The 202,013-nt window shown below is 44.6% G+C and carries 156 protein-coding genes and 1 tRNA gene; 80 read left to right on the top strand and 77 right to left on the bottom strand.

What is annotated here, in order from left to right; all coding sequences use genetic code 11:
• Both rraA and AC1DP6_RS12110 read left to right on the top strand, forming a co-directional pair.
• A partial coding sequence (gene rraA, locus AC1DP6_RS12115) for a ribonuclease E activity regulator RraA (RefSeq protein WP_477055042.1) occupies window positions 1-504 on the top strand: 504 nt, incomplete at its 5' end.
• Between the two features lie 259 nt (window positions 505-763).
• A complete protein-coding gene (locus AC1DP6_RS12110; RefSeq protein ID WP_477055041.1) occupies window positions 764-2,347 on the top strand; it encodes a discoidin domain-containing protein in 1,584 nt (527 codons plus the stop codon).
• Between the two features lie 52 nt (window positions 2,348-2,399).
• Here the strand turns inward: AC1DP6_RS12110 and AC1DP6_RS12105 are convergent, their stop codons facing one another.
• Both AC1DP6_RS12105 and AC1DP6_RS12100 read right to left on the bottom strand, forming a co-directional pair.
• Window positions 2,400-3,194 carry a DUF6348 family protein gene (locus AC1DP6_RS12105; RefSeq protein ID WP_477055040.1) on the bottom strand — a complete coding sequence of 265 codons (795 nt, stop codon included), beginning with the start codon at window positions 3,192-3,194 and terminating at the stop codon, window positions 2,400-2,402.
• A gap of 72 nt (window positions 3,195-3,266) precedes the next feature.
• Window positions 3,267-3,836: a hypothetical protein gene (locus tag AC1DP6_RS12100; protein ID WP_477055039.1), complete on the bottom strand. Its 570-nt coding sequence runs from the start codon at window positions 3,834-3,836 to the stop codon at window positions 3,267-3,269.
• A gap of 193 nt (window positions 3,837-4,029) precedes the next feature.
• Here AC1DP6_RS12100 and AC1DP6_RS12095 point away from each other — a divergent pair, with 193 nt between their 5' ends.
• Complete coding sequence (locus AC1DP6_RS12095) at window positions 4,030-4,536, top strand: hypothetical protein (protein ID WP_477055038.1); 507 nt, start codon at window positions 4,030-4,032, stop codon at window positions 4,534-4,536.
• Here AC1DP6_RS12095 and AC1DP6_RS12090 read toward each other — a convergent pair.
• Entirely contained in the window at window positions 4,533-5,000 is a 468-nt protein-coding gene (locus tag AC1DP6_RS12090; protein WP_477055037.1) for a hypothetical protein, read from the bottom strand. The genes AC1DP6_RS12095 and AC1DP6_RS12090 overlap by 4 nt on opposite strands.
• A 199-nt stretch (window positions 5,001-5,199) precedes the next feature.
• On the opposite strand from AC1DP6_RS12090, the gene AC1DP6_RS12085 reads away from it, so the two are divergent.
• Window positions 5,200-5,487, top strand: coding sequence for a hypothetical protein (locus AC1DP6_RS12085; RefSeq protein ID WP_477027265.1), 288 nt, complete (start codon window positions 5,200-5,202; stop codon window positions 5,485-5,487).
• A 36-nt stretch (window positions 5,488-5,523) separates the two neighbouring features.
• Here the strand turns inward: AC1DP6_RS12085 and AC1DP6_RS12080 are convergent, their stop codons facing one another.
• Window positions 5,524-5,913: a DUF1801 domain-containing protein gene (locus AC1DP6_RS12080; protein ID WP_477055036.1), complete on the bottom strand. Its 390-nt coding sequence runs from the start codon at window positions 5,911-5,913 to the stop codon at window positions 5,524-5,526.
• 75 nt (window positions 5,914-5,988) lie between these two features.
• Window positions 5,989-7,845 carry a cytochrome-c peroxidase gene (locus tag AC1DP6_RS12075; protein WP_477055035.1) on the bottom strand — a complete coding sequence of 619 codons (1,857 nt, stop codon included), beginning with the start codon at window positions 7,843-7,845 and terminating at the stop codon, window positions 5,989-5,991.
• Window positions 7,846-7,930: 85 nt separating this feature from the next.
• Between AC1DP6_RS12075 and AC1DP6_RS12070 the strand changes: the two genes are divergently transcribed.
• Entirely contained in the window at window positions 7,931-10,294 is a 2,364-nt protein-coding gene (locus AC1DP6_RS12070; RefSeq protein WP_477055034.1) for a metallophosphoesterase, read from the top strand.
• A gap of 156 nt (window positions 10,295-10,450) precedes the next feature.
• Here the strand turns inward: AC1DP6_RS12070 and AC1DP6_RS12065 are convergent, their stop codons facing one another.
• Genes AC1DP6_RS12065 through AC1DP6_RS12030 form a run of 8 tightly spaced genes read right to left on the bottom strand, consistent with a single transcriptional unit; the run spans window position 10,451 to window position 24,058 of the window.
• Window positions 10,451-12,052, bottom strand: a complete 1,602-nt coding sequence (locus AC1DP6_RS12065; protein WP_477055033.1) for a DUF5008 domain-containing protein — start codon at window positions 12,050-12,052, stop codon at window positions 10,451-10,453.
• Window positions 12,053-12,075: 23 nt separating this feature from the next.
• Window positions 12,076-12,783 (bottom strand): fasciclin domain-containing protein, encoded by a 708-nt coding sequence (locus AC1DP6_RS12060; RefSeq protein ID WP_477055032.1) that lies wholly within the window; start codon window positions 12,781-12,783, stop codon window positions 12,076-12,078.
• A 17-nt stretch (window positions 12,784-12,800) separates the two neighbouring features.
• Window positions 12,801-14,270: a RagB/SusD family nutrient uptake outer membrane protein gene (locus tag AC1DP6_RS12055; protein ID WP_477055031.1), complete on the bottom strand. Its 1,470-nt coding sequence runs from the start codon at window positions 14,268-14,270 to the stop codon at window positions 12,801-12,803.
• 12 nt (window positions 14,271-14,282) lie between these two features.
• Window positions 14,283-17,432, bottom strand: a complete 3,150-nt coding sequence (locus AC1DP6_RS12050) for a SusC/RagA family TonB-linked outer membrane protein (protein ID WP_477055030.1) — start codon at window positions 17,430-17,432, stop codon at window positions 14,283-14,285.
• 52 nt (window positions 17,433-17,484) lie between these two features.
• Window positions 17,485-18,537 carry a DUF5007 domain-containing protein gene (locus AC1DP6_RS12045; protein WP_477055029.1) on the bottom strand — a complete coding sequence of 351 codons (1,053 nt, stop codon included), beginning with the start codon at window positions 18,535-18,537 and terminating at the stop codon, window positions 17,485-17,487.
• A 28-nt stretch (window positions 18,538-18,565) separates the two neighbouring features.
• Entirely contained in the window at window positions 18,566-19,567 is a 1,002-nt protein-coding gene (locus tag AC1DP6_RS12040) for a BT_3044 domain-containing protein (RefSeq protein WP_477055028.1), read from the bottom strand.
• A gap of 10 nt (window positions 19,568-19,577) precedes the next feature.
• Window positions 19,578-21,086 carry a RagB/SusD family nutrient uptake outer membrane protein gene (locus tag AC1DP6_RS12035; RefSeq protein ID WP_477055027.1) on the bottom strand — a complete coding sequence of 503 codons (1,509 nt, stop codon included), beginning with the start codon at window positions 21,084-21,086 and terminating at the stop codon, window positions 19,578-19,580.
• 11 nt (window positions 21,087-21,097) lie between these two features.
• Entirely contained in the window at window positions 21,098-24,058 is a 2,961-nt protein-coding gene (locus AC1DP6_RS12030; RefSeq protein WP_477055026.1) for a SusC/RagA family TonB-linked outer membrane protein, read from the bottom strand.
• Window positions 24,059-24,467: 409 nt separating this feature from the next.
• Between AC1DP6_RS12030 and AC1DP6_RS12025 the strand changes: the two genes are divergently transcribed.
• Together AC1DP6_RS12025 and AC1DP6_RS12020 are read left to right on the top strand one after the other, a co-directional pair.
• A complete protein-coding gene (locus tag AC1DP6_RS12025; RefSeq protein ID WP_477055025.1) occupies window positions 24,468-26,120 on the top strand; it encodes an alkaline phosphatase family protein in 1,653 nt (550 codons plus the stop codon).
• A gap of 203 nt (window positions 26,121-26,323) precedes the next feature.
• Entirely contained in the window at window positions 26,324-27,025 is a 702-nt protein-coding gene (locus tag AC1DP6_RS12020) for a hypothetical protein (RefSeq protein WP_477055024.1), read from the top strand.
• 84 nt (window positions 27,026-27,109) lie between these two features.
• Here AC1DP6_RS12020 and AC1DP6_RS12015 read toward each other — a convergent pair whose 3' ends face one another.
• From AC1DP6_RS12015 to AC1DP6_RS12000, 4 genes are read right to left on the bottom strand one after another with little or no spacing between them, the layout of a single operon-like run.
• Window positions 27,110-28,180 carry a hypothetical protein gene (locus tag AC1DP6_RS12015; protein WP_477055023.1) on the bottom strand — a complete coding sequence of 357 codons (1,071 nt, stop codon included), beginning with the start codon at window positions 28,178-28,180 and terminating at the stop codon, window positions 27,110-27,112.
• 40 nt (window positions 28,181-28,220) lie between these two features.
• On the bottom strand, window positions 28,221-29,168 hold the full coding sequence (locus tag AC1DP6_RS12010) for a putative zinc-binding metallopeptidase (RefSeq protein ID WP_477055022.1): 948 nt from the start codon (window positions 29,166-29,168) through the stop codon (window positions 28,221-28,223).
• A gap of 32 nt (window positions 29,169-29,200) precedes the next feature.
• Window positions 29,201-30,673: a RagB/SusD family nutrient uptake outer membrane protein gene (locus tag AC1DP6_RS12005; RefSeq protein ID WP_477055021.1), complete on the bottom strand. Its 1,473-nt coding sequence runs from the start codon at window positions 30,671-30,673 to the stop codon at window positions 29,201-29,203.
• Window positions 30,674-30,712: 39 nt separating this feature from the next.
• Window positions 30,713-34,114, bottom strand: coding sequence for a SusC/RagA family TonB-linked outer membrane protein (locus AC1DP6_RS12000; RefSeq protein ID WP_477055020.1), 3,402 nt, complete (start codon window positions 34,112-34,114; stop codon window positions 30,713-30,715).
• 1,558 nt (window positions 34,115-35,672) lie between these two features.
• Here AC1DP6_RS12000 and AC1DP6_RS11995 point away from each other — a divergent pair.
• From AC1DP6_RS11995 to AC1DP6_RS11970, 6 genes are all read left to right on the top strand, one after another.
• Window positions 35,673-38,693, top strand: coding sequence for a sensor histidine kinase (locus AC1DP6_RS11995; RefSeq protein ID WP_477055019.1), 3,021 nt, complete (start codon window positions 35,673-35,675; stop codon window positions 38,691-38,693).
• A gap of 2 nt (window positions 38,694-38,695) precedes the next feature.
• Window positions 38,696-39,439: a LytR/AlgR family response regulator transcription factor gene (locus AC1DP6_RS11990; RefSeq protein ID WP_477055018.1), complete on the top strand. Its 744-nt coding sequence runs from the start codon at window positions 38,696-38,698 to the stop codon at window positions 39,437-39,439.
• A 739-nt stretch (window positions 39,440-40,178) separates the two neighbouring features.
• Window positions 40,179-43,367, top strand: coding sequence for a SusC/RagA family TonB-linked outer membrane protein (locus AC1DP6_RS11985; protein ID WP_477055017.1), 3,189 nt, complete (start codon window positions 40,179-40,181; stop codon window positions 43,365-43,367).
• A 65-nt stretch (window positions 43,368-43,432) separates the two neighbouring features.
• Window positions 43,433-45,319, top strand: coding sequence for a RagB/SusD family nutrient uptake outer membrane protein (locus AC1DP6_RS11980; RefSeq protein ID WP_477055016.1), 1,887 nt, complete (start codon window positions 43,433-43,435; stop codon window positions 45,317-45,319).
• 24 nt (window positions 45,320-45,343) lie between these two features.
• Window positions 45,344-46,525, top strand: coding sequence for a DUF5000 domain-containing lipoprotein (locus AC1DP6_RS11975; protein WP_477055015.1), 1,182 nt, complete (start codon window positions 45,344-45,346; stop codon window positions 46,523-46,525).
• A gap of 27 nt (window positions 46,526-46,552) precedes the next feature.
• Window positions 46,553-47,650 carry a DUF4998 domain-containing protein gene (locus AC1DP6_RS11970; RefSeq protein ID WP_477055014.1) on the top strand — a complete coding sequence of 366 codons (1,098 nt, stop codon included), beginning with the start codon at window positions 46,553-46,555 and terminating at the stop codon, window positions 47,648-47,650.
• A 91-nt stretch (window positions 47,651-47,741) separates the two neighbouring features.
• On the opposite strand, the gene AC1DP6_RS11965 is transcribed toward AC1DP6_RS11970, so the two are convergent.
• Window positions 47,742-50,756, bottom strand: coding sequence for a glycosyl hydrolase (locus AC1DP6_RS11965; protein ID WP_477055013.1), 3,015 nt, complete (start codon window positions 50,754-50,756; stop codon window positions 47,742-47,744).
• 206 nt (window positions 50,757-50,962) lie between these two features.
• On the opposite strand from AC1DP6_RS11965, the gene AC1DP6_RS11960 reads away from it, so the two are divergent.
• Together AC1DP6_RS11960 and AC1DP6_RS11955 are read left to right on the top strand one after the other, a co-directional pair.
• Window positions 50,963-51,526 (top strand): Crp/Fnr family transcriptional regulator, encoded by a 564-nt coding sequence (locus AC1DP6_RS11960; protein WP_477055012.1) that lies wholly within the window; start codon window positions 50,963-50,965, stop codon window positions 51,524-51,526.
• A gap of 76 nt (window positions 51,527-51,602) precedes the next feature.
• A complete protein-coding gene (locus AC1DP6_RS11955) occupies window positions 51,603-51,929 on the top strand; it encodes a DMT family transporter (RefSeq protein WP_477055011.1) in 327 nt (108 codons plus the stop codon).
• Between the two features lie 73 nt (window positions 51,930-52,002).
• Here the strand turns inward: AC1DP6_RS11955 and AC1DP6_RS11950 are convergent, their stop codons facing one another.
• The 5 genes from AC1DP6_RS11950 to AC1DP6_RS11930 all read right to left on the bottom strand — a co-directional run bounded on the left by AC1DP6_RS11950 (window position 52,003) and on the right by AC1DP6_RS11930 (window position 56,845).
• Window positions 52,003-53,502 carry a TlpA family protein disulfide reductase gene (locus tag AC1DP6_RS11950; protein ID WP_477055010.1) on the bottom strand — a complete coding sequence of 500 codons (1,500 nt, stop codon included), beginning with the start codon at window positions 53,500-53,502 and terminating at the stop codon, window positions 52,003-52,005.
• A 113-nt stretch (window positions 53,503-53,615) separates the two neighbouring features.
• Complete coding sequence (locus tag AC1DP6_RS11945) at window positions 53,616-54,581, bottom strand: alpha/beta fold hydrolase (RefSeq protein WP_477055009.1); 966 nt, start codon at window positions 54,579-54,581, stop codon at window positions 53,616-53,618.
• A gap of 73 nt (window positions 54,582-54,654) precedes the next feature.
• A complete protein-coding gene (locus AC1DP6_RS11940; RefSeq protein ID WP_477055008.1) occupies window positions 54,655-55,218 on the bottom strand; it encodes a TetR/AcrR family transcriptional regulator in 564 nt (187 codons plus the stop codon).
• Between the two features lie 126 nt (window positions 55,219-55,344).
• Window positions 55,345-55,821, bottom strand: coding sequence for a hypothetical protein (locus tag AC1DP6_RS11935; protein WP_477055007.1), 477 nt, complete (start codon window positions 55,819-55,821; stop codon window positions 55,345-55,347).
• A 277-nt stretch (window positions 55,822-56,098) separates the two neighbouring features.
• Window positions 56,099-56,845 (bottom strand): hypothetical protein, encoded by a 747-nt coding sequence (locus tag AC1DP6_RS11930; RefSeq protein ID WP_477055006.1) that lies wholly within the window; start codon window positions 56,843-56,845, stop codon window positions 56,099-56,101.
• 371 nt (window positions 56,846-57,216) lie between these two features.
• On the opposite strand from AC1DP6_RS11930, the gene AC1DP6_RS11925 reads away from it, so the two are divergent.
• The 10 genes from AC1DP6_RS11925 to AC1DP6_RS11880 all read left to right on the top strand — a co-directional run bounded on the left by AC1DP6_RS11925 (window position 57,217) and on the right by AC1DP6_RS11880 (window position 69,842).
• Window positions 57,217-57,741 carry a dihydrofolate reductase family protein gene (locus tag AC1DP6_RS11925; protein WP_477055005.1) on the top strand — a complete coding sequence of 175 codons (525 nt, stop codon included), beginning with the start codon at window positions 57,217-57,219 and terminating at the stop codon, window positions 57,739-57,741.
• 140 nt (window positions 57,742-57,881) lie between these two features.
• A complete protein-coding gene (locus AC1DP6_RS11920) occupies window positions 57,882-58,439 on the top strand; it encodes a sugar O-acetyltransferase (RefSeq protein WP_477055004.1) in 558 nt (185 codons plus the stop codon).
• A 409-nt stretch (window positions 58,440-58,848) separates the two neighbouring features.
• On the top strand, window positions 58,849-60,447 hold the full coding sequence (locus tag AC1DP6_RS11915) for a vitamin K epoxide reductase family protein (protein WP_477055003.1): 1,599 nt from the start codon (window positions 58,849-58,851) through the stop codon (window positions 60,445-60,447).
• 117 nt (window positions 60,448-60,564) lie between these two features.
• On the top strand, window positions 60,565-60,786 hold the full coding sequence (locus tag AC1DP6_RS11910) for a hypothetical protein (protein ID WP_441575183.1): 222 nt from the start codon (window positions 60,565-60,567) through the stop codon (window positions 60,784-60,786).
• A gap of 91 nt (window positions 60,787-60,877) precedes the next feature.
• Complete coding sequence (locus AC1DP6_RS11905) at window positions 60,878-62,728, top strand: ABC transporter ATP-binding protein (RefSeq protein WP_477055002.1); 1,851 nt, start codon at window positions 60,878-60,880, stop codon at window positions 62,726-62,728.
• Window positions 62,729-62,872: 144 nt separating this feature from the next.
• Window positions 62,873-63,262, top strand: coding sequence for a VOC family protein (locus AC1DP6_RS11900; protein ID WP_477055001.1), 390 nt, complete (start codon window positions 62,873-62,875; stop codon window positions 63,260-63,262).
• 180 nt (window positions 63,263-63,442) lie between these two features.
• Window positions 63,443-64,003, top strand: coding sequence for an RNA polymerase sigma factor (locus AC1DP6_RS11895; protein WP_477055000.1), 561 nt, complete (start codon window positions 63,443-63,445; stop codon window positions 64,001-64,003).
• An 80-nt stretch (window positions 64,004-64,083) separates the two neighbouring features.
• Window positions 64,084-65,124, top strand: a complete 1,041-nt coding sequence (locus tag AC1DP6_RS11890) for a FecR family protein (protein WP_477054999.1) — start codon at window positions 64,084-64,086, stop codon at window positions 65,122-65,124.
• A 96-nt stretch (window positions 65,125-65,220) separates the two neighbouring features.
• On the top strand, window positions 65,221-68,442 hold the full coding sequence (locus AC1DP6_RS11885) for a SusC/RagA family TonB-linked outer membrane protein (protein WP_477054998.1): 3,222 nt from the start codon (window positions 65,221-65,223) through the stop codon (window positions 68,440-68,442).
• Between the two features lie 11 nt (window positions 68,443-68,453).
• Window positions 68,454-69,842: a RagB/SusD family nutrient uptake outer membrane protein gene (locus AC1DP6_RS11880; protein ID WP_477054997.1), complete on the top strand. Its 1,389-nt coding sequence runs from the start codon at window positions 68,454-68,456 to the stop codon at window positions 69,840-69,842.
• A 605-nt stretch (window positions 69,843-70,447) separates the two neighbouring features.
• Here AC1DP6_RS11880 and AC1DP6_RS11875 read toward each other — a convergent pair.
• From AC1DP6_RS11875 to AC1DP6_RS11835, 9 genes are all read right to left on the bottom strand, one after another.
• Complete coding sequence (locus AC1DP6_RS11875) at window positions 70,448-71,287, bottom strand: DUF5018-related domain-containing protein (RefSeq protein ID WP_477054996.1); 840 nt, start codon at window positions 71,285-71,287, stop codon at window positions 70,448-70,450.
• A 30-nt stretch (window positions 71,288-71,317) separates the two neighbouring features.
• Window positions 71,318-73,045 (bottom strand): RagB/SusD family nutrient uptake outer membrane protein, encoded by a 1,728-nt coding sequence (locus AC1DP6_RS11870; RefSeq protein ID WP_477054995.1) that lies wholly within the window; start codon window positions 73,043-73,045, stop codon window positions 71,318-71,320.
• 30 nt (window positions 73,046-73,075) lie between these two features.
• Window positions 73,076-76,390 (bottom strand): TonB-dependent receptor, encoded by a 3,315-nt coding sequence (locus tag AC1DP6_RS11865; RefSeq protein WP_477054994.1) that lies wholly within the window; start codon window positions 76,388-76,390, stop codon window positions 73,076-73,078.
• Between the two features lie 201 nt (window positions 76,391-76,591).
• On the bottom strand, window positions 76,592-77,743 hold the full coding sequence (locus AC1DP6_RS11860) for a FecR family protein (protein WP_477054993.1): 1,152 nt from the start codon (window positions 77,741-77,743) through the stop codon (window positions 76,592-76,594).
• Between the two features lie 133 nt (window positions 77,744-77,876).
• Window positions 77,877-78,473, bottom strand: a complete 597-nt coding sequence (locus tag AC1DP6_RS11855) for an RNA polymerase sigma factor (RefSeq protein WP_477054992.1) — start codon at window positions 78,471-78,473, stop codon at window positions 77,877-77,879.
• Between the two features lie 228 nt (window positions 78,474-78,701).
• Entirely contained in the window at window positions 78,702-79,373 is a 672-nt protein-coding gene (locus tag AC1DP6_RS11850) for a response regulator transcription factor (protein WP_477054991.1), read from the bottom strand.
• Between the two features lie 11 nt (window positions 79,374-79,384).
• Window positions 79,385-80,179, bottom strand: a complete 795-nt coding sequence (locus tag AC1DP6_RS11845) for a sensor histidine kinase (RefSeq protein WP_477054990.1) — start codon at window positions 80,177-80,179, stop codon at window positions 79,385-79,387.
• Window positions 80,158-80,808, bottom strand: a complete 651-nt coding sequence (locus AC1DP6_RS11840) for a hypothetical protein (protein ID WP_477054989.1) — start codon at window positions 80,806-80,808, stop codon at window positions 80,158-80,160. The genes AC1DP6_RS11845 and AC1DP6_RS11840 overlap by 22 nt, the downstream gene beginning before the upstream one ends.
• A gap of 3 nt (window positions 80,809-80,811) precedes the next feature.
• A complete protein-coding gene (locus AC1DP6_RS11835) occupies window positions 80,812-81,387 on the bottom strand; it encodes a hypothetical protein (RefSeq protein WP_477054988.1) in 576 nt (191 codons plus the stop codon).
• Window positions 81,388-81,862: 475 nt separating this feature from the next.
• Between AC1DP6_RS11835 and AC1DP6_RS11830 the strand changes: the two genes are divergently transcribed.
• Window positions 81,863-82,606 (top strand): hypothetical protein, encoded by a 744-nt coding sequence (locus AC1DP6_RS11830; protein ID WP_477054987.1) that lies wholly within the window; start codon window positions 81,863-81,865, stop codon window positions 82,604-82,606.
• 355 nt (window positions 82,607-82,961) lie between these two features.
• Here the strand turns inward: AC1DP6_RS11830 and AC1DP6_RS11825 are convergent, their stop codons facing one another.
• The 5 genes from AC1DP6_RS11825 to AC1DP6_RS11805 form a co-directional block, all read right to left on the bottom strand.
• Window positions 82,962-83,195 (bottom strand): hypothetical protein, encoded by a 234-nt coding sequence (locus tag AC1DP6_RS11825; RefSeq protein WP_477054986.1) that lies wholly within the window; start codon window positions 83,193-83,195, stop codon window positions 82,962-82,964.
• 668 nt (window positions 83,196-83,863) lie between these two features.
• Window positions 83,864-85,129 (bottom strand): MFS transporter, encoded by a 1,266-nt coding sequence (locus AC1DP6_RS11820; protein WP_477054985.1) that lies wholly within the window; start codon window positions 85,127-85,129, stop codon window positions 83,864-83,866.
• Window positions 85,130-85,192: 63 nt separating this feature from the next.
• A complete protein-coding gene (locus AC1DP6_RS11815; protein ID WP_477054984.1) occupies window positions 85,193-86,173 on the bottom strand; it encodes a phytanoyl-CoA dioxygenase family protein in 981 nt (326 codons plus the stop codon).
• 53 nt (window positions 86,174-86,226) lie between these two features.
• On the bottom strand, window positions 86,227-88,251 hold the full coding sequence (locus AC1DP6_RS11810; protein ID WP_477054983.1) for a GNAT family N-acetyltransferase: 2,025 nt from the start codon (window positions 88,249-88,251) through the stop codon (window positions 86,227-86,229).
• Window positions 88,252-89,530: 1,279 nt separating this feature from the next.
• Window positions 89,531-90,511 carry a hypothetical protein gene (locus tag AC1DP6_RS11805; protein ID WP_477054982.1) on the bottom strand — a complete coding sequence of 327 codons (981 nt, stop codon included), beginning with the start codon at window positions 90,509-90,511 and terminating at the stop codon, window positions 89,531-89,533.
• A gap of 313 nt (window positions 90,512-90,824) precedes the next feature.
• Between AC1DP6_RS11805 and AC1DP6_RS11800 the strand changes: the two genes are divergently transcribed.
• On the top strand, window positions 90,825-91,475 hold the full coding sequence (locus tag AC1DP6_RS11800) for a hypothetical protein (protein WP_477054981.1): 651 nt from the start codon (window positions 90,825-90,827) through the stop codon (window positions 91,473-91,475).
• A 234-nt stretch (window positions 91,476-91,709) separates the two neighbouring features.
• Here AC1DP6_RS11800 and AC1DP6_RS11795 read toward each other — a convergent pair whose 3' ends face one another.
• Entirely contained in the window at window positions 91,710-92,234 is a 525-nt protein-coding gene (locus tag AC1DP6_RS11795) for a dihydrofolate reductase family protein (protein ID WP_477054980.1), read from the bottom strand.
• A 695-nt stretch (window positions 92,235-92,929) separates the two neighbouring features.
• Window positions 92,930-94,420: a DUF1254 domain-containing protein gene (locus AC1DP6_RS11790; RefSeq protein ID WP_477054979.1), complete on the bottom strand. Its 1,491-nt coding sequence runs from the start codon at window positions 94,418-94,420 to the stop codon at window positions 92,930-92,932.
• A 544-nt stretch (window positions 94,421-94,964) separates the two neighbouring features.
• Between AC1DP6_RS11790 and AC1DP6_RS11785 the strand changes: the two genes are divergently transcribed.
• Window positions 94,965-95,384, top strand: coding sequence for a hypothetical protein (locus AC1DP6_RS11785; protein ID WP_477054978.1), 420 nt, complete (start codon window positions 94,965-94,967; stop codon window positions 95,382-95,384).
• 160 nt (window positions 95,385-95,544) lie between these two features.
• On the opposite strand, the gene AC1DP6_RS11780 is transcribed toward AC1DP6_RS11785, so the two are convergent.
• A tRNA-Lys gene (locus tag AC1DP6_RS11780) sits at window positions 95,545-95,617 on the bottom strand.
• Window positions 95,618-95,731: 114 nt separating this feature from the next.
• On the opposite strand from AC1DP6_RS11780, the gene AC1DP6_RS11775 reads away from it, so the two are divergent.
• The gene (locus tag AC1DP6_RS11775; protein ID WP_477054977.1) at window positions 95,732-96,310 is read left to right on the top strand and encodes a YdeI/OmpD-associated family protein; all 579 of its coding nucleotides are present in this window, start codon (window positions 95,732-95,734) and stop codon (window positions 96,308-96,310) included.
• Window positions 96,311-96,347: 37 nt separating this feature from the next.
• Here AC1DP6_RS11775 and AC1DP6_RS11770 read toward each other — a convergent pair whose 3' ends face one another.
• The 3 genes from AC1DP6_RS11770 to AC1DP6_RS11760 all read right to left on the bottom strand — a co-directional run bounded on the left by AC1DP6_RS11770 (window position 96,348) and on the right by AC1DP6_RS11760 (window position 97,968).
• The gene (locus AC1DP6_RS11770; RefSeq protein WP_477054976.1) at window positions 96,348-97,070 is read right to left on the bottom strand and encodes a nuclear transport factor 2 family protein; all 723 of its coding nucleotides are present in this window, start codon (window positions 97,068-97,070) and stop codon (window positions 96,348-96,350) included.
• Between the two features lie 264 nt (window positions 97,071-97,334).
• Entirely contained in the window at window positions 97,335-97,535 is a 201-nt protein-coding gene (locus AC1DP6_RS11765; protein WP_477054975.1) for a hypothetical protein, read from the bottom strand.
• A 64-nt stretch (window positions 97,536-97,599) separates the two neighbouring features.
• Window positions 97,600-97,968, bottom strand: coding sequence for a YccF domain-containing protein (locus AC1DP6_RS11760; RefSeq protein ID WP_441575227.1), 369 nt, complete (start codon window positions 97,966-97,968; stop codon window positions 97,600-97,602).
• 455 nt (window positions 97,969-98,423) lie between these two features.
• Here AC1DP6_RS11760 and AC1DP6_RS11755 point away from each other — a divergent pair, with 455 nt between their 5' ends.
• The 3 genes from AC1DP6_RS11755 to AC1DP6_RS11745 all read left to right on the top strand — a co-directional run bounded on the left by AC1DP6_RS11755 (window position 98,424) and on the right by AC1DP6_RS11745 (window position 105,954).
• A complete protein-coding gene (locus AC1DP6_RS11755; protein ID WP_477054974.1) occupies window positions 98,424-101,855 on the top strand; it encodes a SusC/RagA family TonB-linked outer membrane protein in 3,432 nt (1,143 codons plus the stop codon).
• A gap of 32 nt (window positions 101,856-101,887) precedes the next feature.
• Window positions 101,888-103,579: a SusD/RagB family nutrient-binding outer membrane lipoprotein gene (locus AC1DP6_RS11750; RefSeq protein WP_477054973.1), complete on the top strand. Its 1,692-nt coding sequence runs from the start codon at window positions 101,888-101,890 to the stop codon at window positions 103,577-103,579.
• A 296-nt stretch (window positions 103,580-103,875) separates the two neighbouring features.
• On the top strand, window positions 103,876-105,954 hold the full coding sequence (locus AC1DP6_RS11745; protein ID WP_477054972.1) for a LamG domain-containing protein: 2,079 nt from the start codon (window positions 103,876-103,878) through the stop codon (window positions 105,952-105,954).
• Between the two features lie 118 nt (window positions 105,955-106,072).
• On the opposite strand, the gene AC1DP6_RS11740 is transcribed toward AC1DP6_RS11745, so the two are convergent.
• From AC1DP6_RS11740 to AC1DP6_RS11720, 5 genes are all read right to left on the bottom strand, one after another.
• On the bottom strand, window positions 106,073-108,064 hold the full coding sequence (locus tag AC1DP6_RS11740; protein ID WP_477054971.1) for a glucosidase family protein: 1,992 nt from the start codon (window positions 108,062-108,064) through the stop codon (window positions 106,073-106,075).
• Window positions 108,065-108,110: 46 nt separating this feature from the next.
• Window positions 108,111-109,751: a RagB/SusD family nutrient uptake outer membrane protein gene (locus AC1DP6_RS11735; protein WP_477054970.1), complete on the bottom strand. Its 1,641-nt coding sequence runs from the start codon at window positions 109,749-109,751 to the stop codon at window positions 108,111-108,113.
• Between the two features lie 20 nt (window positions 109,752-109,771).
• On the bottom strand, window positions 109,772-113,134 hold the full coding sequence (locus AC1DP6_RS11730) for a TonB-dependent receptor (RefSeq protein WP_477054969.1): 3,363 nt from the start codon (window positions 113,132-113,134) through the stop codon (window positions 109,772-109,774).
• Window positions 113,135-113,289: 155 nt separating this feature from the next.
• On the bottom strand, window positions 113,290-114,558 hold the full coding sequence (locus AC1DP6_RS11725) for a FecR family protein (protein ID WP_477054968.1): 1,269 nt from the start codon (window positions 114,556-114,558) through the stop codon (window positions 113,290-113,292).
• A gap of 59 nt (window positions 114,559-114,617) precedes the next feature.
• On the bottom strand, window positions 114,618-115,181 hold the full coding sequence (locus AC1DP6_RS11720) for an RNA polymerase sigma-70 factor (protein ID WP_477054967.1): 564 nt from the start codon (window positions 115,179-115,181) through the stop codon (window positions 114,618-114,620).
• A gap of 177 nt (window positions 115,182-115,358) precedes the next feature.
• On the opposite strand from AC1DP6_RS11720, the gene AC1DP6_RS11715 reads away from it, so the two are divergent.
• The 9 genes from AC1DP6_RS11715 (at window position 115,359) to AC1DP6_RS11675 (ending at window position 126,135) form a co-directional block, all read left to right on the top strand.
• Window positions 115,359-115,952: a 2OG-Fe(II) oxygenase gene (locus AC1DP6_RS11715; protein ID WP_477054966.1), complete on the top strand. Its 594-nt coding sequence runs from the start codon at window positions 115,359-115,361 to the stop codon at window positions 115,950-115,952.
• Window positions 115,953-116,912: 960 nt separating this feature from the next.
• On the top strand, window positions 116,913-118,196 hold the full coding sequence (locus AC1DP6_RS11710) for a hypothetical protein (protein WP_477054965.1): 1,284 nt from the start codon (window positions 116,913-116,915) through the stop codon (window positions 118,194-118,196).
• 44 nt (window positions 118,197-118,240) lie between these two features.
• On the top strand, window positions 118,241-119,545 hold the full coding sequence (gene urtA, locus AC1DP6_RS11705) for an urea ABC transporter substrate-binding protein (RefSeq protein ID WP_477054964.1): 1,305 nt from the start codon (window positions 118,241-118,243) through the stop codon (window positions 119,543-119,545).
• A 53-nt stretch (window positions 119,546-119,598) separates the two neighbouring features.
• Window positions 119,599-121,251, top strand: coding sequence for an urea ABC transporter permease subunit UrtB (gene urtB / locus AC1DP6_RS11700; RefSeq protein ID WP_477054963.1), 1,653 nt, complete (start codon window positions 119,599-119,601; stop codon window positions 121,249-121,251).
• Between the two features lie 11 nt (window positions 121,252-121,262).
• Window positions 121,263-122,336 (top strand): urea ABC transporter permease subunit UrtC, encoded by a 1,074-nt coding sequence (urtC, locus tag AC1DP6_RS11695; protein WP_477054962.1) that lies wholly within the window; start codon window positions 121,263-121,265, stop codon window positions 122,334-122,336.
• Between the two features lies 1 nt (window position 122,337).
• The gene (gene urtD / locus AC1DP6_RS11690) at window positions 122,338-123,093 is read left to right on the top strand and encodes an urea ABC transporter ATP-binding protein UrtD (RefSeq protein WP_477054961.1); all 756 of its coding nucleotides are present in this window, start codon (window positions 122,338-122,340) and stop codon (window positions 123,091-123,093) included.
• Window positions 123,090-123,812 (top strand): urea ABC transporter ATP-binding subunit UrtE, encoded by a 723-nt coding sequence (gene urtE, locus AC1DP6_RS11685; RefSeq protein WP_477054960.1) that lies wholly within the window; start codon window positions 123,090-123,092, stop codon window positions 123,810-123,812. The genes urtD and urtE overlap by 4 nt, the downstream gene beginning before the upstream one ends.
• 257 nt (window positions 123,813-124,069) lie before the next feature.
• The gene (locus AC1DP6_RS11680; protein ID WP_477054959.1) at window positions 124,070-125,470 is read left to right on the top strand and encodes an ATP-binding protein; all 1,401 of its coding nucleotides are present in this window, start codon (window positions 124,070-124,072) and stop codon (window positions 125,468-125,470) included.
• Between the two features lie 2 nt (window positions 125,471-125,472).
• Window positions 125,473-126,135, top strand: coding sequence for a response regulator (locus tag AC1DP6_RS11675; protein ID WP_477054958.1), 663 nt, complete (start codon window positions 125,473-125,475; stop codon window positions 126,133-126,135).
• Between the two features lie 176 nt (window positions 126,136-126,311).
• On the opposite strand, the gene AC1DP6_RS11670 is transcribed toward AC1DP6_RS11675, so the two are convergent.
• The 3 genes from AC1DP6_RS11670 to AC1DP6_RS11660 form a co-directional block, all read right to left on the bottom strand.
• On the bottom strand, window positions 126,312-127,661 hold the full coding sequence (locus AC1DP6_RS11670; RefSeq protein ID WP_477054957.1) for an ATP-binding protein: 1,350 nt from the start codon (window positions 127,659-127,661) through the stop codon (window positions 126,312-126,314).
• A gap of 271 nt (window positions 127,662-127,932) precedes the next feature.
• The gene (locus AC1DP6_RS11665; RefSeq protein ID WP_477054956.1) at window positions 127,933-129,813 is read right to left on the bottom strand and encodes a M1 family metallopeptidase; all 1,881 of its coding nucleotides are present in this window, start codon (window positions 129,811-129,813) and stop codon (window positions 127,933-127,935) included.
• A gap of 64 nt (window positions 129,814-129,877) precedes the next feature.
• On the bottom strand, window positions 129,878-130,084 hold the full coding sequence (locus tag AC1DP6_RS11660; RefSeq protein ID WP_477054955.1) for a hypothetical protein: 207 nt from the start codon (window positions 130,082-130,084) through the stop codon (window positions 129,878-129,880).
• Between the two features lie 204 nt (window positions 130,085-130,288).
• On the opposite strand from AC1DP6_RS11660, the gene AC1DP6_RS11655 reads away from it, so the two are divergent.
• Window positions 130,289-132,658 carry an ABC transporter permease gene (locus AC1DP6_RS11655; protein ID WP_477054954.1) on the top strand — a complete coding sequence of 790 codons (2,370 nt, stop codon included), beginning with the start codon at window positions 130,289-130,291 and terminating at the stop codon, window positions 132,656-132,658.
• 19 nt (window positions 132,659-132,677) lie between these two features.
• Here AC1DP6_RS11655 and AC1DP6_RS11650 read toward each other — a convergent pair whose 3' ends face one another.
• On the bottom strand, window positions 132,678-133,664 hold the full coding sequence (locus tag AC1DP6_RS11650; protein WP_477054953.1) for a GlxA family transcriptional regulator: 987 nt from the start codon (window positions 133,662-133,664) through the stop codon (window positions 132,678-132,680).
• A gap of 133 nt (window positions 133,665-133,797) precedes the next feature.
• Between AC1DP6_RS11650 and AC1DP6_RS11645 the strand changes: the two genes are divergently transcribed.
• The gene (locus AC1DP6_RS11645; RefSeq protein WP_477054952.1) at window positions 133,798-134,646 is read left to right on the top strand and encodes a DUF899 domain-containing protein; all 849 of its coding nucleotides are present in this window, start codon (window positions 133,798-133,800) and stop codon (window positions 134,644-134,646) included.
• Entirely contained in the window at window positions 134,643-134,975 is a 333-nt protein-coding gene (locus AC1DP6_RS11640) for a hypothetical protein (RefSeq protein ID WP_477054951.1), read from the top strand. Before AC1DP6_RS11645 ends, AC1DP6_RS11640 begins: the two co-directional genes overlap by 4 nt.
• On the opposite strand, the gene AC1DP6_RS11635 is transcribed toward AC1DP6_RS11640, so the two are convergent.
• Window positions 134,964-135,482 (bottom strand): GNAT family N-acetyltransferase, encoded by a 519-nt coding sequence (locus tag AC1DP6_RS11635; RefSeq protein WP_477026738.1) that lies wholly within the window; start codon window positions 135,480-135,482, stop codon window positions 134,964-134,966. The genes AC1DP6_RS11640 and AC1DP6_RS11635 overlap by 12 nt on opposite strands.
• Before the next feature lie 213 nt (window positions 135,483-135,695).
• Between AC1DP6_RS11635 and AC1DP6_RS11630 the strand changes: the two genes are divergently transcribed.
• Together AC1DP6_RS11630 and AC1DP6_RS11625 are read left to right on the top strand one after the other, a co-directional pair.
• Window positions 135,696-138,122 (top strand): ABC transporter permease, encoded by a 2,427-nt coding sequence (locus tag AC1DP6_RS11630; protein ID WP_477054950.1) that lies wholly within the window; start codon window positions 135,696-135,698, stop codon window positions 138,120-138,122.
• Window positions 138,123-138,220: 98 nt separating this feature from the next.
• Window positions 138,221-139,387: a BamA/TamA family outer membrane protein gene (locus AC1DP6_RS11625; RefSeq protein ID WP_477054949.1), complete on the top strand. Its 1,167-nt coding sequence runs from the start codon at window positions 138,221-138,223 to the stop codon at window positions 139,385-139,387.
• Here the strand turns inward: AC1DP6_RS11625 and AC1DP6_RS11620 are convergent.
• Window positions 139,384-140,400, bottom strand: a complete 1,017-nt coding sequence (locus AC1DP6_RS11620) for a zinc-dependent alcohol dehydrogenase family protein (protein WP_477054948.1) — start codon at window positions 140,398-140,400, stop codon at window positions 139,384-139,386. The two genes, AC1DP6_RS11625 and AC1DP6_RS11620, sit on opposite strands and share 4 nt — an antisense overlap.
• 118 nt (window positions 140,401-140,518) lie before the next feature.
• On the opposite strand from AC1DP6_RS11620, the gene AC1DP6_RS11615 reads away from it, so the two are divergent.
• Window positions 140,519-140,887 carry a winged helix-turn-helix transcriptional regulator gene (locus tag AC1DP6_RS11615; RefSeq protein ID WP_477054947.1) on the top strand — a complete coding sequence of 123 codons (369 nt, stop codon included), beginning with the start codon at window positions 140,519-140,521 and terminating at the stop codon, window positions 140,885-140,887.
• A gap of 20 nt (window positions 140,888-140,907) precedes the next feature.
• Here AC1DP6_RS11615 and AC1DP6_RS11610 read toward each other — a convergent pair whose 3' ends face one another.
• From AC1DP6_RS11610 to AC1DP6_RS11595, 4 genes are all read right to left on the bottom strand, one after another.
• Window positions 140,908-141,393, bottom strand: coding sequence for a hypothetical protein (locus AC1DP6_RS11610; RefSeq protein WP_477054946.1), 486 nt, complete (start codon window positions 141,391-141,393; stop codon window positions 140,908-140,910).
• A gap of 36 nt (window positions 141,394-141,429) precedes the next feature.
• Complete coding sequence (locus tag AC1DP6_RS11605) at window positions 141,430-142,527, bottom strand: AI-2E family transporter (RefSeq protein WP_477054945.1); 1,098 nt, start codon at window positions 142,525-142,527, stop codon at window positions 141,430-141,432.
• Window positions 142,528-142,597: 70 nt separating this feature from the next.
• Entirely contained in the window at window positions 142,598-142,987 is a 390-nt protein-coding gene (locus AC1DP6_RS11600; protein ID WP_477054944.1) for a hypothetical protein, read from the bottom strand.
• A 1-nt stretch (window position 142,988) separates the two neighbouring features.
• Entirely contained in the window at window positions 142,989-144,410 is a 1,422-nt protein-coding gene (locus tag AC1DP6_RS11595) for an MFS transporter (protein ID WP_477054943.1), read from the bottom strand.
• An 88-nt stretch (window positions 144,411-144,498) separates the two neighbouring features.
• Between AC1DP6_RS11595 and AC1DP6_RS11590 the strand changes: the two genes are divergently transcribed.
• Entirely contained in the window at window positions 144,499-145,365 is an 867-nt protein-coding gene (locus tag AC1DP6_RS11590; RefSeq protein WP_477054942.1) for an AraC family transcriptional regulator, read from the top strand.
• A gap of 138 nt (window positions 145,366-145,503) precedes the next feature.
• Entirely contained in the window at window positions 145,504-147,903 is a 2,400-nt protein-coding gene (locus tag AC1DP6_RS11585) for an ABC transporter permease (protein WP_477054941.1), read from the top strand.
• Here the strand turns inward: AC1DP6_RS11585 and AC1DP6_RS11580 are convergent.
• Window positions 147,895-148,356, bottom strand: a complete 462-nt coding sequence (locus tag AC1DP6_RS11580; protein WP_477054940.1) for a hypothetical protein — start codon at window positions 148,354-148,356, stop codon at window positions 147,895-147,897. The two genes, AC1DP6_RS11585 and AC1DP6_RS11580, sit on opposite strands and share 9 nt — an antisense overlap.
• A 335-nt stretch (window positions 148,357-148,691) precedes the next feature.
• Between AC1DP6_RS11580 and AC1DP6_RS11575 the strand changes: the two genes are divergently transcribed.
• Window positions 148,692-149,261, top strand: coding sequence for a Crp/Fnr family transcriptional regulator (locus tag AC1DP6_RS11575; protein WP_477054939.1), 570 nt, complete (start codon window positions 148,692-148,694; stop codon window positions 149,259-149,261).
• A gap of 5 nt (window positions 149,262-149,266) precedes the next feature.
• Here AC1DP6_RS11575 and AC1DP6_RS11570 read toward each other — a convergent pair whose 3' ends face one another.
• Complete coding sequence (locus AC1DP6_RS11570; protein WP_477054938.1) at window positions 149,267-149,740, bottom strand: hypothetical protein; 474 nt, start codon at window positions 149,738-149,740, stop codon at window positions 149,267-149,269.
• Window positions 149,741-149,848: 108 nt separating this feature from the next.
• On the opposite strand from AC1DP6_RS11570, the gene AC1DP6_RS11565 reads away from it, so the two are divergent.
• On the top strand, window positions 149,849-150,292 hold the full coding sequence (locus AC1DP6_RS11565; RefSeq protein WP_477054937.1) for a hypothetical protein: 444 nt from the start codon (window positions 149,849-149,851) through the stop codon (window positions 150,290-150,292).
• Between the two features lie 59 nt (window positions 150,293-150,351).
• Here AC1DP6_RS11565 and AC1DP6_RS11560 read toward each other — a convergent pair whose 3' ends face one another.
• Window positions 150,352-150,564: a hypothetical protein gene (locus tag AC1DP6_RS11560; protein WP_477054936.1), complete on the bottom strand. Its 213-nt coding sequence runs from the start codon at window positions 150,562-150,564 to the stop codon at window positions 150,352-150,354.
• 101 nt (window positions 150,565-150,665) lie between these two features.
• Window positions 150,666-153,029: an ABC transporter permease gene (locus AC1DP6_RS11555; protein ID WP_477054935.1), complete on the bottom strand. Its 2,364-nt coding sequence runs from the start codon at window positions 153,027-153,029 to the stop codon at window positions 150,666-150,668.
• Between the two features lie 234 nt (window positions 153,030-153,263).
• Between AC1DP6_RS11555 and AC1DP6_RS11550 the strand changes: the two genes are divergently transcribed.
• Window positions 153,264-153,908 carry a DUF2306 domain-containing protein gene (locus AC1DP6_RS11550; RefSeq protein ID WP_477054934.1) on the top strand — a complete coding sequence of 215 codons (645 nt, stop codon included), beginning with the start codon at window positions 153,264-153,266 and terminating at the stop codon, window positions 153,906-153,908.
• Window positions 153,909-153,921: 13 nt separating this feature from the next.
• Here AC1DP6_RS11550 and AC1DP6_RS11545 read toward each other — a convergent pair whose 3' ends face one another.
• Both AC1DP6_RS11545 and AC1DP6_RS11540 read right to left on the bottom strand, forming a co-directional pair.
• Window positions 153,922-154,407: a phosphatase domain-containing putative toxin gene (locus AC1DP6_RS11545; RefSeq protein WP_477054933.1), complete on the bottom strand. Its 486-nt coding sequence runs from the start codon at window positions 154,405-154,407 to the stop codon at window positions 153,922-153,924.
• 12 nt (window positions 154,408-154,419) lie between these two features.
• On the bottom strand, window positions 154,420-155,220 hold the full coding sequence (locus tag AC1DP6_RS11540; protein WP_477054932.1) for a class I SAM-dependent methyltransferase: 801 nt from the start codon (window positions 155,218-155,220) through the stop codon (window positions 154,420-154,422).
• A 238-nt stretch (window positions 155,221-155,458) separates the two neighbouring features.
• Between AC1DP6_RS11540 and AC1DP6_RS11535 the strand changes: the two genes are divergently transcribed.
• The 7 genes from AC1DP6_RS11535 to AC1DP6_RS11505 all read left to right on the top strand — a co-directional run bounded on the left by AC1DP6_RS11535 (window position 155,459) and on the right by AC1DP6_RS11505 (window position 162,219).
• Window positions 155,459-155,923, top strand: coding sequence for a GbsR/MarR family transcriptional regulator (locus AC1DP6_RS11535; RefSeq protein WP_477054931.1), 465 nt, complete (start codon window positions 155,459-155,461; stop codon window positions 155,921-155,923).
• A 63-nt stretch (window positions 155,924-155,986) separates the two neighbouring features.
• Window positions 155,987-157,309: a TolC family protein gene (locus tag AC1DP6_RS11530; protein WP_477054930.1), complete on the top strand. Its 1,323-nt coding sequence runs from the start codon at window positions 155,987-155,989 to the stop codon at window positions 157,307-157,309.
• A 6-nt stretch (window positions 157,310-157,315) separates the two neighbouring features.
• Window positions 157,316-158,407 carry an efflux RND transporter periplasmic adaptor subunit gene (locus AC1DP6_RS11525; RefSeq protein ID WP_477054929.1) on the top strand — a complete coding sequence of 364 codons (1,092 nt, stop codon included), beginning with the start codon at window positions 157,316-157,318 and terminating at the stop codon, window positions 158,405-158,407.
• Window positions 158,408-158,410: 3 nt separating this feature from the next.
• Complete coding sequence (locus tag AC1DP6_RS11520; RefSeq protein ID WP_477054928.1) at window positions 158,411-159,673, top strand: ABC transporter permease; 1,263 nt, start codon at window positions 158,411-158,413, stop codon at window positions 159,671-159,673.
• Between the two features lie 2 nt (window positions 159,674-159,675).
• On the top strand, window positions 159,676-160,359 hold the full coding sequence (locus tag AC1DP6_RS11515) for an ABC transporter ATP-binding protein (RefSeq protein WP_477054927.1): 684 nt from the start codon (window positions 159,676-159,678) through the stop codon (window positions 160,357-160,359).
• Between the two features lie 75 nt (window positions 160,360-160,434).
• Window positions 160,435-161,379, top strand: coding sequence for a hypothetical protein (locus AC1DP6_RS11510; RefSeq protein ID WP_477054926.1), 945 nt, complete (start codon window positions 160,435-160,437; stop codon window positions 161,377-161,379).
• A gap of 126 nt (window positions 161,380-161,505) precedes the next feature.
• Window positions 161,506-162,219: a hypothetical protein gene (locus AC1DP6_RS11505; protein ID WP_477054925.1), complete on the top strand. Its 714-nt coding sequence runs from the start codon at window positions 161,506-161,508 to the stop codon at window positions 162,217-162,219.
• A gap of 117 nt (window positions 162,220-162,336) precedes the next feature.
• On the opposite strand, the gene AC1DP6_RS11500 is transcribed toward AC1DP6_RS11505, so the two are convergent.
• The gene (locus AC1DP6_RS11500; RefSeq protein ID WP_477054924.1) at window positions 162,337-162,975 is read right to left on the bottom strand and encodes a MarR family winged helix-turn-helix transcriptional regulator; all 639 of its coding nucleotides are present in this window, start codon (window positions 162,973-162,975) and stop codon (window positions 162,337-162,339) included.
• 124 nt (window positions 162,976-163,099) lie between these two features.
• Here AC1DP6_RS11500 and AC1DP6_RS11495 point away from each other — a divergent pair, with 124 nt between their 5' ends.
• Together AC1DP6_RS11495 and AC1DP6_RS11490 are read left to right on the top strand one after the other, a co-directional pair.
• Complete coding sequence (locus tag AC1DP6_RS11495; RefSeq protein WP_477054923.1) at window positions 163,100-163,564, top strand: hypothetical protein; 465 nt, start codon at window positions 163,100-163,102, stop codon at window positions 163,562-163,564.
• Window position 163,565: 1 nt separating this feature from the next.
• A complete protein-coding gene (locus tag AC1DP6_RS11490; RefSeq protein WP_477054922.1) occupies window positions 163,566-163,937 on the top strand; it encodes a DoxX family protein in 372 nt (123 codons plus the stop codon).
• Window positions 163,938-164,208: 271 nt separating this feature from the next.
• Here the strand turns inward: AC1DP6_RS11490 and AC1DP6_RS11485 are convergent, their stop codons facing one another.
• Window positions 164,209-164,898, bottom strand: a complete 690-nt coding sequence (locus AC1DP6_RS11485) for a type 1 glutamine amidotransferase domain-containing protein (protein WP_477054921.1) — start codon at window positions 164,896-164,898, stop codon at window positions 164,209-164,211.
• Window positions 164,899-165,092: 194 nt separating this feature from the next.
• Here AC1DP6_RS11485 and AC1DP6_RS11480 point away from each other — a divergent pair, with 194 nt between their 5' ends.
• The 11 genes from AC1DP6_RS11480 to AC1DP6_RS11430 all read left to right on the top strand — a co-directional run bounded on the left by AC1DP6_RS11480 (window position 165,093) and on the right by AC1DP6_RS11430 (window position 179,603).
• On the top strand, window positions 165,093-165,659 hold the full coding sequence (locus tag AC1DP6_RS11480; RefSeq protein ID WP_477054920.1) for a Crp/Fnr family transcriptional regulator: 567 nt from the start codon (window positions 165,093-165,095) through the stop codon (window positions 165,657-165,659).
• 142 nt (window positions 165,660-165,801) lie between these two features.
• Entirely contained in the window at window positions 165,802-166,239 is a 438-nt protein-coding gene (locus tag AC1DP6_RS11475; protein WP_477026704.1) for a MarR family winged helix-turn-helix transcriptional regulator, read from the top strand.
• A gap of 15 nt (window positions 166,240-166,254) precedes the next feature.
• On the top strand, window positions 166,255-167,484 hold the full coding sequence (locus AC1DP6_RS11470; RefSeq protein ID WP_477054919.1) for an MFS transporter: 1,230 nt from the start codon (window positions 166,255-166,257) through the stop codon (window positions 167,482-167,484).
• Between the two features lie 19 nt (window positions 167,485-167,503).
• Window positions 167,504-168,538, top strand: coding sequence for a hypothetical protein (locus AC1DP6_RS11465; RefSeq protein ID WP_477054918.1), 1,035 nt, complete (start codon window positions 167,504-167,506; stop codon window positions 168,536-168,538).
• Between the two features lie 503 nt (window positions 168,539-169,041).
• Window positions 169,042-169,554 carry a hypothetical protein gene (locus AC1DP6_RS11460; RefSeq protein WP_477054917.1) on the top strand — a complete coding sequence of 171 codons (513 nt, stop codon included), beginning with the start codon at window positions 169,042-169,044 and terminating at the stop codon, window positions 169,552-169,554.
• A 77-nt stretch (window positions 169,555-169,631) separates the two neighbouring features.
• Window positions 169,632-170,180, top strand: coding sequence for an RNA polymerase sigma factor (locus AC1DP6_RS11455; RefSeq protein WP_477054916.1), 549 nt, complete (start codon window positions 169,632-169,634; stop codon window positions 170,178-170,180).
• A 74-nt stretch (window positions 170,181-170,254) separates the two neighbouring features.
• Entirely contained in the window at window positions 170,255-171,307 is a 1,053-nt protein-coding gene (locus AC1DP6_RS11450; RefSeq protein ID WP_477054915.1) for a FecR family protein, read from the top strand.
• 81 nt (window positions 171,308-171,388) lie between these two features.
• On the top strand, window positions 171,389-174,844 hold the full coding sequence (locus tag AC1DP6_RS11445; RefSeq protein ID WP_477054914.1) for a SusC/RagA family TonB-linked outer membrane protein: 3,456 nt from the start codon (window positions 171,389-171,391) through the stop codon (window positions 174,842-174,844).
• 22 nt (window positions 174,845-174,866) lie between these two features.
• Entirely contained in the window at window positions 174,867-176,567 is a 1,701-nt protein-coding gene (locus AC1DP6_RS11440) for a SusD/RagB family nutrient-binding outer membrane lipoprotein (protein WP_477054913.1), read from the top strand.
• Window positions 176,568-176,603: 36 nt separating this feature from the next.
• Entirely contained in the window at window positions 176,604-177,959 is a 1,356-nt protein-coding gene (locus AC1DP6_RS11435; RefSeq protein ID WP_477054912.1) for a PhoPQ-activated pathogenicity-related family protein, read from the top strand.
• Between the two features lie 12 nt (window positions 177,960-177,971).
• Window positions 177,972-179,603, top strand: a complete 1,632-nt coding sequence (locus AC1DP6_RS11430; RefSeq protein ID WP_477054911.1) for a glycerophosphodiester phosphodiesterase family protein — start codon at window positions 177,972-177,974, stop codon at window positions 179,601-179,603.
• Here the strand turns inward: AC1DP6_RS11430 and AC1DP6_RS11425 are convergent, their stop codons facing one another.
• Window positions 179,604-180,461 (bottom strand): glycerophosphodiester phosphodiesterase family protein, encoded by an 858-nt coding sequence (locus AC1DP6_RS11425; protein WP_477054910.1) that lies wholly within the window; start codon window positions 180,459-180,461, stop codon window positions 179,604-179,606. It lies immediately after the preceding gene.
• A 267-nt stretch (window positions 180,462-180,728) separates the two neighbouring features.
• On the opposite strand from AC1DP6_RS11425, the gene AC1DP6_RS11420 reads away from it, so the two are divergent.
• Window positions 180,729-181,205, top strand: a complete 477-nt coding sequence (locus AC1DP6_RS11420; protein ID WP_477054909.1) for a group II truncated hemoglobin — start codon at window positions 180,729-180,731, stop codon at window positions 181,203-181,205.
• A 264-nt stretch (window positions 181,206-181,469) separates the two neighbouring features.
• Here the strand turns inward: AC1DP6_RS11420 and AC1DP6_RS11415 are convergent, their stop codons facing one another.
• Entirely contained in the window at window positions 181,470-182,651 is a 1,182-nt protein-coding gene (locus AC1DP6_RS11415; RefSeq protein WP_477054908.1) for an acyltransferase family protein, read from the bottom strand.
• Window positions 182,652-182,868: 217 nt separating this feature from the next.
• Here AC1DP6_RS11415 and AC1DP6_RS11410 point away from each other — a divergent pair, with 217 nt between their 5' ends.
• Window positions 182,869-183,246 carry an iron chaperone gene (locus AC1DP6_RS11410; RefSeq protein WP_477054907.1) on the top strand — a complete coding sequence of 126 codons (378 nt, stop codon included), beginning with the start codon at window positions 182,869-182,871 and terminating at the stop codon, window positions 183,244-183,246.
• 57 nt (window positions 183,247-183,303) lie between these two features.
• Here the strand turns inward: AC1DP6_RS11410 and AC1DP6_RS11405 are convergent, their stop codons facing one another.
• Entirely contained in the window at window positions 183,304-184,281 is a 978-nt protein-coding gene (locus tag AC1DP6_RS11405) for a Gfo/Idh/MocA family protein (protein WP_477054906.1), read from the bottom strand.
• A gap of 146 nt (window positions 184,282-184,427) precedes the next feature.
• Between AC1DP6_RS11405 and AC1DP6_RS11400 the strand changes: the two genes are divergently transcribed.
• Entirely contained in the window at window positions 184,428-185,195 is a 768-nt protein-coding gene (locus tag AC1DP6_RS11400; protein ID WP_477054905.1) for a hypothetical protein, read from the top strand.
• Window positions 185,196-185,316: 121 nt separating this feature from the next.
• Here AC1DP6_RS11400 and AC1DP6_RS11395 read toward each other — a convergent pair whose 3' ends face one another.
• Window positions 185,317-188,022 carry a ferritin-like domain-containing protein gene (locus AC1DP6_RS11395; RefSeq protein WP_477054904.1) on the bottom strand — a complete coding sequence of 902 codons (2,706 nt, stop codon included), beginning with the start codon at window positions 188,020-188,022 and terminating at the stop codon, window positions 185,317-185,319.
• A 434-nt stretch (window positions 188,023-188,456) separates the two neighbouring features.
• On the opposite strand from AC1DP6_RS11395, the gene AC1DP6_RS11390 reads away from it, so the two are divergent.
• The gene (locus AC1DP6_RS11390; RefSeq protein ID WP_477054903.1) at window positions 188,457-188,933 is read left to right on the top strand and encodes a hypothetical protein; all 477 of its coding nucleotides are present in this window, start codon (window positions 188,457-188,459) and stop codon (window positions 188,931-188,933) included.
• Window positions 188,934-188,983: 50 nt separating this feature from the next.
• On the opposite strand, the gene AC1DP6_RS11385 is transcribed toward AC1DP6_RS11390, so the two are convergent.
• On the bottom strand, window positions 188,984-189,487 hold the full coding sequence (locus AC1DP6_RS11385; RefSeq protein WP_477054902.1) for a GNAT family N-acetyltransferase: 504 nt from the start codon (window positions 189,485-189,487) through the stop codon (window positions 188,984-188,986).
• Between the two features lie 64 nt (window positions 189,488-189,551).
• On the bottom strand, window positions 189,552-189,941 hold the full coding sequence (locus tag AC1DP6_RS11380; protein WP_477054901.1) for a SpoIIAA family protein: 390 nt from the start codon (window positions 189,939-189,941) through the stop codon (window positions 189,552-189,554).
• Between the two features lie 269 nt (window positions 189,942-190,210).
• Here AC1DP6_RS11380 and AC1DP6_RS11375 point away from each other — a divergent pair, with 269 nt between their 5' ends.
• Together AC1DP6_RS11375 and AC1DP6_RS11370 are read left to right on the top strand one after the other, a co-directional pair.
• The gene (locus tag AC1DP6_RS11375) at window positions 190,211-190,588 is read left to right on the top strand and encodes a hypothetical protein (protein WP_477054900.1); all 378 of its coding nucleotides are present in this window, start codon (window positions 190,211-190,213) and stop codon (window positions 190,586-190,588) included.
• Window positions 190,589-190,991: 403 nt separating this feature from the next.
• Window positions 190,992-193,379 (top strand): ABC transporter permease, encoded by a 2,388-nt coding sequence (locus tag AC1DP6_RS11370; RefSeq protein ID WP_477054899.1) that lies wholly within the window; start codon window positions 190,992-190,994, stop codon window positions 193,377-193,379.
• Between the two features lie 5 nt (window positions 193,380-193,384).
• On the opposite strand, the gene AC1DP6_RS11365 is transcribed toward AC1DP6_RS11370, so the two are convergent.
• From AC1DP6_RS11365 to AC1DP6_RS11345, 5 genes are all read right to left on the bottom strand, one after another.
• Entirely contained in the window at window positions 193,385-194,098 is a 714-nt protein-coding gene (locus AC1DP6_RS11365; RefSeq protein ID WP_477054898.1) for an EcsC family protein, read from the bottom strand.
• A 63-nt stretch (window positions 194,099-194,161) separates the two neighbouring features.
• Entirely contained in the window at window positions 194,162-194,986 is an 825-nt protein-coding gene (locus AC1DP6_RS11360) for a hypothetical protein (RefSeq protein ID WP_477054897.1), read from the bottom strand.
• A 19-nt stretch (window positions 194,987-195,005) separates the two neighbouring features.
• A complete protein-coding gene (locus tag AC1DP6_RS11355; RefSeq protein ID WP_477054896.1) occupies window positions 195,006-198,347 on the bottom strand; it encodes a TonB-dependent receptor in 3,342 nt (1,113 codons plus the stop codon).
• 79 nt (window positions 198,348-198,426) lie between these two features.
• Window positions 198,427-199,410 (bottom strand): FecR family protein, encoded by a 984-nt coding sequence (locus tag AC1DP6_RS11350; protein ID WP_477054895.1) that lies wholly within the window; start codon window positions 199,408-199,410, stop codon window positions 198,427-198,429.
• Window positions 199,411-199,490: 80 nt separating this feature from the next.
• The gene (locus tag AC1DP6_RS11345; RefSeq protein WP_477054894.1) at window positions 199,491-200,120 is read right to left on the bottom strand and encodes an RNA polymerase sigma factor; all 630 of its coding nucleotides are present in this window, start codon (window positions 200,118-200,120) and stop codon (window positions 199,491-199,493) included.
• 313 nt (window positions 200,121-200,433) lie between these two features.
• Between AC1DP6_RS11345 and AC1DP6_RS11340 the strand changes: the two genes are divergently transcribed.
• Both AC1DP6_RS11340 and AC1DP6_RS11335 read left to right on the top strand, forming a co-directional pair.
• Window positions 200,434-200,988 carry an RNA polymerase sigma factor gene (locus AC1DP6_RS11340; RefSeq protein WP_477026672.1) on the top strand — a complete coding sequence of 185 codons (555 nt, stop codon included), beginning with the start codon at window positions 200,434-200,436 and terminating at the stop codon, window positions 200,986-200,988.
• Window positions 200,989-201,056: 68 nt separating this feature from the next.
• Window positions 201,057-202,013, top strand: a 957-nt coding sequence (locus AC1DP6_RS11335) for a FecR family protein (RefSeq protein ID WP_477054893.1), incomplete at its 3' end; no start/stop codon positions are given.

Raw genomic sequence — 202,013 nt, 5'->3', positions numbered from 1 at the left:
AACCATATGCACATTCCAACAACAGACCTTTGTGATGAATTCAGCGAAGAAATCAAAGTAGCCTTACCCATCGGATTCAAAGATTTTGGTGGAATAAAATCCTTTCATGGACAAATTGTGACCTTAAAATGCTTTGAAAACAACCCCCTCGTCAGACAAACCTTAGAAACAAATGGCACTAACAAAGTGCTGGTAGTAGATGGCGGCGGCTCAAAAAATTGCGCCCTAATGGGCGATAATATCGCTGAACTGGCCATTAAAAATAACTGGAACGGCGTTATTATTTATGGCTGCATCAGAGATAGCGTGGCCATTTCTAAATTACCTATCGGGCTAAAAGCGCTGGACGTAATTCCCATAAAAAGCGGAAAGAAAAATGAAGGAGATACCGGCATCACTATCAATTTTGCCAATATTGACTTTATCCCGAATCATTTTATTTATTGTGATGAAGACGGAATCATTGTTGCTGAAAATGATTTGTTGAATGCACACAAGCCCTGATTCTCAATAGCGGTTTCAAAATTAAATCAAATATATAGAGACCAAAAAATTCTTACCAGGAAATTAAATTATTCCTTATTTTTAGATAGAACAATGAATTGACTGCAGGAGCTGGCACTATATGTTTATCGACCCGGGTGGAATACCAGCTCCCCATAATCTGTCACTTCCTCTCTCCCAGACATTTAAAAATTCCAGTAGCACTTAAATTAACATACTATCTGAAAAAACCGTAATTCTTCATCCTAAACAGTAAACAATGACCAAAATCTCCCAACTCGTGGTGGCTGTTACAGCACTTACATTGGCAATGCTCAGCTGTAAAAAGCAGTCTGAATCTTCCAATCTTCAGAAAATTGATACGAAAAAGCCATTGGCAACCGTCAATGGCATTGCAAATGGAACATATATGCTGAACGTAGTATATTTTATTCCATCAGATCTTGATACCGTGCCAGGCTATCGGGCAAGGTTAAACGGCGTATTCCAGTATATGCAGAATTTCACCTCCAAATGGATGAACCAATGGGGACACACCGGCAAAACAATGGGACTGCAAACAGACTCCAGCGGCCAATTGAAAATATCACTGATACGCGGACAACAGGGAAAAAGCAGCTATCCATATGACGGCGGCTCAGGTGCTGTTATGACCGAAGTAAATGCTTACTTCGCTGCGCATCCCACCGAGAAAAAAAGCGATCATATTATAGTTGTCATCCCCACTTACTCCTACGGCGCCAATGGAGATCCCAGTGGCGGACCATTCTATGGAATCGGTCGCTGGTGCTTCGCATTGGATTATACCGGTCTGGATACAATCAATCTTGGTAAACCCGATGATAAATTTTCTACCAAATGGATTGGTGGTATGGCACATGAAATGGGACACGGCATTAACCTCCCACATAACGGAGGTGCCCAATCCCAAAATATCTTATATGGCACCACATTAATGGGTTCTGGTAATTATACATTCGGAAAAGCACCTACATATTTTTCACCGGCAGATGCGGCGATACTGGCAAATGGCCAGGTATTCAGTACTGTTACCAGAACTGACTGGTACACTGATCCCGGATGCCAGGTTAAACAAGTGTATGCACAGTATAATAGCGCCTCCGCAAGCATCATCGTTTCAGGCAAGTTTTCAGCCACTAAAGCAGTAAAGGACATCGCTTATTACAACCGCAATACCGGTAACGATAACGGCGGCTATAACTCCGTAACATTCGCCTCTAAGCCTATTGGCACCGACAGCTTCCGTATCGTTATGCCTGTCAGCGATTTCAGAGACAAGGGAAATACCAATTATGAATTTACCATCAGACTATGCCACGAAAACGGTAGCATCAGCAATTATGTCGCTGCCTATAGTTTCGTGAATGACGTCCCCGTTATCACCTTCGGCGATAAGGCGGTATATGATAAAACCGGCTGGACGGTAGCTGCCTATAGCTCCCAGGAAACGGCCAGCGAAAATGGCGCCGCCATCAATATCATCGACGGCTCCGGTAGCACCTTCTGGCACTCCCGGTGGTCAACCAGTGCCACCAGCTATCCGCATTATATCACCGTCGACATGGGTCAGGCGTTGGATGTGAACCGGTTTACTTTCAAACAGCGGGACAGCAGAATGGTGAAGGTGGTGGAAATCTTAACCAGTAACAACAATACTACCTGGACTTCCCAGGGCGATTTCACCCTGGCACAAAGCACCAATCCACAAAATATAATGCTTTCTTCCACAAAAAATTTCCGCTACTTCAAACTGAATATGAAAAGTTCTTATGACGGGGAACAGTTTGCAGCCATGTGTGAAGTGGGAACATACAAAGATTAAATTCACTGTAAAATAAAAAAATAATCCGGGCAGGATTGCCCGGATTATTTTTTTATAGGTTGTTAACACAACATACTCCACACTTTTTAAGAAATATAAACTGTTTTTTTGCCAGAAAGCTGTCTGTCTTTTTCCATTTTTCATAGTCCTCCTGCACTACTGTCTGTAGCCCGGCAGCCCACTCCTGATTGTTAAAGTTACATTCTCCGATAAAGCTGCCATTCGGCTGTCTGCTCAAATAGATCTTAATCCAATAATAGTTTTCAAATGTATATTCCTCCTGACAGGCAAATTGGCTAAAAAGATCCTTTATCAGCGGAAACACAATGTTGACAAGCCCTTCATGCGTTAATGAATCATCTTCTTTAAATGCCCCCTGTACCTGCAAAGCACTGTATACCAGGTGAAATTTATTACCCGGGATATCGTTTAGATCGAAGGACGGTTCATAACATCCAAAAAAGGAGCGGAAAAACCCATCTAAAAAACCCGCATTAAATGATGCTGCACCATCCAACATCGCTGCGAAAGGATCGACGCCAATAGCCGCTAATTCGTCATAAAATACTTCTACTCCATCAATCCTGATAAGAAATCCCAGGCAATAAACAATCACTTCCGGATGCTGTTGCTGGTTGACGATATGGCAATGTATTTCAATATTGAATCGTTTTATATAAACAATCCCCTTCTCTGCTGCTATCCGCGCTCCCTTAAACAGCTCCTCTCTATCTGTAGCTATCACTCCTGCCAATTGCGCTGCCAACAGCTCAAATAATTCATTTCCCTTTTCCGCCACGGTGCTTGCTGTCCCCGAAGACGCCTTCTTCTTAAACCAATTAAACATATACTAAACGCTTTCTGGGAAAATTTATACCCTGTTATTAATATTAAAAAATGAACGTCTTCTTAACAACCGCTATTTTGTTATAAACCATTTGGGTTTCTTTTCCAGGCATTGATTTAACAAAGTGCTTTTTAAATACGCTAAATATCCTAATAATAGCGAGTCATCTGGTCTGGTGTCGTTAAATCTTACTCTTGAATTAAAAGCCAAAACATCATCAGAGCCATCAAACGCATGTTCGTAATTATGCCCTGGTTCTGTCATCAGCAAGCTATCGGCAGCATGGGTGATGCTCTTCCATTGAATCGTATCGATTTTAAAGCTATAACCCTCAAAAAACTGTGGCTCATCTTCTTCCTGATCGACCAGGAAATATCCCCTTACTACCTGATACACTATCCCCCGTATCTCATTCCCTCCTTTCTTAAAATGAATCAATAAAGAAGTATCGAATCGCTCACTATGATAGAAAAATAACTCATTACTGTCAGTAACATTTATCCTATAGGGTAAAGAAAAATATTTGGTTTTTTCGCTCAAATAGTCCGAGATAGAATCGACTGTAGTTTTAGCTTTCACAATTTGTTGCTGCTGGCAGGAAGCCATAAAAAAAACAAATATCAATAGGGATAAAATTCTCATGACTCTTTTTTTACTCCCTCAATAAAAGTAATAAGTTCGGGATATCCAAGAAAATGGAAGTTTGAATAATCAGGTAGGAAAACCTGCAATGGGCAGCGCCACCTGGCAATACCCTGGCAACCAACCTTCCCATTGACGAAAAAGGTCATCAACCTTCCTTGTGCATACAGGAAAAAAAAGTACTTTAGCAATAATGGACACCAATTACTATATAAATAAATTTGAAAAAAGTCTTACCCTCACCGATAAGCAGCTCCTCAGTCAAAAAAAACTGGAATATAAAGTTGGTATATGGTTAAACTCGGTCGTATTGAAAATCCAGAAACAATCCTGGCGCAATACGTCTACAACAGCAAAGCCGTTCGAGGAATCCATCTTCTTCTCTGTTTGGCTAAACGAGGACACTATCCGGCAGGGTAAACTATATTATAACATACATGCTTTAAAATTAAGACAGCTGGCGGGTCACTCAATTAAAAGCCGTGAATTTGCAGATGCCTTCCGGTTAAGATTCAAAAACTTTGAGCAAAAATGGCCGAACGTACGTGTGGACTATGGCCCTTTAACACTGATGGAGGGCTGGGTTGCGATTGATGAAGAAAACCTCGACAGTATCATATCCAACCTTGCTCACCACTTTCTAGACATTCAATTTATCATAGACGATCTGCTGGCAGAAAGAAAGAAGACCTCACTTTAATAAACCTCAAGAATAACTATTTCCATTTTATTGAAAAGGAAACTATCTCCTGCTTTTTTGTGTAGTAGCACCTGTGCCAATGGAGTATAGGGAGATAGAAAAAAAATGGGCCGCTCATCTATCAGTTGTTTGCCCAAACCCGCTGCAATAAAAAATGATTGTTCTTTACATCGTACAAAGGCGCCTGTTTGAGCAGTAGTATAAATAACGTCTGTATTTACTTCCTGTAACCTGGCCAGCTCTTTTAGATTTTCTGCCTGTTGCCGTGCGTACATATTTTTTTCGAGATGTCCCATTGCTCTTCCTGTTTCGTATTTATCACCAGCCGAACTTTTACCTTCACTGTTAGCAGCCTCCTGTGCGTTATCAATAGCCGATTGGGCCATGGCAATACGTTCCGTTATTAATAGGTGGCCTGCTTGTTTTAAACTGGTTTTAAAAGCGATCATTTCCTGGCTCGTCATAAATTGTCGATTGAATCGCGGGCAAAGTAACTATTTTTTTTGTGGCACAAATAAGGACACACCTCCAACTGTCCGTTTCCGGACGCCCACCGCCCGCACATGAACAGTTAGAGAAAAAAGTCATACATAAGTGATATATGTTGCATATCGCTCTGATATGGCAACCTTCTTGCGGAAGTGCTTGTATAATGTCAAAACCATGAGTCACATTGTCATTCCCATTCCTCCACTCCCGGGTAAGCAGGAAATAGAAGTGGAAGTAACCATCAACAACCAGAAGCAACAACTGCACTACCGGGTAGAGTTGTTTTATTGGGACGATTGCTCCAATCCCATGGGACACCGGGCAGATTGTATCAGTGAAATGCTCTCACACCACGATCCGGAGTGGATGGTATATTATATCGGCGCACCTACAGACAAGTTCGTGCCAATCACATTTGTGAGTAAAGAGAGCAGGAAATTATTACATCCCGCCAAAGTATAAGGGGCACACATTCGAAGGAACTATATCCGGCGGCAACTACAACAGTCGCTCCAGCATACCTTTGCGCTTAACGATGTTTTTATAGTCCCATTGAATCTTCGCGGACTTCTCCAGCCAGCGTTTCAATAAATCTGCGTCTATCTGCTTTACATCCGTGTAACGGGCCTCCGCTGCCTTGAAGGTACCTTCCGGCTGCAAACCCTCTTCCTCAAAAGACTGCCCACTCCAGAACAACAGGCGCACGGCGTCTTTCAATTTACTATAGCCAACAATAGGATTACCATTCAGAAACCATACCGGATGCCGGTGCCAGATCTTGTTTTCTGCTCCCGCCAGGTGTTGATCAATTTCCTTCGCCAGCTTTTGGCAAATGGCTTTATCGGCAGGGGACATAGTATCATTATATGCCTTTACTTCTTCGTGCATATTCCCCGTTTTTAAATTAAAAAAGATAGGATCAGATTGAAAATATCAAAAATAAATTATTCCGTAAAATGCCGGCTACTTCAATATCCTGTTCTTTGATAACCCATTCCCCGTCTGTTGATAGCTGACCGTATCTGTTAATGACCTGATAAACGCTATCAGCGCCTTCTTTTCAACGGCTGTCAGCTGCAAATTCCCGCGCGGTAATGTCTGATGCGCTGGCCCTATGCCCAGTCCCGCACCGCCCCCTTTATCGTAAAAGTCGATGACCTGTTCGAGGTTACTGAACACACCGTTATGCATATACGGAGCGGTCAGCTCGCTATTCCTGACGGTAGGCGTTTTGAATGCATACCTGAAAATAGAGATCGGGTATAACAGGTATTTACCGGGATCACTGTCCAGCCGGGCAGGGGTACGGTTATCTGCCGGCACACCTAATACTTCAGATTCAGGCTCTGCGAAATAAGGAGGCGCTACACCATTAAACAAAGGAGCAAAGTGACAGGTACCACACTTCCCCTTTCCCATAAAGATGTTAAACCCTTTTTTTTCGGTGGCACTGAGCGAAGCAGGGTCACCGTTCATATATTGGTCAAACCGCGATTGCAGGCTGTTGAGTGAACGCAGATAAGACGCAATGGCGTTGGTAATCATTTCCGCAGAAATGTTTGCGTCACCCTGGAAAGCAGCCGCAAAAAGTTTTCTATAGCTGCTATCCTTTCGGAAAATATCCGCCGCTTTAGGAAGAGAACCACCCATTTCCACCTTACTATGCACCACTTCGAATACCTGGCTTTCCAGAAAATTGGCGCGGGAGTCATAAAACAATTTTGATTGAAAGGCTACATTCATCAACGTAGGCGTATTACGGCTTACTGTGCTGCTGCCATCCAGTGAAGGACTTTTGGTGAGTCCATCTGTAAATGCCTTACCCGGCTGATGACAGGAGGCGCAGGAGCGTTGCAGGTTCCCGGAGAGTCGTGGATCATAAAACAGTTGCTCACCCAATATCTTTTTCTCCGCAGTAGGATCTGATTCATTGTTCGGTGAATAACCATTTGGTTGAAAGTAAGTGGTTGCAAACAAATGAGGAGCACCGGGCAGCAGGATCTTTCTTTCTGCCGGCAACTCCAACAACAAGGTTTGCTGCCATTGAAGAATAGTGGTACTGATGGGGTTTGCATAAGTAGTGATAAAATGCAGACGGTCAAAAGCGGAAAAGCCCGGATGTTGCGACAGGTAGATTTCTGCTGCCATCAGGCGGCTCATCGTTTGTTGATATAAATTTTTATCTGCTAATACCGGCTCGTACAGGGCAAGTGCCTGTTGGAGTCCCTGCATTGCTGCTGCTGCTTCCGACATAGACTTCAACGCCACAGGCGAGTCGTAACCACTGATGCCCAATGCAATGATTCGGTATATTTCAAACCGGATGGCCTCAAAAATGTAAGCATCCATAAATCCATAAGGGTCCGTTTGTTGCTGCAAACGAACAAACTGTACCCGCAGTTGCCTGGTAAGAGATAATGCTTCCCGCCACTGAACCGGTTGTCCATCAGTAAATATTTTTTCTTCCAGTAACTGAAACCCTTGCGGAGCAATAACCGACAGGGAATTTTCACCATCGGCATATGGAAGTGCCGGGCCATTAATGATCTTAGAAAGATGCGGATAATAATATTCCACCAGGTACTCCACTTTCTTGTACGCGATCCTGCTATTACAGAAATGCTGTTTTACCTGCGCGGGAGTTGTACGTTGCAACAATGATTTTTCCAGCTTGGTCAACTGCCTGATGATAACGCCAAGATCTTTCCTGAATGCGGTTTCCAACGCAGTGCTTTCTGCGCTGCCCCTCACTCTTTTCCCCGGTGCAGTGAAAGAGAGCATCGGAAAAAGCAAAAATATTGCTATAATATTGGCTTTCATAGGGTTTGTTGTCTAAATAAAATAGTCTTAAAAAGATAAGCATTTTTAATTTATATTTCATGTTATAACCAAAATCTGCCCCTACATGATTACCCATCGTTTAACCTTCTGTAAGCTGGTAGCAACCCTGCTTTTTATTGTCTGTACTGCGGCTATTGCTCATGCACAAACCACGCTGTTGCCATTTGGCAGCGCCTGGAAATATCTTGACAAAGGCACCAACCAGGGCACTGCCTGGAGAGCTGCCACATTTAATGACGCCACCTGGGCATCGGGTCCGGGAGAACTGGGATATGGTGATGGCGATGAAGCCACCATTGTCAGTTACGGCAGTAGCTCCTCCAGCAAATACATTACCACCTATTTCCGTAAAACAATCAGCATCACTAACCTGAATAACTATACGGGATTTACGCTGGAATACCGGCGCGATGACGGTATCGTTATTTATGTGAACGGCACGGAAGTGAAAAGAAACAATCTGCCTTCCGGCACTATCTCGTATACCACGCTCGCTACTGATGCCAGCGATGATGGTGGTACGGTGCAAACTGCTACTATTGCTACATCAGCCTTTGTAGAAGGCAGTAATACCATTGCAGTAGAAATCCATCAAACCAGTGCCAGCAGCAGCGACATTTCCTTCGACCTGCAACTGAAAGGCACTACCAACAGTACATTACCTTCTATTACCCGTGGACCTTATCTGCAGATGGGTAATCAAACAGCGGTAAGTGTGCGTTGGCGCACCAGCATTGCGGCCACAGGAAAAGTAAAATACGGGACCACCTTCGGGGTGTATACAGACAGTGTGCAGCATACTACTTCGCTGACGGAGCATGAACTGAGAATCACCGGTCTGTTAGCCGATACAAAATATTATTATAGCGTAGGTACTACCACCGGCGTAATAGAAGCTACGGCGCTGAACTATTTTAATACGGCTCCCACTCCTTCCACTACCCGTAAGGTCCGCATTGCTGCCTATGGGGATTGCGGAAACAATTCATCCAACCAGGTCAATGTAAGGAACGCCTATCTGAATTACATGGGCAGCAATCCAACGGATGTATGGCTGCTGCTGGGAGATAACGCCTATGATGAAGGTACCGACGGAGAATATCAAACTAATTTCTTCAATATCTATAAAGATAACCTGCTGAAAAATATATACCTGTTCCCTACTCCCGGGAACCATGATTATGCCAACAACTCTTCCCGGCAGGATGATCATAACATCCCCTATCTGGCCAACTTCACCCTGCCTGCAAATGGTGAATGTGGTGGTGTAGCTTCCGGCAAAGAAGAATATTATTCATTTGACTATGGAGATATTCACTTTATCTGCCTGGATGCCTATGGGGAAGAAAGCAATAAACGTTTTTATGATACCTCAAGTGCGCAGATAACCTGGCTCAAAAATGACCTGGCGGCCAATGCGCGCAAATGGACCATCGCCTACTGGCATCACCCACCCTATACAATGGGTAGCCATAATTCAGATACAGAAAGCGACCTTGTTGCCATTCGTCAGAAAGTGATCCGTATCCTGGAAAGGAACGGGGTAGATCTTATTTTGAATGGGCATAGCCATGACTATGAAAGATCCTACCTGATCAAAGGGCATTATGGACTGGAAAATACTTTCTCCTTTACCACCAATGCAGTGAGTAACAGCAGTGCTAAATATGATGGTAGCTCCAATGCCTGTCCATATCTCACGCCTTCGGCCAAAACACTGCATGGCACCGTATATGTAGTAGCTGGTTCTGCAGGCCAGGTAGGTGGCACTTCTTCTTCTTTCCCACATGCTTCGTCTTATTATGCCAATGCAACTACCGGAGGATCGCTGTTGGTAGAGATTGAAGGCAATCGCCTGGATGCTAAATTTATTGCGGCAGATAATACGATCAAAGACAAGTTTACCATCCTGAAAGATGTGAACAAAAAAACGATCGTAAATACAACAGCAGGACAAAATGTAACGTTGACCGCCTCCTGGAAAGGCAACTACAAATGGAGTACCGGTGATACTACCCGCGCGATCACCCTTACCGCCGTTGCCGGCACTACCGTGTACACGGTGTCGGATAATGCTACTGCCGGCTCACGGTGTATACAGGATACGTTTAATGTAATCGCAGCAAGTGCATTACAGGCAGATAGTATCTCCCTGAAAACTAATACTACACCGGTATCCCAGTTTAAATCAACCGTATATCCCAACCCTGTTTCAGGAGGAAAGTGTTATGTGGAAATAAGCAGCAAAAAACCGAACCGATTCCATTTACAGATCAACGATGTAAGTGGCCGGCCTGTATTGCAAAAATGGCTGCAATCACCAGCAGGCAACATCAAAGAAGAAATATCATTGCCGGCAGGGATGTATTTTATTGTAGTCGCAGGCGCTAATGGTGAAACCAATACGCATAAGCTGATCGTACAGTAATTGATAACCTGGAATCAAAATAAAGCAGGGCGCACTGGTAAGTGCGCCCTGCTTTATTTCAGGAGTTGACAAACCTGCTGCCAATCAATTTTACTTCCACAAAATAGAAAAGCCGCGCAAATCATACGATTCACGCGACCTTATTACATCTGTTACTCAATAGGTGATTTTCACGAGACGATTATTTTGTTTAAGATCCAGCTTCGTAAAGTTACCCGTCAGAATGGTAGAATGACCATCATCTGCATTCACACCATCCAACAACGGTATTGTAAAGAAGGGTTGCGCAAAACCAAATCCACCTATATTATTATATTTCGTACTTAGTTTACCGGTAGGTTCCAGTATTACACAGCCATACCTTCTAATCCCGTTGTAAAGCTGAAAATCACCGGACACCAGGATATTACCATTACCCAATTCCATCGATTTGTAGATATATCCATCGGGACCAGTTCCCGATCCGGTGTCAAAGCCGGCATCCAGCGAACCGTCTGCATTAATAACAGCAATCTTGTTACGGGACTGACCATTGTACTTAACGAATCTGCCCGTAATCAGGAATTTGCCATTACGCATGGGTGATACATAATTAATAACGCCATCCGGCCCTGTGCCTGTCTGAAATGAGGCATCCAATGTTCCATCCATATTCACCCGGAATAAATTGTTTACCGGTGTGGCATTATTCCTGGTGAAACTACCACATACGATCAGTTTATCATCCGACTGCAGATAAGTATTACCAATATAGCCATTCATCAGCTCCTTTCCCCTATGTGCTACCAGGTCGTAGTTGTAGGTAGAGTCAAATGACCCGTCTGCATGCAGTCTTACTACACCGGATACCCGCACGGAATCTGTAATCACGGTATCTTTTCCTGCCGGATAATACTGCTTGCTCAGGTAATAGGTAAATCCTCCGATCACGATCACATCGCCATTGGATTGTACGCGTAACTGGTACACCGATCCATCAAAGGCAGCTTTAAATGAAGGAACGGTATCTGTAATCGCTTCACCATCTTTGTTGATATGATTAACCGTACGTGATACCAAAGCGCCTTTTGAGGTAAGTAAAGCCAGATTGTTGACAATGCCAGCCGTATAGCCATTCACGTTAAAGTAACCACACACCAGCAATTGCCCGTTCTTCATGAGCTGTACATCATTGACACCACCTTTGATGCGGCCTTCTGTTTTAAAGGATTTATCCTGGGTACCATCGGGCAAAATAGCAACAATAGCGTTATTACCCGCACGCGCGCCTCCATTATTGTAATCTGTGAAAGTACCTGCAACAATATAAGTCCCATCCGGCATACCAAGGATACGGGTTACCCCATCATTGGCACCTACAAAAGAGGCGAAGCTATTATCTACCTGCATCAGTCCATTCACCGTAAATGAGGGTCCAGGGAAAACCTGGTCGCCTACATTCATGGTAACCATACCACTGCTTGCCAGATCCGGTACCTCCACCTGGAGCGTGGTATCCGAAATCGCTTTAATAGTAGCCCGCTGCCCATTGAACTTCATCACAATACTGTCTTTGTACTTTAAAAAGCCGCTGCCTGTAAAACGGATCACGTCTCCATAACCACCTGAGCCCGGTGATGCCGCAGTGGTGTTCAGCTTTATCTTCAATTGTTCTTTCGCATCCCCGTATGGATCCTTACCAACATAAGTATCTTTCTTACATGCGCCTGCTCCCACTAAAAAAAAGACAAGCAACACTATTAAAATATTGTTATTCATGCGCGTAAATTTGAAGTAAACAATTAATGCCCGCCGGATTGCTGCCAGTAATCCAGCACTGCCTGCACAAATTCCATAGCGTTAAAACCAAAATTATGATCATCATCCAGTACGTGAACAATTTCATTTTTGCATTGCAGATCGGATGTAGCCACCAGGCTATTGATATTCAACGGGTTGGCTAGGTCGCCAATGGCAGTGATAACCACTGTGCGGGGACCTACATCCTTGGTTTTATTATAGTCGCTGAATTGAACACCCAGGTTCATGATATACCCACCGTAGGACTCCATATTCTGTCCCGGGAAAACTGGTAACTGCAGCTTATCCCGCCGTGCTATATCTTTCAGCATATACTTGCCTCTGAAAATATAACGGGAGAGAAAGCGCTTCCAGATTTCACCAGGAATCTCCCGCAGATAGATAGAATCCATATTCTCGATATAACGTACCGTGTTGACGGCATCCATCGCTTTTTTAATGGCATGATTGGTAGGTGCAAAGAAAGTAACACTTTCATTTTGCAGCACATCATGCAACCCGGCGCTGTCAATAATATTGGTGAGCGTATCAAAAAAGAAAGGCCTGGCTTTCAGAAAATCATATGCGCCAATATCATATACCCCTATCTGCTTACCGCTATCTTTATAATAATCATCTTTCTTACAGGATAGGGCCAATACCATCATTGCCACTATCAGTAAAGGGAATAAACGTGTTCCTGTTTTCATATCACAACATTTATTTTTTATTTAACCCAATATTTATTCAATACGATATTGGGATTATTAACTTGTGCAGCCGATGAAATAGGCCATGTCCATGCGCCCTGTTTAAACTGATCAGCGGTAAGATAATTTTTGCATTGCGCCGGGTCAGTTACCCTTCCGGTACGTACCAGGTCATACCACCTTACACCTTCTCCTATCAGCTCTTTTTGTTCTTCCAGGAATATGGCATCTTTCAGATTTCCTTCTGCAGGAGTATACAACAATGCTCCCGCCCTGTTACGCACCATATTCATCAGTGCTATTGCCTCATCATTCCTGTTCAGATTAGCCAATGCTTCCGCTGCCAGCAAAAGCACACCGGAATAACGGAATATGATCATATCATCATCAAAATAGAAAGTCTGCGGGTTGGTGACATTAGAGTATTTGAGAAACATCGATGTAGTATTATTCACATAAGGGAGATAAAACCACAAGTCCCGGCGCTTATCCGGATTAGCAGGAGGATACAACCGGCTAATATAATTGGCTTCATAGTAACAGTCGCTGTTGGAACCATATACCACAATCGGGTCGTGGGTAGTCCACTGTCCAAGAGATACATACTTTGTTTCCGTACCGTAATTCTTGTTCACAGAAAATTCGAAGATGCTTTCACGGGTACGACCTTTAAAAATCTTCTTGAACTCTTCAATAGGCAATAGCTGGAACATACCGCTATTCTTCACCGCTAATGCAGCGTCAGCAGCCTGCTTCCAATACTCATTCAGGTTACTTTTATCAAAACCGGCCATCCACATATAGCAGTTGGCAATCAGCGTATAGGCAGAGCCACGGGATGCACGTACCCCCCAGTTGGTTGGATCATCATACTGCCAGGGCATATCATCTTTTACCTCATTCATTTCCTTAATACAAAACTTTAGTACTTCGATGAAATTGGTACGTGGACGGGCGGTGGCATCATAAGGTAATGTATACAACGGTACATCACCATAAATACGCGCGATATAGAAATAGGTAAATGCTCTCACAAAACGAACTTCTGCGAGATAACGTTTTCTATCGGCATCAGACAAACTTGTTACCCCCGGAATCCGGTCTATGGCGATATTACAGGCCGCGATAGACTGATAATAAGGATACCAGTCGTCCAGCTGATATACCTTATACCGCTCGGGATCTTTCAGTTCAGTTGTATTCATCAGGTCATTCCTGGCTACGGTTTTAAAGGAAGTTACCCAGTTGCCATTAAATTCCCCTGCCCTGATATCTCCGTTAATATTATGAAAAGGTCCATAAGTGAGCTTATCGTAAATCAGGCCATAAGTATCTGCCACAGCGGATTCTACATCCGACTGTGTTTTCCAGAACGAATTCGCCCCAAGACGATCCACCGGTTCTACCTCCAGGAATTTTTTGCAGGAGCCTGCCAGTACACAGGTACCGGTCAGCAGTAAAGTCCATATCCACTTTTTACTATGCATAACGGTCATCATTTAAAATTCAAGATTTAAACCAAGTGTATAAGAGGGTGACGTGGGATAGGAATCAAGCCGGTCGCGCCCCAGTGTAGTTACGTTTTCCGGGTTAGGACCTGAATACCTGGATAGCATCAGCACATTGGCACCGGTAAAATATACCCTGGCATTATTCAGCTTCGCCTTTTTTATCAGGTCTTTGTTGAAGGTATAACCCAACGTAATACTGTTAATTTTAAAGTACGATCCATCTTCCTGGAACAGGCTCTGGGAAGGATTATAGTTATCCGTGTTACCCGTATAATTAAGCGGATTGGGATACTTTGCACGATCGCCTGCCTTCCTCCAGTAATCATACTCATTCACATCGGGTAAGGTTAGCGGCCCGTTATCAGGCTTATTACCCAGCGGGTAATACAAATTGCCCAATCGTTCCGATAAAGCGTTGTTCAGCAAATCGCGGTGTAATACGATGGTGCCACTCACAGCGAGACTGTAGTTCTTATACGTCATAGTGGAATAAATCCCGCCGGTCAGCCGGGGTTCAGGGTTTCCCGAGATCTGTAAATCTCTGTCGTCCACAATAAAGTTGCCATCCACATCACGGTACCGCGCATCGCCGGCATGGAAATAGCCGCCGCTGGCACTACGCATACGCAAACCGGTAATCGGATCAATAGGCACATCGTCATTGGTGCTATATACGCCGTCTGTTACGAACAAAAAGTTGCTGAGGGTATTCCTGCCCACTTTATTAATAACAGGTCCGTTATCGGAAGAATAGATGACCTGTCTGGCGCCTCCCGGCAGTTCCAGCAGGATATCCTTGGAAACGGCCCAATTGAGGTTAAGGTTCCAGAAAAATTTCGATGACGCCGGCAAAGGACGGATGGCGATCGTAACTTCATACCCTTTGTTCATCATGGACGACTCATTGGTAATCGTTTTGGTAAAACCTGTGGAAGTAGACAGGTTCCGGTCGTAAAGCATATTGGAAATCACCTTCTGATATGCTTCTACGGTAAGCATAAAACGTCCCTGAAGCATACTGAGATCTATCCCCAGGTTATATTGTTCCACCCTCTCCGGCTTCAGGTAAGGATTTGGCATGATGCCCAACTTGGGAGTAATACGGGAAACATTATTATAATTGCCATTCACGAGATAAGAACCCAGGGAAGCAAATACATTGGTAGAAGGACGCAGGTTGATACCATAGGTAGCACGCAGGTCACCAAAATCCAACCAGCTAATCCCCTTCATGAATTCTTCTTTATCAAAATTCCATTTCAAACCGATCGATGGACTTTTTGCCCAGCGGTCTTTTACGCCCGCGTAGGAATTACCATCTGCCCGGTAGTTAAAATTGACCACATACTTCTTGCTGAAGTCATAGGTCAGGTTAGCCGCCAGACCTACCGAATGCGTTTCCAGGTAGCCACCGTTCACCTCTATCCCCGAATAGCCACCGTAGTAGGAAGAAAAGCCTAACGGTCCATGATATACGTCATTGGGTCCATTATTCAGATTGATTTCCCTCGCCTGCGTTTGGTTGACAATCATCTCGGAGAAAACGGACGCATACAGCGTATGCTTCTCCTTAAAAGTATTTGAATACGTAAGAGAACTACGGTCATATAAATTCGCCGTACGACCACTATAACCGTAAACAGCGCTTTGATCACCATTTGCCAGCGCAGGGATAAAATTATCTTCCGTATCATCCGTATAATCGTAACTGATATTATTACCTATGCGCGTATGTGGCAGGAACTCATAAGAGGCATCTATATAAGTACGGAAATTATACGTTTTAGAATCACTCTTCCGATTAATAGCTCCTGTAAAACGCGACACATTCAAAAAGTAAGAAGGTCCCGGTAGCAGAGAAGAAGCAACTCCTGTACCAGCACCCACATCTGTCAATCCATTACCACTGCCTTTTAACTTCTTACCAAGACCAGCCGTCACCGACCCGGAAATCTTAAATTTCTGGCTGGGGTTATAATCAAGATTCATGGTAGCCGCGTAACGGTCAAAACCTGTGTTCTTTATCACGCCACGCTCCCGGTAGTAGTTCAGGTTGGTTTTATAACTCAATACCTGCGTACCCCCACTTACCGAAAGATTATGCGTCTGGTTGAATGTGGGTTTATAGTACAACGCCTGCCAGTTGGTAGAGTTATTGAAGAACGGATTCAGACTATCTGATAAAAAAGCTGTTTTGGAAATCTTGTAGATCTCGTCACGACTATACGTAGAAAGAATTTCATTTACCAGGAAATCACGCTCGGACATACCGCCGATGGTTTTACGTAATGGTGGAGTGGTGTTCATAAAAAAGCTACTGAACAACCTGACGATAGGTACGGCAGACTTACCACGCTTGGTAGTAATTACAATTACTCCATTCGCGCCACGTGAGCCATAAAGGGCAGCCGCATCTGCATCTTTCATAATATCTATCGTCGCCACATCTTCCGGGGGAATCATCGATAGCGGACTGGTACCTGGTCCTTTGGACTGAAAACCATATTCATAACCGGCATTGGCATCTACAGGTACCCCATCTATCACATATAAAGGTGAAGCTGGTGTCACATAGGCATTATTGCCCGAACCAGAAACGGCAATCTGGGATAGTCCGCGCAAGACAGTGCTACCCCTGAATCCTGGCGAGCCGGTATTGTTCTGGATATTCAATCCTGCCACCTTACCCTGCAATAACTGCTCTATATTGGATACCGGTACATCTTTAATTTCATCTGCGGTAATACGTGTAACCGATCCCGTTATCACCTCTTTTGTTTTACGTTGATACCCTACTACCACTGCCTCTTTCAGGCTTTTGGAAGAAGGCACCATGGTCACCATCAGGCGTACCTTTCCTTTTACCGGTACCTGTTTGGATTCATATCCCACATACGTAAACTCCAGGATATCTGTCGCCAACACGCTCACGGAAAATTCTCCGCTGGCATTCGTAATACCGATCCCCTGTTTATGTGTAGCATCTTTTTTCAGCATCACCGTAACTCCCGGCATAGGCGTATTGTCATCAGTCAATACCTTACCGGTTACCTTTATTGACTGAGCATACAGTATTCCCGGCAGCATCAGTAACACCGCCATGAATAGCCACCTGCGTATAGTAAATTTGAGTAGCATATGGAATAATTGGATAATTAAAAAATAGGTTGATCTGCGTAACAGGATGTTATCATTCATCCTGGAAACGCGGTGTACGATAAAAGCGGAAAATCACTTCCCAGTCTCCTTCTTCCCATATGGCAAAGTTCAGCCCGAAGTAACCTTCTGCACGGCCGCCACCCAGCCCCTTGCGGGAATAACCGAATAACACCTTCGCATTACCCGCCACAGCATATTTGGTATCAAGCGATGTCAATGGGATTGGATAAGCAACATTGTAGGTTACCTGCGTACTTGTCTTCTTCATGTCAAACCCGTGCACCAACTCACTCCATTTCGTGGTATTCAGTTTCATCGGATCTATCGGTAAAGAGTCCTGGTCCAGGAATTTGAAGGTCAGTGAATGACCATTACCTGTTTTCCGGAAATAAACTGCCGCTGCAGAATCGGCCATCAGTGTATCTTTCGACACATACACATTGGCTAACCCGGGATGAATGGAAAAGGGCGCCTGGTAATTACTTCCATTTGCGTTTGTACGGGTTTCGGTTTTACGCAAACGGGTCACATAGTCATATTCGTAAGGTTCGTAAGGCACCTCCCGGAGAGGCTGCAGGCGTAATTTTCTGAAGGAAAGCGAATTGCCGTTATTCTCCACTTTTACATCAAATAAGTACCCGCTATCCGGATACGCCCGGATTTGAGATGCACTTGCCTGACGGAAAACAAAATCGCCGGAACCGGGTCTTATTTCAAAAAAAGGATGCTGCACTGCTTGTCGCTTCCCTTCTATTTCCTCGTATGATTTTTCTGTACCATCATAGTCTTTTATCCATTCCTTCACCGTTACGTTCTGTGTTAATTCAGGCGCAGGAGAGCCATCCGCATGACGCTGGTTCAGCAAACTAAACTGCAGCGGGAAACTGGAGCCGTCTGCCTGGAAATTTGTTTTATACAAAAAGGTTCTGCCAAGCACCGGCGAATATGCATCTACCGGCTCAAACCCTGCATTATTGCTGAGGTAATCCCTTTCCGGTGGTGCCTTTTTGCAGGACGAAATACCGCCCCCAATAATGCCCATACACAAGATCAGGCAGGATGTTAATTGATATTTTTTCAGCATGATAACTTTTTTTCGGTCGGTTGAAAATTTAGAAATTACGAAGGCTGATGATTTCATCGATATGACGATTACCTGTAGATCCTACATATTTGTAATGGAGTACAAATGCCTGCATCTCCTCATCATACCTGCAATCACCATCATTAGCCAATGTTTTGTTGGCGGATTGTGGTGCAGGCGTAACCGTCACTTTATTATCTGCCGCCACCTGTATACGGATGATATAGCCACTGCCGAGTAAATCGGCGCCCTCCACATCACAGGTAACACTGTCTACTGCGGATACCGATTTCAACCTATCATACCAGGGACGATTAGTACCCGTGGGAAAAAAGATGGTACCCGTAGCCAGGTAATAATCACTATACTTGTTTTGCAGGGAAGTTGTTTTTTCCACGAATGACTTAAAGGCAAATACATGCGTTGGCTCCAGTACATGCAATACCCCATTGGTGCATTGAATATCTGCGGTATTTACATAAGAGAAAATCCAGTCTCTTACAAAACGTGAACCATTCAGGTCGCTGTACTTGAGCAGGTAGGCACCGGATTGTACCACTCCTTCTGTATTGGATTGTACTCCGTCCATATGCAACCGGCGCCGGTTAAGAGTACTTACATCTATCCCATCTTTTAATGAAAAGCTGGCAGATGTTTTATTACCGGCAATCATGTAGCGTAGTAATAACGTACGCCAAACAAAGGGAGCTACACTATCCAGTGTGGCAGTAGCCAGCTGATGTGATTTACGGTATAAGTTCAGATTCTGCATGGCTACCGCAATGCTCTGGTCCACTGGGGCGATAAAAGTGACCGCATTTTTTTTCAGCGTATCTGTCAGACCGGCTTTATCTATGATATAGAGCAGCGTATCGAAATTCTCTTTTTGCTTGCTCAGATAGTCATAAATATTGGCATTGACTTTTGTGGCAATTTGTCCGCTGCGATAAGTATTATCTTTCTTACATGCGCTATTGCCTAATATCATTCCTGACAACACACAGCAGCATACAATATGTTTTAAAGACATAAGGAACGATTTATTTTTTCCAGAAATTATTTTGTATCAGTGTCGGATTATTGGTCAGCGCACTTTTCGACACGGGCCAGAAAGCGGCGCCGTTATCTACATCTGCCTGAGACAGCGTGGTATACACCGGTATCTGTTTGAACTGTACCAGGTCAAACCAGCGCCATCCTTCTCCCAACAGCTCCCTCCTTCTTTCTTTCAGGATATAGTTCAACACTTCATTTCCATCTGCTGAATCAAAATTGACGAGACCACGCTGTGTACGGATCATGTTCAAATAATCACGACCATGCGGTACGTCGTTGATACGTATGGCAGCGGCCGCACGTAACAGGATAATTTCTTCATAGCGGAAAATGAGGATGGCTGATTCATAGCTGCGCAAAACAGGTGACTGCACTACTGCACGCACTTTGATCTTGCTGAACATAGGCGCGGAATTATTGAAATTGGTAAAGTAATTACCGCTTGATGTACCATCTCCATTTAAAGAAAAGCGTCCATCGCCGGGTTCATCGAAAATAGCCAGCACAGAATCTTTGGGCACATATATGTCCGCTGTTTTCTTTGGTACAAATGGCTCACTCAATGTCCAGTCTTCCGCATGACCACTCACAGAAGCTTCCTGATAATCGGCGGAAAAGCTCAGGGAGAAAATCACATCCAGCCCTTTACCTTTAAATACGCCATCTTCCGCAGTAAGCTGGCTGGTACTGGCTACGGAGTAACCACCATTACCACTGTTATCCATCACCTCTCTACAATATTTTTCCGCCATCGCGAAATCTTGTTGCCATGCACCAATATGCGCCAGCAGTGCGTAACAGGAAGCTTTAGTGCCTACTGTGGAATGCCAGTAATCATCATTCTGGTTCCAGTAGTTGCCTTGTTGTTCCGGCCACTTGCCATCGTACCGCCAGGGCAGGTCAATGGCAGCAGCAGCGGCTTCATTGGCAGCAAAAGCTAAAATGGTCGCCTGCGGAGTAGCTGCCTTACCTTCAAAATACCCGGCAGCATTGCTGGTAATGAGAGGCACATCACCCCATATCCTTGCGAGATAGAAATAAGTAAGCGCCCTCAGAAAGCGAATGTTGGCGATATCCAGTTTCAAATCCTCCGCCCGGTAGCGGAAATCATTTTTACTGACCAGGGGCAATTTTTCTATACATAAGTTGGCCTGTGCAATCACTGCATAAAATCGCTGCCAGTCTTTCCATTCTTCCAGCGCGCTATAGTTGGCGTTTAAGTTATTAGACAGTACTGCATTCAGATCCTGTCTGCTGCTGATCCGGAAGTCGCCACCACGCAGCTCTCCATAAGCCATAAATGCGTTACTGTTTGCCAGTGCCGCCCGCAATAAACCGTAGGTGGCAAATACGGCAGACCGGGCATCATTTTTCACCCGCCACATATTGGCTTCAGGCACCAGGCTGGTAACATCCGGGGAGAGTGTCTTCTTGCAGGAAAACAAACCGCCCGTAATGGTCAGCAGGATGATAAAAGAAAATCTGATTCTCATGAATGCTGTTTTTAGAATTCCAGGCTAAAGCCCAGCGTATAAGTTTTAGGAATGGGCATGCCATAGCCGTTGTCGTAACCATTAAAGTCAGCCAGTTCCGGATCTCCCCCGCTATACTTCGTGATGGTAAAAAGATTATTCAGCGTAGCATATACCTTACATTGCGAGAAATAGCGTTTACGCGCCCACTTCCGGTCTGCAAGACTATAAGAGAGCGTAAGAGAACGAAGCTTCGCAAAAGAAGCATCTTCCAGGAATAAGGTCTGGTCTGCCTGGTAAGGGTTTACATAACTCCATGGATTATACAGCGGATACTTGCTATAGTCACCAATACGTTGCCAGAAGGTCAGCTCTTTCACACCAATAATATTGTCTGCCCCTTCGCGGTTTACGAAGTCGAAACGACCAGCCATGCGTGCATTAATTAACTGCCGTCCAAGGGAGTAGGCGATAACAAAGTTCAGCGACACCGCTTTGTACGTGAACGTATTGCTGAAGCCACCGCTTACAGTGGGACTGTTATGTCCTTTCAGCATACGGTCATCATCGTTAATGACATTATCGCCATTGATATCTTGCCATTTCGGATCTCCTGCCTTAAAAGCAATACCATTGAAACTAAGCGGCTGTCCGCCTTTTACAGGAATGTCGCTGTCTTTCGTGTAGATGCCATTGTTTTGTAATAACCAGTAACGATCTATTGGTTTACCTACCTCCAGTCTGCGGTTACCGTAGGTAATAGCAGATAAATGATCCGGCAGGGCCAATAGTTTATTCTGGTTGGTTTGTACAATTAACTGTGGCTGCCAGGAAAAGTTACCGCGTATAACGTTGGCGGATACACTAAGTTCTGCGCCGTAGTTACGTACGCTCATGCCGTTTTTATTCGTTTGCTTATATCCGTATTCGGACGGCACCGGTACTGCTACTATCAGATCTTTATCTGTCTTAGAATAGATGTCCGCGCTGATGGTAACTTTATTATGCCATAGGGAAAGATCTGCACCAAGATCCCACTGGTCTGTATAAGGCCATTGTGTACCCCAGCCACTATAGCCTTTTCTGAAAGGAAGACTCAGCGAAGGAATACCATTGTAACCGGCGATGTTCCTGTTGCCGGACCAGCCTATATCCACGGTATAATAAGGGCCGTTACCGATGTTATCATCCAGGAATAACCTCCCTTGTCGTCCCCAGCTGGCACGTAACAACAGATTACTGATGGTATTACTATTGCGTAGAAACTGCTCTTCCGATAATTTATAGGAAGCGGCTATAGTAGGAGATACAAACCAGGTATACCCATTGGCGTTGATATTGGAAGATCCATCGCTGCGGAGCAACATGCTGAGGTTGAGTTTTTTATTAAACTCATAGGTAGCACTGCCATAAAAGGAAACCAGGTTAAAATTGACATAGTCCTTATAGCTATACACCATGCGGCTGTCGTAGGTATTATTTTCCGGATGGTCTTTATCTCCCACGCGAATGATCTTGATAAAATCAGACGGGCCCCGGTATCCTTTGGTGTAATCGTATTTGCGGTTATCCAGTTGTAAAGACTGTCCCACCTTCAGTGTGAGCGCATGCTTTCCGGAAAAGTTGTTGGACCAGGTGAGCGCATTATCTACCGAAATGCGTCTGTTAAGACCAGTATAATAGGAAATATAACTATTGCCTTCATTAATACTGCCGGGGATAWAATAGTCGCGGTTCTGGTCATTATAATCAACGGCCAGTAAAGAACTAAAGTTAAAGTGCGGCAGGAAGCTATAATTTATCGCCAGCGATGCCTGTATTGCATTGCTTTTATTCTTATCTACTACCCTGTCGTACTCTGTATTATACTTTGTGAGATAATCCTTATTAGGGGGTAGCGGATCAGTGAGCGAAGGCAGGTATTCTTCTTCCGCAAAGCGATCACGCAGGGAGTGGTTGTTTTTGCGATCCATCAGTGTACCGCTGATGCTGGTAAGGAGCTGCATGTTCTTTACCGGTTCAATGTTTAATTTAAAATAAACATTGTACTTGTTCAGTCCACTTTTGTCTGCTACGCCGGGGTCGTGCTGTTCTCCTACGCCGAAGATGAAGTTCGACCTGGCGCTGCCACCGTTGATAGCTGCGCTAACGCCCTGCACCAAACGATTCTGATAGTAAGTATCATCCCAGTTAGCGGGGCCATAATAGGCGGCCTGCATGGAATCTGCGAGGTACCTTGGAAATGCAGCCCACTGGCTGGCATTGGCATACTGCCGATAGAAGGGCAGGCGAAAATCTCTTTCAAACGCCGCATTGATGGTATGCACCATTGGTTTGGCCGCCACGCCGAAATAGGTATTGAAGGTCACCTTTTGTTTACCTGCGCGTGGTTTACGGGTGGTGATGCGAATTACGCCGTTTACACCACGTGGGCCGTACATAGCGGTAGCACCAAAATCCTTTAGCACTTCAATGGATTCGATGTTGTTTACATCTATGGCAGCCGCCATATTGATATTAGGACCTGGCCTGGTGTAATCATATTGTTTGATATCAAACGCATAGGGATGTTCCATTACCAGCGGTACACCATCAACTACATAGAGTGGCTGTGCATAGTAGCTGCTTTTGGCGCCGGTTATTTGAATAGCGGTACCACGTATGATAGTGAGACCAGGAACGCCCGGTTCTCCGGTGTTGCTTCTTACTTCCACGCCGCTGATGCGTCCCTGCAATAGCTGGTCGATGCTGGAATACGGTAATAATTTAACAGGTGATGCATCCATTACTGAAATGGCTCCAGGCATGGCACTTCCCGGGATAAGGGAATCCGGCGCCGTGGTGTTACCATTTAGCGGGAGCGTTGTATCAATGGCATGATTAGTCATCCTGACTGTCCTCACCTGGCTATAAGCAGATGGAGTAGACAAAGCAGTAGCTAATAGCAGCATTAATAATGCTCCTCTGAATGCATGAGTGTACAGAGTAGTCATGCATGAAAATTTACAGGATCAAAAAAGAATGTCTGTCTGGATAAGAATGTTTAAACCGATGTTAATAATTGTTCACATTTCACTAAACAAGGCTGATTCAAATATAGCCTGGCTGATAATACTTTGGTTGATAGTGTCGATTAAATCAATGTTAATTATTTTACTAATACTAAACAAGACTCCCGTCAAATATAATAACGAATTTTCAGTATTACTAAACTTATTTACGACCATTCACCTAAATACAGGGATAATTGTATAGTAATGCTAAAATAAAATCAAAATATGAATTTTCAAAAAAATAATCACACAAGCATTTGGACAAACAAATATTTAGCATAACTTAACACCGCTAAACAAGGCTCCCTGATCAAAATTTACATCTCACCGTACTGCAAAAAATAAAATTATGCTTCAATGCTACCAACAATTGCTACGCCACACTGTGCTGTTTGCAACGACGATAGCCTTTACCATGGCCTGTAACAAGCCTGTCATACAAACTGCCACTGCGCCGGAAGGAACTAAAATAGCCAGCGCGTCACAAAGAAAAGTGTTGCTGATTGGTATAGACGGATGTAAAGCTGCTGCTCTGAGAGCCGCTACAGCACCGAACATACAAGGATTACTACCACATGCATTATATAGTTATGATGCGTTAACACAACCACCTACCTGGAGTGGTCCGGGATGGTCATCTATGTTGACCGGCGTATGGGGTAACAAACATGGCGTCAGCGATAACAGTTTTTCCGGCAGCAACTTTTCACAATATCCAATGATATTTAAATACATCAAAGCCGCCAAACCCTCGCTACGCACTATTTCTATCGTATCATGGCCTCCCATCAATGATAAAATCATCAACAACGCAGATATAGCTATTACTGCCAATGATAACGACCTCGCGGTGAAAGACAGTGCTGTAGCCCGTTTAGCCACCGACAATCCGGATGTGATGTTCGTGGATTTCAACGGTGTGGATGATGCTGGTCATACATTCGGATTTGATACCTCCGTACCACAATACCTGCAGGCCATCACGAAAATTGATGACTACGTAGGCAGCATCCTCCAGGCACTGGGCAAACGAAGTAATATTGATCATGAAGACTGGCTCATCATTCTCTCCACAGATCACGGCGGCATCATGAGTGGACATGGAGGTAATTCTTACGATGAACAAAACATCTTCTCTATTTACTACAATAAAAATTTCGAAACAAAGGAAGTAAAAAAGCCACAAACAGCATCTACGTTTGTAAAATTCCTGCTACCTGGTCAACGTGCATGGACCAGCAATCCCTTCTATAACTTTGATAACTTCCTGCAATTCACTATTGAGTTTAAAGTGCGTAGCAGCGGACTTAACAGCGATCCTCCGTTCATTACCAACAAAGACTGGGACAGTGGCGGAAACAAAGGTTGGGTGATCAATGTGCGGGGTCAGAGCTGGAAGTTCAATGCAGGAGATGGCAGCAAAAGAGTAGACGTGAATGCAGATGGCGCCGCTCCCCTGAATGATAACAAATGGCATCATATAGCCGTTAGCGTTAACCGCGCCGGTCAGGTGAAACTTTATCAGGATGGTACTTTCCTGAAATCCGGTAACATGACGGGCTTCAGCACACTCGATCCCGGATCACCTGTTAAACTTGTAATGGCAGATGACATTACCACTACCTATGGTAACCGTTACGGCAATTCCATTTGCAACATCGCTGATGTAAGATTATGGAGCGCGGAACTGGATGCACAAACCATCCAGGATTATTCAAAATGTGATACCACCATTACGGCCGATCATCCGTTCTATTCCCGTCTCATTGGATGGTGGAAAGGCAATGAAGGCAAAGGTAACCTGATGAAAGATGCCAGTCCTAAAAAAGCAGATCTGCAACTGGAAAATAATACGCCCTGGGAAGAAACCGGTAAAGATATTTGTGGCAATGCAGTATCCAGTGATGTACCTAAAATAGTAGACATCCCTGTTCGTATCCTCACCTGGCTCAATGTTCCCATTGATCCCGCCTGGGGATTAGATGGAAAATTATGGCAATAGCCTAACCCGGTATTTATTCATAGTTCGTATAGGAGATAAGAGACCTGCACCATGGTGCAGGTCTTCTTATTTCCAATTATTCCAACGCAAAAGCAACCTTTTCAAAGTAATCAAGTTGGTTAAATTTTCGTCATTCTACGCAGGCAACATGCCGCTCCTGCGAAGCTCATTGTTTTTTTTATACTTTTGAGCAAATACCACATATGAAGATTTTATCCCTACTACTTGTTTGCTCATTGTTCTGTGGCCGGATATATAGTCAGAACATAGATATCCTGCGAAAATCAGGCACCTTCCAACGCCAGGGAAAACAACGTGAATTTATTTACTGGAACAACCCGGGCGACACCACCGGACTGGAATATGTAGCCACGCTATCATCCAAAGGATCGGCTATGGGTGGCAGCTCACTTTGGGAATTATGGGCCCATGCCAGCATGCGTTCCGGGAAGTTAGGATCTAATGTATTTATATTCCGCTCTTTTACAGACACCGATTCCACCAAACCAGAATTGATACTCGATCTTTACCTGGCCTCTGAAGAAGCCCTCAGGCGGAATAGTGAACGGGAAGAAAAGAATGTAGTCTATCTCTTTGGCAACAAAGGAAAAGTAATGCCGGTAAAAGTAAATGGTGAATCTGTAGACATTCCTGCCAACGGTTTCCTGCACTATGGACTACCTGTTGGTACGGAGCTGAAACTGAGTAAGGGCGGCGCTACCGGTGCAACATGGACGCTTAAGGGCGAAAATGAGAAAGCCGCTTTATATCTCTCCGTTTCAGGATTGGGCCTGGGAGGGGCGGTGCCTGCCGGGTCTGTTGGCTTGTCTTTCAACAGCGGGCGCATTACAGAAATGAATGCTCATTTTGCCCGTATGATGATGAATACGCAAAAAAAACAATGATGTCTTGCTTATAATAAGAAAACCTTGCAGCATCAGGTGCTGCAAGGTTTTCTTATTATCTTAATCCCTGATGGTGAGCTTTTATTAATTCTTCACCACATCAATATCCTTCGTGGTACCATCTGTATTAATCACAGATAAAGTAACCAACACTGTTCCGGCAGGTGCTTCTACAGGATCACCATTCAACGCTTTTTTCACGGTCACCATCTTCGCAGTCTTCAAAACATCCGGCGCCACGGCGGTTCCTTTCCCATTAGGAAGGAAACCATATCCCAACTTAGCATCAAATCCCTGATTAAATGATTTGTAGAAGAAATCAAGACAGGTATTATAACCAGCAGGCACACCTACAGTTACTCCTCCCACCACAAACTTAACGTTTGCCTTAACGGGATTAATGGCAATTATAACACTTGATCCGGCGGCAAAAGGCCCAGGCTGTGCTTTTGTTTTCAACAGCACAGAACTTTTATTCGCGCTATTAGCAAAATAACCATCCAGGTGAACAGTATCTTTTGTATATGATAATACCCTGAAATCAAAGTCAAGCAGCCTGTTTTGTTTCAGATTTGCCAATAACTTACTGTTATGGAAAGTCAGGCTCACCTGAACCGGGCCATTAAAATCAAACTTCCCTCCTCTCTCTTCCTGATAGAAGCCAAGTGAATTAAAATTCTCATAATTAGGCAACAGCTCCAACACCCAGTTTTTATAATCCAGGTTCCTCGGATCGTCAAGTATCTCCCGGAGGTCACCATCTGTTAATCCCTCGAATGCATTCACCAATCCCGCTGCAAGATCTGCTTCATCCGCCGTAAGTGTTCCGGAAAAATACAGTGAAGTGAGATCTGCTGATATACCATTTGCTACAATAGAATAAATGTTTGCAGTCGAATCCTTAGAGAATTGCAGTAATAAACTGGGAAATTTGTTGCCAACAATACTTACCGGCATATCCCAGGCCCATACTACATCCTGATCGTCTGTAAGATTTTTGAAGGCGGCAATTTTATCGCCATCAAAAGAATTCTTGTTATCCGGCGGACGGCTATAGTCCCGGTCTTTCTGACAGGAAAGCGTAGTGAGAATGAGCAAGGCTGCAACCATAGCCACCAGCCTATTCGTATGAAAAAATTTATGTAGTGTGTTCATAAAAAAGCATGAGAAATTAAAAAATAATTTACCGCAACCCCTATTGTTCATATCTCCTTTTCAGGGCAATAAGCCGATCTTTCACCGATTGTTTGGTTAAGTGATCCCTCAGGGCCGTAATAGGAATTCCCAGGTTGGCAAAATATTTTGTTACCAGCTGATACTTGGTCCTCGTGGCATTGTTAGTCAGATACTTGGTTTGCATTTCTGCATCCGTTTTCCAGATAATCGTCTGTACATAGGTAGCAAAGTCTTCATGCTCATTCTGCATACCGTAAGGGATAAAGAAACCTTTGGAGATGGCGGTAGTCAGGGATACATTTCTGTACTGGTCAGATCCACGCAGGTATTCTGTTTTAGCAGGTTTTTCAAATCCCACGGGAATCTGGTGCTTACTGTCCAGGTAGTGTGTATATTCATGATAAATAAACCCAATCAGCCCGGCATCACCAGGAAAGCTGGTAGGTGCGGCATCATATATAGCACGAAGAAATGCAGCGTCTTTTCCGGGTGTGCGTAACAATTCACCAAATGGCGACAACCCTCCCAAGGTAAGCCTGTTAGGCTGGATATTACCTGCCTGACCAGCGGTGGATTCACCAAAACTTTCCGCCCCACCATAGTTCATACCGTTACCGATCAGCAGAATACGAACAGGTGTTTCCTTCTTCGAGGTAATACCAGGTCCGCTGATGGTATCCATGGCGTTGAAGAACAATTCTTCCATCAGTTCTATATATGGCAATACATCTCTCTCCTCAGCAGGATTGGCAACCACATTGGGCGCGTAGGCAAAACGGTTCCATTTATATTCAAAGATGACCCCGTATTTATCAAAGATGGCCTTCTGCTTCACACCAACGGGTGTACGGGTATCAAATACTGGTGGCGGATCCACTTCTGCTGTCAACGGATCCTCTTTTTTGCAGGCGCCCAATACGAACAGGATGCCGGTGAGTATGCAAATGATTATTTTATTATTGTACATGGGAAATAAAATTAATGCTGATAAAATATTCATTAAAGCCCCGGATTACGTGTGATTTCTTCTGTAGGAAGCTGAATCACATATTCTTCCGGCTTGGTTCCGTCAATCTTGTAAGTACCCGAACGTCCCACATGTGTTACCGGAATGCTGTGCCGTCTCATATCAAACCAACGCATGCCTTCACTGGAAAACCGGATCCTTTTTATCAGCAGCAGGAAGTCTATAGCTGCCTTACGCGTGGCCAGTGTGCTTAATTGCGCAATTTTACTATTGGCGGTGGCGGTAGAGAAATTCTGGTTTTTAATCAACAGTGTCAGATCAGCTTTTGACAGGTCAGTGAGACCGTTATTCTTTTCGATGTCTGCTTCTGCCCTGTTAAATAACACTTCGTCTACGGTCAGCAATGGCATATTTCCACTCCTGGTAGTAGCTGCCTGAAATATCATCAGCTTTTGCGGTACAAAATCCCTGAACAAGGCACTGGTAATGATCACATAGTTATTGGCGTCATCTGCACCATTATCGCGCATCAGCTGCGCTGCCGGATAAGGATACATCCCCATCCAGAAGTAAGCCATCAACTGATAGGTGTTACTTGCCATCATGATATAGGCAGGATTGCCGGGATTAAAATAGCTGTTTGAATACTGTGCGTAGTCAATGATGGATGACCTTAGCTGGCCAACATTCAATGGTACATTGCGTCTCTGGAGCAACTGCGTCGAATATTTCAGGCAGTTATCCCAATCCTTCTTATTCAGATATACCCTTGCCAACAATGCAAGAATCGCTTCCTTACTAAAGGTAAATTGCGGATTACCTGCTTCTGTATCATTTACCAACGTCAGCGCCTTTAATAAGTCCTGCTCTATTACTTCATACATCTTTTTAACACTTACCTTTTTGTAAGGAGTCACCGGGGCTCCGCTATACGCTTCTACAAAAGGAATTCCTTCATCCGCATCAGCAGTAGTGGGATTATACTGCTTCGCGAAAAGGTTCACCAGCATATAATTGCAATAGGCTCTTATTCCCATGGCTTTCCCCTTGATAACGGCGATGGCGTTTACTTCCTCCGGACTATTGGGCTTATATTCATCTGCCTTTTTGATGATCAGCAATGCGTTAATGATATCATTATAATATCTCCTGAAAGCTGTCACCGGGTTAAATCCACTACTCAGAAAACGGGTGGCGGGCAGGGATTGTTTGATGATGGAATACTCAAAAATCGGCAATAACTGCTGCACCGCGTCTTCCACATTATGCCCTGCCAGATCTCTGAAGATATAATCATCAGACATGATGTCCGTAAAATGATGATCGGAATATGGATGTATCTGATTAAGCGTTTTTTCCATATCCGGAATAGTAGTAATCAACGTTCTGTTGTCTACCGGTTCTTCCAGAAATTTGGTACAGGAGGGCATGGTAACCAACACCAGGAACACCCCTGCCATTATGTATTTGGAAAAACGGTGATTAATTTTATAAGTCTTCAACATGGTATTCATTTTAAATTGATGGTTGACTTCCTGTCGCTTTTAGAAAGTGGCAGACAGGCTGAACGTAAACGATTTAACAGGAGGCATATTCAAACCGGTTAACAATGTTTCCGGGTCCATACCATTAAATCTTTTAGAGGCAAATACCGCCAGGTTAGATGCTTCCAGTCCTGCAGTAAGGTTCTGCATTCTCAACCGTTTCGCAAACTTCATAAAATTGTACTGCAGTACGATGTTGCGAAGACGCAGATAAGAGGCATCTATAGTGCGCTCATCTGACCTGTTATAGGTTTCGAATGTAGACTTATCAAAGAATCCAAGATTGACGTAGTCATTGATATCATCGCGCAATAATAAGCGGGGAATATTGGTAAATGCCTCATCTCCTTTGGCGCGCCATCTGTAAGCGAAGTCACCATTCGCATTTTTATCATCACGGTAAATACTGCTCAATCTTCCATCCCGGTAGTAATCTGTTTTACGCACTACGTGTCCGGCATTAAATACAAAGGACACGCCCAGCATAAAGTTTTTATACATAAAGTTGGAAGTAAATCCACCGGAATACATTGGATCTCTGCTACCCTGGTAAACAACGTTAGCGAGGTTTCTGTCGCTTTCAGAAAAGCCCAGTACCGTTTTACCCGCTGCATTTGTATACTGTGCCAACCCTCTGTCATTTAATCCGTTAAACCTGAAAGAATACAAGCCGGTAAGTGGCATACCCTTTAAAGGAAAGCCTTCCCCAACAGAAGCATCGAATACAGAAGGATTATTACCCTGGTAATCGGATAATACGGTATTCTTATTATATCCCACATTCACCATACCGGACCAGCTGAAGTCGCCGGCTATTTTGATCGGCCGGATATTCACGGAAGCTTCAATACCTTCATTCTTCATGTCGGCCCAGTTAAACAGCTTGGTCAGATAACCAGAGGAAGATTGTACCGGTTTATAACCAACGAGGTCAAAATTTTTCCTGGAATAATAGTTAACGGTAACGTCTATTGCATCTTTCAAAGTCAGGTCTATACCTGTACTGAACATGTACTCTTTTTCAAATTCCAGGGCCGAATTTTCTGACTCGGTAATATCCACGCCGGTAGCGTTATATGCAGGGAAAGAAGGACGGACGATGTTCGTGTAATAGGCTACCAGGTCGGGGCCTCTGTAACCCGCATTTCCTCTCAACCCATAAGATACCCTTAATTTTCCGCTGGAAACAACATTATTGAGTCCATTCATAAAATGCTCTTCTCCGAAATTCCAGGCACCACCAATTGCCCAGGTAGGCAGGAATTTGTTGCGGCTGGATCTGCCGGATACGTTGGTCGCATCATTTCTTAACGATGCATCAAAAATATACCTGCCTTTATAGTTGTAGGAAAGACTCGAATAATAAGATACTGCGTTCCGGGTAAAGTCATTTACATAGGTAGAAGTACCCTGTAACAGGTTTCTTCCTCCATACATCCGCCTTTCGTCATCTGGTAAATTTGTACTTACCAATAAGCGTTCATAAGCCAGTGGAGAAGACGCGAATGTTTTGCTATCGCTTCTGTAACCATAGTTACGTCCGAAGTTGGCGCTTTGCTTGTTTTGCGTTACTTCCATACCACCCATCAATGCCAATTTGTGATTCTTGGTTTCAATAGCGGTCCAGTCCAATTGTCCACGGAGGGTATAATATTTTGCATTAATCGTTTCCTTGTCGAGGATACCTCCTTCCGGCAGTACGGTCTGTGGCAGTTCATAAGAGGGAGATCCGGGCTTTTTATACAGGCGGCCATTTGACTCCAGTATTCGGAAGTCATCAGCTCTGAACTGTTGTGCATAGTTCGAATGCTCGGTCATGATTTCATCCAACGAGGAATTGGTAAACCGGGTATTAAACAAGGTAGAAGCCTTTAATCTTGGGGTGATCTTGTACTCCAGGTTCAGTTGTGCCGCAAAGTCGGTACTACCAAGATTCACATAGTTATTATCTATTTCCTGCAGGATGTTGAAGTCGGCATACCCCTTTTTGTAGTATTCCGGTTGCCCGTTATCATCGTAAGGTCTGGAAGCCCTGCTGGCATCTCTTGCATAGAGGAAAGGATTTACCTGGGTACCTGGCTGGCGTTGTTCCCTGCGGGCATATTTCAGCATAATTTCTGACGAGAACTGATTGGTAAACTGAAAGCTGTTGACCAGATTGGCAGTATATCTTTTCGCAAATTCCCCTCTCGTTTTTCCCGGGTCATCGTAGTAGCTGAAGGAAAGGCGGGTGGAGCTTTTTTCACCGCCCTGGCTAAGGCTGACAGAATGTTGCTGGGTGAAACTGTTTTTGTAGAGTACATCAAACCAATCGGTATTAACGGTTTTCAGGTCACGGACCATTTCGCGGTATTGTTTTTCCGTGATCACACGCCTGTTATAGAGGTCCTGTAATTTTAAATAAGGGCCTGAAGTTTCTGCCGAAAAGTTCTGTAAGAGACTTTCATAGATGGTACCAAGCTCGCCGTTAAGTTCTATCTGATCTTTAGAATTAAGTACGTCAAAGTCAAGGATAGAAGGCTTTAAGCTGTAAGTGCCGTTGAAGGTATAGTTCACACGCAGGGGGGAATTTTTCCTGGCGCGTTTTGTACTGATAACGATTACACCATTTACCGCACGCGTACCATACATGGCAGTAGCCGTAGCATCTTTCAGTACCGTAATGTCATCGATATCCTCGGGGTTTACGTTGGATAATGCGCTGGCGAGCAGGTTCCTGGCATTACCGGCATACAGTTCAGAGGGAACGATGTTGAGTGGCGCTTCCAGTGGCACCCCATCCAATACCCACAACGGCTCATTGATACCGCTGATAGAGGCGCTACCTCTTACCCTGATTTTGGGTGCGGTACCAAATACGGCCGACGTATTCTGAATGGCTACACCGGCCACCTGCCCTTGCAGCATTTTATCCAGCGTACCAATGCTGGCAACTTTAACATCTTTGGCCTTTACGGAAGTCGCAGCGCCCGCGTAGTCGATTCTCCGGAGTGTCTGGTACCCGGTAATCACCACTTCATCCATCGCCTTCTGATCGGCCAGCGTAACCTGGATGAACGTAGCATCTGCTGCAACCCGGTACTCTCTGGGTTCATATCCAATCATGGATACTATCAATACCGCACCAGGAGCAAGGCCATTCAATACAAAGGTACCTTTCGGATCTGTTACTGTTCCCTGGGACGTTCCTTTCACCTTAATACTGGCGCCCATAAGCACTTCGCCTTTTGTGTTTTTCACCACTCCCCGCAGGTCAATTGCGGCGGTATGCATGTTGGCATACCCGATCCTCTCATGACCGGGTACATTGGCCGGAGAACTGCCAAACACAGTACTGCTGCATAGCAATTGTGCCAAAACTACGCAGCATAGGCCGGGAAATTGTGTTGTAGATTTTCTCATAAATTCCGGATATATTTTAGTACAAGAATGAATAGGTAAAGAGGTTGATATGCCGTGTGACAGGGCAATAGAACAGCATAACCTTAAAAGAATAAGCATAGACATAGCTCCGCCACCCGGGCTCATCAGCCCGGAAAATTTGCGCAGGTATCACTAAGTCGTCAGGTCTGGTATATCCTTATTCAGACGCAGCTGTACGGGATCATATACACAAGTCCGGAATTGGATTTACTGATTATCGGGCTAAAATGTTCATGCATTTTGGTTGACATTTAAATCAATGAATAACGAATATAGGTTTACGTATTACGCAAAAATTCTACTATTTTATGCCGGCGAAACACCTGGCAAAACTGGGTTTACACACTTTGTGCTTTAGGCCCAAAGGACAGATTGCTTAAAAAAATGTGCAGGTACATCTGAATAATGATGAACAGGCAACTTAGATCAGGTTGAAATACTACAAGAATTGGGTATGTAACTTTACTACATAGGCCATAGGTTTCTTTGTAATTAAATATACAAAAAGGRACGCAATTGAATTTACTTTTATTACAGCAGCGGTAAAGGATCCTTAAATCCCAGCCCCTGTTTCCTGTACCGGAACTACCATTTTTTCACTGCTGGTTTAATGCAGGAGCCACCATTAAACGGGACCAAATATCGCATCAGTACGACCTTATCGGGTAGGAGCCCCGTTATAGCGGGAGGAAAGCCGGCGGAGTTATTTTTACCCGTATTATATTTATCAAGATAAAAAAATGTACGTAAAAGGTTATCTGCCGGTCCCGGAGGGGGACCTCAGTAGCTGATAATAATACATTGGGGTGGGAAAACAGGAACAATAATGTGCTCAATCAAATACATCATCAAAAAAACAGGCAAACAACAAAGGACATTCTTCAATGTCCTCTATTGTTTGGTAAACGGATAAACGCTAATACATGGATGAATGATTACTGTTATATTCCAATTAGTGGATGGTTGTTTGAAACGTACATCCAAAATACGGAACCATGTATCCTTATAGAATGGCGGAAGGAGTTATGGCAACCTTTTCCACGACTAGCGCATGCTGATTCTTTGGCCCGATGGATAACGAAGTTTTAAAGTAGCATGATGACTACCCCCTTCATCCCATCAAATATGTCAATTGACCTATCCTGCCATTGAATAAAAATTTAATTACATATAATCAGATTCGGGAGCCACATCAGCAATTCATTATTGCTGTTTTTCTTTTTCGGAGGTTCCTTTCTGGTGGTCGTACTCAATAATATTTTTTTCTAAAATGGTAAAAGGTGATCGTTTTGGGCTATTTCAGGTATAAAAAATCGCTCAATTCATAGCAAGGTATAAGTACTCTTTCAATGGTGAAAATGCCATTTTATAACTGCATTGAAAACAAAACAAAGTGCATCCTTAGGGGCATTTTTCGATACATAACCGTTTGCTTATATGTTTATTCGTATATTTATCGGGCGAAAGGGCGTTTTTACGAATTTTTACAAGAGTAGCGGGCCCGGTAGTAAAAACATTCGTTCCTATTAAGCATAATATGTTCCTATATTTTCGTTATTTTAATGGTCATCAGAAAGCAAACCCGGTAGTGTGCAGACTATTAATACTATTCCTACTATTCTTCGGTACCGTGGCATATTGCCAGGAACCATCACATACCCAGTATACCGTTAAAGATGGTTTGCCCGGGGCTATCGTATATCATGCGCTTCAGGATAAAAACGGCTTTATATGGTTTGCGACCAACCAGGGCGTGAGCCGGTTTGACGGCAGATCATTTAAAAATTTCTCCAAAGAAAACGGCCTGCCCGACAACGAAATCCTCCGGCTATACCTCGATAGACACAACAATATGTGGTTTATCTCCATATCCGGAATCCCCTCGGTATACTATAACGGCGCCATACGAAGTTTGAATGATTGTAAAGGTGTTTTCTCTATCACGGAAGATCTCCGGAGCGACTCTATTTTCCTCCACGCCAGTATTACACAAGGAGTCAACCTGCATAGCGGTTGTTACTCATCGCTCARCAAAACCGGCGCATGGCAGTTTACCTATCAATCTTTCGGCATCGGATATGCCCCCTGCTGGATTCCTCAGCTGAATGCATCCTCTGAAAAAAAAATCAATTTCTACTTTTCGCTGGCAGATTACGATAACTATAAAGTCACTATAAAAAGTAATACCAAAACCACTGCCTGCACCTTCCCTTATCGTCGTATGGATGGATATTTCCCCATCAACATAAAATTCCTGCATACCTTCAATCCCAGAAAAGGATCACTCTTATTCGTCTCGGATGTCTTCTATGAAGCAGATAGCCTGGGGCTAAAAGAAATCTGCCCTATTAAGTCGCTGCAGCTGGAATATCGCGACATAAACGCGATTTTCTGCGAAAACGACAGCATCCTGTGGTGCTGTACCAGGAACAGAGGCCTGCTCAGGATAACAAATTTCCAGTCCCCAAACCGGAGCATCAAAACTTTTTTCCCAAAAACTTTTTGCACATCAATATTAAAAGATCACGAAGGGGGCTATTGGGTTACCACCTATAACGATGGCGTATATTACCTGCCCAATCTGAATGCATACTATTTATCAGGGTTGCAGAACCTGGCAGCTAAAGACGTAAAAACCATCAAGGTTATTGATAAACAACGAATGGTAGCTGGCTTTACAAATGGAAGTATCATTGAAGTCAACCTGGCTGATTTAAAAAGTAAAGCATACTCCCGGTGGAACAATGCCAATACCAACAACCGGATCATGGACATCCAGCCCTATGGCAAAGATCAGTTGATGATCGCCAGCGACTACGGTCTTCATACACTTAGTTCCCGTGATATCTGCAAAACAGTGTTCCTGGGTATCAGTTTAAAAGAGGCTTTTGTTATATCTGATACCTCCATCGCGCTTGCAAGCGGTTCCTGCATCTATATCTATAATCCCTATAATAAGACCGACAAAACCATTTTTTCCAATAGAACTACCTGCATCAGCGGAATGAATAACACCCTATATTGGGGGTCTCTGACTGGCGTATATGCCTATACCAATGATTCACTCTATTACCTGGGGAAAAAATATCCGCAACTGAGTGGTATCATTAATCGTATCAACATTGCCCCGGATTCTGCTATCTGGATCTCCACGCAGCAAGGTGTAAGCATATTAAAAAACGAACACCTGACTACGATCGGGAAAGAACAGGGCTTAGTGAGCGATATGTGTAGAGATGTCCTTTTTGAAGGTAATACAGCGTGGATATCAACCGACCGGGGCATATCCCGGGTAGTTTACCATTGGGACCACGACACACCTGTTTATACGACTTCCGGTATCACAGAAAATGACGGCCTTATCTCTTCTGATGTAAATCAGATTGCTATCAGTGACCAGTACATATGGGCGGCAACTGCCAGCGGCATTTGCTTTATCTCAAAAAATTCGGCTTCACACAACATGCTGCATCCTCTCATCAATATTAATACCGTAGTAGGAGGAACTGAAGCGATAGCACCCTCCGACACCATTGCTATAGATTATAAGAAAAATAAACTACGCATAGAACTATCCGGTATTTCTTTCCGGAGTGGCAAACAAACCACTTTCGAGTACAGATTTAAAAACCTGGATAGCAGCTGGACCAGCACAGCCACTGATGTACTGGAATTTTCGACGTTACCTTTTGGCATTCATACCTTTGAAGTACGGGCGGTAGACCGTTGGGGCAATAAAAGTAACCCGGTAAAAAGAATGACAATTTCTGTTCTTCCACCATTCTGGAAAACATTCTGGTTTATTTTATGTACTTATCTTTTCACTGCCATCCTGATAGGCTGCGCCGTTTATATTTATTTCCGGATACAACAGCGTAAGAAAGATAAAATATACCAGATCAAAAAAGGAATGGCCGAGCTGGAAATGAAGGTGCTCCGGGGACAAATGAACCCCCATTTCATTTTTAATTGTTTAGGATCAATACAACATCATATATTACGGGCCGATACCGAAAATGCCAATTTATATCTATATAAATTTTCGAAACTGATACGAAATATCTTACAATATAGCATTGCTGACGACATCACGCTGGCAGAGGAATTAGAAATTCTCGAACTCTACCTGGATTTGGAAAAAGTACGCCTGGGTGAACGGATGAACTATGTGGTGGAAGTGGATGCTGATCTTGATCCTACGGATATCTGCATCCCATCTATGATTATTCAGCCTTATGTAGAAAATGCGATTAAACATGGCATCACCCCCCTGGAGGATAAACAGGGGAATATCATCATCAGTTTCAGCAGGGTAAATAATTACCTGGTATGCACGATTGATGATGATGGTATTGGCATGAATGCCTCCATAGCCGCTCACAAAACCAGTTTCCCCGGCTACATATCATTAGGTACCGGCATTACCAAAAGCCGTATCGATATCATCAACGCTATTCAAAAAGATAAAATATTGCTGGTAACATCGGACAAAGGAATAAACAACACTTCCGCACACGGCACTACTGTTCGTGTATCGTTTCCGATATTAAATGATTAGTTATGACCATACAAACCATTCTGATTGAAGATGATGAAAAAAACAGACAGGTAGTCAGTGACCTGATCCAGCAATTTGCGCCCGATGTGGAAATATGCGGAACAGCAGGCCATGTTAAAAAAGCAGTACAGCTGATTGAAAATAAAGCACCACAGCTCGTTTTTATGGACATCCAGATTGCTGATGGCACCGGGTTTGATGTGCTGCGTAAACTGTCTACCCGCAACTTTGAGCTGATCTTTATCACGGCATTCGACAACTACGCCATCAAAGCATTTAAATTTGCAGCCGTTGATTATTTATTAAAACCGCTTGGTATGAATGAATTCAAAGATGCACTCGACCGGGCAAGGACCAGAATAAATGAAAAATCAAGGCATCAGCACATCGATACCCTGCTACACAATATGATCCAACAAAGTAGCCAGGACAGAAAAATCAGTATCGCTACAGTTACCGGGTATGAATTCATGGATCTGAAAGATATCATCTGGTGCCAGTCTGAAGGAAGCTATACTATTTTTCATCTGGCCAATAATACCAAAATTATTTCCTCCCGCAGCCTGGGATACTATGAAAGTCTGCTCAGCGCAAATAATTTTTGCCGCATACATCAATCCACTATCATCAACCTGCGCTTCATCAAAAGCTATATCAAAGGAAAAAGCGGATACGTAACCATGTCAAACGGCATCAAACTGGAAATTTCCCAACGACGCAAAAATGATTTTCTGAATACATTATAAAAGATGGTAACGGCAAACCATCCCACATCATCATTGCATCTCTGATGTAATAATCGGTATCCATTTACTGATAAAGTCCCCGCCCCCAACTTATCCAGACTCCCTGCCCAATCAGCAGCTGTCACCCAATCTCACACAAGCAACGGTAAATTCCCCTCAGATCCCTCGCCGGCTTGCAGGGACAGCATTTCTCCCGCCCAAAACCGTACCTCCGGATTACCCGGAACAGGACGGTACAGGATGATCAAAAAGAATTAGTTCTTTATTTTGCTAACACTTTCTTCGCAAAAAGTAATAGTAAATTAAAAAACGTAGTAGCAACCAAACATGTTATGTAGGGTGTAAGGAAACAAAATTCTTCTTTTCCTTCACTGATCAAATTAGACACGCATTGTGCTGAATCGATTTATCAAAGTATTTTATTCATCAGCAACCAATAATCTTATGTAGTACCACTATCAATATACGGTGATGCTACTGCCTTATTGCTGGCAATCTTATCATTCAGCATAAGGCATGCTTTAATCCTATTGTCGGTTTGACTTCCGACAGCTTTTGTACCAGCTGAAATGCCGGTAGTGAGTTGCGATCGTTTCAAACCGACCCGGAGAAGAAATGCCCGTTAACATCCGATCAACCAAAATTCAATAGCACGGTATGATAGAAACAACCGTATCCCGGTACTTAAAGCGACACATCAATCATTCACTCTTTTCAAACCTGTAAATAGCTTAACGCTATGAAGAATTCTACGTTCAGAAAGAAAACATTTTTTCTTCCCCTATTCTGGTATGGACTATTTAACAAGCGGCACTTCCTGATAACTGCGCTGTTATTATCCGGGGGCCTTTCTTTAGCACAGCAGCGCGTCATCATCACCGGTATCGTTGCTTCGTCAGACGATAATTCCCTTATCCCCGGCGTAACTGTACAGGTAATCGGCACCAAAAAAGGCACCACTACCAACGAAAAGGGTAAATACTTCCTGGAGGCCAATCCCGGCGACTCCCTCGTGTTCCGTTACATCGGCTTTGTGGAAAAGCATGTGAAAGTAGGTAACCAATCCACCATTAATATTACCCTGCAGTCCATATCCAGTCAGCTGAAAGATGTAGTGGTAGTGGCCTTTGGTACAAAAAAAAGAAGCGACATGGTAGGATCAGTCACCACCATTAAACCATCAGATCTTAAAATACCATCCAGCAACCTCACCACCGCACTGGCAGGCCGCGCCGCAGGTGTTATCGCCTTTCAGCGGAGTGGTGAACCTGGCCTGGACAATGCACAGTTTTTTATCCGCGGTGTTACCACCTTCGGGTATAAAAAAGATCCTTTAATTCTGATAGACGGAGTGGAATTAACGACCACCGATCTGGCCCGGTTGCAGGTAGATGATATCTCCAGCTTTTCTATCCTGAAAGATGCCAGTGCCACCGCCCTATATGGATCAAGAGCCGCAAACGGCGTGATCATGGTCACCACCAAACAGGGCGCTGTTGGAAAAGCCAGGCTGGCTTTCCGCATAGAAAATTCACTCTCCGCCCCTACTAAAAATATTGAGTTGGCCGACCCGGTGACCTATATGAAACTGGCCAATGAAGCCGTACTTACCCGCGATCCCCTCGGAGCACTTCCCTATAGCGAAGAAAAAATAGATAATACGGCGGCAGGCACCAATCCTACTGCCTATCCAGCCAATGATTGGCGAAAGCAGATGTTTAAAGACTATACCATGAACCAGCGGTTAAACCTCAGTGTGAGCGGTGGCGGCGGCGTAGCCAGGTATTTCGTATCCGGCGCTTATAACCGCGACAATGGACTCATGAAAGTAGACAACCGGAATAATTTCAATAACAATATCCGTTTAAGCAGTTATAGCCTCCGCTCAAACGTGAATATAAACCTGACCAACAGCACCGAAATGGTCGTTCGCCTGAGTGGCAACTTCGATGATTATACAGGCCCCGTAGATGGCGGCGCCAGCATGTACCAGAAGGTGATGAGATCCAACCCGGTACTGTTCCCGGCCTATTACCCGGCAGATGAAGACCATAAATTTGTGAAGCATATCATGTTTGGAAATTATGATGAAGGACAATACATCAATCCTTACGCAGAAATGGTAAAGGGATATAAAGATTATTCCCGCTCCCTCATGCTGGCACAAATTGAACTGAAACAAAACCTGAAATCCATCACTCCCGGACTGGCAGCCAGCGGCATGATCAATACCAACAGAACCTCTTATTTCGATGTAAGCCGCTTCTACAATCCTTTCTGGTACGAGATGGATGCCTACGATAAATTATCCAACAAGTATTTTATTACCAACACCAATCCCAATGATGGTACGGAGTACCTGGGTTATAGAGAAGGAGATAAAACCATCAGCACCTCTCTTTACCTGGAATCAAGATTGAATTATGATCGCTCATTTAATAAAAGCTCGGTGAGTGGCATGCTGGTATTTATGTTACAAAACCGGTTAAATGCCAATGCAGGAGATCTGCAGCAATCGCTCCCGTTCAGGAATGTGGGATTATCCGGCAGGGCCAGTTACGACTATGATAAACGCTATTTTGCAGAAATCAATTTCGGCTATAATGGGTCCGAACGTTTTGATAAAAATAACCGGTTCGGCTTCTTCCCTTCCGTGGGACTTGCCTGGACTGTATCCAACGAAAAATTCTTTGAACCTTTTAAAACAGTGGTCTCTAATCTGCGACTGAGAGGCACTTACGGCATCATAGGAAATGATGCAATCGGCTCCCCGCAGGACCGGTTCTTTTATTTGTCAAACGTAAATATGAACAATGAAGGCAGAGGCGCTGCCTTTGGGCGTGATCCGGGGAATATGTACCGGCTGAATGGTATCTCTATCTCCCGTTATGCCAACCCGGACATTACCTGGGAAACTTCCAAGCAAAAGAATCTTGCGTTAGAACTGGGCCTGTTTAATAAACTAAATATTACCGCTGAATATTTTTCCCAATACCGGGATCATATCCTGATGACCCGCACTATTCCGGAAGCCGCCGGTTTCGCGGTACCTGTCAAGGCAAATGTGGGTGTTGCCACAGCAGGAGGCGTGGATATTTCCATGGACTACAAACAGTTTTTCAAACAGGATTTCTGGGTATCTGTCATGGGCAACTTTACTTATGCCACCAGTAAATATAAAAATTATGAAGAACCAAAGTATGATGAATCCTATCGTTATCATACCGGTTATTCGCTTAACCAGACATTTGGGTACATCGCGGAAAAATTATTTGTAGATGATGCCGAAGCCRCCAACTCGCCCAAACAAAACTTTGGCAGGTATGGTGGTGGAGACATCAAATACCTGGACGTAAACCGGGATGGTCAGATCACAGAAGCAGATAAAGTAGCCATCGGTAATCCTACCGTACCAGAAATAGTATATGGCTTTGGCTTCTCCATGGGATATAAGAATATAGATTTTTCTGCTTTCTTCCAGGGATTAGACAATGAATCCTTCTGGATAGATCCGGAAGCTACCTCCCCTTTCGCTTCCTATAAATATGCTGGTGAAATTATCAACAATACGCTGCAGAATCAACTGCTAAAAGCCTATGCCGATGACCACTGGTCAGAAGATCGCCAAAATGTATATGCACTTTGGCCCAGGCTCAGCCCTGATATCAGCCGGAACAATGCGCAAACCAGCACCTGGTTTATGCGCAATGGCTCATTTCTGCGGTTGAAACAAGTTGAACTCGGCTACACTCTTCCCAACAGATGGCAGAAGAAATTACATACCACCACCTGCCGCATTTATGTTAATGCCACCAATCTGTTAAACTTCAGCTCATTCAAATTATGGGATGTGGAAATGGGAGGAAATGGCCTGGGATACCCGGTTCAACGGGTGTTTAACATAGGTCTCAACCTGAACTTCAATTAATAACAACCATCTGCCGGCGCAATATAATAACCGGCTGTTGTTAATAACGTAAAATAAAAAGCACCATGAAAGATAATATAACGATAAGGGCGCTCCTGTTATTTATTTTATTCGCATGTAATTCCTGCGCGAAATTCCTGGATGTGGTACCGGATAATGTGGCCACCCTCGACAACGCCTTTACTACCCGCATAGAAGCCAAGAAATATTTATTTACATGCTATTCCTATATCCCCAGGAACGGTGACCTCGGTGATGATCCTGCCATGGTAGGCGGTGATGAATTATGGCGCTTCTCTACAGAAGGCGGCTTCTTTAGCATGGCTATGGGATTGCAGAATGTAGTAGGACCCTTGGGCGACCGTTGGGGATTTTATCTCAGGGCCATCCGCGACTGTAATATCTTCCTCGAAAATATCGCCAAAGTACCCGATCTGAAAGAGGAAGAAAGAAAACGCTGGATAGCAGAAGTGAAGTTCCTAAAAGGCTATTACAACTTCTATCTGGTAATGATGTATGGGCCCATTCCTTTAATGAAAACCAATGTGCCCATCAATGCCGATGGCAGCGACATTAAACTGTCCCGCTCACCGGTAGACTCCTGCTTCGATTATGTCCTGCAAATGATAGATGAAGCCACCCCCGACCTGCCCGCCACTATTATAGACCCTGCCAATGAACTGGGCCGCGTTACGATGCCTATTGCACTGTCTGTAAAAGCAAAAGTAATGGTGTATGCCGCCAGTCCGTTGTTTAATGGCAATAGCGATGAAGCCGTACTCAAAAACCGTGATGGTTCCCTGTTGTTCAATCCCACCTTTTCCAAAGCAAAATGGGATGCTGCTGCAGCGGCTTGTAAAAAAGCCATAGATGCCTGTCACCAGGTTGGAATGAAGCTCTATAAATACCGCCCGGACTTTCAACAGTTTAATCTTTCTGATACCATTATGACCCAGCTAAGTATCCGCAATGCTTTTTGTGAGAGATGGAACAGCGGCATTATCTGGGCTAATACACAAACCAATTCCACTGGCTTTCAGCAACTGATCACTACCTATATAGATCCGGGCAACAGGGATATCACTGCTGTGAAAGGCCAGCTATCACCGCCCCTGCATATGGCCGAGCTGTTTTATTCCAATCATGGTGTACCCATTGCAGAAGATAAAAGCTGGGATTATGCCAATCGCTTCAACCTGAAAGTAGCCGGCGAAGCTGACAAATTTCACGTATGGAAAGGCTATACCACTGCCTATTTAAACTTTAACAGGGAGCCACGGTTCTATGCTGATTTAGGTTTTGATGGTGGTCTTTGGTACGGACAAGGGCGTTACGATGACAAAAACTACAACGACCTCTTTTACCTGGAGGGTAAATACAGACAAAGAAACGGTTTTGGTAAACCTGGCTACGGATCCATTACCGGCTACTACCTGAAAAAAGCCGTTCATTATCAGAACGTAATTGGAAGAGGAAACGACTACTCTATTACTTCCTATTCCTGGCCTATCATGCGGTTATCCGGCTTGTATCTTTTATATGCCGAAGCATTAAATGAATCGCAGGGGCCGGGCGGAGAAGTGAATAATTACCTGAACCTGGTACGCGAATACGCAGGACTGGCATCCGTGGAAACCTCCTGGTCCACCTGGTCCAACAATCCCGTTAAATACACTTCACAAAGAGGCATGCGCGATATTATCCACCAGGAAACGCTGATTGAGCTGGCATTTGAAGGCCAACGCTTCTGGGATCTCCGCCGCTGGAAAGAAGCACAATCCGTGCTCAACAGACCAATAAAAGGATGGGATCTGATACAGGAAACAGCGTCTGGCTACTATCGGCCCAAAACGATCTTCAATCAAACATTTGCATTAAAAAATTATTTCTGGCCGATCAGCGAAGGTTCCCTTTCCACGGATAAAAGCTTAGTACAAAACCTTGGTTGGTAATATCACCGGATAAAAAATAAGGACATGAAACAACTACAGTATATGATCGTATTCCTCTTCCTCTTTGCTGCCGGCTGGTCCTGCAAAAAAGAAAGCAGGATAAATTACACAGATGGAAATGCCCCCGCCCCTGCCCCCGTTACCAATGTAAAGGTGACCGTAAGTCCGGGCGCTGCTATACTTACCTACAAACTTCCCTCAGACCCGCAATTGTCTTATGTAAAAGCAGTGTATGAAATGCAGCCAGGTGTTTTCAGGGAAGCTAAAGCATCTTATTACACCGATACCCTGCACCTGATTGGATTTGGTGATACCCTCGTACATAAAGTGCAACTATTCAGTATCGGCAAAAATGAAAAAGCATCCGCGCCGGTGGAACTGTTAGTGAAACCATTACGGCCACCTGTGCTGTCTACTTTTTCTTCCATCACCATGAGCGCTACTTTTGGCGGCGTACAAATATCTTTCCAGAACGACGCCAAAGATAACCTGGCCATCGCACTGATGCTGGATTCTACGGGACAAAACACCTGGACTACCGTAAACACATTTTATACCGGCGCACCACTCGGCACCTATTCTGTAAGAGGATTTGATACCACGGTTAAAAAATTTGCGGTCTTTGTAAGAGACCGGTGGAGTAACAGATCTGATACCTTAATCAAATCACTGAAGCCTGTTTATGAAGAGTTAATTCCTAAAACCACCTGGAGCGCATTACGCCTGCCTACAGACAGCTGGTTGCAGGCGGAAGGCTACAGGCTGGAACAACTGTGGGATAATAATATCCGTAGCATATTTGCATCTACCAACCAATCTATACTGCCACAGTGGGTGACGATCGATCTGGGCAAGAAGGTAGTGCTAAGCCGCCTTGTGGAACACCAGCAGGAAGCCGATCACTTTTATGCCGGTTCTGCCGTCAAAAAATTTGAAGTATGGGGTTCAAATGATCCCAGTCCTGATGGCAGCTGGGAGCACTGGGAGCTGCTGGGTAGCTTCAATTCATTTAAGCCTTCCGGACTGCCTTTAGGACAAACAACGGAAGAAGATAAAAACTACGCATGGTTTAAGGGGGAAGATTTTTCTTTCAATCGCCTGTTGCCGGCAATACGTTATATCCGCTTTAAAACCCTGGAAACTTACAGTATGTCCGGACAGGTGGTGATGGCAGAAGTGGATCTCTGGGGACAACAGGTACCTTAACATTTTTTTTAAATTAAAAAGAAGCAGATGAAAAACATCTTTTATTATACCTCGATAATATCCATGATGCTGGTGATGCTGGTCGCCTGCAAAAAAATGGATAGTACCTATAAAGGGTTTGTAGTACCGGATGGTATTGTATATCCCGGGAAAGCGAATAGTCCGGTAGCAAATGCCGGCCGTAACAGGGTGAAAATTTCCTGGCTGAGAGGCGCAGATCCAACCCTCACAAGTGCTAAGATCTTCTGGAATAATTATGGAGATTCTGCCGTAGTAAATATTCCCCCCACCGGAGATACGATTAGTTACACCATTAATAATTTACCGGAAAAAAGTTATTCGTTCGTCATTAAAACCTACGATACCAAAGGACGTGTTTCTGTACCGGTAGAACTATTTGGTGCGAGCTACGGAGAAGTATACCAGTCCAGCCTCCTGAGCCGCCCGGTAGATGCAGGTATCCTGTATGCAGATTCCATCGTAGTAAAATGGGGCGGTGCTGATATATCAAACGGCGCATATGCCACAGATGTAAAATATATCAATGTGGCAGGTGTAACGCAGGTAAAGCGTTTCCCGGCCAGCAATGCAACATCCACTATTACGGATATGAAAGCCGGGGTAACCTATCAGTACCGGACAGTTTACCTTCCTGATTCATTAAGTATCGATACCTTCTATACGGACTATGCAACCAGTAAACCCTTTTTATTTAGTCCTAAAAACTGGCGCATCATAGATTTTTCCAGTCAACATCCCGGTGATGAAAACCTTGTTGCCAATGTCATTGATGGAACTCCTAATACACGCTGGCATGCCTGGGTAGGTAATTCCAGCTATCCGCATTTCTTTGTGGTAGATATGGGCATACTCCACACCATTACCTCGTTTACATTATACCGGAAAACAGATGATGACAGGGCCTGTGATACCTTTAAGCTGCTGACAAGTACCGACAATATCAACTGGACCGATCTCGGTACTTTTAACTTCAACCGTACCATTAACGATGGGCAATCCTATGAAATACCCACTCATCCCTCCGCGAGATATTTTAAACTCATCGGGTTGAGTGGTCCTCAAACCTATATTGTTTTAGGAGATATCAGTGCGTTTGGTTTTTAACAGAGATTACTGATAAAATAAAGGCTGTCATCTTACCGTTGCTGTGAAAAAATAGGCAATGGTAAGATGACAGCCTTTTTATTGTTTCTCTTTATTTTATCTCTTTCACCACTTCCTGAACAATGGTCACCGGCCCCACTAAACCGGATTCAAGCAGCGGTGAGTCTGCCTTATAAGGTTGATAACTGCTGAAGGTGTACCTTCCACTTGTGCGTGGCTGATTTTTCAACAGCCATTCCGGCCACCGCTCATTCACTACACCATCAAATGGTTTTTTCTCGTCTCCAATTAACCGGTTAGGCCATAGATTGGCCACTTCGATAATAAGCTCATTATCTTTTTCTTTCACCACATCGGAGATATCAATTCTCCAGGGAGCTGTCCATACCACGCCCAGATCCTTTCCATTTACGATAATCCTGGCCATATGCTTTATGTTCCCTACATCAAGATACAGCGGCGATACACCTTCCATTTTATTGGCTGATGTCAGGTCAAATTTCTTGTGGTAAGATGCGATACCCGAATAGTATTTAATACCCTCATCACTATTTTTAGTCCAGTCTGATAATTCGTGAAATACCGTATGTGCCGGCCCTCCCCATTTTGGATCGAAACATACCTCCCATGAACCATCCAACGTCAATAGTGTACTGAGCATCGTCTCTTTATGAATCCCGGAGGGTAGCCATTTATTCTCTTTTGAAAATAATACAAAGCAACTTTCATAAGCCGCAAGCTGCAAAGGAACGGTGGTGCTATACTGATCCACTTTAAATTCATACAATGGACTAATCTTCCCGGTGACTGCATTCCATAATTCAGGAGCCCCTTTTATTGTTCTAAACTGAGCGAGTATCTTAATGGGTTTATCGGTGGTATTAGATACAAAATAAAGGTCCCTGTTTTCTTCGGTTCTATGCGTATATCGCACCGGCCCATTAGCATGAAAATCTTCCTGCAAACCTTTTGATTTTAATACGGCGGTAGTTTCTTCGTAAAAAGGATAAAGATGATCGGTCTGTTTGCTAATCGCTCCTCCCCAAATCACCTGACCTCTTCCATAATTCCTGTAGGTTATTTCAACCGGTGGATCCAGTGCGCCCCATATTGTTTTACTTAACAACGCCACTTTACGATCGCAATCCGGATAATCCACCAGGCTGGGAGACCTTAATGGCGGGCTCCCCACCACAGTAGCTCCCTGCTTTACCAGCTCATCAATTTTTGTAAGTAGTTGCGGTGTCATAGATGCATACGCAGGCAAAACCAGTAGTTGATAAGTAGCTCCTCCCGGGAAAACAACCTGGTGCTGCTTCACGGCAGCTTTCATTAATTGTCCCGGAGAGCAGCCATCAAAATTGTAACCCCTGCGATCCCCGATCACATCGCCGGAAATAGCCGATGCCGGCGGTACAAAAACAAGTGGTGATCCCTCAGGGGTAAGATACAATACATCCGCAACGGTGCGTCCTTGCTGTAAAAGATACTGACAGCGGCTCACGTAAGTATGATAAGCATCTGCCATTGGCCACCAGGTCTGACTACGGTCCCAGTGAACACCATACGACCCCATTGTGGCACCGGGTTTAAGCGAGTCCGGAAGAAACTGATTTTGGAAAGTATGATAAACGAAACGATTGATACCAGCCGCAAATGCCCAATCCCCCTGATTCTTCATGGAGCCCGGATATTGTTTCCATGCCTCATTGTCCTGCGCAGTAAATGCTTCAGCGGGAACAAGGGATTTGCCCATCACGTGCGCAATAGAGGTAGCTTCAATAACACTGTAGGTAGCATTAAACCCAAAACCTTTGCTCCAGAATTCAGCCATCGGAACATCTGCTACCGCCCCCAGTTCCAGATCTGCTGTTGGATTCATATCATAAGGTTCGATAGATAAAGATAACTGGTGGCGGTGGGCGTAACGCTTAACATGCTGCGCGTGATTTTCCAGCACCAGTTCCTGCGCAGTCTGACGGAGGTCCCATAAAAAGCGTTCACTTTCTTCCAGGCTCCCAACAATATTACCGGAATAAACCGGGTAGTATTTTAGTGGGTCGTAACCTCTTCTCTTCCTGAACTCTTTTCTAAAGTCTGCCGTCCAGTTTTGCGCGCCCATCTCCCAGCTGTCCATATGCAGCCGCTTTAATCCACCACCCTCCTTCTTTTGTATTGCACCAATCTTATTTAACAGCTTTCCTACATAAGCATTTAGGTGGTTGTTTAAAGCAACGGTGTCAAACTTGTCTGATTCAAAACCCAAACCAGGAACAGGTGCGGGACGGGTAATTGCGCCATTGTTTCTACTGCCGAAGCGCATCACTATCCATTTACCGGAGGACGGCGACCAATTGAGTGTCCCATCTGCCTGCATTTTATTGGTCAGATCCACGATTTCATTCTTTTGTATCACCGCATTTTTATGATCCGCTGCATCCGAAGGAGAAGAGAGATGCGATCTTACTGTACCGGAGCTGTAAGGTGCCCGGTAATAAAGGGCCTTTTCTTCATAATCAGCTATGGGTGTTTGCTGTTCTGTCAGCGGGAAAGCTAAAACGCCTACATCTTTATAATAATTCAACCAATCTCTCTTCACCTCAGCGGTTAAATTTCCTTCTCCAAAAAATGGTGCCTTAGGCATGGGCACCGGCAAAACAATTGGCTGATGGTCCGTTGCGGATACCGTTACCCTACTGGATACCAGGTGCTGCATTGACTCCGCTGCTTTCACCCAGGGGCCCCCACTCCCCGTCCAGCCAGGTCCGATGCCCAGTGTAATTTCTATACCTAAACGACGCGCCTCTTTTTCAGCATGAACAAAAAGGGATGTCCAGGAATTACTCAAAAAATCAACGGGACCTCTCGGAATACCAACATTCACTTCCAGGAAAATCAGGTTGCCTATACCCGCTTTCTTCATAGAGACAAGATCCTTTGTAATCGTTTCTGCAGACATATTACCGTCCATAAAATACCAATATACACCAGGCTTATATGCATCAGCCGGACGAGTAAAACCAGCTTTTAAATCTTTTACCTGTGCATTTGCATGCAGCAGGATGCAAGAGATGCAAAGAAAGCTTACGAGGAATTTCGGTGTCATGTTATGCTGATTTGTTAATGTCACAGCAAAGGTACTCAGTGGCTTAGGCTATAAATAGCTATATTTGACATTAAAATAGTTCAATATGGTATTCCTATTTCAGGTTTCACCATCAGGGAACAACTTACCCGAATGAGCGCATGATTTCAACAGGATGTAAGCCCCCAAAATACGCCATGTATTTTATCTTTTAACGCGAATAACTTATGAATATAGATACGATCATTGACAGTATATATCCGCTACCGGAAAAATCAAAGACCTTACTGAAAGAAAACATCCACGAAACAACTTATCCGAAAGCACATGTGCTGTTTAAAGTGAACACGATCGTATCAAAAATGTACTTCATAAAGAAAGGCATGGTGCGGGCATATGCCAATCCGGGTGATGAAGACATCACTTTCTGGTTTGGAAAAGAAGGAGACACCATCATTTCTATGAAAAACTATGTTCAGGATGAAAAAGGATATGAAACCATAGAATTGCTGGAGCCATGTGAACTGTACGTCATTGATACGGAGCATCTGCAGCAACTTTTCGGGGAAGATATTCATATCGCCAATTGGGGTCGAAAGTTTGCGGAACAGGAGTTAATAAAAGTGGAAGAACGCCTTATTTTCCGGCAGTGCAGAACAGCAATGGAACGCTACAAAGAACTGATGGCTACCAATCCCGAATTACTCCAACGGGTACAGCTTGGCCATATCGCCTCCTACCTGGGCATGACACAGGTTAGTTTGAGCAGGATCAGGTCTGAATTGAAATAAACCACTTAATTTTTATCATTTGTAAAATTTTTATTGTCTGCTACATGCGAACTTTGCACTTCTAAAGTCAATCGTCATGAACTGGATTATTTTAATTATCGCCGGCTTGTTTGAGGTAGCGTTTACCTCCAGCCTCGGAAAAGCAAAGGAATCAACAGGCACAGCCATGTATCTGTGGTACGGCGCTTTTTTCATTTCATTAATAGTGAGTATGCTTTTACTGATGAAAGCCACACAAACCCTGCCCCTGGGAACCGCCTACGCCGTATGGACAGGTATCGGCGCAGTGGGTACCGCCGTAATGGGCATCCTTATCTTTAACGAACCAGCTCATTTTTGGCGGTTGTTCTTTATAGTAACATTGATAGGTTCTATCGTTGGTCTGAAAGCAGTATCGCACTAAGCGTTGATAGGATAATATTTGAAATATACGGCTATGTATGCCCCGGATATTGGGCATACATGGCCGTACTACATTAGTTGCGTGATAAAACAGTATTTATCTGCTGATATAATTGCTCATTATCACTTGGGCGAAGCGCCTTGCTCACCGCCAGCTTTCCGTCTTTATCGAAGATGAAATACTGCGGGTAATATTCCGCTTTATCCTGGTTGTCTGCCAGCAGTTCTTTCCATAATGGTGCGATAGTTTGCCTGTTTTTGCGGAAATGTGTCCCTTGTAATCCGTTTACTTTGATAAACTCTTTCCAAACGGCATCACGCTCATCGTCATCCATATCCAGGTATACAAACACCACGTCTTTATTTACAAATGCGGATCTGAGTGCCGGAATATGTTTAAGTTCTTCTTTGCATGGTCCGCACCAGGTGCCCCAAACATCGAGGTAAACCACTTTGCCTTTAAAATCCTTTATAACATCATAAATGGATTGTACCTCCTGCTTTACCACCTGGATATGCGTATCTGATTCGTTCTGAGCAAGCAGTTCCTTTAATGTATTCACACGCTGATCAATCACACCATTATACTTACTTGAAGGAAAGTGCTTTTTAAAAGCGTCAGAAAGCGCGGTGGTTGGTCTCAAGTCTTTATTATCATACAAATTTACTATTTGCTGAAAAGTATACTGTTCCGTAACGGCATCAGGAAAGTTATGGATGCTACCTATCCACCTCCAGTATGGCTTACCATATTTTTTTACGATAATATTGGCGCTATCAAAACTGATCCCAAAATAGGGAATAGGGGCTTCCGGTTTGATGTGCTCTTGTTTGATCTTTAGAAAAGCTTTGGTTTCCAGGTACCTGAGATAGTTGTCGGCAAAAGAGTAGTACTGCGGCCCGGCCGGAAACACCTCCGGCTTAATGGTACTGTTATCAAAAACGCTGAGGATGATACTATCTATGACTTCCCTGTTCTTCACCTGTGTTCTGGCAAAATCACTCAGGTAGTTGTAAGTAATATACTTTACTTCAGATGCCATCAGCTTTTTGTCCGCCAGTGAAATATCCGAAGCATTGATACGACTAATTTTCTCATCCCGCTTTACAAAATAAGGTTGAATCAAGGTAGTATTCAGCACTGCAAACGAAAGCTTCCCAATATCATTTTGTGCGGATTCGTTCATAAAAGAAGGTACTTCATTTACGTCAATACGCTGCAGCAGCCTGTTCTCCGGCAAAGCACTCCCCGATATCAGTTCCAGCTTTTTATCCTTTTCATCAAGGGTCAGGGTCAAGTGCTTGCCACCGGTAAGTAACAGGGAGTAAAATTGTTCCTGGAAAATGAGGGTAGCAAATTTCCGGCTTTCCACAGGTAGGGTAATAATGAATTTACCTGTTGGGGAGACAGGTACAGCTATAGTGTTCTCTTTATGAAAACCATATACCAGTGGAATATTAACTGATATCCCCTCTTTGCCGGAGTAATGCAGGATCCTTCCTTCTAACTTAAACTGGGCAGATACCTCTACCCAAATAAGCATCAATAACAACAGGGCCATTCGTTTTTTCATGTATCATATTTTAATTACAATACAATGATATGCCCTGTATAAATCTATTCTTTCAAATGTGATGAATACATTCGAAAATGTGATGGATCATGAAAATGATCACTTGAATGAAGTCATTCGGCGTGTATAGCTGTAGTATCCGGATATTTATAACCCAAACCATCTGTATGCCGGAGGAATTGACGCACCAGCGCTCCGATAGTATCAGGAGCATCTTCCGGGCTGTAATGGCCGGCATCTTGTAATTCAAATACCTGTCCTGATGGGAATACTGCCTGAAAGAGTGGAATAAAGTGTTTGGCATGTAGTGTCCGATCTGCGGCGCCCCATATAGCAAGTGCAGGAAGCGCACTTATCTTTTTGCCGACTTCCGCTGAGGGAGGGACTTCAAAAATATGGGCGCCTGTTGCAAATCCTTTGGCCCAACCCAGTGCACCAGCTGTTTCAGAGGGGGAAGTAAAGGGCGCACCATAGGCACTTACCCAGGTGTCCGTGATAATGTTATTCCGTTCAAATCCATTCAGCTTTAGTGTGCTCAAAATATTAAAATGAAGCTCCTGAAGCACAGATTCGAGGCGGTTCTCCTTTTCTGCCCCGGCTATCCAGCGGAACCACGGTGATTCCGCAGCGTTAGCGTTGAGTACTTCCCCCAGGTCAGGCTGACCAAAAGGAGTTGGTGCATTTATACTGATGATACGGGAAATCCGGTCTGGTTGCCTTGCTGCGAGTCCCATTCCCACAGGTCCGCCAAAATCATGCATAACAAGCGTGATGCCTGTAAGGTCAAGATCAAGCACTAATTTCTCCAGGTTATTAATGTGATCCTGTAACCAATAGGTACGGTCTGAAGGCGTTTCACTCTTCCCAAAACCCATGTGATCCGGAACAACTACCCGGTACTGCCCGGAAAGGCTACCTATCAGGTTCCGGAACAAATATCCCCAGGTGGGTTCTCCATGCAGACAAAGCACAGTAGGGCCCGCACCTTCATCAATATAATGCATGTTGAAGCCGGCAGCGGTTGAAAAATGTGGTGTGAATGGAAATGTTCCATGGAAGGTTTCGTTGATCGGGATCATGTTTAGAATAATTTTATGCTATCAGGAGAATTCATTAATAGATAGATATCTCTATTTTCAAATAATCAAAAAATTAGTGGATCATGTTTTTCATAATTTTTCTTACGCTCTCCAATCCCTGGGTACTTCTGGCGATGGTAGCATTTACCGTGGCGCCTTCTACCATGAAAAACAAATTGTCTGCAAGCTGCTTCCGGTTGAGAGGACCACCATATTCGATCTGCCGGAATAACCCGTTCAAAAGAGAACGCTGCTTTTCTTTGTACGCTTCCACTACCTCCAGTACATTCAGGTCGCTAACACCCACCTCGGATACAATTTTAATAAAAGGACACCCTGAAAAATCAGATTCCTGCTGTTGCCTGATCCGGTAATCTATAAACTTAAATATCTTTTCCTCCGGAGTGGTGGCACCCTTACTGAAGGTTTCAAATCCCTCCAGCCATTCCTCTTCCTGTTTCCTGAGATAGGCCAGCAATAAGGCATTCTTCGACGGGTAATGATTATATAGGGAGCCTATTGCAATGTCTGCTTCTGCAATAATCTGGTTGATACCTGTTTGGTTGTACCCTTGTCTGTAAAATAAAGCGGATGCAACCTGCAGTATCCTGTCATTGACTTTTAATTTCTTCTGCATAATTGTAAAATCAGCTCAAATGTAAAGAAATATTCTAAAAATAGAGTGATCTATCTAAAAAAGAGGGTGCCTTAAAAAAGGCACCCTCCAGGTAAATAGATTTTTAATAGCTGAACCCTGATGGAATTACCATCTTAAAGTCGCCAGAACATCTTCATCAGTATCATCATTAGGATCGTTTGGATTGGGCGAAATATGTGCAGTTAAGCGATACTGATCACCCGCGTAAAAAATCACCGATGTTGTTCTGTAAGTACTTTCTCCGGGGAATGTAGTATACCTCAGCCAGGTACCCTTTGTCAGGTTCTCAATAATAACATATGGCTGCTTTACATCGTGCCATAATGGAATATTCAATGTCAGTGTTACCGTTCCATTAACAGGCGCTATAAACACAGCACTTCTGTAAGGATCGTTTGGCAGGTCATCTTTTTTAGCGGCAACAAAAACCTGCCCGGTTGCTTTTACCTTTGCGTCTTTGTTTTCAACCGCTGCATCGGGCGTTGTTTTGTTGAGCAGCTTAACTGCATTCGATTGCGCACTTAAAGTAAAAGATGCCAATACAGCCATGCACAGGGAGAGATGTTTTACAATGTTTTGCATTTTGTTCGGGTTTTATTTTCGGATAATTAATAGCAATCTTCATCTCTCACTCAAAAGTCTTGATGTCAATAGGTTTCGGAAGGCAGAACAGCTGGGTCGGTATACGCTACATCTATTACTCTGTTCACCTGCTGCAGTAAATATAGTATTAAATCCATGCGGCACATCCGCAGTAATATGGCATAATGATTTATTAATGTGACAGCGAAGTGCTCATCATCGCAGAAACAGGGGATTCGCCGGGAAAATAACGAAGCAAAGTAATCAAGTCCGGGGGTTAATACATATCATCCGCACGTTCTTCTTTTGGCTTCTCTTTCACCGCATTAAATTCCTTTAAACCAACGTAGGCATCCACGACATTGATTTTTGGTCGGCCTACAAAAGCGCCCATGCCAATGCTGCATTTCACGAAATATACTTTTCCCGGCCGGATGTCGATTGACACTTCATCCCGTGATTCTGTACGTGCAGATATTTTGGTAAGACCTGCTTTACTTACTTTAACGAGGCACCTGGAATTGTTTTTCGCGCGGCATACAACTGAATCATCCAACATTACATTATAGGGAATAGCGGCCCCCATAGAAGATCGGGAACGATATATATACAACAGGGCATAGGAAGCGGTATCCGGAAGCAATGTACTCAGGATGGTATCCAAAGCCTTGATTTTCTCAGCCTTCAGGTCGGAGAGATTGGCATGATAGTAAATTTCTCCAAACAGGCGGTAACAGGTGCTGAATCCGTCGGGAGATTTCAGCTCAGTGATCCTGACAATATTGCCACCTGCTTTTATAGCCTTGGCTTTCGCCTCCTCCAGTGTATGTTCATATCCACAGTTCATTTTAAAACCGCCGTCAGTTACTTTTACGCTCCCCACTTTCCTGGCACCCTCCGGCACAATATCTTCCTTGTCGATAATTAATACCTCCGTAGTATCTGAAAAGCTGCCGGCATGGACTGGTATGTAAATGCTGAACAGGAGCAGAAATACAATGACAGATGTTGAATATAGTTTCATGCGTACAGGGATTGAAATGCTGGTATAGTCTGATAATTACCGGTGCATGATGCTGCTTTCCGGAAATACAATATTAAGAAATTATGGTTAACACAATGGCATAACGTAAAATTCCCGGCAGCGCAAGTATAACAGCCAATATAATACCTGAAAGGATTTGTGCCGGCAATATCCTGGATAATGGTCTATAAGATGCATAAATAAAATACCGGCACAGTCCATCATTGTGTCGCAAATCTCCCGAAGAATGTCGCGTATAGGGTGCACATCATCTATCTAATCAAAGTATTTTTGCTTTACAAAAGCTTCTTTGTTATAATATTATTTGATAAAACAACGATAACAATAGTCATCACTATAAAACTTACAAGATGAAAATCATCGTTTACCTCGCTACTTCCGCTAATGGAATGATCAGTAATAACAGAAATGTACCAGATTGGCTATCGCAGGAATACGGACAGGGATTCATGGCCATCAGCCAACGTACGCAAGCCGTCATCATGGGAAAAACAACTTACAACATCCTGTCGCCTGACTACCTCCCGCTAAAAGATGGCGGTTCGCTGGTGGTATTAACACATGATACCCAGGCAACACCCTCCCAATCCAATGTGTTGTTGACCAGTGATAGTCCGGAAAAAATCATTGCGCAACTCACCGCTAAAGGGCATACCGAAGCAGTGATCATCGGCGGCACACAAACAGTAGACGCATTTGTTAAAGCAGGATTGGTAAATGAAATCATCCTGGTAGTAGAACCTGTGCTCTTTGGCAAGGGATYACCCTTAGTGAATGAGGCGGATTTTGAATGTAAATTGTCGCTGTTGGACGTAAAAAAATTAAACGGCGATACCATTCAATTACATTATGAAGTGAAAAACATCCTGATTTAACCGTTTACTCATCATCCAAAGATCTCTTCAATGATAGTAGAAATACCGTTATTGCAACTTTATTGCAATAATAAATAAGAAGAAGGAAAATCATTTTTCAGGACTTCTGCCTACTATTAGACTAAAGAAAATAACGAATAATGAATGATGATCGTACCAGGATAATTAACAATAGAACACCGGAATCAGCGGCCATGGTGGCAAACGTAAAACGAGCAATGGCCATCACCAGCAAGCTTAACCGCTTAACGTTCGATGATGCTGCCGAAATTCGCGCACTATTTAGTGAACTAATCGGTAAGAAGGTAGACGAAGGCTTTCTGCTGCTCCCGCCATTCTATACTGCCGGCGGCAACGAAATCTGTGTCGGGCATAATGTATTTGTTAATCAGAACTGCACTTTCTATGACCTTGGCGGACTCGACATCGGAGACGATGTACTGATCGGACCCAACGTGAGCATCATCACAACAGGTCATCCCCTTAGTCCCTCGCAGCGCCGCACCACCACCATCGGAAAACCCATCGTGATTGAAAGAAACGTCTGGATCGCAGCCGGCGCAACCATCATCGGCGAAGTAACGGTAGGCGAAAATTCGGTAGTAGCGGCGGGCTCGGTAGTCACTAAAAACGTTCCACCCAATACCCTCGTCGGAGGAAATCCGGCGCGCGTTATTCGCTCAATTGGCGATGACTGAAGGAGCATTCGTCAGTCATCATAATTAAACAACAAGCGCTTTGTATAAGCCTTTTTTTCATACAATGTTCATTATATAATAATGAAAAAAAACAGGGTGAATTTCTGCAAAAAAGTAGTTAATATAAGACTAGGGAACCGTTAGGTGAAGCCCTAATTTTACATCCGGAAAGCATGTACTCAAAGTAATTATTTTTTAAGGTCTCAAAAAAGGAATGTAAATACATAATATTTAAAACTGCCATCTTATGACTATCCCCGCATGATTGTTTGATAACTAACCATCGTGCATTTTGTACCCGTTCAAAATATCCCTGTACTCATTTTAAACAAATCAGTAATCTACCCTATTTTAAAACCGGGCTATCTACTGCCATGCCCGGGAAAATAATTCTATAGCATACATTACTATGAAAACGAATCAACAGATTGCGGCGTTTGAACAAACCGCCTATAATTGGCTGAGTAAGATTGGCATTAAAGTAAATCAGCGTTTCATTACCCAGGAAATGCAGTCCCATCCTGACTATCCATCCCTTGTTTCCCTCATCGATTTTCTGGATTTGGGCAAAATGGATTATGATGTAGTGCAGAGTGATCATACACATATTAGTCTGTTCAACTACCCTTGCCTGGCCCATGTCATGGAAGACAGCGGCTCCTCACATATGATACAGGTAGATACCGTCAATGATTGGCATCAACAGGAACAGTTAAAGAAAAAATGGACAGGCATCGTACTGTTGGCCGGTAACCGGCCATCATGGAGTTATGATGAAAACACCCGACTGATCAGGCAAAGTCGTTCCATAAAAACATTATCTGTTATGGCTGTTTTACTATTGCTATCAGCCTTCGTGTATGTAACTATTCCTGCTTTCAATCCAATAAATACAATCTGGGGACTATTATCCCTCACCGGCCTGGTGATCAGCGTAGGCGTACTTTCTGTAGAGATGGGTATGCAGGTAAAAGCGGTAAAAGAAGTGTGTAATTCGGTAAGCCCTTCTGGTTGCGATGCGGTACTAAGAAGTAATTACTCCAAAGGAATTGCAGGCATTTCCATTGCAGATGCCTCCATATCTTATTTCATAACACAATCCGGGTTTTATCTTTTATCCAACTGGCAGCCTGCATTACTACATACTGCACTGCTCCTGTCAATACCAGTAATAATGGTAGCCGGATTAAGTTTATATGCACAACAATTTGTACTGAAAAAATGGTGTATAATCTGTCTGGGTATAGTGGCCGTACTTATTACACAGTCCGTGCTGGCATATCTGTCTGTAGCTCCGGTTATCAATAGTTTCAGGATGTCAGTCCCTTATGTCATCTCTTTCTTTGTAGCCCAGGGAATAGTGTGTTATTTTCTCCTGGGGCTAAAAAATTTCGTAACGAATATCAGGGAAAGGTTGATGCAGGCTACAGAATTACGGAGATGGAAAAAAAATGACTCGCTTTATCTATATCAATCCAACCAAAGACCTTATGTGGATTGCACTACCTGGGATCAGGAACTGATGCTGGGTAACCCCCAAGCCCCGGTACAAATAACAATAGCCTGTAATCCCTACTGTGGACCATGTGCAACAGCACATAAGATCATTGATGAATTATACGAAACCTATAAAGAAATACTTTGCATAAAATTCCGTTTTCTTTTCCCTATCGACAATCCGAATAATGACCTCACAATAGCCGTGAAAGCTATTTTACAAAAAAACATGCAGATACCCGGTGATGAGGAACGCGCCGCTATGTTGTCTGATTGGTTCAAATGGATGGACCTCAAAAAATGGCAGCTAAAATGGTGGCCGATACCTGATGTAGATGTAGATGACCTGTTGAAGGCACATATCCACTGGATGGACAACGTAGCAAAAGTAAAAGGTACCCCTACCTTTTTTATTAACGGACGTCAGCTACCACGTAATTATGTCATACGCGATATGTTTCAGCTGATCCCGTCATTGGCAGCGTCTTTCAGCGCTACAGTGGAACAGTAAAATAAAATCATTTTATCATAAACTAAGTTGTGAGAAAGACTGCTTCTCACAAGTACCATGCTGCAATTTGCAGTCTTGCAGCATATTATTTCTCTTATATTAAAAAAACGAAGAAAAATGGAAACAAAACATGCATTTGGCAAAAGCCTCAACAGAAACGATTTAAGAGCCATCAATGGTGGTGAAGCAGCAGATATCAGCTGTTCTTTATTTAACGCTGACTGCGTACCTCCGTATGGTCCGAGTGGTCCTAATGGTAACAACTGCGGTTACGCCGGCCCATCTAACTTAAACTGTTTCTGTGCTTATGCAGGTAGCTGCCAGCCTAACAGATGGTAAGTAAAACCTGGTGATGATTGTGAAAGGGGCTGATGTAAAGTCAGCCCCTTTTTCAATGCTATACTTCACAAAATATCTTCAATCCAATTGCATGAATTTCTGGCGCAAGTTGTTTCAAAGATCATTGTCTGCTAAAGATGATTTAACTTATAAAGAGCGGTTGCTGGCATTGCGTAACCTGCCACCATTCTTCAGAATGGTGTGGCAAACCAGCCCCTGGCTTACTATTATTAATACATTACTACGTATTGTACAGTCGGCAGTACCATTGGCCATGTTGTATACAGGTAAACTGATCATTGACCAGGTAGTATTATTGAGCCGTCCTGAAACCCATCATCCGCAGCACACCTTATGGCAATGGGTAGCGCTGGAACTGGGATTGGTGATATTGTCTGACTGCATGGGCAAAGTGATCGGGTTAATGGATACTTTACTGGGGGATTTATTTGCCAAAAATACTTCTGTTAAGATCCTGGAACATGCATCCATACTTGACCTGGATCAATTTGAGGAGGCTACATTTTATGACATGCTGGAACGTGCCCGGCAACAAACCGCAGGACGTACGGTATTATTATCACAAACATTAGGTCAGGTACAGGATAGTATCACGATGGGGTTTCTTATAACAGGATTGGTCATATTTAATCCCTGGCTGATATTGCTATTGCTGATAGCCGTTATACCCGCTTTCATCGGCGAATCTTATTTCAACAATAAAATGTATGCACTTTACTTTGGGCAAACATCAGAACGGCGGGAGCTGGATTATATCCGCTTCCTGGGGGCGAGTGATGAAACGGTCAAAGAAGTAAAAATATTCAGCCTGTCCCGTTTCCTGATAGACCGTTTCCGTGATTTATCCAACAAATTCTACCGCGACAGCCGTAAATTATATATACAGCGGACTTCCTGGAGCGCCGTGTTTGCGCTGTTGGGCAGCGCAGGTTATTACGGGGCCTATGTACTCATCATCTTCCGTACCGTAAATGGCCAACAGTCAATCGGTGATCTCACTTTTATGGCAGGTTCTTTTATGCAATTGAGGGGCCTGTTACAGGGTGTTTTAGGCAGATTCACTACGATCATGCAGGGGGCAATTTACCTACGCGACCTGTTTGATTTTCTCGCGATCAAACCACGGATGGTCATAGCTCCTGATCCACGACCATTCCCCCACCCTATTCAACATGGGTTTACCTTTGAAAATGTAGGTTTCAAATATCTTAATACGGACAAATGGGCTAACCGTCATCTGAACTTTACCCTGCATGCAGGTGAAAAACTAGCACTGGTAGGAGAAAATGGCGCCGGTAAAACTACACTTGTAAAATTACTGAGCCGGTTGTATGATCCTACAGAAGGCCGCATTTTATTGGATGGGTACGATCTGCGGGAGTATGATCCTGCTGAATTGCGGATGCAGGTAGGTATCATTTTCCAGGATTTTATTCAGTACCAGATGAGCGTTGCACATAATATCGCGATTGGCGATATCCGGGAAAAAGAAAATCATGCATTAATTGTTGCTGCGGCGAAACGAAGCATGGCACATATTTTTACCGAGAAACTACCAGGGAAATACAACCAGATGCTGGGTCGCCATTTTAGTACCGGTGTGGAACTATCCGGAGGCGAATGGCAAAAAATTGCACTGGCCAGGGCATATATGAAAGACGCACAACTCCTTATACTGGATGAGCCTACTGCGGCATTGGATGCCCGGGCTGAATACGATGTTTTTCTCCGTTTTGCAGACCTCACCAGGGGTAAATCTTCCGTACTTATTTCGCACCGATTTTCTACAGTACGTATGGCCGACAGGATACTGGTGCTGGAAAAAGGACAATTGATAGAAATCGGCAGCCATGAGGAGTTACTGGCTAAAGGCGGACATTATGCCGAACTATTCCATTTACAGGCACAGGGGTATCGTTAAGTGATGTTGAAGCATCTCTATCTTTATTCTATTAAACTTCCTCTCAAAAAATGTATTTTACATATCGATAAGTCAGCCCGGATAAAAGCATGTACAGCGCAACACACTTTGATATACCCGCATGAAGTAGCAAAAGATAATACTATGACAAAAATTGACCCGATAATAGCCGTAAAAGATGTTGAAGCCAGCTCCCTGTGGTATCAGGAGCTATTCAATTTTAAAAGAATACACGGTGGAAATGAGTTTGCTGTTTTAGTATCAGAAAATGATGAAATTGTGCTCTGTCTTCACAAATGGGGAGAACATCATCATCCTACAATGACTAATCCGGACATACCTCCGGGAAATGGGTTAATACTTTACTTCAGGACAAACAGTATGGAGGCCATACGAGCCAAGGTTGAAAAAGCAGGTAGTGCTATTGAAGAAGATATTCACTTAAATACAAACTCATTAAAAAAGGAATTTTCGCTCAGAGACCCGGATGGATACTATTTAATAATCACTGAGTTTCACAAATATGAAGGTTAAGGTTAAGTATAAATAGCTTTTCGGTTTTCCGGAAATGGCGGTTTTATAAAAATGACCAGCAACGGCAGAGCAATGCTTACTGATAATCATTATTTAATATCCCTCCACCTATACTTTATATCTTCAATTGTACTTTTGTTTGTCGGGAAACGCTATCGATCAAATAAAACAGGTACCATTTTGACTTCCTTTTTGAACTCAGCTGAGGTGATGACATTTGATAAGATCTATCATCAATATCACCATGCAGTTTTTAAGAACATCTGCCGGCTTGTTGACCGGCACGACATTGCGGAAGATATCCTGCAGGAAGTATTTCTCAGCTTCTGGAACAGCCGGCAAGAACTGGATTTGGCCCAGGGAGCGGGCAATTGGCTGTTTGTGGTCAGCTATCATAAGTCCTTACAATATTTAAAAAAGGCAGCTGTTGAAAAAACAAAACTGGCCGCCTATCCTTCCATGCTCGATATAATGGAAGACGATAGTGCCGACCTTCGGGAAAGCAGACTAACCCTGATTGACGAGGCTATAGAAAGTCTTTCCCCCCGCAAAAAAGAAGTCTTCCAGCTATGCCGGCTGGAGGGAAAAACAGCCAGTGAGGCTTCCCGTATCCTTGGAATTTCACATCATACCGTAAAAGAATACTTACAGTCTTCTTCCTCCTCCATACGTTCCTATATTGCCTCCAATCAGGCAACAATACCGGTTTTGGGAACACTCTTCCTGACGGTATACCTGTAGTCTGTTTTTTTGTTAACAATTCCGTAACCTCCGCCTACCCCCTCTTTTTTCCTACTTCCTGCTTTTTATACTTGAAAGACATGAAACACATCATCGCACTCATACAGAAAATAAAAGAGGGAAAAGCTACGGCAGCCGATGTGGCACTCCTGGAAACGTTATTGGAGCAGGAAGAGGATGCGTCCTTGCGGCAATCGTTGCGTGAAGACTTTGATAGAGCAGTAATGACTGGCGAGCAGGTGCTCACACCGGAAAAAACTGCCGGCATATTAATGCAGCTCCATCACAAAATGGAAGCACAACAAATGCCATCTGCTACCATACAACACTTGCCGGTGTTTAGCAGGATACTCCCGTATGCGGCAACTGTAGCGGGATTGATACTGCTGGCTGGCCTGAGCAGGATGTATTACAACAACCTGCAAAAAAATGGGCGTAACAATATGCCGGTGGCGCAGCATCTGAAATTCATACGCAACACTACCGGGAAAGCGGTCATAATCACTTTACCGGAAGGCTCTCAGGTTACCATGGAACCAGGTGCAGCATTGACATTCCCGGATAACGCCGTACGAAATATTACGCTGCAGGGGAAGGCTAACTTTAAGGTGAATGCCAACCAAAACCACCCATTTACGGTATACGCCGGCAATATCATCACAATAGCATTAGGCACATTGTTTACTGTAGACGCACAGATCCCTCAGCTGGTCACCGTAAAACTGGAAACAGGTAAGGTGCTCGTGCGAACAAAAGATGGCGCCACTAAAGAAGATATTTATTTGTCACCGGGTGAGAAATTTCATTTTGATAACAACTCGCATCAGTATTCAGTAGCACAAACCAGTACTACCGGGATACATACAGAAAAAACATCTGTTGTAAAACATGCAGTACTCATAGAGTTCAATAACGCGCCATTACATACAGTACTCGGTAAACTACAAACTGCTTTTGGTGTAACCATCCACTATGAACAAAGCGATGTGGATAGCGCGTATTTCACCGGACAAGTGTTGAAAACGGATTCACTGCGTAATATCCTGGAAGTCATTTGTCAGCTCAACAATCTGGAGCTTACGCCGGGAGAGGGAAATATGTCAATCAGGAAGATCAGATAAAATCCTCCATCTATAGTTATATCATGCTTTAACATGTGCACCCGGTGCACGTGGGGGGCCATCTATTTTTAAACTTTAACTAATACCTGTCAAAAAATGATCAGACTATTAAAAAGGTACTGCTGTGTGCTTTTAATGCTAATCTGTGTCCTACACGCCCACTCGCAGGATTCGAACGTCGCTGTTACCATTAAAGGTAGTGTAATGAGTGAAGGTGGGCAGCCACTGCCCGGCGTGTCTGTGTTGGTTAAGCAACGCAATGGCAACGAAAAACTACATGCTACAACGGATGAAAAAGGATTTTTCCAACTCCCGGGAATGAGACCTGGTTTGCTGTATGATTTTACGTTTAGTTTTATCGGTTATGAAAACAACCTGTTAAATGGTTTCCAGGTAAAAAACAGCAACGGCAACCTGTTGTTGATCCGCATGAAAGAGGCCAGCAAAGGATTAAATGAGCTGGTAGTAGTAGGTTATGGTACAAGGACAAAAAAAGAACTGACAGGTGCCGTTTCCTCTCTCCGTTCATCTGATCTGAAACAACAGGCAGTGACTTCTTTTGATCAGGCACTGGCAGGTAAAATGGCCGGTATCCAGGTAATGCAAACCAATGGGGCGCCAGGTGGCAACGTATCTATCCGTGTACGTGGCGTAGGTTCCATCAGTGCCGGTAATAATCCGTTGTTTGTAATAGATGGCGTACCTATTACCAATGATACCCGAAGTGCCTCTCCCGGCGTAAATAATTATCAGCAGCCTTTCAATCCGCTGGCATCTATTAACGTGAATGATATCGCCTCCATCGATGTACTGAAAGACGCCGCTTCGGCTGCCATCTACGGTTCCAGGGGATCTAACGGCGTAGTGCTGATCCGTACCAAAAAAGGAGAAGCAGGTAAAATAAAGGTAAGTTATGATGGCAGCTATGGCCTGCAAAATGTAAATAAACATGTAGATGTACTGAACGCCTATGATTATGCCAAGCTGGTATATGAAGGACATAACAATGCATACCTCGATGCCGTACCTGGTGGTAAACCAACAGATCCTAACAGCGTAAGGCCCAGGAACCCATCTACCTGGATTCCGCCGCAGGTACTGCCTTACCTGGAAGGTAAACCCGGACTGACCAACACTGACTGGCAGAAAGAAATTTTCCGGCAGGCACCAATGCAAAGTCACACGATAAGTGTAGCCGGAGGAAGCGAAAGTCTTTCTTATTATTTTTCCGCCAACTATCTTAACCAGGATGGTATCGTCATCAATAACAACTACAAGCGCTATTCCAGTCGCTTCCGCATTGATGGCGGCTCCGGTAAATTCCGCTTTGGGGTGAACATGACGCCCTCTTATACAGATAACCATGTCGTAAATGCAGAAGGTCCCTGGTTTGCGCCCAACTCAGGCGTGATCGCACTGGCGCTCGGTTATGCGCCTATTTTCCCGGTACGTAATCCAGACGGCACCTTTGCGGATTCTGTAAACGTTTGGGGCTATGGACAAACCAACCAACTGAACCCTGTTGCGGTGGCTTCCCTGATAAAAGACAGGATTAAAAATTTCCGTCTAACGGCTAACGCCTATATGGAATATGAATTCTTTCCAAATCTGAAATACAGGATCACGGCAGGTACAGATCTGAACAGCTTCCGCAGGGATTATTACCGGCCTTCTACTTTGCCGCTGCCCTCCGGCACCTTACCTTCTGTAGCTACCGGTTTTTCCAATACGGATATGTATACCAACTGGCTTACGGAACATACACTTACCTATAATAAAACTTTTGGTAAACATAAATTAGACGTGTTGGCCGGGTTTACGGTACAGAAAGAAAACCAGGAACACAATACCCTTACCGCCAACAACTTTCCCACAGATATCGTTACCACCCTAAACGCAGGTCAGGTCAATGCCGGCAGCTCCAGCACCGAGCAGTGGAGTCTTAATTCCTGGTTGGGAAGAGCGCAATACAGCTATGCCAACAGATATTACCTGACAGCATCCATAAGACGTGACGGTTCATCGCGCTTCGGTACCAACCAAAAATGGGCTTCCTTCCCCGCGATATCTGGCGCGTGGCAGATTTCCAACGAACCATTTTTCAAAAACGTAAAATCTGTCAGTTCACTGAAGCTCAGGAGCAGCTATGGTCTTACAGGGAACTTCCAGATTCCCAACTACGGATCGCTGGCACAAATGAGCAATGTAAACAGTAATTATATCCTGGGTAATCAGGCACAGGTAAACGGAGTATCCATTACCAGTCCGGCCAATCCGGATCTTACCTGGGAGAGTACGGCCAGTTTTGATCTTGGGTTGGAACTGGGCTTGTTTAATGACCAATTGAGTTTCACCGTAGATTACTACAATTCCAACACCACGAAACTACTCCTTAATCTGCCTGTTCCCGGTGCATCCGGCTTTAGTACTTATCTCCAGAACATAGGAGCAGTAAACAATAAAGGGGTGGAAATATCGATGTCTTATAATAAAAAAATCGGGAAAGACTGGCAACTGGAAGGAAATGCAAACATTGCTTTTAACACAAATAAAGTGACCAGGCTGGGACGTTCAGGCGCGCCTATCATTGCTACAGGCGGCACAGGCAATACTTACTTCATTACCAGGATTGGAGAAACCATAGGTTCTTACTATCTCTATGTGGCAGATGGAATTTACAAGGATCAGCGGGACCTGGACAATTCCGCCAAAACCAGCAATCCTACACATGTAGGCGACCTCAAATTTAAGGATATCAATGGCGATGGTAAGATAGATGCCAATGACAGGGCTATTGTGGGGAGTTCCCAGCCTAAATATATTTTTGGCTTCAGCAATACAGTCCGTTACAAAAACCTGGATCTAAGCATTTCTATACAAGGTAGCCAGGGTAATAAGATACTCAACCTCTTCCGACGCTATATCGCCAACGTAGAGGGCAATTTCAATAATCTGAGCGAGGTAAAGGATCATTATGTTTCTCCGGAAAATCCGGGCAATGGCGTAGTAAACCGCGCCAACAGACTGGCTACCGGTGGTAATGGTATCACTTCCTCCTGGCATGTGGAAGATGGGTCTTACGTTAGAATAAGAAATATTGCACTTGGCTATAACTTCCCAACGACAATATTTAAAAGGGCTGGCATTTCATCTGCCAGGATTTATGGCGCCGTCCAGAATCCGTTCACTTTCTCCAAATATTCTTTATTCAATCCTGAGATCAGCAACCGCACGGAAAGCGCGCTTACAGCCGGGGAAGATTACGGCTCCTACCCGCTGGCCCGTACTTACATGATTGGTCTTAACGTCAATTTTTAATGCTACAAACCATGAGAAAATATAAACTTTACCTTCCGTTACTGGTATTAATTTTTGCCTCCTGCAAAAAAGAATTCCTGGATCTCAATCCTATTTCTACCATCGCACCAGGGCAGTTTTTTAAAACCGCCGGTGACGCGGTAACGGCTGTAAATGGCTGCTATGCTTCGCTCGCGCAGAGTAGTCAATACGGTGCTACCTTTGAAGTATTGATGGAAGCGCGTGCCGATAATTTTACAGATCAGGACCCATCTTCTAATGCAGGACAGAACTATCAAATTAACCGCTATTCAGATAATCCCGGTAATACCAACTTTTACAACGCCTGGGTAGGTGTATATAACAGCATCTTCCGCTGCAATACGCTGTTAGCCGCTATAGATGGTATCAGCATGGATGATGCACTAAAAAACCGTATCAGGGGAGAAGCACGTTTTATCCGCGCATTGGATTACTTTAACCTGGTGAGATTATGGGGCGCTGTGCCGTTGTTAACCACTGTCACAGATCCTGTTAATGCGGTGAACCTTAAACGTGATGACGTAGGCGCTATCTACAAACAAGTGGAAGAAGATCTCATTTTTGCCGCTGCCAATCTGCCGGCAGCATATACTGCTACGGAATCAGGTCGTGTTACCAATGGAGCAGCCAAAGGATTATTGGGAAAAGTATATCTCTACCAGAAAAAATATGCGGCCGCTCAAACAGTACTGCAGGATGTCATCAATAGCAAAGTGTTTATGCTATTGCCTAAAGTGGCCGACGTATTCAGCACCACCAATAAATACAATGCAGAAATATTGTTCGCGGTACGCTATGCAAAGGGAATTGTTAGCCAGGACCATGGTTTCTGGTACGCCAATTCACAAACGATCACCGTTGATACCACATTAGTGAAAGCATATGATGATGGAGATCTGCGCAAACCTTTGTCGGAATCTGTCAAGCCAACCGGCAATGCCAACATCATGCCTCGTAAGTTCCTGGACGACCCCGTTAACGGCAATGCAGGCAACGACTTTCCTGTACTCCGTTTTGCGGATGTACTGTTGATGCAGGCGGAGATTCTCAACGAACAAGGATATAATGCTACAGGTGATGCCTTTACTTACCTGAATATGATACGTACCCGTGCCGGCCTGACTAAACCACTAACAGCCTCCGATCTTCCGGAACAGGGTAGTTTCCGGCTTGAAGTATACAAGCAACGCCGCCTGGAGCTGCCATTTGAATGCGACCGCTGGTTTGACCTGATACGTACCAACAGAGCCGTTTCAGAGATATTGGCAAATAAAAAAGTAACGGTGCCTGCTTTTCGTCTTCTCTACCCCCTTCCACAGCAGGAAATAGATATCATGAATAATAAAGTCACTTTCCCGCAGAATCCGGGATATGATTGAGGAAACAACTGAAGCTATTTAAATGAAAGGGGCCAAATGTAATTTTGAGCCCCTCTTTTGTTGCTATAACATATTATATCACGCGATGTAGTTATCATTCCAGATAAATGATTTTATTAAAACAACATCTATAACCCTTAATARAAGCTATTCTTATGCTAAATCAATATCCTCTGGCTTGCGCAAAATCAACTTCCCGCTACAAAATTTCAAACGCTTGAATAACAGATGCTTTTTTTCCATTACAATTTTCACTCTTCTTGCTGGTTAAAATTTTCTGGTCTGGCTTAAATATCTGTACGAAAATCTGAACCCAACAGGTAAGAGCCCCCTGATTTTGTTACTTCTTTGGCTTTAAGAAGTCTCACGGTTCGGCAAATATCGTCACGATACTAACGCAAATAATTAAAGAGATGCTGCAAAACGTGATTAAGAATTTTATCTTTTCACAGCTGTACCACTAAAAACAAAAAAACCTTGTAGAATCAGCTTCTACAAGGTTTCAATTACGTCCGGATATTTACTTTTACTCCTGATGGTGATCCCCTTGCGGTCACCACCTATCCTCGTATATGCTTAATGGTATCATCAAAAAACAGAAACAATTATGGCTTTAATGTCAGAATGGTATTGAACCGTCTCCAGTTCGCCGGGTTACCACCACTATAGTAATAATAATACAAGGTAAACCGCCTGTTCACCGGATCATAAGTGGATGCCGGCGTTGCTTCCTGTTGTATTGCCACTGCTGCATCAGGGTCGCTGGAAATAGTCACGGTGTTATCATTGTTCACTGTGATAAAGTAGGTGATCCCGGCATTATTGAAATACCAGTACCCGGCGGTAGCCTTCAACTTGTTCGGTCCCACGGTGATCAGATCCTGCACATAATCTGCCGGACAAGTCTGCAACCCGGCAGACGCATGATTGAGCGTGCCACTTTCGGTATAACTACCTTCCCACTTGTTCACAACCGGTAGCGGGGAAATTGATATCACCCAGGTCCTTTTATCACCATTCGCCGCCATCACCTCATACTGCACAGGCTGTGTAAAATCGCCGGGCTTTCCCAGGGCGGGCGAAGATCCAATCGGGCTTATAATGGCCGCTTCCGGAATATTCGCATAGCCCCATATTTTACTCAGGGTTACCTTAGGCTTCTCGTTCCGCGGAAAACCGGCAGGGAAAGATGGATTCACATACACCGTGTCTTTGGAGATCGTTACTACCCTGCTTAACTGCACTGTCTTCGCCAGAATACGCGTATTTTCCTGTGGTGTGCCCTTGTTATCAACAACGGTATCAATATACTTGTAGTACAGGTTAAAATCGCTGATGTTGTTTAAAGAAGAATTATTCATCTCCGGTAAGTCCTTCTTCAAACAGGAGGTCATCACCAGTGAACCAAGTGCTATGATAATAAAATTGAGATATTTGCTTTTCATACTAAACGAGATTGAATTGATTAAAATACCCTACCAACCGGCATTCTGGGTGAGGATGGGAAGCGCCACGATTTTGGGTTGCGGCACCGGGAACAGGTAACGTTTAGGCGTAAATTTCAACGGCTGTCCGTTCTGTTCGTCCATCTCAAACACCTGGTAGCTTTTACCATCTGAACTGATTGCTATACCATGCTCTTTACCATTCAGTTCCGGTATGGCCACACCCGTATTTTCATAACCCTGTTTCAAGCCACCGGTCAACTGCATACCCCATCTCAATAATGACCAGTAACGGTCACCTGTTTCGAGGATCATCTCTATATGTCGCTCCCTTCTGTAATCATTCCACAGGTCTTCATTGGAGGAAGTAATACTGTTTTTAAATCCACCATGTACCTGGTAGGTTTTGGTGAGATAGGTACGCGCAGCGCCTTCATCACCCAAACGGATACACGCTTCTGCGTAGTTCAGGTAAGCTTCTCCCAAACGGAGTACGCTGTAACAAAAATCAGTAGGATCGGAATACCAGAGCTTTTTAGCCTGGTACAGGTACTTTGCAAACAGGTAGCCCGTCACTGATGCGCCACCATTGATGTTGCCGCCGTTCAGTGGCTGCACGTTGGAAGAAGCGTTGCCATCTGCTCTCAGGTAGGCCCAGTTACCAAAATATTTAGAACTGTCGCACACGATAGAAGCATAGAATCTGCTATCCCTGTTCTTATACATCTTCTGGTAAGCACTTCCACCAGTCTGGATATAAGTGGTTTGGTCCCATTTCTTTTCTTTCCCATCAGCATCTGTTACCAGGTAGTCGTCTACCAGATCCTGCGTGGGAGCATAATTCATCCATCCCTCTATGGATTCTTTCAAAGGAAATTTCTGCATGGCGGTCGCAGTAAGTTTGGAAGCCAGCATATCGCTGTTGCATACCAGCGACTGCATAGGTGTACTGGAGAAACTGGTGTTGGTGTTTTTCATCTCAAATACGAGGATATTTTCCGGAGAGGCGATGGCAGTACTATAAGCATTGAAGAGATTGGAATAACTGTCCAGGTTGTACTGCGCCAGCGCAAACAATTTATCACCTGCCGCTCTCACAGCGGTATAATAACTTTTGTCATTCAGGTAGGCACCGGCCTGCAAGGCCACTCTCATCTTCAGTGCATAGGCGGCCCCTTTTGTGGCCCGTCCTCTGTCATTGGTTTGTGGCAGCAAATCGGCAGCTGCATCCAGGTCACCCAAAATGAAATCGTAGGTTTCTTTCAGGGAAGAACGGCCTATATTGAAATCACTTTCAACTGTCAGCACATCCTTTACGAGCTGCACACCACCAAAACGGAAAGCCTGGTTGGAATAGATAGCAGCACGCAGAAAATGAGCTTCGCCGAGAAATACATTTTTTTGTGCAGTAGTGAAAGGAGAAGCCGGTACATTTTTCAGTACCATGTTCACGCGGCGTATATTGCCGAATGCGCCCCAGCCCTCATCAGCATTCCGGTCTATCTGCTCGGTTTTCTCGGACGTATGACCGCCGCCCCACGGATGGTTCCGGATACTCTTGGTGCTGGCGTCATAGTCCCAGGAAAAAATATATCCCATGCAATTGGAATAACATTCATACATATAGCCTTGCGCCAGGCCATAGTTACTCCACACATCACTTCCGGTATATGTATTCAGCGGCTTGGTATCCATCACCTTCGTACAGGAGGTGAAGGTCAGGAAGCACGCTATGGTTAGTATGATATAGTATCTCATTTTTCAGACTTATTTAATACATTAAATTACTTAGAACCCTACCCGGATACCCACTGAATAAGTTTTGTTAACCGGATAAAAAAAGTTGTTGTTGTCTGCCAGTTCCGGATCAAAATATTTTTTTACCGGGGAAAAGGTCAGCAGGTTGTTACCACTTGCAAAGGCCGACAGTTCACTGAATGGACTTGTTTTCTTCAACAACCGTCTGAAATTGTACGCCAACGTCACACTTTTTAATCTTACAAAGCGTGCATCTTTTAACCAGAAAGTGCTGGATGAATAGTTATTACCGGAGTTCATGGAATTGTTTCCTGCTCTGGGGAAATCAGCGCTCTTATTATCGGCAAGCCAGTAATTTTTCTGGAAGTCGAAATTGATCCTGTTCAAACCTTCCCCGCCTTGCAGATAGCCACCGAGGTATACATTGCGTGTTCCGGAACCCTGGATGAGTGCATCAAACCGAAGCCCCTTATATTCCAGTCCGAACGGAATGCCGAAAGTAAACCGGGGAGAAGTAGACTTGCCCAGCCGGCGGAAATCCTGCCCATCTATTTTACCATCACCGTTGGTATCTTCCAGCCAAATGTCTCCAAGGCCCAGCGCGGACGAAGTAATACGGCTGGGGTTATTGAGGATATCATCAAAATTCTGGTACAGCCCACGGGAACTGTACATCGCGCCGTAATAATCCTGGTTTACTCCCTGGTTACGTGTATAAGGATTGGTCAAAGAAGCACTGTCTTCATTTGTTCTTTCCCACAGATAATTGAAATAAGTAACATTGATGCCCACATAACCTTTCAGGTTGGTGTTGATATTGAAATTATAATTGAGGGCAGCGTCAATACCTTCTTTGCGGGTAGCGGCATCTGTTAGTACCTGCGGTAAACTCTGACCCAACGGATCGGTATAACGGTAGGCCGGGCTACCCAGGATATTGGTAGTGCGGGTAAAGAAATAATCAATATTACCGCTCAGCTTTTTCTTCAGGCTTTCAAACTCAATACCAAAGTCGCGTGAACTGGTGGAAAACCAGGTAATATTCTGGTTGCCAACGGTGAGCCCTCCTTCATAATAACCATTCTGCAGGTTGCCATTCGCTACATAAGTCTGTGTATGTACGCCATACTGCGGCAGATAGGCATACTTTGTGCCTCCAATGGAGCCTACCTTTCCGTAGGAACCTCTTAATTTGAAATAGGAAAATACATTATCGAGGTGGGCATTTTCATAGAATTGTTCCTTCGACATAATCCATCCTGCACTTACTGACGGAAAAAATCCGAAACGCTTGGACGGAGGGAAATAATCCGAACCATCATAACGACCAGCAAATTCCAGCAAATATTTTTTCGCATAGTCGTATTTGATTCTTCCTACATAACCTACTTCTCCCCATTCACTCGCAGAACCGTCATTCACTTGCGTAGCCGCATCGCCTGCAAACATCTGGTCGATGGCGGTAGAAACGAAATTTTTCCTCTGGGCACTGAACCATTTATTGTTTCCCCCTCTGGTAATGGATACCACGGTGGCACCCAATGTATGCTCACCGAAGTTGGTATTGTAATCGGCCTGGAACTCCACGTTATAAGCGCGGGAATTGCTGTTAGCCTGTGTCAGCGTAGGGCTTGGCGTGGGGTAGATTGTTCCGTCCGTATTGTACTGTGTTGCCAGTACATCAAATGTTTTACTTGGATTGGAGCTGAAAACATAATCGCCCAGCGCTTTTAATGTCAGTCCTTTTACCCAGGGTACATTCCAGGTAAAGGTCAGGTTACCATCATTAAAAAATGTTTCAGACCTGCTGTAACCCGGTGAATTGATTTCTGCCAACGGATGATCCACGAGCGGAGCCAGGCTTCCATCTTTATTGTATGCCTGTTCCAGCGGACTTTTAGCCACTATATGACTGAAAATGGTCCCGGAACCTGCCGGAGGTTGTGTGCTATAGGTGTAATATCCATTCAGTCCAAGCGCAATGGTAAGTCCGGTAGCATCAAAAGTAGTACTGAGTTTGGTATTATACGAAAACCGTTGCACGCGGAAAGAGTTATTTACATAGTTGCTTCCCTGGTCGAAATACCCCAACCCTGCATAATACTTGGTTTCTTTTGTACCGCCGCTTACAGACAGGTTATGATTCTGCTGGCGCGCATATTTGCGGAAACTTAATCCATACCAGTCGGTATTGGGATAAGTATCAGGATCCGTACCTTTTTTTATTTTGTCCAGTTGCTCCGGCGTGTAAACGGAGTTTTTGCCGTTACCGGCCGCTTCTCCAATGGCGTTAGCCACCAGTGCTTTATCAGTACTGTTAATGAGCTTGGGAAACAGACTGGGGGTATTCCATGCAGTGTTATTGGAATAAGAAAATCTCGGTTTGCCGGTTTGCCCGCTTTTAGTGGTCACCTGCACGATTCCTGCGGAAGCCTTGGCGCCATAAACAGCCGTAGCAGCAGCATCTTTCAGAAAGCTGACACTCTCGATATCATTCATGTTCAACGCCACAAATGCATTCTGGTCACGGATGATACCATCAATTACATACAAAGGCGCGCTTTGCCCGATCAGCGGCTCACCACCCCTTATTGTCATGGAAGGTACACTACCCGGTTCTCCACCGCTGAAGTTTACTATCACACCCGCTGCGCGACCTGCCAGCGCAGATTGAATATCTGTATAGGGAGCATCCTTGAAATTATCTGTTTTAACTGTAGTGATGGAGCTGGTCAGCGTTTGTTTGGATTGTTTGCCATAACCCACTACGATGATTTCGTCCACCCTGCTGGAGGATAATTTCATGGAGATATTAATTTCCCTGCGCCCATCTACCGCAATCACCTGCTCCTCATATCCTACAAAGGATACCAGCAGCTGATCACCCGGTTCTACCGTGAGCGTAAAGGCACCCTGACCATCGGAAGCAACGGCTTTATTTTTGCCTTTCACCCGGATAGATGCGCCCGGCAACGGGCTCCCTTTTTCATCCGTAATAATACCTTTGACGATGATCGGTACAATTGCCGGAGACAGCTCCGCTGACACTTCTTCCATTTGTTTGATCACCACCGTTTTGCCAACAATAACATAACTAAGCGCCTGATCCTTCAAACAAGCATCCAGTGCTGCTTTCAGGGAGGCGTCCTGTATATTGGCCGTTATCTTTCCCCTGTTTTTCAGTAAGCGGTCGTTACTGAAAACCTGGTAGCCACTTTGCCGGGTGATTTCCCTGAACACTTTTGTTAAGGATGCATCTTTTACATGCAACGTAATGTTCTGACCAAATCCCGTGGCTGACGCCTGTAAACAGGCTGTTAATAAAAGGATACTCGTTACTTTCATAACTAAGAGGATGTTGGTTGATTGTCGGAGGCAATTCGCCTTCCATCTGCTAACGAGGAATTGCCTATGAAATCTTAATTTCATAACTTCATGAAGTTTAGGTTGATAAAAAACAATTGGTTTATTGTGAACTATACGGCCTGAACTATCCGCCGGCAGTGGTGGAACACTGCCGGTTTCTTTTTTATTCAGTCTGTTTTTTTAAGGATTGATTAATACTGTTTTTCCTTTTATGGTGGCTGCAACACCACTGTAATCAAGTATTTTCAGGAACTCCGACAAACTTGCATCAGTAGAAAGAGAGCCGGTAAAATGTTCATGAGGAATGCCATTGGGATATTGTACGGTAATATTATACCAGCGCGCCGCCTGGCGCATCATTATTTGAATATCTGTTGCATCAAATACAAACAGCCCCTCTTTCCATGCTAATACATCATCTACGTCCACGTGTTTCAATACCGTCAGGGAACTGGCAACACGCGCCTGCTCTCCGGGTGAAAGCGCCACAGACTGTCGCGATCGCCCTCCGGAAACCCTTACTGCGCCCGATATCAGCGTAACGCGGATCTCTGGCTCATCAGCATAGGCATTAACATTAAAATGTGTACCCAATACCTGTACCTCCAAACCCTTGTCCGGGCGGGCCACTACAAAAGGAACGGCCGGATTGGAGGCCACCTCGAAATAACCTTCTCCATCAATAACCACTCTTCTTTCTTTACCCGAAAACGAAGTGGGATAAGTAATCGATGAGGCAGCATTCAGCCACACCCTGGTACCATCCGCCAGCATCACAGACATTGCCCTGCTGCCGGCCGGAATAGTAAGCGTGTTATACTGCGTTTCCTGATGGTGCCCGTTGGCGATGTATACAATTTGTCCACTGTCATTCTTTACAATATTTGTTGCCGCCTGACTGGCAAGCAGCCCGTTTCCTGCACTGTCGAGCAGAATTTGCTTGCCACTGGCCAATGTCAGCACGGCATGCACAGCAGATGGAGCGGGAATATCTTTCGCCCGCTTTTCCACAGCGGCCATCGTTTTCGGATGCCGGCTACTGTTTACAAAAATGGCGGTCAGCCCACCCATCAGCAGCAATGCCGCTGCAGCTGCAGCCCACCAACGGGATCTGCTACGCTGTGTAACTTTTTCAGCAGCCATCTGAACCTGTAAACGCCGCCACGTTTCAGCGCCAAACTCCTCTTCAGTATCCGATGTCAGGATGGCTTCTGCATCCCCTGCATTTACCTCATCATACCAGGTATGCAGCTGAATGATTTCGGCTTCGCTGGCAGTACCATCAAAATACTTCCGGGCAATCAGTTTTATTGCTTCTTTACTAAGATGCATAGGTCCTGGTTTTTTATTTATACAGGGTAATACTTAGAATAGATACATGTGCTGGAAGTTTGTACGCAGCAAACAGCATTTTTTTTGGAGAAATAAAAAAAGGAGAACAAACAGCCGGTACTGGTATCTGCCATCAGGAGAAGAATTCCCATGCAGCATATAAAGCAGACAAGACAAATACCGCTGTGCGCAAGGCTCGCAGCTTGTTACGCATAATGTTCATGACCTGACTGATGTAGCGCTCAGCAGTACGTGGTGATACACCCAGCCGCTGCGCTACCTCTTCAATCGGCTTGTCCAGTAATTTATGATGGATAAATATGATGCTGAATTTCTCCGGCAGGTCGCCGGCATATTTCACGAGTATATCAAGGAGTTGCTTGTTCTCCAAATCAAACTCAAGCGCCTTCCCTTCCATGCCTGCAATACCAGCGTGCACTTCGTGCAGGGCCTGCCTCCGGTGCTCGTCGGCCAGGTAACGGTATACGGCATGTCTTGTCATAGCCGCCAGGTAGTTGGGTAAGGAAGCTATGGTAAGCCGTTCCCGTTTATTCCAAAGATTCAGAAACACACGTTGGATAACTTCTCTTGCTGTCTCCGTATCACGCAGGCGTTTGTGCGCAATAAAAAGCAGCCATTTCCAGTACCTGTTRTAGATTTCATTAAACGCCCGCTCATCGCCACTGGCCAGCAACCGCGACAACTGATCATCTGTGTAGCTTGAATACATTTAATAAAAGATATCTGATATAGAGAAACATGTGCTTTGGTTCCCGCTGTATAATATAACGTGTACTTTTCCGGACAAATCTATTCCCTTCTTACTCGATTTTGGTAAAAATTATTTCTAAAGCTCACATTAATTCCCATTGCTTCCTAGTATTATTTTAGCTCTTTCTTATATTTTTTTGCAGGACAGAGTAGGATTACAGGTTTCTCTGGCGCGTAAATGACGATATTATTTCAACGATACAATATTATTCCGGATGGCATACAACACCAGCCCGGTAACATTACGTGAACCCGTTTTCTGCAGCAGGTTATTCCGATGCCCATTGACCGTTTTTACGCTGATAAAAAGTTCCTGCGCAATCTCCTCTGCGGTATATTGTCTGCATACCAGCTGCAAAATCTCTTCCTCTCTTTTGGTGATGGAGAGATGCTGGGGCTTGCTCCTGACAGTTCTCGCCGTTCTGAGCTGCAAAGCCTTTAACGCGCGCTCATTGATATAAGATCCTTTAGTGTGTACAGCAATGATGGCTTCCTGTACTTCCTGTGGCGCACTGTCTTTCACCAGGTAACCATGCGCGCCGCATTGAATTAACTGGTTAATGAAATTCTCATCATCATGGACCGACAGGATGAGGATCTTCATGTCAGGATAGGTAGCCGCGAGTTCCTGGGTAACGTGTTGACCGCTGTATTCTCTGTCTCCATCCGGTGGCAGGGAGAGGTCTACCAGCATCACGTCCGGGAGAACAGCCGCCTGGCGTAATCTATCCGGCACGGAGTAACCGTCGGCAGATTCAAATATCACCTTCATATCCTGCCAGGTGTTGATAATGGCTTTCATCCCTTCTCTGAAAAGGACCTGGTCTTCCACTAATCCTATGTTGATCTCCTTTTTCATATAGTAAAGTATTATGCAGGTAATGTTAATCGAATAATGGCGTAGTATCCGCCTGATTCCTGGTTGCCCATTTCCAGTTTTCCACCGAGCGCATTCACCCGCCCTTCAATACTCTTAAGACCCAGGCCCTTGCTGGCATTATCATCTGACAGTCCTCTCCCATCATCCGTATAATAACATACCAGTTCCTGGCTGTGCCGGAAAAGATCTATTCTTATCGATCTGGCGCCAGCGTGTTTGAGCGTATTGTTGATCATTTCCATAATGATGCGGAACAGGCCCAGGTTTACCAGCCAGGGCAGGTCGTCCATGCGGGCTTCACAACCCAGTTCAATCTTTATCTCACCGACCTTGTTGATCTGTTCCGTTACCGACTCTAGCGCGGCCTTCAACCCGAAAGATTCCAGCTGCGGCGGCATCAGGCGGTGGCTGATACTTCTCACACTTGCCAGTGCCGTCTCAGACAATTGACGAACATACTGCAGGGACTCCTGTAATTGCTTCGTGCCATCAGTACTTTGCTGTTCGAGTACCATGAGATGCATGCGCATAATAGACATCACCGCTCCCAATTCATCATGCAGGTCGTGTGCAATACGTTTGCGCTCTTCTTCCTGCGCCTGAATATTCGAGCGAAGCAGGTCATGTTGGTAGATACTTTTCAATGCCTCCTGCCGGAGTTTCTGCATAGACAAATTCTTTTGAAAATGCAGGTTCAGGAACACTACCCCAATACCGATGATGAACACAATAACCGCCAATGGCAGCAATGCATTTAAAAAACTCAGGTCTTTGATCGTTTCCATAAGCCGATAAAAAAACAGGTATACATAACAATGGAAAAGAAGGAGTGAAATATCCACGCGTACAAATTCAAGCTCCTGCTGAAAGCACCAGTGATAACAGAGCCAAAATAAAATATCAGTATGCAGGAAGAATAATAGATGAACAATCCTGAATTGATCCAGTTAAGACTGCTGATATTCCGGCCGCTGGTCTCCTTTACAATATCACTCAGAAAGAACCGGTAAGTGAACAATGCCAGGATCACAATGAGAATGCCCTCCACCGTTAATGCGATAGAGTTAAAGGTGTAAACAGGCTGAATGAACAGGGAGTTGATTATTGTAAAGAGCAGGAATAATATGGCGATGAGCCATATTATTCCTGCATCTATGAATCCATTGAGCAACGTGTTGTAGAACCATGCCAGGCAAAGGAATCCTGCCGCCACATATATGTGCAGCAACGGCATGTTGTTTTTGCTGTTGAACCAGAAAGCCAGGGAGGTGAACTGGATGATGCCCGACAGGAAAATAAACCATGAGAACACTTTCAGCTCACGGGGCAATTTGTTATAATGCACAGCAGCATACACTACTGTGAGTAAAACGGGTACATGTGATAACAGTATGATCGTTTCTGAAAAGCTCATATATCAATGGTATACATTAAGGGGTCCTGGCTCCGGGCAGGTATTCGGACAAGGGGCGTTGAGGTCCAGTACGTACTTGTCGTAAAGTGCTATTCCTGTTGAATCAGTATTGGCGAGGATGGGGTTTGCCTCTTTGTCGAGTATAACATCCACACCAGCGTTCCACTTGCTGGGATCCTTGCCTTTCAGGCAGGCATTATCTACTGGTACCAGGTACAACTTGAACCCCACTTTTTCTTTAAACCCAAGGTATACCCGGATGTGTTTGAACCTGCATATAGATGAATCGGCGAGTTCCGGCGGCAGGCCCATGGCAGCCAGGAGGTCCACTGCCCGGATGGTATAGGATTCCACGGGTGCAGTGCCTTTCCAGTGGATGCGGCAAAGACTATCGTACGCTTGAATACTCTGGCGGGCCGTTACGAGGTTCACCAGTACACGGCCTACACTGTCTGTAACCTGGTTGCAATCATTTCTTGTGGTGGTTCCTGGTTTAGCGGTGCCGGCGGACGGCTGATTTTTACATCCTGCAGCACAGAGCCCCAGCAATAGGATAAGAGAAAAGAGGTGTTGCTTCATTTTAAGTGTGTTTTATAGGATTTGGTTGTTGCTTAATAGCACATAACAATGATGCTGTAATGTAATTACAAAAAATGAAGCTGATACCCGGGATCCTCAAAAACAGATATAAATACCTGCTTCTTTTCCCAAAAACAGGCAATAATACCCGTTTTCAAAAATACTCATCTCTCCTCTTATCGGAGATTGGTGCTTTATACATGGATTGACCATATTACGTTAGTTGTAAACTATGATCGAAGAAAAAAGCCGATATAGATAGTTCGGCTTCCGATCAAGTTGAAATGTTAGGGAATACCTTTTTTAAATATTGGCTAAAAGCCCATACACTCCCATTTGTCATTCACGAATCCCCAATGCACTATCCTTGAATATTATATAATAGCCAATACACTCCCTTTAGCTAATCTTCAATCTGTCCCGAAAACAGATTCCCCGGATTATGTTATATTTATAGTAATCAAAATAATCTCTCATGGCAAAACAAATGTCCATCATTCCCTTTACGGGAAAACTCGGCCCTCTCATTGGGTATAAGCGCAATGGCAACTACTTCCTGCRCAGCATGCCTGAAAGCGTGCAGCAAACGGCTGCTACCCGTCGCGCGTCCCGGCGCTTTGGCATCGCCAGCAGGAAAGGCGCTTTTATCCGGCATGCTTTCTATGGCAACCTGGATATCCCCTGTGACGGCGGCCACATCAATCGTCTCAACAAACTGCTCATTGCTGCCGGCGATCATCACGAGGCCCTGACAGGCTTCCGCTTCAATCAGCATACCGGCGTAGATCGTTTCCTTACGGTAGCTCCCCGGCTTTTCCCTAACGGAGTATTAAATATTCCCGCACAAACCATCGACGGGTATAAAGGTATTACTGCACTGGAAGTAAAAGTAATCGCAACGCGTATTGATTTTAGATCTCGTCAGGTGGCGGGTAGTGAAACGGTTACGCTGATGATAGAACCCGATACCACTTTCCAGGAAACAAATGTTTCGCTGGATGTACCCGGGCAGGGTTCACTGGTAGTGGTTTTCCAGGTAAGAGCGATGTACAAGGCTGGCCCATCAGGCAACAGAAAATACATGGCCGCCGATATTATTGCGGTGGCAGCCCCACAGGTGCTCAAATATGCTCATAAACGTACTTATCCAAAGCGGACGAAATTGCTTCCCAAACTCGCCTATACATACACATATCCAGCTGTCATTCAACTGGAATAAAGCGATCTTGCCCCCGGAGATATTTTGATAAATAAACCCTTTATACCTGCTTTCTTTCAATAGTACATCTCTTTCCGCAGCTACAGCATAGCACTGAAGCAGCCCTGCTATGGCCACTTCTCACCTCTATCCATTTGCTGAATCAATTTCATCCCGGTTACACATCCGGACGTCATCCCCGCATCAAGTCCACCTCTACTGCACCGTTTCTATAGGTACTAAGCGGGTGCTAAGCATAGCCTCGACAGAATCTACATAATGCATACCCGATCATCAAACTATCCAAAATAGCAGGAGTCAGCCTATCCATCAATCTCTTTTACCAATTACTTTAAATCCCTCCCTATTCACCCGGTCAATTCAGACTAAACTCAATAGCGAACAAACAGTGACGGGAGCTCTCTTCCACAAAAACAGATTGTTTAGTAACAGATTCTTCAGAATTGTTCATTAAAATTTCATTGGCAATCCTGATTTCCCTCAGGAGCTTACGTTTTGCTTTGACTCTTTTCACATTCGTTATAATAATGAATGTCTTTTTTACCTGCAGCAATAATTTAGACAGCAGCCTCACTCCATTGTAATACATAACCTGGATTCACTTTAATTATGTTTCAGACAAGCTTGATAACAGCATTATTAACGCGTTGGCTATTTTGGCATATCCTTCCAACAGCCATGATATGCTGCAATAATGAAATACACTTCAGGGGAAATTTGCTTCTCGGTCCAATATTCAGAAAATGCCCAGGCGACTTGCTCTCCAACCTGGATGGTATACTCTCGACTAATGTTAATTACCACTAGTAAAATTTGGGATTAAGACAGAGAACAACTAATGCTTTATTGACCATAACTGCGCGAATATTTGCATATGCAATACGCTGCTGCGTTTCACCGGGACTTACTCCATTGTACCTTTTATAAATACAGTTCAGATGACTTTCGTCCGTAAACCTAAGTTCACAGGCAATTTCACTCATCCGCATATCACTACGTAATAATCTGGTTTCCACTAATCTGATGTTGTAATTTCCATCCTTATTTATCTTTTCACAACGTTACCACTAAACACAAAAAACCTTGTAGAAGCATATTCTACAAGGTTTTAATTACGTCAGAGTATTTACTTTTACTCCTGATAGTGATCCTTATGGTACATAAAATCGAACCATTTAATTAGTCATCAATAATAGTATTTTAGTAGGCTGATGCCTAACACCTTCGCTACTTAATTATATTGATCCGCCCAACGTACTAATGGTCTTCCGGCTTCTCTCTCCTCCTCTCCATATTCCTGCGAAGAACGGGGCGCAACAAAAAACCATAAGCAGTAAGAGAGCAAAAAACTATCGCCCAAAATCCCCAAAGCCCCCACCTGAGAACAACCAGATTGGAAATCTGGATGCCGATAAAGTAAAAAGATAAGGTGATCAGGCTGATAGCAGAAGCCACTGTTCCTTTTGTCATATGACTTTCCATTAAAGCAAATCGCATCAAAATACCACAGGACATGCCTTGTCCCAGGGTAAAAAAAGCCATCGCTCCAATCAGGAAAGTGCGCTGCCCGTACCACGCTGCTATCCATAGCAACACCAGACCCAACGCTAAAATGGGCAAAGCGAGGATCACCGATTTCCCCAGGGGCCAAACACGCGTTTTCCATGCGAGGATCACGTTTCCTGCAATCAGACTGAGAAAGATGGGAATCTGGATCAAGGCATAATTCAAAGGCGACAGCCCCTGATCCACCATAATCAATTTGGGCGCCAGCGCGCTCCACGCAAAAACAGGAAGCATCAGGGTGGGCACAGCAAACGCGTTTTGCAGGAAAAAAGAATATCGAAAGAGTTCACCATAGTCCCGGGCCAGTTTTGAAAAGGATAAACTGGAGCTACGACTTAAAACAGGCAGCGTTTCAGGCATAAATAGGTATAGTCCCCAAAGTGAGAGACCGGACAGGATAATGATTAAGCCAAAAACCCACCGCCAATTGGTAAACTCCATCAAAAAAGCACCTGAAATTGGTCCTACTACCGGAGAAAGCAGGGCAACATTGGTCATCAATGCAATCACTGTAACGGCTTTCTTTTCAGGGAAGGCCTCCTGCACTGCCACATAGCCTACTGCTGCAATCAAACACATGCCAGAGCCCTGCAAAACGCGCAGAAAGGCAAAGCTCTGGATATTGGAAGCCCAAAGCGCTGCCAGGCAGGCCAGGATGAAAAGACAGCCGCCCCCAATCATGACCGGCCGTCGTCCAAAACGATCAGTCAGCTGACCATAAAACACCTGGAACAAAGCTGCTCCCAACAGAAAAGCACTGGCCGAAGAGGCCAACCATGCTTCGGGAGCGTGAAACTCTGTGACAATGCGAAGCATGCAGGGCTGCACCATGGAGTTACTGATATAAACTGAAAACTCGAACAGCACCAAAGCCACCAAAAAAACAAATATCTTCCAGGTGAACGGTTGATAAGCAGGAATGGCTTCGGGTATAATAGGGCACTTTAAAGTTGTCATAAATGCAAATACTATCTGAAGTGGATAAATAAACCGGAGATGTCTTTCCTATGCAGGAGGAGACTATGAAATCCAGAAGCGTTTTCCCAGGAGTTTTTCTCCCAGGGCCGTAAGCCTGGCTGTTTCCTGACGATCCCTTTCCCAGTGACGGGGATCTCCGTAAAAAGAATATCCTTTAGGAGCTTCTCGTTTTTCCCAGGCCTGGATACGCCATTGACGCAACTCCTCATTGCTTTCCTGTGCCGGAGACATAGAAATATATTGGGCAATACGCGCTTTATCCAAAGAAACATTCTGCCTGATACCATGGCAAAGGCGGCTGTTAAAGATCAATAAATCTCCTTTCCCTAAAGCGACAGGGGTTTGCGCCAGGTCAGATACGTCAGGTCGATACCAATTCCATCCTTCCGGCTGCCGTGCTTTCCAAAGTTGGAAATCTTCTTTCCGGAAGATAGCCGGATAGCAGGTAAAACCACCCACAGAAAGATCTGTCTGATCCGACAAAGAAAGCACTCCCTGTACATTGTCAGAGCTGTTCTCCGGGTCATAGTCCCAGTGTTTGACCATATCAAAAGAGAGCCCGGGATAGGGGGGTAAATTTAAATTCACCCGGTCAATTGTTACCCAAAGATCTTCCTGTCCCCATACATCTGCAAAAGCTTTATAAACACGGGGTGTTTGCCGGTTGTCCCAAAGCGTTTGGTGATGGTAGAGTTCTACCATGCCGCTGTTAAAACTCTTATACTCTTTTTTTAAAGCAACTTTTTCTTCAGGATACCAGGTGGGAGGAGCTGAAGGATCCAGCTCTTCAAAATCCCAGATGGCCTGTGCCGTTTTATCAGCTTGTTCAGGAGAAATAGCGGCTTTAACTACAACATAACCATGTTGGATCCAGCCCCTCCAGTCCTCTTCTGAAAGCACCTGAAGTGAAGGTTGCTTAATACGGTCATTGAGCTTAGATGAAAAGACCACGTTCGTGGAGGGATTACGTTCCGCCGGGGTGTTCTTGCCAACCGCGTTCTCATTTCTTTGAGCTTGCATCATATTTTTCTTTGTGTTAAATGAAGGTTAGAAAGTAGCCTTAGGATCCTGACACCTTAAGAACGTTTAAGGTCATAGGTTAAAAACAAAAGGCGRTCAAAAAAGAGCGGATAGAGGTGGTCGGATCCGCCCTGACAAACAAAACCCAAACGTTGGTAAAGCCGGGATGCAGGGTTGTTTTCCCAGACGGTGAGGGTCAGACGCCGGCATTCCCACTTTTGAGCAATCTGGATCATATGCTCAAACATAGAATGAAAATAACCTTGCCCCTGCAACCTGGGATCGATAATAACAGAATGAATAGAACAATCCCCGTTCTGTTGATGGATGTTGAGAAACCGAAGGTAATTTTCCTCCACTTCTCTCATTTCATCCCGGTAATGAAAGTCGTCTTTGATCCGGACTTCGTTATTTTCCTGCGCTGTAAAAAGTTCGGGGCGGAAAGCGCCTATCCATTCTCCGTCAACATTGTAACAGAGTTCAAAATGAGGAAGAAAGGGTTCTACATTCTGCTTACGGTAAAGTGTTTCAAAATTATACCCGGGTTTATTCCGGAATGAATAATAATCAATGTAGTAGCCAGTGCTATAAAGCAGCTTCCCAAGGCGCTGCTGATCTTCTTCAGCCGCCCGATCTCCCTTCATCCAAAAAACTTTGTGAGGCTTCTGTTTGCGGGCTGTAAACGTTCGATCTGCGGGCTTGTCCTGCAACGGAAACCAGAAATTACCCTGGCGGATCTGTGCTGCATTGTGTGCAACCAAATATTGTGCGAAAAGGTTGTTCACACGATCCAATTCGGGATCTTTTGAATTGACCGAGTAATAATTAAACAGGTCATCTGTATTGCGCAATTGTGTAAAGTAAACCACGCGGAGTCTTTCCTCGTTTTTCAATAATGAAATGTGTTTCTCCAGATCGAGGGCGTTCGGCAATGACCATTCGAACTGTTCCAGACACTGGATTACAGCGTCATAATGTGCTTTTTCTTCCGCCGTCAGCGGCACCAGTTCATTCCCAAGACGCGCTTCAAACAAGACGCGCATACCAAATATTCCAATTGGAATCTCCTCTCTTTCCATAGGGCCTAAAATGGAGTAGCGGTCAAAAAAAGAACTGTAATCCAATATCCTTTGGGTTAAAGCGCTGCTCCAGATTTCATAAAAGCTGTTAAAGAAATCCCGCTCTACTCTTTCTCTTTGCAAAGGGTCCCGCAGATGACGCTTTTCAATTCCGGCAATATGCGCGTCCAAATGTCGTCTCATGTCGTGCATGAAGGGATCCTCTGCCGCCGCCAAAATAAAGCCATCCTCATCCCGAAAGGAATTCAGGCAACTGAGCACCGTGCCTGCAGGAACTTCCGGAAAACGCAACATGATGGCGCTGTATTTATGAGGGATCGTATCTACATCTATATAAATACCTCCTTCCCTCTCCAGGATAAAAAACCTGGTATAATCCGATAGATTAACATAATAACCTCCCGCATAGAGGAGATTGAAATGCTCCCATAAATGAGGCTTTTCTCTTTTAAGCATCAGGGATAAGGAGCGCACCCATAGTTTCACCGGTCCAAAACAATAGGCTCCAACAATGGCATCACCCGGAAAGGCTGTTTTATCTGAAACAAAATGAGGGCTGTTCGACAGTTGGTCCTCATCCCAGATCCAGAGGTATGACTGAATGTTTTTTTGATGATGCTGATGGACATGCCGGATAAGCTGCTCCCATTGGTAGATGGCTTGCCTGGATAGATTTGAGAGATCCCCGCCGAGCCAGATACGATGCAGATTCAGGTCTTCAATTTTTGTGGTGTTGATAGCAAAAATAGAGGAGAGATCATCCAGACTGAATTCACGCTGGTACGTCTTAACCAGGGAACGGATTTGCTGGAATTCTTTTTCCCATTTAAAATTTAGTTGCTGGGAAAGAAGAGGATCTTCCTGAGCCCGGGCCTGTTCCCGTTCATCAGCACCTTTTTTAAGATCCTCTATCAACATCTCGCATTCAAATAATGGGTTTTCTAAATCGGTAGATTGGAATGTCTTACCATCTACCGATAGCTTGTAGGATACATTTTGCATGGTTATATCGGGTTTTAAAGTCAATAAATGATCGCAACGTCAGGGCGCGGGCATTGTTAGCCTTCCTGACATTAACATACTTATGGCTGTAATTTTCGGACTCAGGTGTTTAGACCGTATGTAGAAGGGTTATACTGTATATACGGGTAACTGTCCGCCTTTGCAAGTGGTGTATGATTAGGTAATTCACATCATTTCTGATACTTTCTACTAGGGGATTAACACGCTAAAATGGCTTCTCTCATAAATAATATGGTTAATTATTAAACAATAGTGTATTCACGAAAATGTGCTGTTTTAATAGGTTTTCCGAAACAGATAAAAGTAGGTTTTGCTCTTATACTGACATGGTCATCGCACATTCTCTCATAAAACTAAGGATGGCTACAGCAATCCAGCCGCAGTAGTTCCAGTTGTATTAGAATGCTTTATATGTGCGCGCTGGTACTGATAAACAGGCTGAAAAAAGTTATTCACAGTGTAACCAGGAATAGTATTGCGTGGATATTGTGAGGTGAATTATATTCAGCTTCGCAAAGTGGTTTATGAAGATCATTCCGCAGGAAGTTTTAACGAAGTGCCGGAATTACTAAAGCTGACATTTTTCTCTTTCTTCTTTTGTCAGTAATAAGAATATCACACGTGAATTTGGGATAAGTGTTAATTAATCAAATTACCAGGTTAAAATTAAAAATCACGCCATCTGTCTCCTAATGCAATCTTCTTGACGTAAAATGGATATTTTCTTATTTGGGAAATAGGGCCTTTTTTCTTATTTTCTATCTCTGATAGATAGTCAAATGACAGATGTCCATACTTTAATAAATTTATAGACTTAACCCAATTTTTCACTTTACAAAATTTATCAACATGAAAAAGAGATCATCCAAAACTCTGAAGTTAGAGAAGATAAAAATTGCCTCTCTTTCAAGATCCCATCAACTTGAAGAACCAGCGCTCATCGCACCGGCGCAACCATGGCAAACCCGTCTGGTCGTATGTTATACATGGCAGGCGAATTGTCAGACAAACGAACACGGCCTGTGCCGTTTTTGATCGTATGAATAGAAATAATTAGTATGAAACGCTACGGCGGTTTTATTTTTTTGCCTTTGAGAACAATTATTGGCGGTACCATAAAAGATACCCCAAACAGTAAATTGTAATAGCTGCTACTTGATCTGACAGTACACGGATTTTTGTATGGTTAAGCAGTAGCTATTACAATTTAAGAAAAGAAAGTAAGGAGCTGGAAGTCATCTGGAAATAAAAACACTCGTTATCTAATGATTTGTAGGCTTTGTGTTCCCTTTGGAATGTATAGCAACATATCTATAAAAGTATTTCTTTTCGTCCCATTTTTATCGATATCATTATAGCCCAATAAAGACTCGCCACGACTAAAACCTTCTTTCGGTTCTAATCTAACTAATCTGTTATTCGCATAAAGTTTCATGGTATAATTTTCTATAGGATAAAAAGTTTGTGAATATTTATCTGAATTCGAGCGTTTTGTAGATACGGACTTTCCCTTTCTGCCCTTACCTGATTGAAGTTCTGTTATGATATCTTTAGCAAAATACTCTGCCTGGTACCATTCTGAGTCCGCGTTTAAAAAAATAGTATTCAAATAGTCATAATCTTTATCTTTAAGCGCTGCAACAGTATTTTCATAAAAGCGGACTACTTTTAATTCTAAGTCTTGTTGATTCAATGTAGACAAGTCTTCCCCTTGCTCCCATCCTTTCATTTTATAAGGCACCGAAGCATCGAAACTGAGATTGGTTTTAAATTCTGTTAATTTTGAGTAGTCAATATTTTTATCATTATTTTTAAACTCAAGTACATCTTCCGGTGTTTCTGTTGAACCTTCCTTATTCCATTCGGCTTTTTCTACTTTCAGAATAAAATTCTCACCATTGTTAAGGTAGCTTTTTTGAATTCCATTATGGTCATATCCAGGATAAAGCTCAACTTCAATATTTTGTTTCCCACTTTTAAGAATCGATGAATTAATATTCATTCTTGCTATTCCCGGAATTACATCAAAGTTTGAGTAAACAGGAACCCCGTTTACCATTACCCTGAAGCTAAATGCAGATTGAATATCTAATTCGTAAATAGGTTCAATGTCAAATTTCTGAACTTTATTAGAAAGATATTCTATTCTTTGTTCACCTGTCATTGCTTTCCTTTTTGATTCCTGTGCACAGCTATTAAGGCTTGCCGTCAATAATACTGTAAATATAAATTTTGTCATTATGTTTTATATTATGGGTAATTCCTAACTTATTTTCTATTTATATGGGTCCATTAGCCCTATTATTTTTCCACTTGCAATATAGTGGATTCCGCCTTTTTCTTTTAAGCCGTTGATATCATCTGTTCCGCCATCGTTAGAAACAAATCACAGACTAACATTAGCATTTAATAGCAATCCTTCCTGGTTCCCATTGCACTGGTATGAGTTAGATGCTATTCCAGTGTAGTGAAAATAACCATTATAGCGCACATAGGCCAGCCATACGCAAAAAATAGATTATATTAGGTAATCCTTCATTAAAGTCGCTCTTATGAAACGCCATATTCTTATCTTGCTCTTTTTATGTAACGGATACCAATTGTTTGGGCAAAACCTGTATAAAGAAAATATAGCGAACCTGGTTTCCGTTTCATTTCCTCAAAAACCCTTTACATCCGAAACGCAGGGAAATTCGGTTATCCAGGCCGTTGATTCCTCGGCCATGTATTCGGTGATCAACAGACCTATTGATGCGGAGCAACTCTTGTTCCAGTCGGATAAGCTACCCGAATTCTATGATGGGGTCATCAATGGTTATGTAGCGTCCTTTAACGCCAAGGTGATCGAAAAAAAGGAATTTGATGTCTCGGGCTTCAAAGGAATAGAAGTGGAATTGCTGGCAAGCCCCAACCCAAAGCTTCCAGATTTAAGGTATGTGCGTATCCTACTGCTGAATAACACCCTGATCGCTCTAAATTTCTGGACCTTATCTGAAAATAAACAGGCTACTGAAACGGCAAGGAAGCAATTTTTCAATTCCATTGTCCTTACAGCTGATCAAAAAGCGGTAACGCAGGGGAACGACCCGAAGCCCAATCCTATTGGGTTTATGATGGGTAAAGTTGCTGCCTGGGCCACCCTAATGGGTATCCTGGCAGCGGTGTTTCTACTCATAAGAAGATGGACCAGAAAAAGAAAATAGCCAATGCGGCAAGGAGTAACCAAATCCTGGAAAGAACTTAACAAACTTCCAGGAATCTGCTTCACTACTAATCCTGGTAAGGATTGAAACTCAGGAATTCCCATTTCTATTATACTGTTTAATTCAGCTGTCATATCTAATAGATCTTCCCGATATACTTGTGCTCCTACTTTAGTTCCTTTATTAGCCAAAGGATGCCTGGCTCCAGCGGCTGGCATACTTGTTTTAACGTTATTACTGTCTTGAATAATATACTAAAACTGCACCGCAGGCAAACGCTTTACACGCTACAAGTTTTAACTCTAATTCGTTTTTTAAAGGATTGAAGGTTTGTTGTCCGTTACCTAATGCAGCAGGGTTTGTAAGCACATAATACTCATCGATTAAATCATGTTGTATTAATGATGATACAAATGAATCACCACCATATACAATGATGTCTTTCCCATCTTTATTTTTCAGTGCTTTTATTGCCTCTGCTAAATTGCCATTTATAATGATTGAATTGTCCCACTTGCTGTCCTTGAGGGTATTTGAAAAAATTGCATTTGGAATTTCTGCAAACCGTCTTCCAAGTTTGTGCTCACCATCATTGGGATTGTTTGCCACTTCAGTCCAATATGGAATAAACCCTTCCGCAGTTTTTCTCCCATGCAGAATGCAGTCCACATTGTTGAGATTGTCAATACTGAAGTCTGACATTCCGCTGTCCCATTTATTGTCAAGTAAAATGTTCATTTGTAATTTTATCTTTCTCATTTTATTAGTTTTTACAAAAGTAATTAGGTCGTCTTACAACCCAGGTAGGCTATTGCGACATTTTAAGAGTTATTTGCGACAAGTAGTGTGGTCGTTTTTTTGCTTGCCGCTAACATTATATTTCCGCTACTATACGCTACTTTTAGATGGAAACAATATTTGCAAGCTGTTATATTTGAGCTATTTAGTCAAAAAAACGTGGTTATCACAAAGTATCGCAAATACAACTTAGTTAAGTTTTAATCATCCAATGGGCTAATTATTTTTTGTAAGTCTTTATTACTTGTATGTAAATATAAGCCTCCACTTCCCGGATTATTAACCTAACACGTTGCCAAAATTGGTCTGGATCGAAGGGGAATAACATCGGGGGCATAGCATTTCATTACGCACACTTTCACTCATACACATTGCTTTCAAAATTATTGGGGTTACTTATCTATTCGAAAATAAATAAAAGTTCAAAAAAATCTCTACCCCATCAAATTCTAAATAGGTTGACCAGCTTCCCGACTTCGGAGGGAAAGCACAAAAAAGCAGGTTGTGATACAACCTGACATCTTGCTCACCGCAAAGCAGGTGAGCGAAAAGATCGGTTGTGATACAATCGAACATCTGGCGGGTTCCGGCGAAACTGGGAAACTACCTATTTCTAACCACGATTCTATAAAGTCGAAGAAGCTAAACTCCAATACTTATTTCATTTCTATCACTGCAGGAGGTATCCACCCGCCGTTCAATATTCTCTCATCGGGCCAATAACTTCTTATATATAATGAGAATTGATCTTTGGGAGCAGGAAGCCAATTACTAATTTTACTTTGTTCAGGAGCAACACGCTGCACATATAACGTTAAAGATCCATCGGCGTTTAATTGCAAATCTTTATTTTTTGTACCAAGAGAATAGCGATGCAGCTCATTAGGAGCAAAAAAGTGGTGTTGGTCATATAATGTCAATGACCAGAAGCCTTTAACAGGAGGTAATTCACCTTTTGCAAAGGTTAGCGTGTATTTATTATTACCGTTCAACCTTATACCGTCAGCATCAAGATCCTGATAAAAATACTTTGTTTCATTTGGCTTGTTCACAAAAATATTGGCTTTGGCGCAGGCAGTTCGTGTCAGATAATCCGTTCCAAATTGAGCGCCATTACTTTGGGTGGTCCAATTATACTTAAGGGGATAGCCAACATTCACAAATTGAAAAATAGGATTTATCAGTTTCTCATTTGCTTCTATAACAGCCTGTGTAGCCACTTGTTTCAATCTTGGATTTTTAGCCAGTCCTTCCAGCAAAAAATTAATTTGCGCATATAATGCTTCCTCACCCGGTAGTGGTGGAACTTCTTTCATTATCAGCGGTAGCTGATCAAAGAAAATTGTAGGATCGACCCATTGCGTTTCTCCTTCATTATTTCTTTTCTCTTCGGGTGTTTTGGGTATTTGAGTCCAGTCCGTTATCTTCATTTTCCCGTCGTACTCACTCAACGGATACATTGTTATTTGATTAATGATTGGTTGTGCTGCCTTTTTATCGGCAGGATCATCATTCAAAAATACACGTGGAATAGCGGCACCACAGCGTGTTGAACACTTAAATACTCCGGCAATTCCGTCAGGTACTTTCCCCTTCCAGTCGGAACCAGCCAACAAATAAAACCCGGGTTTAGTTCCGTACATCTTACCAATATTTGCAAATCCATCAGTGCGTTGGTCGCATACCTGATAAACCCAAAAACGATCGCCAAAATCGGGCACTTGTATCACAACAGCGTCTTTTTCAAAATCAAGAGGACCAAATCCGTATGCAACATCCTGATTAGGGCAAGCAACTTCCCGTTCCTGAGGTTGAATGTAATCTGTTAGCATACATAAACGATTCGGAGGAGAGATAGGCACAATTCCACCCTTGTAAAAAGCCTGAGGAACTTTTTCAAATGTCACCTTACGGGTGTGGAGATTTACCATTGGCCATGCCCATAAATAAGCAAAGTTAGAAATCAATTTTACATACTCCTCAGTCAACGTTGTATTCTGGACTGGCCCCGATGGGAACTTACCATTAAAAGACGTATCAGTGGCAGCTACGACGCCAATGGAATCATTAACCGTGTTTCTACTATGCTGATTATTGCATGCCAATAAACTTGCAACAATTAAACCAACGATTAGGAGCTTTTGCATAAACCTTTATTTACATTAGAACAATAGATAGATACCTGATTGATCTATTACTTATATCAATCAGTCGAAGAGTTTGAGGAGAGCTAATCTGGTATTTGTTTATGCAAGGAGAAGGAGGAAATTACTCTTGTTCGGTACTATAACCAATTACTCCAGAGAATTGTTCACTTAAAACTCAATGGATTCTCAGTCAGTAATACGCTGTTACTTGCTCAAAGCAATCGTATTAATGTTCTACAATCAATAAAATTCAGTAAATTCATAAGGATAGTTAAGCTCTTTGTAAAGCCTCGTAAAGGCTACCACCCTACTCAATCATTATAGAGTAAATTATAGAGCAAAAAAGAAAAGCCCGCGACTATGTAATCTTCAAGTGAACCTTATGGTACAGAAATCGAACTTCCTTTTGCTAAATCTAATGCAAATAGGTAACTTAAACTGATTAAAACCTATTGTCACATAAAAATGGTTTTAATCACCCCAGGGCGCTATTACCACACAATTAAAAAAATGCAATTAGGATTATTTAAATTTTTATTTAACAATGAATAGCATTCGCACCACTTTTCTGGATCAAATAGACAATGAAATTATCGGGAAAAAAGAAGCTTTGGATTTATTTATAAATTTGAATACTAATGATTTAACGTATTCCAACACTGGCTATTTTCAATTGGAAATTTCTGATGAAAGCAATATCATACTACACTTCTCCATTCTTAATAAAGAAAACATATCATTCAGATACGACAAAAATATACCCAATAGCAGAGATGGTGATTCCTGGTATACCTCAAACGAAAACGAGGATTTTAAAATGATGGATGCAGGTGATGAAAATTATGTTCCGGAAAACTCTTTTTTACCTTTACACCTTTCTTTAGAACTCATAACTGCTTTTTTTAATAATCCAGGGGAGAGGCCCAATATCGTAAATTGGAGTGATGTAAATAATTTTGAGTAATGCCAGCAAGAAAAAAATCGCAATTTATAAAGATAGCTCTCTGTAAAATCTCTTAAGCGCTACCACCCCATTGAAGAGATGGAAAGGGAATTAATAGGTGAATAAAAAAGGGGGGCAAAAAAAAGCGTGATACATTCTTTCAAATTGTATCACGCTTTCGTGATCCCCTTGGGACTCGAACCCAAGACCCATACATTAAAAGTGTATTGCTCTACCAACTGAGCTAGGGAATCGTTTCATTTAATGGGAGTGCAAAAGTAGGAATTAATTCAATACTTCCAAATTTTTTTAAAAAAAAGTTATAACCCCAATGCATACACGCTATTCAATACAGTATCTTTATATTTATGACAACACCTAAAGAAATACCGGAACTATCCTTCGAAACCCAGCAGCAATGGGAGAAGTGGCTAAAAAGCAATCATACACAAACAGACGGCGTATGGCTGGTCATCTATAAAAAAAATTCCAAAATCCCTTCCATTAATTATGACCAGGCCCTGGAAGAAGCACTCTGTTATGGATGGATAGACGGTATAAAAAAGTCGAAAGACGAAGTATCCTTCCTCCAGAAATTTACACCCCGACGCGCCAAAAGCATCTGGTCAGAAAAAAACACCAAACATATAGAACGCCTCACCGCCGAAGGAAGAATGAAGCCCACAGGCATTGCCCAGGTAGAAGCAGCCAAAGCAGACGGGCGTTGGGAAAATGCATATGCTGCAGGCAGCAAGGCCACCATCCCGGAGGATTTCATGGCAGCGCTGAAAAAAAATAAAAAAGCGCAGGCATTCTTTGATACCCTGAATAAACAAAATTTATTCGCTATCTATTTCAGGTTACAAAATGCAAAAAAACCGGAAACAAGAGCCAAACGCATCACTACTTTTATTGAAATGCTGGCAAAGCAGGAAAAATTTTATTAACCAGGCCGTTGAAATAAAACGACCTGGTCGATAGTAGTTATATCATCCCATTCGCATGAGGAAGAACAGCAGGAATAACCTGCGTCACCCGCCAATGTTCTGTCAGCAGATTATTTTCCAGTCTGCAGATATCATAAAAAACAGCCGACACCTCTCCCCGCTTTCCGGTCCACTGCACCAACACAAAATCACCTTCTCCTATAATACGATGAACCATTACCGGCCCCTGCTCCGCTAACTGCTTGTCCAGCCGGAATTGTAAAGGATCATGCGTAATGTAGTCCGGCGCCAGAAAAACGGCATGGGGGTGGCGAAAAAAATCCGCTACCAGTGTCTTATTCTCCCCAGTCTTCCCAATATCCCTGATGGTAGTGGTACCCCCTGTCATCGTCACATCGCCGGGAGCATATATGGGTTGCTCCTGCGTAGCATCCCAGTGTTCAGCCAGCTTCCCCTCTTCGAGGCGGTAAAGGTCCACAATGGCCATTTTCTTGCCCATAAACGCCACATCCATATGCACCATTACGTAGTCACCATCAGCAATGGTACGCACCACCGGCGATTGGCTGTTGACCGGCGGAGGCGGCATTTTCTTCAGGTGCTGTAATGCCTCCAGCAGCCCTGCTTTACCGTCTTTTACCATGGGGCTGTGCTGAATATAGGAATCGTGCAGATACGTATCGATTACGTCCGGATTCCGTTCTCCGATAAGATGTTTGAATGCGGCCAATACAATGGCTTTATTATCTGTAGTTGTCATGCAAGTAAGTATTAAAAAGGCAAAAGCTTGCCCGTAGCGCTGTTGCGCCGGAAAAATTATTTGTATAGTCCGGGGAAATTAGTGAAAGGAAACCCTGTTCCCTTTCGGGGAAGGCGGATTTTTGACAATCCTGATATGATATGTGGAGATAATTATTATGCTGTAAACTTACCCTTTTATTTGGAATAAACACAGATTTGCCTTTCACAAAAAAGCGCGCCCGGATACCGGACGCGCTTCGATTGCTTTTATAAATGCTGGAACTCAGCCCATGGCATTACTGTAAACGCCATCTGCCTCATTTTTTGCTTTGCGCATATATTTACGCATGGTACCTGCCGATTCCTTCATGGCATCTTTGGCATCTTCCAATAGATTTCCTCCCTGATGACGTTTTTTGAGATATAATATAACCAGGGATGCTGCTGTACCAACAGCGGCTGCTGCGAATAATATCTTTTTCATATTTCCCGTTTTAGTCCGGAATATAGAAAACCAATAGTCATGCCAACAGCGGCACACACAACCGTTAATAGATTTCCTTGCCAAACGGGGTAAAACTAAGGCTCATCAGCTTAAAATGCTGACGCGCAAAGGGTATCCCTATGATGGTGATCGCCAGTAATAAGCCAAATCCAAGATGTGCCAGCGCAATCCAGATGCCCCCGATAAATATCCAGATAATGTTAAAAATGGTAGACAAACACCCCGTTTGTCCAGGTACATCCCGCACCTGCCGCCCAAAAGGCATCAGGGTAAAGAAACCTATCTTAAAACACTGGAGTCCGAAGGGGATACCGATAATAGTCAGACAAAGCAATAGACCGCTGACCATATACTGCAGAAAGGTAACAAGGCCACCAAAGATGAGCCATAGGATGTTGCCGAGTAAGTTCATGCCCCAAATGTAAAACGGAAGAGGGATATTCAGGAAAATACTTGATAATTTTTTACAAAAAACAAGTGTTTTTATGACAGAATAGTACCTTAACCATGGGTATATCGCAATTTTCCGACTCCCTGAAATCATTCCCCTGCAGGAAGATGCCACCTTGATCGCTCACTGAATGGAGCAGCACTAACTGCACATGCCTACTAATTATTCCCGACGTCTGTTATAGTCGCCTATACAGAAGCGGAATTTCCGGTAAAAACTATCCCTACCAGCCGAACATTTAAGTAATAAAAGTGTTCTTTATAGTGGACAATGTAAACATCCCCTTTCCGAAACAGTAAATAGTATACCTGTAATTATCAATGTAGCCGTAAAAAGCCACCATGACTTAATAAGCAAATCGCACGCAATTATTCAGCTATAGCCGTAAATATTTATCAACCTTTAAAAAAAAATGTATGTGGAAATTTCTACATTCCTGCAAACGCAGGGCTATCTCGTTGTACCTTCTCCTCTGCTGCACGGCGGCATTTGCACAAAACATCAAAGTGACCGGTAAAGTCACCGCCGCCAACAAAGAAGCAATTCCAGGTGTGTCTGTGTTGCTGAAAGGCACCAAAACAGGCGCCATCACCGATGCTCAGGGCATTTATTCCATCAACGCACCCGGCAATGGCACCCTCGTATTTAATGCCGTTGGATTTGTCAAACAGGAAGTCCCCATCAATAATCAGACAGTCATCAACGTTGCGGTGGTAGAAGACAACAAACAACTCGGCGAAGTAGTGGTAACAGCACTGGGTATCACCAAAGCGAAAAAGAGCCTGGGATATGCCACTACGGAGATCAAAGGCGCCGACCTGGCAGTCACCAATGAAGTAAATCCCGTAAATGCCCTCCAGGGCAAAGTAGCAGGTGTTCAGATAGACCAGGGTGCCGGCGGCCTTTTTGGAAGCACCAAAATCGTGATACGTGGTAACTCCACCCTGAGAAATAATAACCAACCCATTTTTGTAATAGATGGGGTGATTATTGAAAACAATACATTCAATGGTACAGGACGCGACTTTGGTAACGACCTGAAAAACCTGAACATGGAAGACTTTGAAAGCGTTACCGTACTCAAAGGCTCTTCTGCCGCCGCCCTCTACGGCTCCCGCGCCATCAACGGTGTTATCCTGATCACTACCAAAAAAGGACATGAAAGAAAAGGTTTAGGCATTAACGTTAGTCAGACAGTGAACGTTTTTAAACCCTACTCCGGCCCCGATTTCCAGAATGAATACGGCGGAGGAACAGTAGGAGCATTCTACACTGATAGCCGTGACCAGAACTACAAACCCACCGAAAACTGGAGAACAAAAATGTTTCCAACAGATCCGGTTACCGGCAAACCTTATATCGATCGGCAGATAGGCAGGGAACTGGAAAACTGGGGCCCCCGCTTCGCCGGACAGGATGTGATCAACTATGATGGTACCCCCACCAAATACGTAGCCCAGCCCAACAACTTCATGGATGCCTTTCAAACCGGCCATGGCTCCGCTACCAACATATCCCTCGATGGCGGCAACGATCGCTCCACCTTCCGGGTATCTTATACCCGCGACCAGAGCGAAGGTATTGTCGCTAAAAACAGTCTGCTTAAAAATAGTATAGACTTACACGTTACTCATATCGTCAACAAATGGCTGAGTGCCGATGTCAGCGCCAACTACACCGATTTCTCCGGCAGAAATCCTCCCAGACTCGGAGGACTCGATGCTTTCGCCTCCTATAATTTTGGTAAACTATTCACCTGGCTGCTCCCCCGTAACTATGATACCAAATACTGGATGCAGAAAGATAAATATACCAGCGTCCTCGGCGGAACACCCAACCCGGCAGATCCCAATGAACCTAATAAAGCACCGGAATCACGCTTCTGGTTCAACCTCTTTGAAAATGAATATCTCCAGAACGAACAAACCATCCGCGGTCGCGTAGCCCTTACTGCTACTATTAATCCGTGGCTGAAAGTGGTGTTGGAAGGAAATGTCAATAACCTCTACACCAGGAATGAAGATAAAGAACTGGGACAGGATCCGAATTTCAACGGCGGCTTGTATGGCCTGGGACATACCAGCAAAGAAAGCTATTTCCTGAAATGGATGGCAATGGTCAACAAAAGTCTGACGAAAGACCTGGACATCAGCGGCTACATCGGCGGAGAAACCCAACGGTTTCAAACTACCTACAACTACAGTAAAACCGATGGAGGCCTGAGCTATCCAGGCAACTACTTCCTCGCCAACTCTGTTAATAAACCAATTGCACAAGGCGGTCTGAAAAGCAAAAAAGCTTTCAACTCCATTTATGCCAGCGCTGATCTGGCCTGGAAAAATCAATTATTCCTGCAGGGAACTTTCCGGGGCGACTGGTCGTCTGCACTGACTTATACAAATGGTACCGGTAACTTCTTTTATACCTATCCCGCAGTAAGTCTTTCCTGGCTCTTTTCAGAAACATTTAAACTACCGGCATGGATTACCTACGGTAAATTCAGAGGCAATATTGCATGGCTGGGTAATGATACAGACCCTTTCACCATCAACCCCGGATTCGCATTTAACGGCTACACAGAATCCCGTGGCGTAGACATTCCCATCTCAACCTACAGTCGCTATACCGATCCGCTCACCGGTAAAATTATAGCGCTGCAGCCTAATCTGAAACCAGAAAGAAAAATTGCCAAGGAGCTGGGCGTAGAAATGCGTTTCCTCAAAAACAGGATAGGATTTGATGTTTCTGTATACCAGGACAACACAAAAAAACAAATCCTGGACATTGGCACTCCTCCGGAATCTGGGCTGGAAGGTGTCATCATCAATGCCGGAAACATCCGGAACCGTGGCCTGGAAATTACGATCGATGGTACCCCTGTTAAAACAAAAAACTTTGAATGGAGCACCAATGTAAATTATTCTCTTAACAGGAACATGATCGTGGACCTTGCCCCCGGCAGATCCGAATATGACCTGAAAGCGAATATCGGAGAAATCAGTACCTGGGCAGTAGTAGGTAAATCCTATGGTACCTTGCGTACACTTATCCACTCCAAAGCCTATCAGGCTACTGATGCCAATGGAAAGCCAATAGCAGACCCCAACAACGGCAAACCAGAACTGGCCTGGCGTTCAGATGGTCGCACCGGGTTCCCTGTCCGCAGCAATACGTTGCAGGATGTAGGAGATATCAACGCCAAATTCCGTGCAGGATGGGGCAATACTTTCCGGTACAAAAATATTTCACTGAATRTATTACTGGATGGTAAATTTGGTGGAGACTTTGTACTCCTCACCTACCGCTATGGTACACATACCGGCGTATTCCCTAATACCCTCGCCGGCAGAGATGCAGAACACGGTGGCATTGGCTGGAAAAGTGGATACGATCAACAGGTGTATGATGACGGCGTGATACCCGATGGTGTATTTGCCAAAGGGCAAATGATTACCCAGCCTAATGGTACACAGGTAAATGTAGGCGGTATGACCTATCAGCAAGCTTATGATAAAGGCTACGTGGAACCGAGCCATGCGCCACAGTTCTACTATCGCTATGGCTCTTCTTCTACCGGCGTATCCGATTACTGGATTAAAAAGAACTCGTGGATCTCGTTGCGTCAGGTATCACTGGCCTACCAGTTCTCTCCGCAGCTCTGCAAAAAAATGATGCTCAATRATCTCAGTGTCGCTATAGTAGGACGCGATTTATTATACCTGTACAATTCACTGCCTTATAATTACAACCCGGCATCCAACAACTCCAACAATACAGCATTTTCCGGAGAAGAAGGATTTTTGCCCATGGTACGCTCCATTGCAGGCACGATCCGGGTAGGCTTCTAGGTAAAAAATTGTACTTACTAAAAACAACGACCATGAAAAATATAATAAACCGATCTATAAAATACTGCATACTATTGGCACTGCTGGGCAGCAGCTCCTGCTCCAAAAATTTCGGGGATATCAACACAGACCCCAGCCTTGTAGCCAAGCCGGATGTTAAATTCCTCCTTAGCTTTTCGCAGGACAAAATCATCACCTACCAGGGAACAGAATGGGTATACGAAAGCATGGAACAACTCATGCGCTTTACGCAGGCTGTCACCACCAGCCCGTATGAAATCACCGGTAATGTAAATACCCGCTATAATATTTACTACCTGCAGATTCTGCCCAATCTTTTTGAAATAAGAAAACAGGTCGACCTCATGCCTAATAAAGACCAGTACCAGAAAATAAAAATGGTCACCTACATTTTACAGGTGTTGCATGGTCTCAAGGTAACAGATATGAATGGCTCCATTCCATATACACAGGCTATCGAAGGCCGCTATGATGCCATGTACAGCCCCGTGTTTGATGAGCAGCCTGCCTTAATTAATAATTGGCTCGCCCAACTGAATGATGCCATCAGGGTATTATCAGATAACACGCTGCCTACCCAGGTCACTTACTCTCAATCAGATATTTTTTACCAGAGCGATTGGGTGAAGTGGGTGAAGCTAGCCAATACACTGAAGCTCAGAATAGCCGCCAGACTGGAAAATGCAGACAATGCAAAATGTAAAGCCATCTTCCAGGAAGTATTAAAAGATCCGACAGGCGCTATCAACGGAGACGATTCACAGGTCAAATATCTTAACAGTACCTATTCACCGTTTGGGAGTAGTACCGACGTTGATTATCGCAGTCGCCGCTATGCTACTACTTCCATTATGACGTTCCTTAAAAAAAGTAACGATCCGCGGTTACCGGTATACTTTGAAAAAAATGACCTGGTGGGTACGTATAAAGATAGTCTCGCTTTCTACCATGTCACCCTTCCTGCATTTATTAATCCAAACGATCCGCTGATCCAGTTCCAGGGAGGCCCGGCCGATTGGACCAYCAATCCCACCGTAGCCGCTTATATCGGCAACTCATTTAGTATTGGTCCTTCTACCAGGTACAACCTGATATCAGCGATCAATCGCAAATTCTTCTCTCCAAAACTTAATCAGTCAAAAGATAATTTCCTCGACGTTTCTGTAACGTATGCAGAAACCTGTTTTTATATCGCAGAATTTACACAAAAAGGATATGCAGGAGGTGTAGATACAAAAGGTACAGCGGAAGACTGGTACAAAAAAGGGATTACGTCTTCTATCCAGACCAATAATGCCATTGCCATTGCAGCAGGATCTGCTACCGCCTATACCGGCGATGGATCTACAGAAATCGGCAACTACCTGAATAATGCCAACGTAAAATTCAATGGCAGCAATAACCTGGAGCGCATCTACATACAGGAATACCTGAGTTTTTACCGGCAGCCCAATGAAGCGTATGTTTTTTGCAGACGCACAGGCTACCCTAAAAATGTATCTGCGTATTATGCCAGAGAAACCTTTAATGAATTAATACCTCGCCGGTTCTGGTTATTGGATCCGGGAGAAGTAAACCGCGCTAACTGGAATGCCGCCATGCAGCAACAGGGCTTTACGCCCAATGCACAGGACCTTCCCACACTTAGCACACAAAGAATCTGGTACGATAAATCGGCACCTGATTTTGGTAAAGGACAATAAAGGTAAAAGACAATAAAAGAGAAGAGGCCGTCCCATTCAATTATGGGACGGCCTCTTCTCTTTTTATATTTTCTCCAAATACACATATAAATACCCGCTCTATGCCCCTAAACAGGTATTTATACCTGTTTTCAGAAACACTCATTTACTCTCTTATTCAGGCCGGCAGATCGATGGACATTTGTGAACAAGGATGTGCAGCTGCCAGCACCGAAAAAAACAGGTCTACCTGACTTGACAATAAGCAGGGGGTGAAACCGAAAAACCATAACAGAGTAGGACCAAAAAATACACTTATGAATCTCGGATTAACAATGCGCTGGGGATATAGCGCGCTTCAATTCAATGGCTACACGTATGCTCATTTCCCATCCGACCTCCTTAACAACATGGGGTCGTTTACGTTCGAAGCAACGATCCTTTCAACGACAGCAACAGGGACCATCCTTTGCAATGCATCAATACACGACGGCACTTATTTCAAATTCTCTATTTCCGACGGGCATTTGTATTTCGGGGCGATAAATAATACCGGACAGTGGTTCCAGGTAACRTCTTCAACGCCGCTATCACTAAACGAATGGCATCAGGTGGCAGTTACTGTTGATACTGACAGGAAATTGATCACGCTGTACCAGGATGGAAACGAAGTAGGTAGTGCCGCCATACAGGGGATTCCTTTCCAGGCCATAAAGCTGTATACCTATATCGGTGTCGGAAAAAATGGAGCGCAAACCGGCTTCGTAGACTTCTTCCAGGGGCAAATGGCACGTGTAGCCATTTGGAAATCGGCCCGGGGCGCTTTTGAAATCGTGGAAGATTCAATTGCTGTCGTTCCACCTCCGGCAACAAGAACTGATCTCGTTTTATGGACAGACTTCACGGAAATGCCGACGGAAGACCGCTCCGGTAATGCTATTGAGATCACCTATAGTACGCCTCCACCCAGCTATCTTTATAATATCCCTTCGGTAGGGATAACACAAAATGGTGCTATTGATTGCGGTGTCTATCCGGAATATAATTTCGGCGGTCATCAGTCATACACCATTGAGGGCTGGTTTAACCCCTCCTCCACAGCGGATATAGCCGTAATGGTAGCCTTTGAAAATGGCGGGCAATGGCAATACTATATTCAGTATGATAAAGTCAACAGCCGCATCATTGCAAAACGGAATTCAGATGGACAAGCCATCTATTCCAAGGAACAGATCACGGAAGAACGTTTCTATCACTTTGCCGTTTCCTATAACGGAGATTCAAAAATGATGAGCCTCTACGTAAATGGGAACCTGCAAACAGCGGAATATTTTCCCAGCCCTGTAGCAAATGTTGATCAGGGACAACTGACAATAGGCGGAATCGGCTTTATCGGTTACTTTCAAAACGTCCGTTTATGGAAAGATTGCCTGGATCAGGCAGAACTCCGTCAATGGATACTAAATGATGTGATTACCGATCCAAGACTGGTAGCCAACTTCGACTTCACTACCACTCCACCGATGGATTCAATGGGTCATACTGTTCAACTACTGGGTGGTGCTGCCAACATGCTTGCAACAACTACCCTTGAACTGGCAGACAGAAAAGCCCAGCTAGGTGTTTCTATGCCTATCAATTCCAGCTATTTTAATAGCGTGGAGGAAGTCCCCCTTCCTCCTCCAGTCATAAAATCTGTTGATCAGCCTGAACTATCCTCCGCTGTTCATAAGGAAAAAACATTTACAGACCTGGTTAATTTCTGGAAGGTGGATGAAGAAAAACAAGATGCTTTCCGGGAAGTATTTGAAAAAGCATATGCACAGGCAGAAGAAACGTTATCAGAGAATGAAAATCTCCTGAAAGTTTATACAAGAACAGATGAAAATGGAAGAACAAAGATCATATACCACGGCCTTCGCGGAGACGCACTTATTTATGACCGTCCAATAGGAGAAGTAACTGACTGCACTATCTGGTGGATAACTTTTATCTTCACCATCTCTGTTAAATTTCTGGGCATATTCCTCCCGCTTCCGATTTTCTCTCCTTTCAACCAGATTCCCGGTAAAGTTTACAATATTGTTGTCAAGAATGCAAAGCTGTTGGCAAAAATCACCGCTTTAATCGGCACTACGATCGGCGTTGCTTCCGGGCTCGATATTATAACAGAAATGCATCGTGAAAAGGTTTTATGGCCCATTTTAAAATTCGTTATAGTCTCGGCAGGTTGGTTTGGCCTGACTGCTATCATTGCAAGAGCCTTTACGATGGCTACCGGCGCAGTAGCAGCAGAAATACTGGCGAAGTTTATTATATGGGCTGCGCAACTGACGAAGCTTTCACTGGAATATAACGGAAACTGCGGAAAGTTGGTGGAGAAAGCTGCTGTTTAATAAAAAACATTAGCAGTTGCTGATAACTTTTATTTAAGCAAGGACAGAGTTAAAACAAAAAGAGAAGCTGTCTCATTTAGTTATGAGGCAGCTTCTTTAATAGTTGAAATTTTAACGACTAATCCGGCAACACCACCGGAATCACATCTTTCCCATTCCAATTTCTTTCAGTCACTACTTTTCCTTTATTCATGACCGTTACCTTCCATTGCTTACCCGAACGCTTTACCACAATATCCATATCCCCATCAAATGCCCGGATATGCCGCAACGCCATATTATTCCAGGCGGCAGGCAAACGCGGACACATATCAAACTCACGTAATCCCGTGGGCACAATGCCAAAAAGCCCTTCCGTAATCACACGACAATACAACGCACTTTCTGCGGAAAGATGCCGCTGATCACCCTCCGGCCAGGCCTCTACCGGGTAAGGGACATGCTCTCCCAGTAAACGCTGCCGCGTATAATAAGCCAGGTATTTCAGGGTAGTATCCGTAGCTCCCGCAAAGAAAAGCCCGCGGAAAGCATATAAAGTAGACCGATCCCAGAAAGTATGATCTCCTGCTGCGGTGAGGATGCCATTGCTGGTCCACAGGTATGGCGACAGCAACGCTCTCATGGTCGCATCACGGCGTTCATTGATGCCCATTACCAGGGGCAAACAGATCCACGAACGTAACACCGTATTTTCTTCGTAATAACGATAGGTATCAAAACCCTGCACGGTATGTCCGAAGAAATGTTCTATATCACTACCCAGTTTTTTTGCACGTTGATGATACAATGCCGCGGTGTCCTTATCGCCGAGTGCAGTAGCCAGATAGGCCGCACTCTCGTAGGCGCCGTAGGCCAGGGCGTTGGTAGATAAGTTAGCCTTACCCGCCGGAAACCGGCCCTCCAGCTCATCGGCATCGGAAGTAATAATACCATCCGGTCTTTTGTGCAGCTCCAGGTATTGCAGGCACCAGTTGATCAACGGATACAACTGCTTTGCAATCGTCTTATCACCAGAAGCCAGCGCAAAACGTGCCGCCCCATAAGCAATCATGGCCTGATCGCCGCGGTCGTGGGCACCGTTCCAGTACCCATCTCCCTCAGCAATCACAGAACTGGGAATAGGCTGATACGCTGCATTCATATAGCGGGCAAATAAACGGAAACTATTCACCGCCGATTCATTACCATTGGCATTACCCAGGAAAGGGAAAAACGGGTTGGCATATTCTGCCTGATCGTTTGCCCAGATGGCGGCATAATAGGCGCCGCCTCCAGGACCATGCATCAAACCGGCTTTAGTATCATAAATACTTTCTGTAGCCCGGATCTTGGCAAAATCAAAACCCCGGTTAATGGTATCATTAGGCGTTTCCAGTACAAGGTCCTGCATCAGCTCCTGCACAAAAGCAGTTCTGCGCAACAGCTCATAAGCCGGCGAAAAATAATAGGCAGGCGTACTGATTTTACGGGCGCTATAAATAACCGCGATCGAATGCTTTTCTCCCGGTGCCAGCTCAAAACTGCCATAGCCGGTTACTTCCGACCGGATCACATATTCGCCGTATACACCTTTATCTGCCGCAGTATGCTGTTCACTCACCAGGCTATCGATTTGTATACGACAGGCACGGGCACCATTATTTACCAGCTCCCGTGATTGAATAAACCCTGCTTTATCTACCGACGGAAATAATACATCCGTCACCGTTAGATCTGTGTTGGTTCGGGAATGTACACTCAGAAATCCTTTTAAATAAAAATCTTCCGGTAATACTTTCAACGGTACGCCGTTTGCCGTAATAGCCGGTAGTTCTGTACCATCGAAATTCGTTTTCAGACTGGCATGTGTGTTATTGGGAATGGTGCGCAGCATAGGAAACACCAGCTGCTTCTTTAACAGCAGCTCCTGCTGATCATTTGTACCATAGGTAATAATAGCAGAAAGCTGTTTGCCACTCATTTCAATATGATCCGTATGCGCAGGAGCACCGGCTACGGTCCAGCGGATGCCTCCGTCTGTTGCCAGTGTCCAGCGGGGCAACTGCGCATGGACAGATCCCGTAATAGATAACCAGCATGCCACTGCCAGCAAAAATCTGATGGTATTCATGTCTAAAACTGTTTTAAAGAAGAGGGCAAACAATGGACGAATGTACTTAATAACCCGGATTCTGCGTCAACTCATTATTCTTATTCATCTCTTCTTTAGGTATAGGGAATAGGTAGTTATTCACGTTAAATTTCCGATCCTGCAAAGTAAGATAGGTATACTTAAAAGTACCATCTGCTTTCTTTTCAATACTCACTCTTTTCAATGGTAAATTATCTGTTGCTTCTGCAATCTTCCAGCGGCGCACATCAAAAAAGCGATGCCCTTCAAAACACAGCTCTATGGCCCTTTCATGATAGATCCTATCCCTCAGCTCCTCACCGGTAGCCGTAACATCCGGTAACTGCACACTGGCGCGGGAACGTACCAGGTTCAGGTACTTGCGGGCCGTTACTTCATCGTGCTGTTCAAAAGCAGCTTCTGCGTAGTTAAGATAAATTTCACCCAGTCGGAAAGCAATCCAGTTCTGCGCACTGCCACCAAATATGTTGGTGTTGGTTTCATCTGCATACTTACGCCAGTTATAGCCGGTGAAGCTGGCATTCCAGCTGTCTACGCTGCTCTGCGGACTATCCATCCCCCCAATAAAGTACTCTACATTACGACCTTTGAATGGTGCACCATTAAATAAAATGTTGGCATAAAAACGTGGATCACGGTTATCATACGGGTGAGCCGCATCATATCCGGATGCAGGATCAGTAATCATTTTACCGCTCTTCATTTCAAAAGCATCTACTATATTCTGGGAAGGCACATAAGCGGAATAGCCATGTGATCCGTTAGGATAAATATAAACATCTATCGAGTTATCTGCATAGGTAGCGTTCATACCGAAAGAAAAAATCGCTTCCGGCGTTTTCTTATCCAGGAAGATCTGCTTGTAATCCGCCCGCTGATCCAGCCGGTAGTATCCCTGATCTGCCAGGTCTATGACTGCTTTGGCCGCATCTCCAGCCAGTTTCCACTTGTTGGGATCAACAGGGTTACTATTATGCAGTTTACTGGCAGCATACAACAATGCCCTCGATTTAAAGGCCAGCACCGCCCCTTTGGTAACGCGCCCGGTATTAGCACTGCTATAAGTAAATGGTAATCCTGGTAAAGCCTCATCCAGCTCTTTTATAACAAAAGCCATCACCTCATCATAGGTATTTCTTTTTACGGTGAAATTCTTGTCGGCAATAGTATAGGATTTGGTAATCAATGGAACCCCACCATAGCGGGATAACAGGTCAAAGTAACACCAGGCCCTGATAAACTTCATCTCACCGATTAAACGACTTCTAAGGGTTTCATCTCCCTTTACCCCTGCTATTCTTTCAAAAAAGATATTACAGCTGCGGATATATGCATAATCATCGGTCCAGTTATCAAGACCGGTATAATCCGGTGTAATCTGTCCCAGGTTAAAGCGAAACTCCCCTTCGTAGTTCCAGTGATCATATCCTTCATCAGAGGCGCCGGAAAGCCCCGTAGTACTGGCTTTGCTGGAGGCATCAATAAAATGCGGCAGTATCCAGTATCTCGAATTTACATATGCTTCCACCAACCGCAGATCAGACCACATCACCTCGTCTGAATAGCTCATTGGAGGCTGTTTATCCAGTAAGTCTTTATTACAGGCAGATAGTCCCATACACACACAAAAGCCGCCTACAAAAAGTTTATATATCGTTTTGTTCATGATTGCTGATTAATTAATGATTACAAAGAAATATTCACACCCATGTTAAAGATCCTCGTTTGAGGATAGTAGTTACCCGTTACCGCATTCAGCTCCGGATCATACTTCTTCACGTGGCTGAACACCGCCAGGTTGAAGCCATTTGCATATACTCTCAGGTATTGCAGGTTTAAACGGGAGAGAAATGTAGCAGGGAAAGTGTAAGATAATTCCACGGTTTTAAGACGCAGGAAAGAAGCATTCCTCAGCCAGAAATCAGACTGACGGTTGGTGATATCATTGTCGCGGTCAAAAGATGCGGGCATACTGCCATTAGGGTTGGCGGCTGTCCAGCGATCTTCGTACATCCATAACGGTGGTGTTAACGCACCGCCATTCTGGGAAGGCAGGATCAGCATTTTAGCGCCGCCCTGCCCCTGCAACAGAATGTTTAAACCAATACCTTTATAATTAGCACCCAAAGTAATACCGTAAATGCTGGTAGGGTTGGCACTTTCGAATACCCTTACCTGGTCATCGGAGGTAATTTTTTTATCGTCATTCACATCAATATAGCGGACATCGCCGGGCTGCGTGCCTGCCGGATGTATAGAGCCATCAATTTCGGCCTGTGTATGGTAGATGCCCTGCGTTTTATATATTAACCAGGAATTCATCGGATGGCCCTGTATCCGCTGCCATGCCGGTGTACCTGCTGCTTCGTCATTGAATACAACTTTGTTTTGTGCATAGGTATAATTGACTCCAACATTATAGCTAAAGTCTTTATTCACCCGGAAGTGATGTGCTGCTTCCACTTCAAATCCATGCTTGTTAACAATCCCGATATTCTCCGGAGGTAAGCTGCCGGTGAGCCCTGTAGATGCCGGTATAGAAGCATTACGCGCTACCAGGATATTGGAACGGCGTGAAGTAAAATAGTCTACATTCAGTGTAAACATTCCTTTGAGGAAGGAAGATTCCAGACCGATGTTCTTCGTTTCTGCTACCTCCCAGGTAATATTTGGATTAGGAGAAATACCGGAAGAAAGACCAGGTACCCTTTGCGGATCATTGCCGAAATACACGCCATTATCTTTATTATATTGTAAGATGTATTGGTAAGGATCGATTTTATCATTCCCCATTTTACCCCAGGATGCTTTTATTTTCAACTGATCCAACAATGTGATGTTGTTCTTAAAAAACGGTTCCTCTGAAATACGCCATCCTACAGACACACCGGGAAACGTTCCCCATCTGCTGTTTTTAGGAAAGTTAAAAGAGCCATCATATCTCAATATCACTTCCGCCAGGTATTTATCTGCATAGCCATAGCTCACCCTTCCAAATACGTTCTGACGCGCTACCTGTCCTGCTGAACCACTGTTGTCTTTATCTTTATCGGCACCCAGGGAAATCTGATCTACCTGGTCGCTCAGGAAATTTCTCCGCATCGCGGTAATACCTTCGTTATATCCTTCGCTTTGTTCATAAGCCACAAATCCGCTGATGTCGTGCATATGGAATGTTCTTTCATAGGCCAGCTTGATGTTATACGTCTTGTTGCTATAATTTCTGAAACCTTCGTCGAGTTGCATTGGCTTCTGTTCATTCCTGATGTTGTTATAAACTTTGGCGGCGGGGTCATAACGGAATGCATCCCAGTTATTGAGGAAAGCTTTATCGTTATGAAACTGGAAATCATATGCTGCCAAACCACTCAGGGACAAGCCAGGTGTAATAGACGGCAGTTTGAGATCGAAAGAAAAGTTCGACTGCACGAAGTAATCCTTTACTTTATTGTAACCGGTAGCGCCGGAAGCCATCAGCACAGGGTTACGACCACCTGCCAGGCCAGGACCCGGTAATCCGTTCGGATAATAATCCGGCAATGTAGGATACGCAGATAATGTTTCTCCGAAAATAGATCCGCTGCTATAATTGGAGTAATGACGATCTTCCACACGACCCGATACATCTACTGCTACCCTCAGGTTTTTGGTGATGCTGGCGCCCACATTTGAGCGTAAATTATACTGGTGAAAGTTAGTGGCCGACTTACGATAAATTCCATCCTGGTAAAGGTATTCACCGGAAATAAAATAATCCACGCGATCACTGCCACCGTTTACCGACAGCGCATGACGATTTTGTGGAGAATAATTTTTGATCACAGAATGGTACCAGTCGGTGTTGGGATGCCCCAGCGGATCGCTGCCATCTGTATATTTTCGTATATCCTCGTCCGTGAAAAGCAGGGGCTTGTTGGAGCGGGCATATTTTTCATTCATGTAGGTAGCATACTGCCCTGCATTCAGCAGCTTGGTAATATAGGTAGGCTGCGACAGGCCATAGCTACCATTATAGGAGATAACAGGTTTGCCGGGCTTGCCTCTTTTGGTGGTAACGAGGATGACCCCATTCGCCGCCTGTGCGCCATAAATAGCTGCAGATGCATCTTTCAGCACCGTAATACTTTCTATGTCATCGGAGTTGAGGCGTTCGAAAGCACCGCGATTGGCCACTCCATCAATAACAATCAGCGGGCTGTTATCATTGAGGGTACCTTTACCGCGGATGAGAATACTGGAATAATCATTACCAGGTTCACCACTACGGTTATTGGCGATAACGCCGGTGATGCGGCCTGCGAGGGCGTTGGACAAGTTCGGTGCAGGACTTTGTTTCAGTTCTGTTCCTTTCACACTGGAAACAGAGCCGGTCACATTCACCTGTTTTTTAGTACCATAACCAATCACTACTACATTATTCAATGCAGAGATGCTGGCTTCGAGCACTACGTTAATCGCTGTTCTGCCACGGATGGCTTCTTCTTTTTTCTGATATCCTACAAAAGAAAACACCAGGATACCATTACCATCTTTCAGGCGAAGGCTATAGTGGCCGTTCGCATCGGTTTGCGTACCGTTGCCGGTATGTTGCAATCCTATGCTCACACCAACCAGGGGCTTACCATCGGCATCTCTTACCGTACCGGTAATTACGTGCTCCTGCACGATCGCTGTTTTAGCGGGTGCTTCAAATACCACTACTGTTTTGTTGGTGATACGGTAGCCCAGTGGCAGTCCGTTGAAGCTGGCATCGAGTATCTGCGCAATGCTAGCATCATGCATGGATACGCTGATGGCCGGCATCTTTTGTACATCTTCATCATTGTACAAAAACTGGTAATCACTTTTTTGTTGCAGAAAATTAAACAGGCTGGAAATCTTAGCGTCTTTCAGGGAGACCGATAATTTAATTTCCTGGGAATAGCTGGCGGCACGTAACTGCAGTATACATGCCAGTGTAAGGAATAAGGTAAGTCGCATTGTACGGGAGATAAGTACCAGCAATAGTTTGTCGTCCGGGAGGTACCCGGCGCTTGCTTTTTTTTTCATAACTTTGTTAAGCATAATAGTTAGACAATACCTGTCTGTGTCCTTTTCACAAATACAAACAGGTTGTTTGGCATTATTAGCCGGGGGTGTTTGCGCATTCCCGGTTTTTTTGATTCTGGTTACATGGAATTATACATACTTGGTTGATTAATTATTTATGGACGACCAGGCAAAACCCTTAACAGTTGTCCTTCCTGTGAGAAACGTACTTTACCCGTTGTCTCCAGGAATTGTAGTATTTCGCTTAATTGTTCACTTCTTATAATTCGACCGGTGAAATGGGCATTCAGATCCACCCCGGCTTCTTTCACTATAACAACATTATACCACCTGGATAATTCATCGAGGATACCCGACAGTGGTTCGCTACGGAATATAAACAGTCCTTTCTTCCAGGCGAGGACGGCATCCATATCAGCGGTTTGCAGGGTAAGACCAGTTCCTGCGAGTGCCTGCTGCCCGGGCTGTAATACCTTACTTTCGGGACTGTTGGCAGCACTCACTTTCACTGCGCCACTGACCAGCGTAGTACGTTCATAACGTTCACCCGTATACGCTTTTATATTAAAGGAGGTACCCAGTACCTGTATAGCTGTTTTGTTGGTATGTACTACAAATGGATGTGCCGCATCAGGGGCCACTTCAAAATACGCTTCCCCATTGAGTTCCACGTTGCGTTCCTTGCCGGTAAATACAGCAGGAAAGCGCAGGCTGGTGGCAGCGCCCACCCATACACGACTACCATCCGGAAGCACTACTTTATAGTCCATTCCTTTTGGTGTAACCAGTTGTTGCAGTGCTACAGCCCCACCTTCTGTCCGGTTGGTATTTACCGGATACAGCAGGCTGCCTTCATCGTTGCGGGCGATGGTACCATCCATGGCGCGGATCGTTTGTGCCCCTGTTTTATTCAATGGAATCGCTTCCTGGTTATCAATCAGGAGCTGCACGGTGTTAGGCGCTTGTTGTGGTAAACGGTTTCGTTGCTGCGCAACAGCCGGGGGATGAGTAGCTGCACGATGAAAATGGAAGAAATACCATCCGGTGGAAACTGCTGCCAGCAAAGGAAGGGCAATAGCGGCATATCGAAGCAGCGGCCGCAGTCGGGAGTGGCGTTCTGCTGACAGATGAGCCACTGCGAGGGAGGACACCTCAGCGTCCTCCTGCAGTTGCCTGGCGGTTTCGCCATCCGTGTGAATGCGTTGCATCAGCTGCGCAAATGCGTCGCTGTTATTCGGCTGATCCAGTTGAGCTACCCGTTCGCTCAGATGATCAGGATCTGTGAGCTGTTGCCACAGTGCTTCATGATCAGGATCTTCCTTTCTCCAGGCTTGTAGCTCCAGCATTTCTGCAGGGGTAATCTGCCCGGTGAGTTGCCGGGATATAAGTTGTGCGATTGCTAAATTTTTGCGGATACCTTCCATAACTGATGATACATAAACAACCAGTCAGAAAAAGTGGGTGAAAAGAAAAGCGATTTTTTTTAAAGTATTTTTCCGAAGAGGAGTAACAGCTGGCAGGGCTGACTTTTAAGAATGTCCCGCATCAGGCGCAGGGCGCGCTTCTTCTGTGTTTTTACTGTGTTCACAGATACGTGCAAACGTTCAGCGATTTCATGATTACGCAGTCCCTCAAAATAACTGAGGTGTATTACCTGCTGGCATCCGGGTGGCAGTTGCTGCAATGCCTGTTGTATTTCTCCCGCCACTTCCGCTTCTATAAGGCGGAGCAGGAGGTGTTTATCTTCCGGAGCGGGTGGTTGGGTGTTGTTATACCGGCGAACTACTTTTTCATGTTTATAAATGTTGAGGCATTTATTTTTTACGGTGAGATATAAAAATACTTTGATGGCAGACAGGTCACTGAAACTATCCATCCGCTGCCACAGGGCTACAAAGGCTTCCTGTACCAGGTCGGCGGCTTCGTCTCCAACAGGTAACATTCCTTTGGCAAATAATACTAACCTGTTATTAAACAGTTCAAATAACGTGGCGAATTGCTTTTCTTTTTCCTGTTCCGGTAGCTCAGCACGCAGTTTATCAGTCATGTGGCAGGGAAAGTTTCAATATACTTCCGCGGTGAAATTAGGAGATTGAAAAATAAAATCCTATCAGATATTAACCTGTTATAAAAGAATATTAACCATTAACTGCGCAAAATCCTTTAATTCCAGCTACCTTCACCGAACTACGGATAATTCTGTCCCTATAATCTCTCCTTCTTTTTGCAACAGTCCTTTGACACATTGATCAACAGCTTCATTGAAAGCAAAGTAGGTATCTCAGAAAATTTTTTAAGTATTCAGCTTGCTAACGACTTAAAGGAAAACCTGTTACATCTCTATTCTGAAAAAAGTATGCTGGCGGCAGGTACCGGCAATCAACAACTGGTAGCCCATGACAAAGCCGTTCGCGGTGATGTGATCTATTGGCTGGATAAACAGCATAACAATGCACATGAAAATGCATTCTTTGCGGTGATGGACGAGTTTATATTGTACCTGAACCGCTCCTGTTACACCGGCATCACCGGGTATGAATTTCATTATACGCTCTATGAAGCGGGCAGCTTTTATAAAAAGCACGTGGATCAGTTCCGCAATAATGATAGCCGGCAGTTTTCTATGATTATCTATCTGAATACCGACTGGATCCCCGATGATGGCGGACAGCTATCTATTTATCATACCGGTGGCGATGAGCAGCATATAAATCCCAGCAGTGGCAAAACTGTTTTCTTTAAAAGCAGTGAGCTGGAACATGAAGTATTGCTTACGAATAAGCCCAGGATGAGTATCACGGGCTGGTTGAAGCGGTAAAATATAAAGATCAGGTAAGGGTGTGATCGCTCTTAAAGCGATCACACCCTTCAAATTTATTTACTGTAGTTATAGGCCTGTACTACCATTTCAATTTCATCATCGGTATAGTCGTGACTATTAATGAACTCCACAATACCAGGTTTATCGGACAGAAATTCGACCGCTTCCACCTCCCCACACTTTGCTCTTCTCAAAATAAACCAGGTACAAACAGAGATCTCCGCTAATACGCAGTTCAGCAAAGCATTTGGAGAACTTTGCGTTTGTCATGCTAACTGGTAGTTTTACATTGGAAAGGGTATGAAAATCTGCTTTATCGCCGTCTTCATGAAATCCTATGCAACCGGAAACTGGTGGGCGACTCGAAAGTATATTTTATCAAACCACTTTTCTTTGTGGAATCAGGCAGGTAATAGTATCGGGTGCTGTAATAGCTTTCTCCTTTCAGACCGCCATCAAAAAATTTTTGTGCAGATAATGTACTGCTGTATAGTCCCGAAAAAAAGATCAGCGTACATAGTACTAAAAAACGAACACTCCTCATGGTATAGGTATCTGGGCGCGCAAGTTACCTTTTTTTACAACTGCTCCCGCTTTCCGCGTTGTCTTGCCATTATTGTTTTATAATATTCTTTCGTTTAAGTTATTATATTAAATAATTATGCAATAATTAAAAATTAAGGTCCATTAAAATTTATAAAATTCGTTCAGTTTGATATAATAATAAATCCAACTAATTATATATCAAATATTTACCATTAAATAAACACAAAACCATAAACACATTATAATAAAATATATGTACATTTAAAATCAACACTTCGCATGAAATAAGATCCTTTTTCCAAAAATTAACTGAATTAAATAAATTAATCTTCTACTTTTATACTTAAGTATACTGATCGATCAACCAAAAAAGTACTTAAGTACATTAATTCATCTCTAATTACTTATTTTATGAATTTGTCTACCAGCTTCATCATAGTACTATCTACTTTTTCTATTATTGCAAAAGCCGAAAACGATCCTCCTAAAAAGAAAAAAAGAGGAAGCTATCTTATTGAACTCCCCGCTTCTTTAAACACCAGCACCGATAGTGCTAAAACCATTTCTTTTTCTCAGGACGCTGCCGCATTTAAACCAACTATACAGGTAGGCGCTATTGTACACATGTTTGCCTCCGGAGAACAAAGTGGCTTTGGGGCGCCCTCCAATGATAAATCATCGAAAGACTGGAACAAAGGTTTCTCTGTTTACCGCGCCAGGGTATTGGTAGGCGGACAACTGACTAAGAAAGCCAGCTTCTTCATGGAAACAGAAATCCCTTCTCCCATCGGTATCCAGTCCAACGGCGAAAAAAATGTGAAGGTGTCGCCGATTATATTAGATGCTCAACTGGAATATACTTTCTCCAACGCATTTGAACTGGTAGCCGGTATGCAGCTTGTATCCAATAACCGTAACGGTTTACAGGGCGCCGCCGGATTAATGGCCAACGACTTCACCTATTTCCAGTATCCTTATAACCTGTTTGCCAACAGCCCCCTGCAGGGCAACTTTGGCCGCGACCTCGGTGTGAACGCCCGAGGCTTTCTCGCCAACGACAAACTGGAATATCGCCTCGGCGTATTTACCGGTCGAAATGTAGACGGCGGCGCTCCGCTACGCACCGTTGCACGTGTGGCCTATAATTTCCTGGATGCTGAAAAAGATTACTACTATGCCGGCACCAAACTGGGCAAAGGCAAAACCCTGGCATGGGCTGTGGGCGTAGATGCGCAGGCGAACTACCATAACTACAGCACAGATGCATTCTTCGATTACCCATTAGGTAACGCGGGATCCATCACTGTTAATGCGGCATTCCAGTATATGTCCGGTGGCACCGCCACCGACTCGAAATACTCTTTCGCCACCCTGATCCCTAAACAAACCGTTCAGTTCCTGGAACTGGGGTACTACTTTAAAAAATCCAAACTAYAACCCTGGATCAGGTACGAAAACCAGGACGTCAGCGCCGATGCGGCACAAGCAGGCACGGTGAAACTGAGTTCTTTCGACAAAAGCAAATCCAGCAGTGTCATGGGCGGCGGCCTTAACTACTTCTTTAACGGCACCGGCACCAACCTCCGGCTCTCGTATACTACCCGCACCTATAACGTAGCCACTGCTACCGCCGACGAATACACGAAAAAAACATACGGTCAGCTATGGCTGCAGGCACAGTTCTTTATTTTCTGATTACACACGCATTCATTCATCTTCTTCCTAAAATATTATTACGCATGAGACACACTTTCCTGAAACAACTTCCCCTGCTACTGCTGGGCGCTATGGCACTTTTTTCTTCCTGTAACAACGGTACCAAAAAAACAGGCAGCGATTCTACTGCCACCAAAGAAACCGTAAAAATAGGGGTACTCCACTCACTCAGCGGCACCATGGCTATCTCTGAAGTATCACTGAAAGATGCAGTACAAATGGCAGTAGATGAAATCAACGCCAAAGGCGGCGTACTCGGCAAACAAATAGAACCCGTAATCGTAGATCCGGCCTCCGACTGGGACCTGTTTGCTGAAAAAGCCAAAGAGCTGCTCATCGACAAAAAAGTATCGGCGGTATTTGGTTGCTGGACATCCGTTTCCCGCAAATCCGTACTCCCGGTATTTGAACAAAACAACGGTCTCCTCTTTTATCCCGTTCAATATGAAGGAGAAGAATGCTCCAACAGCGTGATATATACCGGCGCTACCCCCAACCAGCAACTGATTCCGGCGGCTGAATACCTGATGAGTGAAAAAGGTGGCGGCTATAAAAAATTCTACCTGCTGGGAACAGACTACGTTTTTCCCCGCACCGCCAACAAAATCCTGAAAGCATTTTTACTCTCCAAAGGCATTCCCAAAGAAAATATCATTGAAGAATATACGCCTTTCCATCACCAGGATTATCAGACCATCATCTCTAAAGTAAAACGCTTTGCTGCCGATGGAAAAGCCTGTATCCTCTCTACCATCAACGGCGACTCCAATGTGCCTTTCTATAAAGAATTTGCCAACCAGGGACTTTCTTCCGCTACCTGCCCTATCATGGCATTTTCTGTTGCGGAAGATGAACTCCGTTCTATGGACACTGAATTCCTGGTAGGTCACCTGGCTGCGTGGAACTACTTCCAGTCGAACGATCTTCCCGAAAACAAAAAATTCGTTGCCGACTTCAAAGCTTACTGCGCTAAAAAAGGATTACCCGGCGGCGACAAAAGAGTAACGGATGATCCTATCTGCTGGGCTTATACCGGTGTTTACCTCTGGGCTAAAGCAGCAGAAAAAGCAGGTTCGTTCGATGTTTCAAAAGTACGCAACGCCCTCTATGGACTGGACTTCCCATCTCCTGATGGCCTGGTGAAAATGGATCCAAGAAATCATCACCTGGCCAAACCGGTAGTGATCGGCGAAATCAAACCGGACGGACAATTTGATATTATCTGGAAATCAGCGGGACTCGTAGATCCACAACCATGGTCACCTTTAACATCTCCCGACAAAGATTGTGATTGGGTAAACCACAACGGTACTTACGCAAAAAAATAAGTTTTCAACACGGATAAAAGACAGGCTATTTCCAACTTCTCAATTATGACGCGATGAAAATTTCCTTAACACTACGATGGATACTGGCTGGCTGCATACTGCTGTTTCAACAAACAGTAGCCGCACAGGACAGCGCCTCCATTTATACCGCACAGCTGCTGCAACCGGCGAATGACTCCGTCCGCACGCATGCCATAGGCAGACTGGCAGCCCTGCGTATTCCGGCTACCTTTCCTTTACTCATGGCGATCAGTGACAAAAAGCTGTACCTGCTCGATCACAAGGCGGTAACGGTTGACAGTAAGCCCTCCGCAGAAGGAACATACCGGCTCTATTCTCTTTATCCCGATAATATACTTTTGAAAAACAGCAGCGGGCAACCGCTGCTGTTATCATTGTCTGCTTTACAAACGGTAGATATTTCCCGCGCCGACCGCCTGCAACTGGCCCCTATCACGCCGCTGCTCAATCTCTATAGCAGCGATGCACAAAAACGCCTGCTCGCCTACAGTCAGCTGAAAAACACCGGCGACAGCAGCGTGCAACTGATCCTCCAAAACGCGCTGGCAAAAGAAACCAACGCCGATGCACGCCGCACCGGTAAAGATGTATTATACGGCGCTAAATTATACAGCGCTACCAATGCCGTTATGGCTAAAGCATATATAGACAGCATCACGGATAACTGGAGCGACAACGCTCCACAGTTGCTGAGAACATATGCCAGCAGCGGATTTTTTAATAAAGAGATGGCTACCTACGCGGCGGAAAAAGCCGCGAGCCTCGAACAACGCTACGACCGCCTCCAACGGGTACAGAACTTTTTCAGTGGCTTAAGTCTGGGCAGTATTCTTATACTCATTGCCCTGGGGCTTTCTATTGTATACGGACTGGCAGGCATTATTAATATGGCGCATGGAGAATTTATGATGATAGGCGCTTATACCACTTATTGCACTCAATTATTTTTCACCAATGTACTGGGCATTCCGCAAACAGACCTTTTCTTCGTAGCGGCGCTACCCGTCTCTTTTGTAATAGCGGGTGCAATGGGCTTGTTGCTGGAAAGGCTCGTCATCCGGCACCTGTACGCCAAGCCGCTGGAAAGCCTGCTGGCTACCTGGGGAGTAAGTTTAATCCTCGTACAAACCGCCCGCATTTTATTTGGTGACCTCACCGCCGTTAAAACACCACAGCTGTTATCCGGCGGCTGGCAGGTATCACCGCATCTAACGTTACCGTATAATCGATTATTTATTATTGCGCTAACCCTGGTAATGGTATTGCTGACTTATTTTATGCTTTACCGGACCAGACTGGGTTTACAAATCAGGGCGGTTACGCAGAACCGGCAAATGAGTGCCTGTCTGGGTATTGAAACAAAACGTATCGCCGCTATCACCTTCTTTATTGGCTCGGGACTGGCCGGACTGGCTGGTTGTGCCATCACATTAATTGGTAATGTGGTTCCGGATATGGGGCAAACATATATCGTTGATTCCTTCCTGGTGGTGGTAACAGGAGGCGTAGGCAAGCTCGCAGGTACTATTGTTTCTGGTCTTGGCATTGGCTTCTTCACCAAAGTACTGGAATCCTTCTTCCAGGCGGTTTATGGCAAAGTGTTTATCCTCGTGTTTATCATGCTGTTTATGCAGTATAAACCCAAAGGCTTATTTCCTGACAAAGGCCGCATAGCGGAAGATTAAAAACCAGGCATATGAAAACGAAAAACAATCCACTGTATTATATATTATTCATCGCCATATTCGCGATCCTTTTGCCGGCAGGATATATGTCCGGTCTACTTTCAGTGAACACCATCTCTGTATGGGGGCGATACTTCTGTTTTGCTATTGCGGCGCTGGGTATAGACCTGATATGGGGCTATACCGGCATTTTGTCGATGTGCCAGGCCTTCTTCTTTTGCCTGGGCAGCTACGGCATTGCCATGCACCTGCTGCTGAAAAAAACAGTGGCCGCCGGCGGCGTACTCCCCGATTTTATGGCCTGGAATAAAATAGATACGTTACCGTTATTCTGGCAACCATTTCAATCTTTCGGATGGACCCTCGCAGGCTGCCTGCTGATACCCGCGCTGTTTGCCTTTGTTACCGGCTTTGTATTATTCAGAAGCAGGATTAAAGGCGTGTATATGGCTATTATTACGCAGGCACTGACATTAGCCATGTGGTTAATTTTCCTGAGAAATGAAACCAACCTGGGTGGCACCAATGGTTTGACCGATTTCAAAACCATGCTGGGCTATGATTTGTCTTCTTCTTCCGTAAAACTGGGGTTATATATGCTCTCCTTTACGACACTCTGCGCAGCTTACTTCGCCTGTTATAAAATTACCCATTCCAAATTCGGCAAAGTATTACAGGCTATCCGTGACAGTGAATCACGCATCAGCTATGCTGCCTATAAAGTAGTGGATTACAAACTGGCTGTTTTCGTAGTGGCGGCACTGTTAGCTGCCGTAGGCGGGATGCTTTATCTGCCACAAACAGGCATTATTACACCCGGCCGTATGGATGTAAAAGCATCTGTGGAAATGGTGATGTGGGTGGCATTGGGAGGCAGAGGCAACCTGAAAGGCGCGGTAATAGGTGCTTTGCTGGTTAACTTCCTGTACAGTGTTTGTACCAGTCTGTTCCCGGACTCCTGGTTGTTTATCCTCGGTTTCCTTTTCGTGATTACCGTATTATACTTCGATAAAGGATTCATGGGATTACTGGACAGCCTCAAACAACGGTTCACTTCTTTCAAAACATCTCAAACAACCCATTGATATGCTACTTACTGTCAACAACCTGTCGGTATCATTTGGGGGTGTACATGCACTGAACCTGGACCATTTCAGTCTGCGCGATAAAGAACTGCGGGTCATCATTGGTCCTAACGGAGCGGGCAAGTCCACCTTCCTGGATATCATCTGCGGAAAAACAAAAGCCGACAAAGGAGAAATATTTTTTAATGGCAAAGCTATTACCGGCAAAACGGAAGTAAAGATTGCCGAACTCGGCATCGGCAGGAAATTCCAGAAGCCCTCCGTATTTCCGGGGCTTACCGTATACGATAACCTGCTGCTGGCAGCCAAAATGAAGAAAGACATCTTCTCTTCTCTCTTCTTCAAACCTACGCCGGCCCTGGCAGAAAGGATACATACAGTGGCCACGAAATTATCACTCACCACCGTCATGTATAAGATGGCCGGGGACCTGTCGCACGGACAAAAGCAATGGCTGGAAATAGCCATTGTCGTATTACAGGATCCAACGCTGATGCTGATAGATGAACCCGCCGCGGGCATGTCCGACGAAGAAACCGAGAAAACAGGCGCCCTGCTGCTGGAGTTATCCAAAGCACACAGCATTATTGTGATAGAACATGATATGAAATTTGTAGAACAGATAGCCAACGAACTGGTGACCGTGCTGGTTCGTGGCAAACGCTTGATGGAAGGAACTTTCGCGGAAGTAAAAAATGATCAGCGGGTAATAGATTGCTATTTAGGTCGTACTAACGCTCAATTAGAAACATTATGATCCACACAATCCAGGCACCGGTATTAATCGTCAATCAACTTAGCGCAGCATATGGACAAAGCACCATCCTGCGCGGCACCACACTTGCTGTAAAAAAAGGCGCCGTTACCACCGTCATGGGACGCAATGGCGTAGGCAAAACCACCCTGCTCAAAACCATCATGGGCCTGTTGCCCGTACAGGATGGCAGTATCATTTTCAACAATGAAAATATAACGGCGCTGCCCCCGCATAAAAAAGCAAAAGCAGGCATCGCCTATGTACCACAGGGACGGGAAATTATCCCCAAGCTCACCGTATACGAAAACCTGCAACTAGGACTACAGGCACATCCCGACCGCAACGCCAAAGTTCCGGAGGAAGAAATTTTCAGTCTCTTTCCCATCCTGAAGGATTTCCGAAAACGTGCCGGTGGTAATCTCAGCGGTGGTCAGCAACAACAACTATCTATCGCCAGGGCCCTGGTGAGCCGCCCCTCTCTCCTGTTACTCGACGAACCTACAGAAGGTATACAACCGTCTATCGCGCAGGAAATAGGCAGCATATTGCAACAACTGGTGCAGCAAAAAGAACTTTCTGTATTATTGGTAGAGCAAAAAATTGATTTCGCCAACCAGGTAACAGACCACTATTATTTTATGGACAGAGGCAAAATGGTCATGGATGGCACCGCGGAAGAACTGAAGCACTCCGCACTGGAGAAACATATATCGGTATAGCTGTTAGCCTTTAGCTGTTAGCTATTAGGAAAATGCAGTGAAGATTAAGTATTATCGGTATAGCTGTTAGCCTTTAGCTGTTAGCTATTAGGAAAATGCAGCGAAGATTAAGTAATATCGGGGCAGCTACTAGCCTTTAGCCATTAGGAAAAATGCAGTGAAGATTAAGTATTATTGGATAATTCTAACCACTAACAGCTAACGGTTACTCGCTAAAGTCTAACAGCTAACCGCTAAAAGCTAAAAGCTATTTCGCTATGCATCCAGTATCCGAAGATCGCAGTGTATTTAAAATCTTCACCATCCTCTATGCGGTGGCGTTGACCACCATTGCCCTGCTAAGTATTTTTAGCCAGATAAAAATACAACAGGCGCTCAATCACCAGATGAATGATTCTCATGTCATCAACTTTGCTGCGCGGCTACGTACGTATAGCCAGACGTTGAGTAAACTGGCGCTGCTATTGGAGTCTGGCAGAGACATCGAAGATAACCGCAAAGAATTTATTAATACCCTCAAGCAATGGCAAAAATCACATGAAGGCCTGCAGGCTGGCAGCAACTTCCTGAACCTGCCGGCAAACGACCAGGATGAGCTGAAACAGATGTTTGAGATTATCCGCAATCCACACCAGGAAATATGGGATGCTGCCAGCAAAATGATCACCGTATTGTATAACGACAGCACCTTCACGCCAGCGCATATACGACCTTATGTACAAACCATCCTGGCATATGAAAAATCATACCTGCTGGGCATGGAGCTGATCGTATTCGACTATGACCGGTTTTCAAAAGAGCGGATACGCAACCTGAAAGAAATAGAATACATCGTACTGGGACTGGTACTCTTCACCCTGCTGCTGGAAGCCGCCGTCATCTTCTATCCGCTGTCTACCCGCATCCGAAAAATTATCCGGGGCCTGGTAGATGCCGAAGAAAGAGCCCGGAAATTAACGGAGCAGGTGCAACTGGCGAATCAGGAAAAACTATTGCGACAGGAAACGGAACAACGCATCCGCTCCTACTCCATCATCAACGGTCAGGAAAAAGAACGCAAAAGAATTGCTGCCGAAATACATGACGGTATCGGACAAATGCTGACCAGTCTGCGTATGAAACTCGAACAAATTGAAGACCGCAGCATACAACATGACCCGGAAATAGCGATGGTCAACTCCCTGATGTATAGTATTATTAACGAAACCAAACGGATCTGCTCTGATCTGTTGCCCAGTGTACTGGAAGATTTCGGCCTGAGGGCAGCCATTGAAGAACTGATTAAAATATGTCGGCAAACGGCTCCCGGTATAGACTTCCAACTAGAAGAAACTTTGTCGGCAGTTACTTTACCCAAAGAAGTAAAGACCGGCGTTTACCGTATCTTGCAGGAAGCATTGAACAATGCCATTAAACATGCAGACGCGGATACTATTGAAGTAGATATTGACGGCACCGCCAATTTCCTGCAATTAAGCATCCGTGATAATGGTAAAGGATTTCATTTCGACAGCCAGCAACTGTTTTCAACAGAGCTGGCAAAAAAAGTAAATGGCATCCGTAATATGAAAGAAAGGGCAGAGCTACTGGGAGGTACCCTCCAAATCAGCTCACAGCCCAGCACCGGAACAATTGTACAGTTAGTAATCACCTTTTAGCCATGAAAAAAATAGGCGTTTTTTTAGTAGATGATCATGAAATATTCCGCAATGGCCTTAAACAGCTGATCAATAGCGAAGCCGACATGGAAGTATGCGGAGAAGCCAGCAGCGGAGAAGATGCACTGCAACAATTGGCGGCCGCAGCTCCCGATGTGATCATCATGGATATTCGTATGCCCGGCATGAATGGCCTGGAAACCAGTACCCTCCTCCTGGAAAAAAATCCCCGTGGCCGCATTCTTTTCTTCAGCCTCTTTGATGAACCCGACTATGTAGCAGCTGCCCTCGAAATGGGTGCCAGCGGCTATATCCTGAAAGATACCAGCAACAAAATATTCCTTAGCGCCATCCGTACCATCCACCAGGGAAAATATTATTTTATTGGAGAAGTCAGCGACATCCTCGTAAAAAAATACCTCGACGCCAAACAATCAACACCCGGCAACAGCAGCACCCRGGAAATTTCCTTATCACGCCGCGAAGAACAGATTATACGAATGATCAGCAACGGCCGTAATAATAAAGACATCGCGGAGTCGCTGAATCTCAGTATCCGTACCATTGAAGCACACCGCATGAATATATTGCGTAAGTTCCAGGTGAATAGTATTGAAGAAGCGGTGGAGTATTGTAAAAGCGCGGGGATGTTGAAGGAAGAGTGAATCCCCATGCTTACCACTTCAATTTAGCAATTACTTTATTCGCCATCTCCTGCTTTCCAGGAAATAAAATAAGAATTTCAATATCAATCATTTAGAAAGAAATTCACTAGTCATTGCCCCTTTATTGCCCCTTTGCCGTCCCCTTTCTGCGCTTTAATAGCTATTTTATTGCCCCTTTATTGCCCCTTTAACTGCCCCTTTGCCCCTTTATTCTCCTCTTGCAAAATATAATGCGTTCCTTTTCCCGTTGAACCAACTTTTAGGATTAAATTCTTTTCCAATAACAACTGAAGATCATTTGAAGCTGTACGCTTTGAAATATTAAATAAATCCTGATACTGCTGATTAGTAATGCGCTCATTTGTTCTTATAAACTGTAATGCCTTCATTTGTCGATCTTCAAGTCCGTAGCTTTTCAATGGCTTTTCTTTCAAAAATATTATGCTAACACCACCCTGCTCTTCCTGAATCAATGGCTCTGGCAAACCAGCTTCGATACAATCATCAATAATTTTATTCGTTCCCCGGCCCCATGATTCTATATATCCTGCCTTAAAAAAAACGTTCGCGATGTTTTTATTACGCGGATAAGAAGAATGATCTTTTCTCAATTCTTCTACACTTAGCTCAGCTGGTAAAGTTCCTGGATTCCATAGATGCAAACGATCATCGTAAACACGGAGAAATGTATAGGTGCTTAAATAATCCTTGTGAATAATGGAATTTAATATTGCTTCCCGCAATGCCGTTTCAGGATACTCCAATGGTTCCATTCTTTCCAGACCATCATATGAAATAGGGCGTATCAGATATTTCATCTTTAAAGTCTCTATAACTTTATCCGCCATATCAAAAATATTTGTCTCTATGATATCATGAAACAGCAAATCATGACTGGATTTACCAAATCTACCAATTTTAAAACTCGCTGTTACTCCCACTCTCGCAGGATGTTTACCGAAAAGTAGAATGGAGCCGTTTGTTAACTCCCCATATTCAGTTAATAAATCCAGATTTTTCAACAATATCTCCAACTTCATTTTTGTAGTATTGGATGGGATCCGTTCTTTCCTGACAGCTTTAGTCAGAAATCTTGTGATTGTATCTTGATTAAGATCTTTCAAGGAAACTCCTGCCACCGGAATATCTTCCCATTTCTTGCCGATTTTCTTCAATAGTAAATTCTGCAATGCAATACCTTTTAATTCCTGCTTGGTGCTACCACTACGATAATGATAGATGCCGTGATAGGCAATGGGAACACTACTTACAGATACCAAAATTTCAATATAATACTTATCCACGCTTTTATGCAAATTAACATCTACCACCAATCCCAAATGATTAACTGCCTTATTGGGAATTTCGTCCATTAATTTCTTATAATCATCTATCCCTACGACTACTCCATTATCATCCACACCAATTAATATCTTACCTCCTTGTGCATTCGCGAAGCCACATATCCATTTAAGATGTTCATCTCTCCAGGATTGTTTGTACTCTATATTCTGTTGCTCATGCATAAATATTTATTTAATTAGAGAGAGAAATGATTCAATGCCTGAGTAGCTATAGATTTCCTGGCAGTACAAAAAAATAGATCCATTATAAACTATCCAGCGTAGTAAGTGAATCCACATCTGCCGAAGGCAACAAAACTAGGAGTATTAGCCAGATCATTCCACTAAGAAATGTAAAGAAAAAAGCATTAACACATGATTCTTCAGATATCACCAACCACAAAAAAGCCTTCAAATCTTACGATCTGAAGGCTGCTATATCTTTTCTCAACAACTAACGTTTCCACACATTATCCTTCTCATTGGCATCCATAAACAAATTTCCATCCAGCTTAATCGCCGAGATCTCTTTTCTATAAGACAAATTCAGCCGTACCTCTTTCTGATTTGCTTTCCAGATGCCTGGCGTCTGGTGTTCACTTTTGGTTGTACCATCTTTGAAGGTAATCACAACATCAAAAGGTATGGCGAAACCACCGGTATTGAGGATACGTAGTGAAGCTTTTTTGGCATTCAGTTTCACCTCTGCGAGCGTTAGGTCTATATAGTTGTTACTAAAGTACCAGTTATTCCAGAACCAGTTCAGGTTTTGTCCGGCGGCAGTATTGAAAGAATAAAAGTAATCCCAGGGAATAGGGTGTTTACCATGCCAGTTGTTCATATAGGCATGCAGACATTTTTTAAACAGCGCATCTCCCAGCATATCTTTCAATGCGAGGTAAGACAACGACGCTTTGCCATATGAGTTGCTGCTATATCCCATGCCGCTTACCTGGTTGGCCATGGAAATGATGGGTTGATCTTCCTCTGTGGAAGGATCATGTATATATCTATTCACCCTGAACTTACGGTAAAAATCATCTGCTGTTTCCTTCCCTTTTTCTGCTATACCGATCAGGTATTCGAGGGTGGTAGCCCAGCCTTCATCCATAAAGGAATAGCGGCTTTCGTTGATGCCCATATAAAAAGGAAAATAAGTATGTGCGATTTCATGGTCCTGTACCAGCTGGGCAAAACTAAGATCATCTCCTGCGGAGCCATCATTTACTACCATCGGATACTCCATGTCGGCAAAGCCCTGAACAGCCGTCATCGCGGGAAATGGATAAGATACGCCTGGCCATTGATGAGAGAACCAGTTTAATGCATTATGAGAAAAAGCGACGGAGTGATGAAAATCTGTGGACGTATCCTGGTAGGCAGCCTGTATACTGGCGCGGCGCATGGTACTGCTATCCACTACTACGCTGGCGGCATCCCATACATAGTGATCACTGGTGGCGTAGGTAACGTCTGCAATATGTGTGGCACTGAATTTCCAGGTGTTGCGCGGTTGCTGCGCGGTAACTTCTCCCTGCAGCATTTCCTGCAGGTTGGCAATGTGCGCTGTTGTGTCGGAGCTGTAAGAATGCTCCAGCCGTTTCGCAAATGCAGGACGTAATACTTCTGCTGCATTTTGCAGTGTACCTGTTCCCCATACCACAAAATTCTTAGGCACGGTCACGGCTACGTTATAGTCATTGAAGTCGCTGTAAAATTCTACGCGGTCGGTATGATCTATGCCATCCCAACCGTTATAGTCGTCATATACAGATACCCTTGGATAAGCATATGCCATAAAAGCGCTGGTACTATCGAGCATACCTTCCCTGCCACTCAACACCGACAAATCATAGTGCCAGTTGATGTGAAGATGTATGCTATCTTTCGATGGCAACGGTTTTGGAAATACCACCGGGGAAGTGGTGCCTACATCGTTGTTGACTTTTACGGGTATGCCATCAATCAACAGCTGATCTATGATCACACCATCTGTTAAAAAGTCTTTGCTCACATAACCCGAGCGCGGTGATTGAAATTTATGCAGATTGCAGATGATCCGCAACACCATTCCTTTCAATTCATTGGGGCTGTTATTCAGATAGGTGATCGTTTCCACACCAGTCACGGTCCTGTTTGGCGGGTTCACCGAAAGTTCAATATTATATATTCCTTTGTTCTGCCAGTAAAGTTTACCTGGCGCACCACTCTTGTCTCTCGTCTGGTTAACATATGCCTGTTTAATATTACGCGGCATATACAATTCCTGTGCTGTTGCCAGAGTGCTAACACCTAATAACAACAGCAGGCTATACATAGTTTTGTTCATATTCATTCGTCTGCAGATTTCAAGGGATAAAAATAGGAAAAGTCAATGGAAATGGGTGATAAGATACGGATCAGAAAAAATACGATTCTATTTTCTGTGCCAGCCGTGATAAAAATTCATTGGGAATATGATCGTGAGAAGCATTGAGCTTCCCATTTTCATCCGGCCGGAAAGTAACCTGGTGACTGTCTATTTCCACCATGTATGTTTTTTCGTTATCATTGCCTGGTAGTATATGATAGTCTTTGCCATCCAGATGAATAATTGCCTTTTCCATGGTAGTAACATTTTACATGAAGTTAACTAATTATAATTATGATATGTTTCCATCCCGGTAGCTTTTACACAAATGGTAAAAACGATCACTGGCTGTATCAAAAACGAACACATTATTAAAATATAAAAATTATAACTGTATTTATTATTAAGGATATTATATCCGGTATAATTTTCCCGATAAAGCAGTTCAAATATCATAGCAATGCAGCTGTTAAAGATCACGTTACGTAATCTGCTAAAAAATAAAGGGTATTCAGCGATCAATATTATCGGTTTGGCGATGGGCATGGCCGTTACGCTCCTGATTAGTTTATGGATATGGGATGAGCTTTCTTTTAATCACTCGCATAACCATCATCAGCGGATTGCACAGGTGATGGATGTACAAACCATCAACGGAGAAAACAATACCAGTGAGTCTGTAGCCATACCTTTGGCAGATGAGTTACGCAACAACTATGCAAATGACTTCAAACATGTAGCGATACTTTTTCCCAACTTCACCCATGCCGTTGCGGTAGGTGATAAAAAATTATCACAGTCGGGCGTATGGGCACAGCCCGATTTGCCGGAAATGCTCACCCTGAAAATGATCAGCGGTAAGAGATATGCATTGAAAGATCCTTCTTCTGCACTAATCACCCGTTCACTGGCAAAGGCTTTATTTGGAGATACCGACCCTACCGGTAAAGGCTTCCGGCTCGACAACCGCACCGACTTACAGGTAGGTGGCGTATTCGAAGACCTTCCGCAAAACACTACTTTTCACGGCACCCAACTGTTCCTTTCCTGGGATAAAGCCATCAGCACTTTGCCCTGGCTGAAAGAAGCACAAAACCAGTGGGATAACCGTTACTGGAAATTATATGTAGAATTAAATGATCATGCCGACATTGATAAAGTCAATGCGCACATAAAAAATATCGCTCAAAAACATATTAAGGGAGGCACAGAAACATTATTGCTGCACCCTATGGATAAATGGCATTTGTACAGCGAGTTTAAAAATGGGCAGATTACCGGGGGCAGAATCAGACTGGTATGGCTTTTTGGCATCATTGGCGCATTGGTGTTACTGCTGGCCTGCATTAACTTTATGAACTTAGCCACTGCACGTAGTGCCAAACGTTCAAAAGAAGTAGGCATACGCAAGGCCGTTGGCTCTACCCGTACACAGCTGATCTGGCAGTTCCTCACCGAATCCCTGTTGTTATCATTTCTTTCTTTTATTGGCTGCGTAGGTATCGTGTATATCTTACTGCCACTGTTTAACAGGCTAACAGAAAAACAACTCAGCATCCCTTTTACACAGCCACTGTTATGGATAGCATTGATTGGATTCACGGCATTCACCGGCCTGATGGCAGGCAGCTATCCTGCTTTTTATCTGTCTTCTTTCCGACCCGTTAAAGTATTAAAAGGAAATGTAACAGCAGGGCGCTTTTCATTGCTCCCCCGCAACACCTTGATGGTAGTGCAATTCAGTGTATCTATTGCATTGATCATCGGTACCATTATTATTTATCAGCAGATACAATATGGCAAAAACAGGCCGGTAGGTTATAACCGGGAAGGGCTGATTATGGTAACGATGAGTACCGGTGAAATGTATGGTGCCCCTTATGATGCGTTGAGAAATGCATTGCTGGAAACCGGCGCCGTAGCAGACATGGCCAAATCAGATATTCCTTCTACCCAAAGCCCCGATTACAATACAGAAGTGAGCTGGAATGGTAAAACGGCCAATGCGAAAACGCCTGTTGGCCTGATAGGTGTAACACACGACTACGGCCACACCATCGGCTGGCAAATCAAGGACGGCCGCGACTATTCCAGGAGTTATGCCACAGATACGGGTACACTTATTTTAAATGAAACAGCAGTTAAACTCACCGGACTTCAACATCCGGTAGGAGCCACCATTTACGTAAATGGTCAGCCCCGTATCATTACCGGTGTGGTAAAAGATATGATCATGGAATCACCGTATGCCCCTGTTGCCCCCACTATTTTCAGTCTGCAATACGGTATGATGAACGCCATGACGGTGCGTATCAACCCAGCCATGCCCATGCGGGAGGCGCTGGCTAAAATAGCGCCGGTGTTTAAACGATTCAATCCCGGCGGTCCATTCGACTATACGTTTACAGACGATGCGTATGCACAGAAGTTTTCTGATGAAGAACGGGTAGCCAGACTGGCCACCGTGTTTGCGGTACTCGCTATCTTTATATCCTGCCTGGGCGTATTGGGACTGGCGTCTTTCATGGCAGAACAACGCACGAAAGAAATTGGTATCCGCAAGGTCATGGGTGCGTCTATCGCCAATGTATTAATGCTCCTGTCAAAAGATTTTGTAAAGCTGGTTATCATCTCCCTGATACTGGCCTCTCCTGTTACGTACTACTTTATGCAAAACTGGTTACAAAATTACACCTACCATATTACGGTGTCGATATGGCTTTTTGTAGCTGCGGGCATCAGTACCGTTCTTGTAACGTTGCTGACAGTTAGTTACCAGTCGGCCAAAGCAGCGCTTATGAACCCGGTAAAAAGCCTGAGAGCGGAATAAGCGACCTGTTTATTCTATATCAATTATTCAACGCTGCTACAGAACGGCAATATTTTCTCCGGTAGTCCTGCGGTGTTAAACCGGTAATGCGTTTAAATACCTGCCGGAAGGTTTTCAGGTCATTATAACCAGCGTTATACATCAGTGTACTGATGTTCTGCGTATTTTTTTCCAGTTCTTTTTTGGCAGATTCTATCTTCACCCGCTGCAGGTATTCCAGTGGTGTATTTTGCGTAGCTACTTTAAAACGCCGGATAAAATTCCGTTTACTCATATTCGCCTGTTCTGCTATCTGCTCTACAGAAATTTGCTGATCATAGTGTTGCTCTATAAACGCCTGCGCTTTCAAGATGTCTTCATCTTCATGCCGGCGTTGTCCCTGGAATACAGCGAAGTGTGCCTGATTCACCCGGTCCATATCAATAGAAAACATTTTGCTGGTCCAGATACTGGCTTCCCGGCCGCAAAACTTCTCTATCAGGTACAATACCAGGTTGAGGGAAATAAAAGCGCCTCCGCTGGTATAAATCCCTTCCTGGTCAGTCATAACGCTATCGGGTAAAATGGTGATATCCGGATACCTCCTGCGCATGTCTTCCAGTGCCATCCAGTGAGAGGTGCAGGACTTCCCCTGCAGCAATCCCGCTTCCGCCAGGAAATAGCTGCCAAAGCACAAGCTGGCCACCTCGGTGCCACAGGCATGCATAGTGCTCAGCCAGTTTATCATCGCCTTATTTTTGCGTAGTACTACCGTAGGATCGCCTTCAAAAGCAGGCGCCAGGATAAGATCCGTATGCTTTACTTCCTCAATGGTTTTATAACAAATAAACTGTGCAGGCGAATGCAGTTGTATATTTTTCATCTTCTCACTGACCAGCTCCAGGTTAAAAGCCGGTTCCCGCCCCATTTCTGCCATGTAACGGTTCACCCCTAACAACATATCCATTACACCGGACAAAGAAGATAAAATAGCGTCTTCGTAAATCAGCAAGGAAACTGTCTTCATGGTAATTTGTGTATGATGTACTACAAAAATAACCTTTTCCTGTGGCACAAATGCCCCCTAAATTCGGCGTGTTTGCACAGGTGATTTTTGGATTTAACAACTGAGATTTGTAAGACACAAAACGATAAAAATCATGAGTACAAACGTAACGACTGGTTTTAAACATAAAAGTGTTGAGCCCGGTCCCACTCCCAAAGTAGTATCTCACGAAGAATGGCAGGCTGCCAGAATAAAATTCCTGGAAAAAGAAAAACAATATACCCATCTCCGCGATGAGCTCACCCGGCAACGCATGGAACTCCCCTGGGAAAAAGTAGAAAAAGACTATGTCTTTGATGGTCCGGAAGGTAAAGTTAGTCTGTCCGACCTCTTTGACGGCCGAAGCCAGCTGATCATCCAGCATTTTATGTTTGGCCCCCATGAAACAATAGGTTGTGTAGGCTGCTCTTTTGCAGCAGATTCCATCAACGGTGTGCTGCCACACCTGGAACACCACGATGTTTCTATAGCAGTGATATCAAGAGCGCCTTTACCCGTGCTGGAAGCCTTTAAAAAACGTATGGGCTGGAATTTTAAATGGGTGTCTTCAGGCGGCAGTGATTTCAACTACGACTATCATGTATCCTTCCGGAAAGAAGACCTGGAAAAAGGAAAGGTATATTACAACTACGGTACCGTGGAAAACTTACCTACCCACCTGGAAGACCTGCAGGGTATCAGTTCTTTTTACAAAGACGAAGATGGCAATATCTACCATACTTATTCAACCTATGGCCGTGGCGGCGAATTACAGCTGGCTACTTACAACTACCTGGACATTGCACCACTGGGCCGTAATGAAAAAGGAGAAAACGGCGATCTGACAGCGTGGGTGCGCCATCACGACAAATACGATGAGAAAGGACATGTAGATAATACAGGCAGGTATCACGAAGACAAAACACCAGGTTCTTGTTGTAGCAGTGAAGAACATGCATCATGAAAACGAATTGTTCCTGCGGTGGCGCTACGGGCAGCGATCACCGCAAAACAACGGCTGCGCAGACCACAGGTCCGCTGACATTCCGGCAACGTATCGTTAAAACAGTGCGATGGTTACTACCGGGCATTACCCTCGCCCTGCTGCCGAAGTGCCCGATTTGTCTGGCTGCTTATGTGGCAATCGGTACTGGTGTCGGATTGTCTGTAACCGCTGCTACCTGGCTGCGGACAGGACTTGTGGTGTTGTGCATCGGGTCACTTGTGTACCTGGTATTGAACAAGGTACTGGTGGCATACAAACGGCCCAAACAAGGGCGATCATTGTCCTAATTCAATATTAAACAGCATCAGTTCATCCACCTCTCCTGGTGGTTGAATGGTGCCCTGTAATGTAAATCCAGAGCGCTTCAACAGGCGCACCGACCGGTGGTTATCCGGTTGTGTAATGGCAAACAAGCGGGGTAATTCCAACTGCTGCTTCGTATATGCCAGCGTAGCTGTAGCTGCTTCAAACGCATAACCCTGGCCTTCCGCCTCCGGCAAAAAAGCAAACCCCAGATCGGGTTGCTCCAGGTATCTTCTCTTAAACAGACCACAAATTCCAATAGGATTTCCTGTTTCTTTCAACACCACTACCCACGCACCATAGCCCTGCTCAGCATACAAACGTAACAGGTTATTCATAATGTACCGTTGCGCATCTGCCAGTGTTCTGATCTGCCGGTCGCCGATATACTGCAGCCAGGTAGGCGTATTCAGCAACTCCAGGACGAAGGCATCATCTGAGGCAGCAAAAGTGCGCAACTGTAACCGGGGCGTTTCAAATAAAACTTTCATGCAAACATTTTATTACGACTCCTTACAAAGTATAATTTTCCGGTGAAGTGAACAAATCATGCCTGATTACCCCGCTCAGAATTGAACGCCATTTGTGCAAAAACGGACATTTTCCTACCTTGATAAATTATAATGCATTGATTTTTAAACGCTCTATTTCTGGCATTACGTTAGCGATCCCCCTTAGTGGATTCATCATACTCTAAATTTAATATGCTTAAAAGCTACGTCCTTACTGCATTTCGTTTTCTTCAGAAAAACAGGTCTTTTAGCTTCATTAACATCTTCGGATTGGCTACCGGCACTGTATGTTGTTTATATATGCTACTGTATGTGCGGGAACAGTACAGCTATGATCAGCATTATAAACAGGCAGAAAACATTTACCGGGTTAATTCCTCCTTAAAAAGAGCGGGTGATGTGCACAACGCAGCCACCACTTCTCCTCCAATAGCACCGGCATTAAAGAACGACTTCAGCGAAATACAGCAGTATACCAGGATTTCCATTTCCATGTCGGACAACACACAGCTGCTGCATTACCAGGATAAAGCGATCTATGTGGCGCAGGGCGCCTACGTAGATTCTACCTTCTTCGATATCTTCACTTACCATTTTATCAACGGACAACCCTCCAGCGCTTTGTCCGGCCCCTATTCCGTAGTACTGTTACAGCCCATCGCGGAAAAACTATTTGGCAGTGCCGACCCTACCGGTAAAATTATCCGGATAGAAAATACCAGTGGCACACACGATTTTAAAGTAGATGGTGTAGTGGATGAAAGCCTGGGTAAATCGCATATCCACGCCAACCTGTTCTTTTCTATGAACAGCGGTGGTGTAGGTGATTTCATTCTTCAGAACGACTCCTGGGCCAGTAATAATTTTGTGTCGTCTTATGTAAAGCTGACACCGGAGAGCAATCCGGCCGCGCTGGAAAAAAAGTTGCCTGCTTTCCTGCAGCAGCATGGCGCACAACAATTAAAAAGTATAGGTATGGAAAAAGTGCTGCACCTGCAACCCATACAGGAAGTGCATACCAGCACTACGTATGACCTGGGCCTTGGCAAAACAGTAAGTACCCGTTTCCTGTACCTGTTGCTGTTGATCGCCGTGCTGATACAAGTGATTGCCTGCATCAATTTCATGAACCTATCTACGGCCCGTGCTTCTAAAAGAGCAAAAGAAGTAAGTATCCGTAAAGTCATGGGCGCCAAAAGAAATGACCTTATCAAACAGTTCCTGGGAGAATCCTTATTGCTATCGGCCATCGGTGTACTTATTGCGTTGCCCTTGCTGGCACTGGCACTCCCGTATCTGAATATGGTTACCCAGGCAGATGTGACCATGGACTTACTCACCGATTACCGCCTCTGGGTAATGATCGTTGCGCTGATTGTGGTGACAGGTCTTATCGCGGGCAGCTATCCTGCATTTTATCTTTCTGCTTTTAACAGTATTAATGTGATGAAAGGAAATTTCAGTAACCATATTTCTGCTGCAGGCATCCGGCGTTCGCTGGTGGTATTTCAGTTTGTATTGTCTATCGTACTCATCACCGGTATTATCACTATCTACAGCCAGTTAAACTATATTAAAAACAGGGACCTGGGTTTTGAAAAAGACCAACAGCTGGTGCTTAGCTTTCATACCCAGGATGCCAAAAGCAAGATGACCGGCCTGGCTACTGCATTGCGGCAGCTGCCGGAAATAAAAGCAGCGGGCAGGTCTAACAACTACCCCAGCCAGTTTGTGTTTAATGATGTACACATATACGCGGCTGGCGCCAACGTCAACGATGCCGTGGAAACGCAGTTCATGCTTACCGATGAGAATTTCTCTAAGTCCATGAGCATACCACTCGTTGCCGGCAGGGATTTCCGCTCATCAGACTCCGACCGCGTGCTGATCAATGAAACCATGGCGCGGCAGCTCGGACTAAAGCCGGAAACGGCAGCAGGGCAGCGCATCTTCTCTCAATCTGCAGAAGCAAGTGCCCCGGTCAGTTTTGAAATAGCAGGGGTGATGAAAGATTTTAACTATAATTCCCTGCACGATAATGTAAGACCGTTCATGCTGATGTATGATACGGATCCTGCAGACTTCTCCCATATTATCATCAACAGTAACAGCAAGAATTACAAAGCACTGCTGGGCAAAATATCGGCTACCTGGAAAAGCTTTCTGCCCAATGTACCTTTTGAGTATGTATTCCTGGATGAAGCGGTACAACAGCAGTACGAAACGGAAATAACCCTTTCCCGTATCATTAACTACTTCACCCTCATTGCGATATTGATTTCCTGCCTGGGTTTATTCGGGCTCGCTGCTTTCAGCGCAGAGCAAAGGAGAAAAGAGATTGGTATCCGCAAGGCATTGGGTGCCAGTGTAACCGGTATCGTTAGATTATTGTCCGGTGATTTCCTCAAACTGGTGTTGATTGCCTTACTCATTGCCACACCTATTGCCTGGTATGCCATGAACCAATGGTTGTCGGCATATGCCTATCGGATCACTATACAGTGGTGGATGTTTGCAGGAGCGGGATTCCTCGCCGCCTTCATCGCCCTTATTACGGTAAGCTTTCAGGCTATCCGGGCAGCCCTGGTGAATCCCGTAAAAAGCCTGCGTGCAGAATAGTTTCTGGCACTGCACCGAACAAAAGCATAAACGGCATGTTTAATGAAATATAGAAAGACCATCGGGGAACCAACCGATGGTCTTTTAAATTTCTGAACGTGATCTATACTCCAAAATATCCATATCGCCCCTTCCTGCTTATCCTGTTGTTGAGCTGTATTTATTTCCCATCCCGGGCTCAAACAGACACCACTCACACTACAGACACCACCCGCACGAAGGAACCTTCTAAATTTGATCGCTTCAACAAAAAGGCAGAAGCCCTTTTTAAGATCATCCCAGTGCCTCTCTACTCCTATACAACAGAAGCCGGGCATATTTTCGGGCTGGCAAAATATAACCTGTTACATTTTTCTAAAAAAGATACCATCTCAAAACCTTCCAGGTTATCGGAAGTCTTTACCCTATCCACCAATGGCCGCATCAATGCTTCTATTTCTACCGAAATGGTGCTGAAGGAAAACAAGTATGTGATCATGGCCTATATCAATTACAAAAAGCAACCGGAATTTATTTATGGTATTGGCAATGATATCTCTAAAAATATTTTCGAAGAAGTGCAGTACAGCCGTTTCCAGTTCTCTGCCACGGCGTTGCAGCAATGGTTCAAAAACTTTTATGCCGGGGCTGCTGTCACGGTATCGGATTACTTCAGCATACAACCGGATAGCAACAGCTTCCTGATCCGGGACAATGTACCTGGGCTGAAAGGTGGGCTGACAGTAGGTGTGGGTCTTTCTACGGCCTACGACAGCCGGGATAGCCGCTACAATCCTTCGAAAGGGGCGTATGCTATTGGCACGGTGCTGTTTCATCCGGCCTTCCTGGGCAGTGCCTACCAATTCACCCGACTCGATATAGATCTGCGTAAATATTTCAATCCCTGGCTGAAACATGTGATTGCCTTACAGGCTACCACTTCCTATACTGACGGGGATGTACCTTTTTATGAGCTGGCAGAAATGGGAGGCGACAACAAAATGCGGGGTTACTACATGGGCGCCTACCGGGATAATGTATTGGTAGATGCCCAGGTAGAATATCGCGCCCCTATCTGGAACATTTTTGGTGCCACTGCCTGGGCGGGTACCGGCCGCGTAGCCAACAGCTACAGCGACTTATCGCTCGACGGCTTCCACCTTTCCTACGGTCTCGGACTACGTATCCGTGTGGACAGTAAAAATAATACCAACCTGCGTTTCGATATGGGCTTCGGTCCTGAAGGCTGGCAGGGCTTCTATATTAATTTCGCCGAAGCATTCTAAAGCGCAGTATGATCAATCACCACTTTGCCAAAGTATTTGCCTTGCATATAATAAGTAAATGCTGCTGCTGCTTCGTTGAAATGGAAAACGCGATCTATCACCGGCTTTACCTTATTTACGGTGATGACTTTACTCATTTCTGTAAACTGCGCCTTACTGCCGATGGCCACGGGTCTTACGTTTACCATGCCGTACAGGATAAGGTTGATGTTAAATAACGTAGGTTCGTTGGCCACACTGCCAATCATAGCGACTTCTCCATTCATGGCTGTGGAGCGGATTGATTTTTCTGCGGTACCTGCGCCACCTACTTCTACCACATGATCTACGCCCTGACCACCCGTCAGCTCACGTACTACCAGGTGCCAGTCGGGTTGAGTCACATAATTAATGACTTCATCTGCACCAAGGGCTTTCAATTTTGCTGCTTTTTCTTCTCCGGAAGTAGTAGCGATAACGCGGGCACCTGCTACCTTAGCCAGTTGTAATGCAAATAATGATACGCCACCGGAACCCAGTGTCAACACTGTTTCACCAGCTACCAGTCCCCGACCGCCTGTAAGTGCATTCCAGGCAGTTAAGCCGGCACAGGGCAATGCTGCTGCTTCTATATAAGATAAGTGAGAAGGTATCTGCAATACGGCATTTTCAGGTAGCACCGCATATTGGGTTAACATGCCGTTCATCGATCCGCCCAGCTGTGCGGCATATTCCAAAGCAAAAGGGCCATCTACCCATTCAGGGAACACATGTCCCATAACGCGATCACCAATTTTTACCCGGGTAACAGCATCGCCAATCCCCACCACTTCACCGGCGCCATCGCATAGCGGGATCACATCCGGCCTTACAGGCAACGGATAAAATCCTTTCAGGATCATGATTTCGCGATAGTTGAGTGAGCTGGCTTTCACCTGGATCAGCACTTCGTTGGGCCCAGGAGTTGGTATCTGATATTCTTTCAGGGTAAGTCCGGATAATCCTGCACCTAAGTTTACATGGTAGCTTGTCATAAATACTTTTTTTATCGTATATCCATTACGGATATGAATACAAATGTCCGTTGGTATCTTTACTTTTACAATAACGAACAAAAATGTTCGGGTCTGGTGAAAACGTAAAAAGTGACCTATGAGAAAGGAACAATCTACCAATTTTGAAAACAGGCAGAAGATCATTGCCGCCTGCCCCATTTCTTATACACTGGCGCTCATTGAAGGGCGGTGGAAGCCGATGATATTGCACCAGCTGTTTTCCGGTGTTTGCCGGTACGGTGAAATCAAGAAAGCCATTCCTATTATTACAGAGCGGATGCTGACAGCGGAGTTAAAGGAGCTGGAGCTGCGGGAGCTGCTGCATCGCATCCCTTATGAGGAGGCAACGCTGAAAGTAGAATATCGTTTAACGGAACGTGGCGAATCTCTCCGGATGGTATTTCAACAGTTGTGGCAATGGGGTAAATCGGATAAAGCGGTACATGCAACGGCGCTTGTGAAGTAATCGTGTCACCGGCTTGATAGTTATTCGTCTTCCCCTGCTAACCTCTTCAACTGTTGCTGGTAGTCATATTGCAGGTCTTCGTGCTGCCCGGCAATCACCTTCCCGATTTTTTTCAGTTGTTGCTCATAGAGGTTATTTAATTGAACACTATAGGAAGATAACAGACCTGCCAGTTTCATTTTAGTACAGAAATAGATCAGGAGTTCTGCTTCGGCCTGTTTGGAGCCGGTATAGCGTATATGCTTATTCGTTATGCGTAGTATTTTTCTCAACCGCTTTTTGGCATGGTATAATTTATCGCCGGCCATTTCTGCAAACCCGTTATCTATCTCCGCTTTTACAGATTCCACATATCCTTGTTCGTTGTGTGCCTCAAACATCAGATAGGTAAGCAGCTCTTTATTATCGTTTTTATATTTGGCCAGTCGCAGGCACAGGGCCGCCAGTTCTGCCGGCGCCAGTGTATTCAGTTCTTTTTTTATTTCGCTGATAGTAGCAGCTTTCATAATTTATGGATCGGATGATTTCCGCGAAGTTACTATCTATTCTGCAGCATGCACTGTCTCTTTACGTTCCGTACCATCTTTACGTTCCAGCCAGGAATTGAAAATAGTATAGAAAACTGCCACAATAATGGCGCCTTTAAACATGCCCGTAAAGCCCCAGGCAGCCACGCCACCTATTACCCCTATAAACAGCACCAGGAAAGGCAGTTTACCACTTCTGGCTATCAGCACGGGTTTCAGAATAGCTTCTCCTATCAGGATGCCAGCGCCGTAAATGGCCAGGAAGATGGTCATACCAGGATGTCCCTGTGTGGCCATCCAGATGGTCAGCGGCACCCAAACTACGAGCGGTCCTATCTGTATCACCACCAGGAAAAATATCAGGGCTGCCAGTCCCAATGCGAATGGAATCCCCGCAATAGTGAGTCCTATCCAGGCTACCACGGCAGTTATAAATGCAGTCCCCATTACACCGATAGATACCCCTTTCACTGCCATAGTGGTGGCATTCAGCAGATCGGCGCCATCCTTACGGCCCAGCAGATGCTGTGCTGCCGCCCTGATAGGCCTGACTGCCTTTTCACCACCTACCAGGAAAAAGGCGGAGATGATGATGCCAATGATCAGTTGTACGGCTGTTCCTAAAATACCGGCCCCGCTGCTTACCACATGATTCAGCACCATCCTCACGGGCTGCTCATGTGTATTCAATGTTTCTTTGGGGCTTTCCTGCAAATGCTGCCAGAATGCATTGATTTCTGCTCCTACATAAGGTAAATTCACCACCCAGGCCGGTAATGGCGGCAATCCGTTCTCCCGTACATCCTTTATCCAATGCAGCGAATCCCGTATATGCGAGCTCATCTCCGCAATAATATAGGTAACCGGTAAAGCAATGATGGCCACCAGCACAATAGCATATATTGTAGCTGCCAGTTTCCTCCGTCCCCCAAACCAACGCACCATCTTCTCAAACAGTGGATGAAAAGAAACAGAGAAGATCAACGCAAAGGTGAGCACCCCAAAAAATAAATGCAATACCTGGTAGAGTGCCAGCAGCAACGCCAGCAATAGCAACAGTACCAGGATGGACTCAATCATATTTCTCGAAGCTGGCCGGAGGTGATTGTTCATACCGCGATTTTTTAAACAAGGAATGGGCTTACTTCATAAATATAAGATTCCTTATTTAGTTAACCGGCAACTATATCCAGGTTTCCTGCAAATGCCGCCACTGTAAGCTATTATCCTCTCCCGAAATAAATAATACACTGGACATTCTGTTGTTGATAATGCCCGCTGCTTCCTGTGTTTCCCGGTAGGTGATCACCATCACCTGGTCCGTTATAAAACGGGTGATTACCTCCGTAGCCGCTGTCACAAAATCCGGCCGCTTACCATATACCAATGGCAGCCATGCCACCAGGTCGGCGTATGTTTTTACGCTGCCATCCGGCGTTACCATCGTAAAGTCCGGGTGCAGACGTTGTAATACCTCATGGGCCGCATCGGCAGGAATAGTGCCTCTGAACCATTTACTGATAGCATCATTAAAATCATGAATCTCCTGTTGTGCACGTGTGTTAAAATCCATTTTATATTTTTATTTTATTAAGTCGAAATGTTAGTATAAATGCCAGCAGATATACGCCTGTCAGGCAACTCAGCGCCACCACAAAAGCAGTCCTGAAAGAACCGCCGCTGCTCAGCATACTGAAAAATACAGTGCCTATAACGGCAACGCCTACTGCGCTGCCCATTTGTATGGCCGTACTGACCACACCTGCCGCCATGCCGGCCTTTTCCTTCATTACCGGCGCGAGGGTAATACGTACCAGCGATGGCAACACAATGCCGTGGCCTATTCCCGCCAGCAACAACCCACTATACAATAAAATTCCAGGTATTGCCTGTAGAGAGACACTTACGATGACCATACCAAAACCCAACGCCAGCAAGGCCAGCGCCAATAATACAATAGCATTGCCCAGGTGCCGCGCCAGCAACGGACTGCTAAACGGCCCGAGGAAGAATCCGGCGGCATAAGGTAATACCGCCATGCCGGCCCTCAGCACATCGTATTGCAACCCATTCTGCAGGTACACCGGGTACACCATGAAAAAAGCGGCGGTAGCATTAAATAGAAAGATGATACCCAACCCGGTCACAAAGTGCCGGTCGCTGAATAACACCAGGTCTACCAGCGGATCTTTATACCGCGACACCGCTCTTTTTTCGGTGCGTATGAATAGCCACAACACCGGCACTGCCATACCCATGGCGGCAAACACCCACCATGGCCAGCCGGCCTCTCTCCCTGCAATGAGTGGATAAATCAACAGAAACAGCACCCCGGAAATCAGGAACATCCCCGGAATATCCAGTGCTGGCCGTTTCAAATGGCGTGTTTCCGGCAATACAAAAAAAGCCAGCAATATGGTGAGCAACCCCACCGGTATATTGATCATAAACACCGATTCCCAGGTAAATCCAAATGGCTTTACACGCATCAGCACTCCACCCAACAGTTGCCCCGCAATAGATGCCAAACCGAAAGTAGCGCCGAAAAGTCCCATCGCCTTCGCCTGTTCTGCCGGGGGAAAAATAATCCGGATAGAAGACAGTACTTGTGGCGCCAGCACCGCCGCTGCCAGGCCTTGTACCGTCCGCGCTGCTATCAGCAGGTGAATATTGGACGACACCCCACATACCGCGGAAGATATGGTAAACAACAGCATACCTGCGATAAACATCCGTTTTCTGCCGTAAATATCTCCCAGTCGCCCACCCGTTACCACCAGCACCGCATAGGTAGCGCCATAAGCCACCACCACAAATTGCAGCTGCCCGGCACTGGCATGTAACCCCGCTTTAATGGCCGGCAACGCTACATTTACAATAAAGAAATCCAATGGCGATAAAAATGCGCCCATCAGCAACACCATCAACGCCAGCCATCTCCGGGGATAAGCCTCCACCGCTGGTGTTGACGGCGCTCCCCTTAACATTGCATCCATACCCTCTGTTTATTTATAAGTGCAAAGGACGACCAGACCGCCGGAAAATAAATTGTACGCTGAGAGGTTTGTACTGTACTTTTGCAGGATGGCAACAAAAGACATCGGACAACCGATTGAGATCTTATTGCAGGAAAAAGAAGCGTCGCTGTATGCACCAAGAAACCGTCATTTTTTTGAGCTGATATACATACAGGAAGGAAAAGGCATACAGTGGGTGAATGGCAATACGTATAAGTACAATAAGGGTAAAATATTTTTCCTGATTCCGGAAGACAAACACAAACTTTACATGGAAACACGCACCCGGTTTGTGTCTATTCGCTTTTCCGAAGGGTCGTTACTGCAACTGAAAAATGAGGCAGAACAAATAGAGTATTGTGACTGGATGAAAAAAACGGAATACATCTTCCATAACTATCATGCAAAAGCAGGCTGTTTATTCAGGGATAAAAACGATGAAACATTTGCACTGGCGCTGATGGAAGGAATGATACGGGAACAACAACAGCAAGGCACCGGCTATTTACTCATCATCCGGCAATCTGTTACCATCCTGTTTAACCTCATTGCCCGCAACCTGCTGATGACAGAAGCGGCCGACCCCGTGCAAAAAAACAGCAAGCCATCTGTGATGAAAATCATCAGCTATCTGCAACAATATATTCATCAGCCGGCATTATTGAAAATGCCGGTAATCGCGCAAACGTTTAACATATCTGTCAATTATCTCGGTGAATATTTTTCCAGAAACTATGGTAAAAGTATACAGGAATACCTGATAGATTATAAACTCAAATTAATTGAAACCCGGTTGTTGTACAGTGATATGCGCATCAACGAAATAGCCGCAGAGATGAACTTTACCGATGAAAGCCATCTTTCCAGGATCTTTAAAAGATACCGCGGCATGACGCCGGGCGCCTACCGGAAGCAACACCGGCAGGTGGTGTAGAGGATCCGATACCGGACAAAAGTGTTCGAAAACGGACATTCCCGGTAAACAGTCTTCTCTCAAACATACGTTGGCAGCGGCATTGTTAAATGGCAGCTTTCTTGTAACCAGGAAGCCATTCAATTAAACGAAGTAGACATGTTCAAAAACTATCTGAAAATCGCCTGGCGCAATCTCAGGAAAGACAAGTTTTACACCGTCATCAATATTCTGGGCCTGGCCCTGGCTACGGCGGCGTTCCTGTTTATCGTCAATTACGTGAGGTTTGAATATAGCTATGAAAATTTTTATAAAAAAGCGGATGATCTTTACCGCATTACACTCGACAACTACAAAGGGAATGAATATATAACGACTGATTGTGAAACCCATCCGGCGCTGGGCCCTACCATCAAAAAACAAATGCCGGAAGTAGTAGACTATGTGCGGGTAGAGCATATGGAAGAAATTCCCACTGTAAAATCCAATGGGAAAGTTTTCAAGATAGATAATGCATATGCAGTGGACCATTCTATGTTCACTGTTTTCAATTATGATTTTATAGAAGGCAATGCTGCCACAGCACTGACAGCGCCTATGCAGGCCGTCATCACGCAATCACTGGCCCAGCGCATGTTTGGCCATGAAACAGCCGTGGGCAAACTATTACAGGACGGTGACTGGACTTATACTATCACCAGCGTAATAAAAGATATACCTTCCAATACCCATTTAAAATTTGACCTGCTTATATCCTTCACTTCTTTAATCAGCCGGGGTATCGACATGCAGGGTTGGAACGGCAATAATAATTACACTTATGTGCAGCTGGTACCACATGCTGATCTTGCCGCATTTAATAAAAAGCTGCTGCAACTCTCCAAAGAAAAACTAAGGATGGATAGGTACAAGGCGGAACCTATGAAAGATATCCATCTCCTCTCACATAAATCTTTTGAACCTGAAGAAAACGGCGATCTGAAAACAGTACAGTTCATGCTGGTGATTGCCGTACTGGTATTATTGGTAGGATCTGTTAACTACGTAAACCTTACCACCGCCCGGGCTGCCGACAGAACGAAAGAAACTGGTATGCGCAAAGCCCTGGGCTCCTCCCGGATTTCGCTGGTAAAGCAATTCATGACAGAAACCGTGCTGATAAATTTGCTATCGCTGGCCCTGGCATTAGTACTGATAGAAGTATTGCTGCCGGCATATGTGCAACTGACAGGCCGGCCGATTACAGTAGATTTTTTCCATTCTTCCTTTTTCTGGTTCACCGCCGCCGCATTATTTGTATTCAACTGTGTGTTATCCGGACTGTATCCGGCGCTGGTGTTGTCCGCTGTTAAACCGGTGACTGTGACCCGGAAATCCTTCACCGCTTCTTCCGGTAGCATTTTATTCAGAAGAATCCTGGTAGTGGGACAATTCTCTGCGGCCTTAATTGTATTGTCTGCTTCACTGATCGTTTTCCGGCAACTCTCTTACATGCGGAGTCAGGATCTGGGACTGAGCACCGATCAGACACTGATACTCAGAGCGCCAAGTGGACAAGGAAAAATAATGGATTCCATCCGCCGCCAGCAAAGCAAAGCTTTCCTCAACAATGTATCACAACTACCACAGGTAGAAAACATTACGGCCGCAGAAGCAATGCCGGGAGCCAGTTTACATGATCTCTCCACCACCACTGGTGTGAGCCAGCTGGGCTCCGACAAAGGGCTTAACTATACTTTCTATGCTTATGGGGTAGATGAAAATTTTCTCCCGGTAATGAATATAAAACTATTGGCAGGAAATAATTTCAAGCGTGTTCCCAACTATGATGAAATGATTCTCAGCAGAGAAGCCTGTCGTTTGTTCGGCTTCAGTAGACCCCAGGACGCCATCGGAAAAAAGCTCACGTTATCCTGGACCAGTTTGGGCTACAGCACCATCATTGGCGTAGTAGAAGATTATCATCAGCAATCGTTAAAAGGCGCCATTCTCCCCATGATACACTGGTACCGCAACAATGGAGGTACCTTCTATGCCGCTAAATTAAATAGTGGAAATATTAAGCAGACATTGGCGAAGATGCAGTTGCTCTGGCAGGAACAGTATCCCGAATATCCGTTTGAATATCATTTCTTCAATGAATTATTTGATGAGCAATACAAGGCAGATCAGCAATTTGGCAAGATCGTGGAAATATTTTCTTTCTTCACCCTGTTCATTACCTGCTTAGGCATATTGGGACTCACTGCTTACAACATCACCAAACGCAGCAAGGAAATAGGTATCCGCAAAGTGCTGGGCGCATCTGTAAGTAGTATTGTAAACCTGTTATCGAAAGATTTTGTTAAACTGGTAGCCATCGCCATCCTCATCGCCACCCCACTCACCTGGTACACCATGAACCGCTGGCTGCAGGACTACGCGTACCGCATACAAATACAGTGGTGGATGTTTGCCATTGCGGGACTACTCACCATGTGCATTGCCCTGCTCACCGTAAGCATACAGTCTATTAAAGCTGCGATGGCCAATCCCGTTAAATCGTTGAAGTCAGATTGATGTTAGCGACAAACGCATAAACTTCACTACTTCTTCATTCACATCTTCCGGCAGTAACATCCGGAAATGATGGTTCACCTGATGGGCATCTCCTGGTACGGGTGCTATTTTCTGAAAACACAGATTATCCGTATAGGCTTTCTTAAACGGGAAAACGATATGCACAAAACTTTTTCCCAGTTGTGTTATCCAGGCCACCCGTCGGTCATCTATACCGATCCCCAACATAGATTTGGTAGGATATAGATAAACCTTATCCAATTTTTCATACTGCGCTATGAAGTGATATAGGAGCGCCAGCGTGGCAGGCGTTTTCCCGGCGATAAATGCTTTTACAGCAGGGTCTTTGGTCGTATCGAGGATAGAGGTAGGCATCTCTTTTTTTGCCCGGGAAGTTAGTAAAAAAATGAATAAGCCGGCCTTGCCCATAGCAGAATGATCAACACCGCGCATGTCCATCTTTTTATATTCATAACGGGATTTATTTTCTTACCGGAATCTGATTATTATAAATACCTTTTCCTTTAAACCAACGTGCAGCCTGCCCTGTTAACCACAGGTAATAATCACTGCCCAGCTCATTTTCTATACCCGTAATGTGCGAGTGATAATATATAGCCGTACAACCGGTTTTTGTATTTATCAAACAACCCGTTAAAAACGTCCATATCAATATATAACACGCCTGAAGCCGGCATATAAAATCAATATAGACTAAAGATAATATTTTTTTAAGAGGGTGTATGTATGTAAGGAAATCACCTATCTTTCTGCAAAAATATTACCCGTTGACAGAACTAGCACAATACATTAATGGCTACTTTGGTGTGCCGAAAGAAGAGATCGCCAGCATCACTTCCTTTTTTCAACTCACTACACTGGCAAAAGGAGAATACTTTCTGAAGGCCGGCCGCGTATGTGATAAATTGAGTTTTCATAAATCCGGATTGCTCCGGATCTATGCTACCACAGCAGAGAAAGAAATCACACAATGGATTTCTTCCCAGGGATATTTTGTAACTGATCTTGCAGGCATCATCTTCGACAAACCTTCTAAATGGAATATCGTGGCATTAGCGGATTGCGAATTTTATACGATCGACAAAAAGGATTATAACAATATAGGACAGCATCTTCCTCAATGGCACCTGCTGGAAAAGCTGTTCATCGCACGTTGTTTTAACCTGATGGAAGACCGGGTTTTCAACCTGCTGTCCATGACAGCGGAGCAACGATACAAAGCCATGCAGGAGCAGCACGGCGAGCTGTTTAACCAGGTACCACTGCAATACCTTGCTTCTATGATGGGGATGACGCCTGAAACACTGAGCCGGCTGCGTAGAAAAGCTCAGCTGTAACGTTGTTAAGCTTGAAAGTGACCTTCATCAATGGGTTTTGGAAGCGGACAATACTCGTTTACCCATTGCCGTACCTGTTGTTCGTTCACATTGAGTGCCGTAAGAAAAATAGACGTGTCTCTTTTCTTATCCCAGCTTTTAATCATTAAAAAACGTTGATCCTGGGTATCACCACTTGTATTTGCGCATATTGTCACCGTTCGAAAGCTCAGCACCGCGTCCCAGGTCCATACTTGCTTTTGGTAATAAATACCGGTGGCATCAATCTTCATCACGGATTGATTACGCCATAAGCCTACCCAAAAATGTAAGCTTACAAATAAAAGGATCCCAGCCATACCTGCTCCTCCCAAAAAAATAAAGGGATAGTCAAAACGGCGAATGTTGCACAGTAAAAGGATCACGCCCAGGGTCGACAATGAACCACAAAGAATAAGATCTACTTTAGGATACTTGATGTGAATAGCGGCTGCGGGCATCAGGAATAAGGTTTTCAGGATTGGGCTTTCAACACTTCCATCGGGTTATGATGTATCTTTACAAATGTAAATATACACTTTATCACTTCTTCTAAAAATACCTGCCACATGAAAACAATCAGGATTTTCGAATACATTGATTTCCTCGACTGCTTCGTAGTGAACCCTGCCTACAAAAAAATGGCGGACTACCTGGGTCTTACAGAGTGGAATGAAGTAGTGTGGATAGGTCGTTACTTTGCGTTGGACAACGATAATGGCGAACATTGGTTCGATAACCAGGAACAAAGAGATCAGCTGGAAGCGAAAGCAAAAGAAGTAGGCATCGCCGCCCAGGATTTACTCATCATTGATCCGGATCGGTTTAAGAATAACTTGGATGGCCCCTGTCATACACCAGCAGAAAGAGTGCTCTTCTGGCGGGATGTATTACGGTCGCTGGAACTAAGTAAGGAACTGCTTTTTAGCGAAGCGAGAAAATTCAATGCAGAAAGAGCCGGGGAGGATGACTTCATCGAAGACCTGGAAAACAGGATACGTGAATATGCCTGAGGCATTCGTCCTGCAATTTCAGCATAGGAGCCCGAAACTGCAGGGCATCTGCCTATCTGCTAATCTTTTTTCTTACCGGCCACCAGCAACACTACACCTGCTATTGCCACCAACCCACCCGCATAGGTAGGCCAGCCAATCCACTTATTTTCTTTCTTATTAATTTCAACAGGGCCTATATCGACCACTTTCTTTTCTGTTTGAACAGAGAACCCTCTGAAAACGATCATTGCGATACCCGCAACAATCAGGATGATGCCAAGTACTTTCATAATCAGTATGTTTACCAACATACCGGCAATCCACGTGCCATAGCCAGTAGGGCCTATTTCAGCAAATTCCGTGGAATTAGCGCCCCAAAAGCAGGCAGCCCTTACTCCGACTTCAGGCTTTTCGCCGGATTCACCAGGGCCGCTCGGATACTCTGGAAACTAACAGTCAGCAAAGCGATGAAGATAGTTACTGCACCGGCCAATCCAAAGATCCACCAGTCCAGGTCAATCTTATATGCAAAATGTTTCAGCCATTGACTCATCGCAAACCAGGCCAGCGGAAAAGCAATCGCCATACTAAGTACCACCGGCTGCAGGAAGCTGGAAGAAAGCAATACAAAAATGTTAGATTCAGAAGCACCCAGCACTTTTCTTACACCGATTTCTTTGGTGCGCTGTGCCGCGGTAAACATGGCCAATCCAAACAAACCAAGACAGGAAATGAAAATCGCCAGGAAAGCAAAATAGTTACATAGTTGACTCACCATCTCTTCACTTTTATACAACTTCGTATATTCCTGGTCAGAAAACTGGTAGGTAAAAGGAAAATTGGGATTCACATTTTTACAGATACCTGCCAGACCTGCCAGCACCGCCTTTGTTTTACCGGCTTCTGTACGTACCAGGATGTTGCCCCATTTAGGACGTTCGTCCAAACGGATCACCAGCGGTGCTATCGCATCGTGCATGGAAGTGAAGTGGAAGTCTTTCAGTACCCCTATAATTCTTCCCTGCACGTTTCCCAATGTAAAGGGTTGTCCTATCGGACTGGTATACCCGATTTTTTTTATGGCAGCCTCATTGAGAATATAACTTCCTGAGTCATTGCCAAAATCCCTTGAAAAATCGCGCCCATCCAGCATTTGCAGGTGCATTGTTTTTACGAAATCATAACCTACTGCTGCATCCGCAAAGGAAACTTCCTGATCGGGAGCTTTGCCCGTCCAGTTGATACCACCTTTGTGATGTTCAATCACCGTGGGATTTTCTTTCATTTTAGATATTGCCAGTACACCGGGTAAGTTGCCCGCCTGTTCTTTAAATACATCGTATTTGCTGATCAGCTCTCCCTCAATAGGGATGTAGAGAAGGTTCTGCCGGTCGTAGCCCAGGTTCTTCGTTTGTATATAATCCATTTGCCGGTAGATCACCATCATGCCTACAATGAGCACAATAGACAACGTAAACTGAAATATCACCAGTCCTTTACGAAAATAAGTAGCGCCGTTACTGAATTTCAAACCTCCCTTCAACACCCTCGTTGGATTCAGGGAAGATAAAAACAGGGCGGGATAGCTACCTGCTACAAAGCCTGTCAGCAATAGCAGTCCGGCTAAAGTACCCCAGAAAGCAACACTGTCAAATGGTATGGAGAGCTGTTTTCCGCTCAGCTGATTAAATGCAGGTATTAGCAAGACGGCCATCAATACGGCTATTACTGTTGCAATGGCCGCCAATAACATAGCCTCTCCAATAAACTGGGTAATCAATACACCGCGCCTTGCTCCCACCACTTTTCTCACGCCTACTTCCTTCGCTCTTTTGGCGGAGTAGGCAGTAGCCAGGTTCATAAAATTGATACAGGCAATCAGCAGGATAAAGATGGCCAGCAGCGTAAACATCTTTACATAGGAAATCCGGCCACCCGCAGGTTGTCCATCTTCAAACATGCTATGCAGGTACTTTTCGCTGTACCGTTGCAAGCCCAGCTCCGTAGAGGATTCCTTGTTCTTAGGCTGATAGTTATAAACGAAATCTTTTATTTTGGCGGCTACTTTATCGCGGTCTGCCTGGGCACGGAGTTGTATATACGTAGCCGGACTAAAACTGCCCCAGGTTTTTGCCCACACATTAGATTTTACAAAATCATCCCAGGTACGGAGAAAATCGAATTGCTGGGAAGAAGTGGCAGGCACTTCAAATACCGCGCTAACAGCCAGGCTGGTGGTATCTTCATACCTGACCACCTGTCCTATAGCTTTTTCGGGGCTGCCAAAAAACAATTCGGCCATATGCCTGGAAATGGCAATGGTACCGGGTTTACTCAGTGCAGTCTCTTTTGTTCCCTGCAATAAGGGGTAGCTAAACATCCGGAGAAAGTCGGCCCCGGCATAACCACCCGCCATTTTCAATACTTTATCATTTGCCTGGAAAGCAACCGGTGGATAGAATTGTATCCCGCTGGCATACTCCACTTCCGGCACCTCTTTTTTCAGCGCCTCCGCCAATGGCCCCTGTGTAAGATAGCCTCCGTCTACTTTACCATCATACGATTGCCGTATGTATACCTGGTACAGGTAATCRTCATTTGCATGAAATTGATCCATGCTTCTTTCGTCCTGTATCCATAGTATCATTAACAGGCTGCAGGTCACCCCGAGGGCAAGTCCCAGGATATTAATAGTAGAAAAAGCTGTGTTACGGATCAGATTACGCCAGRCAATCCGGAAATAGTTTTTGATCATGACAGTAAGTATCAGCTACCCGACGGTGGTAAAAAGTATGCCACGGTTAGCGAAGATGCAGGTCAACAATTTAAGCAACATTTTTTTATTAATATGTTCGGTTTTGATACAGGGAGTGACCGGTAATATCGCAGCTTTTCCCATTCCTGTCGCGCCAGGCTCCCCGCTTATAGACTTCCCTTCCCCACTTTTGTGGCAAGTATTACATTTAGGTTCATTTATACGGCTTGACTTATGAACCGCAAAAGAATAACGTTGCTATTACGTATCGGGGTCTTTTTCCTGACTGCTATTGGCATTGTGATGGTGATCAGAAGAACCCTGGCCATGGCAGGGCTGATCGCTTCATTCAATCCTTCCGGCGGGGCACCTTTCGACACCGGCTTCAGTCATCATCCGGTACTAACGTTTATGCATATACTACCCGGCATGATGGTGATGTTGCTGGGCCCCTGGCAATTCATGCCGGCGATCCGGAAGCGGCACCTCTCTTTTCACCGCATCAGTGGTAGACTATATGTGGCATGCGCTTACATTGTAGGGATTTCGGCCTTATGTATGCCGGTTATCATGTTGCCGATTGGTGGTGTTAACGAGGCAGCAGCAAGCATATTATTCAGCATCTTTTTCCTGGTATCGCTCAGTAAAGCCTGCTGGCATATTATTCACAGAAACATGCCGTTGCACCGGGAGTGGATGATCCGGGCTTTTGCGGTAGGCTTGGCCGTAAGTACGGTACGACCTATTATCGTGCTGTTCTTCGCTTTGTCGGGTTTGCCGCCACAGGTGTTTTTTGGGACCGCTTTCTGGATTGGGTTTACGGTGCATGCGATGATAGCGGAAGTATGGATTAACTATACGCGGACACACCCGCGATGATACCTCTACGCTATTAACTTCTTTCTTTCAACCATTTTACCTGTTCCGCCGTATCCGGCACTTTCAGGCCACGTGCCTTGCTGATCTTTTCTATCAGCTCATCAAACCTGGTACCTTTTAAAAGTAATACACTCCCCGCAATAATAGATGCTCTGCCTATCCCCATTCTGCAATGGATACAAACAGATTGCCCTGCATCAATAGCGGCCACCAGGGAAGCTATAAACGCTTCCGTGTTCTTGCCTTCAGTGGGAACATCTCTATCAGGGATCGGGAAATTGATAAACCGGATACCATGTTTGATGCAATCAGCTTCTTCTCTCTTCAGTTCCAGCTCTTTTATTTCGTCAGGTTCCAGTAAAGACACCAGCACGTCCACCCGCTGTTTTTTCAGGCTCATGATTTCGCCTTCCAGCCAATCATTGCCACGGGGCCGTGGCATAATGCCTAATGCGGCGCCGTTACTAAACTTCTCCAGCCAGTATATGCTTGTTTGCATAATATTCCCTTCTTAAACAGTAGCCCTCACCTCTTTCAACTTCATCACCATTTCTTCTGCGCCTTCTTGCACCCAGGCATTATATTCGGCGATCGCGGTTAAACGTGCAGCCTCTGTAATAAAGCCACTGGTCACCATTTGCGGACCTCTCAATTCAGCAACTTTAGTCCAGATACCTACTTTTTCCACGAAGGAAGGGGTTCCTTTTTTATATACTTCATCGGCAGGTAAGGTGGTGATATTGTGAAAGCCCAATTGTTCGAAGATACCGGGCAGATGATCGGCCATGTTGTTGTCCATGCCGGCATCTGAGCGCCAGTCGAGGAATGCCTGATAAAATTGTTGCATGCTCACCGGTGGTGCAGGTGTCCATTCCAGCTGGGTATGATTGTAGTCAAGTATAGAAATGATGCCGCCGGGTTTCAGCAGGGATTTGAATTTCAGCAGGGCGGCGGCGGGGTTGTTCAACCATTGCAGTACACGGGCTGAAACGATAAGATCAAATTTCTCGGCAGGATCGTAGGTAAATAAATCCGCTTCTATTAATGTCAGTTGGGGAAGATCGGCGTGATCATCTTTGCCTTTGGCAATCAGATGCGCGCTGCTGTCTATCCCTACCACTGTGCCGGTGTTGCCTACTACCGCTGCTATGCCGGCAGATATAGCCCCGGTGCCACAGCCAACGTCCAGCACACGCATCCCTTTTTGAAGAATGGGAATCAACGTGGCATAGCTGTTGGCCAAACTTCTGCTGTCTAAAACACTGCTGTCGCCTGTCGGCATTTTGGCTCTTTCCGTAGCGTTATTGTTCATATGTTTGAGCTTCTTTTTTACAATCCTCCAAAGCAATAAGGTAAATAAAAATGTTAGAGGAATAAAAACCAATTTTTCAAATAATGTCTGCGCCATTAAATTTCCAATAGTGTTGGTGGCAAAAAGAAGGATGAGCAACTTTTCTCTCCAGCCCTTTACAGGCTCCCAAAATATTTGGTTCTCCTGAAAGAAAACCAAATATCTTTTATACCTTTACTCCCGGACATTAAAAACGATATTGGAAAAATACAGGGCAAAGATAGAACAGCATAGTGCTACCATGGAAGCCATGGGGCTTACTCCAGTGGCGGCAAGGGTATTTGTGTACCTGATGCTGAGTGAACAGCATCAGGCCACCTTTGAACAAATGGTGGAATACTTTGGAGTGAGCAAAAGCGCGGTTTCCAATGCGCTCAAAATGCTGGAAGCGGTAAAAATGATAGACGCCAAAACCATTGGTGGGCAACGTAAGCGCTATTTTTCCATTAGCATAAAAACAATGTTCAGCGAAGATTACTTGTCTAAAAAGATAAAAGAGTTTTATACTATCCTCGACGACGTAAGAAGTATCCGACAGGCCGATGACGACTTCAACGATGAACTGGAAGAAATATCAGCGCTATACAAAATGATGCTGTTCGAAATTCCCTTGATCCTGGAAAGGTGGAAAAGAACAGTGGAGGAAAAAAAGAAAAACAAATAACCGTTTTTTTTTGCCAACATTAGTTCTTTTAATTCAGAACTAAAAGAAATTCAATTACATAAGATGAAAACAGGTATCCTACTACTGTGGTTGGCTATCCATGTCCGGATAGCAACAGGGCAAACTATGCCCGTCAGCAACACGGCTCCGCAATGGACGCTTGAAAACTGCCTCGAATACGCCACGGTTCATAACAACCATCTTCTCTCCCAACGCCAGTCTATACAAGCAGCTACGGAGGACCGCAAAGCAACCATCGCCCAACTACTTCCGGAAATCACAGGGAAAGGATCGGTAGACAACTACTGGAAAATACCTGTACAGGTATTCCCGGGAGAACTGGTGGACCAACCTGCCGGCACCTTCGTCCCGGTAAGAATGGGAACACCCTGGATGGGTACCTATGGCGCCGATGCGGACCTCCCGCTACTTGATGTACAAACCTGGCAACGTATAAAGCTGGCCCGCTTACAACAACAGTCGCAACAAGGTGACTACAAAGCCCTCTTGCAAACACTGCTGAAAAACGTGCGCATCGCATTTTACAGCGCACAGCAACAAGCTGAATACGCCAACGTTACCCAACAACTGTATGAAAATTATCTGCATATTCACGCGCTGATTACCTTGCAGTATAATAAAGGGCTGATCGATAAAATAGCATTTAACCAATCCGCTACCCTGCTGAAAAACCGGGAAGTAGAAAACGGGAAAGCTACCACAGCATTACAACAAAGTTACCTGGACCTGAAATTCTGGATGGGCTTTCCGCTGGAAGACTCCCTCCTGCTGGTACCTGCAGGCCAGCTCCCTCCGCTCGCCATCAACGGATTTGCGGCACAGCAGCTGCCGGACTACGAAGCCGAACAATTAAAAGTAAGCATCGCACAGCAAAATTATCGTACGGCCTTATCGGCCTGGTACCCGGCACTACATATAAAAGGCACCTGGGAACAACTGGGCTTCGGCGATAAAAGTAATTTCATCACCCACTCTCCCTGGTTTTCCGTAGGCTTTGTGGGCTTGCATCTCACTATGCCCTTATCATTCGCCAACATCATCTATAAACCCCGCAGTGAAAAAGCCCGCCGGCAAGCTGCCGAATCTCAGTTTAAAAACTATACTGCCGAACAGGAAAAGAAATACCAACAGGAAACATCACTGCTGGAGCAGGCTGCCAGAACCATACAGCTACAGCAGGAAAACATCCGGCTGGCGGCAGAAAATGAACAACTCTCCACCCTGAAAATCAATAAGGGCATCATTGATATGATCCAGCTGAAAGACGTACAGAAAGAACGCTACGAAGCAGAAGAACAGTTGAACGATGCCAGAATGGATTTCTTCAGGCATTACACGGAAATAAATTATTTACAAAACAAATAACCTTGCATGAAAAAGCTTTTAATAATAGCAGGAATAGCTGCCCTGGCCATTGCCTGCAAGAAAAAAACCGCTACTCATACGGTGCAGCAACGTTCGCTGAATGAAGCGGTATATGCATCCGGCGAAATCATGCCTCAGGCTTATTATTTTCTGAAATCAAACAGCACAGATCTGCTCCTGCAACTGAAAGTAAAAGAAGGCGATACCGTCAGCAAAAATGAAGTACTGGCCGTTCTCGGCACACCCGGTCAACTAACGGAGCTGGATATACGCCACAGCCAGGTGGCACTCGCCGGCAGCAATGCGGCTGATGGATCGGCCCCGCTGAATGAACTGAAAGAAAAGATCGCACAGGCACAACAACAATATGAACAGGATGCTGTAAATGCAGCGCGGTATACAGACCTTGCCAAAGATAAAGCCGTGTCTGAAAAAGACGCCGAACAAAAAAGACTGGATGCCGCTAATAGTCTGCGTAACTACCAATCCTTACAACAACGATACCTCGCACAAAAAAATGAACTGACAGATAAGCTCCTGCAAAGCCGCCAGCAGTTTGCTGCCAGTCAGCAGGTCAGAGAAGGGAAAGTACTGAAAAGCCCCGTGGATGGCAGCGTGTTTAAAGTGTATCCAAAAGAAGGGGAACTGGTCGAACTCAATAGTCCTGTGCTCCTGGTAGGTCTCCCCGGAAAATTTAAACTGGAATTACTGGTAGATGAACGCGATATCAGCAAAATTAAAACCGGACAAAAAGTATATTTCGAAACCGATGTATATCCCGGCAAACAGTTTACCGCCAGCATCGATAAAATTATTCCGGTACTCCAAAAAGAAAGCAGGAGCTTCCAGGTAGAAGCCGCCGTGCAGGATAGCAATACCTTTTACCCACAATCTTCTGTAGAAGCCAATATCGTTATCCGGGAAAACATCACCACATTAATGATACCATCAGACTACCTGCTAAAAGGCGACAGCGTATACCTGCTACAGGGAAAAGCACTGCAAAAAACCGCCATCAGCACCCGCGCCAAGAACGGCGACTGGGTAGAGGTTACTGCCGGATTACATGCCGGAGACATCATCACTAAAAAAGAGTAAGCCATGAAAATACTAACGGACTTACAGCTGGCAGCATCCATTGCACTTACACATATGCGCAGCCGGCTCAAACAAACCATCGTTGCTACGATAGGTGTCACCATCGGCATTACGGTATTTGTATTTATGGTAAGCTTTATTACCGGCTCCAATGAATACATCCGGGCAATTGCGTTTGACCAGTCTCCGCACCTGCGCCTGTACAATGAAGTACAGGCTACGCCCGGTACCATCCTCGACAACGYATCCACCAGCACCATCAACGTAGTAGAACACGTAAGGCCCAAAGATGTGTTGTCAAGTTTGAAAGATGGTAAACATGTGGTGCAAACACTGGAACAGGATCCACGCATCAGCGCTATCTCCGGATCCATCCATACACAGGTGTTTTACCGGCTGGGCTCCAGCACTATCAATGGCATCATGAATGGTATTGAATTCGATGCAGAAAACAGCTTGTTTAACCTGCAATCCAAACTGGTAGACGGTAGCTTCAAGGAACTATCCACCCTGCCAAACAGTATGGTAATGGGGGTTGGTCTTGCTAAAAAACTGAATGTAAAAACCGGTGACCGGCTGGCGTTGACAACGGAAAATGGCAACAGCTTTTATGTCACCGTAGTAGGTACTTTTAAAACCGGGGTGACGGACATCGACAAACAACAAAGCTATGCCAGTTTGAATACGGTACAACGTTTTCTCGGCGTACCTGCTGCCTATATCACCGATATCAGAATCAAATTGCATGATATGGAACTGGCGCCGCCCCTGGCGCTGGAGCTGGAGCAGAAGTACAACTACCAGGGATCCGACTGGAAACAGGACAATGCCGCCATTCTACAGGGCGACGTACTACGCAGTATGATCGTATATGGGGTAGCCGTGACCATTCTGCTGGTAGCTGGTTTCGGCATCTTTAATATCCTCACCATGATGATCTATGAAAAAATGAAAGACATCGCCATCCTGAAAGCCATGGGATTTTCTGATGCAGATATCCGCTGGATATTTCTCATTCAGGCGCTGATCATTGGCATCACAGGGGCTTTGCTGGGACTGGTATTCGGATTCCTCTGCTCCTGGGGTGTTTCTAAAATGCCGTACAAGAGTGATGTCATGATTACCCTGGATCATCTGCCGGTGAGCTTTGATATGATGTATTATATCGCCGGATTCTCTTTCGGCATCATTACCACCACCCTTGCGGGTTACCTGCCATCACGTAAAGCATCCCGGGTAGATCCCATCACCATTTTAAGAGGCTAAACATGCAGCTGATATCCATTAAAAACGTCAATAAATATTTTCTGCAACCGGCAAAAATGCAGGTGCTCACCGATGTAAGTTTTGATATAGAGAAAGGGAAGTTCATTGCTATCACCGGCAAATCCGGCAGTGGCAAGTCTACTCTCCTATACCTGCTATCTACCATGGACAGGGACTTTGAAGGCAGCATCTGTATTAACCAGGAAGAAATGCACGGAAAAAGTAATCCCTGGCTGGCCGATTTCAGGAATCATCATATCGGTTTTGTATTCCAGTTTCATTACCTGTTGGCGGAGTTTACGGTATTGAGAAACGTGATGCTGCCCGCGCTGAAGCTGAGAAAATACAGTCCTGCTGAAACCGAACATCATGCTATGGAGTTATTAAAACTCCTGGGGGTAGCCGACCAGGCGCATAAGCGGGCCTCCCTCCTTTCCGGCGGACAACAACAACGGGTAGCCATTGCCCGCGCACTCATCAACGAACCACTGATCATCATGGGAGATGAACCTACCGGCAACCTCGATAGTTATAATTCGGCCGTGGTATTTGACCTGTTTAAAAAAYTATCCGCAGAAAAAGGGCAAACGATCCTGATGGTGACACATGATGAAGAGATTGCCGCCAGGTCCGATCAAACCATTCACCTGGTGGATGGAAAAGTAGATGCCATCTCCAACCGGTAAATGCTGGTAGTGTTGAACAACCCTTCTGTTTTTTTGTAGATAGTACGGGAGATGTCATCACGCTAAATAATGAAGATGAAAACAATCTGCTTTCCGTGGCTTTGGACCTGCCTGTTCGGCTGTTGGCTGCAAGCCTGTAAAACCGGCCAGGTCATCAATAGTACAACCCTGCATATCACTGGTGACTACTGCGCGCCGGCGGCGGCCTATAGCAACAATCCGGCGACCACTCCTCTCAGGAACACAGATTCGTTGTTAAGTATCAACAGGAAAATGCCGGTACACGAAGTGTTGATGGCCAATGCCACCGGAACCCTCTACCTGATACAGCGCCTGAAAACCTTCATGGCAGACAGTTCTGTAGCGGGCAGTATGAGCAGAACAGAAATCAGATCGCAGATACATCACCGGTTGTTACTGGCTACCATGGAAATTGCCGGTGTAGCCGCTGAACTGGATTGCGAAGGAGAAAGAGCGGATCAACTCGCACGTTACCTGGATAATTTCAACGGCAAAAGAAATACCCGGCTCACAGTTGCCTCCATAATTGTGGGCGCTATTACTACCATCGCTACTGTAGCTATTAAAAATGATGGACCACAGAATGCTGTGGCCATTACCGGCGGCCTTTTATCTGCCGGGCTGGGCGCCATGACGATTAATGCTGCCCGAAAGAAAATGACGTTAACGCATGAACGAAATGTATTGCATGATATCTGGTACACACCCGATACCTCTGCTATTTATCCATCTTTCACCTGGTATATACTCACAGAAAAACATTTCAGTAACAGCGGGCAGCTTTCACTGGCGGCGAGCATCCGGAAACGCTGGGAGAAATATGATCTTGACGGCCCCCTGAGCACTTCCGATGAACAGCTGTTTTTCGGACGGGGTGGCACGTACAAAGCGGATAACCTCCATACCCGCGCCTCCATGCTAAATGAATTGCAATCTACCGTCAGATCTGTTAACCAGGACCTGCAAAGATTTGCACAATACCTTGGGACGCTGGAATAGTTCATCTCCGGCTACCATTATTTTTCCCGATTGCGTAAATCATTTTCCTCATTGGCTCCCGGATCCTATCGCCGGAGTAGTAATTTTGCCGCTGATTATTCTCATTACTATATAAATCAAATACGAATGAAAAAACTCCTGTTTTCTGTTATTTTATGCTGTAGCCTTCAAACCCTGTTTGCCCACGCCCTTTGGATAGAAACCGTTACCACCGGCAAAATCGGGCAACCACAGGAAGTAAAAGTTTTCCTGGGTGAATATGCAGATAACCAGCGCGACTCTATACAAAACTGGTTCAGCAGTATGACTGCATTTACACTGTACCTGGTTACACCAGACGGACAAAAAGAAGCGCTGACCGTTGTGCCGGATGGCAATCATTTCAAGGCTACATTTACGCCTAAGGTAGCGGGTACACATGTTTTATCGATCGATCATACTGTGCAGACTGTTTACGGAGAAAATAAAATTCATTACTATGCCCTGGGCCTGGTGAAAGTGAACGGCTCTCTGAAAGGCGTTGATAACGTGCAGGGTTATACGGATTTTGCACTGCTGGCAAATCACAGCAAAGCACCCAAACTCCACCAGCCGGAAAAGGTACAGTTGAGCTACAAGAAAGCAGCGCCTGCAGAAGGCGAGGTAACTGTTCAGTCTCCGGAAGGATGGGCTAAAAAATTCAAGACCGGACAACAAGGCGATATTACTTTTTCGCCGGCATGGCCTGGCCGTTATATGTTGGAAGGTACTTATACAGAAGCCACCAGTGGGCAGCATGAAGGTAAAGATTTCAAAAGTGTTTGGCATTGCGTTACTTACTGCATGGATGTAGCGAAGTAGGAATTACGAATTAGGAATTACGAATTACGGAGTTGTGGGTAGATATTCGCGAATGATGACCTTCGCGTTCACAATCTACCCACAACTCCGTAATTCGTAATTCCTAATTCGTAATTCTTACTCTCCTTCCCCCAATACAATCTCCCCGTAAATTTCCTCAAAATCTTTCCCTTTATGGGATTGCCAGATACCGGTGAATTTCGACTCTACTCCCTTCAGTAATTGAAAACATAATTGTTTATCATCTTCTGTCAGGTCATGAAACATGACCTGCGCCAGTTGACTAATCCGCTTTCTGCAGGTCACCAGCACCTTTTCTCCTTTGGGTGTTACTTTCAGTCGTTTGGAGCGTTTATCTTCTTTATCATCATATTCTGCCAGGTAGCCCAGTTTCTTCAGGCGGTTCAGTTTATCGGTACCGGTAGATAGTTCCTGCAGCGCAGCATAGATCGCCTCCGTTTTCCGGGGTTCTTTTAGTTGTGCTACGGTGTTGAGCAGGGAATACTCGTCCATGTTATTAATACCGGTGCCATCCAGGGCGGCCACCGTATAAATGCTATGCAGCTTAAAAATCCGGCCTACGGCACGCATGAGTACTCCATCACTGCTAACAGGGAGAAAACGGCCCACGGGCGGGAATTCCGCCTCTTTTTTTGCATTGGCCAGGTAGTGCCGGCAAAATTCTTCCAGGGTGCTTTCCGGATGATTATCATCAAAAGCTCCCCATGCTGTAATAAGCGCCACAGCTTTGTTCATGTAACAGTTGTATTATTTCCGAAGCAATATTATAAAAAATACTTCGGAAATTTTGTTTTTACTACAATTCCGTTATACATTTACATAAATTACTTCGGTATTATTACAAATAAATATTCAACAAATGTCAACACAACACCTTTATCAAAGCCTCGTCGTACTACACCTCATAGGATTCCTCCTCTTCGCAGGATCCACCATTGCTGACTTCATCGGCATCAGACAGTTCTGGAAACAATATGCACTGGACACCACCAAAGCACCGGCGGTATTACAGGCCATGTCTTTTTTCCCCATCATCATGCGCATAGGTATCGGGATAATCATTATTTCCGGTATAGGCATTATGTTCATGACCAGCGGTGTATACGGCGAGCAGGTCTGGTTCCGGATCAAGTTTGGACTGGTACTGTTAGTAATTGCCAATACCCTGTTTGTTGGATTACGGCAGCGGGCTAAACTCAAAAAGGCATTGGCAGCCGATACAGGGATTCCTGAAAAGGTGAAAGGCAACTTACGCCTGTTTCATCTCACGCAAGTCGTTTGCATTTTTATCATTATCCTGTTAAGTGTTTTTAAATTCAACTAGCATGAGAAAAGACAAAATCATATACTGGATAGCAACGGCAATTCTCACGAGCGTGATGTTGTGGAGCGCCTATAACTTTACTTTCAACCCGGAAATGAAAGGCGCTTTTGCACATTTTGGCTTGCCGAACTGGTTCCGCATAGAACTCACCATAGCCAAACTATTGGGCTCCCTGGCATTACTGATTCCGTTTGTACCTGCCAGGCTGAAAGAGTTTGCCTACTTTGGTTTTGGCATCACCCTTATCTCAGCAGCGGTAGCACACTTATCCAGTGGCGATAGCATCCTGATTGAAATAGGTCACTTAACATTTTTTGCCTGCCTGGTGGTATCCTATTTATATTATCATAAACTCCATCCGAAACTGGCGTGATGGTGATGACTTCCGGGTGTCAACTGGTTTGCCAATGATCTTTTTATGCAAGTGGCATTATCCGTAACATACAATTATTTTCTCCTGCTACGGGTGTTGTTCATGCGCGAAAAGGAGATACCATTCACTCTGCTTTTAGATATTTTGAGGGTATTGACAAGATGCAGATAAACGCTGACATCTCCCGTAATCTGACGGTATATAAAGAAGTGAAAAAGCGTGCTGTTCTGATGAACAGGACAGCACGCTTTTTTAAAAAAATGACCAATCTTTATTTTTCCTGCAATGCAGCGATTAGTCTCTCTCCTACTAATTTAGCCGAAGCAGGGTTCTGTCCTGTTATCAGGTTGCCCGCCGATACAGCAAACGGCTGCCAGTCGCCCCCTTTTACATATTCCGCCCCTTTTTCTTTCAGCATATCTTCCAGCATAAATGGCACTTCATGCGTGGTTTGTCCTGCTACTTCTTCACTATTGGTAAACCCTGCTACCTGCTTTCCTTTAATCAGGGGCGCTCCGCTTTTATCTTTTACATTTTTCAATGCGGCCGGTGCATGACAAACCAATGCTACTGGTTTGCCTGCTTCATAAAAAGCCGAAATCAAATTAATGGATAATGCATTCTCTGGCAGATCCCACATAGGACCGTGGCCGCCCGGATAAAAAACAGCATCAAAGTCCTTTTCCTGCACATCGCTTAACAACACGGTATGATCCAGTTGCTGTTGCGCAGCTGCGTCGTTGTAAAAACGCTTTACGGCCTCCGTACTAAATTCCGGCCGGGTACTTTTGGGGTCAACAGGCCCCTTGCCTCCTTCGGGTGATGCGATGGTCACGGTATATCCCTGGTCTGTCAACTGATAATACGGCGTAGCCAGTTCTTCTATCCAGGTGCCGGTTTTGTTACCCGTACTTTTTACTTCATCAAAAGACGTTACTACGATTAATATTTTCTTTTTCATATGAGTTGTTTTACTTTGACTGTATCCCTGAAAACCAATAAAGAAACAGAGCAGCAGCCATATACCTTTTTTCATTTGTTTAATTTTCACCAAAATTAGCACATAATCTCTGCCTGAAAAAGGAAGCAGGTCACTATTAAATAGTGATCCAGATCACTTTAAACATTATTTTGCGCCCGAAAAACAGCATCACTATGAGTATCGCACTAAGACGGCATATGGAAGCCATTGTACCGTTAACGGATGCAGAGTTTGAACATATCCTGTCTTACTTCACCATTAAAAAGTTAAAGAAGCACCAGTTTCTGGTACAGGAAGGCAATGAGGTATTACATGAATATTTTGTAGTCAAAGGTTTGCTAAAGGCCTCCTATACCAATGAAACAGGGAAGGAACATATTTTACAGTTTGCGATGGAAGACTGGTGGATCACCGATTACCAGGCATATGTAAATCACACCCGGGCCACCCTTAACATAGATTGTCTGGAAGAAACCACGCTGTTGTGTTTTTCTGCCGAAAACAAAAAAAAGCTATGCGCGGAATCGCATAAAGTAGAACATTTTTCCAGGATGAAAACCACCTCCGGATTTGTTGCGCTCCAACAAAGGATCCTAACACTTTTAAATAACGATGCACAATCACGCTATGAGCTGCTACTGGCACAGTATCCCTTATTGTTTCAACGCGTACCTAAATCTTTGATTGCAGCTTACCTCGGTGTATCGAGGGAAACGCTGAGTCGCTTTTCGGGGAAGTAAGGAGCCAGATCACAAGCTGAATAGACACAAACGTTATCGCCTTCACTAAAATCGGTTATTAAATATCCATCTCCCTCCTATAGAAACCTCAGACAAATACCCTACATTTGTAAGGTAAACTTATAATTTTACCTTACAAATCATGCCATCTAAAAATCAGGATTTACTGGCCGCCCAGCTTCGTCCCCTGCTGGCACGACTCATCCGCAAGCTGCGAAAGCTTTCGCCGGCCAACGAACAGCTGTCGCAAAGTGAACGCTCCGTGCTGGTACTGCTCGACCAGCACCAACAACTGCTTTCAGCAGAACTGGCGGTCATGGAAAAAATGACGCCCCAATCTATGGGTCAACTGCTCCAGCATCTTGCTGCCCTGGATTTAATTACCAGAACACCCTCTGACAGCGATAAACGGAAAATACATATTTCGTTGTCGGCTGCCGGCAAAGAACGGATACAGAAAGTAAGGCGGGAACGCGATGAGTGGTTGAGCAAGGCCATTGCCAATGTATGTACAAAAGAAGAGCAGGCGATCCTGCAGGCAGCGTTGGCGCCTTTAGCCAGACTGGTGGATTACGAGTAAAAGCGCCGATAAAAAATGAACATCAGCACCTTCAATGCATTTAAAAGCCGCAATTACAGGCTATATTTCAGCGGTCAATCCATTTCCCTTATTGGTACCTGGATGCAAAAAACCGCCGTCAGCTGGGTAATCTATTCCCAGACCCATTCTAAATTTATGCTGGGGCTCACCCTCTTTGCGAGCATGTTCCCCTCCTTTGTTTTTTCTTTTCTGGGTGGCGTCGCATCTGACCGGTACAACCGGTACAAGCTATTACTGCTCACACAGGTGGCCTCTATGGTACAGGCCATTTTACTAACCATTCTAATTTATTTCCAGCATTATTCCGTGTGGGAGATCATTGGCCTGAGCGCCTTCCTCGGCGTAATCAACGCGTTCGATGTACCCGCCCGCCAGTCGCTCGTATATGAAATGGTCGACAATAAAGCAGATCTGCCGAATGCGCTGGCGCTGAATTCTTCCATGGTAAACCTTTCCCGGCTGATAGGCCCGGGCATAGCCGGATTGGCACTGGAAAAATTCGGGGAAGACATTTGCTTCGGTTTGAATGCGATTAGTTTTATTGCAGTAATAGGTTCCCTCCTCCAGATGAAGCTACCCACCTATACGCCTAAAATACGCACCAAAAATATAGCAGGTGAACTGAAAGAAGGGTTTACCTATATCCGGGAAACGCCGGCCATCTCTTTGATCTTATTAACCCTGGCTTCCATTAGCTTGCTGGTATTGCCTTATACCACGCTAATGCCGGTATATGCCAAAGATATTTTTAAAGGTACCGCTTCTACCTTTGGAGTGATAGACAGTGCCATCGGGCTGGGGGCTTTCTGTGGCGCCATTTTCCTGGCTTCGCTGAAACCGGGGAAAAACCTGAGAAAAATACTGGCCATCAATACGCTGATTTTCGGCGTCGGCCTCGTTTTATTTTCTCACTCCACCTATTATCCCATTGCGCTGGTATTTGCTACCCTTGCAGGTTTCGGTATGATGTCGCAGATCACTATCAGTAACACCCTCATCCAAACTACAGTAAATCCTTCCATGCGCGGACGTGTGATCAGCTTTTATGCGATGGCATTTTTTGGAATGCAACCACTCGGCGGACTCCTCGTAGGCGCGATGTCTCAACTGATTGGTACGCCCAACACAGTTTTGTTGCAGGGGCTTATCACCATCGGCATAGGTGGTTTGCTGTTCAGGCGACTGCATATGGAACAACCCCTGCAAGTACCAGTCAATTCCTGAATGGATTATATTTGTCCATATGTTAACCAGCTACAAAACTTTATTGATTACCTGTCTTTGTGTTTTCTTTTCACCCCTCACCCACGCACAAAACCTGCAGGGTGTATGGAAAGGCTATACGGCCATTAATTACGATGGCTGGGCCGGCATGGATGGGATCTACATCATGCAGCTGCAGGAAACAAGCGCCGGCCAATATACCGGCACTTCCTGGTTTTATGAAACCCCTACCCTCTATGGAGAATTGACCGTTGCAGGGCTGCGGAATAATAGCGCAGATAACTGGCTTTTTAAAGAAACAAAATTCAATCAGCTCACCATCCCCAAAAAATATAGTGCGCGCCTCGCAGATCTCAGCCTGAAATGGTTTGACATTGACGGGGAAATAGTGCTGCAGGGCAGCATTACCTCTTACTCAAAGTATACAGGAAAAGTACATAGTAAAAGATTCATCCGGCTATCCAAACTCACAGATACGGAAATTGCCCAACTGAAATTACCTGGCAGTGGTAAGTCGATTAGCCAGGCATTGACGGATAAAACATCCCTGCCAACTGATACCATACCGCCGGTGAGTACCGCATTGACAACCAAAAAAACCACGCCCGCTGACACTAAAAGGCCAACGACTGCCGACAGTGGCAAACCAATCATCATCGCACGTACATCGCCAACCGACAGCAGTGCTCTCAGCAAGCGCAGAAACAGTTTACAGGGATCTTACCAGATCAGCGATCCCGCTATTGACATCAGCCTATACGATTACGGTACTGTCGATCACGACACCGTCACTGTTTATTTTAACGGCCTCAAAGTAGCAGACCGGCAGGAACTGACCGCCAAATCGCTACGCCTCCAACTGATGGCCGACCCCGGCAGAGAAGTACAGGAGCTCATACTACACGCCAACAACTTAGGGGATATTCCTCCCAATACCGCCAAAATGATTATTTTAACGAGCGATAAACGTTATGAATTAAAAGTATCTTCTTCAGAAACAGAAAATGCGATGATCCGTTTCCATTATACTCCTACAAAGGATAGTAAACGGTGATAATCAATCTCAGTCTTTTTATCCGTACCGTATGACCCATCCAAATGCATTCTACGAAGCATTAATCCATGCGCGTATGAATCATATATAGATCTTGGACCAACAACTACGAAAGCGTCACTTACCATATCGGGTGCACGCCAGATAAGAGCAGCAAATAGATGTTATTTAAAGCGCTCAACAACCACATTATCCCGGCAATTGCCTTTCCGGCGCATACTTATTGCTGATTAATAGATTCGCGGCTGGAAGGCCCTTAAAATCGCCTAAGGCATACTGAGCCAGCTTGTCAAAACCCGTTATTATCAACAAGCATCAGTTTCTTGTTGCTTTAACCATGTACATTTTCTCTCTCTTTCACGTTCATCACTTACAAGATAAATAAGTGTCGCCCCTTTATGAACTAATTGTTACCCCGTGAGGGATTTCCCATTTCCAAACGAATACATAACAGGAAGCTTCCACACCAATTCATCATCCCTATCATTTAACTTAAAAAAGTTATGCGCAATTTTATACCTGTAAAAGCACTCATACTGTTGGCAGCAGGACATCTGCTGGTAGTGTCCTGCAAAAAGAATAAAGATGCTACTCCTGAAAAATCGCAGAAATACAAACAGATAGCCGGTAACTGGCAACAAAAGGATATTGTTTTTGCGGTGCCGGTGAAGCTGGGCGGGCAAAATATTCCTGCAGGTACCAGCATTATTGCACTGGCGCCACTGCTGGGGCCTGCCGGTGCTTTATTTACCTGCACCAAAACAAATAGCTACCAGTTCGGCGCCGACGGCAACTTTGCCATTACCGGTTGTACACAGCTGATTCTGCCCACTGCCGGCAATGCAGGCACCTGGAAACTGGATGTACATGACGCAGTATTTTTACTGACTTCCCAAAAAGGTGATAACGATCCGCACTGGATGGAGAATGTCAGCGACTCTACCCTCGATCTGTCAATTACAGTAACTATTCCCGGAGTGGCCACTGCACCTTTGGTATTGAAACTGAAGAAGTAAGAAAGGGTTAAAATAACAATAATATAATCAGTAATTCCTTGTATCTTGTTTAGGTCCATTAGATATTTGCGATCATTATGGAAAGTATCGTACAGGATATAAAGAATGGAAATATCGAAAGTTTTAAAATGATATATCAACAATATCATACAAAACTTTATTTCTACGTATTGAAATGTACACACTCTGTTTACCTGTCTGAAGAAACTGTACAGTTATCTTTCATACTACTTTGGGAAAGAAGGGAAAAACTATCAACAAATTTTAATATCTCTGCACAGCTATTCCGTATAGCCAAAAGCGTGATGACAGACCTCCTGCGCAAGCAACAGGTCAGGAACAGGCATACCGAGTCGATGGTCCGCGAAACACCCGACTGGCATATGGAAACAGATCTTACCGTGAAAGAAGAACTAAAGCGGGTATATAACAGTATTGAACAATTATCTCCCATCAGGAAAAATGTGTTTAAACTAAGCCGCTTTGAAGGACTTCCACATAAAGAGATAGCCAAACAGTTGTCCATCTCCCCAAAAACTGTTGAAAATCACATTGTACGGGCTATCCGGCAGTTAAAAGACTCCCTGTTGTTATTACTCATCACGATGGTTTCCCATCTCCTCTGACCTTTTTTCTTCTTCCAATATTTACAAATTGTTAAGCAGTGAGGGATTTACTGTTTTCAAACGAATACATAGATATGAAGCATCCAGCAACATTACTTGAAAAGTTTTTTCGGGGCGAATGCAATGAATCAGAGAAGCAGGCAGTAACCGCATATTTCGCGGAGCACCCGGAAGCTTTACAACCCTGGTTAACAGAAGAAAGCTGGCATTCATTTCACCCGGATAATGCTTTACCAACAGACGTTTCCGACAAAATGCTGGCCGTCATTGAAAGTCGTACGTATCAACAAAAAAAGGTAAAAACAATCTACTATAAATGGATCGCTGCTGCCGTGCTGGGCATTGCCTTTACCGGCTTCTTATGGAGCCGCTATGATAAAGCACCCGCAAAAACAGTAGCCGCCATTGTTCCGGTAGCACAACCGGCTGTTGCACCCGCCGTGTATCAGCAGCAGATTAATAATACCCGGAAAATAATGCCCCTCCGTTTAAAAGATGGTAGTGTGGTGGAGCTGGCGCCAGGCAGCCGGATAAAATACCTGCCATCATTTGCAGTTACCGGCAGGGAAATTTTTTTAACGGGAGAAGCATTATTCAAAGTAGCTCCCGACAAAGAAAAACCATTTACCGTGTATGCCGGTAACCTGGGCACTACTGCGTTGGGCACCGTATTTAAAGTAACTGCCTGGGACGCCGGTAAAGGCCCTATCCGGGTGCAACTGATCAGCGGTAAGGTAATGATCAAACCAGACAGCGTATCGGGCAGTAAAGGGGTAAAAACCACCTACCTGTTACCCGGCCAGGATCTGTCCTTTGATCCGGTTAAAATGGTCGCTGTTGTCAACCAGCTCAATAAAACACTGGTGGCCGCCAACAAAAAAATAATGGTGAAGCCCGAAAAAGAAATATTTACTTTCAGCAATGAGCCGCTGGCAAATATTTTCAGATTAATGTCGGAAAAATATAAGATCACTATTCAGTGCCAGGAAAGTGCGCTGACAGACATGAGTTTTACAGGAATTTTCGATAGTAGCAAAGAGTCACTAACCGATTTTCTGTCTACCATCGCCACGTTAAACAATCTTACTATTAAGCAGACAAACAATGTTATTTACATAACACAATAAGCAGAACATAACAGTCCATACTATAGCTATTGCGGCCTGAAAAGGCTGCCCGTGATTCCTTTTGCCTAAAAATGAAATATTATGCGTGTAAACATCCGACCATCCCGAAAAGATCGTCCCACCAAAACGATTTGGTTGCTCCTATTATCGCACTTATGTATAGGTAGCCTGCTGGCGCAAAACACACATCCTGCTGCCATCGGAATTATTAAAAGTGATAATAATGAAATCCTTGCCCATGTGATGGTAAGGGTGGAAAATGCAGGTAACAATGTATTGGCCAACACCACTACCAACGAAAAAGGTATTTTTACGTTTGCGAAATTACCCGCCGGCGGCCCCTATCGCTTCATCTTCACCCATATCGGTTACGTAACAGATACCCTCAAAGGCTATACAATCAATGACTCCAGCAAGTTGTCGTTGTCCGTAGTCCTGAAAAAAAAAGTAGAAGAGTTAGAACAGGTACTGGTCACCGCGCTGGGCATTAAAAGAGAAAAGAAGGCATTGGGCTACTCTGTAGAAGAACTGGGTGGAAAAGAATTTAACCGTGTCACCCAGGAAAACCTGTTAAATGCGATGTCCGGTAAAGTAGCTGGTGTCACAATTAATGCTACCGGTGGTACCGGCTCCTCTGTGAGCATGATCATACGCGGCGCTACCTCCCTGAGCAGCGATAACCAACCCCTGTTTGTAGTGGATGGTGTACCCCTCGCCAACACTGTCAACAACATCAGCCAGATTGGTAAAGATAATATGGTGGATTATGGCAACGCTATTTCCGATATTAATATGGACAACATCGAAAGTGTGACCATACTGAAAGGCCCCAGTGCGGCTGCGTTGTATGGCTCCCGCGCCGGCAACGGTGTAGTACTGATCACCACCAAAACCGGTAAAAAAGTTAACCGTGCCACGGTGAATGCATCTATCAACACGGTATTTGACATCCCTTATAAATTCCTGAAATGGCAAACCAAGTTTGGCTCCGGACAGTTCTCCGGTATCCCGGTTTCCCGTAGTGGTAATTTACTCACCAACCCTTTCGGCACCGTAATATCAGAAAATATTGATGGCACCTTCGGTGCGGAGTTGGATATGGGTTATGAAGAAGTACAATGGAACAGTCCCAAAGATAAAAATGGCAAACCGATACCGATGCCTTTGGTATCACACAAAGACAATGTCAAAAATTTTGTCAACACCGGCATGACGACCACCACCAGCGTTTCCCTGGCTAACAACAACGACAAAATTGCTTATCGTGTGGGATATGCCAACATGACCAACAAAGGCATTATCCCTAATACCGACCTGTTTAAAAATGCGCTGAACCTAAACTCCAGCTTACAGGTAAACAAAAAATTAAGTCTGAGCACCAACATTGATTTCAGCCGCACCAATTCCAATAACCGTCCTGCCGGCGACAGAGGTGCCAACCCGCTGCAGGCTGTATATAGTATTTCTCCCCACATCGATGTGCGCGATCTCAGAGACTACTGGATGCCCGGCCAGGAAGGACTGCAACAACGCACACAAGCCAACGGCGTATTCAACAACCCTTACTTCCTTGCCAACGAAGTGAAGAACGGATTTGTGAGAGATCGTGTATTCGGTAACATCAGAGCCGATTGGAAAATCCTGCCCTCCCTCAGCTTCATGGCCAGATATGCCCTTGATACCTATGGTGAAAAAAGAGAAACAAAAATTTCCAACAGCTACCTGAACAATCCCGGTGGCGCATACGGTATTATCAATATCAATAACTACGAACGCAACATCGACCTGCTGTTAACCTACAAAAAAGATATCCGCGATTTTGACTTCTCCATTTCTGTGGGAGGAAACAAACGCTATCAGACAGGCAAAAATATTACTACTTCTACCAAAGACGGCACCGGATTGAATACGCCAGGAGTGTACACCATCCAGAACATTGCTCCGCAAAATCTGAACTATAGCAGCAGCATGTATGAAAAAGGTGTGAACAGCGTGTACAGCATGATCAACCTGGGATATAAGGGCATGGCCTACCTGGACGTAACCGGTCGTACCGACTGGTCCAGTACCTTACCTGAAGCGGCCGCCTATTTTTATCCTTCTGCATCTCTTAGCTTGTTGGTGAATGAAATGGCTGGTATTACCTCCGATAATATTAACATGATCAAAGTAAGAGGTGGCGCCGCCCAGGTGGGTAACGATGCCGCTCCTTATCAGCTGTTAGGTACTTTATACAATGCAGGCGCCTGGGGTAACATTCCCCGGCTCTCTACTTCCGGCAACCTGCTCAATCCTTTTCTGAAACCGGAAATAGCCACTTCCTTCGAAGGCGGTGTGGATGTAAACCTGTTTAAAAACCGTTTACGCATGGCCGCTACCTATTACATGGTAGAAAATAAGAACCAGATCTTCAGTCCCAAAACAGCACCTTCTTCCGGCTATTCTTCCCGCAACATCAACGCTGGTTTGTTAAGAAGCAGGGGCATAGAATTAACCCTTGGTGGTACACCCGTGCAGCGGAAAAACTGGAGATGGGATATCAACGCCAACTTCACACGGAACAGGACCAAAATTATTTCCCTGCCCGATGATCTGCCCTACTACACACTTTGGGAAGAAGGTAAAGGCGGCGCATGGACGTATGTAGGAGAAGACATCGGCGATATTTACGATGCGCAGGTGGTGACCGTTACCGATAAATCATCTCCCTATTATGGCTATCCATTGCTGGACAATACCGGTAAATGGCAAAGTATAGATGCGATCAATACCCGCAATAAAATCGGCAACTTCAATCCTAACTTTATCATGGGATTGCAAACTTCCATTACCTATAAAAACTTTACGCTGAGCATGACCTTCGACTGGAGAAATGGCGGTGATTTTGTATCCCAGACTTACCGCTACGGAGAAGAAAAAGGGAACTCTCAACTTTTCCTCGATAAGCTCACCAACCCCGGCAATATGAAAGGACAGGAACTCAGGGATTACCTGGTGAGCCACCAGGACGAACTGATCATCCCCAGCGGCAACAAATTTCCGTTAGTGGGTGGCCCTACACCAGAATACAACGGCTATCCATTTGCATACGGTCCTTATGTGCTGCCTTATGGCGGTGTATTTATTCCCGGGGTGAGAGCCAAAGGTTATGATGCCAATGGTAACCCTACCGGCTATACGGAAAATCTGGGTGGCACAGGTACGCTTACGCTTCCTTATGCAGGCAGCACCGCCTGGTCGTTTGCCAGGGCTTTCCTGTTCCCGGCTTCTTACCTGAAACTGCGGGAAGTATCATTTTCTTATGAGTTACCTAAGAAGCTGATCTCTTCTGCCAAAATACAAAATGCCAGCATTTCTATTTACAGCAGAAATATTATCCTGTGGACAGCTGCAAAAATCGGCATCGATCCGGAAAATGCCTACCAGCCTTCTACCAGCGTACAAGGCTCCGGTATGCAGTTTATGCAGGGCATCGAAAGATATAATGTAACCCCCTGGTCTATACCGATGGGCGCTAAACTGAATGTCACTTTTTAAGAGCTCATTTAACTACTGCAACATGAAAACAGTTACTAAATCATTTATACTTTGCCTTGGGTTGTTAGGTGCTTCTATGTCGTCCTGTAAAAAGGACCTGATGAAGCTGAATGAGAACCCCAATGGCTCCAATCCCGCCACCATCAATCCTAACCTGGTATTATCTACTGTATTAACACAGGCCGGCATAGAAATCGTTACACTGGGCTACCAGGACATGGCCGGTGTGATGCAGCATACACAGAAAGATGGCTGGACCACCACCCACAATGAATACGACTGGGGAGGCAGCAACAGCTGGACCGCCTATTACGATATCCTGAGAAATAATCAGCTGGTATATGACCGGGCCGTTACCTTGCAAAACGAGCTACAGCAAGGCGTTGCGCTGGTCATGAAATCGATGATGTTTGGACTGATTACCGACCTATGGGGTGATGCGCCTTATTCCCAGGCATTAAAAGGTGAACAGGGCGCTGGCGCTACTACGCCGATATACGATCCTCAACAGGCAATTTATACCGGCATACTGGCCGACCTGGAAAAAGCCAATACCCTCCTGTCTAAGCCTAAAAGCGCTTATCCTGCCCTGATTGATGCCGTAGATGTGTATTACCAGGGCGACCCGGCAAAATGGCGTAAAATGGCCAATTCCCTCGCTTTACGCTACTATATGCGTTTGTCAGAGAAGCTGCCCAACATCGCTAAAGCGGGCATTGAAAAAATAGTGGCTGATCCTGTACAGTTTCCTATCATCACCGATGCAGCTGATGATGCCACCATGTCTTTCCCCGGCAACAGCAACGCGGACTCCTGGCCAGCCAACGTGGTATATGATACCGATAGCAGCAACTACCGCAGGCTAAAAATGTGTAACACACTGGTGACTTCCTTACAATCATTGCATGATCCGAGACTGGCTGTATGGGCCAACAAAGTACAGTGCTTCCTGCTGGTAGATGATACTAAACCTCCCGGCACCGGTAACGTTTATAAACCTACAGATACGGTAGTCGCCGGCGAAAACAGGAAAGTAAGATATATTTCTCCGGATGTACTCACCTCTAAAGGCTTAACCTTAAACGATATTAACCAGGATGTAAACTATGTAGGGTTGCCGCCGGCCATCCCCGGCCCGGCCGTATATAATTTAAGTCCGGATGCGGCGCAAGGCTCCAGGAATCCGCATGTATCCTGGCTCAACGATATTTACAAACAAGCCAAAGGCCCTTTGCTGAAAGCCCGGTTAATATCTGCCGCAGAAGTACATTTCATTTTAGCAGAAGCCAACGCTGTAAAAGGTTGGGCCGCCGGTGACGGGGAAACCCATTATAAAGCTGCCATACAGGCCTCTTTTAACACCTGGGGTATTGGCAGCAGTGCAGCGGCATATCTTGCACAGGCTAATGTAAAATTCAATCATACCCAGCAACAGATCATGGAACAAAAATGGATTGCCAGCTGGACAGCCGCCACAGAAGCCTGGGCTGACTACAGAAGAACAGGTTACCCGGTATTACATGCAGGCCCTTATGCAAAAGGCCCCGTTGTACCTGTACGCCTGTATTATATGCTGGAAGAAAGAAACCTGAATAAAACCAATATCGCCGAAGCCATGAAACGACTGGAAGTAACCACCTATTCCTCCTTTGGCGCTAATGGTCCTCAAAATAGTCCCTGGTCCAGGCCATGGATTATTCAGGGCACCGGAAAACCATGGTAAGTATTATTTTTATTACGCTAAATCACTCATCCGCATATGAAGCAACTATTTTTAAAAACCACGACCGCATTATTTGTCAACCTGCTTTTCCTGACGGCAGCCTTTGCCCAGCAAACCGTTACGCCAGCCACAGCCCTGAAAAGCTATCTGAACAACGGAGACAAGTCCTTTCACTGGGAACTCAAAGACTCTTTTACGGTCAATAATGTAAAAGCTTATAGCATCCTGCTCACTTCCCAAAAGTGGCGGGAATACACCTGGACGCATCAGCTCACCGTTTTTGTTCCTCCCGCAGTGAACTATGATGGCGCCCTGTTATTTATCACCGGCGGCTCTGTGAAAGAAGGACTCCCTAATTGGAACGGGCCTTCGGACGAACTGTATCAGCAGATGGCGGTAGTAGCCGGCACCAACAATGCGGTAACAGCAGTACTCAGACAAACTCCCAATCAGCCGCTCTTTAAAAACCTGACGGAAGATGCCCTGATATCTTTTACCCTTCACAACTTCAAAGAAGATGGTGACTATACCTGGCCGCTCCTGTTTCCAATGGTAAAAAGTGCCGTGCGTGCTATGGACGTAGTACAGGCATTTACAAAAGAAAAGGGCTTGCATAATATTAACCGCTTCCTGGTTTCCGGCGCATCCAAGCGCGGCTGGACAACCTGGCTCACCGGCGCAAATGATGCCCGTGTAGCAGCCATTGCTCCTATGGTTATTGATGTATTAAATATGCCGGTAAGTCTGGATTACCAGATTAAAACATGGCATGAGTACAGCATACAAATAGAAGATTATGTAAAACTCGGCATTCCGCAAACAGCGCATACCGAAGGCGGACTGGCTATTAACACCATGATTGATCCCTATTCGTACCGTCGGCAACTGACCATGCCCAAGATGATATTCATGGGCACCAACGACGAATACTGGGTAGTAGATAACATCAAAAATTACCTGGATAGTATCCCCGGTAAAAACATGCTCAACTATACCCCCAACGCCGGACATAACCTGGGCGACAAAAAACATGCGTTCGAAGGACTCAGCGCTTTCTTTGGTACCACACTGAATCAGCAGGCATACCCTGAATGCAGCTGGAGCACCAAAACCCGTCATGGCAAAATACAGCTCACGGCAAAGTCCAGTGCCGACAAACTGGTAGACGTGATATTGTGGTCGGCCTATTCTCCCGATCTTGACTTCCGCAATGACAAATGGGCATCGCAAAATCTGGGTAAAGCACATCAGTCTACCGTAAAAGTAAGCACCCCACTGCCGGCAAGCGGCTATCGCGCCTTTTATGTGGACCTGCAGTACAGCAACCCCACCGGCGGCACCTATACCGTGAGTACCCGTGTATTCGTGACCGATACCAAAAAGATTCTATAATCAAACCTGCACATGAAAAGACTCATCATATTCGCCGGCACCTTTCTCTTTATTTATTCCGCCATCGCGCAACAGGCAGCCTCACCGCTGCCTGTTACCAAAAATAAATTTGTGGTAGTAGCGCATCGTGGCAACCATGTAACCATGCCGGAAAATACAGTAGCAGCAATAGCAGCTACCATTCAATGCGGCGCTGACTATGCAGAACTGGATATACGCACCACCAAAGACGGACAACTGGTGCTGATGCATGATGGCACCGTTGACCGTATGACCAATGGCAAAGGCAACGTAGCCGATCTTACGCTTGCTGCTATCAAACAGCTAAAGGTAAATAGTAAAGACGGCAAAGACTACCGCGTGCCTACGTTTGCAGAAGCACTACAGGCCTGCAAAGGCAAAGTGAATATTTACCTGGACTTTAAAGACGCCGATGTAGCCGAAACCTGGAAGCAGATGCAGGCAGCAGGAATGGAGAAACAGGTAATTGTTTATCTCAATAAAAAAGAACAATATAAGCCCTGGAGAAAAATCGCACCACAAGTGCCCCTGATGAGCAGTGTACCCGATGAAATGAACAGTCCTGAACAGCTGAATTATTTCCTCGACAACATTGCACTATCGGTACTGGATAATGTTACTGACAGCGCGATGCTGGCAGTTGCCCGAAAACACAACGTAGCCGTGTGGCTGGATGCACAAACACCTACAGAAGGCCCGGCCGACTGGAACGCCGCGATGCGTAAAGGAGTACAAGGCATACAAAGCGATCATCCCGAAGCATTGGTGAACTATCTCGTTAAAAATAATCTCCGCGATGGCATCACCGGCACCGCTATGCTCCCTGCTGTAGCTACCGCCGCACCCACTTATATTACGCTGCGCAACGTTCCCTATGGTGATGCAGGCGAAGATAATATGCTGGATGCCTACATGCCGGAAAACCATAACGCCAATACCAAAATAATTGTATACCTGCATGGCGGCGGCTGGACCGGTGGCGACAAAAAAGAATTCCCTAAACAACTCATCGAAGAACTGGCCGGCAGACTGCATTATGGCGTAGTATCCATGAACTATCGCCTGATCAGGGATAACAAAAATATTTATCCCGCTCAACTAGATGATGTGCGGAAAGCATTGGCCTTCATTTCTTCCAAATCTAAAAAACTGAAATTCGATGGTAGCCAGTTTGCATTGATTGGTGGTAGTGCAGGGGCTTATCTTGCCCTGCAATATGCATATGCCTGTGATAGTTTGCACCAGGTAAAAACAGTGGTGGATTTGTGGGGACCAACAGATTTCACTGACAAAAAAGTACGGCAGGAAAATAAAGATGCAGATGAAAAAGTAGCGCACCTGCTTGGTGAACCTGATCCGGCGGCAAAAATCGCTTTTGATGCCAGCCCGTATTACCAACTTACCAAAGCAAGTGGAGTACCTACTATCCTCTTCCATGGCGGGGAAGATCCATTGGTGCATGTAAGTCAGGCGGAGAAATTACACGGGAAATTAACTTCGCTGAACATCCCCACACAATTTGAGTTGTATCCAACAGAAAAACATGGGATGGGGTTAACAGCTTCTATGGACGTATTTACCAAAATGATTACCTGGTTAAAACAATATTATCCTGCTGAATAATTATTTGTGCAGGCCTTTCTTACGCAGGTATGCCAATAGTTTTTCCGGAAAGTTCGTCTGGATAGCGTTGGCATACTTTGCGTCTCTGATCCGCTGATCAAACCCGCTATCTGCCTGTTGTTCCTCCATCTTATCATATTTTCCCAGTGCATTGATCCAGATCCTTGTTCCACTACGGGTAATGCGTTGCATCAATGAATCAGCATAAAAAGAATCGTCTATATGGATCACGGGGAACTTACCCATTTTCAGGATCTCTCCTATCTCACTTACGTTGTGCGCCCTCGGCATGACGGGTAATTTCGAATTCCACTCCAGCAGCTGTGTTGCAAACGGATGTTCGTAAATAAAGAATAATACCTGGTCTTCCATTTGGCGGGCGGCAATCAGCGCTACGGCCTGTTTGGCAGCTTCTTTACTGTCCGCTTTAAAGTCTACATCCACCATAATTTTCCCTTTGGTGAGCTGCAGCAGTTGTTCAAACGTGGGAATCTTTTCTTTCGTAGGCTGCCCGTTGTATAACAGTGGGAATTGCAATAATTCGGCGTAGGTATAGTCTATTATTTTACCTGTTTTTCCGGTGGCGCGGGTAATGTTATCATCATGCATAATGATGAGTATATGATCTTTTGTTTCCTGCACATCAATTTCTGCGATGTCGATTCCCTGATCAATGGCTTCCTGTACAGCGGCCAGTGAGTTTTCCGGATATTTGGTATGGGCAGCGCGGTGTGCCGCCACCATGATATGTTCCGGATGATGGTAAAACTCATCAAGAATAGCATCTACGGGTCTGGTTTGTTGTGCTGTTGCGGTAAGCGAAACGGTGCATAGGAGAGATAACACGAGGTGTTTCATTTCATAAATATTTACTCTCAAGATACAACATACAATTTCTCATAAAAGAGGGAACACATAAAATAACAATCCCTTTTTATAAAATAGTGCGCACACAAAATTTGCCTCCGGCAGAAAAAAGCATAACTTGAAATACCTTTTCCTTCTGGTAGTGTAAACATCTTGTTCACCGATGCCGCAAATGCGCCAGGGCCAACAAGTTCACCGCACTTACTTTTTGGTAGGCTCTTGATTACCATGTTTAACCTTTTTAGCTTTACTTAAAAAATGACCAACAAAAGTATCCCAACATTGTACGAATGGGCCGGTGGTATGCCGGTATTTGAAAAACTGATCCGTGCATTTTACGACAAAGTGGTACTGGATCAATTATTAGGCCCGGTATTTAAACATATGTCGCCCGAACACCAGTTGCATGTAGCCCATTTTATCGCCGAAGTCTTTGGCGGACCAAAACTATACAGCGGAGGAGAAGGATCACATGCAGCCATGATTCAGAAACACCTGGGGAAACATCTGACGGAAGCACACCGGCAAAAATGGGTGCAGCTGTTACTCGCTACCGCAGATGAAATGGATTTGCCGGCAGATCCGGAGTTCCGCTCTGCCTTTGTAGCTTATATAGAATGGGGCACCCGGATAGCGGTGATCAACTCCAATGAAGAAGAAGTCCAGATGAATCCCGATGAGCCTATGCCCAAATGGGGATGGGGAGAACCCGGCGGACCTTACCAGGCACCGTGAGTGTAATTACAGGTAACATTTATGCATATACACCGCCGGGTCGGGGTGATCCGGCGGCTTTTTTCCTGCCTGCACAAGATTATAAAATTTGAATTTTGAAGCATGCCTGGCTCAATTGCTGACATGGGCCACTAATTTATAACATATGCAACTGTACCATCCCGATTCACCCCACATAGATGCCCACCTTAGAATAGCGATCGGCAAAGGGAGGGGCTTCCATGAGTCTTTATCATTGATAGAGATGCCCACCTCACCGTCCTTTCACAGCTTCAGAAAAGGAGACGTCACGGTTTCCACTGCCACTGTTGCCTTATTCAATTTTCGTTTATTCAACACCCGCTGCCGGAGCCGCAGGAAGGGCACCTCCACTATTTTATTCAGCACAAAAGCCCCCGCCAGCGCTGCCAGCAAACTCGCCACCAACATCAGGTTACCCTTGGGAGCCATCCCCGCTTTTTCAAAGAGCGGCTGCACCAGGTGTATCACGCCCTTATGCGATAAATAAAGTACAAAAGAGAGCTTCGCGATCAAAGCTGTAGCACGGCTACTCGCCCGGTATAGAAAACCGGAGGGGCTCACCGCAGCGATGACCATTAATCCATATCCCACAGATATCAGTGGATATCCGAAGATAGAAGCAGCAAAGCCACTCTGGTCTTCACACAAAAACCAGGCGCCTGCCAACACCAATATACTGATGCCTAAAATCGCATTACCATGCTTTGTAATTCTTTCTTTTACAGATGGCTTGAAGGCAAACAATGCGGCAATAGACACCCCGGCCAATAAACCATCTAACCGGTTGTAAGTGGGATAGTACATATACATGTACCAGTATTTCCATGCATTATCTGCTGCTGCCGTAGGCACAATCAGGTAATGCCAGCTATATAGCCGGATCCCGAAACCAAAAAGAAACAGCGCCACCAACAGCACCCAGCCCTTCTTTTCTACTTTAAAAGCGATCAAAGCCGCCAGCACCAATGGAAAAAACAAATAAAAATGTTCTTCCACACACAACGACCATGCATGTGAAAAGGTGCCGCTGGTTTTAAGATCTAACCCCAGGTTTTGTGTAAAAGCCAGAAACTTCCACAGTGGCGGCAAGCTTTCCCTTTCCCGGAAAGCAGGGATCAAAAAATAAATGGCCAGCACCACCAGGTAAGGTGGAATAATTCTAAAAAAACGTTTAATGAAAAATTCCGGCAGGGAAATGGCTTTCCCCCTGGCCATTCTTTCAAACAGCTGCGAAGAAATCAGGAAGCCACTTAATACAAAGAATAAGTCTACCCCCGTCCAGCCGAAGCCCATTATTGTATCCACCCACTCGGGGTGCGCAAACATGCGGTAGTGATAAAACAGTACCATAATAATGGCTAAAGCCCGCAAGTGGTCAAGTCCTAATAACTTTTTGGGTTCGGCGGACGCTGTTGGATGTGTCATAAATGATTTGGCCGGTTCTCTATGAATGAATACTTTTCACATGAAGGAAAGTAGCGTAATAAAGGTAATTATAAACCGTAATAATTTTATTTTATTCGGGATACTTATGTGGCCGCCTCTTTTTGTCGCGTATAGCACCAGGTAATGTCGCCTTCACACCGCACCTCTCTGAAAGCGAAACCCTAAATTTGTAGGGTTACTCAAACTACTGATCGCCATGAAAAGTACGCTTATCAGCACTATAGATGAATACATCGCCGGCTTTCCGCCAGACATTCAGGAGATATTGGAACAGGTACGTGCCACTGTTAAAAAATCGGCCCCCGAAGCGGAAGAAACCATCAGCTATGGCATGCCCGCCTTTAAGCAAAACGGCCACCTGGTGTATTTTGCGGCCTTCAAAAACCATATCGGGTTTTATCCCATCCCATCGGGAATGGAGCAATTCAAAGCGGAACTGGCCGGATACAAAACCGGGAAAGGGTCTGTTCAGTTTCCGCTGGATGAGCCAATGCCATTGGCCCTGATAAGCAAAATTGTAAAATTCCGGGTAAAGGAAAATGAGAAAAAATCAGCAACAAAGAAGAAAAAATAATCCCCTCCGGCACCTGGAACAACTACGTGTCCCAGGCTTTTTTCTTTTGTAAGATATTTACAGTTGCTGCGTAAAGCTATCCATTAGTTGCATAGACAATATCGCCTGCGCTGCGGAACAAGGATTAGCTCCTTTCCCTAAAAAATAATTCGTTACCTGTTCGATCATCGGCTGTTGCACATGTGGCAATGCATCAAAAGTAAATGTTTCTGATAGCCCGTCTTTACGCAGGCTGATCTTACTTCCAAACACCGGGAAGCTGATCGTGCCAGCCGACCCGGTTATTTCACACACATCTTCCTGATCCTCTTTTGACACAGTAAAACACCAGGTGCCATTGAAAACAACGCCATTCTTAAATAAAATATGCCCGGTTACCAGGTCGTCTGCCGGCGACAGATCCGCCTGATTCACCGCAATTCCAGCCGCATGCGCTACTTCTCCAAAAAAGTAAATCATTAAATCCAGCTGATGCGGGGCCAGATCATGAAATAAACCACCGCCGGAAATAGCCGGATCCAGGCGCCAGTTAGCAGCGGAATCTGCAATCAGCTTAGAAGCCGGTGGCTGCAACATTTGTAAGGATACAAAACGTATAGCACCGATAGCATTGTCTGCCAATAGTTCCTTTACTTTTAAAAACACCGGCTGCGCTCTGCGGTAGTGCGCAACGCTCAACTTGATGTTACTGCTGAGCGCTGCTTCATTCATACGAATGGCAGCAGCGGCATTCAGGGTCATCGGCTTTTCCACATACACCGGTTTACCGGCAGCGATGGCCATCAGTGTATAGTCTTCATGCTGCAATGGTGGCGTTGCTATATATATTGCATTTACTTCCGGATCATGGATCAGCTGTGCGGCATCGTCATACCACTTAGGTACACCATGCCGCATGGCGTAATCCTTTGCTTTAGCTGCATCTCTGCGCATCACCGCTACCAGCGATGAGTTGGGGACTTTATTAAAAGCGGGGCCGCTTTTCACTTCTGTTACGTCACCGCAACCAATAATACCCCATTTGATTGTTTCCATATAAAAAGAATGCTGTTGACAAACGTGCAGCAAATTAATGTTTCTCAGGCAGAATTTTTCAGCTTGATTTAGTACATTCACGGATACCCTGCCAGCACATCCCTGGCATTAACATGATAAAATTGAACCCAACAATCCGATAAACCATGCATTTAAACGGAAAGATTTCCAGTATCACCTCCATTAAATTCGGCGCCGATACTACGGCAGAAGGAATAGTGAAAGGCGAGCCGGTATATAGAGATGAAAACACTTTTGCCGCGATGTTTAACGCTAAAGGGGATTTATCAGAGAAAAGCCGATGGAACGATAATGGAAAATTAGACACCAAACGAATTTTCAAATACGATACCACAAAAAATCTGAAAGAAGAAAAAGAAGTAGCTGCAGATGGTACCGTGTATCGCAAATTTGTTTCCCTGTTCAATACACTGGGACAGGAAATAGAATGGCAAATGAGTGAGAAAGGAAAAGGTATTACCGCTAAAGTTTTAAGCGTATATGATGCAGCCGGAAATAAGATAACAGACAAATCATTTTATAAAAAAGACAGACCCGGCGGCGAAACCTCTTATGAGTACAATGAAAAAGGACAGATGATAGAAAGGATTGACAGGAAAGCTGATGGCGCCATTGATCGAATCCATCATTATGCCTATGACGATGCAGGTAATGAAATAGTATATAAAAATTTTAAGGAAACAGATGTATTAAACAGGATGAGTCATTATACATATGACGAATACAATAACATGGTCGGGGAACAGGCATTCAATTCCGATGGCAGTGCAGATGCAACCTATACTTATACATATGAATACGATGAGCAAAATAACTGGGTAAAGAAGGTACAGTTTGTCAACAACAAAGCCCGGTATATCATCGAAAGAGAAATTCAATACCAGCCAAAGTAAAAGCATTGGCCTTATTTTACAGCGGCCTTCAACAGCTCGGAAGGGTTCTTTCCAAACTTTTGTTTAAACGCAACAGGCCAGCCCTTAGCGGGCTGGCCTGTATACATTTAAAGTGAATCATTTATACTTTGTAAAGCAACTGAAATGCTGGTCCGGCAGTAGTCCCATCATTCAATCCGGAAGGCGTTTGCATGAGCTTACGCGCCAACAGATCCAGCGAATACATCGATCCGATGGCTTCCCTCAAAAAATGAGGCTCCCCGTTAAATGTCCGGTGCAGGCCATTTAACAATGCCTGATACTGCTGTGCAAACTGCGTAGCCAAAATATGGGCAGTAGACCCCTTCGTATAATTAGCCGGCTGCGGATCATCAGCCATCGGATATACGCCTGCTTCATCAAAAGGAATAGCAGTCCCGGTATACGTATAAGTCTCTCCATTACTCACCAGGTGATGACCAGCCACTATCTCTGCATATTTATAATAGTGCGACAATTCACCTTGTCCGTCGTAAGGATTGGTAGCTTTGGTACCTTCTCCCTGGTCCATGATTTCATCAATGGCGTTCAGGGCATCCTCAAGAGAAGTGATCACATACAGTTTACCCATACCGCTCCAGTCAGATACCTGTTTCTCAGCATGACCGAAGGTGATTTTTCCTACCTCGTTCAAATCTATCAGCGCTTTTTTGATTTGCTGGTAGAACCAGGCAATCGTGTACAGACTTTCTTCTCCCATCAGTGCAGGACGCAGGGATCTGAAACGCTGCTGGATAATTTCTTCCGGTTCTTCGATCGACATAAAGCAGTCGCGTATCTGATCTATAGAGCAGCGCCTTAAACGAACGGTAAGACCTGCACGTAATCCCCCTGGTAAGGAACCCGGGTACTTAGGCACAAAACGCGAATGAGAGATATTAGGACTGCCTCCTATGGAAATCATGATGTTTGATACCAGTGCCATATGCAACATTTCCTCTATCACCACACTACGGATCAACCCGGATACTTCCACATTGCAATTGGGCTTAATGCTATATAATGCGCAGAGGTATGGCGGAATAGTGGAATGTTCCAGTTCAATAGCTGTTTGTAGCGCCCGGACCAGATCCTCTACGGAGTCCAGGTTCATATAAACAGGATTATCCAGCCATTTGCGGATCATATGCAGTTTACCTCCGGAGAGATCACGGGTAACCGGCATATAATTGGGGCTGGTAATAGGCGTATGAAAAACATTCTTCAGGATATTAATCCGTTGTCTTACCTGCGCATAATCCGACAGATCTACAATTGGTTTCATGACCGGATACAGATCAGCATACTGCTGGAAGATAGGCTGTACATGTTCTACCCAGTTAGGTTCGTCCGGCACCTCATATTCGGTGTATATCAGGGCATTTAACAGCTGATTACCGTTTTGTATGGCGCCTGCTATTGGCGGTGTTGTACCCAGCTGATAGGCCACCCCATATACCTGTCCATCTATATACCTCCTGGGGTTACCCGGATTGGCGGCAGTCAACGGGAGTTCCACTGTGCCATCAGCACCGGTGGTAACCGTAAGCGGAAACGTAAAGGCAGATTGGGGTTGCCCAACATTTGTTGGTCCCGATACCGGCCCTTGCTTTATTTGTCCTTCAATAGTAGTAGGATCATATATCAGCGTAATAGGCGCATTGGGTAATGGTTTTCCGAAAGCAGTGGCATAAAATTTAGTCACCTGCTTTTCGCCGGGGTTCATCCTGAACACAAATTTATCAGCCCGCAAGAAAGTACCTGCACTATTCTCTGATAAGACCATCGGGGTAAGGGGACCGGGAAAGCCCGCAAAAACCGCCAGTGGATTGGAAGCCACCAGTGTAGCCTGTTCGGCACTTAAGGTCATCGAAACAATCCCTCCCGTGAGCGTATACCAGGCGGGGTCGAGATACCTGATTTCACCCAGCGACACCGGAGTGCCGTTTGCAGGGGTTACCCCCAGGTAAAGCTTACCGTTGTCGGCAACGGGGCCACCCACACTCTTGGTAGGACAACTGTTACCGAGGTCAATACTCAGCACATTGTTATCTACTACGCAATATGCGGTATTCAGGTTGAAGCCCGCGCCGGGAACAGCACTCAGCATCCTTCCTGCCGTAAAATAATCAGGCTCCTGCACGCCCTGCTGACCAATGGTACCCACCACGCGGCCCAGGGTAAAATCCTCCTGCGAAGAGTTATCCTGGAAGCCATCTACGTTGAATTTAATACTGAGTTTTTCCGGTATCACTCCTTTAGGTGTTACAGAGGCCAACTCTTTCAGAAACCGGGATTCTCCCAGGTTCGCCCATTTGGTAATATTCAGCACGCTCTGGTAGTAGGCGCCAAAGAAAGAATCTGGTTGTCCCGGTGGATAGCGCACCCAGATGTCACCGAAGGGGGCCTCTTTAAAGTCGCCCCGGAAGCCGGTCTTATTATCTTCCCCCACAATTACCTGGAAGCCCCATAGCTCAGATACCATCTGCTGCTCGGGGTCAAGGTCAACGATTTTTCCTTCTGCGCGGCCATCAGCGCCAGTTACCGCCAAACCAACAACCGGGTCTTCGGCCGGGTCATCGCAAAAAGTACCGTCCAGGTAATATACCCGTTTTACGGAACAATTATAAAAGCGCCAGGCACCGGTACCAGTAGGATTCCACCAGCCATTGCTGGCACCCGGGCCAGGCATATCGTAACTGGTTTGGAACTGATCGGTGTTGAAGTGTTGCGGATCATTGTTTACCGTGGAAGGATCGGCCTGGAATTTTCCCGAAAACTGCAAACGGGGACTCTGTAAATAACTCATAAGTGAATAGATATTTTGGGTTTTATATGAAAGCGTGGAAAACTAAAAAGCAGGAAGGAGCATTCCTTGCCAACAACAAGACACCGCAAGTCCATGGCTTTGCCAGTAGGGAGTTGCCCATCACAAGACAATAAAAAAACAGCCTGTTACCTGTCTGAAGAAATATGCAGGGTGATCATAGTTTACTAGTTATAATGAGGAATAAAAATTTGAGTTTTCGTCAGTCGTATGCGATTATATTATATACAATCTGTGAGGTCGTCTATAAAAATAGGGGATTTTTGGATAATTCATAACCGATTAACAAAATCATCAAAAAAAAAGGGAAATCAAAAACCTTCCCACTGGTATCACCACCATAAATTAGTTAACCTGGGTGCATGAACAGGAAATATTTATGATAGATTTTTGTGCTGTTAAACAATTACCCGAATATGAACACACTGATTCTATTACAAATTTCTCTGATCGCCCACCTGACAGGATTAACTTTAATGGCCGGCACTACAGTGGCAGATTTTGTTACTTTCAAAAACTTCTCCAAACGCATGGAACTGGAAAAAGAAGCACCCTTAAATTTATTGGAGTTAATGACAAAACTTGGTGTTCTTTTAGGGATAGGAGCAGCACTGCTGATCACTTCAGGTGTGGGCTTAATGTTCTGTACCGGCGGCGTTTTCGCCCACATGATCTGGTTTAAAATAAAATTGACACTTATTCTTGTTCTTATTCTGAATGGCTTTTTAGTAAAGGCCCGGCAGGAATCAACCTTAAAAAAGAATATCCATGGAAATACCTTATATCTTTCTCAACCGGTTAAAGGTGCCATGCGGAATCTCAACATATTTTACCTGGTACAGATGGGAATATTCTTTGTGATTATTATTCTGGCAGTTTTTAAATTCAACTAAATATTCATACCAGGGGGATACTAAAAGAGTATCCCCTTTTTATTTACGGACTAAACAGACCGTTGAATCACAAAATAGGTTACCTCACCATACTCCCGTACTAAATTATTCAACCGTTTAAATCCCGTCTTTTCCAACACCTTCTGAGAACCGATATTATCGGGAGCAGTAACGGCTACCACCTCGTCCACCTTCGTATGGGTGAAACAATAATCCACCAAAGCCCTGCTTACTGCTGTACCAATACCTTTACCCCAGTATTTCGGACTCAGGGTGTAACCTATTTCCAACTGACCCGGTACATCTACGAAATTGCGCGCCAGGCACATGCCTATAAAGTCGTTGTCGGTGGCGTTGAATACTCCCCAGCGGCTAAACAATCCCCTTCTGTAATCGTCCAATGCGATATGAAACATCTCTATATACTGCTCAGGAGAGCGGTAAGGCAAATAACAGGTAACTTTTTCATCTTCAAAAAGCGTAGTAAACAATGATATTTCTGCCGGTAAAAACTCACGGATGATGATAGTATTGCTCTGATAAATAATATGCATAGTTCAATCTTTCTTATTGCAAATAGCTTCATTTTAAATTCATTCTCCGGAAGGCACTTCCAACCTAAAGATACTGTTGCAGCCATTCCTTTGCTTCCGCATCATTCGTAAATGACTTCATTGGGATAGGTGGTGTTTTCAGCTTAAATAAAATATTCATGACCAGCTTTGTTAAACCTGGTTTTGACACCATCGCCATCGCCGTATATACATGGGGTAATTGTTCTGCTGAAAATTTTCTTGTCTCCCTATCCGGCACAGGAGAATTAGTAAGATAAATTAATAGCGGTACTTTTTTATTCCCGGTTATTTGTTTTACCAATGCGATATTGTTTGAAATATTTTCAACTGTTCTTAAAACGCTTTTAGAGTAGGAATACAAAATACCGGTATTATCATAATAATAATCTGCTATTTCTCCTTTAATAAGCGGAAAGTGATCAGGTGGATTCATTCAAATTTTATTTAAGTTCCCTCATAACAGCGATCGCTGCTATTCTAAGTAATAAATGTACGCTAAATCCGCCTGTATTGCTTCGCCACAGCAACATACTTACCCATTATGGGTATAACTCCACACAAAAACCTGCCAAAATACCGCAGGTATGATTCAGTATACTATATTATATAACAACACGCCCCTGATATAGCCCATATGGCCTTCTGGTATGCTAATTGCATTTTCACTATCAGATCTATATTGAATAACCAAAAAAGTAATTTATGAAATCGATGCTTAAAATTATTGGCGTATTATTATTTTCCGTTGTGCTGTTTGCCGCTTGTAGTAAAAGCACCGACCCTGCAGATGTAGATATCTTTGCTGGTACCTTCAAAGGAAAAATAGGATATATTGACGCCGACAAAAACATCAGCCAGGCAAGTGGCAGTGTTTTCGTTACCAAAGTAGGTACCCGATATGACTTTAGATTCTCTGATGCCATTCCTGACCTTACTGGTGTAGAGTTTGAAAAGAAAGATGATAATACATTAATTAGTATTGGATCTTCTGGTACCGGTATGATCACCATCAACAAAGATAAACTTGTGATAGGATTTACAAGGAATAGCAGAGCCTGGACAGCAGATTGTAATAGATAGTACATTCATTGTGAGATAGTAATAATATCGAAATAAATAAGCCTTCCCATCGTATGACGGGAAGGCTTATTTATTTTAACAGCTCAGGCAACTTTCTAAATAATGAACCTGGTAACCGATTTGCACCAGTGGTGTAATCTGTCACTATCGCCAATGTTTTATCCGGAACGGTAATGGTAATTGTTTTGCTTTTAAAACCGAACACCCGTGTCCGTATCCGCACAGCAAACTGGTAAAGATGGTCGCTAAAGACATCTAAACATAGCCACCACAGGGCACCAAGCGATATCGGAACAAGTGGTATGGTAGTTGTCACGAACTAATTAAATGCCTGCGCTAACTTTAAAACAGCTCGTATAGCGCCATCACTTAACAGTTTAAAAGTATTTTTTAAATTAACCTTATGTTTCCGAACTACTTGAAGATCGCTTTCCGTGTTCTCTGGCGCAACAAGATTTATGTAGTCCTCAACATTGTAGGCCTGGGCTTTGCCATTGCCTGTTGTATACTTGCTTACCTCAACTATAACTACAGGGAGAACTTCGACCGGAATCACGTTCATGCGGAACATATTTACCGGTTAAACAGCACGCGTGCAGTGGATGGAAGTAAGCAGCCATGGGCAGTTGTGCCGTTACCGTTAGCGCAGGCAATGCAGAAAGAGCATGCCGGGGCTGACCGGATTGCCCGCCTCAGTAGTGCGTCCGTTGTGGTAAAAATTAAAGAACATACTTTCGATGAGCATATCCATTATGCCGACAAGACCTTATTTGATTTTTTTACGTTCCCGTTGAAATACGGGAACTTATCCGGGTTTGATCAATCGAACCAGGTCATCATCAGCGCAGCTTTTGCGGACAAATACTTTCCCAAACAAATGCCCATAGGTCAATCGCTGACAATCATTGGATCAGCCGGTAACCCTGAGGAGTATACGGTTACCGCGGTAACACAGCCAATCCCGGCCAATTCAAGTATTCAATTCGATATCATCACCTCATTTGAAAATGGATTTGTTCATGGAAAGTTAGCTCCTGAAGATTGGGCGAACCCAAACCTCGTTACCACATTTGTGGAATTGAAAAATAAGAACACGGYGCGCTTTGTAACAGCTAACCTCAATCCCTACATAGCGTTACATAATCGTAATCGCACCGATTGGCCGATAGAAAGTTTTACGCTCCAGCCTTTTTCTACGTTGGCAGCAAGCTCGGATATTGATATGCCGGAATACGTGTATGGCAGCCAGTTAACGGCCAATCCCCGTGGTGTGCTTGTGATAGTGCCGGCCATTATGTCATTGTTTATTTTACTGATTACCTGCTTTAATTTTACCAATATTTCCATCGCATTTGCCAGTAACAGATTAAAGGAGATCGGTATCCGAAAAGTAATGGGAGGTTTCAAACGCCAGTTAATCTTACAATTCCTGACCGAGAACATCGTGTTATGTTTGCTGGCGGCCGTATTAGCGTTGTTGTTTGTCCACTTACTCTTACCAGCTGTCATTCAGTTGACGAACGTTGATCTTTCACCAGACTATGGCAGGGATTACGGGTTCTGGCTTTTCCTGTTATTCATTCCCGCTGTCAGTGCTATCTTTTCCGGTTTATACCCGGCAGTATATGTGAGTTCCTTTCAGCCATTGCAGATTCTTAAAGGCAAAACGGCCCTCGGTGCTTCCAACCGTTTTACACGTTTCCTGTTGATTTCACAATTTAGCTTATCCTGCTTCGCACTCGTGGTAGGTATAGTAATGTCCCAGAATGCTTCTTTTCAACAGAAAGTTGATTTTGGTTATGCTATCAATGAGATAGCTGTAGTAGAAATCAATAATCCGCAGGAGTACCGCGTTTTAAGCCAGGCAGCTCAACAAAACCCGGAAATTAAAAGCGTAGCCGGATGTGTTCAACAAATTGGTGATGACACTTACACCCAAAGCGCCAAAACTGAAAAGAATGAAATACAAACACAGGTAGCACGTGTTGGAGGCGAAGCCTACCTCCATAGTATGGGGCTCCATATAATGCAGGGGCGGCATTTTTACAATACCGGCGCCGACGCGGATAAGTCTATCCTGGTCAATGAAACCTTTCTGCAACGGTTGCAGCTCACACAGCCACTCGGCCAGCGTGTGACCCTCGATAGTACCCAATACACGATTGTTGGAGTGGTGAACGACTACAAAGAATATGGCTTGCACAGCCTTGTGCCACCTTGCGTGTTACGCATGGCCAAACCTGATGATTATAAGTTTATGGTTGTTCGCGCAGATAAAGATAAACTACCACAGGTAACCAAATACTTACAGTCTACCTGGCACCAGTTAGTACCCAACATACCATACCGGGGCTATTTACAATCGGATTTAATTGAAAAAGAAATCCGTATGACACAAGCCTTCAAGTCGATTGCATTTTTCCTGGCTATTGTTACCCTGCTTTTATCAGCATCAGGTTTGTTTGCACAAATCTCTTTGAACATTGATAAGCGAAGCAAAGAAATTGGTATTCGTAAAGTGCTTGGTGCATCGATCCTGCAAATCATCGGACTGGTAAATCGGGAGTTCATACGCATACTCCTGATTGCTTTTGTGGTGGGTGCTGCTTTGGGTTATTTGTTTACCAACAAGTTTATTTTCCAGGTTATTTATCAATATCATCCAGCTGCCGGTCCATGGCCCTACATCGGTACATTCCTGATGGTGTTGCTTTGCTGCAGTGCTATTATTGGAACAAGGGTATTCCAGGCAGCCAGCGCAAATCCAATAGATAGATTGCGGGCAGAATAATATCGTCAATCTAAAATCCGCATCCTGTAGGCGTTCATGGCGGTAACACCGAGCTTCGTGATGAGCCGGTAATTCACCACCACGCCTACGGCTGCACCCACAAAAGGGAGTAACTGGCCTAGCTTGGCCAGGTCTATATGATCTCGGTACTCCATCTGGAAACGTTGCCAGTCGAAACGATGAATATCCTCCGGCAGTTGGCTGCTTTTATCTTTCCAGCTCTCCACATTTTCAAACACGTTACGGCGATGCTCCTGGCTGCTGAAGGCCAACTGGAAAATATAGAGGATGTACAACCGCTCTTTATAATCTTTTACATCAAAACCATAAAAGGTAGCGATGTCAAAAAGCAGTTTTAGTTTCATGCCAAGTAGTATCGGGAAGTCCGCCAGGCCCAGTAAGATTCCCCCGGCGCCGGTAATCCCGCCCTCCGCAGCTGCCGTTTTGCGGTAAAAGTCCACCCGGCGAAGTACTGCTTCTTCCATATCATACAACGAAGCAAAACCAGGCTGGTCAGGTACAGTATAGGTGGATCCGAACAGTACACCACGTACCATTTGTTTAATAGTAACGGTAATGGCATCATGTACCTTCTGTGGAATAATGCGGTTAATACGCGACTGTACTGAGGTAGACAGTCTGTCCACCAAAGATGGCTGACGCTGCATTTTATGCTGCCAGATCTCCAGCTCCACTTTCATCCGTTGTTCGTATAACATAATTGAAAATTACAAAAAAGCCTTTAAATACAGCGATTTAAAGGCTTTCCTGTAATTACTATCTTAATGACTGAAAATATCTACCAGGTTCTGCTGCGGCGCCAACTGTATAGCCGCCCCTCTTTTCACCCAGCCGACAAATATGCTTTGTACCTTCCCTTCTGTTGTCCAGACATTAGGTAATTCTACTGTAATTTCGTTATCCTCCCCTCTCTCAGGTAAGTAGTAAGCAGTACTGCCGACCTTTCTGATACGTACAAAAGGCTGAAATTCGGATGCCGGATGATGCTTGGGTAATTCCGGGATTTGCTTTATTTCTACATAATCAGACCACTTCCCCGGCTTAATGTTGGTTGCCAGYGGGATGAAAGTGGTATCCACCAATACTAACGGGTTGGTAAGGCTCTCGTCAAGATAATATTCCACGATCTCTATCACAAGGTCAACGGCAGCGGCATCCTTCGGAAAGTCGAAATAAAAATTGGCCAGATATGTACTTCCGGAAGGAGTGGGATAAGTATAACTGTTATTCATTTTTGTGCCATCGAAATAGAATTTAGCGACCTTACTGGTGTCATTGCTGATGTTGAATTTTTGTTGATACACGGTTTCACCATTACTTTTCCTTCTTAGCTCCATGGTAACCTCATTTTTCTCGAAGGCAATTTTACTTACCTCATTGCTCAAACTCACACTCCCATATAACTCGCGCACTTTTACGCCATCAAAATACTGTTCAAGCGCATCTCCCAATATAAATCCATCCATGCTGAGTGGTTTGAATTCCAGTACAGGTTTTACGATCAGCTCACCTTCCTTTGCACAGGCAGTGAATAGAACTAAAAACAATGGTATTACCAGGTAAAATATGTTCAATCTTTTTTTCATGATTTTTTGTTTTAGAGAACTAAAAATTATAAGAAAGGGAGAAACTGAAAGTGCGGCCTATATAGCGGGTCAAAGTTTTACGATCTCCAATTTGTTCATTTGTTTTTTCATCTACATACCCTTCCTCAAACTTTTCGGAGAAGCCTTCCTTATACTGATATGCATCGTTCCATTCTGCAAACACGGGAGGTCTGTTGGGTTTGTATTCAAAGGTTGAATTGTCATTGATAAAGAAGCGATGGGGAGCGTCCATTAGATTACTCATATTGAGCTTAGCCTCCATTTTACCTTTCAGTAATTTGTAACTTACCTGGGCATCCATCTGCCCCCGGGGTCTTTCATACTCTATAAAATTGGGGTCGCTGCCGGTAACAAAAGTTTTGTATCCCATGTAATTATATACCAGGTTTAAACCAAGGCGTTTGCCGGCATATTGTATACCTGCATTATACAGTATGGGCACCTGTCCGTATAAGGCGCGGGGGTATTTAAGATAAGTGTAGACGACTGAATCCGTTCCATTCCGATCTGAATACACCACTTTATCCCTGGCTCTTACCTGCGATTTTTGCAAGGTAAGGTTGCCGCTCAGGTAAATATTTTCAAGAAAATTTGAACCCGCGTAAATAAACCCGAGATTCTTCCTCAGTTCAAATTCCCATCCTCTTACTTTTGCCCAGTCAGAATTAGTAATAAGAATATCAGGCTTCCCGGTATTCGCCTGATCATACGTGTAATATTCTGCTGGTTTATCGAAGTATTTGTAAAAATATCCGGCAGATATTATTTCTCCGGATCCGGGAAACCATTCCACTTTGACATCATAGTTTTTAATAACGGTGCTTATCACACCCCTGCTTCTCAAAATGGTGCCATAAGAAGGATTATAACGGGAAAACCTTGAGTTTTCCATTAAGCCGGGTCGCACCACGCTCTCTGCATAAGAGGCCCGCACATTCAGGTTCTTGACCGGAGTGTAGGTAATATTAACCGAAGGGAGGAAGTAAGTTCTTACAGAGTCATCCAGGTACAATTTAAAGTTCCTGTCTTCTGCCCTGCTGGCGCCATTTTTCATAGTATCCAACTTGAAATAATCTGCCCGCACACCCCATACTATCCGCAGGTTAGGTAACAGTTTACTGTCGAACATCACGAATGCACCTTTGTTGATACTTTTTCCTTCAAAGGAGTTCAGTGAATAATCTCCGGGGAAATAAAACAGATCTTTTGCAGGATGTTCCATGCTCATATAATCTCCCCATTGCTGTATCGGGATAGTGGAATACGGATTATCAAGTCCATATTTAGTGACAATAGGCAATACTATCCAGTTGTACCAGGCATGTTTATCCAGGTAATTAAAGCCTGTTTTAATTGTATGCGTTGTTTTTCCCAGCTTTACATCTATCGCTGCACTAATGTCGCCTGCCAGGTTTCGTTCTCTGTAACTATATTGATCCCGGTGTAGTGTTCCCCATCCCGGATCGGAAGCCTGACCTGGTGCGTATACAAACAGCGGGGTTTTATTAGCAAGTTCTCTTCCCCCCAATGCTGCGGAAACAGCGTCCTGTTCTAACGTTCTTAAATGGGTACGGGAAATATTCCATGCTATTTTTACGCGGCCTGCCTGGTGGCTCCCACTTAGTTTGTTTTGTAACAGATCGCTGAACTTGGGCTGGTCATCTTCCTGTATGAAGGGGAATTTATTGCTATCTTCATTTTTAGGCTCTTCATAGCTCCAGCCTTTTATGCGGCTAAACCTGTCATCGAATATATGAGTGTATAAATTGTAGGTGCTGATCTGATGTTTTTCCGTTTTGAATCCTCCATTCAGCAACATACCGATCGTAGTATTAAAACCGGACATATTGCCGGTATTAACGTCCGATACATCCCCTACCACGGTAGGTCGGCGGCTCCAGCTGCTTCTTCTCATATCAGCAATGTAATCATTGGTTTGCGTGTTCCGGTAACTAAGGGAGCCTACGAAACCCAGGTTCCGTTCTTTCGTTTTGCTCAATGAATAAGCCCTGCCAAGGCTGAACTGGTAATTTTGTGAAGGCATTGCTTTATAAGTGCGGGTACCTAGTCTTTCAGTACCACCAATACGTTTGTTTTGTTCACCTATCTGCGGGGATTTTATTTGATTCTGAGCTTCCGGTCTCTGTGGATTGTATTTATTACTCAGATCGAACAATCCATCCGGAAAGTGATTTCTGCTGCCGTCATTATACCCCAGGTAATCGTACTTGCCACGTTGGTAACCGTAAAAATCTTTTCCGGTGGTGCGGGAATTTAACGATAGTCCACCGCTTACAGAGATGAAGTTGGATACAGGAATAGACTTGGTAGTGATTTGTACCAGGCCACCGGCAAATCCATATAGCATATCTGGCGTGATGGATTTAGCCACTACTATATTCTCTACCAGGTTACTGGGAATCAGGTTAAATTCAAAATCACGTTCCTGCACATCGGTGCTGGGCAAAGTACTTCCATCCAGTAAAGCCACATTGTATCTTTCTGCGATGCCACGTACCACCACTTTTCTATTGTCTGTAGTGCTTACACCCGTGATCCGTTTTAACGTTTCACCAATATGCTTATCCGGAGTAGCGGCTATCTGCTCTGCACTGATGCCATCTGAAAGCGAGGCCGCATTTTTTTGGCGGGTAAAAAGAGAAGCAATGCTTTCTTTTTTTGCAGAAGCCTTTACTACTACTGCAGATAGCTGTCCCTTCTGTCTTTTCATGGTGGCGTTGAGTTCAAAGGTCTGATGATCATTTACATCAATTCCACTCACTTCTTTAGCACCATAGCCCATATAACTGATGTTGGCGGTATAAGTCCCTTGTGGAAGAACAACCAGGAACGCACCATTTATGTCTGTAAAAGCACCTTGGTCACCAATACGAATAGTGACACCTTCAATGGGCTGTCCGTTTTCTGCATCAATGATTCTCCCACTTACTTTTCCCGGTGCTTTTTTAGGGAGAGGGGCCTGGGGTTGTGCAATAATAACCACTGATTCTCCGGTCAGCTTCCAGCTAAAAGGCACTCCTGTTAATGTTTTTTGTAACACCTCTTTCATAGTGGCATTAGAAAAATTCGCCGCCGATACTTTTATTCCCGCCGTTTCATTTTCATCAAAAGCAATGGTAATACCGGTTTGATGTTGTATTTCCTTTAATCTTTGTGCTAATGAGGAAGCAGGAAAACTGATCGTATTTTTCTTATCCAATACTCCCTGGGCATAGCTCTGCAGGCAGGTGAGCAACAGTAACATGCTTGCCAGTAGTAGTTTTGTTGTGGCGCATCCCGCCCTTCGTTCGCCATGACGGTGCCTGTCTTTTTTTTGCATACTTTTACAATTGTTTAAATGGAATAATAGCCATCTCCCAATGGCTGTTTTGCTGTCCCGCTCTAACGGGACAGCTTTTTTAATGAATGATAACGGTATCTTTTTTAATCGTATAGTGTGTATTATATAAGGCGCATATAGTTTCCAGTACACGCTCCTTCGAAGCATTCTGCGGGAAATTGGCGGTAAAAGCGGCTTGCTGTATTCGTTTGTTGTTACTGTTGATAATGATATTATACTGTAGTCTCATGCGCAGTACCAGTTCATCATAGGCTGCGTTGTCAAGTACAAAACGGTTATTCCACCAGCCATTTTGGGAGGATACATTTCTTTCTGTAGTGGAAAAGCTACCATTGACCAGGTGATAGTCCAACTCCATGTTACGCGTAAGTGTATCCAGCACACTGCCGGAAAGCCCTACCTGCACTTTCCCTTCTGCTACAGTTATTTGCACCTGTTGCAGTTCGTGATAAGCTCGGATATTGAATGCCGTACCAAGCACCCTGGTTTGCAGGGAATCAACATGGATAATAAAAGGCTTCAATGGATCTTTTGCGACTTTAAAATAGGCTTCTCCTTCCGCTAACCATACTTCACGCAGGTGGTCTCTCCCGGCCATTTTCCTGATGCTCAGAACAGAGCCATTATTCAACCATACTTCTGTGCCATCCGGAAGTTGCAGGTACTTGCGTACGCCCCGCCCCGTGGAATAAGTATCCATCTCTACAGACAATTGTCTTGGATTTCCTAAGGGCATTAACCATTGCAGTGCGCCCCAAAGACTCAGCCCAACCACCATTGCCGCTGCACTGTAACGGATTACAAGCCACAAACGATTTACATCGGGTGCAGGTGCATTCCATTCCGGAGATTGCTCCAATCCTAAACCCGTCACCATTTTTTTCCAGGTGTCGGCTTTGGTTTTCCGGACATGCTTTTGGTTCATCCAAAAGGGACGGCGGGTATTGCCGGTGGCATCATACCAACGGTTCACCAGCTCCTGTTCCTGTTCGTTCGACTCATGTTGCTGATAACGTCTGAAAATTTGCTGAAAGAAATTCATAATAGTACATCTCTTGTACTATTACTGGGAAAAAGGAAGTTTTATACTTCTGATTCGTGTTACCAAATTGTAAACACTTTTTATAACCCCAGCACTACGATCGCTGCTGCCATAAAAATGGAATGCGTATCAGGGGAAGCATCGTTGTAAAAGTGGGTGACGCAACTCTTAAGCCGGCGGATCGCCTGTGATAACAGGTTACGTACGGTTTGCTCCGACAACGACAAATGCCGGGCTATTTCAGCAACAGAATGATCCTGCTGACGACTTAACTGAATCACTTTTTGCATATTCACCGGCATGGAAGCGATTTCACGGTCGATAGCGGCTTGTAGCTCTTTGGAAATTAATCCTTCCAACACGTGGTGTTCCTGCAAAGTAAGAAACTGACCCAGTGCATGGTAACAGATCTCCTGCTTGCGGGTAAAGGCCAGCACGTCAATGATCCTGTATTTAAGCAGGGTAAAGAGATAAGGTTCCAGCGAACCATTTTTAGTGGACAGTTGCTGCTTTTTTTTCCAGATGCTCTCCATAATGTCCTGCACAATATCCTGTACTTCAGCTACATTCCCCAAACGCTTACCGGCACCTTCATACAAAGGTTCCCAATATCGTTCATAGAGGACGGCAAATGCACTTTCATTACCCGACCGCATTAAGTGTAGTAATTCTTCGTCCGTTAAAGATAACAGTGCATCAGGTAGAAACATAGGTACTGCAGTAAAACTGATTGAAGCGGCAAAGGTAATCCGGCTGTATTAACTTAATGTTAATACAACTGCAACATGACAACTAAAAATGCATCTCATCATCCGGAAACAAGTATTCTATGCTGGTATTATTTTAACTTTTGCTTCCCGGATTTTGCTCAAATCTTGGTAAATCAATGGGTATGGCCTTAATTTAATTCTGATGAAATAGTCCGGCTAAGCGCTTTTGGGAAGATGCTCAAGTTATTTCTTAATATTCCATATGCTTTATTATTATTCAACCTTTTGCCTGTAAAGCAGTGACCAAAACGTTATGAAAGGAGGATCCGAAGCCAGACTTTTATTCCAGCAACTACAAAACACCGGTGGAGAGATTGTTCTCGTGAAACTGCACAACCTGTACTTTGGCAGGATATTCAAACTGATTCACTCATTGGTGAAACAACGCGAATCCGCTGAAGAATTGGCCAGTGATGTATTTGTGCAATTATGGCAACGCCGGGAAAAATTATCTGAAGTCATCAATCCTGAAGTCTATTTATATGTGATCGCCCGGAATAAAGCTTTCACCTTTCTGAAACAGCAATTGAACCTCACCGAGCCGCTGGAAAATATTGAAGATTTTCGGCTGGAAGTAGCCCGATCCCCGGAAGAACTACTTATTTCTTCGGAAATGCTTAACAGGATTAATGCCGCCATCAACCAACTCCCTCCCAAATGCAAGCTCATTTTTATGCTGGTCAAAGAGCAATCGTTCAAGTACCGCGATGTAGCTGAAATATTAAATATCTCCCCTAAAACCGTGGAAACCCAGATGGGCATTGCCTTAAAGAGACTAAGCAAAGCCTTTACTTTCTCCACCACATAATTTTTTTTATTCCCTTTAAGGGTAAATGGCAGTTTTACCACTCCTTCTAATAAACGACCGCCATTTACATGGACAGAATTTGGGAATTACTCGCCAAAAAGTTTAATCACGAAATCTCTGATCAGGAGATGAAAGAACTGGAGGACCTGCTAAAGAAACATCAGCAGGAGTTCCAGCAAAGCGAAGTCCTGAACGCTGTTTTCAACCTGGAAGTCATTACAGACGAAGATTCTTCCATGGTAGAGCGGAGCGAGATGCGTCTCAGAAACGCCCTCGGCGAATCCGTGTCAGATAATACTGCTGCGGCATCTCAGACATGGAGCATCAAAAAACACCTCAGGCGCAATTCGAAGATGTACATAGCCGCTACACTCAACCTGGCTGCCGTCACCTTCCTGTACCTGGTACTAAGTCATGATACCGGCAACACCTTCCGTAACAAAATCAATACAGAACGTGGCGCTAAAACTACGGTTCATTTACCGGATGGTTCTGTGGTTACCTTAAACTCAGGCAGCCGGCTTAGCTACGACAAAGATTTTGGTGTAAAAAACAGGCTGATCAACCTGGAAGGGGAAGCATATTTTGACGTCAGGAAAAACCCGTCTATGCCGATGATTGTTGCTACTGCAGCAGTAGAAGTCAAAGTACTGGGAACAACCTTTAACGTAAAAGCCTATGCAGAAGATTCTATGGTGGAAGCTTCGCTATTTACCGGCACCATTCAGCTGACCACGGAAAAAGATCCGGAAAGAGTGATCCTGCTCCGGCCACGGGAAAAAGTAACCATCAATCAAAAACAAAATACGTATACCGCACCCGCTACGGCGAAAGAAACACACAGTGAAACCATATCATTACAACACATGTCCTTCAATCGCATCGACAGCAGCTTCGATGAAATGGCCTGGCTAAAAAACAAACTGGTATTCCGCTCCGCCAGATTCCAGGATGTTGCCAATGAGCTGCAAAGAAAATTTAACGTATCCATTTATTTTAGTGACACGGTATTCCAGAATATACGC

The sequence above is a fragment of the Chitinophaga sp. 01L420 genome (genome assembly GCF_056399985.1).
The sequence above is the reverse complement of the archived record's forward strand: the minus strand, read 5'-3'. Positions and strand labels throughout refer to the sequence as shown.

What these genes read in the sequence shown, in the direction of transcription:
- AC1DP6_RS11540 (WP_477054932.1), bottom strand. Translation starts at nt 155,220, where the DNA reads ATGAACAATAACGCTACGGAAAGAGCCAAAATGCCGACAGGCGACAGC.
- AC1DP6_RS11650 (WP_477054953.1), bottom strand. Translation starts at nt 133,664, where the DNA reads ATGAAGACAGTTTCCTTGCTGATTTACGAAGACGCTATTTTATCTTCT.
- AC1DP6_RS11720 (WP_477054967.1), bottom strand. Translation starts at nt 115,181, where the DNA reads ATGACTGATAAACTGCGTGCTGAGCTACCGGAACAGGAAAAAGAAAAG.
- AC1DP6_RS11440 (WP_477054913.1), top strand. Translation starts at nt 174,867, where the DNA reads ATGAAAACAGTTACTAAATCATTTATACTTTGCCTTGGGTTGTTAGGT.
- AC1DP6_RS11365 (WP_477054898.1), bottom strand. Translation starts at nt 194,098, where the DNA reads ATGTTATACGAACAACGGATGAAAGTGGAGCTGGAGATCTGGCAGCAT.
- AC1DP6_RS11410 (WP_477054907.1), top strand. Translation starts at nt 182,869, where the DNA reads ATGAAAAGTACGCTTATCAGCACTATAGATGAATACATCGCCGGCTTT.
- AC1DP6_RS11400 (WP_477054905.1), top strand. Translation starts at nt 184,428, where the DNA reads ATGCATTTAAACGGAAAGATTTCCAGTATCACCTCCATTAAATTCGGC.
- AC1DP6_RS12045 (WP_477055029.1), bottom strand. Translation starts at nt 18,537, where the DNA reads ATGCTGAAAAAATATCAATTAACATCCTGCCTGATCTTGTGTATGGGC.
- AC1DP6_RS11630 (WP_477054950.1), top strand. Translation starts at nt 135,696, where the DNA reads ATGCTTAAAAGCTACGTCCTTACTGCATTTCGTTTTCTTCAGAAAAAC.
- AC1DP6_RS11525 (WP_477054929.1), top strand. Translation starts at nt 157,316, where the DNA reads ATGAAAAAGCTTTTAATAATAGCAGGAATAGCTGCCCTGGCCATTGCC.
- AC1DP6_RS11480 (WP_477054920.1), top strand. Translation starts at nt 165,093, where the DNA reads ATGAGTATCGCACTAAGACGGCATATGGAAGCCATTGTACCGTTAACG.
- AC1DP6_RS11805 (WP_477054982.1), bottom strand. Translation starts at nt 90,511, where the DNA reads ATGACAAAATTTATATTTACAGTATTATTGACGGCAAGCCTTAATAGC.
- AC1DP6_RS11390 (WP_477054903.1), top strand. Translation starts at nt 188,457, where the DNA reads ATGAACACACTGATTCTATTACAAATTTCTCTGATCGCCCACCTGACA.
- AC1DP6_RS12010 (WP_477055022.1), bottom strand. Translation starts at nt 29,168, where the DNA reads ATGTACAATAATAAAATAATCATTTGCATACTCACCGGCATCCTGTTC.
- AC1DP6_RS11395 (WP_477054904.1), bottom strand. Translation starts at nt 188,022, where the DNA reads ATGAGTTATTTACAGAGTCCCCGTTTGCAGTTTTCGGGAAAATTCCAG.
- AC1DP6_RS11505 (WP_477054925.1), top strand. Translation starts at nt 161,506, where the DNA reads ATGAAAAAACTCCTGTTTTCTGTTATTTTATGCTGTAGCCTTCAAACC.
- AC1DP6_RS11940 (WP_477055008.1), bottom strand. Translation starts at nt 55,218, where the DNA reads ATGCAGAAGAAATTAAAAGTCAATGACAGGATACTGCAGGTTGCATCC.
- AC1DP6_RS11980 (WP_477055016.1), top strand. Translation starts at nt 43,433, where the DNA reads ATGAAAGATAATATAACGATAAGGGCGCTCCTGTTATTTATTTTATTC.
- AC1DP6_RS11355 (WP_477054896.1), bottom strand. Translation starts at nt 198,347, where the DNA reads ATGCAAAAAAAAGACAGGCACCGTCATGGCGAACGAAGGGCGGGATGC.
- AC1DP6_RS11915 (WP_477055003.1), top strand. Translation starts at nt 58,849, where the DNA reads ATGAAAACGAATCAACAGATTGCGGCGTTTGAACAAACCGCCTATAAT.
- AC1DP6_RS11600 (WP_477054944.1), bottom strand. Translation starts at nt 142,987, where the DNA reads ATGGATTTTAACACACGTGCACAACAGGAGATTCATGATTTTAATGAT.
- AC1DP6_RS11485 (WP_477054921.1), bottom strand. Translation starts at nt 164,898, where the DNA reads ATGAAAAAGAAAATATTAATCGTAGTAACGTCTTTTGATGAAGTAAAA.
- AC1DP6_RS11350 (WP_477054895.1), bottom strand. Translation starts at nt 199,410, where the DNA reads ATGAATTTCTTTCAGCAAATTTTCAGACGTTATCAGCAACATGAGTCG.
- AC1DP6_RS11565 (WP_477054937.1), top strand. Translation starts at nt 149,849, where the DNA reads ATGAAAACAATCAGGATTTTCGAATACATTGATTTCCTCGACTGCTTC.
- AC1DP6_RS11820 (WP_477054985.1), bottom strand. Translation starts at nt 85,129, where the DNA reads ATGACAACTTTAAAGTGCCCTATTATACCCGAAGCCATTCCTGCTTAT.
- AC1DP6_RS11905 (WP_477055002.1), top strand. Translation starts at nt 60,878, where the DNA reads ATGAATTTCTGGCGCAAGTTGTTTCAAAGATCATTGTCTGCTAAAGAT.
- AC1DP6_RS11885 (WP_477054998.1), top strand. Translation starts at nt 65,221, where the DNA reads ATGATCAGACTATTAAAAAGGTACTGCTGTGTGCTTTTAATGCTAATC.
- AC1DP6_RS11430 (WP_477054911.1), top strand. Translation starts at nt 177,972, where the DNA reads ATGAAAAGACTCATCATATTCGCCGGCACCTTTCTCTTTATTTATTCC.
- AC1DP6_RS11640 (WP_477054951.1), top strand. Translation starts at nt 134,643, where the DNA reads ATGAAAACGAATTGTTCCTGCGGTGGCGCTACGGGCAGCGATCACCGC.
- AC1DP6_RS11380 (WP_477054901.1), bottom strand. Translation starts at nt 189,941, where the DNA reads ATGAATCCACCTGATCACTTTCCGCTTATTAAAGGAGAAATAGCAGAT.
- AC1DP6_RS11815 (WP_477054984.1), bottom strand. Translation starts at nt 86,173, where the DNA reads ATGATGCAAGCTCAAAGAAATGAGAACGCGGTTGGCAAGAACACCCCG.
- AC1DP6_RS11875 (WP_477054996.1), bottom strand. Translation starts at nt 71,287, where the DNA reads ATGAAAAGCAAATATCTCAATTTTATTATCATAGCACTTGGTTCACTG.
- AC1DP6_RS11910 (WP_441575183.1), top strand. Translation starts at nt 60,565, where the DNA reads ATGGAAACAAAACATGCATTTGGCAAAAGCCTCAACAGAAACGATTTA.
- AC1DP6_RS11545 (WP_477054933.1), bottom strand. Translation starts at nt 154,407, where the DNA reads ATGCAAACAAGCATATACTGGCTGGAGAAGTTTAGTAACGGCGCCGCA.
- AC1DP6_RS12065 (WP_477055033.1), bottom strand. Translation starts at nt 12,052, where the DNA reads ATGAATAACAATATTTTAATAGTGTTGCTTGTCTTTTTTTTAGTGGGA.
- AC1DP6_RS12000 (WP_477055020.1), bottom strand. Translation starts at nt 34,114, where the DNA reads ATGAGAAAATCTACAACACAATTTCCCGGCCTATGCTGCGTAGTTTTG.
- AC1DP6_RS12085 (WP_477027265.1), top strand. Translation starts at nt 5,200, where the DNA reads ATGAGTCACATTGTCATTCCCATTCCTCCACTCCCGGGTAAGCAGGAA.
- AC1DP6_RS11850 (WP_477054991.1), bottom strand. Translation starts at nt 79,373, where the DNA reads ATGAAAAAGGAGATCAACATAGGATTAGTGGAAGACCAGGTCCTTTTC.
- AC1DP6_RS11570 (WP_477054938.1), bottom strand. Translation starts at nt 149,740, where the DNA reads ATGCCCGCAGCCGCTATTCACATCAAGTATCCTAAAGTAGATCTTATT.
- AC1DP6_RS12035 (WP_477055027.1), bottom strand. Translation starts at nt 21,086, where the DNA reads ATGAGAATCAGATTTTCTTTTATCATCCTGCTGACCATTACGGGCGGT.
- AC1DP6_RS12095 (WP_477055038.1), top strand. Translation starts at nt 4,030, where the DNA reads ATGGACACCAATTACTATATAAATAAATTTGAAAAAAGTCTTACCCTC.
- AC1DP6_RS11835 (WP_477054988.1), bottom strand. Translation starts at nt 81,387, where the DNA reads ATGAAGCAACACCTCTTTTCTCTTATCCTATTGCTGGGGCTCTGTGCT.
- AC1DP6_RS11530 (WP_477054930.1), top strand. Translation starts at nt 155,987, where the DNA reads ATGAAAACAGGTATCCTACTACTGTGGTTGGCTATCCATGTCCGGATA.
- AC1DP6_RS11760 (WP_441575227.1), bottom strand. Translation starts at nt 97,968, where the DNA reads ATGAACTTACTCGGCAACATCCTATGGCTCATCTTTGGTGGCCTTGTT.
- AC1DP6_RS11645 (WP_477054952.1), top strand. Translation starts at nt 133,798, where the DNA reads ATGAGTACAAACGTAACGACTGGTTTTAAACATAAAAGTGTTGAGCCC.
- AC1DP6_RS11950 (WP_477055010.1), bottom strand. Translation starts at nt 53,502, where the DNA reads ATGAAAAAACGAATGGCCCTGTTGTTATTGATGCTTATTTGGGTAGAG.
- AC1DP6_RS11870 (WP_477054995.1), bottom strand. Translation starts at nt 73,045, where the DNA reads ATGAGATACTATATCATACTAACCATAGCGTGCTTCCTGACCTTCACC.
- AC1DP6_RS11670 (WP_477054957.1), bottom strand. Translation starts at nt 127,661, where the DNA reads ATGCATGAGCAACAGAATATAGAGTACAAACAATCCTGGAGAGATGAA.
- AC1DP6_RS11740 (WP_477054971.1), bottom strand. Translation starts at nt 108,064, where the DNA reads ATGAATACCATCAGATTTTTGCTGGCAGTGGCATGCTGGTTATCTATT.
- AC1DP6_RS11660 (WP_477054955.1), bottom strand. Translation starts at nt 130,084, where the DNA reads ATGGAAAAGGCAATTATTCATCTGGATGGCAAAGACTATCATATACTA.
- urtA (WP_477054964.1), top strand. Translation starts at nt 118,241, where the DNA reads ATGAGACACACTTTCCTGAAACAACTTCCCCTGCTACTGCTGGGCGCT.
- AC1DP6_RS11465 (WP_477054918.1), top strand. Translation starts at nt 167,504, where the DNA reads ATGTTAACCAGCTACAAAACTTTATTGATTACCTGTCTTTGTGTTTTC.
- AC1DP6_RS11655 (WP_477054954.1), top strand. Translation starts at nt 130,289, where the DNA reads ATGCAGCTGTTAAAGATCACGTTACGTAATCTGCTAAAAAATAAAGGG.
- AC1DP6_RS12040 (WP_477055028.1), bottom strand. Translation starts at nt 19,567, where the DNA reads ATGTCTTTAAAACATATTGTATGCTGCTGTGTGTTGTCAGGAATGATA.
- AC1DP6_RS11965 (WP_477055013.1), bottom strand. Translation starts at nt 50,756, where the DNA reads ATGACACCGAAATTCCTCGTAAGCTTTCTTTGCATCTCTTGCATCCTG.
- AC1DP6_RS12015 (WP_477055023.1), bottom strand. Translation starts at nt 28,180, where the DNA reads ATGAACACACTACATAAATTTTTTCATACGAATAGGCTGGTGGCTATG.
- AC1DP6_RS11435 (WP_477054912.1), top strand. Translation starts at nt 176,604, where the DNA reads ATGAAGCAACTATTTTTAAAAACCACGACCGCATTATTTGTCAACCTG.
- AC1DP6_RS11490 (WP_477054922.1), top strand. Translation starts at nt 163,566, where the DNA reads ATGAGAAAAGACAAAATCATATACTGGATAGCAACGGCAATTCTCACG.
- AC1DP6_RS11725 (WP_477054968.1), bottom strand. Translation starts at nt 114,558, where the DNA reads ATGGAAGGTATCCGCAAAAATTTAGCAATCGCACAACTTATATCCCGG.
- AC1DP6_RS11960 (WP_477055012.1), top strand. Translation starts at nt 50,963, where the DNA reads ATGAATATAGATACGATCATTGACAGTATATATCCGCTACCGGAAAAA.
- AC1DP6_RS11510 (WP_477054926.1), top strand. Translation starts at nt 160,435, where the DNA reads ATGAAAACAATCTGCTTTCCGTGGCTTTGGACCTGCCTGTTCGGCTGT.
- AC1DP6_RS11880 (WP_477054997.1), top strand. Translation starts at nt 68,454, where the DNA reads ATGAGAAAATATAAACTTTACCTTCCGTTACTGGTATTAATTTTTGCC.
- AC1DP6_RS11415 (WP_477054908.1), bottom strand. Translation starts at nt 182,651, where the DNA reads ATGACACATCCAACAGCGTCCGCCGAACCCAAAAAGTTATTAGGACTT.
- AC1DP6_RS11420 (WP_477054909.1), top strand. Translation starts at nt 180,729, where the DNA reads ATGACCAACAAAAGTATCCCAACATTGTACGAATGGGCCGGTGGTATG.
- AC1DP6_RS11445 (WP_477054914.1), top strand. Translation starts at nt 171,389, where the DNA reads ATGCGTGTAAACATCCGACCATCCCGAAAAGATCGTCCCACCAAAACG.
- AC1DP6_RS11890 (WP_477054999.1), top strand. Translation starts at nt 64,084, where the DNA reads ATGAAACACATCATCGCACTCATACAGAAAATAAAAGAGGGAAAAGCT.
- AC1DP6_RS11920 (WP_477055004.1), top strand. Translation starts at nt 57,882, where the DNA reads ATGAATGATGATCGTACCAGGATAATTAACAATAGAACACCGGAATCA.
- AC1DP6_RS12070 (WP_477055034.1), top strand. Translation starts at nt 7,931, where the DNA reads ATGATTACCCATCGTTTAACCTTCTGTAAGCTGGTAGCAACCCTGCTT.
- AC1DP6_RS11930 (WP_477055006.1), bottom strand. Translation starts at nt 56,845, where the DNA reads ATGAAACTATATTCAACATCTGTCATTGTATTTCTGCTCCTGTTCAGC.
- AC1DP6_RS11375 (WP_477054900.1), top strand. Translation starts at nt 190,211, where the DNA reads ATGAAATCGATGCTTAAAATTATTGGCGTATTATTATTTTCCGTTGTG.
- AC1DP6_RS12075 (WP_477055035.1), bottom strand. Translation starts at nt 7,845, where the DNA reads ATGAAAGCCAATATTATAGCAATATTTTTGCTTTTTCCGATGCTCTCT.
- AC1DP6_RS11405 (WP_477054906.1), bottom strand. Translation starts at nt 184,281, where the DNA reads ATGGAAACAATCAAATGGGGTATTATTGGTTGCGGTGACGTAACAGAA.
- AC1DP6_RS12080 (WP_477055036.1), bottom strand. Translation starts at nt 5,913, where the DNA reads ATGCACGAAGAAGTAAAGGCATATAATGATACTATGTCCCCTGCCGAT.
- AC1DP6_RS12110 (WP_477055041.1), top strand. Translation starts at nt 764, where the DNA reads ATGACCAAAATCTCCCAACTCGTGGTGGCTGTTACAGCACTTACATTG.
- AC1DP6_RS11990 (WP_477055018.1), top strand. Translation starts at nt 38,696, where the DNA reads ATGACCATACAAACCATTCTGATTGAAGATGATGAAAAAAACAGACAG.
- urtD (WP_477054961.1), top strand. Translation starts at nt 122,338, where the DNA reads ATGCTACTTACTGTCAACAACCTGTCGGTATCATTTGGGGGTGTACAT.
- AC1DP6_RS11585 (WP_477054941.1), top strand. Translation starts at nt 145,504, where the DNA reads ATGTTCAAAAACTATCTGAAAATCGCCTGGCGCAATCTCAGGAAAGAC.
- AC1DP6_RS11495 (WP_477054923.1), top strand. Translation starts at nt 163,100, where the DNA reads ATGTCAACACAACACCTTTATCAAAGCCTCGTCGTACTACACCTCATA.
- AC1DP6_RS12005 (WP_477055021.1), bottom strand. Translation starts at nt 30,673, where the DNA reads ATGTTGAAGACTTATAAAATTAATCACCGTTTTTCCAAATACATAATG.
- AC1DP6_RS11455 (WP_477054916.1), top strand. Translation starts at nt 169,632, where the DNA reads ATGGAAAGTATCGTACAGGATATAAAGAATGGAAATATCGAAAGTTTT.
- urtB (WP_477054963.1), top strand. Translation starts at nt 119,599, where the DNA reads ATGAAAATTTCCTTAACACTACGATGGATACTGGCTGGCTGCATACTG.
- AC1DP6_RS11450 (WP_477054915.1), top strand. Translation starts at nt 170,255, where the DNA reads ATGAAGCATCCAGCAACATTACTTGAAAAGTTTTTTCGGGGCGAATGC.
- AC1DP6_RS11800 (WP_477054981.1), top strand. Translation starts at nt 90,825, where the DNA reads ATGAAACGCCATATTCTTATCTTGCTCTTTTTATGTAACGGATACCAA.
- AC1DP6_RS11785 (WP_477054978.1), top strand. Translation starts at nt 94,965, where the DNA reads ATGAATAGCATTCGCACCACTTTTCTGGATCAAATAGACAATGAAATT.
- AC1DP6_RS11580 (WP_477054940.1), bottom strand. Translation starts at nt 148,356, where the DNA reads ATGCGCGGTGTTGATCATTCTGCTATGGGCAAGGCCGGCTTATTCATT.
- AC1DP6_RS11775 (WP_477054977.1), top strand. Translation starts at nt 95,732, where the DNA reads ATGACAACACCTAAAGAAATACCGGAACTATCCTTCGAAACCCAGCAG.
- AC1DP6_RS11610 (WP_477054946.1), bottom strand. Translation starts at nt 141,393, where the DNA reads ATGAAAGCTGCTACTATCAGCGAAATAAAAAAAGAACTGAATACACTG.
- AC1DP6_RS11865 (WP_477054994.1), bottom strand. Translation starts at nt 76,390, where the DNA reads ATGAAAGTAACGAGTATCCTTTTATTAACAGCCTGTTTACAGGCGTCA.
- urtE (WP_477054960.1), top strand. Translation starts at nt 123,090, where the DNA reads ATGATCCACACAATCCAGGCACCGGTATTAATCGTCAATCAACTTAGC.
- AC1DP6_RS11460 (WP_477054917.1), top strand. Translation starts at nt 169,042, where the DNA reads ATGCGCAATTTTATACCTGTAAAAGCACTCATACTGTTGGCAGCAGGA.
- AC1DP6_RS11680 (WP_477054959.1), top strand. Translation starts at nt 124,070, where the DNA reads ATGCATCCAGTATCCGAAGATCGCAGTGTATTTAAAATCTTCACCATC.
- AC1DP6_RS11790 (WP_477054979.1), bottom strand. Translation starts at nt 94,420, where the DNA reads ATGCAAAAGCTCCTAATCGTTGGTTTAATTGTTGCAAGTTTATTGGCA.
- AC1DP6_RS11595 (WP_477054943.1), bottom strand. Translation starts at nt 144,410, where the DNA reads ATGGATGCAATGTTAAGGGGAGCGCCGTCAACACCAGCGGTGGAGGCT.
- AC1DP6_RS11970 (WP_477055014.1), top strand. Translation starts at nt 46,553, where the DNA reads ATGAAAAACATCTTTTATTATACCTCGATAATATCCATGATGCTGGTG.
- AC1DP6_RS12055 (WP_477055031.1), bottom strand. Translation starts at nt 14,270, where the DNA reads ATGCATAGTAAAAAGTGGATATGGACTTTACTGCTGACCGGTACCTGT.
- AC1DP6_RS11900 (WP_477055001.1), top strand. Translation starts at nt 62,873, where the DNA reads ATGACAAAAATTGACCCGATAATAGCCGTAAAAGATGTTGAAGCCAGC.
- AC1DP6_RS11730 (WP_477054969.1), bottom strand. Translation starts at nt 113,134, where the DNA reads ATGAAAAAAAAAGCAAGCGCCGGGTACCTCCCGGACGACAAACTATTG.
- AC1DP6_RS11765 (WP_477054975.1), bottom strand. Translation starts at nt 97,535, where the DNA reads ATGAAAAAGATATTATTCGCAGCAGCCGCTGTTGGTACAGCAGCATCC.
- AC1DP6_RS11770 (WP_477054976.1), bottom strand. Translation starts at nt 97,070, where the DNA reads ATGACAACTACAGATAATAAAGCCATTGTATTGGCCGCATTCAAACAT.
- AC1DP6_RS11935 (WP_477055007.1), bottom strand. Translation starts at nt 55,821, where the DNA reads ATGCAAAACATTGTAAAACATCTCTCCCTGTGCATGGCTGTATTGGCA.
- AC1DP6_RS11340 (WP_477026672.1), top strand. Translation starts at nt 200,434, where the DNA reads ATGAAAGGAGGATCCGAAGCCAGACTTTTATTCCAGCAACTACAAAAC.
- AC1DP6_RS12020 (WP_477055024.1), top strand. Translation starts at nt 26,324, where the DNA reads ATGAAGATTTTATCCCTACTACTTGTTTGCTCATTGTTCTGTGGCCGG.
- AC1DP6_RS11385 (WP_477054902.1), bottom strand. Translation starts at nt 189,487, where the DNA reads ATGCATATTATTTATCAGAGCAATACTATCATCATCCGTGAGTTTTTA.
- AC1DP6_RS11845 (WP_477054990.1), bottom strand. Translation starts at nt 80,179, where the DNA reads ATGGAAACGATCAAAGACCTGAGTTTTTTAAATGCATTGCTGCCATTG.
- AC1DP6_RS11860 (WP_477054993.1), bottom strand. Translation starts at nt 77,743, where the DNA reads ATGCATCTTAGTAAAGAAGCAATAAAACTGATTGCCCGGAAGTATTTT.
- AC1DP6_RS11735 (WP_477054970.1), bottom strand. Translation starts at nt 109,751, where the DNA reads ATGAACAAAACGATATATAAACTTTTTGTAGGCGGCTTTTGTGTGTGT.
- AC1DP6_RS11470 (WP_477054919.1), top strand. Translation starts at nt 166,255, where the DNA reads ATGAACATCAGCACCTTCAATGCATTTAAAAGCCGCAATTACAGGCTA.
- AC1DP6_RS11615 (WP_477054947.1), top strand. Translation starts at nt 140,519, where the DNA reads ATGAGAAAGGAACAATCTACCAATTTTGAAAACAGGCAGAAGATCATT.
- AC1DP6_RS11635 (WP_477026738.1), bottom strand. Translation starts at nt 135,482, where the DNA reads ATGAAAGTTTTATTTGAAACGCCCCGGTTACAGTTGCGCACTTTTGCT.
- AC1DP6_RS11945 (WP_477055009.1), bottom strand. Translation starts at nt 54,581, where the DNA reads ATGATCCCGATCAACGAAACCTTCCATGGAACATTTCCATTCACACCA.
- AC1DP6_RS12050 (WP_477055030.1), bottom strand. Translation starts at nt 17,432, where the DNA reads ATGCTACTCAAATTTACTATACGCAGGTGGCTATTCATGGCGGTGTTA.
- AC1DP6_RS11590 (WP_477054942.1), top strand. Translation starts at nt 144,499, where the DNA reads ATGGCAACAAAAGACATCGGACAACCGATTGAGATCTTATTGCAGGAA.
- AC1DP6_RS12105 (WP_477055040.1), bottom strand. Translation starts at nt 3,194, where the DNA reads ATGTTTAATTGGTTTAAGAAGAAGGCGTCTTCGGGGACAGCAAGCACC.
- AC1DP6_RS11975 (WP_477055015.1), top strand. Translation starts at nt 45,344, where the DNA reads ATGAAACAACTACAGTATATGATCGTATTCCTCTTCCTCTTTGCTGCC.
- AC1DP6_RS12090 (WP_477055037.1), bottom strand. Translation starts at nt 5,000, where the DNA reads ATGACGAGCCAGGAAATGATCGCTTTTAAAACCAGTTTAAAACAAGCA.
- AC1DP6_RS11620 (WP_477054948.1), bottom strand. Translation starts at nt 140,400, where the DNA reads ATGACAAGCTACCATGTAAACTTAGGTGCAGGATTATCCGGACTTACC.
- AC1DP6_RS11475 (WP_477026704.1), top strand. Translation starts at nt 165,802, where the DNA reads ATGCCATCTAAAAATCAGGATTTACTGGCCGCCCAGCTTCGTCCCCTG.
- AC1DP6_RS11665 (WP_477054956.1), bottom strand. Translation starts at nt 129,813, where the DNA reads ATGAATATGAACAAAACTATGTATAGCCTGCTGTTGTTATTAGGTGTT.
- AC1DP6_RS12100 (WP_477055039.1), bottom strand. Translation starts at nt 3,836, where the DNA reads ATGAGAATTTTATCCCTATTGATATTTGTTTTTTTTATGGCTTCCTGC.
- AC1DP6_RS11345 (WP_477054894.1), bottom strand. Translation starts at nt 200,120, where the DNA reads ATGTTTCTACCTGATGCACTGTTATCTTTAACGGACGAAGAATTACTA.
- AC1DP6_RS11955 (WP_477055011.1), top strand. Translation starts at nt 51,603, where the DNA reads ATGAACTGGATTATTTTAATTATCGCCGGCTTGTTTGAGGTAGCGTTT.
- AC1DP6_RS11550 (WP_477054934.1), top strand. Translation starts at nt 153,264, where the DNA reads ATGAACCGCAAAAGAATAACGTTGCTATTACGTATCGGGGTCTTTTTC.
- AC1DP6_RS12060 (WP_477055032.1), bottom strand. Translation starts at nt 12,783, where the DNA reads ATGAAAACAGGAACACGTTTATTCCCTTTACTGATAGTGGCAATGATG.
- AC1DP6_RS11840 (WP_477054989.1), bottom strand. Translation starts at nt 80,808, where the DNA reads ATGAGCTTTTCAGAAACGATCATACTGTTATCACATGTACCCGTTTTA.
- AC1DP6_RS11605 (WP_477054945.1), bottom strand. Translation starts at nt 142,527, where the DNA reads ATGAACAATCACCTCCGGCCAGCTTCGAGAAATATGATTGAGTCCATC.
- AC1DP6_RS11560 (WP_477054936.1), bottom strand. Translation starts at nt 150,564, where the DNA reads ATGAAAGTACTTGGCATCATCCTGATTGTTGCGGGTATCGCAATGATC.
- AC1DP6_RS11425 (WP_477054910.1), bottom strand. Translation starts at nt 180,461, where the DNA reads ATGAAACACCTCGTGTTATCTCTCCTATGCACCGTTTCGCTTACCGCA.
- AC1DP6_RS12025 (WP_477055025.1), top strand. Translation starts at nt 24,468, where the DNA reads ATGCTTCAATGCTACCAACAATTGCTACGCCACACTGTGCTGTTTGCA.
- AC1DP6_RS11825 (WP_477054986.1), bottom strand. Translation starts at nt 83,195, where the DNA reads ATGTATTACAATGGAGTGAGGCTGCTGTCTAAATTATTGCTGCAGGTA.
- AC1DP6_RS11795 (WP_477054980.1), bottom strand. Translation starts at nt 92,234, where the DNA reads ATGAGAAAGATAAAATTACAAATGAACATTTTACTTGACAATAAATGG.
- AC1DP6_RS11500 (WP_477054924.1), bottom strand. Translation starts at nt 162,975, where the DNA reads ATGAACAAAGCTGTGGCGCTTATTACAGCATGGGGAGCTTTTGATGAT.
- urtC (WP_477054962.1), top strand. Translation starts at nt 121,263, where the DNA reads ATGAAAACGAAAAACAATCCACTGTATTATATATTATTCATCGCCATA.